The organism is Thalassotalea litorea (assembly GCF_005843925.1).
Classification (GTDB): Bacteria; Pseudomonadota; Gammaproteobacteria; order Enterobacterales; family Alteromonadaceae; genus Thalassotalea_A; species Thalassotalea_A litorea_A.
On record NZ_VCBC01000003.1, the window covers coordinates 173015 to 403700 of the forward strand.

The 230686-nt window shown below is 43.7% G+C and carries 199 protein-coding genes, 2 tRNA genes and 3 pseudogenes (2 of these 204 cut by a window edge); 101 read left to right on the forward strand and 103 right to left on the reverse strand.

The features are described 5' to 3' along the window. From FE810_RS02670 to FE810_RS02695, 6 genes are all read right to left on the reverse strand, one after another. On the reverse strand, positions 1-2897 hold the 5' portion of the coding sequence (locus FE810_RS02670) for a S8 family serine peptidase (RefSeq protein WP_138318486.1). Its footprint begins 2110 nt before the window's first position; only the first 2897 of its 5007 coding nucleotides appear in the window; it begins with the start codon at positions 2895-2897; its stop codon lies beyond the left edge, outside the window. A gap of 297 nt (positions 2898-3194) precedes the next feature. Further along, positions 3195-3746: a DUF3833 domain-containing protein gene (locus tag FE810_RS02675; protein WP_138318487.1), complete on the reverse strand. Its 552-nt coding sequence runs from the start codon at positions 3744-3746 to the stop codon at positions 3195-3197. Continuing rightward, on the reverse strand, positions 3743-4381 hold the full coding sequence (locus FE810_RS02680; RefSeq protein WP_138318488.1) for a hypothetical protein: 639 nt from the start codon (positions 4379-4381) through the stop codon (positions 3743-3745). The genes FE810_RS02675 and FE810_RS02680 overlap by 4 nt, the downstream gene beginning before the upstream one ends. Further along, a complete protein-coding gene (locus FE810_RS02685) occupies positions 4378-4899 on the reverse strand; it encodes a DUF2878 family protein (protein WP_171022227.1) in 522 nt (173 codons plus the stop codon). The genes FE810_RS02680 and FE810_RS02685 overlap by 4 nt, the downstream gene beginning before the upstream one ends. Before the next feature lie 205 nt (positions 4900-5104). Continuing rightward, the gene (locus tag FE810_RS02690; protein ID WP_138318490.1) at positions 5105-6214 is read right to left on the reverse strand and encodes an aminotransferase class V-fold PLP-dependent enzyme; all 1110 of its coding nucleotides are present in this window, start codon (positions 6212-6214) and stop codon (positions 5105-5107) included. 11 nt (positions 6215-6225) lie between these two features. Continuing rightward, entirely contained in the window at positions 6226-7401 is a 1176-nt protein-coding gene (locus tag FE810_RS02695; RefSeq protein WP_138318491.1) for a PrnB family protein, read from the reverse strand. 167 nt (positions 7402-7568) lie between these two features. Between FE810_RS02695 and FE810_RS02700 the strand changes: the two genes are divergently transcribed. After that, positions 7569-8027 (forward strand): Lrp/AsnC family transcriptional regulator, encoded by a 459-nt coding sequence (locus FE810_RS02700; RefSeq protein WP_138318492.1) that lies wholly within the window; start codon positions 7569-7571, stop codon positions 8025-8027. Positions 8028-8109: 82 nt separating this feature from the next. Here the strand turns inward: FE810_RS02700 and FE810_RS02705 are convergent, their stop codons facing one another. Further along, on the reverse strand, positions 8110-8607 hold the full coding sequence (locus tag FE810_RS02705; RefSeq protein WP_138318493.1) for a DUF6491 family protein: 498 nt from the start codon (positions 8605-8607) through the stop codon (positions 8110-8112). A 220-nt stretch (positions 8608-8827) separates the two neighbouring features. On the opposite strand from FE810_RS02705, the gene FE810_RS02710 reads away from it, so the two are divergent. Together FE810_RS02710 and FE810_RS02715 are read left to right on the forward strand one after the other, a co-directional pair. Further along, positions 8828-10222, forward strand: a complete 1395-nt coding sequence (locus FE810_RS02710; protein ID WP_246036869.1) for a DUF1800 domain-containing protein — start codon at positions 8828-8830, stop codon at positions 10220-10222. Beyond that, on the forward strand, positions 10222-11382 hold the full coding sequence (locus tag FE810_RS02715; RefSeq protein WP_246036871.1) for a DUF1501 domain-containing protein: 1161 nt from the start codon (positions 10222-10224) through the stop codon (positions 11380-11382). The genes FE810_RS02710 and FE810_RS02715 overlap by 1 nt, the downstream gene beginning before the upstream one ends. Here FE810_RS02715 and FE810_RS02720 read toward each other — a convergent pair. From FE810_RS02720 to FE810_RS02735, 4 genes are all read right to left on the reverse strand, one after another. After that, on the reverse strand, positions 11379-11960 hold the full coding sequence (locus FE810_RS02720) for a GNAT family N-acetyltransferase (RefSeq protein WP_171022228.1): 582 nt from the start codon (positions 11958-11960) through the stop codon (positions 11379-11381). The genes FE810_RS02715 and FE810_RS02720 overlap by 4 nt on opposite strands. Positions 11961-11976: 16 nt before the next feature. Then, positions 11977-12588: a lytic transglycosylase domain-containing protein gene (locus FE810_RS17255; protein ID WP_138318496.1), complete on the reverse strand. Its 612-nt coding sequence runs from the start codon at positions 12586-12588 to the stop codon at positions 11977-11979. Between the two features lie 52 nt (positions 12589-12640). After that, positions 12641-12811 (reverse strand): DUF2496 domain-containing protein, encoded by a 171-nt coding sequence (locus FE810_RS02730; protein WP_138318497.1) that lies wholly within the window; start codon positions 12809-12811, stop codon positions 12641-12643. A gap of 62 nt (positions 12812-12873) precedes the next feature. Beyond that, the gene (locus FE810_RS02735; protein WP_138318498.1) at positions 12874-13692 is read right to left on the reverse strand and encodes a polyphosphate kinase 2 family protein; all 819 of its coding nucleotides are present in this window, start codon (positions 13690-13692) and stop codon (positions 12874-12876) included. A 131-nt stretch (positions 13693-13823) separates the two neighbouring features. Here FE810_RS02735 and FE810_RS02740 point away from each other — a divergent pair, with 131 nt between their 5' ends. The 8 genes from FE810_RS02740 (at position 13824) to FE810_RS02775 (ending at position 21647) form a co-directional block, all read left to right on the forward strand. Continuing rightward, positions 13824-14600, forward strand: a complete 777-nt coding sequence (locus FE810_RS02740) for a potassium channel family protein (protein WP_138318499.1) — start codon at positions 13824-13826, stop codon at positions 14598-14600. A gap of 10 nt (positions 14601-14610) precedes the next feature. Next, positions 14611-14871, forward strand: a complete 261-nt coding sequence (locus FE810_RS02745) for a DUF5062 family protein (protein WP_138318500.1) — start codon at positions 14611-14613, stop codon at positions 14869-14871. 126 nt (positions 14872-14997) lie between these two features. Continuing rightward, a complete protein-coding gene (locus tag FE810_RS02750) occupies positions 14998-15690 on the forward strand; it encodes an RDD family protein (RefSeq protein ID WP_138318501.1) in 693 nt (230 codons plus the stop codon). Next, on the forward strand, positions 15687-16631 hold the full coding sequence (locus FE810_RS02755; RefSeq protein WP_138318502.1) for a stage II sporulation protein M: 945 nt from the start codon (positions 15687-15689) through the stop codon (positions 16629-16631). The genes FE810_RS02750 and FE810_RS02755 overlap by 4 nt, the downstream gene beginning before the upstream one ends. Next, positions 16621-18204, forward strand: coding sequence for a hypothetical protein (locus tag FE810_RS02760; RefSeq protein WP_138318503.1), 1584 nt, complete (start codon positions 16621-16623; stop codon positions 18202-18204). The genes FE810_RS02755 and FE810_RS02760 overlap by 11 nt, the downstream gene beginning before the upstream one ends. Continuing rightward, positions 18194-19342, forward strand: a complete 1149-nt coding sequence (locus FE810_RS02765; protein ID WP_138318504.1) for a DUF4350 domain-containing protein — start codon at positions 18194-18196, stop codon at positions 19340-19342. The genes FE810_RS02760 and FE810_RS02765 overlap by 11 nt, the downstream gene beginning before the upstream one ends. Further along, positions 19339-20319, forward strand: coding sequence for an AAA family ATPase (locus FE810_RS02770; protein WP_138318505.1), 981 nt, complete (start codon positions 19339-19341; stop codon positions 20317-20319). The genes FE810_RS02765 and FE810_RS02770 overlap by 4 nt, the downstream gene beginning before the upstream one ends. Continuing rightward, a complete protein-coding gene (locus FE810_RS02775) occupies positions 20316-21647 on the forward strand; it encodes a DUF58 domain-containing protein (RefSeq protein WP_138318506.1) in 1332 nt (443 codons plus the stop codon). The genes FE810_RS02770 and FE810_RS02775 overlap by 4 nt, the downstream gene beginning before the upstream one ends. A gap of 38 nt (positions 21648-21685) precedes the next feature. On the opposite strand, the gene FE810_RS02780 is transcribed toward FE810_RS02775, so the two are convergent. Next, positions 21686-22186, reverse strand: coding sequence for a DUF4234 domain-containing protein (locus tag FE810_RS02780; protein WP_138318507.1), 501 nt, complete (start codon positions 22184-22186; stop codon positions 21686-21688). Positions 22187-22370: 184 nt separating this feature from the next. On the opposite strand from FE810_RS02780, the gene FE810_RS02785 reads away from it, so the two are divergent. Next, on the forward strand, positions 22371-22922 hold the full coding sequence (locus FE810_RS02785) for an outer membrane beta-barrel protein (RefSeq protein WP_138318508.1): 552 nt from the start codon (positions 22371-22373) through the stop codon (positions 22920-22922). Positions 22923-23002: 80 nt separating this feature from the next. Here the strand turns inward: FE810_RS02785 and FE810_RS02790 are convergent, their stop codons facing one another. The 4 genes from FE810_RS02790 to FE810_RS02805 all read right to left on the reverse strand — a co-directional run bounded on the left by FE810_RS02790 (position 23003) and on the right by FE810_RS02805 (position 27129). Then, positions 23003-23419: a hypothetical protein gene (locus FE810_RS02790; RefSeq protein ID WP_138318509.1), complete on the reverse strand. Its 417-nt coding sequence runs from the start codon at positions 23417-23419 to the stop codon at positions 23003-23005. A 242-nt stretch (positions 23420-23661) separates the two neighbouring features. Next, a complete protein-coding gene (locus FE810_RS02795) occupies positions 23662-24285 on the reverse strand; it encodes an outer membrane beta-barrel protein (protein WP_171022230.1) in 624 nt (207 codons plus the stop codon). 215 nt (positions 24286-24500) lie between these two features. Next, positions 24501-25112, reverse strand: coding sequence for a redoxin domain-containing protein (locus FE810_RS02800; protein WP_138318511.1), 612 nt, complete (start codon positions 25110-25112; stop codon positions 24501-24503). Then, a complete protein-coding gene (locus FE810_RS02805; RefSeq protein ID WP_138318512.1) occupies positions 25105-27129 on the reverse strand; it encodes a protein-disulfide reductase DsbD family protein in 2025 nt (674 codons plus the stop codon). Before FE810_RS02805 ends, FE810_RS02800 begins: the two co-directional genes overlap by 8 nt. Positions 27130-27591: 462 nt before the next feature. Here FE810_RS02805 and FE810_RS02810 point away from each other — a divergent pair, with 462 nt between their 5' ends. The 3 genes from FE810_RS02810 (at position 27592) to FE810_RS02820 (ending at position 30223) form a co-directional block, all read left to right on the forward strand. Further along, positions 27592-27984: an MAPEG family protein gene (locus FE810_RS02810; protein ID WP_138318513.1), complete on the forward strand. Its 393-nt coding sequence runs from the start codon at positions 27592-27594 to the stop codon at positions 27982-27984. Between the two features lie 894 nt (positions 27985-28878). Then, complete coding sequence (locus tag FE810_RS02815; RefSeq protein ID WP_138318514.1) at positions 28879-29553, forward strand: hypothetical protein; 675 nt, start codon at positions 28879-28881, stop codon at positions 29551-29553. A gap of 4 nt (positions 29554-29557) precedes the next feature. Beyond that, entirely contained in the window at positions 29558-30223 is a 666-nt protein-coding gene (locus tag FE810_RS02820; protein WP_138318515.1) for a hypothetical protein, read from the forward strand. Positions 30224-30303: 80 nt separating this feature from the next. On the opposite strand, the gene FE810_RS02825 is transcribed toward FE810_RS02820, so the two are convergent. Then, positions 30304-32322, reverse strand: a complete 2019-nt coding sequence (locus tag FE810_RS02825; RefSeq protein ID WP_138318516.1) for a pectate lyase family protein — start codon at positions 32320-32322, stop codon at positions 30304-30306. A gap of 793 nt (positions 32323-33115) precedes the next feature. Here FE810_RS02825 and FE810_RS02830 point away from each other — a divergent pair. Further along, the gene (locus tag FE810_RS02830) at positions 33116-33400 is read left to right on the forward strand and encodes a hypothetical protein (protein WP_138318517.1); all 285 of its coding nucleotides are present in this window, start codon (positions 33116-33118) and stop codon (positions 33398-33400) included. Positions 33401-34389: 989 nt separating this feature from the next. On the opposite strand, the gene FE810_RS02835 is transcribed toward FE810_RS02830, so the two are convergent. The 14 genes from FE810_RS02835 to rpsU form a co-directional block, all read right to left on the reverse strand. Further along, positions 34390-34752, reverse strand: coding sequence for a hypothetical protein (locus FE810_RS02835; RefSeq protein ID WP_138318518.1), 363 nt, complete (start codon positions 34750-34752; stop codon positions 34390-34392). A gap of 66 nt (positions 34753-34818) precedes the next feature. Further along, entirely contained in the window at positions 34819-35187 is a 369-nt protein-coding gene (locus tag FE810_RS02840; protein WP_138318519.1) for a hypothetical protein, read from the reverse strand. A gap of 216 nt (positions 35188-35403) precedes the next feature. Beyond that, complete coding sequence (locus FE810_RS02845) at positions 35404-35808, reverse strand: hypothetical protein (protein WP_138318520.1); 405 nt, start codon at positions 35806-35808, stop codon at positions 35404-35406. 103 nt (positions 35809-35911) lie between these two features. Further along, positions 35912-36109: a DUF6210 family protein gene (locus FE810_RS02850; RefSeq protein ID WP_138318521.1), complete on the reverse strand. Its 198-nt coding sequence runs from the start codon at positions 36107-36109 to the stop codon at positions 35912-35914. Positions 36110-36234: 125 nt separating this feature from the next. Continuing rightward, positions 36235-36714 (reverse strand): hypothetical protein, encoded by a 480-nt coding sequence (locus FE810_RS02855; protein WP_138318522.1) that lies wholly within the window; start codon positions 36712-36714, stop codon positions 36235-36237. 531 nt (positions 36715-37245) lie between these two features. Then, complete coding sequence (locus FE810_RS02865) at positions 37246-37683, reverse strand: hypothetical protein (RefSeq protein WP_138318524.1); 438 nt, start codon at positions 37681-37683, stop codon at positions 37246-37248. A gap of 167 nt (positions 37684-37850) precedes the next feature. Continuing rightward, on the reverse strand, positions 37851-38411 hold the full coding sequence (locus tag FE810_RS02870; RefSeq protein ID WP_138318525.1) for a hypothetical protein: 561 nt from the start codon (positions 38409-38411) through the stop codon (positions 37851-37853). Positions 38412-38915: 504 nt separating this feature from the next. After that, positions 38916-39545, reverse strand: a complete 630-nt coding sequence (locus FE810_RS02875) for a hypothetical protein (RefSeq protein WP_138318526.1) — start codon at positions 39543-39545, stop codon at positions 38916-38918. Positions 39546-40002: 457 nt separating this feature from the next. Then, positions 40003-40079, reverse strand: a tRNA-Ile gene (locus FE810_RS02880). 170 nt (positions 40080-40249) lie between these two features. Further along, positions 40250-40867, reverse strand: a complete 618-nt coding sequence (locus FE810_RS02885; protein WP_171022232.1) for a putative outer membrane beta-barrel protein — start codon at positions 40865-40867, stop codon at positions 40250-40252. 578 nt (positions 40868-41445) lie between these two features. Further along, a complete protein-coding gene (rpoD, locus tag FE810_RS02890; RefSeq protein ID WP_138318528.1) occupies positions 41446-43287 on the reverse strand; it encodes an RNA polymerase sigma factor RpoD in 1842 nt (613 codons plus the stop codon). A 93-nt stretch (positions 43288-43380) separates the two neighbouring features. Then, a complete protein-coding gene (gene dnaG / locus FE810_RS02895; protein WP_138318529.1) occupies positions 43381-45141 on the reverse strand; it encodes a DNA primase in 1761 nt (586 codons plus the stop codon). A 234-nt stretch (positions 45142-45375) separates the two neighbouring features. Then, the gene (locus FE810_RS02900; RefSeq protein ID WP_138318530.1) at positions 45376-45822 is read right to left on the reverse strand and encodes a GatB/YqeY domain-containing protein; all 447 of its coding nucleotides are present in this window, start codon (positions 45820-45822) and stop codon (positions 45376-45378) included. Positions 45823-45846: 24 nt separating this feature from the next. Continuing rightward, entirely contained in the window at positions 45847-46062 is a 216-nt protein-coding gene (gene rpsU, locus FE810_RS02905) for a 30S ribosomal protein S21 (protein ID WP_136734521.1), read from the reverse strand. A 238-nt stretch (positions 46063-46300) separates the two neighbouring features. Between rpsU and tsaD the strand changes: the two genes are divergently transcribed. Further along, the gene (tsaD, locus tag FE810_RS02910; protein ID WP_138318531.1) at positions 46301-47314 is read left to right on the forward strand and encodes a tRNA (adenosine(37)-N6)-threonylcarbamoyltransferase complex transferase subunit TsaD; all 1014 of its coding nucleotides are present in this window, start codon (positions 46301-46303) and stop codon (positions 47312-47314) included. Positions 47315-47461: 147 nt separating this feature from the next. On the opposite strand, the gene FE810_RS02915 is transcribed toward tsaD, so the two are convergent. Both FE810_RS02915 and plsY read right to left on the reverse strand, forming a co-directional pair. Then, positions 47462-47998: an acyl-CoA thioesterase gene (locus FE810_RS02915; protein ID WP_138318532.1), complete on the reverse strand. Its 537-nt coding sequence runs from the start codon at positions 47996-47998 to the stop codon at positions 47462-47464. A gap of 104 nt (positions 47999-48102) precedes the next feature. Beyond that, positions 48103-48702, reverse strand: coding sequence for a glycerol-3-phosphate 1-O-acyltransferase PlsY (gene plsY, locus FE810_RS02920; RefSeq protein ID WP_138318533.1), 600 nt, complete (start codon positions 48700-48702; stop codon positions 48103-48105). A gap of 487 nt (positions 48703-49189) precedes the next feature. On the opposite strand from plsY, the gene folB reads away from it, so the two are divergent. The 3 genes from folB to FE810_RS02935 are packed head-to-tail and all read left to right on the forward strand — an operon-like array spanning position 49190 to position 50839. Next, complete coding sequence (gene folB / locus FE810_RS02925; protein ID WP_138318534.1) at positions 49190-49546, forward strand: dihydroneopterin aldolase; 357 nt, start codon at positions 49190-49192, stop codon at positions 49544-49546. After that, positions 49546-50037: a 2-amino-4-hydroxy-6-hydroxymethyldihydropteridine diphosphokinase gene (gene folK, locus FE810_RS02930; protein ID WP_138318535.1), complete on the forward strand. Its 492-nt coding sequence runs from the start codon at positions 49546-49548 to the stop codon at positions 50035-50037. Before folB ends, folK begins: the two co-directional genes overlap by 1 nt. A gap of 4 nt (positions 50038-50041) precedes the next feature. Further along, the gene (locus FE810_RS02935) at positions 50042-50839 is read left to right on the forward strand and encodes an undecaprenyl-diphosphate phosphatase (protein ID WP_138318536.1); all 798 of its coding nucleotides are present in this window, start codon (positions 50042-50044) and stop codon (positions 50837-50839) included. 211 nt (positions 50840-51050) lie between these two features. Here the strand turns inward: FE810_RS02935 and FE810_RS02940 are convergent, their stop codons facing one another. Then, entirely contained in the window at positions 51051-52307 is a 1257-nt protein-coding gene (locus FE810_RS02940) for a multifunctional CCA addition/repair protein (RefSeq protein ID WP_138318537.1), read from the reverse strand. 301 nt (positions 52308-52608) lie between these two features. On the opposite strand from FE810_RS02940, the gene FE810_RS02945 reads away from it, so the two are divergent. After that, the gene (locus FE810_RS02945; RefSeq protein ID WP_138318538.1) at positions 52609-54255 is read left to right on the forward strand and encodes an ExeA family protein; all 1647 of its coding nucleotides are present in this window, start codon (positions 52609-52611) and stop codon (positions 54253-54255) included. Then, complete coding sequence (locus FE810_RS02950; protein WP_138318539.1) at positions 54255-55229, forward strand: general secretion pathway protein GspB; 975 nt, start codon at positions 54255-54257, stop codon at positions 55227-55229. Before FE810_RS02945 ends, FE810_RS02950 begins: the two co-directional genes overlap by 1 nt. A 280-nt stretch (positions 55230-55509) precedes the next feature. On the opposite strand, the gene FE810_RS02955 is transcribed toward FE810_RS02950, so the two are convergent. The 6 genes from FE810_RS02955 to leuA all read right to left on the reverse strand — a co-directional run bounded on the left by FE810_RS02955 (position 55510) and on the right by leuA (position 61971). Then, positions 55510-56277, reverse strand: coding sequence for a hypothetical protein (locus FE810_RS02955; protein WP_138318540.1), 768 nt, complete (start codon positions 56275-56277; stop codon positions 55510-55512). A 114-nt stretch (positions 56278-56391) separates the two neighbouring features. Next, the gene (locus FE810_RS02960) at positions 56392-56790 is read right to left on the reverse strand and encodes a hypothetical protein (RefSeq protein ID WP_138318541.1); all 399 of its coding nucleotides are present in this window, start codon (positions 56788-56790) and stop codon (positions 56392-56394) included. Positions 56791-57284: 494 nt separating this feature from the next. Beyond that, complete coding sequence (gene leuD / locus FE810_RS02965; RefSeq protein ID WP_138318542.1) at positions 57285-57881, reverse strand: 3-isopropylmalate dehydratase small subunit; 597 nt, start codon at positions 57879-57881, stop codon at positions 57285-57287. Continuing rightward, positions 57881-59290 (reverse strand): 3-isopropylmalate dehydratase large subunit, encoded by a 1410-nt coding sequence (gene leuC, locus FE810_RS02970; RefSeq protein WP_138318543.1) that lies wholly within the window; start codon positions 59288-59290, stop codon positions 57881-57883. Before leuC ends, leuD begins: the two co-directional genes overlap by 1 nt. Then, the gene (gene leuB / locus FE810_RS02975) at positions 59283-60392 is read right to left on the reverse strand and encodes a 3-isopropylmalate dehydrogenase (RefSeq protein ID WP_138318544.1); all 1110 of its coding nucleotides are present in this window, start codon (positions 60390-60392) and stop codon (positions 59283-59285) included. The genes leuC and leuB overlap by 8 nt, the downstream gene beginning before the upstream one ends. Before the next feature lie 13 nt (positions 60393-60405). Further along, the gene (gene leuA, locus FE810_RS02980) at positions 60406-61971 is read right to left on the reverse strand and encodes a 2-isopropylmalate synthase (RefSeq protein WP_138318545.1); all 1566 of its coding nucleotides are present in this window, start codon (positions 61969-61971) and stop codon (positions 60406-60408) included. 364 nt (positions 61972-62335) lie between these two features. On the opposite strand from leuA, the gene FE810_RS02985 reads away from it, so the two are divergent. After that, positions 62336-62737, forward strand: coding sequence for an FAD synthase family protein (locus FE810_RS02985; protein WP_212744461.1), 402 nt, complete (start codon positions 62336-62338; stop codon positions 62735-62737). 26 nt (positions 62738-62763) lie between these two features. Here FE810_RS02985 and FE810_RS02990 read toward each other — a convergent pair whose 3' ends face one another. From FE810_RS02990 to FE810_RS03005, 4 genes are all read right to left on the reverse strand, one after another. Beyond that, positions 62764-63804 (reverse strand): CDP-glycerol glycerophosphotransferase family protein, encoded by a 1041-nt coding sequence (locus tag FE810_RS02990; RefSeq protein ID WP_138318547.1) that lies wholly within the window; start codon positions 63802-63804, stop codon positions 62764-62766. 29 nt (positions 63805-63833) lie between these two features. After that, positions 63834-64247 carry an FAD synthase family protein gene (locus FE810_RS02995; RefSeq protein ID WP_138318548.1) on the reverse strand — a complete coding sequence of 138 codons (414 nt, stop codon included), beginning with the start codon at positions 64245-64247 and terminating at the stop codon, positions 63834-63836. Positions 64248-64322: 75 nt separating this feature from the next. Continuing rightward, a complete protein-coding gene (locus tag FE810_RS03000) occupies positions 64323-65390 on the reverse strand; it encodes a CDP-glycerol glycerophosphotransferase family protein (RefSeq protein ID WP_306416831.1) in 1068 nt (355 codons plus the stop codon). 11 nt (positions 65391-65401) lie between these two features. Continuing rightward, a complete protein-coding gene (locus tag FE810_RS03005; protein WP_138318549.1) occupies positions 65402-66010 on the reverse strand; it encodes a TIGR04211 family SH3 domain-containing protein in 609 nt (202 codons plus the stop codon). Between the two features lie 288 nt (positions 66011-66298). Here FE810_RS03005 and FE810_RS03010 point away from each other — a divergent pair, with 288 nt between their 5' ends. After that, positions 66299-67810: a CYTH domain-containing protein gene (locus FE810_RS03010; RefSeq protein ID WP_138318550.1), complete on the forward strand. Its 1512-nt coding sequence runs from the start codon at positions 66299-66301 to the stop codon at positions 67808-67810. 31 nt (positions 67811-67841) lie between these two features. Here the strand turns inward: FE810_RS03010 and FE810_RS03015 are convergent, their stop codons facing one another. The 5 genes from FE810_RS03015 to FE810_RS03035 all read right to left on the reverse strand — a co-directional run bounded on the left by FE810_RS03015 (position 67842) and on the right by FE810_RS03035 (position 71375). Next, complete coding sequence (locus FE810_RS03015) at positions 67842-68165, reverse strand: hypothetical protein (RefSeq protein ID WP_138318551.1); 324 nt, start codon at positions 68163-68165, stop codon at positions 67842-67844. A gap of 146 nt (positions 68166-68311) precedes the next feature. Continuing rightward, positions 68312-69001 (reverse strand): PspA/IM30 family protein, encoded by a 690-nt coding sequence (locus tag FE810_RS03020; protein ID WP_138318552.1) that lies wholly within the window; start codon positions 68999-69001, stop codon positions 68312-68314. Positions 69002-69020: 19 nt separating this feature from the next. Then, positions 69021-69434 carry a YjfI family protein gene (locus FE810_RS03025; RefSeq protein WP_138318553.1) on the reverse strand — a complete coding sequence of 138 codons (414 nt, stop codon included), beginning with the start codon at positions 69432-69434 and terminating at the stop codon, positions 69021-69023. A gap of 210 nt (positions 69435-69644) precedes the next feature. Beyond that, positions 69645-70547, reverse strand: a complete 903-nt coding sequence (locus FE810_RS03030; RefSeq protein ID WP_138318554.1) for a DUF350 domain-containing protein — start codon at positions 70545-70547, stop codon at positions 69645-69647. A gap of 27 nt (positions 70548-70574) precedes the next feature. After that, positions 70575-71375: a hypothetical protein gene (locus tag FE810_RS03035; protein WP_171022234.1), complete on the reverse strand. Its 801-nt coding sequence runs from the start codon at positions 71373-71375 to the stop codon at positions 70575-70577. Between the two features lie 218 nt (positions 71376-71593). Here FE810_RS03035 and glnE point away from each other — a divergent pair, with 218 nt between their 5' ends. Then, positions 71594-74458, forward strand: coding sequence for a bifunctional [glutamate--ammonia ligase]-adenylyl-L-tyrosine phosphorylase/[glutamate--ammonia-ligase] adenylyltransferase (gene glnE / locus FE810_RS03040; protein WP_138318556.1), 2865 nt, complete (start codon positions 71594-71596; stop codon positions 74456-74458). 79 nt (positions 74459-74537) lie between these two features. On the opposite strand, the gene lpxL is transcribed toward glnE, so the two are convergent. Further along, on the reverse strand, positions 74538-75479 hold the full coding sequence (gene lpxL, locus FE810_RS03045; protein WP_138318557.1) for an LpxL/LpxP family Kdo(2)-lipid IV(A) lauroyl/palmitoleoyl acyltransferase: 942 nt from the start codon (positions 75477-75479) through the stop codon (positions 74538-74540). 118 nt (positions 75480-75597) lie between these two features. Here lpxL and hldE point away from each other — a divergent pair, with 118 nt between their 5' ends. Further along, positions 75598-77025: a bifunctional D-glycero-beta-D-manno-heptose-7-phosphate kinase/D-glycero-beta-D-manno-heptose 1-phosphate adenylyltransferase HldE gene (gene hldE, locus FE810_RS03050; RefSeq protein ID WP_138318558.1), complete on the forward strand. Its 1428-nt coding sequence runs from the start codon at positions 75598-75600 to the stop codon at positions 77023-77025. Between the two features lie 344 nt (positions 77026-77369). Here hldE and tolC read toward each other — a convergent pair whose 3' ends face one another. Next, the gene (gene tolC / locus FE810_RS03055; protein WP_138318559.1) at positions 77370-78797 is read right to left on the reverse strand and encodes an outer membrane channel protein TolC; all 1428 of its coding nucleotides are present in this window, start codon (positions 78795-78797) and stop codon (positions 77370-77372) included. A gap of 150 nt (positions 78798-78947) precedes the next feature. Here tolC and FE810_RS03060 point away from each other — a divergent pair, with 150 nt between their 5' ends. From FE810_RS03060 to FE810_RS03085, 6 genes are read left to right on the forward strand one after another with little or no spacing between them, the layout of a single operon-like run. After that, on the forward strand, positions 78948-79577 hold the full coding sequence (locus FE810_RS03060; protein WP_138318560.1) for an NUDIX domain-containing protein: 630 nt from the start codon (positions 78948-78950) through the stop codon (positions 79575-79577). Between the two features lie 22 nt (positions 79578-79599). Continuing rightward, entirely contained in the window at positions 79600-80049 is a 450-nt protein-coding gene (locus FE810_RS03065) for a DUF1249 domain-containing protein (protein WP_138318561.1), read from the forward strand. Between the two features lie 17 nt (positions 80050-80066). Continuing rightward, on the forward strand, positions 80067-80828 hold the full coding sequence (locus FE810_RS03070; RefSeq protein ID WP_171022236.1) for a metallophosphoesterase: 762 nt from the start codon (positions 80067-80069) through the stop codon (positions 80826-80828). A 39-nt stretch (positions 80829-80867) separates the two neighbouring features. Next, on the forward strand, positions 80868-81497 hold the full coding sequence (locus FE810_RS03075; RefSeq protein ID WP_246036874.1) for a YqiA/YcfP family alpha/beta fold hydrolase: 630 nt from the start codon (positions 80868-80870) through the stop codon (positions 81495-81497). Further along, the gene (parE, locus tag FE810_RS03080) at positions 81494-83380 is read left to right on the forward strand and encodes a DNA topoisomerase IV subunit B (RefSeq protein ID WP_138318564.1); all 1887 of its coding nucleotides are present in this window, start codon (positions 81494-81496) and stop codon (positions 83378-83380) included. Before FE810_RS03075 ends, parE begins: the two co-directional genes overlap by 4 nt. A 34-nt stretch (positions 83381-83414) precedes the next feature. After that, on the forward strand, positions 83415-83966 hold the full coding sequence (locus FE810_RS03085) for a lipid-binding SYLF domain-containing protein (RefSeq protein WP_138318565.1): 552 nt from the start codon (positions 83415-83417) through the stop codon (positions 83964-83966). An 85-nt stretch (positions 83967-84051) separates the two neighbouring features. On the opposite strand, the gene FE810_RS03090 is transcribed toward FE810_RS03085, so the two are convergent. Then, complete coding sequence (locus tag FE810_RS03090) at positions 84052-84531, reverse strand: pilin (protein WP_138318566.1); 480 nt, start codon at positions 84529-84531, stop codon at positions 84052-84054. Then, positions 84528-85283: a hypothetical protein gene (locus FE810_RS03095; protein WP_212744451.1), complete on the reverse strand. Its 756-nt coding sequence runs from the start codon at positions 85281-85283 to the stop codon at positions 84528-84530. Before FE810_RS03095 ends, FE810_RS03090 begins: the two co-directional genes overlap by 4 nt. 306 nt (positions 85284-85589) lie before the next feature. Here FE810_RS03095 and FE810_RS03100 point away from each other — a divergent pair, with 306 nt between their 5' ends. The 7 genes from FE810_RS03100 (at position 85590) to rraB (ending at position 92562) form a co-directional block, all read left to right on the forward strand. Continuing rightward, complete coding sequence (locus FE810_RS03100; RefSeq protein ID WP_138318568.1) at positions 85590-85925, forward strand: ArsR/SmtB family transcription factor; 336 nt, start codon at positions 85590-85592, stop codon at positions 85923-85925. A 51-nt stretch (positions 85926-85976) separates the two neighbouring features. Beyond that, positions 85977-86981 (forward strand): ArsJ-associated glyceraldehyde-3-phosphate dehydrogenase, encoded by a 1005-nt coding sequence (locus FE810_RS03105; RefSeq protein ID WP_138318569.1) that lies wholly within the window; start codon positions 85977-85979, stop codon positions 86979-86981. Positions 86982-86983: 2 nt separating this feature from the next. Further along, positions 86984-88213 (forward strand): organoarsenical effux MFS transporter ArsJ, encoded by a 1230-nt coding sequence (arsJ, locus tag FE810_RS03110; protein WP_138318689.1) that lies wholly within the window; start codon positions 86984-86986, stop codon positions 88211-88213. 167 nt (positions 88214-88380) lie between these two features. After that, positions 88381-88821: a VOC family protein gene (locus tag FE810_RS03115; RefSeq protein WP_138318570.1), complete on the forward strand. Its 441-nt coding sequence runs from the start codon at positions 88381-88383 to the stop codon at positions 88819-88821. 147 nt (positions 88822-88968) lie between these two features. Beyond that, positions 88969-91227 carry a DNA topoisomerase IV subunit A gene (gene parC / locus FE810_RS03120; protein WP_138318571.1) on the forward strand — a complete coding sequence of 753 codons (2259 nt, stop codon included), beginning with the start codon at positions 88969-88971 and terminating at the stop codon, positions 91225-91227. A gap of 222 nt (positions 91228-91449) precedes the next feature. Beyond that, entirely contained in the window at positions 91450-92208 is a 759-nt protein-coding gene (locus FE810_RS03125; protein WP_138318572.1) for a 1-acylglycerol-3-phosphate O-acyltransferase, read from the forward strand. A gap of 3 nt (positions 92209-92211) precedes the next feature. Further along, a complete protein-coding gene (rraB, locus tag FE810_RS03130) occupies positions 92212-92562 on the forward strand; it encodes a ribonuclease E inhibitor RraB (RefSeq protein ID WP_138318573.1) in 351 nt (116 codons plus the stop codon). 64 nt (positions 92563-92626) lie between these two features. Here rraB and FE810_RS03135 read toward each other — a convergent pair whose 3' ends face one another. After that, complete coding sequence (locus FE810_RS03135) at positions 92627-92830, reverse strand: PA3496 family putative envelope integrity protein (protein ID WP_212744452.1); 204 nt, start codon at positions 92828-92830, stop codon at positions 92627-92629. Positions 92831-93223: 393 nt separating this feature from the next. Between FE810_RS03135 and FE810_RS03140 the strand changes: the two genes are divergently transcribed. Further along, positions 93224-93970 (forward strand): SDR family oxidoreductase, encoded by a 747-nt coding sequence (locus FE810_RS03140; protein WP_171022238.1) that lies wholly within the window; start codon positions 93224-93226, stop codon positions 93968-93970. An 86-nt stretch (positions 93971-94056) separates the two neighbouring features. Here FE810_RS03140 and FE810_RS03145 read toward each other — a convergent pair whose 3' ends face one another. Continuing rightward, positions 94057-94377: a DUF3718 domain-containing protein gene (locus tag FE810_RS03145; protein WP_171022240.1), complete on the reverse strand. Its 321-nt coding sequence runs from the start codon at positions 94375-94377 to the stop codon at positions 94057-94059. Between the two features lie 378 nt (positions 94378-94755). On the opposite strand from FE810_RS03145, the gene FE810_RS03150 reads away from it, so the two are divergent. From FE810_RS03150 to ung, 6 genes are all read left to right on the forward strand, one after another. After that, positions 94756-95103: a YebG family protein gene (locus FE810_RS03150; RefSeq protein WP_138318576.1), complete on the forward strand. Its 348-nt coding sequence runs from the start codon at positions 94756-94758 to the stop codon at positions 95101-95103. 18 nt (positions 95104-95121) lie between these two features. Next, positions 95122-95964, forward strand: a complete 843-nt coding sequence (locus tag FE810_RS03155; RefSeq protein WP_138318577.1) for a M48 family metallopeptidase — start codon at positions 95122-95124, stop codon at positions 95962-95964. Positions 95965-96237: 273 nt separating this feature from the next. Then, positions 96238-98691 (forward strand): bifunctional aspartate kinase/homoserine dehydrogenase I, encoded by a 2454-nt coding sequence (gene thrA, locus FE810_RS03160; protein ID WP_138318578.1) that lies wholly within the window; start codon positions 96238-96240, stop codon positions 98689-98691. Beyond that, entirely contained in the window at positions 98692-99639 is a 948-nt protein-coding gene (thrB, locus tag FE810_RS03165; RefSeq protein WP_138318579.1) for a homoserine kinase, read from the forward strand. 12 nt (positions 99640-99651) lie between these two features. Next, on the forward strand, positions 99652-100974 hold the full coding sequence (gene thrC / locus FE810_RS03170) for a threonine synthase (RefSeq protein WP_138318580.1): 1323 nt from the start codon (positions 99652-99654) through the stop codon (positions 100972-100974). Then, positions 100974-101696 carry a uracil-DNA glycosylase gene (gene ung, locus FE810_RS03175; protein WP_138318581.1) on the forward strand — a complete coding sequence of 241 codons (723 nt, stop codon included), beginning with the start codon at positions 100974-100976 and terminating at the stop codon, positions 101694-101696. The genes thrC and ung overlap by 1 nt, the downstream gene beginning before the upstream one ends. 107 nt (positions 101697-101803) lie before the next feature. Here the strand turns inward: ung and FE810_RS03180 are convergent, their stop codons facing one another. Beyond that, positions 101804-102370: a GNAT family N-acetyltransferase gene (locus FE810_RS03180; RefSeq protein ID WP_138318582.1), complete on the reverse strand. Its 567-nt coding sequence runs from the start codon at positions 102368-102370 to the stop codon at positions 101804-101806. Between the two features lie 99 nt (positions 102371-102469). Between FE810_RS03180 and FE810_RS03185 the strand changes: the two genes are divergently transcribed. Both FE810_RS03185 and FE810_RS03190 read left to right on the forward strand, forming a co-directional pair. After that, positions 102470-103801: an NAD(P)/FAD-dependent oxidoreductase gene (locus FE810_RS03185; protein WP_138318583.1), complete on the forward strand. Its 1332-nt coding sequence runs from the start codon at positions 102470-102472 to the stop codon at positions 103799-103801. A 163-nt stretch (positions 103802-103964) separates the two neighbouring features. Beyond that, complete coding sequence (locus tag FE810_RS03190) at positions 103965-104168, forward strand: TIGR02922 family protein (RefSeq protein WP_138318584.1); 204 nt, start codon at positions 103965-103967, stop codon at positions 104166-104168. Between the two features lie 92 nt (positions 104169-104260). Here the strand turns inward: FE810_RS03190 and FE810_RS03195 are convergent, their stop codons facing one another. Further along, positions 104261-105214 (reverse strand): D-2-hydroxyacid dehydrogenase, encoded by a 954-nt coding sequence (locus FE810_RS03195; RefSeq protein WP_138318585.1) that lies wholly within the window; start codon positions 105212-105214, stop codon positions 104261-104263. A 133-nt stretch (positions 105215-105347) separates the two neighbouring features. Further along, positions 105348-106526 (reverse strand): porin, encoded by a 1179-nt coding sequence (locus FE810_RS03200; RefSeq protein ID WP_138318586.1) that lies wholly within the window; start codon positions 106524-106526, stop codon positions 105348-105350. A gap of 295 nt (positions 106527-106821) precedes the next feature. On the opposite strand from FE810_RS03200, the gene FE810_RS03205 reads away from it, so the two are divergent. The 3 genes from FE810_RS03205 to FE810_RS03215 all read left to right on the forward strand — a co-directional run bounded on the left by FE810_RS03205 (position 106822) and on the right by FE810_RS03215 (position 111357). Then, on the forward strand, positions 106822-109146 hold the full coding sequence (locus FE810_RS03205) for an aminotransferase class V-fold PLP-dependent enzyme (protein WP_138318587.1): 2325 nt from the start codon (positions 106822-106824) through the stop codon (positions 109144-109146). 112 nt (positions 109147-109258) lie between these two features. Continuing rightward, positions 109259-109459 carry a Fe-S cluster assembly protein IscX gene (iscX, locus tag FE810_RS03210; RefSeq protein ID WP_138318588.1) on the forward strand — a complete coding sequence of 67 codons (201 nt, stop codon included), beginning with the start codon at positions 109259-109261 and terminating at the stop codon, positions 109457-109459. 203 nt (positions 109460-109662) lie between these two features. Next, positions 109663-111357 (forward strand): NAD-dependent malic enzyme, encoded by a 1695-nt coding sequence (locus tag FE810_RS03215; RefSeq protein ID WP_138318589.1) that lies wholly within the window; start codon positions 109663-109665, stop codon positions 111355-111357. A gap of 70 nt (positions 111358-111427) precedes the next feature. On the opposite strand, the gene FE810_RS03220 is transcribed toward FE810_RS03215, so the two are convergent. The 6 genes from FE810_RS03220 to rplU form a co-directional block, all read right to left on the reverse strand. Continuing rightward, positions 111428-112201 carry a sulfotransferase family protein gene (locus FE810_RS03220; RefSeq protein WP_138318590.1) on the reverse strand — a complete coding sequence of 258 codons (774 nt, stop codon included), beginning with the start codon at positions 112199-112201 and terminating at the stop codon, positions 111428-111430. Beyond that, a complete protein-coding gene (locus FE810_RS03225) occupies positions 112194-112916 on the reverse strand; it encodes a hypothetical protein (protein ID WP_138318591.1) in 723 nt (240 codons plus the stop codon). The genes FE810_RS03220 and FE810_RS03225 overlap by 8 nt, the downstream gene beginning before the upstream one ends. Positions 112917-113165: 249 nt before the next feature. Further along, positions 113166-113657, reverse strand: coding sequence for a type 3 dihydrofolate reductase (folA, locus tag FE810_RS03230; RefSeq protein ID WP_370738914.1), 492 nt, complete (start codon positions 113655-113657; stop codon positions 113166-113168). Positions 113658-113824: 167 nt separating this feature from the next. Continuing rightward, positions 113825-114985, reverse strand: coding sequence for an Obg family GTPase CgtA (gene cgtA, locus FE810_RS03235; RefSeq protein WP_138318592.1), 1161 nt, complete (start codon positions 114983-114985; stop codon positions 113825-113827). 432 nt (positions 114986-115417) lie between these two features. Continuing rightward, positions 115418-115675 carry a 50S ribosomal protein L27 gene (rpmA, locus tag FE810_RS03240; RefSeq protein ID WP_138318593.1) on the reverse strand — a complete coding sequence of 86 codons (258 nt, stop codon included), beginning with the start codon at positions 115673-115675 and terminating at the stop codon, positions 115418-115420. A 15-nt stretch (positions 115676-115690) separates the two neighbouring features. Continuing rightward, positions 115691-116002 (reverse strand): 50S ribosomal protein L21, encoded by a 312-nt coding sequence (gene rplU / locus FE810_RS03245; RefSeq protein ID WP_138318594.1) that lies wholly within the window; start codon positions 116000-116002, stop codon positions 115691-115693. A gap of 330 nt (positions 116003-116332) precedes the next feature. On the opposite strand from rplU, the gene ispB reads away from it, so the two are divergent. After that, positions 116333-117304: an octaprenyl diphosphate synthase gene (gene ispB, locus FE810_RS03250; protein WP_138318595.1), complete on the forward strand. Its 972-nt coding sequence runs from the start codon at positions 116333-116335 to the stop codon at positions 117302-117304. A 349-nt stretch (positions 117305-117653) separates the two neighbouring features. On the opposite strand, the gene mdh is transcribed toward ispB, so the two are convergent. Further along, the gene (gene mdh / locus FE810_RS03255; RefSeq protein ID WP_138318596.1) at positions 117654-118592 is read right to left on the reverse strand and encodes a malate dehydrogenase; all 939 of its coding nucleotides are present in this window, start codon (positions 118590-118592) and stop codon (positions 117654-117656) included. Between the two features lie 395 nt (positions 118593-118987). Between mdh and argR the strand changes: the two genes are divergently transcribed. Continuing rightward, positions 118988-119455 (forward strand): transcriptional regulator ArgR, encoded by a 468-nt coding sequence (gene argR, locus FE810_RS03260; RefSeq protein ID WP_138318597.1) that lies wholly within the window; start codon positions 118988-118990, stop codon positions 119453-119455. Positions 119456-119488: 33 nt separating this feature from the next. On the opposite strand, the gene FE810_RS03265 is transcribed toward argR, so the two are convergent. From FE810_RS03265 to FE810_RS03295, 7 genes are all read right to left on the reverse strand, one after another. Further along, on the reverse strand, positions 119489-120421 hold the full coding sequence (locus FE810_RS03265; RefSeq protein WP_138318598.1) for a Dyp-type peroxidase: 933 nt from the start codon (positions 120419-120421) through the stop codon (positions 119489-119491). A gap of 148 nt (positions 120422-120569) precedes the next feature. Then, on the reverse strand, positions 120570-121388 hold the full coding sequence (locus tag FE810_RS03270; RefSeq protein WP_138318599.1) for a symmetrical bis(5'-nucleosyl)-tetraphosphatase: 819 nt from the start codon (positions 121386-121388) through the stop codon (positions 120570-120572). 3 nt (positions 121389-121391) lie between these two features. Next, positions 121392-121784 carry a Co2+/Mg2+ efflux facilitator ApaG/CorD gene (gene apaG / locus FE810_RS03275; protein ID WP_138318600.1) on the reverse strand — a complete coding sequence of 131 codons (393 nt, stop codon included), beginning with the start codon at positions 121782-121784 and terminating at the stop codon, positions 121392-121394. An 8-nt stretch (positions 121785-121792) separates the two neighbouring features. Further along, complete coding sequence (gene rsmA / locus FE810_RS03280) at positions 121793-122599, reverse strand: 16S rRNA (adenine(1518)-N(6)/adenine(1519)-N(6))-dimethyltransferase RsmA (RefSeq protein ID WP_138318601.1); 807 nt, start codon at positions 122597-122599, stop codon at positions 121793-121795. 200 nt (positions 122600-122799) lie between these two features. Next, entirely contained in the window at positions 122800-123783 is a 984-nt protein-coding gene (gene pdxA / locus FE810_RS03285) for a 4-hydroxythreonine-4-phosphate dehydrogenase PdxA (RefSeq protein ID WP_138318602.1), read from the reverse strand. Next, on the reverse strand, positions 123780-125105 hold the full coding sequence (gene surA / locus FE810_RS03290; protein ID WP_138318603.1) for a peptidylprolyl isomerase SurA: 1326 nt from the start codon (positions 125103-125105) through the stop codon (positions 123780-123782). The genes pdxA and surA overlap by 4 nt, the downstream gene beginning before the upstream one ends. 11 nt (positions 125106-125116) lie before the next feature. Next, positions 125117-127387 (reverse strand): LPS-assembly protein LptD, encoded by a 2271-nt coding sequence (locus tag FE810_RS03295; RefSeq protein WP_138318604.1) that lies wholly within the window; start codon positions 127385-127387, stop codon positions 125117-125119. Positions 127388-127764: 377 nt separating this feature from the next. Between FE810_RS03295 and djlA the strand changes: the two genes are divergently transcribed. Both djlA and katG read left to right on the forward strand, forming a co-directional pair. After that, the gene (gene djlA / locus FE810_RS03300) at positions 127765-128559 is read left to right on the forward strand and encodes a co-chaperone DjlA (RefSeq protein ID WP_138318605.1); all 795 of its coding nucleotides are present in this window, start codon (positions 127765-127767) and stop codon (positions 128557-128559) included. Between the two features lie 296 nt (positions 128560-128855). Next, positions 128856-131144 carry a catalase/peroxidase HPI gene (katG, locus tag FE810_RS03305; RefSeq protein ID WP_138318606.1) on the forward strand — a complete coding sequence of 763 codons (2289 nt, stop codon included), beginning with the start codon at positions 128856-128858 and terminating at the stop codon, positions 131142-131144. A gap of 122 nt (positions 131145-131266) precedes the next feature. Here the strand turns inward: katG and rluA are convergent, their stop codons facing one another. Next, on the reverse strand, positions 131267-131932 hold the full coding sequence (rluA, locus tag FE810_RS03310) for a bifunctional tRNA pseudouridine(32) synthase/23S rRNA pseudouridine(746) synthase RluA (RefSeq protein ID WP_138318607.1): 666 nt from the start codon (positions 131930-131932) through the stop codon (positions 131267-131269). 88 nt (positions 131933-132020) lie between these two features. Further along, the gene (rapA, locus tag FE810_RS03315) at positions 132021-134930 is read right to left on the reverse strand and encodes an RNA polymerase-associated protein RapA (protein ID WP_138318608.1); all 2910 of its coding nucleotides are present in this window, start codon (positions 134928-134930) and stop codon (positions 132021-132023) included. Between the two features lie 531 nt (positions 134931-135461). Here rapA and FE810_RS03320 point away from each other — a divergent pair. From FE810_RS03320 to FE810_RS03335, 4 genes are all read left to right on the forward strand, one after another. Continuing rightward, positions 135462-136844 carry a PhoH family protein gene (locus FE810_RS03320; protein ID WP_138318609.1) on the forward strand — a complete coding sequence of 461 codons (1383 nt, stop codon included), beginning with the start codon at positions 135462-135464 and terminating at the stop codon, positions 136842-136844. A gap of 637 nt (positions 136845-137481) precedes the next feature. Beyond that, the gene (locus FE810_RS03325) at positions 137482-138507 is read left to right on the forward strand and encodes an efflux RND transporter periplasmic adaptor subunit (RefSeq protein WP_138318610.1); all 1026 of its coding nucleotides are present in this window, start codon (positions 137482-137484) and stop codon (positions 138505-138507) included. Positions 138508-138525: 18 nt separating this feature from the next. Then, positions 138526-141624, forward strand: coding sequence for an efflux RND transporter permease subunit (locus FE810_RS03330; RefSeq protein ID WP_138318611.1), 3099 nt, complete (start codon positions 138526-138528; stop codon positions 141622-141624). A 440-nt stretch (positions 141625-142064) separates the two neighbouring features. After that, positions 142065-143843, forward strand: a complete 1779-nt coding sequence (locus FE810_RS03335) for an acyl-CoA dehydrogenase C-terminal domain-containing protein (RefSeq protein ID WP_138318612.1) — start codon at positions 142065-142067, stop codon at positions 143841-143843. Between the two features lie 70 nt (positions 143844-143913). Here FE810_RS03335 and FE810_RS03340 read toward each other — a convergent pair whose 3' ends face one another. The 5 genes and pseudogenes from FE810_RS03340 to pepA form a co-directional block, all read right to left on the reverse strand. Further along, the gene (locus tag FE810_RS03340) at positions 143914-145224 is read right to left on the reverse strand and encodes an amidohydrolase (RefSeq protein ID WP_138318613.1); all 1311 of its coding nucleotides are present in this window, start codon (positions 145222-145224) and stop codon (positions 143914-143916) included. A 92-nt stretch (positions 145225-145316) separates the two neighbouring features. Continuing rightward, positions 145317-146444, reverse strand: coding sequence for a DUF481 domain-containing protein (locus FE810_RS03345; RefSeq protein WP_138318614.1), 1128 nt, complete (start codon positions 146442-146444; stop codon positions 145317-145319). 664 nt (positions 146445-147108) lie between these two features. Beyond that, entirely contained in the window at positions 147109-149964 is a 2856-nt protein-coding gene (locus tag FE810_RS03350) for a valine--tRNA ligase (RefSeq protein WP_138318615.1), read from the reverse strand. 14 nt (positions 149965-149978) lie between these two features. Then, positions 149979-150416 carry a DNA polymerase III subunit chi gene (locus FE810_RS03355; protein WP_138318616.1) on the reverse strand — a complete coding sequence of 146 codons (438 nt, stop codon included), beginning with the start codon at positions 150414-150416 and terminating at the stop codon, positions 149979-149981. Beyond that, positions 150417-151922, reverse strand: a pseudogene (gene pepA, locus FE810_RS03360) (leucyl aminopeptidase). Positions 151923-152161: 239 nt separating this feature from the next. Here pepA and lptF point away from each other — a divergent pair. The 10 genes from lptF to FE810_RS03410 all read left to right on the forward strand — a co-directional run bounded on the left by lptF (position 152162) and on the right by FE810_RS03410 (position 162501). Then, a complete protein-coding gene (gene lptF / locus FE810_RS03365; protein WP_138318617.1) occupies positions 152162-153271 on the forward strand; it encodes an LPS export ABC transporter permease LptF in 1110 nt (369 codons plus the stop codon). 2 nt (positions 153272-153273) lie between these two features. Continuing rightward, on the forward strand, positions 153274-154344 hold the full coding sequence (gene lptG, locus FE810_RS03370; protein WP_138318618.1) for an LPS export ABC transporter permease LptG: 1071 nt from the start codon (positions 153274-153276) through the stop codon (positions 154342-154344). A gap of 170 nt (positions 154345-154514) precedes the next feature. After that, complete coding sequence (locus FE810_RS03375) at positions 154515-155030, forward strand: RDD family protein (protein WP_138318619.1); 516 nt, start codon at positions 154515-154517, stop codon at positions 155028-155030. A 145-nt stretch (positions 155031-155175) separates the two neighbouring features. Next, positions 155176-155262, forward strand: a tRNA-Leu gene (locus FE810_RS03380). A 103-nt stretch (positions 155263-155365) separates the two neighbouring features. Continuing rightward, positions 155366-156376 (forward strand): tyrosine-type recombinase/integrase, encoded by a 1011-nt coding sequence (locus tag FE810_RS03385; protein ID WP_138318620.1) that lies wholly within the window; start codon positions 155366-155368, stop codon positions 156374-156376. Further along, positions 156369-157085, forward strand: a complete 717-nt coding sequence (locus tag FE810_RS03390; RefSeq protein WP_138318621.1) for a hypothetical protein — start codon at positions 156369-156371, stop codon at positions 157083-157085. Before FE810_RS03385 ends, FE810_RS03390 begins: the two co-directional genes overlap by 8 nt. A gap of 140 nt (positions 157086-157225) precedes the next feature. Further along, the gene (locus tag FE810_RS03395; protein ID WP_138318622.1) at positions 157226-157489 is read left to right on the forward strand and encodes a hypothetical protein; all 264 of its coding nucleotides are present in this window, start codon (positions 157226-157228) and stop codon (positions 157487-157489) included. Between the two features lie 319 nt (positions 157490-157808). Beyond that, positions 157809-159704: an AAA family ATPase gene (locus tag FE810_RS03400; protein ID WP_138318623.1), complete on the forward strand. Its 1896-nt coding sequence runs from the start codon at positions 157809-157811 to the stop codon at positions 159702-159704. A gap of 1743 nt (positions 159705-161447) precedes the next feature. Then, positions 161448-161927 carry a hypothetical protein gene (locus FE810_RS03405; protein ID WP_138318624.1) on the forward strand — a complete coding sequence of 160 codons (480 nt, stop codon included), beginning with the start codon at positions 161448-161450 and terminating at the stop codon, positions 161925-161927. A gap of 22 nt (positions 161928-161949) precedes the next feature. After that, positions 161950-162501 (forward strand): hypothetical protein, encoded by a 552-nt coding sequence (locus FE810_RS03410; protein WP_138318625.1) that lies wholly within the window; start codon positions 161950-161952, stop codon positions 162499-162501. A gap of 546 nt (positions 162502-163047) precedes the next feature. On the opposite strand, the gene FE810_RS03415 is transcribed toward FE810_RS03410, so the two are convergent. From FE810_RS03415 to FE810_RS03425, 3 genes are all read right to left on the reverse strand, one after another. Continuing rightward, positions 163048-164481 carry an SNIPE associated domain-containing protein gene (locus FE810_RS03415; RefSeq protein WP_138318626.1) on the reverse strand — a complete coding sequence of 478 codons (1434 nt, stop codon included), beginning with the start codon at positions 164479-164481 and terminating at the stop codon, positions 163048-163050. A 493-nt stretch (positions 164482-164974) separates the two neighbouring features. Beyond that, entirely contained in the window at positions 164975-165652 is a 678-nt protein-coding gene (locus tag FE810_RS03420; RefSeq protein ID WP_138318627.1) for a hypothetical protein, read from the reverse strand. An 818-nt stretch (positions 165653-166470) separates the two neighbouring features. Next, positions 166471-168858: a TonB-dependent receptor gene (locus FE810_RS03425; protein WP_138318628.1), complete on the reverse strand. Its 2388-nt coding sequence runs from the start codon at positions 168856-168858 to the stop codon at positions 166471-166473. A 628-nt stretch (positions 168859-169486) separates the two neighbouring features. Here FE810_RS03425 and FE810_RS03430 point away from each other — a divergent pair. The 3 genes from FE810_RS03430 (at position 169487) to FE810_RS03440 (ending at position 173209) form a co-directional block, all read left to right on the forward strand. Next, positions 169487-170056 carry a hypothetical protein gene (locus FE810_RS03430; protein WP_212744453.1) on the forward strand — a complete coding sequence of 190 codons (570 nt, stop codon included), beginning with the start codon at positions 169487-169489 and terminating at the stop codon, positions 170054-170056. Between the two features lie 399 nt (positions 170057-170455). Continuing rightward, positions 170456-171694: a DUF819 family protein gene (locus tag FE810_RS03435; RefSeq protein WP_138318629.1), complete on the forward strand. Its 1239-nt coding sequence runs from the start codon at positions 170456-170458 to the stop codon at positions 171692-171694. Positions 171695-171757: 63 nt separating this feature from the next. Beyond that, on the forward strand, positions 171758-173209 hold the full coding sequence (locus FE810_RS03440) for a pyridoxal phosphate-dependent decarboxylase family protein (RefSeq protein WP_212744454.1): 1452 nt from the start codon (positions 171758-171760) through the stop codon (positions 173207-173209). A gap of 180 nt (positions 173210-173389) precedes the next feature. Here the strand turns inward: FE810_RS03440 and FE810_RS03445 are convergent, their stop codons facing one another. Then, a complete protein-coding gene (locus tag FE810_RS03445; protein WP_138318630.1) occupies positions 173390-174022 on the reverse strand; it encodes a HutD/Ves family protein in 633 nt (210 codons plus the stop codon). Between the two features lie 351 nt (positions 174023-174373). Here FE810_RS03445 and FE810_RS03450 point away from each other — a divergent pair, with 351 nt between their 5' ends. The 4 genes from FE810_RS03450 (at position 174374) to FE810_RS03465 (ending at position 180176) form a co-directional block, all read left to right on the forward strand. Next, the gene (locus FE810_RS03450) at positions 174374-174700 is read left to right on the forward strand and encodes a hypothetical protein (RefSeq protein ID WP_138318631.1); all 327 of its coding nucleotides are present in this window, start codon (positions 174374-174376) and stop codon (positions 174698-174700) included. Positions 174701-174991: 291 nt separating this feature from the next. Further along, the gene (locus FE810_RS03455; RefSeq protein ID WP_138318632.1) at positions 174992-177505 is read left to right on the forward strand and encodes a glycoside hydrolase family 2 TIM barrel-domain containing protein; all 2514 of its coding nucleotides are present in this window, start codon (positions 174992-174994) and stop codon (positions 177503-177505) included. 15 nt (positions 177506-177520) lie between these two features. After that, positions 177521-178048, forward strand: coding sequence for a hypothetical protein (locus FE810_RS03460; protein WP_138318633.1), 528 nt, complete (start codon positions 177521-177523; stop codon positions 178046-178048). Between the two features lie 313 nt (positions 178049-178361). Then, the gene (locus FE810_RS03465) at positions 178362-180176 is read left to right on the forward strand and encodes an ABC transporter ATP-binding protein/permease (protein WP_138318634.1); all 1815 of its coding nucleotides are present in this window, start codon (positions 178362-178364) and stop codon (positions 180174-180176) included. A gap of 45 nt (positions 180177-180221) precedes the next feature. Here FE810_RS03465 and FE810_RS03470 read toward each other — a convergent pair whose 3' ends face one another. After that, the gene (locus FE810_RS03470; RefSeq protein WP_138318635.1) at positions 180222-182051 is read right to left on the reverse strand and encodes an SLC13 family permease; all 1830 of its coding nucleotides are present in this window, start codon (positions 182049-182051) and stop codon (positions 180222-180224) included. Positions 182052-182481: 430 nt separating this feature from the next. Next, positions 182482-182877 (reverse strand): annotated as a pseudogene (locus FE810_RS03475) (VF530 family protein); the annotation flags it as partial. Positions 182878-183116: 239 nt separating this feature from the next. Here FE810_RS03475 and FE810_RS03480 point away from each other — a divergent pair. Further along, complete coding sequence (locus tag FE810_RS03480) at positions 183117-184067, forward strand: glycosyltransferase family 2 protein (RefSeq protein WP_138318637.1); 951 nt, start codon at positions 183117-183119, stop codon at positions 184065-184067. A gap of 31 nt (positions 184068-184098) precedes the next feature. After that, positions 184099-185070: a sulfotransferase family protein gene (locus FE810_RS03485; protein WP_138318638.1), complete on the forward strand. Its 972-nt coding sequence runs from the start codon at positions 184099-184101 to the stop codon at positions 185068-185070. A gap of 20 nt (positions 185071-185090) precedes the next feature. Here the strand turns inward: FE810_RS03485 and FE810_RS03490 are convergent, their stop codons facing one another. Together FE810_RS03490 and FE810_RS03495 are read right to left on the reverse strand one after the other, a co-directional pair. Next, on the reverse strand, positions 185091-185813 hold the full coding sequence (locus tag FE810_RS03490; RefSeq protein ID WP_212744455.1) for a DUF2182 domain-containing protein: 723 nt from the start codon (positions 185811-185813) through the stop codon (positions 185091-185093). 204 nt (positions 185814-186017) lie between these two features. Then, positions 186018-186644, reverse strand: a complete 627-nt coding sequence (locus FE810_RS03495) for a DUF1326 domain-containing protein (RefSeq protein ID WP_138318639.1) — start codon at positions 186642-186644, stop codon at positions 186018-186020. A 227-nt stretch (positions 186645-186871) separates the two neighbouring features. On the opposite strand from FE810_RS03495, the gene FE810_RS03500 reads away from it, so the two are divergent. Further along, positions 186872-187717 carry an alpha/beta fold hydrolase gene (locus FE810_RS03500; protein WP_138318640.1) on the forward strand — a complete coding sequence of 282 codons (846 nt, stop codon included), beginning with the start codon at positions 186872-186874 and terminating at the stop codon, positions 187715-187717. Positions 187718-187757: 40 nt separating this feature from the next. Here the strand turns inward: FE810_RS03500 and idi are convergent, their stop codons facing one another. Beyond that, positions 187758-188384, reverse strand: coding sequence for an isopentenyl-diphosphate Delta-isomerase (gene idi, locus FE810_RS03505; protein ID WP_138318641.1), 627 nt, complete (start codon positions 188382-188384; stop codon positions 187758-187760). 187 nt (positions 188385-188571) lie between these two features. Here idi and FE810_RS03510 point away from each other — a divergent pair, with 187 nt between their 5' ends. Next, positions 188572-188865, forward strand: a complete 294-nt coding sequence (locus FE810_RS03510) for a high-potential iron-sulfur protein (protein ID WP_138318642.1) — start codon at positions 188572-188574, stop codon at positions 188863-188865. A 20-nt stretch (positions 188866-188885) separates the two neighbouring features. Here the strand turns inward: FE810_RS03510 and FE810_RS03515 are convergent, their stop codons facing one another. Next, a complete protein-coding gene (locus tag FE810_RS03515) occupies positions 188886-190019 on the reverse strand; it encodes a M14 family metallopeptidase (protein WP_171022242.1) in 1134 nt (377 codons plus the stop codon). Beyond that, positions 190016-191491, reverse strand: coding sequence for a glutamate-cysteine ligase family protein (locus FE810_RS03520; protein ID WP_138318644.1), 1476 nt, complete (start codon positions 191489-191491; stop codon positions 190016-190018). The genes FE810_RS03515 and FE810_RS03520 overlap by 4 nt, the downstream gene beginning before the upstream one ends. Before the next feature lie 331 nt (positions 191492-191822). Here FE810_RS03520 and FE810_RS03525 point away from each other — a divergent pair, with 331 nt between their 5' ends. Next, positions 191823-192302 carry an aminoacyl-tRNA deacylase gene (locus tag FE810_RS03525; protein ID WP_138318645.1) on the forward strand — a complete coding sequence of 160 codons (480 nt, stop codon included), beginning with the start codon at positions 191823-191825 and terminating at the stop codon, positions 192300-192302. 51 nt (positions 192303-192353) lie between these two features. Here FE810_RS03525 and FE810_RS03530 read toward each other — a convergent pair whose 3' ends face one another. The 6 genes from FE810_RS03530 to FE810_RS03555 form a co-directional block, all read right to left on the reverse strand. Continuing rightward, entirely contained in the window at positions 192354-194081 is a 1728-nt protein-coding gene (locus tag FE810_RS03530) for a phospholipase D-like domain-containing protein (RefSeq protein ID WP_171022244.1), read from the reverse strand. Positions 194082-194358: 277 nt separating this feature from the next. Next, complete coding sequence (locus tag FE810_RS03535; RefSeq protein ID WP_138318647.1) at positions 194359-194595, reverse strand: hypothetical protein; 237 nt, start codon at positions 194593-194595, stop codon at positions 194359-194361. Between the two features lie 384 nt (positions 194596-194979). Beyond that, complete coding sequence (locus FE810_RS03540; protein WP_138318648.1) at positions 194980-196152, reverse strand: sensor histidine kinase; 1173 nt, start codon at positions 196150-196152, stop codon at positions 194980-194982. Continuing rightward, positions 196145-196852, reverse strand: coding sequence for a response regulator transcription factor (locus tag FE810_RS03545; protein ID WP_138318649.1), 708 nt, complete (start codon positions 196850-196852; stop codon positions 196145-196147). The genes FE810_RS03540 and FE810_RS03545 overlap by 8 nt, the downstream gene beginning before the upstream one ends. Further along, on the reverse strand, positions 196852-197271 hold the full coding sequence (locus FE810_RS03550) for a DUF3019 domain-containing protein (protein ID WP_138318650.1): 420 nt from the start codon (positions 197269-197271) through the stop codon (positions 196852-196854). The genes FE810_RS03545 and FE810_RS03550 overlap by 1 nt, the downstream gene beginning before the upstream one ends. A 1-nt stretch (position 197272) precedes the next feature. Further along, positions 197273-198112, reverse strand: coding sequence for a MipA/OmpV family protein (locus FE810_RS03555; RefSeq protein WP_138318651.1), 840 nt, complete (start codon positions 198110-198112; stop codon positions 197273-197275). A gap of 368 nt (positions 198113-198480) precedes the next feature. On the opposite strand from FE810_RS03555, the gene FE810_RS03560 reads away from it, so the two are divergent. Together FE810_RS03560 and FE810_RS03565 are read left to right on the forward strand one after the other, a co-directional pair. Next, entirely contained in the window at positions 198481-199176 is a 696-nt protein-coding gene (locus tag FE810_RS03560; protein WP_138318652.1) for a hypothetical protein, read from the forward strand. A gap of 192 nt (positions 199177-199368) precedes the next feature. Next, a complete protein-coding gene (locus FE810_RS03565; RefSeq protein ID WP_138318653.1) occupies positions 199369-200220 on the forward strand; it encodes a MurR/RpiR family transcriptional regulator in 852 nt (283 codons plus the stop codon). Between the two features lie 215 nt (positions 200221-200435). Here FE810_RS03565 and FE810_RS03570 read toward each other — a convergent pair whose 3' ends face one another. From FE810_RS03570 to FE810_RS03580, 4 genes and pseudogenes are all read right to left on the reverse strand, one after another. Continuing rightward, on the reverse strand, positions 200436-201683 hold the full coding sequence (locus FE810_RS03570) for an exo-beta-N-acetylmuramidase NamZ family protein (RefSeq protein WP_138318654.1): 1248 nt from the start codon (positions 201681-201683) through the stop codon (positions 200436-200438). Between the two features lies 1 nt (position 201684). Further along, complete coding sequence (murQ, locus tag FE810_RS03575) at positions 201685-202635, reverse strand: N-acetylmuramic acid 6-phosphate etherase (RefSeq protein WP_281278315.1); 951 nt, start codon at positions 202633-202635, stop codon at positions 201685-201687. A 165-nt stretch (positions 202636-202800) separates the two neighbouring features. Further along, positions 202801-203553 (reverse strand): annotated as a pseudogene (locus FE810_RS17190) (glucosamine kinase nucleotide-binding domain-containing protein); the annotation flags it as partial. Beyond that, on the reverse strand, positions 203554-205146 hold the full coding sequence (locus FE810_RS03580; RefSeq protein ID WP_138318655.1) for a sodium:solute symporter: 1593 nt from the start codon (positions 205144-205146) through the stop codon (positions 203554-203556). It lies immediately after the preceding pseudogene. Positions 205147-205284: 138 nt separating this feature from the next. Between FE810_RS03580 and FE810_RS03585 the strand changes: the two genes are divergently transcribed. From FE810_RS03585 to FE810_RS03645, 13 genes are all read left to right on the forward strand, one after another. Beyond that, positions 205285-207249, forward strand: coding sequence for a glycoside hydrolase family 3 protein (locus tag FE810_RS03585; RefSeq protein ID WP_306416842.1), 1965 nt, complete (start codon positions 205285-205287; stop codon positions 207247-207249). Between the two features lie 23 nt (positions 207250-207272). Beyond that, positions 207273-208475: an acyltransferase family protein gene (locus FE810_RS03590; RefSeq protein ID WP_138318656.1), complete on the forward strand. Its 1203-nt coding sequence runs from the start codon at positions 207273-207275 to the stop codon at positions 208473-208475. Positions 208476-208871: 396 nt separating this feature from the next. Next, positions 208872-210260: a DUF4397 domain-containing protein gene (locus tag FE810_RS03595; protein ID WP_171022246.1), complete on the forward strand. Its 1389-nt coding sequence runs from the start codon at positions 208872-208874 to the stop codon at positions 210258-210260. Between the two features lie 248 nt (positions 210261-210508). Continuing rightward, complete coding sequence (locus FE810_RS03600; protein ID WP_171022248.1) at positions 210509-211087, forward strand: LON peptidase substrate-binding domain-containing protein; 579 nt, start codon at positions 210509-210511, stop codon at positions 211085-211087. A 135-nt stretch (positions 211088-211222) separates the two neighbouring features. Next, positions 211223-211807 carry a sigma-70 family RNA polymerase sigma factor gene (locus tag FE810_RS03605; RefSeq protein WP_246036876.1) on the forward strand — a complete coding sequence of 195 codons (585 nt, stop codon included), beginning with the start codon at positions 211223-211225 and terminating at the stop codon, positions 211805-211807. Further along, positions 211800-212471, forward strand: coding sequence for a ChrR family anti-sigma-E factor (locus tag FE810_RS03610; RefSeq protein ID WP_138318697.1), 672 nt, complete (start codon positions 211800-211802; stop codon positions 212469-212471). The genes FE810_RS03605 and FE810_RS03610 overlap by 8 nt, the downstream gene beginning before the upstream one ends. Positions 212472-212531: 60 nt before the next feature. Next, positions 212532-213491 (forward strand): YbgA family protein, encoded by a 960-nt coding sequence (locus FE810_RS03615; protein WP_138318660.1) that lies wholly within the window; start codon positions 212532-212534, stop codon positions 213489-213491. Further along, positions 213491-214915 (forward strand): deoxyribodipyrimidine photo-lyase, encoded by a 1425-nt coding sequence (gene phrB / locus FE810_RS03620; RefSeq protein ID WP_138318661.1) that lies wholly within the window; start codon positions 213491-213493, stop codon positions 214913-214915. Before FE810_RS03615 ends, phrB begins: the two co-directional genes overlap by 1 nt. A 29-nt stretch (positions 214916-214944) precedes the next feature. Continuing rightward, a complete protein-coding gene (locus tag FE810_RS03625; RefSeq protein ID WP_246036879.1) occupies positions 214945-215475 on the forward strand; it encodes a nuclear transport factor 2 family protein in 531 nt (176 codons plus the stop codon). Continuing rightward, positions 215472-216194 carry an SDR family NAD(P)-dependent oxidoreductase gene (locus FE810_RS03630; RefSeq protein ID WP_138318662.1) on the forward strand — a complete coding sequence of 241 codons (723 nt, stop codon included), beginning with the start codon at positions 215472-215474 and terminating at the stop codon, positions 216192-216194. The genes FE810_RS03625 and FE810_RS03630 overlap by 4 nt, the downstream gene beginning before the upstream one ends. Further along, positions 216195-217451 carry an NAD(P)/FAD-dependent oxidoreductase gene (locus tag FE810_RS03635; protein WP_138318663.1) on the forward strand — a complete coding sequence of 419 codons (1257 nt, stop codon included), beginning with the start codon at positions 216195-216197 and terminating at the stop codon, positions 217449-217451. After that, positions 217448-218233, forward strand: coding sequence for a DUF1365 domain-containing protein (locus tag FE810_RS03640; RefSeq protein ID WP_138318664.1), 786 nt, complete (start codon positions 217448-217450; stop codon positions 218231-218233). The genes FE810_RS03635 and FE810_RS03640 overlap by 4 nt, the downstream gene beginning before the upstream one ends. Positions 218234-218389: 156 nt before the next feature. Beyond that, positions 218390-219610 (forward strand): SAM-dependent methyltransferase, encoded by a 1221-nt coding sequence (locus FE810_RS03645; protein WP_246036881.1) that lies wholly within the window; start codon positions 218390-218392, stop codon positions 219608-219610. Positions 219611-219636: 26 nt separating this feature from the next. Here FE810_RS03645 and FE810_RS17045 read toward each other — a convergent pair whose 3' ends face one another. Then, complete coding sequence (locus FE810_RS17045) at positions 219637-220209, reverse strand: hypothetical protein (protein WP_171022249.1); 573 nt, start codon at positions 220207-220209, stop codon at positions 219637-219639. Positions 220210-220682: 473 nt separating this feature from the next. Here FE810_RS17045 and gcvT point away from each other — a divergent pair, with 473 nt between their 5' ends. From gcvT to gcvP, 3 genes are all read left to right on the forward strand, one after another. Then, positions 220683-221771 (forward strand): glycine cleavage system aminomethyltransferase GcvT, encoded by a 1089-nt coding sequence (gene gcvT / locus FE810_RS03655; RefSeq protein ID WP_138318666.1) that lies wholly within the window; start codon positions 220683-220685, stop codon positions 221769-221771. A gap of 101 nt (positions 221772-221872) precedes the next feature. Further along, complete coding sequence (gene gcvH / locus FE810_RS03660; RefSeq protein ID WP_138318667.1) at positions 221873-222262, forward strand: glycine cleavage system protein GcvH; 390 nt, start codon at positions 221873-221875, stop codon at positions 222260-222262. A gap of 145 nt (positions 222263-222407) precedes the next feature. Further along, positions 222408-225302: an aminomethyl-transferring glycine dehydrogenase gene (gene gcvP / locus FE810_RS03665; RefSeq protein WP_138318668.1), complete on the forward strand. Its 2895-nt coding sequence runs from the start codon at positions 222408-222410 to the stop codon at positions 225300-225302. Between the two features lie 112 nt (positions 225303-225414). Here the strand turns inward: gcvP and FE810_RS03670 are convergent, their stop codons facing one another. After that, positions 225415-225618, reverse strand: a complete 204-nt coding sequence (locus tag FE810_RS03670) for a type 2 periplasmic-binding domain-containing protein (protein ID WP_212744456.1) — start codon at positions 225616-225618, stop codon at positions 225415-225417. A gap of 230 nt (positions 225619-225848) precedes the next feature. On the opposite strand from FE810_RS03670, the gene FE810_RS03675 reads away from it, so the two are divergent. Together FE810_RS03675 and ggt are read left to right on the forward strand one after the other, a co-directional pair. Beyond that, entirely contained in the window at positions 225849-226739 is an 891-nt protein-coding gene (locus tag FE810_RS03675; RefSeq protein WP_138318669.1) for a leucine-rich repeat domain-containing protein, read from the forward strand. Positions 226740-227233: 494 nt separating this feature from the next. Next, positions 227234-228925 (forward strand): gamma-glutamyltransferase, encoded by a 1692-nt coding sequence (ggt, locus tag FE810_RS03680; RefSeq protein ID WP_212744465.1) that lies wholly within the window; start codon positions 227234-227236, stop codon positions 228923-228925. 81 nt (positions 228926-229006) lie between these two features. Here ggt and FE810_RS03685 read toward each other — a convergent pair whose 3' ends face one another. Beyond that, positions 229007-230686, reverse strand: the 3' portion of a protein-coding gene (locus FE810_RS03685) for a fatty acid cis/trans isomerase (protein ID WP_171022251.1). The gene runs 582 nt beyond the window's last position; only the last 1680 of its 2262 coding nucleotides appear in the window; the start codon falls outside the window, past its right edge; the stop codon is at positions 229007-229009.

Consider the following 230686-nt stretch of genomic DNA (forward strand, 5'->3'; position numbering starts at 1 on the left):
ACCTCAATGGCGCGAATATCCCAGCCTTTTTCAATATTGCTGTTAGTGATACGCGTTCCAACCACTTGCAAATCCATTGCATAGGCATCGGGTTTAACCAGACCGTAAAAACGAGGTGTCACTTCGGTATAGTTGTCCGTATTTACGATTAAAGTGTCTGAGCCTTGGTTACGAGTAATATCGATATTGTGTGATACCGGCAACTGATCAACCACATTAGCAGCGACAACCGGCATATGCACATCAGGCGCGTTACCATTGTCTTCCGTTAGAACAACCTGGCCGTTAAATAATGTGAAGTTATTAACTTCTGCATTCCAGAGAGCACCTGGCTCACCCGGGTTAACTTTGTGCTCCAACACACCAGGCAGAGACGCTTTAATTACGATAGCCTGGGTTTCGCCAGCTTTAAGGCTGAAGTTAGTAGGAGAAACGCTAATCTCAACACCTTCTTCTTTGCCAACACCTGTTACTGTCCAGCTGCCGTCTTTGGTTGCTTTTACCGTACGCATCCAGGTACAGGTACTTTCACATTCCATTTCGACCATAGAAGGAACATTCAACCAGTTATCAAAGCCACCATTGTTTGGATTGGCATCAAGGTAGTTGTCAATGGTTTCATCCATGATCAGGCCTGTCATATTGGCTCTTTCTACATTGATGGAACCTGCGCCCGCCATAAAGTTGAAATGAGGTTCAACCGATTGATATCCATTGTTTAACCAAACATCACCTGCGGTAAGCATTAATGCCGATTGGATTTCAGCCGGAGTCCAGTCTGGGTGCAATTGACTAAGTAACGTCATGGCACCAGTAACATGAGGCGCTGCCATTGAGGTACCGCTCATGAATCTCCAGTCTGACGCTGCTGGGTAGTTAGTAAACGGTTGATCATCAGCATTTGCAGCGTAGATATCAACACCTGGCGCAACTAAGTCAGGTACCAAAGTATTATGTGTACGACTCGGTCCCATCGAGGAGAATGGTGCCAGATTATTGGCTAACGAGTCATCCAGGTAGTATTCATTGGTTGCAACATTAATCGTCGCTCGAGCAGTGCCTGAGGTTGAGTTCTTGATCCAGTTCTCGAGTTTGTATTTGTTACTAGAAGCAACATTGAGACCTGGGATCACAAACTGATCAGCAACGGTCGGCTGACTATAATCGGTATTGACTAAAACGATACCACCAGCGCCACCAGCGGCAACATTTTTCGCTTTGTCTACACGGGCAATATCACCACGCTCACACACGACGACTTGGTCTGCGGTAAATGTATCTGCTGGAAAAGGAACATTACAGGAATACGGTGAGTATTCATCATTGGGCTCTGGATCGTCAAAGCTTGATGCCAATACGAATTCGCCAGAAATTTCATCGGTAAAGCCTTTGCCTTCAATCGGTGAACGTGGAATACGCCAGCTTGGCGCATCGCCTTCAAAGGCTGAAATTGATGTTTTACCTGCATCCAGAACACGATCGTGTTTGGTTGCACCCACAGTTGTTACCCATGGCGAGGTATTATCTGCAGACCAGAAATTAGGACCGGAGTTACCGGCAGCTGCGGCGACACTGATACCCGCTTCACGTGCGGATAAAAATGCCAATTCCATAGGATCTTCCCAAGGGAATGATTCTGCACCACCAATCGAAAAGTTAATGGTATCTACGCCATCAGCAATTGCATCTTCAAATGCCGACAAAAGTGCTGATTCAGGACAACCTGCATATGGGTCACCCTGACCACCAGGCCAACACACTTGGTAGGAAATAATGTGGGCACGCGGCGCAACACCGGATGTTTTAGCAAAAGTGAAAGGCAATTCTACGCCATCACTCATTTCTTCGCCACTAAAGGTTTGCAATGGCACATTGTCGATCGCATTACCAGCAACGGTGCTGGCGGTATGTGAACCATGGCCGTTGTAATCTTCACCATTTGCCGGGCGAATTTGTTTAGTCTGCCATGAATACTGCTGGAATTCAGGTGCAGAATATACGTCAGTAATTTCAGGGTATGAACGAACACCAATCAATTTGTCGTTACATAATTCTGGCGAGTCTACACAATCGCCAACAAAAACGCCTGATCCAAATGGATTAGACTGGCTATATTGTTCGTCACTGGCAAAGGCAACATGGTCGGTATTGATGCCGGTATCAATGATACCAACAACCATGCCTTCACCTTTTGCACCTACGCCATTAGGCGCTGAAGTATCTGTCCACGCAGCTTCTGCGCCGATAAACTCTGGTCCACGGTCAGTGCGAAGTTCAAAAATACGATTTGGCGTGATGCGCTTAACGCCAGGTTGATTCGCCATCAAAATGGCATCTTCCTGAGTCATTTCCACTAACATCGCATTATTCGCCAATGTATAGCGTTGTTCTACGTTTACTGAAGCGCCAATGCTTCTTACTTGATTCACAAATTGGTCTTGTTGTGTAATCAGGTAATCTTTATATTCCATCGCGGCTGGAGAGTTAACATTGACTCTGCCTTTCGCCATGATAGAACGGTTTTTCGGGGCATTGGTTGACGCCAGACCATTAATCGAACCGTTATAGGTTGCTAATGGTTCATCGTCTAATTGTACGATGTAATGACGTTTGCCACTTACACCTTGTTCAGGCTGGAAGATTTGCTCGGGACTACGAGCATTGATAATTTTATTGGTAACACCAGGTTGGCCAATGAAAATATCACCACTTAGATAGCGCTCTCGTTGTTCTTGCACGACAGCAATATCTTCAGCGGTAAAGGTTGGTTCGTAGAAGCTGGTTCCCGAAACTTGCTTAACGCCAGGTTCGGCAATTGCGACACCACTGGCACCGACGTACATCGCGGTAAGGGTTGCTATTAAACTTTGTTTAAATAGCCGTTTATCATGATCCATAATTATAGTTCTTATAGGTTGAAGGTAATAATAAAAGCTAGGGCAATAGAGTGAGCGAAGAGCTCATCTAAGCTTGGCCTGCTTTAAAATCAGGCAACTTTAACCTAATTGGATTGACGCTATTGGACAAGGCTATTTGTGTAGCATTTTGTATCAGATTAATCGGTAGAATTTTTCACTACTATTGTTGAATAACGTTAAGTAATTTTTGGCAAGGCCGATAGTTCACAGATTGAGGCCAGGTAAGCAGATAATTGAGTGGTGGTTGCAATACAGATGGCGGAAGCCATCTGCAATCTATGTTTTCTCGAAAAACAAGGTTACCTTGGCCACGGTAACGCCAAACTTTTTGATCTTGGCAATGTTCATCATATGGTTGTCATCGATAAGGATCATTTGGTCGTCGAAGGTAACTTCGTATTCGCTATCGTCTACCTTCAGATTCATTTTGTACTTCCAGCGAATGTATGCCCCAGATCGCTCACCGGTCGCGGTGCCTATGATATCATCGGCTTTACCTTGATAGGTGCTTTCATTAATGCGCTCGATTTCCCAGCGGCGAAATTGCTTTTCGCCATCATCGTATAGGAAATATTCGTCCAGAATACCGTTGTTACCTTCCCAACTTGCATCGATATCGACGGTGAATCGGCGGACGAAATCGTCACTGAAGTTGGTAACCAGTCCCCAGGCTTTGACCTTGCCATTGAAGAATTTCTCTAAGGTGAATTCCGGTGATGTCGCTTTGTATTCCTGAACAGACTGTGAGCAACTCGATAGCAAAGTCACGAGTGCAAGAGCAAATACTGAAGTTTTCCAATGGATGAAGCTCGGTAGCTTAAATATCATTTCGCTTGTCCTGTAAGCTGTTTCATGAGTTTCGGGCGAGTCGACTTATCCGACACCCAGATCGCCAGAAATTGATCAACCTGAACGCTTGGCGCAAATTCGTGAATCAACTGCTGATTGTGAAAGAGTTTCGCCTCTCCCTTCGAGCTGGTTTCAATAGCAAGAGAATCCTGCTCTTGAAGGTCGGGAAAGACTACTGCCAATTCCTCGATAAACCCAGAATTCTCTGGATGTTCAAAATCCATTTTTCGCCATTGTTTCTTGGTTTCCTCGGCGAGCTTTTCTCCCTCAATATCAAGGAAATAGGTTAAGTGTAGACGTAAAGGGTGCTCTATACCGGCCGATGCACTTTCAAAGTCGCCATCAGGAGTAAACAATTTTGCTAAGTAAACATCCCAGAACAACATTTTCAGCTGCGCCTCCCCAACTTTCTGCCATTGCCCACTATTATCTGTACCCGTGCTGGTCACGGTCATGATATCCGCTTTGTCAGTGCTGGCCGCGTCGGGAATATCATAGCGGCTCTGTTTATCGCTGTGATTATCGGTCTGATTGCCACTGGCTGGCAATGTTGTGAACAGTGATAGCGCTGTTGCGATTGCAACCAAAAGTGAAGTACGTGTGGAAGTGTTCATGAGAATTTCCTCCAGATGTAGAGAGCAAGGGGCAGTACGCAAGCCCAAAACAGAACGAACAGAATGACCTGAGGTAATAACTGCAATTGGATAATAACCGCCTGTTTCAGGTGGCCTACGTAGTAACTGAAAGGGCCAGAAACCGCAGAGATTAACGCCAGGTGCCAGTAGGGAAGCGGCCAGTGCTGCAAGAAGATAAACGCAAAGCGAGCAAACGATACCCAAAGTACACCAAGCCAAAGAGGGTTGATGGTGGCGTCGTTAAACACGAATAGGTTCATGCTGATAAATGTAAAGTCGGCGATGATGCCAATGCTTGCCAAACTAACAATCAATTTCAACGTTATTGCGCGCGGCGGGGTGAGAGCAAACCAGATTAAGGCAACAAGCGCTGCCGCTGTGCTCCATTGCATGATAACGATGAGAAACCAGATAACATTGAAAACGATACCGTGCCAAAGCAATGAGGGCGGCTGAGTGCGCTCAATATTGGCATCATTAGCGTGGCTGGTATTCATAATCATCACAGGGTCTCGGCGAGTGGTGATGAATATACGAAATGAACGGCAAAATGGTTCACGCCTGTTTACGAAAGGACGATTACTGGAGACGGATTGTAGCGACACCCGAATACCAATTCCACTAAGTGTTTTCCCACTCAGTGAGAATTTAATGGAATTGGTATAAGGCCTGGTATCGCTTAATTCAGGGATAAGTTTTTAATTAAATTACCGATTTTATGGTATCGATGAAGTGCTCAATATCCGCCTTATCGTTGTAGATGTGGGGTGATACGCGCATTCCCAATGCGCGACTGTCGACAGCGATTTTCTGAGCGGCAAGTTTGTCTAATACGGCTTGCTGCTTATCAGCAAAATGCAATATTGCCGTACCTGAGCGTAGAGCCGAATGTTCAGGTGAACGAATATAATCGGCGAGGTGCTGCCAGAGATGATTTAACATGTTCTGGTTATGCTCGCGTAATTTGTCTGAGGTTACCTGATTAAAATACTTTAACGTGTGAGCTGCGATAGCATAGGGTGCGATTGACGGGGTGCCGCCCCAAAAGCGCATAGCACTTGGGTGATATTTAAAGTGATGAATATCAAATTCAAATGGATTTTCGTGGGAAAACCAACCGACATCAATGGGCTCACATTGTTCGATGTGTGCTTCTTTAATCCACAAATAGGCAGCGCCGGGGCCTGAACATAACCACTTCACACTAGAGCCAATCATAAAGTCTGGTTGCAGAGCTTGCAGATCCAGCGGGATAACACCGGCGGATTGAGCAATATCCAACACCGAAAGAGCATTCACTTTTTTGGCCAGGGCGATGACGTCCGAAATTGGTGCTAATTGGCCAGTATTGGAATAGGCGTGGGAAACAAACACTAAATCAGTATCGGCATTTAAGTATTGCGACCAGACATTGGCATCGGTGATGTCATGATCTTTTGGGATAAACCGAATGTTTGCCTCTGGTAGGCATTTTTGTACGGCGAACCCCATACTTGGGAAGTCCTGCTCCGCCATGAGTATTACAACGCCTTGTTTGCGTAATTGCGGTAAGGATTGCAATAGCTTGGTCAGAGCCGACGACAGGTTTACCTGCGGACAAAACTGACTGGCGTTGGAATTTAATAACCCGGCTAGCTGATTAACAAAGTCATCGATGATGCCCAACCATTGCCCCCAGGGTTCAGTATCACCCTGTTGCCAGGGCACTAGAAAGCTGTCTTCAAAGCCCTGCTGTAAACTTTTTAAGGGTCTGCCAACGCTATGATTTAGCAGATAGGTACCTTGCGGTAAATGAAAATCCTGTTTGCTCATCTGCTATCCCTTTAGCTTTTATCTAGTGTTGCTTTGAGGATTTCGATATCCTCAAAGCGGGTACGAATATCACTGCGTTTGGCCGCACAGCGTTTATCCCTCAGTTTTTCCAATCCATCCAATAGCACTGGCAATGGTGGACCGGAAGCCGTTACTTTTTCCATATGTTGCTGCACCATAGACAGCGATGGAATTCGAATATATTTTTCCACTAATTGGTTATGGTGGGCAATCGCGGTTTCGCCATGGAGTTTACAAACCTCTAGAAACAAAGCCAGATTTTGCTGATACCAGTCACGACTATGAGCATCTTTTGCGTCAAGAAAATCGTCCATTAAACTTGGTCGCCGCATACAATCGCGCAGGATAATCTGATCTTCCGGCATCATATATAAAAATTTGTCCACCAACATTTGCGAGTATGACGGCTCGTTTGCAAAGCACAATCCAAGCTGCATATCGATAACATTGATACCGGCAAAATCACCTGCATTTGCACCTCGGTATACCTCTTTACCTACCCGATAAGGTTTGTAGTAGGGGCGAACGCAATAAAAGAAACGATCGGCGGCGAGCTTTTCAAATAATACCTGATTGGAGTCCAGAACATCCTGCAGTGCCTGTTTCGCCACCTTTAACAAATCGGCGGTAATTGGATGACTGATACCTAAAGGCTGAATCTTCAATAACGCATCGGCAGCTCGTTTATAGGCCAGAATACCTTTGGTGTTGTAATCGAGAAACAAGGCTTCATCGTGTAAATCGGTAAACCGTTTGTAGGTGCCATCGACAGCGCTGTTGTGGGTTGTTAGATGAGCAGTAGCAAATCTTGGTGTTACGCCAATGGATGCTCCGATGTGCATAGCAAGAGCCGAGGCTTGAGTTAATGGGGAAACGGTTTCTCGTGATGGCTCGGTAATTTCATGACGGCGACAGGCGGCCATATATAACCCAACATTGCCAAGCAAGTTAAACGCGTTATCAAACCCTTCGTCAGTATTGCCCTCTGCGAGGAGAGTGGCGATGAGTTCTTCTCCCTGGGTTTTCAGAGCTGATTTCATGTCCTCGCCAATATTGTCGACATTGGCTCTGTCATCCTGTTGCCAATACAGTGTTTCAAGCTTTGAATTTAAGGTACAAAATTCATTTCTGATCCAACGATCAAAAGCACGGGTGTTTGCTGTCACAATTAAATGTCCGAAAATAGTTAACTAAGAGCATGCTAACAAAGCTTAGCAAGTGAATTGCAATAAAATAGGTAAGTAGTTTTGGGCTTTCGTGGTTAAATGGTCTAATGTGGGGCTTTTAAATAGTGAAAATCACTAACTTACCCCGATTGGTGGAAGGGCAGGCTATGGATAATAAAGACTTACAGATACTCGATGCCTTGCAAAGTAATGGTCGGGTAGCAATTTCTGAACTGGCTGAACAGGTAAACCTGTCGGATACTCCCTGTTTACGCCGAGTGAAAAAGCTGGAAGCCAGTGGCATGATTAAAGGCTATCGGGCAAGCATCGATGCCAATGCGTTGGGGTATTCTGTGCTGATTTACGCGCAGGTGAGACTGACGGAAAATTCGTTTGATAAAGCCGAAGAGTTTGAGCAGGCAATGCGATCATTACCGCAAATACAGGAATGCTCAGTAGTTACGGGTAGTTATGATTATTTACTAAAAATCATTGCCAAAGATCTCGGCCACTATGAACATTTTCTTAAAACATCACTTGGCAAAGTTACCGCCATCGATAGCATCGAATCCACTGTTGTACTCAAACAAACCTTTTCCCGAGAGACGATACCCATTTTTGACTAGCGCCCTAAAGATCAAGGGGTCAGAGTTGTTGATTATCAACAACTCTGACCCCTTGATCTTTAGTTTATCGGTATTCAGGAAGCTATTGCTGAGTATCTTCCGAAGTTTTCTCAGATACTTCTTCGTTGTCCTCAGTTTCTGTTTCACCATCTTGGACATCGGAATTATCTTTACTCTTTTCCGGATGCCACTCATAGATTCGAGTGATAATACAGCTGTCTACCATTCCTCCGGTAACATCCGTCACGACTTTGTCGCCCCTGGATAAGCAACTCGACCCCATGCGCTGTACCGTTGCAATGCGGGTAAATGCCCACTGAGGATCGCAAGTTCCTGACAAGGTTAATTTATAGGCTTTGTTAGATCGTGGATAAATCAATAACGCCTTGCGTTCGCTATCTAAGGTACTCCAGCTATCTAAAGATGAGGCATAGCAGACCTGTGAAACTTCTTTTCCCTGGCGCGGGTCAATTTCTTTGGCTGCTGAGGATTGTTCGCCATTGCCGCTGCAACCCCCAATGGCCAGTAATGTAGTAAGCAAATAATATTTGAGAGTAGATAATTTCACTAACGTTGTCATCGCCATACCTTTTTCATGCCTGTGCTGATCGTTGCTAAGGGTGTTACTGCCGGGCTTCTTTGATTGTACGCTGTGGTGCTGGTTAAGGTGCACCTATTCGAACACCCAAGTGCGCATTGAGTTATGAGGTAAGTATAGTCTGCCCGTATTAGGGGGATTTGGCAAAGCGAATAATGACGACTAAGTTAATAGTAAGAGTTGATAACTATCATAAACACAGATGAAACCAGTCGATAATGCAAATATTAGTCATGCGGCGACGGTAGCGGTGAATCGTTTCGGAATTGGCGCAAAACCAGGGGAGCTGGTGACAGCTTCAACCGACCCGCAAGGGTGGGTGATGAAAAGTCTTGCACCGATTAGCTTTGAGAGCAGTCGCTCTCCTACGTCTTCGCAAATTTTAATCAAGCTGGCAGACATTCGTCAGTTACGGAAAAAACGTCAGGCTCTATTAGATGCGGGTAAGCTTGAAGATAGTGCCGAAATTCCCGAAGAGTTGATGGATCCCGCCGGCAATTATTTTCAATCTACCTATCGGCAGATAGCGACGGATACCTTTAACCAGGCTCTGGCATCGGATTCCGGGGTGAGTTGGCGGTTGCTCGACTTTTTTTCCAATCACTTCAGTGTATCGGCCAGCTCCCAAGGAATGACAGCGCTCGCTGCAACATTGGAAAGGGAGGCCATAGCGCCGCACTTGTTGGGCTCTTTTACCGACATGTTAATTGCGGTATGCCAACATCCGGCAATGCTGATTTATCTAAACAATGAAAAATCGTTTGGACCGAATTCCATTTTTGTTCAACACGGACGGCTAGGACTCAATGAAAATCTGGCCAGAGAAATCTTAGAGTTACACACCTTAGGCGTCGATGGCGGTTACACCCAACAAGATGTTGTTGAACTTGCCAAAGGCATAACCGGATGGAGTGTGAAAAAACCTGTAGATGAAAGCTCGAAGGGATTTAAGTATCGCAGCTATGGCCATGAGCCGGGGGCGCGAGTATTACTCGGCAAACAATATTCACAAAAAGGCATGCATCAGGGCCTGGCCATGCTTGCCGACCTGGCCGCACATCCAAGTACGGCAAAATTTATAACGCACAAATTGGCAGTACACTTTGTCAGTGACAAACCATCGAAAGCGTTACTAGAATCTCTTGAAAAACGCTGGCTAAACACAAATGGCAATATCCGTGAAGTTATGGAGGCGCTGGTAAATCACCCCGAGGCCTGGCAGCAGCAAACACGAAAATATAAAAGCCCACGTGATTTTGTGTATTCCGCATTGCGCGGTTTGGATGTGAAATCGATAAAACAAGGTCAGTATTTTGCAACCATGCGGTCACTCGGACAAGCTCCGTTTAAAGCCGGTTCACCTGCTGGGTTTGGTGATGTTCAGCAAACCTGGGATGGCGCAAGTGCACTTATGGCACGCATTGAATGGTCATCTGAACTTGCACAGCGAGCACAAGAAACCGACCCCGAAACGCTGATGACGACCAGTTTAGGAAGCGCTATTAGTCACGATACATTTACCCATGTAAGCCGAGCAGAAAGTCGTGATGTTGCTATGACAATCATGTTGATGAGCCCAGAGTTTCAAAGGAGATAATGATGCGCCGCAGACAATTTATCAAAGCATTAACCGCATCATTGGCAACCATACATACCCCTTTGCTCGCGGCCAATAGACTTGCTCTAAATCCAAATCGCAGTGGTAAACCGGCAAAATTAGTTTGGGTTGTCATGCGTGGGGCAATGGACTCTTTACATACCGTAGTGCCGACGTTTGAGTCGCAATTATCGAGTTATCGACCGAATTTATATCCTGCGATAAAAGACGATTTATTGGCAATCGATAAGGGCTTTGGATTGCATCCAGCGATGACTTATATGCATGAGTTATACAAGCAAAATCAGTTATTGGTGATCAATGCGGTATCTTCCGGCTTTACTGAACGCTCGCACTTTGATGGACAGGACTTTCTTGAGAGTGGACTTGCCCATATCGATGCAGATACCGGCTGGTTGGGGCGCGCGGCGGCCTCTCGGGTCAACAAGGCAATTGCCGTTGCCAATTCAGTGCCAATCAGTTTACGGGGTTATGACAAGGTTACAACTTGGTACCCTTCGCGATTTCATAGCGCAGATGCCAGTGTTTTCGATGCCCTTGAAGACTTATATCAATCGGATAAATTGCTAAGTAAACGCTTAGCCCAAGGCCTTGAACTGAGACAACTGACCAGCGAAGGGCGTGGAGGATACAATCGCGGCCGTTTTGTTGATTTAGCCCAATCTTGTGGTCGTATTCTGGCAAACGATCAAGGCACGGATTGTGCGATGCTCGAAGTCGGTGGCTGGGACACCCATAATTATGAAATACGTCGTCAGCACAAACATTTAGTGGAATTAAATGATGGCTTAAAAGCATTGCAGCAAAGCCTTGGTGACTACTGGGAAAATACCGTGGTAGTGATGGCGACCGAATTTGGACGCACGATAAAAGAAAACGGCACATTGGGGACGGATCATGGCACCGCAAGTTGCATGTTTATGGCCGGAGGTGCGGTAGCCGGTGGTCAGGTTTTAGGTAAGTGGCCGGGATTGTCGAAAGAGCAATTATTTGAAGGTCGGGATCTGGCGCCAACCTCAAATACTTTTTCCTGGATAGCATCCATGCTGTCTCAGCATTGGCAGCTAGGCGATCAGCAAATTGCCGAGGTATTTCCCCAGGCAAGCCCATACAAAGGCAATTTAATCGCCAAACGCTAGATGGATTGCGATTGCCATTCGGTTTTTAAAAGGCCGTAAATGAATTCGTCGTGCCAGCGCCCGTTTAGGGTTGAATGCTGGCGCAGACACGCCTCTTTTTGCATCCCAAGCTTTTCCATTAACCCGAAAGATGGATGATTTTCTGTGACGCAATGGGCGAGGATCTTATTTGCCTGACCTTCCATAAATAGCCAATCTATCAGTTTATTCGCGGCTTCCAATGCATAGCCTTTGCCATGGTAATCGGGATGTAAGCGATAGCCTATTTCCACCCGCCCATATTCAAGAGAGTCGACTCGCAGACAAACGATGCCGATAAACGTTTGTTCATCTCGCAAGCACACTGCCAATCCTAACCAGGTTTTCTCATCACATTGCCAGGGTTCCATGAATTCGCGCACTTTCTTCTCAAGTGTCGCATCGTCTTCAATATTGGCAATATAACGCATGATTCTGGGATCTTTATTGTGTGCCAGTTCCGCGGCTAAATCGCCAGCTTGGAAATTTCGAATGTTCAGGCGTTCCGTTTGCCAGTTGCATTGATTAAGCTTGGTTTGAATTTCCATTGCAGACAACATAGTGATTTTTATCCTTTTATGCTCTGGCTTTGCGGTATCTTTGGTGCAGGATCTGTACCCGTTCAACGTAGTTTTTTGTTTCGGTAAAAGGCGGTATGCCGCCGTATTTTCTGACATTTCCTTCACCGGCATTATAGGCGGCAGTAGCCAGCTTGATATCGCCGCGATATTTTTTTAACAAGCGGGCGAGATGCTGTACCCCACCTTCGATGTTTTCCCGGGCAATAAAAGCATTTTTTACCCCCAGCGATTTTGCTGTTGCAGGCATTAATTGCATCAGGCCCTGCGCGCCTTGTTTGGATATGGCTTGGTGATTAAAGTGAGATTCGGCATGAATCACAGCTCGAACAAGCGCCGAATCGACCAGATATTTGGCACTGGCAGATATAATTTCCTGACGATAATCCTCGGTATTTAACTGAGTACGATACCAATTCACTTGAGAATGGTTGCTGCAGGCATAGCATTCGGAACGATATAAGGTATAGGGCGTCGACGCTGGAGCTTTATCGGAAAAGGTCACTACGCCATCTTCAGACGTGTATTTATAGATATTGCCGCTATTGGCAAATGTAACCGTGGGTAAAAATATTAATAAACCTATTAGCCCCGAAAGCCAGCCTGCCATAATCTCATCACATTATTATTCTTTGATATTGTTAACATAACCAATAAAAACCCTATTGGCTATTTCGTTCATTGCCTTGTTCGGCTCGCAACTTGTTTTGGTAATCTGCAATAACCAGTGGCAGCGCTGCCAACACGGTATCTGCGGCGACCTTATTTTCTTCCAGTAACTGAATTAAATCTACTGCAAGTTGGACATGAGCAGGTTCTCTATCGAGAGACATTTCACTACCCTAATCGTTGAGTCGTTTTATCTGTAAATGGTATCGTGACGCATTGCGACAAATTATTCAAACCTAAGTTGTTGTTTTGCCCACTCGAGCATATCAGGATCAATTGGCGGCGGGGTGGTATCCACACCTTGCTCTAATAACAGAACCAGGCCTTTGATTGCTGAGACTCGTGCGTACCATTTGTGATTGCCATTGACTAAATGCCAGGGCGCATTGCTGGTAGACGTTCGCTTAAACATGTCATTAGTGGCTTGTTCATAGGCCGACCACTTTTGGCGATTGCGAATATCTTCTTCGGTCAGCTTCCAGCGCTTAACCGGGTTGTCCAAACGCTCTTTAAAACGCTGTAACTGCTCGTCTTTACTAATATGAATGAATGCTTTGATGATGCGAACTCCATCGTCAGTTAGCATACGTTCAAATTCATTGATTTCCTGATAGGCCCGTTGCCACTCATCAATGCTGGCAAAGCCTTCTACTCGTTCAACCAGTACCCGACCATAATAAGACCGATCAAATATTGCGATACGACCGGGTGGTGGCAAGGCTTTTTGAAATCGATACAAATAATGCCGACCTTGTTCATCCTTCGTTGGAGCCGCAATGGGATATACACGAAAGCCACGCGGATCGAGTCGTTCAGTTATGCGACGAATCAAGCCACCTTTACCACTGGCATCCCAGCCTTCTAATACGATGATAACGCGGCGGCCTTGATGAAAGTATGCCTGTTGCACCGCAAGCAATCGTTTTTGCCAGTGGCTTAATTGCTTTTGATACGCTTTTTTATCTTCAATAATGCCTTCGCTGAAATCGACATCACTGAGTTTTGGACTCGGATCACTAATGATTATTTCTGATGGGGTATTCATTGCAACGCACTCTCAAATAGTAACTCTTTCAGTGTTGGAGACAACTGAGCAAAACTCAAGAAAATCAATGGCTCATTCTCATTTTCACAACTAATCTTTAAATTACTTGCTTGTTAAATAGGCTGATATTGGTGTTACCTAAGATCCGCAAAGCGATTCCCGCCTGGGTTAAGATCCTGTCCTCAGGGTTATGTCTTGCTGCCGTTTTTCTCTTGTGTCTGGAAATCATGGTGATTTATGGTCAGGAAGAGGAACGCTTGCCGGGCTGGATCAGCTACCTGGTAAATCTATTATTTTATGGCGTGATTTTAATTTGGATTGCTCGTTTGATTTATATCTTTATCTATCTGTTTCAGCAGGATGTTAAAAATCGCGTTTTAGCGGATTTGGCGGCAACGTATTTATCGACAATTATTGTCTTTTCGAGTGGCTATTATCTGATCAGTTCGCTGGCGGACTATCGTCATTATGTCAATGAATATCACCATTATCAGACGTTACCAAAACATTTCCAGGACATTGAATATCCCTATAACACTCGTGGTTTTGTGGGTATCAATCACTCTATGTTTATGGGTGTTTCCGAATTAGTTGATGATATTGAGGTGAAGTATGGTCAGCCAGCTTCTGCGTCGCAAAAATGGCAAGCCGTGCACAATCTCGAGGATGTCTTTCTCCCACAATATAATTCAGAAAAACGATCTTTGTATTTTCTTGAATGTTTCTATTTTAGTGTGGTTACCGTTACCACCTTAGGTTATGGTGACATAACGCCAAACTTTTGGTTTGTAAAAATAGCGGCATCGATACAAAGTTTATTAGGTGTGGCAATTGTCGCAGTTGGTTTTGGTTTGATTGTAAATCGTATCCGGCAAAAAGAGCAGATCGATTGTCAGGAAAGACAATAAGGAACCTATCTTGAAGAAAGTAAAAAATGAAAAAGAGTTATTAAAACAGGCGTTAATTATTGGTCAAAACTATGCCAAAAATCGCGGCTATCAAAGTTTTGGCGCGACAGATTCTTTTGATCAAAAAGTGGAATGCATCTATCGATTGCTAGTCAACGATAAGCTACTCATACCGCTGCCAGAGGATCAGGAAAACGGAGTCCATATGAAAAAGCGATTAGTGAAATGGATCAGTAATCAGTTGCCCGCGGATCACCCGCTATTGAATTAATTGCGCTCTTGCCTTGTCGCGTTTTCATCTTTCCCGGAAGATTGCGACATAACGCGCATCTGGTTCTTGCATCTGTGTAATATTTAACGCATTATTTTCCGTTCAGAAAAATAATAAAAATGTACTATGCAGTATCAGGGATTTGATAATCTAATCTACAAGCGTTTACCCGAAGGTGTGAGTATTAACTTACAGCCTGCGGGACTTACCGTTAGAGCCTACGCCTACCTTTGGGACTTTATGTTCCGGGCGTTAATTATCTTTATATTTTCACTCGTGTTGAATTTCCTGGGAGATGCAGGCCAAGGGCTTATGCTGGTCGTATTTTTTATTGTCAGCTGGGGCTATTATATTTTTTTTGAGGCGAAAAATGGTCAAACGCCCGGTAAGAAACGCTACAAATTACAGGTGGTTCAGGATAATGGCCTGCCACCGAGAATCGAACAAATCATCTTAAGAAACCTCCTACGACCTGCGGATGCATTCCCTTTTGCTTATGCACTTGGCATGCTTGTCATGTTCTTTGGTTCAGAGTTTAAACGGATTGGAGATTGGGCGGCCGGAACTATGGTGATCTATTGCGAACAAACTGACTTGCAAATGGTTAACCAGAAAATTGAGCCATTAGCGCCTGGATTTTCGTTTAGCACCGAAGAACAAAAGTTGATTATTGGTTTTGCCGAGCGCTGTGACAGTTTGTCCGTTGGCCGTCAATATGAGCTTGCCAACGTACTGGCAAAAAACATTAATTGCCGAGATCAGGAAGCGGTAACTATGTTAAAGCGTTATGCGCAATACTTCATGGGGCAAGAAGTATGAAACAAAATCAGTTTGTCCGATTAAATGAAGCGCGATGGCAATTATTCTCGCAGTTTGATGCATCAGATAAAGACTGGGTTGCAGTTTATCCCGAGCAATTTCGACAAATCTGTTCCGATTTGGCATTGGCTCGGAGCCGTCAATACTCTCCCGCACTTATTGAACGATTAAATCAGCTGGTGCAACAAGGACAGCAGCATTTATATCAAAGCAATGGCTTTAGTCTGGTTCACATACTGAAGATTTTTACTCAAGACTTTCCCCGAGCGCTATACGAAAATAGTAAATACATTGTCGCTTCTACATTGGCATTTTGGGGGTTAGGGTTACTTGCTTTTCTTTGGGTGTTGATAGCACCACAGCACATATATTGGTTTATCGACCCGATGCAGGTGAATCAGTTAGAATCTATGTATGACCCCGCGGGATCAGTACAAACAGATAGCCGCAGTGCCGGACAAGATGTAATGATGTTTGGCTATTATGTCTACAATAATATCGGCATTGCCTTTCAGATGTTTGGTGGCGGGGCACTTCTTGGTGTCGGCGCCTTATTCCCTCTGTTGTTCAACAGTTTCTATTTTGGTGCCATAAGTGCTCACATCGTAAATGTGGGTTTTGAGGAGCCTTTCTTTTCATTTGTTATCGGTCATGGCTCATTCGAATTGATGGCTATTGTAATCGCAGGTGCAGCGGGTTGTAAGATAGGTTTCTCGATTTTAAATCCTGGTACTCTGGCCCGTAAAGAGGCAATTAAAAAATCGGGTATGTCGGTGTTGCCATTAATCTGTGGTGCTTTTGTTATGTTGCTTATCGCAGCATTTGTGGAAGCGTTTTGGTCCAGCAGTGATCTTCCCTCGATCGTAAAATATATCGTCGGTAGCCTTGGTTGGTTTTGGGTTTTACATCGCTTATATCGAGGTTGTCGATATGGAAATTAATCGCCTTGCCTTTGTACCCAGACCTCGAACTCCCTGGCAGGTATTTGACCTGTCATTGCAGTTTTATCGAGGCAATTTCTGGACGATGTGGAAAATCTATTTAGCTCAGGCATTGCCTTTAGCATTCGTACTTTTCTTAGTTTTCGAACCGGTTGTGGCGAGTTTGATTTTTTGGTGGTTAAAGCCATTAATGGAAAGGCCACTTCTGGACTTTTTAAGTAAACAGACATTTTCTCAGGATACCTCAACCAAAGCGAATTTAAAGGTGCTGAAACGACTGAGAATCGTCGATATTGTTGCGATGCTAACCTGGCTTCGCTTAAGCCCTAACCGAGCCTATCTGGCAAGCGTTGAACAATTAGAATTACTGACTGGGACAGCACGCCAGAAGCGAAAGACTTTATTAATCGGAAGGATGCAAAACAAACAAACTCAGTGGATGCTCTTTATGGTGCATCTGGAGATGATCTTGATATTTGCCATCTATATGGGCTTGTTCTTCTTTTTACCCAATGAAGATCCGATATCGCAGATGTTTGATCCCTATGGCGAATCATCATTGTTACAAGAACAAATTTCGTTTTGGATTTATGTTGTTGTTGTTTCTCTAATTGGCCCATGGTTCAGCTGTGGTGGCTTTATGATGTATCTGAACAGCCGTATTAAGCTTGAAGCCTGGGATCTGGAGCTTGGGTTTAAACGCTTAAGTTTGCGTCTTCCTCAGTGGGCTATTGCCGTGATTGCAGCGGGCATATTTACAGCGGCTTTACCACAACCCGTTGAGGCGGCCCAAGCAACAAATACTGAACTATCTAGTCCATTAACCGAAAATCACGACAGCAGCGATAAGAGTACACAACAAGCCAATAAGGCGGGTATCAATGGCGATGAAAAGTCGCAAAGAAGTTTACAGGTCCGCAATGAGATTAAAAATATCTATGAAGAAAACGAGCTGATTAACCGTAAAAACATCTACAAACTTAGTGAAGACGACACCAAGGAAGAATCAAGCATGCCACAATGGCTTGAGGCTTTTTTCTCAATGTTTTCTTGGTTATCTCTGCTTGCACCCATGATCCAATGGTTATTATATGGACTCATTCTTTGGTTTATTTTATGGGTCGTTTATCGCCTTTATGGTATCTACTCTCAACAAGAAACCGTACCTTCTCAGCGTGCGAATAAAGCGCCAATGAAAAAAAATCCACAGGTGGTTCCCGAATTTTTTGAAAACATAGAGACTCAGCAATGGCCCGATGATTTGCTGGCAGCGGCCAAGCACAGCCTAGGCGAAGACGATGATCGCCAGGCACTGATTTACCTTTTAAAATATGGCCTCGATTACATCGGCACTGCTGCGCCTGATTTACTCACTTATTCAATGACAGAACCAGAGTGTCAATCGGCGATAAAACAAAATTTTTCAGCACAAGTTTTCCTGCCAATGCAAAAACTCTTTGCCCTTTGGATGGCAAAAGCCTGGGCACATCGAGAAATCGACACGACAGAGATATTGTCATTGATTGATGTCATTGATCAGCTTCCAATTCCCCAGGTGAACTATGAAAACTAATGGCTTAATCGCAATATTGGTGCTGTCTTTAGGATTGCTGGGAGCCTATATTTACTCTTTGGATTGGATTCAAGAAGAAGTGATCGTTGGATTGAACGACGAGGCACGCAAAGATCCTCTATTGGCTGCAAATCTGTATCTGAAATCTCAAGATAAAAAATTAACAACATTAGCCTCTCAGAAAGACTTTATTGATCATACTCGCGTAAAACTTATTGATGAAAGTACGTTAATCATCAACGAAATTAGTATGCTGGAATATCCTAATGTTGATGATTATCTACTTGATTGGGTTCGTAGTGGTGGCCACTTAGTCTATGAAGTCTCAGGCACCCGGGTTGCAGACGAGATAGATGACAATGCGTTGTTGCGAGAAGCCGGGATCCAAATTGTAGAACTAGAAGACTTCGAGCCTTACCAGCGGTTATCAATACAAAACGAGCCTCAGGCAAACCTTACTATCTCATTGAAATCTTACGATATGTCGTTGGCAATGTTTTCCCGTTTCAGAATTCGCGGTTGTGAGGGTGATGCATTTTCCGACGAAGAGTATGAGGATGCTCTGATATGCGACTTTCCATATCAAGGTGGATATATCACATTCATCGCTAACCTGGATTTGATACGCAACAACGGATTGATTCATTTAGACCATGGCCAATTCCTGAATTGGTTAACCGCAACGAATGAACGCGTATTTTATTTGCCTAGCCTTTATTCTCCTAGTTGGTTCGAACGTATTTGGCAGCGTTCTTGGTTGATAGTAATGACTTTTCTACTGGTGTTACTGCTAATTATTTGGCGCGGATTGGTGCGCTTCGGTTCCATTGAAGGGCTTATTGGACAAGGTGACTCTTTATTTAATAACCATCTGCAGGCGATGAGTCGTTTTCTTATCAAACATGATCAAGGTGAGACTTTGCATAAGGCATTAGTTGCGGATATAGACGGGAAATTAGAAGCAAGAATGCCAGGATTTGGTCAGTTGCCAAATGAACGTAAAGTCAAAATCCTTAGCGAAATTACCGGTGAGTCAGAACAAAGCATTGAACAATTATTAACGATTACGGTACCCCAGGACGATGTTGGCAGGGTTCGGTATACAAAAGAATTTAAAAGTTTAAAGGAAAAATTATGAGTCAGGTGATCAGTGAAGAGCTAACTGTAGAACAAGCTCATCAGTCAATCGTTGCGGTTAAGTCGCAAATTTCAAAGGTCCTGATTGGTCAGGACTTGGTCATTGAAAATGTGTTAACAACGCTATTTTCTGGTGGGCATATATTACTCGAAGGTGTCCCAGGTCTTGGTAAAACCCTGTTGGTAAGAGCCATTGCACAATGTCTCGATGTAGACTTTGCGCGCGTGCAGTTTACACCTGATTTAATGCCATCGGACGTACTTGGTCACAGTTTATATGACATGAAACAGGGCGAATTTACCACCAAAAAAGGTCCTGCTTTTACCAATGTATTGCTCGCAGATGAGATTAACCGGGCACCGGCGAAAACTCAGTCTGCTTTGCTTGAGGTAATGCAAGAGCAACAAATTACTCTTGATGGTGACACCCATAAAATAGAATCGCCTTTTATTGTTTTGGCAACACAAAACCCACTGGACCAGGAAGGAACCTACCCTTTACCTGAAGCAGAATTGGATCGCTTTATGATGAAAATCGAAGTGGATTTTCCTGCCATCGAAGATGAAGTCTCATTGCTTAAGCTAAATACACTGCCACAGTCAAACGAACAAAATGTAGCGTCTTTGCAAAAGGTCATTTCTCCAAAGGAAATTGAACAAATAAAGGCTTTGGTTAGCAATGTTCTTGTGGATGAGCAGCTCTATGATTATGCGGTTGAAATCGTTCGCAAATCCCGCAGTTGGCATGGCGTATTGCATGGTGCAGGCTTGCGCGGCAGTATCAATTTAATTAAAGCTGCCAAAGTAAATGCATTAATGAATAATCGCGATTATGTTGTCCCTCATGATATAAAGATTGTTGCCCCTAATGTATTGCGCCACCGATTAATATTGTCCGCTGATTTGGAGCTTGAAGGTGTAGATAAAAATCAGGTCATCGACGAAATTCTTGCGAGTGTGGAAGCACCACGGCTATGAAACTGAGCGGTATCCGCCCCGAACTAAGGCTGATTCAAGGTGGTGCTCTGGTGGTTGCACTTCTCGTTTTAACCTTAATTTTTGTTGAGGAATCCAAAACGTTGGAACTGTACTCTGTTCCGATTGCCATTGCTTTGCTTACCATAATTGGCTTTGATTATTGGGTGAGTCGACATGCGCCTCTACTAAAGGTTACTCGTAAACTCCCAAATAACTTAAGTTTTCAACGATGGTACGATATAGAGCTCACTCTGGAAAATCAGATGAACAACGGTATCTATTTTCAGGTTCGTGACCATTTAGATAGCAGTATCAGTGTTCAACATAAACAAGAGTTTCAATACATTGGGGCAAAACAACGTACCAAATTAACCTATCGAATCAAGCCTAATCAAAGGGGCGATCACCGGGTTGGTGATACTGAATATTGTGTTCGTTCGATATTAGGGCTTTGGCAAATCCTCTGGCTAGACAATAATGCCGAGCAGGTGAAAGTGTATCCAGACTTTCGTCGGGTCAACCAGCAACACAGTTTAAAGGGGATCAGTAATCTGCCAATTAATGGTTTAAAAATCATGCGCAAACGGGGGCAGGGAACCGAGTTTAATCATTTGCGAGAGTACCGCCAGGGAGATTCAGTTCGACAGATCGATTGGAAATCTTCGAGTAAACTGCAAAAGCTGATTGCTCGTGAATATCAGGAAGAACAAAATCAGCATATTATCGTAATGCTTGATGCTGGGCAGCAGATGAACATCGAAACCGAAACAGGTAGCCATTTCGATGCGGCACTGAATGCACTGTTGATGTTAAGTCACACGGTACTAAAACAAGGTGACTGGTTTAGTATGCAGAGTTTTAATCAACAGGAACGTTGGTTGGAAGCGGTGAAAGGGGAACAAAATGTATCGCGGGTTATGAATCATTTTTATGATCTTTATCCCGATCAAAGTTACGGTGATTATCAGCAGGCGGTCAGTGATTTATTGCAGAAAAACAGCAAACGTTCGTTGGTTTTAATGGTGACAACCATTGATGATCAAAATGCTAAGGCTCTGTTGCCGGCGTTAAAGCGTTTACAACGTCATCATCTCGTGGCTTTGGTAAATATTGAGAATCAGGCGCTTGCCAAGGCGATAAATCGTGACATTACCCATATATCGGATGCAGACCGTTATTGCTCGGCTATCGAGATTAAAAACCGCTATCAGGCGCATTTAAAGCGGATGACAAAAGAAGGTATTATCTGTGTGGAATGTTCGCCAGAACGCCTGTTACCCCATGTGATAAACACGTATTTAAGTGTTAAACACAGTGGTATGTTATAAAGAAAACACCTGCTTAGCAGGTGTTTTTTAGCTTAAGATTAAGACTGAGTGTCTATAGCTTCATTTATTTTATATTGAATATAAATTGAGCTGAAGAAGAAGGTCATAACGCCTCCTAAATGAACTTCATGATCAGAGCTTTGATTGATCACATCACGAACCGCACCCCGAAGAGAGAAAATCGCAACTAACCAGGCAGGAATGTAAACCAAATAGGTTAGTATTGTTACTATTGACATGGTTTCTTCATTGGCAATTAAAAATGGCCCGAACCACATTACGAGTGTAGAGCCGATAACGGCGTATACTGCAGGCAGAACGGCTTTGCGTTGTTTACTATAAGCATTAGCCTTAACAGAACGGTTGTATAACCAGAAAAATGTGTAAATACCAAAGGTAAAAATGGCCAACAACGCTACCCACCAAGCTGAAAAGCGAGGGAATTCTAAAATGGGTTTGTCTGTAGAATTGTTGGTGAGTTCGGCTTGTGGCGCCTGAAAAACATTGTCTTCATTTACTTGTGTGACTTCAGTTGTCATAACGACTCCTTTTTATAATGAAAAAATATTCTAACAACCTTGTCGCGTAAAACAAGAGGGAAATAATTACCCATTTTCGAGCGGGGGAAAGTTACAGCACTGTTGGTTTATTTTCTTTACTTACATGGAAGAAAAGCGTTTAATATTGTTCCCTTTAGTTTATGTTTTATAAGGACTTTTCAGGATGAATCAATTCAAAGCAGGGATCTATGCCCTAGGCATCTCTACGCTTTTATTCGCACAGTCGGCAAGTGCAGAACAGCTAACAAACCCAAAACATTTTTCGCTCGGTATCGGTAGTTATGCGTTGGTTGTCAGCGCAGATGACTCAGATTTCGATGATGATGACTTTTCTGGATTTCAGCTAAATGCCAGTTATGCAATCAATGATAACTTTGCAGGAAAACTTACCTATTATTCATTGGAACATGATGACTGGTCAGATCTAGAAAATAGTGGTTTTGATTTGGTCGGTTATTTTGGTACCGGCTTGTTAAACGACGGATTTAAAGCCTATATCGGCGGCGGTGCCTACCGGGAAACGTGGGACATCAGCGGTTTTGACTTTGATGAAAGCTTTTCAGGTTTTCAGTTAAATGGCGGTATTGGTTATCATTGGCCTGCCGTGACTTTAGATCTGACGTTAGGGTTGCGTTCCACCGGCGATTATGAAGATTTCGCAGGGATCGATGCAACGGCGGTAAATTCTTCTTTATCGATTGGCTTTCGATTTTAGCCGAGATTGTCGACGGTACAAAAAAAAGGGCGCATTAGCGCCCTTTTCTGTCGTTGAAATCGAAGTAGCAATGGCTATCGTTAGAAGCTGTAGCGAACACCAATCGCACTACTTAAGCCAAACTTGATATCATCATCGTCGTCGCGATTATCATTGTCGTGCATTTCTAACTGCGGTGCTAATTGACCATATACATGCCAGCCTTTGGCAAAATGCAATTTAATACCAAAAGGTATACGCAAGCCATAATCGTTCTCACCCGCATAGGCGCCACCCGCAAGATACCAACTTAATGGAGCATTTTTCTTAAAGTTTCCTTGCTGAAATTTATAATCAAGACTCACGCCATCGTCACCGGCAAATAACTGGACGTTATCAATTTGCGCAGATATCCCCAAGCCTTTATCGATACCCAAACCAAGTTGTACATTTGCATGAGCGGCAATCGGTAACAGGAAAGCGAGTGCCGAAATAAGACGTATACAGAATTTATTCATAGAAAAAACCACAGATTGTTATTGTAAAAATGCTTATTTAACCCAGCCTACGGCAACAATACCATGAGTCAGGGAATAAGAACGGGCGGGGGCGATTACCATACTCGATAGTGAGCACGGTTTGAGCATAGTAAATAAGTCATTTCAGGTAGGCAAGCAAATACCCGCGAACAAAGAGCGTTTGCTTAAAATATGGTCATTAGCAATAAAAAGCTGTGTTCTAGATGGCAACTAACAAAGGGCTAGAAGCGGTAAGAAACACCCAGATTGACTCCGTAAATATTTTCAATTTCGGTTTGGTACAATTCATGCTCAATAAAAATACTCAAACGCTCCTTTGTACCTTGAATACCTATGGCATAGTGTCCATCGGTACCGCTATCGGAATAGGATTCCGATTGATTCACATCAGCAATGGCGGGATCGTAGTAATTGATTGTGAGCTTTTGATCTATGGTTGAATGCCAATTGAAAAAACTCGCTTTTCCATAAAGAGCGAAATGGCTAGTTAATGGCAAAGAGGCTTTTACGCCCAGGCGAAAACCGTAATTATCCTGAATTGAGCTGCGATATAGATTGACATTTTTGTCGGTTGTCCCAGGGAATTCCTGTTTAATCACTTCTTCGAGCTTACTCAAGTCAGCAAAACCGGCCTCGATGGCAAAGTATTTATTAATTGGGTAACCTGCGAACAGTTGATAGTAAAATCCAGATTTGTCGATACTACGAGATTCGAGATCATTGTTGGGGTAATCGTAACTGCTCGAACCAACGCCAGTACCGATGTAAAAAGGAATAGGGGATTTGGGAATTTCAGCCCGACAGAACAGGGGCAACAAAGACGCGGCAATTGTAGCAACTGCCAACCATATCCTTATGATTTTACTATTAATCATTAATGCAATACCGACTTTTTATTGTTTTATCCTTTAAATTTAGCACGTCAATGTGAGAAGACAAATTTAAGGCGGTATTGTTTGTTGCTAGGGCGTTATAGGATGCAATTTGCGGCGATGGCAATGCGTTGGGCAAAAGGCGATAGTCACTGAACTATCGCCTTATATTTGTAATTGTTAAACGCTTAACTTTTGTATTTTACCGAGCATCCGTAAGGTGCGGTAAGTTTGTTTTCGATTTCTTCGCCGGCCATTAATGACGTTAAACTTACGTCCAAATAGTTGGTGGCTTTGTCGATATCGGCTGGATTTGCCGACTTGATACTATCAATCGCACCAGCGTATTTTAGATCCCCTTCGGGGTTAATAATGTACATATGAGGAGTGGTTTTCGCGCGATATAGCTTGCCTACTTCACCTTCGGAGTCGAACAGAATATGGGTTGGTGACGCTTTGCGCTCTGCATTTAGTGCCATGGCCTTTTCGGCGTCAACGTGACCTTGTTTGCCTTCAGCAGAAGAAATCACCTGCAGCCAGATCACATCTTTTTGAGTATATTTGCTTTGCAGTTGCGGCATATTGCCGCTGTCATAGTGTTTTTGCACATACGGACACAAATGGTTGGTCCATTCAAGTACCACATACTTACCTTGATAGTCGCTTAACTTAACCGTATTCCCTGCTTCATTGACCAGCTCAAAATCAGGGGCTGGTTGATCCACTTTAACATTGGCATGAACAGATAAGGATAACGCAAGTGACAGGATTACTGTCAAAATCGCACTGTGTTTAACCATGATCGATTTCCTTTTTTGCTTGATTAATGGCCTCAATTACCATGTCGGCCGTGAGTATTTGCGGCAATACTTTCTCGTAAGTGTCTCCTGCATATATGACATATAACGGGACACCTGAACGTTGGTATTGCTGTAAAAAATTAAGTATTTCGCCATTTTTATTGGTCCAGTCGCCAACCAGATAGTTGACAGATTCCGATTGCAGAGCGGCCTGCACCTCTTGATCCGCAAAGGCAACTTGTTCGTTCACTTTACAAGTGATGCACCAGTCGGCGGTCATATTTACCAATACCACCTGATCTTCGCGCCTTAGCGATTGTAGCGATTCAGTTGTATAAACTTGCTTATAACTCGCTTGATTTGCATCATTGATGGATGCCGATGGTGTTACTGAGGTACTCAGATATACACAAATTACTAAAAACGAAACGGCACTTAATTGCAATAACCCTTGCATTATGCCTTTGCTAATGGAAGCAAGCCAAAGCAGCAGAGCAAAGAGTAACAAGGCAATCATCAGAGCAAACTGGGCGCTGGAATTACTTTGCCCTAAAAATACCCAGACTAACCAGACCACGGTAGCCAGCATTGGAAAGGTGAGAAAGATTTTAAACTGATTCATCCACTCGCCCGGTTTCGGTAACCACTGACGAAAGAATTTAGACAGCATTAACAATGTCATTGGCAGAGCAAAACCTAACGCCAGCGCATTAAAAATGACGATCGCGGTAAAATTATCACTGAGTAGGGCAATGCCAAGAGCTGCAGCCATAAATGGCGCAGTGCAAGGTGATGCGACAACTGCTGCCAGTACGCCGGTGAAAAACTGGCTGGTAAAATTATCTCCTTTGATCAGCGATTGGCCAATTCCTGAAAATTTGGCACCGGTAGGGCCGATATCCAAGAGCGATAAGGTGATATAGACAAACAAAAAGCTCAAGGCGACGATAACGCCGGGTTCTTGCATGTGAAATCCCCAGCCTACCGCACTTCCTGATTCTTTCATGGCGATAATCATGGCGGCAAAGACGTTAAAGCTGAATAGTACACCGGCCAGGTAACCAAGCTTTTTCGTCAGTGACATATGGGTGTCCGATAAAGATAGGGCTTTGAAGGACAATACTGGTAATACACAGGGCATGATATTGAGGATCAAGCCTCCGACAAACGCCATAGCAACCAACAACCACAGGTTGAAATCGTCCGAGTTAACCGGGCCGATAGCATTGGCATTTGCGGTAAGGTAATAGGCGGTATTACCGTCGCTTATCAAGAAGCGCAAGGAATCGTTGTTTGCGATAAAATAATCCGACACAGGGATGACGCTGGTAACCTGTTTATTATCGCTCACTTGTTGTTGTGGTTGATTGTGCTGCACGACATCAGATCGCAACGGAAACAAGGTCCAGTTCGATGAAACAGGTGGTTCAAACTCTACTGTTATATGTTGCTCAGTAACTTCAAATTTGCCATTGAGTAATTGTGCGTCAGGCAGGGTTTTACGTTGTTCTTCAAACAGGCGTTTTGAGTCGGATGGCTGACTTTGTGTCGACACCGGCAAGGTAAATTTAAGGTCTGCCCAACCAGGAATACAGTCTTCTTTACAGACTAACCAGGATAAGGACGCTTCTATGGTAATGTTTTCCTGATTGAGGTTTTCAGGAACCTGTACCGGCACCATCAACAGATTGGCGCCTTCATAGCCGTAATTGACCAGGTGGGCGACAGGAATGGCTTTGGGTATCGGCCATTGAATATCACCAAAGCCCAAATTGGCATCACTGGACCAATTGATGCTGGGTGCTTCCCCTGAATCGCCAGGGTTTTGCCAGTAGGTGTGCCACTCAGGTTCAGGCGCTAATAAAATACCAATCCATTGTTCACTACCCGGATGCCAAATTTGATTTTCACTATGAAGGGAAACTTCGATGTGGGGGCCGGTTGCTGTAGTATTTTCAAATGCATTGCTTACCCCTATGAATGACAATATAAAAACTAGCAACGCGGCCAATCTCATTGACTGGGTCCGGTACCAACAGTTTGTTTGCTTCTTTTCTGTTTTTAAAAAATGCTGCATCTTTCTAACTTATTGTAATCAATAACATTCGATAACCTAGGTAAAGTCTGTTTGCTCAATTCTAGCAATACGAACTTTGTTAATATTTTGTTCATTTGTTTTAAGGGTTACGAGAGAGATAGTCAAGAAAATGGGCTTTTCCTTGTTTGATTTGCGACTAGTTGGGCGATATTTGGGATTAATGCCTAATGGACCTTGCTCATTTTTGAGGAAACTCCCAATTCCTGCTACAGAAAACGCCCTGATTAGAGCGTCTAGGAAATTCCCATCCAATAAAAGAAATAGGTAATCCTCGGTGACTGACGATACAATGTTCACCAAGATTTATTTATGTTACCTAGTGAACACATAAACAATCAGTTTGAACTAAATTGCCCTGAAATTCGCAATAAGGAAATTAATATGACCATCGAACTCTGGTGTCTTTTTATCGCCGGTTTACTTCATGCTTTATCAAAAGCGCCTCTTGTAAAAGCTCAGGCACAATGTGCAGGCGGTTACGATAACAAAAACCCTAGAGAGCAACAGGCCGCCTTATCCGGTTGGGGCAAGCGAGCACTCGCTGGCCATCAAAATCAGATAGAGAGTTTCCCGTTATTTGCTGCAGGCGTCCTTGTCGCCAGTGTTAGCGACGTAACATCGAGTCTGGTCAGTATATTGGCTATCGCCTATGTGATTGCCAGAGTGCTATTTTTGGTTTTATACATAAAAAATATCGCCACAATTCGCTCTATTGCCTGGGCAATTGGCTACCTGTCATCACTGGCATTGCTTTGCAGCCCAGCCTGGGGCTAGATATTCTGAGGATATTCAGTTTAAAGCGGATGTACTCGATTCACCATTAAAGGCCTGTCAATCAATATGCGTTGGCGGGCTTATTTAATTTAGCTGTTTTTATCCGAATCAATGATATTGGTTATACAATTAAAACAGCATTGTAGTGGCCAATATCATTATGCCTCTCAGTTTATTTTGCAAAGCAAACGTAGTTGAAGCTAATAGGAGAAACTGAAAAATATTTAGTTTATCGACTGCGATACATTATGCGCTTCCCAAAATACCAGCCCTTACGGATAACAACCGATCCATGTAATGCACACTGTTTCCCATGAAGCGGAACACAGCACTGTTGCTCGCATTAAATTAAATATTTACTTTATACTGAATCGACCAATGGATTGCCCACACTTTCCTAGGCAGATTTAGCTTATTCTTTTTGCATAGAATAAACGATGGCTTTTTCATTGTCGCTGATACAGACCGAACCGCTTTCGAACCTAAACTTCTTTGGTTTGTCGTAGGGGGATGCGGTTGACCAAAATTGCTGTGAGTGAATGGCGACTCATTCCCAAACAATCTTCTGGCTAGGCAAATTAAAAATAAACAAAAGTGCGCAACACAGTTTGTCTGTACTGCAATTTATCATTAGCTAACTGTCATGATTTTTTACTACTGATATCTTCATTTTTTTCTAACTATCTAAATTAAATGACGTTTTTTAATTGGCTTGAATGTTGCAAAAACACACCCGAACGCAGTAGTAAAGTTCTCGTAGTTTGAGTATTCATACTGTTCATAAACTACGACTATGTTTAAATTCAAAATCCGTACACGCATGTGAAAATTGATTTCTGGTTGTTGGAAAAGGGAGACTCGGCATACGGTTATAGCCAATTAAAGGTAACCTCCATGAAATTAATAACTACGTTTACTTGCGTTTTTCTACTATTCACTTCAAGTCTCAGTGCCAATGCAGCCCAGATAAACGGTTTTGTTGATTATTATGATGAAAACAACTGGGAGGTTGAAACCTATATAGATGACTACCTTGATGTTTATGAAGATTATTCAGGATTCTCAAACCCTCCTAGTGTAGGTATAAATTCAGAACAAATCGGGTTGACTGGCGGAAGTTCTGTAGTTGGCTCATTAGTAGGTGGCGGGGATTCATTTGCTAGAATTGAAATTATTATACCCATGAATGGGACGATTTCATTCGACTGGAATTACTATGTATCTGGGGACGAACTTGAAATAAGATTGGAGCCATTTGGCTATCTGTTAAACGGTACATTCTTTCATTTGGCTGCCGACCCTGATATCAATTATGACTATCAACAATATTACGATTATTTAGAAGGCCAAGAAGGTTCAGTAACTATTACTGTAGAAGCGGGTGATAAATTTGGGTTTACTGTTTTTTCAGACCTTACATTCCTTTCTCGTCCGGATGTCAACATATTTAACTTCTCCGCTCCCGCTCCGGAATCAGTACCAGAATCTAATACATTAATACTCGCTCTAGTATCTGTTTCGCTTTTGCTTACGCGGAAACCAGGGCAATCGAAATACATGAAGGTATAAGCGAATGGCTAAGCAATTGTGGGTTTTTCGCCTTATGCGACTTATAACAGTGAGCCTATGCCTGATTTGTTCTACCGTTGCTCGAGCAGAGCTGATAGCTATTATCGATTTTAGCGAATCTGGCGATAAGCAAGAAAGGCCTCTAGGGCCTGAAGTTCTTTTTACAGATCTAATGGGAATTTCTGATTTTAATGTGACCATTAGCTCTAAACGTAACTACGATTTGTGGATTAAATCTGGTGTGGGATTGGGGAATTGCCTTCAACAGTATTGTACCGGTTCCGCTGATACAAGTCTGAAGCGAGGATTGGTGATTTCATTTTCCTATCGAGGGATGCCTTTGGAATTCGAAAGATTAACTTTATTTTTCGATAATCCTATCAATGATATTGGTAATGCATCTTTGGACTTGTATACAGTCGAGGGCACGTGGGGCGCTTGGCGGTTGAGATCGATATGGAGCACCAATCCTTATGTTCATTGGAATTACAATATTCACCCGTTTCAATTTACGTTTGTGGATGATGAATACTCCGATATTTATTTAAGAGCTATTTACGCCGAAAGCATTAAGTTTCCTACGTCAATTTTAGAAACGCCTTCGTTTGTGCTCTTCTTTTTACCTGCCATCGCGATATTCCTTCGCAACATTAAGAGGTGTAGTAGCTAAGAGGCCTTTTGAATTTATAACGGATTTATTGAGCTTCACTTATAGAAAGAGCCGAATAATTCGGCTCTTCTTGAGTTGCTTTATTCAAAGCATTCTTCTGCATTTCCCATTATTTCAATAGCTCGTTGTTCTAAAAACAATTCAATTGCTGAAGGTCCGCCACTAAGGATGGTGTGAATGTCATTGGGGTCATTGGGATCCAGACTATTTTCTTGTTCAAATGTGTTTAACATACCATCGTTATCGCTGTCTTCGATACCGATATCGCGAGATGTTGACCCCAAAAACAGGTCGGGATCTTTATTACCGTTGTACTTGCCGGTTCTATCCATAACATCGTTTATCGCTTTGGTATCTAGGGCATCTCTTGGGAACGCCCCCGCGCACTTCAACACTCTTTGATAGGCTGTCGCTGAGCTATCGGTCGTGATTGGCTCATAACCTGGTAACTTGCTGAAATCGATAGGCTGTTCGTTATCAAACATATCGGCAGTGACTACACCTTTTAAATAAAAATTGTAATTCGTCAATTCCTGAAAAGGGTTGCTAAACGTACCTGTGTAAGGTTTATTCGGGTCTTCAACATAATTATCAAAGGAATAATAACTTAACTGCGGGTTTGAATTTTCAGGGTCTAACCAAATTGGCAATAAGGTTTCACTTGGACCGTCAATGTAATAGTTACCAATGATGTTGAATTCACCATCTGCAGGGTTGTGGTGTACGGTTGCTTCCTTACTATTGTAAACAACGTTATTACGGATATCTGCTGGCCCGTAAGCAATGGCTGGCGCTCGTCTTCGATTGTGTGCGAATAAGTTATGGTGTACGGCAATTAGACCGCCGTCAGGACCATTAAGTAAGCCATTTCCTTTTTTGTGGGTTTCCGTCTCTCGAGGGAAACTGATAACCGACCACTGTACCGTGATGTTTTTAGCACCGGTATAGAAATCAATATTTTCATCACTAGCGTGCGATACGCTCACGTGATCAAGGATAATATGATTATTCGATGAAAATTGAATAGCATCATGATCTTGTTGAGACTTTCTCCCTAATGGCGGGCGTACTCTAATATGTTGGACAATAATGTTCCCAAAACTATTATCAGGGTCACGAATATAGCGCGTGTAAAGGTGACCATGGAGCGTAACACCTTCGGTGCCTGGTGCCGTTTGGCCTGCAATCGTTAAATCACCATGGTTAATGGTTATGTCGCCATCGATAACGCCGGAAACATCGAACACGACAATACGCGCACCTGGTTGGTCAATCGCATCTTGCAAACTTCCCGGGCCGCTAGCATTTAAATTGGTAACTTTAATTACCTGTCCGCCAGCACCGCCAGTCGTATTTCCTACAAATCCTTGAAACGGCAGGCTGGCAACTTCTGTTGCTTCATCGCCAGTTGTAGAGCGAAAATCAGCGCTGACATCGCCAATGAATAATGTGGCTGCAACGGTAGAGTTAAAGTCAGCGGAGTTCTGTACTCGCACTTTTACTTTATCACCATTATTTACCGTGCCCTTTGTTGATACAAATGCGCCGCCATTAACCTTATATTCACCGCCAACAATCCTGATTGGTGTCGCTGTATTGATACCCGTAACCGTGATGCTATTTGAAGTTGTCTGTGAAGATGGGGTTTGTTCAGTGGCGTCGATAAAGCGAAAAGGTTCAGGTACGGAATCTTGCGACTCGTTTTCAGTTGTTACCTCAAAACTCGCTTGTACGCCTCCAATATTAATCGTTGTCGATGTTTTTTCACCGTAGTTGCTTGAGCTTAATATACGTAAGGCTAATGTATCGCCACTCTCAATGAATCCTTTGTCCTTGGTAAATGCTGTTTGATTAATCGAATACTCGCCATTACCAACATTCACCTCGGCTTTAGATGTTATGCCAGATATCGTAATGCTATCGGATGAAATTAGGGTATTTCGAGGCTGGTCGTTTCGCGCCGCGAATGAAAAGGAGTCCGGTTTTTGAACGATAGAGCTACTGTCTTCATCTGTGCTAACTTCATCATCTTTTGAGCAAGCACAGAGAAATGAAACTAAAAACAATATTATTATTGTTTGCTTAAATTTAATACGCATAAACCACCTTTAAAAGGAATTATAAAAATTATTTTATCGATTTAAAAACAGAAAAAGGCTGGGTTCTCGTCATACTGCAGTACAAAATTAATAGATCCATTCAGCTCTGCTTGATGCGCTAGATGAGTCTAGGTACGTTTAGCGGGATTGTCAGAGCAGATAAAAACCAACGGATATACTAGCAACGGGTGAGCCTTTTTCGAAAAAAGTATCTCTTAGTTCGGCTAGCCAATCTGTAACAATTTGCAAAGCTTTGTACAGTTGTGATCGATAGATTGCCCATTTTTCAGTGAATTCAGGCGTCTATATGTTTTGATGGTAGCGAATTGGTTGTAGCTTTCTTTTTTATTTTGATATTTAGAGAATGGTGGGCCTTCCAGACTTGAACTGGGGATCTGGTTCGGGTTATTGAGAGCGAGACCAGGTGAACACCCCAATGCACTATCATCTTGATGAAATTGATGGTTTTTTCGTTGTTGCTGATGCTTGCCTGACCGGTTCCGACCCTATACCGAACTATGACGTCCCCCTGCTTTGAACCTTTATAGTAACTCCAAGATTTCTATGGGAAAAATCTCCCGAACCCCGAGCATTCACCGAACCGAGCCCGTGGGGTGGGTGGGGGAGCAGGAACGGGGAAGTTTTTAGATGATGCAGCCAGTTTCTCAACAGACTCTTCCTTAGAGGTAATTTCAATTAGTAGCCTTTCTACTTTTCACTAAGTTAACTTGTTATCATGCTACACATCTAAAGAATAAACGGAATTAGAAGTCAACAATAAAGGGACATAACTATGACTATCAATCAATTTTTCGCAAACTGCCTATCTGCTTTACTAGCCTTATTAGGAGCCGTTGGCCTTACCGCAATTATTTGGGCTTTAATTCAAAGACCAGAACAACTCATCAAAAACCTTACTGTAGTTTTCGGCCTGTGTGCGTTATGGGGAGTGATTTGCTTGTTTTTAGCTATCTACGAAACATTAAAGCAAATAAGAAATAAGCTAGAGCAACAAAATGAACTCTTAGCTTCTTCGGCTCCAAAAGCGACAAAAGAACGTATAGAGCCAACCCTATAAATTTAAACAAAATGACATTATTTCATTACAGCTATCTTAATTACTCGCTTAAACATAAAGCTAATAGATAAATATCATCTAGCTATTAATAACCTACTTCTTTATATAAATATTAATAAATAAAAAACTAATTAATAAAAGGGAAGCAGGGGGTAGGGAGGGGAGCAAAAATGAAAAATAGAATTAGAGTAGCTAGTAAAAGCTGAATTCCAGACTTGGTATTTCTAAAAAACTAATTTCCCCTAGTCCCTCCCACCCCCACCACTTGAGCGGGGGTTCGTCGGTCGGGAAAATTGTTTGCCTAAGCTCCATCCCCACACCCCTCCAGCAGCCCCTTTTCACCAGTTCGCCAGAGTGGCCCAAGTCGGAGCCGTCCGGGAGTCGAAGTAGGGGAGCCAGGAGAAAGGCAAGATTTGCCGCAGGTGGATCAGTTTGGAAGCCGCTTGAGGGAGTTCGGGGGTGAATCGGGGTGAGAATTGGGCTGTCAGGTAGGCTTTCTGGGGGGAGGCGTGAATGTCTCTTATGTGCCAGGAACGGTCCGTTAGCAATTGCTAATATACGCTAGTTTTGATGTGTTAACGCCATAGCCTCTGGTTATATGCTTTTTACAATTAGTACAAATTGAATAAGGCACAATAGAAACAAAATTAAAAAAATTTTAAAGGTTAATTTATAACCTTGAGCAAGCTTATTTGCACTTTTTTTGTAAATAGGAAAATTTTTTGGGTTACCAAAGAGTATGCCAATGAATTGATCATGGTATTCAAAACCTTTTCGAACTGACACCACTGAGTTACTACCTAATAGCTCTACCTTAAGTTTTGCGTATGAATACATGAACACACCAAAGCTTATTATGGCTGCGGCAAATGTTAAAAGAGCTAAGAGTATTTGACTATTCATAGGCATATTAAAGTTTATTGTTTTGACTCAAGTCGAGTGGCAGTAAATCGCTCAACAGAGTCATACAAATTTATTTGAAAATAATTTTATATCGCTTCAAGCAGAGTCAGTAACTCACTGTCTTCACGAAAAAATATTTCGATAATTTCAGTAGCTGTCTCTCTTTCTTCTGATGAAGTGTCAGTATTTTTCAACTTTACGACTAAAATCGGACGAACCTTTTCTCCGTATGTTTCAATCATCGGAAACACTCCATCATCTGCGCCATTGATGTCTTTGGTTAGATGATAGATTTGAAATAGTTCATCCCCAGTTAGTTCGTGCCCAGGTTTTGACATGGTTTCTTGGCCAAGCTCATCAAAAAGGGTTTGAAGCCATTGAGGGTAATTAGCTTGCGTAGGCATAGATATTCCTAATAATACTAGAGAGATTAATACTAAGATTCTCACTTAAACTTCCTTTTTTAACCTTTTAAATCAAATTAACTGAACGACTCTAAATCGCTCTTTGCGACATTACTGGTGAATGTATTTTCCATGGCTATCGACAAAAACAAATCCTTCGGTTGTGTATCTTTGTCCATCTTTCCATGCCTGTGTTTTGAATACGACTAAATCTCCATCATCGCCAGTACGCTTCCACTGAGATGCTGTTGTTTTGACTTTTTCGTACTTACTTTTGGGGGCTATCCCCAATTTACCTAAGTTTTTATTTTCGATAATACTTACATTCGTGGAAACGCTATTTACCACTACAAAGCATACCGTTTCTTCGAATTCCTTACTGTCGCAAAACGCTAGGGCCTTTTTATCACTGCGCCAGACAACATCGTTAGCAAGTGCGCTTAATGACACCAAAGATAGTAATACAAACACAATTTTCATTTATAAATTCAACTTCCGCTTATCGCTCATTAGGCCCTATTTGAGCGCATATTTCTTGAAGCTTACTCAACGCGTCCATATTTTTATTCAATCTTCCTAGGTAACTGAATAACCCTTATTCGCCCTTTTGAAACATTCGCCTTTTCAATAGATTAACATCAGGTTGTTACCAGCAAGATCTGTTAGGAGTCCTATCGAGCAACGCTATATCTCATACTAGATTAACTCGGATAAAGTAAAACTTTCGGCATGGATGCAAAAGCTTATCTCTCCATTTGGGCCAACAGGGTCCTTGTAGGCAGCATGAACTTTAATGTTACTCAAGTTTTTACGTTCTACTTTATAAACCACAGTAACATATCCATCTTTGTGATATGGCGGAAACTCATTATTCTCATAATAATGAATTGGCAATAGAAAATTTTTATTTTCTTCGATTTCAAAATAAACAGATACAATTTCCATATCGTTAACTTTGTTAGGAATAAATAATTTGGATTGTTCTGTGTAATTCTTTTTGACCGCGCCTAAGCTAAGAATCGGAGAATACTCGGCTTCTTTTCCGCAGGCTACTGAAGCTGTGCAAAAAACATATAACAGCAATAAACTATATTTAAGCAATGGAATCCTCCTTAATCTGTGACTACTCAATTTGTATCCGAATACTTAACACCCATTTGGGTTATCCTGAACGCCCCTAACTCGCTCAATAAAAAACTTGAAATTAATCGCTGTTACACCAAGTAAGGACGCCCTTAAACTCCCCAAAGCCGCTAAAGTCACTAAAGTTATTTTCTTCAACAATTACGTGAACCCATGCTTCATATGAATCCGAAATTTTCGAACTATCAACATGAATTGCCGTAGTTTCGGGAACTATAAGAGCCGCTCCTGAAAGCCCCCACAGATTTAATTTTCTCATTTCATTCCTTGATTATGAATACATTGCAAGTTAAGCATTTAATGACCGCTCATCGCTCATAGCCGCCATAGGCTTTTAGTTAATTTACGTTATATATCTGATGGTTGTAAACTTATACTGAACTGTTAAGGGCTCTTTTTCTTAGATAAAGAGTTTTGATAAAACCAAGCGTCAGGGTCTTTATTGTATGTGTCCTTAACCAAGTGATAACTTCCACTATGTTCGATTACTCTGAGATAAAAATAAGGAAATGAGCCGCTTGAGGTCAGTGAAAGATTCCAATCATTCCTTTTCCACGTTCCTGAATATTTCTTGCTATCGATATAGAAATCGAATGTTCCATCAGGTTTTAAATCTAATGTTTCGCCAGTATCAACCCATAGACCTATGATTGCTTCATCTGACCGCAGTATAGGGTTCCACTCAATATCAGGTTCAGATAACTCACGAATGATTACAATGCTAATAGGAATCAAGAATGCTATTACTTTGGCAATGTTTTTTGCTTTTAGTTTTCCATATTTGGAAATTCCCCACTTGTATACCCAGAACTGCATAAGTCCATATACAATAAAGATAAATATTAAAAGCCCTATAATTTGCATTAACTATCCATGAAGTGCTTGCTTGAGTTGCGTGGAGAAAAAATAACTATGTCCGCTGTTCGCTCAAAGCGGAAGTTTCCCTTCCACTATTTTAGATTCATCCTACGGGGTTCTACTGAGTTGTCAATCATGGCCTAATTGGGGTGAAAAAATAAAATTTGTGAAAATCCCCTCCCCAGCCGCCAAGCCAGAGAGGGGGAACCGACGTGCTCCAGAGTTGCCCAGAGCGACGCCGTTTTTGCGTCCGTGCGTGGTGCTCATCCATGGGGTCAGTTTTTGCCGCCGTCGATCACTCTGAGGCCAGGTCGGGGCGAGTCCAGCGCTTCCACTGCCGCCCGGAGCTTGGCCGAAGCCGTCTCGGACGCCTCCTGAACCGTCTCCTTGGTCAGGTGCGAGTAGCGCTGAGTCACTGCTGGATCTGAGTGACCCAAGATCTGCTGCACTTCGTATAAGCTACGTCCCGAGTTCACGAGTAACGAAGTATTACGCTAAAGGGACCTTTAGTGATATGAAACAAAGAGGAAGTGGCTACTACTTCTTACCAGCCTTTTCTTTAGCCGCTTGCTGTTCGGCGATGATGTCGGGCAAGTCGTTCTTGAGTAGCTTTTGCATCCGCTTCTTGAAGTCATCGATATCACCCAACTTATGCAAACGTCGGGTTTCTCGCTCTGCTACTAATATGCCTTCTGCCTTGAGGGCCGCCGCTAAGAATCCGGCATTGTTGGCGCTTTTGGATGTATATAGGCCATCCAATATCTTGGCGTTGAAGGTGTCGTGCTTGCTGAGGGCTTTCTCGATGTCCTCCAGGGCTATCCACTCGGGCGAGAAGAAGCCGCCAGTGTTGTTGGTGATGACTCGGAACAGGTAGGTTTTATCGGCGGGGTTGTAGCCGACGTTGTAGGTCAAGGTGGGGTCGTCAGGTGCGGAGACTTTGCCGCAGGTATCTTGCTTGATTATTTGGATACTCATATGAACCTCCTTTAGTTGTGTTCATATAAGATGCTGATTTTTGCGCAGGGCAGTGACGGGCTAAACAAGGCTCATCCGTGAGCTTGTCTTCGCCGACCAATTTAATTTGAACAATCGACCGTAGCCAATCGTGACTTCATAAGTTTGGATGGTGATTTGGGAAGATGTTAGCGTTTGCTCTTTAGTCTTTTCGCCATGAACCCAACCATGCCGCTAAGTATAAGCAGGATCGTGCCTGGCAAAGGTACATCTCTGGGTTCTTGCAACCTATCAACAATGAAATTTATCTCCAACGACGCGGGCCCAGCCGATTCGCCGAGTCGGAAAAAAGCAGGTAGTCCAAGTACGGGAAAGAGGTCCATTCCTACAGTCGCTAATGTTACATCATAAATCTGCAAAGGAAACGCACTACAGTCGACGCCAGCATTGCATGCATCGAATGCTGTTGATGAATTGTTATTCCCTGGAGCATAAGCGATAACTACTATCTGTGAAAGCGTTAAGTCAGCTGACAGTGAAAGGCTAAAGTAATCGCTATAGTCAGTTGTGATATTTCCGACTTGACTGAGTAATAAATTATCTCCGGCTTGTAATACCAGTTGGGTCGGATTCATGAAATCATCACTTAAATCGCCATCAACACTTTCGTCCCATATTAAACCGGCTTGAGCAAAAGAAGTAATACCCATTAAAACTATACAACCAAGAATTTTTTTTAATGTAATCATGTTGTTTCCTATTTAGGTTATTGTTAAAGCTCAACGTACCTAAGCAAAAAACAAGCCATGTAAAATAGTCAATTAATTCACGGGGTTGTTGAGGTGGCTTTCCTTGTTAGTAAAATATTTAGACAATGAATCGAACAACTTTTAATGGCAACGAGGGGCTGATTGATGAACCTTATGATGGCGAACCTAGAGTTGTTCATAAAACCGTTTTGAGTGCTCATGTGTTAATTTGCATACAGAATTGATCCGAAAAGACTGCAAAGTTGCGTTCAAAAGGGAGCCAGAATATGAATGCTAATTATATGAATGAACGACACAAGTTTTTGATAAGAACGGATCATTATTGAATGCAAATCGTGGGTCAGTTTTAAGTGCAAATTAACACCGATAGTTGTTTTGGTATTTATCAATACCTGCATCTGTGATAGCGCCAGTGATGATGAATAGGTCAGCGCCTCACACTCCCACTATTCAGACATGAACATAATAGGAAACTAGGTTAATTCATTTTTTACGAATAAATGTGAAGGCAAAAATAAAGGTTACTAACATTAAAATTGTAGGGGGTTCTACAACGCTTGTTATTTCTCGGAAGTTACCAAGAAATACATTTGGACCACGAAAGCCATATACGTATCTAAGATCAGGACGAGTGAAGTTCAGGTAGTCAGCAGTACCATTATTATCTACTCTCCATGAATATGATATATAAGAGATATTCGGGTCGAATACGACATTTATATCAGACCATGTATATCGATCGGAGCCGCTTACACCAACCACTTGATAATTTCCAGGTGGCAAAATTAGGTCAGATACTCGTTCCCATCGAAAAAACTGGAATAAGTCGTTTGTGTTGTCAATTGTTGCGGTAGCCAGAAGATTTCCTTCAGAATCAAAAAGTGCGACATCATGCTCATCTGCCATCCCCGTACGAGGATCTGAAAAATACCCTAGACCAGTAACCGTTACGGTGTCTAACACTTCAAAATTAAACGCAAACTCCCAACTGTTGTTTGTATAGCTAAAACGCGGTTGATCAAACGTAAAAATGGCTCCCGCATTGGCAGGTTTAATTATTGACAATAGTATCGTTAGTGAAACACCCATTAAGTATGACATCGATTTATTCATTACTTATTTTCCTCTTTACAAAACCCATAAATGAAACTTCAACATCTACTGTTACCAGCAACATCCGTGCCAAACTCTAAGTGTCTGTAAACATATGGTTTTTGTAATTTTTCAGTGGGAGCTGTAAATAAATCGGGCAAAGAACAACTTTCGTCATTGCAACGACTTTCGTGCACCCCGCTGCCTTTTGAGAAGTCTTATCTTCGTTGTTAGCTTGAATCTAATTTCGGGAAGAAGGTCGTATGAATAAAGGGAAGCTAGTGTCCAATCTGTTAGTCTTGTTATGCCTGTTATCATGTAACAGATATTATCTCGACTGCTGACAGCGCTGATTTAAACGACTATGTGCTGCATGGTCGTGGCAGCGCGGAAGAGGCGCTGGCGAGCATCACTATGTGGTTCAGGGATACCCGAGAGGTGGCTACTTTCTTTTTTATTTTGAGATTGATTTAAAGAATGGTGGCCCGTCCCTGACTTGAACAGGGGACCTACCGATTATGAGTCGGGTGCTCTAACCAACTGAGCTAACGGGCCATACAGAGAAGTTGAACGCGGGTTCAAAACTTGGTTCTTGCTAAGGAAAATAGCAAAAAGTGGCGGCAAGTATAAGCATTTTTTATTTTAATGTCACCATTGTAAGGGTAAAAATATGTGGCTAAATGCTCGGTTGGCGAATTGTTAACCAGCAGAAACCGGTTTCCCGCTTAAAACTTAAAGACGACACCAGCACTGACATCCGCTTGATACCAGAAATTTGAAGAACCGTTGATTGCGCACTCGCCAGTATCACAAAACATCTCATCGTTGCCCTCATAAAAGGTGGCGATCACCCGAGTTTCAAACTTCACATTGATTGCTTTATTGACGGGAATTTCTGCGGCTAAGCCTAGGTTGGCAGAAGGGCGAGTAGAGCTACCGAGTTCATTGCTATTGGTTTCTACATGGGATACGCCTACACCACCTAATAAATATAAGGGCACGCGTCCATCGTTGATCCTTAAGTTACCACCGATATGAACAAAACTGGTTTGTAAATCACTTTGTATTGGGCCATCTACAGCGATCACATCTCCCTGATTCTGACTGAGAAAGATTTCACCTTTATGTTTATTTTCTGTATCCCAGGCAAGATTACCATTTAAAGAGTTCGTGGGTTTAAAGTAATTATCGAGAAGTTGTGTATCAGCAATGACGGACTCCCCGGTCGGCGCCGAGGTTAGAGAAATCTGCCATTGTTCGGTATTTTCTTCAGGCAAAGCCAATGCCCAAAAGGGACATAATAATAGGCAGATCCAGAGGGAAAAGTAGCGTTTATTATTCATGTTTCTAAGCAAAAGGTTGGATAATTTAAGCATAGCTATGAATGGCTAAAATAAAACTCGAGAGGGCAATTATTTTGTAAATAATTTGAGGGAGCAAGTGAAGATCTGAAGGTGGCAGAAAAAGCGCGAATTGAGGTAGAAGGTGGAAGACGAAGGTGGAAGTATGAAAGCTTCTTCAAAGCCTAGAAATGCTGGTCCCTCGAGATGTTTTCTAGCTTGATTCCATTAACGGTATGAAGCTATTAACTTTGATTTCCAGTCGTAGCTGGAAATGACGGAGTCTGGTTGGTGGCAAAAATTGAGCAAGCAATATAGCCTTCTGTCCTCGAGATGCTTTTTATCTCGAAATCCACCTTTTCGTCATTGACGAAACTCCACCGAAAATTGCCCCTCGATAACTGCTCCTCGATAACTGCTCCTCGATAACTGCTCCTCGATAACTGCTCCTGCGTTATTCTAGCTACATACATCCTTGTATTAGTGCATTTTCGGCATACAGACCATCCCTGGCCAAAACCCGCGCAGCTTCCCTCTAAAACAAAAAAGCCCGCGTTAGCGGGCTTTTTCTAAAGGAGTTATTACTCGCCGTCAAGGAAGCTTTTCAGCTGCTCTGAACGAGACGGATGACGAAGCTTACGCAAAGCTTTCGCTTCAATCTGACGGATACGCTCACGGGTAACGTCAAATTGCTTACCAACTTCTTCCAAGGTATGGTCGGTGTTCATATCGATACCAAAACGCATACGCAACACTTTGGCTTCACGAGCCGTTAGCCCCGCTAAGACTTCGTGAGTGGCGTTTTTCAGGTTTTCTGTCGTTGCCGCATCAACCGGTAATTCACCACTACCATCTTCGATAAAGTCACCTAAGTGCGAATCTTCATCATCACCGATTGGTGTTTCCATGGAGATAGGCTCTTTGGCAATTTTTAATACCTTACGGATCTTATCTTCTGGCATTATCATGCGCTCTGCCAACTCTTCTGGAGTCGGCTCTCGGCCCATTTCCTGAAGCATCTGGCGAGAGATACGATTTAATTTATTGATTGTCTCAATCATATGCACTGGGATACGGATAGTACGCGCCTGATCCGCAATCGACCGGGTGATCGCCTGACGGATCCACCAGGTAGCATAGGTTGAGAACTTATAACCACGACGATATTCAAATTTATCAACCGCTTTCATCAAACCAATATTACCTTCCTGAATAAGATCGAGGAATTGTAAACCACGGTTTGTGTATTTTTTGGCAATTGAGATAACCAAACGCAAGTTGGCTTCAACCATTTCTTTTTTCGCACGACGAGCTTTCGCTTCACCGATAGACATACGACGGTTGATATCTTTGATGCTTTGAACACTTAGGTAGGTCTCTTCTTCAAGCGCATTAAGCTTGTAGATGCAGCGCTCGACATCAAACTTCGCTAATTTCAGCTTGTCTGAATATGCATGACCGGCTGCAATTTCTTTATCCAACCATTCAATTTGAGTTTCGTTACCAGGGAAAACCTTGATGAATTTCGTCTTTGGCATACCTGCGCCAACGACACAGTGTTTCATGATCAAACGCTCTTGAACACGAACTCTGTCCATCACATCTCGCATGTTTCTGACTAAGCGATCGAAAAGTTTTGGAATTAAGCGAAACTCTTTGAATAATTCAGCAATGGCATCGATAGCGGCAACGGCGTCTTTATGACCTCGGCCTTTCTTTTCGATGATCTTGTTGGCTTTTTCGTAAAGGTTACGTAATTCGGTGAAGCGTTCACGAGCAAGCTCCGGATCTGGACCGGTATCCTCTTCCTCTTCGTCATCATCCGTGTCAGTACTGGTTTTATCTTCATCGGCCAGTTCTTCTTCAGATAATTCTGAACCAACGTGCGTTGCGGTTGGTGCTTCTTCTTCGTCGGCATCCGGATCAAGGAAACCGAGAATAATATCACTTAAGCGAACTTCTTCGGCTTCGAAGTTGTCCCATTGCTCAAGTAAATAGTTGATGGCTGGTGGATATTCAGAAACACTGCGTTGTACTTCTCGAATACCTTCTTCAATGCGTTTGGCGATAACAATTTCGCCTTTACGAGTCAGTAGCTCTACTGTACCCATTTCGCGCATATACATACGAACAGGATCGGTAGTTCGGCCGATTTCGCTTTCTACCGTGGCTAACGCCTGAGCCGCAGCTTCAGCCGCGTCTTCATCGGTATTCGCTTCGCTCATCATCAATGTATCGACATCCGGCGCATTTTCAAATACCTGAATACCCATATCGTTGATCATGCGGATGATGTCTTCCACTTGATCAGAATCGATAATGTCCTGCGGCAGGTGATCGTTCACTTCGGCAAAGGTAAGGTAGCCTTGCTCTTTACCTTTAGTGATGAGTTCTTTGAGTCTAGATTGCGGGGCTTGGTCCATCGACGATTGTCCACCTATTTGGCTATCAAAATACAAACAGTAAAGGCCGAAATTATAGCAAGTCGAATTCAGAAATACCAGTAGCCGGAAACGCTAGCTTTGCGCGTTTAAAAGCGACTGAAGTTCCTGTTTTTCTTGCGAATTTAATTGCCCTAACCGTGCTTTTTGTAAAAGATTTTCTGTCCGTTGCTCAACAAAAGTGTTGAGAATTTTATCCAGGGTATCAATAAACACACCTTCTGCGGCGTCTTTCTCAATGTGATGTTCCCAGATTAATAATTTGGATAGTACCGGGCCTATGTCACTGTCACGCCAGTTTTCTACAAGCTGGGCGCCGGTACATTCAGGGTTTGCACGACATTGCTGAAGCAATTGTCTGAGGATATGAATGCCGGGTAATTCAATAGTATCCAGTACTGAAAAGTCTTCCAATACCCCCTCTAAATGGGGATGCTCAAGCAATAATGCAATAGCTAAGCGCACTGGCGTCACTTTATTTTTTGCATCTTTTTTTATTGCTGTGGAAGTCTTTGATTTTGTTCGAGTTAATTTGTGAAGTTGTTGTTCGCTACCAAGCCCGAATTTGTTAGCCAGATCGGTAATCATCGAATCTTTCAGGACACTGTCTGGCATTTTCTCCAGGTAAGGTTCGAATTTACCAATCAGCGCAGCCTTTCCTTCCGCGGAATTGGTATCGAGTGAGGAAAGCAAGTGCTCAAAGATAAACTGAGATAGTGGCTTGGCATTATCGATAATGGTTTCAAATGCATCCTTACCTTGTTGGCGTACCAGCGTGTCTGGGTCTTCACCATCCGGTAAAAATACAAATTTTAAAGAGAAGCCATCACGGATCAGGGGAAGTGCGTTTTCCATTGCTCGCCATGCGGCATCGCGTCCGGCACGATCACCATCATAGCAACACACTACTTCTTTGACGGTACGAAACAGGGTTTGTAATTGCTCGACGGTTGTTGAGGTGCCAAGAGATGCTACCGCGTAAGGGATATCATGTTGCGCCAGGGCGACAACATCCATATAACCTTCAACGACCACAAGGCGCTGTAAATCTTTCGCGTATTTTTTCGCTTCATACAGACCATATAGTTCCTGGCCTTTATGATAAATTCGGGTTTCCGGTGAATTCAGATATTTTGGTGTGCCGTCACTGAGCACTCTGCCACCAAAACCGATCACTCGTCCGCGCTTATCGGTAATGGGAAACATCACCCGACCGCGAAAACGATCGTAAGGGCGATTCTTATCCCCTTGAATAGCCATACCAAGTTCAACTAACTGTGCGGATAATGGTTGGCTTTGACCAAATTGCCCCATCACACCATCCCAGCTATCTGGTGCATAACCGACGCCAAACTTCTTGACGATTTCGCCGCTTAAGCCTCGACCTTTGAGGTAATCGATAACACTTTTAGAGTCGCTATGATGCTTTAAGTTGTGCTGGTAATAGCGAGCAATATTGCCCAGTAGCTGGTAATCGTCTTGTTTTTGCGCATGAATTTGCGCTTGTTTGCGTTGTTGCTCAGGGCTGGTATTTTGCTCTCGCTCAACTTCAATTCCCGCAAGAGAGGCGATCTCTTCAATGGCGTCGACAAACTCTAGCCGTTCATATTCCATGATAAATGAAATCGCATTACCGTGAGCGCCACAACCAAAACAGTGATAAAACTGTTTATCACGACTGACCGTAAATGATGGGCTTTTTTCGCTGTGAAAAGGGCAGCAGGCCTGATAATTTTTACCGGCTTTTTTTAAATTAACTTTTGCGTCAATCAACTCGACAATATCAGTTCGAGCGAGCAGGTCGTCAATAAATTGTCTTGGGATTAATCCAGCCATGGCCTAACGATGTGCGCCTATTCGAGTTGGGAAAATTTAACAGTAGTTAATTAAAAGTACGAAAAACAAAGTCGTAAAATCAAACTACTAAGTTACACTAACGCTTTGTTGTTTGTCAGCAAACTCACGTAATAAAACAGAATAAATTTTAAAGATAAAAAAACCGCGCTAATAATAATCAGCGCGGTTGTTTTTGCATTTGCTTTACGAGATACAGCAAGAATTATGAAAGAATTAACTGTTAAGTGCTGCGCGCACCTGACCGCTAACCTTGCCTAAATCGGCACGTCCTTGCATTTGCGGCTTTAAGATTGCCATTACTTTACCCATGTCAGCCATGGATGCAGCATCTGTGTTGGCAATCGCCTCGGTGATCAATTGCTGAACTTCATCAGCGGTTAATGCTTGCGGCAAAAACTCTTGAATCACCTTAATTTCGGCTTGCTCCGATGCTGCCATATCTTCACGGCCGCCTTCGGTATACATGGCAACAGACTCTCTACGTTGTTTAATCATTTTGGTTAACAACGCAAGAATGTCATCTTCAGACATCTCTTTTTGAGTGTCGATTTGCACTTGCTTAATAGCCGACAACGCCATGCGTATAACGCCAAGACGATTTTTGTCTTTGGCACGCATGGCATTTTTCATCTCGTCATTGAGTTGACTTAGCAAACTCATAACTTCAGGAGATCCCTTAAAGTATTAGTATAAACGGATACGACGAGCGTTTTCGCGAGCAACTTTCTTCGCGTGACGCTTAACAGCAGCAGCTTTCTTACGCTTACGTTCCCAAGTCGGCTTCTCGAAAGATTCGCGACGACGAACTTCTGAAAGGATACCTGCTTTTTCACATGAACGTTTGAAACGACGAAGAGCTACATCAAACGGTTCGTTCTCTCTTACTTTAATTACTGGCATTGTGCCTCTCACCTCTAGTGAATACTTTGACCCGGAAAACTAAAAATATCCAGGCTGTTTAAAAATGGTGCAGTATTTTAATCCGATCGATCCTTGGATGTAAAGTTTTAATCGAGTTTTATTTAAAACAACTGGTGAAATTTGCTGGCGGGCGCTAAGATCGCCTGCAATTGTTTGATCAACTCAGGATCCTTCAGGCGAATCTCGCTTGTAAGTGTTAATTTTAGGTAACTAATCGATGCGAATTTTAGGTATAGAAACTTCTTGTGATGAAACCGGTATTGCTATCTTCGATGAAGAGAAGGGAATTCTTGCCCATCGACTCTACTCGCAAATTGATGTGCATGCCGATTACGGTGGCGTTGTGCCAGAATTAGCCTCTCGGGATCATGTTCGTAAGACCTTACCATTAATCGAAGAGGCACTAAAAGATGCCAATATGACGCCTGATGATCTTGACGGAGTTGCCTATACCGCAGGGCCTGGTTTAGTGGGTGCGCTATTGGTCGGTTGTTCTATTGGTCGCTCACTTGCCTATGGCTGGGGTATTCCGGCAGTACCGGTACATCATATGGAAGGGCATTTGTTGGCGCCAATGCTGGAAGACGATGTCCCTGAATTTCCATTTATTGCATTACTCGTGTCCGGTGGTCATACATTACTTGTTCGAGTTGATGGTATTGGTCAGTACCAAATGCTTGGTGAATCTATCGATGATGCGGCCGGTGAAGCGTTTGATAAGACCGCCAAGTTGCTGGGGTTGGATTACCCAGGAGGACCGGTATTGGCGAAGATGGCTGAGCAGGGCACTAAGGGGCGATTTAGATTTCCCCGTCCGATGACCGACCGACCAGGACTGGACTTTAGCTTTTCAGGATTAAAAACCTTTGCCGCAAATACGATTTATAAAGAAGATGATAGTGAGCAAACGAAAGCCGACATTGCGTACGCGTTTCAAGAAGCCGTTATTGATACGCTCACGATTAAGTGCAAACGAGCACTGCAACAATGTGGGTTGAATCGACTCGTGATTGCTGGTGGCGTCAGTGCCAATAAAGAGCTTCGAGTTAAACTTTCTCAGGTGATGAAAAAGCTTAACGGCAATGTCTATTATCCGCGCCCAGAGTATTGTACGGACAATGGAGCGATGATTGCATTTGCGGGTATGCAGCGATTAAAAGCTGGTGTGGATGCTGAACTTACCTTTCAGGCAACACCGAGATGGCCGCTGGATACTTTACCGCCAGTATAAAGAAATTAATGATTTTTAAATCAAGGGGTCAGAGTCGTTGAAACGTTCAACGACTCTGACCCCTTGATTGAATGAATACAAAAAAGGGCCGTTGTGAAAACCGGCCCTTTTTTATTTGGGTTTGTTCTTTGGAATTGCTAATTGGTTTTAGCGGCTCTGTTGCTGCCAATGATCAAGAGAGCTTTCATTCCATTTATTAACAATGTGGCAAACGTTAATGGCATCAACGTTGGCATTGGGGATTAAATCCAGCATTTCTTTTGGCGAAATACGCTTTTCGCTGTCACTGATAATACGAATTTTCACCATCAATAACGCATGCACACCACGCTTAGATTTAAAGGTATGTTCGACATATAAAAATTTATCGTCCCAACCGGTAAACCGAGTGGTAATTTGATAGCGCTGAAATGGTAATAATGGTTTGCGAAACTGCGCCATCTCCCCGGCGATCACCGGGTAAAACTTTTGTTTGCGAATCGCCTGCCACATGCCAGCGCGGATCATCATTTCAACCCGGACATTATCGGTAATGGTGAAATAACGGCCGTTGTTGATGTGGCCTAACAAATCTAAATCTGTTGGCCAAACAATATGGCTGGTAGTAAATGGCGAAAAAATATCGGTAGCTGACTTAAACCATGAAGTAAGCATCATAGTGAAAAAGCGAAAATAAAGGTTCATATAAGACTTAGGGAAATAAGGGGGTTAACTGGTTAGACCAGGTATGTTAGCAATCGTAGGGTTGGCGATCAAGTTCATTGATAATGACGCGGATTCTCGCCTTATCATTTGCTCCTGTGTTTCGATGTCATTTTACCTTCTTCCCCCTGCCACAAACGAAGTAAATTATCTCGATGCCTGAAAATGATAAGTAACGACAGCATCGTCACTTCCTGGACATAGAGTGGTTTCAGGAAAAAGGTATATAAAGGCGCCAGAGACACGGTGACGATCGCCGCTAATGATGAGTATTTGGTGGTTTTAAATACCAAGAGCCAGGTCGTAATCAACGCTAATGAAAATGTCCAACCGATTGCCGACAGCGCCCCAAATGCGGTGGCTACGGCTTTTCCTCCCTGAAACTTAAAAAAAACAGGATACATATGACCAAGGCAGGCTGCCAAAGCAATAAGGCCCAGATATACCGGTTCGACACCGAGTAAAAAACCTCCATAAACGGGAACCGCGCCTTTAAGAACATCTAAAAACAATACGGCGGCGGCAGTGGCTTTATTGGAAATACGCAGAACATTGGTTGCACCAGGGTTTTGAGAGCCCTCAGTACGCGGGTCTGGCAGGCCTCGCAATCGACAGATCAAGATGGCACTGGAAATCGAACCTAACAGGTAAGCCAGAATAATGATGCCTATCGAAATCCAAACCATAATAGAGTGCCGTAGCTGCCGCTTTGCTTTCTGTTCTGTCTTTTTGTGTTTTATATTTCCTCACCAAAGTAATCGTCGGTGTATGAAAATCAAACAAAAATTAATGAAATCCCATTCTAACAAGGTATTTAGTGGTTTTTCCACCATCGAATAGGTAATATTTGCGGCGAATATCGGAAATGACGTAGATTTATGATTCATTCAAAATGCCATCTGCAGTGTTTAGGTGAAGGATTGCGAATTGAACGTGCTTTTTTCATTGCCGATTTTTTATTTTCAACGGTCACCATGGAATAAAAATATTTGCAGGGTATTGCCGTTGCATGATTATCCGCTAAGACAAAAATTGTTTGTTTACAGGGGATTATTGTCAATACTTGTAAGTAAATACGGTTAAAATGTGGGAGCATCATTTTAATTGTTACGTGGGTGCCAAATTAATGGCTTTTCTTAACACAATCTTTTTAAATCAGGTTCATCCGTTATTATGGATATAATTTTTATTGAAGGCTTGAAAGTTAATACTACGATTGGGTATTACGATTGGGAAAAGAAAATCAAACAACTTTTAGTGTTTGATATCAAACTCGCGACGGATATTCGTCATGCCGCAAAAAACGATGAGCTGGCAAAAACCATTGATTATGCAGAAGTCTCTGAATTGGTCGATGAATTTTGTCAGAAAAATCCAGTCGACTTACTGGAAACGCTCGGGCAACGGCTGGTGGAAACGTTACAAGCGAAATACGCATTAAGCTGGTTACAAATCAAAATCTCAAAGCCAACTGCGGTTGAGCAGGCCGATGCGGTTGGTATCATTATTGAGCGAGGCAATCGCAACTAATGGCGAGGGTGTTTATATCTATCGGCAGCAATATTGATAGAGAAGCGCAAATCATTGCCAGTGTTAGCGCGTTAAGCGCTTTGTATGGTGACGTCGTCTTATCCTCGGTCTATGAATGCGAACCCGTCGGTTTTACCGGCGACCACTTCTATAATCTTGTTGCTGAAGTCCAGACAGAGGTAAGTCCGGGACAAGTCGGGCAAGATCTCAAAGCGTTAGAGAAAGCCCATGGGCGAGTGGATTTTTCGAAAAAATTTAGTGCTCGAAAAATGGATTTGGATATTCTTTTGTATGATGATCAGGTGTTAGAAACGCCGGTTCAGATCCCTCGAGATGAGATCCCTGAGAATGCCTACGTGCTTTGGCCGCTCGCGGAACTGGCACCGGAATTGTTGCATCCGGTGTTAAATAAAAGCTACCAACAACTCTGGCAAGAGTACGATAAAAATAAACAAATCATAAGGAAAGTGCCATTCACCTGGCCTGAGTAACACTATGTCTACCATTGAAATTATTGTTCTGGCGCTGATCCAGGGCTTAACTGAGTTTTTACCGATTTCCAGCTCCGCCCATCTGATTCTGCCATCGCAACTATTAGGTTGGGTGGATCAAGGGTTAGCATTTGATGTTGCTGTTCATGTCGGCACACTACTGGCGGTGGTGATTTATTTCCGCCGGGAGGTGGGTGATATGATGTTTGCCTGGGGCAATTCCATTATAAAAAAGGAACACTCAGCGGATAGTAAATTAGCATGGTGGATTCTTTTTGCCACCATTCCGGCAGGATTATTTGGTTTGTTGGGCAAGGACTTTATTGAAGCCCATTTGCGCAGTGCTGCTGTCATTGCATTAACCACCATAGTGTTTGGTTTATTGCTTGGCTTCGTCGACATCAAGAGCAAACAGAATAAAGATATCCAGTCATTAGGGTTCAAAGGGGCAATGATGATCGGTGTTGCTCAGGCTCTGGCATTAATACCTGGCACGTCCCGAAGCGGTATTACCATGACGATGGGGTTAATGCTCGGTCTTACTCGCACTGCAGCGGCAAGATTCTCGTTTTTATTGTCCATTCCTGCAATTGCCATGGCTGGCAGCTATTTAACATTGAAACTGGTTACCAGTGCAGAACCCGTGGATTGGCAAGCCATTGCGCTGGGCAGCGGTATAGCATTTCTAAGTGCCTATGCCTGTATCCATTATTTTCTGATTTTGGTCGACAAGCTTGGGATGATGCCATTTGTGATCTATCGCCTGCTTCTTGGTGGTTTTTTGGTGTGGTTTATTAGTTAAAAGGTCCTTTCAGGACCTTTTTGCTTAAAGAGGTTATGGCCACGGATGGTCGGTATGCCGAAAATGCATGGAGCAATTTTCGGTTATGGCCACGGATGGTCGGTATGCCGAAAATGCATGGAGCAATTTTCGGTGGAGTCATTATGAAGGAGACTTCGAATACCATTTATTGCTCTAGGCTCAGAGTAAAGAGTTCACTTCCTCCTTCCACTTATTTCTCAAGAGCTTGTTGTTTCATTTCGGCAATAATCGCCTGGCGTTTTTTCACAATCGCATCATTAATGGCTTTACCTTGTAACCCTTGTTCGACAAACGGTCGGGCGACAACGTTTTGACACTCGTTTGCGACCTGTGTTAAGAATTCGCCTTGAGGATACGGGCTGTCTTCTTTGCCTAAGCGACCACTGCTGTCGGCATGACAGGCTAATATAAACAATTGCAAGGCCTCAGGATTACGCCAAGGATCCAGATTATTGAGAAGCTTCAATATTGTGTTGGGTTTTAATTCAAAAACTCGATGACAATGTAAGTGGTATTCACAAACTTTAAGCGCCAAATTGGCCATTTGCTTAGGCACTCGAAAACGTTCACATACGTCCTGCACTAAGGGTAAGCCTGACTTTTCATGACCATGATGGGACGGCCAATACTCCTGTTTAGTTAAACCTTTGCCCAAATCATGACATAGGGCTGCAAATCGTACGGCGATGTTGTCGGTTAACTTTACCGCTTCGCGCAATACCATTAACGTGTGAATGCCACTGTCTATCTCACCATGATGGGCGACAGGGTTTGGTACTCCCCAAAGGGCATCCAATTCCGGCCAGATAACGTGCAATGCACCGCAATTTCTCAATACGTTAATAAATTGCTCTGGATGTACCTCGGTTAAAGCCCGGGATATTTCTTTCCATACTCGATCGCCACTTAAGTTTTCCAATTCACCGGAATTCACCATGGATTCTAGCAGTCGTTTCGTGTCAGGATGAATGGTAAAGCCATAATCGTGATATCTGGCGGCAAACCGAGCGAGTCGAAGTACGCGTAAAGGGTCTTCCGCAAACGCGTCAGATACATGACGAAATACGCGGTCATCCAAATCCTGTTTACCGCCGTATGGGTCATACAAATTGCCATCGTCGTCCATGGCCATTGCATTGATGGTTAAATCTCTTCGGATAAGATCTTGCGCTAAAGTGACATCGGGGGATGCGTGCACGACAAAGCCTGTATATCCTTTTCCTTGCTTTCGCTCGGTGCGAGCCAGCGCGTATTCTTCTTTTGTTTTCGGGTGTAAAAATACCGGGAAATCTTTGCCTACAGGAGTAAACCCCTGGGCAACCATTTGTTTAGGGCTCGCACCAACAACGACCCAGTCCCGGTCATAAACTGGGCGTTCTAATAGCTGGTCGCGTACCGCGCCACCGACAAGGTATATTTGTAACTCATTGTCTTTTATCGAGTTCATTTAACTGTTTCTGGCTATACTGAAAAATAATCGTTTGAGCATGTCGTTTATCGATGAATCTGAAAAGTGACTTCTTAGAATCGCTGGCAACCAAGGCACGTAGCCGATTAATGTCGCGAACTGGGTTTTTCATTTACCCCTAAAATTTAAAGAAACCTTTTTAATTACATGCATGTAAAGCTAACAAACCTTAGTGTACCGAAAAAAAATGGAATTCAGTAGCGCCATTTTTTGACTTATGTATGACTTCAGGGTAGTTTCATCGGCTCTATTTAAACAAAAATAACGGACATCAGCCCCCATGTTTTCAGGGTATACCGGCTTTTTTGGCCTGAATGAAGTGCCATTTTCAATCGCGCCCAATCCTCATTATTTATTTATGAGTGATCGCCATCGCGAGGCATTGGCTCACTTAAGTTATGGGCTAGGGGAAACCGGCGGTTTTGCCTTGCTAACCGGCGAAGTCGGAACGGGGAAAACAACTGTATCGCGCTGCCTTTTAGAGCAACTTCCTGACAATGCGCAAGTGGCCTATATCATCAATCCTACGCTATCAGCCATCGAGCTACTGGCGTCTGTTTGTGATGAGTTTGGCATTGTATATGACAGCCAGACAACCAGCCTAAAAGGATTCACCGATCTTATTTCCAGTCGATTACTGGAAAATCACAGCAACGGCATGTCGACCTTGTTAATAATCGATGAGGCACAGCATCTGCAGGCGGAAGTGCTGGAACAGTTACGACTGTTAACGAACCTGGAAACCAATGCTAAAAAACTGCTGCAAGTGATTCTTATCGGCCAACCGGAACTGCAATTATTATTAAAGCGTCAGGATTTGCGGCAATTAGCACAACGGATCACCGCACGATACCACCTGATGCCATTAAGCGCCGTTGAAGTGGCGCAGTATATTAAGCATCGACTGAAAGTGGCCGGCAGTGAACAGCCTTTATTCTCACCGTCGGCAATTCGATTAGTGCATCACTATTCCGAAGGGGTACCAAGGCTAATTAACCTGATTTGTGATCGTGCTTTGCTTGCCGCCTATTCCCAGGAAACCACTCAGGTTGACAACAAATTGGTTAAAGCGGCAGCGCATGAAACGTTAGGGGAAGTGAAAACTTCGACGTTTGACTGGGCACCCTGGAAGCAAGGGGCTGCAATTGTGGTGGCGGTAATTTCATTGGCGTTCGCGGGTAAGCAATTGGCTGATTGGCAACAACAGAACTCTGGGCAAGAGCTGCAATTAGCTACTCTCGAGCAGGTAAGTAATCGTGATATAAATCTTGCCAGAGACTTACAACCGGCATTGGCATCATTGTTTCACGCCTGGCACTTAAATTTATCTCAGGTAGATACACAGGCTTGTCAGTATGCATTGGACCTGTCATTAAGTTGTCACTGGCTGGACGCTGACCCGGAGCAATTAATGGCTTATTCATACCCTGCGGTAATTGAATTACAGGACGAGTTGGGTGGGCAGTTTTATGGAGTCATTAATGCCAATGCCTATGACAATCCGCAAGTCCTATCGGATGCCGCTGGCATCACCATCCACCTGGCTGGAGTACAACGTCAGGTAAGTATGGATTGGCTGGAACAGCATTACCGCGGTACCGCTCTGTTGTTATGGCAACCACCGGCTGGATTTGTTGAGCGCATTGATAGTGATGCCGATGTTGAGTTATTACAATGGCTTGAAGAACGATTAAGTCAAGCGCAACAGCGACCAGCCAGGCAAGTGAACACATTCGATCAACGCTTATTAAACCAAATACAACAATTTCAGCGTGCCAATGGAATGGCAGTCCTGGATTTTGCGGATTTAGACACTGTGATCATGCTTGCCAATCCGGGGTCGTTTGCAACATTGTCGCAAAAGCCTCTGCAAGCTAAGCGGAAGCACATTTTAGCTGATGTTAAACAACAAGGAGTACAAGGATAATGTCTTATATACTTGATGCTCTGAAAAAAGACCCTGCGACGCAGCAACGGCTCAATATTGATCCTTTGCGACAATATCATCAGCAACGAACAAAAAATCCTGTACAGAATTTCAGATATCTCTATATCGGCTTGGGTTTATTGGCATTTATGGGTAGCTATCTTGTCTTTGGTGGTGCTGATTCGATAAATAAAACCTGGTTCAAAGCTGCTGAAAGTCAGGTTCTGTTGGTGCAGGAACCGCTTAGAGCCGGCTATCAGACCAGGCATCCGCTGGCGGATTATTTTCAGCATGGTCAGGCATATAATCAACAGCTGGTTACCTTGCGCCGCGAGCAACGCCAACAACAGCAACGCCAGCAGCAAGATAAAGCGGTTGCAGAGCAACAAGCCTCGCAACAGCAACAATCGAAGCTGATAGCAGCTCAGGTCGATGCGGCGCTTGCCAAGCATCAATTGAATGCGCAGTTAATCAATGAAAGAGACGACCAGGTAAACGAGCAACGTTGGCAAGGTGATAACCACAATTCCGCAAAATCTGCGAATAAGCCAATCATTGAATTAAATGCACAGGAAAAGGAACAAATATCGCCAGAGTTGTTAGCGGCGTTTAACCAAGCCGTCGACGATACCTATGCTGACGACAATGACAGCATCGAGAAAGCTGCATTGCAACAAGCTCGTGATGAAGCCAATGATAATGACTATCCCCATTTCGATGGCCGTCAAACCGAAGAGATCCCATTGTTAACACAGCTAGCCAGCAGTTATCGGAATACGATACCGGCCATTCAGTTTTCATTACACATGTACTCCTCGGATATCAGCAGTCGTTGGGTAAGGATGAACGGTCAGGACTATTTTGAAGGGGGCACGAGCCCGGAGGGTATCGTCATTGAGGAAATCCAACCACAATTTGTGGTAATGAGCTATCGTGGTAAATCGTTTCGCCTGCCGGCATTGTCGAGTTGGTAAGCCGCGAATTTTCGAGTCTTTCCCTGCCAAGGCAGGGAATCTATCGCCACGAGACGGAACATCTTTGAAGTGCTAGACTCGGTCCGTTAGCAAACTCTGATATACATAGGTTTAAAGTCGTTAACGCTATAGTCTCTTGTGAATAGGAATCTAATCGCCACTGAATATTGCTCATAATCTGGTTCCGGCTGCATTATTCAAAATTCTTTTTAACGCCTCGCTTACCAGAATTTGGCGAGAGCAGCGAGTAAAGTTGCTGTGTGTAGCTGAGTGGTTAGGCTTACTTGTCACACTTTACTAATTTTTCTGTACAGTGCCCTTCAGGCCATTCTGATTGCTTCCAACAAAACGATTTATCATCGTTCAAAATTAAATCCCAAAGAAATATTTCTCCATTATCTGTTTTTTGGGATTCATTAATCACTATGGTACGCAAATATTTGTCACCTTCGGATAAAATTGAGTAAACAATTTTTTCGTACAATTCATCACTAGTTGTTAATTTCATTCCAGATTTAGAGGTATGGTACATTTTAGTGCCGGCAACATTGAAAGATATATTAATAACATGCTCTAAATTGCAACTATCTTCCTCATTGCTCCAATCCCAATTACCGATCAAAGAGTTCCTAATATCATCTTCGGTAACCGAGAAATATATATCTGCAGAATTGAAACCTTCAATACCCATTTCTGCGTACCAATCTCCGGGTTTATCAGTACTTTTATCTAAGTCATGTGAACACCAGAAGTTGAAGTTACCTCCACTTGATTTGAAAGTATTAAATTGAGAATTTACTACTCTCCTATCTCCATCGTATATTATGCAGCTATACCTATATTCACCTGCGGGTAAGTTCCACTCCGAAAAAACGTAAAATAGTTTGTGATCTAGCTGAATAGTTTCAATTTCATCGGTTGGCATGCCGTTATCATCTAATGAACTTGTTATAAGAATTCTATAACCACCAATTTCGTCTACATTGGCCATTGATAATTGGCTGAAAGTCATAATTAAAGTAATTAATAAAAATGAAAGTATTTTCATGCGATATATCTTGTATGCCTAACGCCTAATTAACAGGCAAAAATAGTTGGCTAAAATTAGCGATAAAGGAGAAAAAGCCAACGGTTTTTGTCCTTTTAAACGACTCGTTATGTTTTACAATTCGCTCCTAGGGACTATTTTAGCTGTACTTAAAAACTTAACTGGCGTGCGTTTGTTGTTCGATGGGGCTGGGATGAATTTTGTGTTTGGCATTTCATCAATTTTGCTTTGCGTCATGAAGCCTTCTGGTACTGAGCTTATGAGAGTTTTCTTAACTACGTAACCATTTGAATCTATCACAGTTAAAACTGTCCACTCACCTTTGCCTTTTGGTAACCATGTAGGCCGCTTCTTTAACATCTTAACTTTTGTAGATTTAGGAACCCAATAATTCGATAGTTCATCTGGAGTGATTTCAATCGCTTCAGAAGTAAATACAGGCTCTACCTCTGTGGATGTCGCTTGACAACCTAATAGGGCTAAAGCGATTAAAAAAATACTAATTTTTTTCATACAACTCTCCATGTTCACGTAGAATATAACAGTCTATTATGTTGATGGCTTGCTGTATCCCAGTGTCATAAACAGAGAATGATCTTAGTTCACAGCCCTTTGAAGACATTAACCTTTTCCGTGGGTTAACGTCAAATTTGTGCTGTTTGACGTCATGCGCTATCCCGTTTAATTACGCCGTTACAAATAGAACACCTACACCCATAAAACAATTTGCATTAGTACGATCCAAACATCATTCCTGGATGTTGCTGGCTCTAACCTCCCTTTGTTTTACTGATACTTGTTTATTTACTATTAATTTAAGACGTCGAAATTAATTGAATCACAGTACGCGGCAGGAGAACCTAAGACAAGACAAGGTGAGATGACGGTAGATAGTTATGAGAAAGTGATGAATTCAATGTATCTTAATCAATGTGAATATAACCAAAGTGCAAAAAAATCCACAAAAAAAAGGGCCGATACAGGCCCTTTTTCGATGCAGAGACTGACTATTGCCAGGCTGGTAAGGACGCAGAAAATTCGTCAATTCTGGCCTGACTCTGCAAGGTCCAGCCAACGCTATCGATACCATTTTTCAGGCAATACTGCTGAAATTGGGTAAGTTCAATCGGGTAGCTTTTATCACCATACGTCAGCGTCATAGTCTCTAAATTTGCTGTTAACTCTAATGGTTTTTGCAACGCATGAGTGAACAATTCATTAATGGCCTGCTCTTCCAACACAATTGGCAGCACACCGATATTGATGCAATTACCATAAAAAATATCGGCAAAGCTTGGCGCGATAACAACTTTAAAACCAAACTCTTGAATCGCCCAGGGAGCATGTTCCCGGGATGAACCACAACCGAAATTTTCACGGGCCAACAGTATGCTGGCGCCCTTGTAGGCAGCTTGGTTAAGAATGAAATCTGGATTCGGTTGTAAACCATCGTCATCTAAAAAACGCCAATCGTGAAACAGGTGCTGAGCAAAACCGGTTCGAGTCGTCTTTTGCAGAAACTGTTTAGGGATGATCTGATCGGTGTCGACATTGGCCCGATCTAATGGCACGACTAGACCCGTGTGTTCGATAAACTTTTCCATTATTTGGCTCCTGCAAATTGGTTAACATCAACAAAGTGGCCGGCAATCGCGGCGGCTGCTGCCATCGCTGGGCTTACCAAATGCGTACGACTGCCGCGCCCCTGGCGACCTTCAAAGTTACGATTGGACGTTGATGCACAACGATCTCCTGCGATTAACTTGTCATCATTCATCCCTAAACACATAGAACAGCCTGGCAAACGCCATTCAAACCCTGCTTGCTTAAAAACCTCATCAAGACCTTCGGATTCCGCTTGCTGTTTTACTCGGTAGGAGCCAGGCACGACAATGGCGGTTACCTGGGGCGATACGGTTTTGCCTTTAACAACAGCGGCGGCAATACGTAAATCTTCGATGCGTGAATTGGTACATGAACCGATAAATACATTGTTAATGTGAATGTCGGTAATTTTCGTGCCAGGTGTAAGATCCATATACTGCAGAGCATTCACACAGGAATCACGTTCAACCGCATCACTAAAATCATCCGGGGAGGGCACTACGGAGTTAATCGCGGTAACTTGTCCAGGATTTGTTCCCCAGGTAACTTGTGGTTTAATCTCTTGCGCGTCGATTGTGACAACGGTATCAAACGTTGCATCATCATCGCTATGCAGTGTTTGCCAGTCATTAAGCGCTTGCAACCAGGTATCGCCTCTCGGGGCAAATTCTTTGCCCTTAAGGTACTCAAACGTTGTATGGTCCGGTGCAATAATGCCGGCTTTGGCACCAAATTCGATACTCATGTTACATACCGTCATGCGCTCTTCCATGGTTAATTCAGCGATGGTGGCGCCGGTGTATTCGACCACGTAGCCGGTCGCACCCGCATGACCCACCTTACCAATAACGGCAAGGATGATATCTTTTGCACTGACGCCTAATGGGCGACTACCTTGAATGTCGATTTTCATGGTTTTGGCTTTGTTTTGACGCAAGGTTTGCGTTGCTAAAACATGTTCGACTTCTGAAGTACCGATACCAAAAGCCAGAGAACCGAAGGCGCCATGTGTTGCGGTATGCGAGTCACCACAAACGATAACCTGGCCAGGTAAAGTTAAACCAAGCTCCGGACCCATCACATGGACAATACCTTGGTTTTTATGGCCCATACCATAAAGTCTGACACCAAATTCCTGGCAGTTTTTATCCAGAGTTTTCAGTTGATTAGCGGCATTTTCCCCCGCCGCATTGATGTCGGCGGAACGGGTGGATATGTTGTGATCCATGGTTGCAATTGTACGCTCAGGGCTATATACCTTGCGACCATGAAATTTCAGGTTTGCAAAGGCCTGTGGCGATGTGACTTCATGAACTAAATGGCGGTCAACAAAAATTAACGGCGTTTCGCCGCTTTTATCTTCGACCAAATGGCGTTGCCATAACTTTTCATACAAGGTGCTAGGCATGACTGATTTCCTTTGCATTTTGGTTAATGTGGGCGCAAATAAAATCACCCATCTCCCGGGTACTTTTCGCTAAATGCGCTTGTTCTTGTGTCAGCAAATCTCGGGTAATAAATTGCTCATCCAATGCTGCGCTTACCGCGGCTTCAATGGCACTGGCAGCGGCGCCCTGATTGAGGCTATAGCGCAACAACAGTGCAGCACTCAGGATCTGTGCAATCGGGTTGGCAATGCCAAGACCGGCGATATCTGGGGCAGAACCGCCAGCAGGTTCGTACAAACCAAAACCCTGTTCATTTAAACTAGCGCTCGGCAATAGCCCCATCGAGCCGGTTACCATGGCGCAGATATCCGAAAGAATATCGCCGAATAAATTCGAGGTTAAAATTACATCAAACTGACTTGGATCTTTAACCAGTTGCATCGCAGCATTATCAACATACATATGGTCGAGTTCTACATCGGGATATTCAGGGGCGACTTCTTCTACCACCTGACGCCACAATTGGCTGGTTGCCAGTACATTGGCTTTATCTACGGAAGTGACTTTACTGCGACGCTTTTGTGCGGCTTTAAACGCTAAATGGGTAATACGTTTTATTTCACTGCGGCTATATAACATGGTGTCGAAACCCGTTTCTTGTTCGCCTTCACCGCGTCGACCTTTTGGCTCGCCAAAATAGATCCCACCGGTTAGTTCGCGCATGACTAAAATGTCAAAACCGGTATCGGCTATATCGGCTCTTAAAGTAGATAAATGGGATAGCGCACTTTGCAAAGATGCTGGGCGCATATTACAGAACAAACCGAAATGACCACGTAGTCCTAAAAGGGCAGCTCGTTCTGGTTGTTCGGTTGGTGGAAGCGAGGACCACTTAGGGCCGCCGACAGAACCAAATAGTACAGCATCGGCTTGTTCACAGCCTTTTACCGTTTGTTCTGGAAGTGCTTTTCCATGAATGTCGATAGCACAGCCACCAACATCATAGTGGTTCAAAGTGAGATCCAATGAGAAGCTTTCGGCGACTTGCATCAACACCTTTTCAGCTTCCTGCATGACTTCAGGACCTATGCCGTCACCGGCCAAAATTGCTATATTTGCCATCTTCGTTATTGCCTTAGATTTGTTTACTGCTTTGTTGTGATTGCGCATCGCGCTTTAATTCAGCAACCCGTTGGGCACGGTGAATGCTATTTAATGTGTGTACAAGGGCATTGGCAGATGCCTGGATAATGTCGGTTTCTAACCCGTAACCATGAAATTTGCGCGCTTGCCAGCTAACCACAAGGTTCGCAACGCCAAGCCCATCTTCGCCTTCGCCTTTATTGGAAATACTGTAATCGGCAACGTCGAATTCAATATCAACCGCCTGCTTGATTGCTTGAAAAAGCGCATCGACCGGACCATTACCTGTTGCTGAGGTCACCTGTTCTTTCTCACCGATCGCTAATTTAACACTCGCTGTGGCAAAGTCACCGCTACCCGATTGGACTGAGCAATAGCGGATTTGATAAAAGTTATCGACAACCTTTTGCTGTGAATCAAATAAAATTGCTTCCAGATCGTCATCAAATACCTGACCTTTTTTATCCGCAAGTTTCAAAAACTTTTCGTACAGATAATTTAAATCATAATCGCCTTCCTGATATCCCAAAGATTCCATTCGATGTTTAATAACATGGCGCCCGCTGCGGGAAGTCAGGTTTAGTTTGGTTTTGCTAATGCCAACACTTTCCGGAGTCATAATTTCATAGGTATTGCTGGCTTTTAACATGCCGTCCTGATGAATACCGGAAGAGTGAGAAAAAGCATTGGCGCCAACAATGGCTTTGTTTGGTTGCACAGGCATATTACATAATTGGCTGACCAGTTTTGAAGTGCGGGCAATTTCCTGATGTTTGATACCGGTACTTACATTTAAATATTGTTCACGGGTTTTCATAATCATGGCAATTTCTTCCAATGAGCAATTGCCGGCGCGTTCGCCGATACCATTTACCGTACATTCCACCTGTCGTGCACCGGCTTGCACTGCAGCCATAGAGTTGGCGACGGCTAACCCTAAATCGTTATGGCAATGCACAGAGATAATCGCTTTATCGATATTCGGAACGCGATTAAACAATTGGCTGATGATACCGCCAAACTCATTTGGCAAGGTGTAGCCGACGGTGTCTGGAATATTCACCGTGGTAGCTCCAGCTTTGATTGCAGATTCCACCATACGACAAAGGTTGTCGATTGGTGTACGACCAGCGTCTTCACAGGAAAATTCCACATCATCAGTAAACTGACGAGCATACTTAACGGCATGCACCGCCATGGCTTCCACATCACTAAACTCTTTACGAAGCTTTTTCTGAACATGAACATCCGAGGTTGAGATGAAGGTATGGATTCGAAAATGATCGGCAACCTTTAACGCATCGGCACAGGCTTTAATATCCGCTTCTACAGCGCGTGATAAGCCACAGACTGTGGCGTTTTTCACGACTTTGGCAATTTCCTGAACTGAGTGAAAATCTCCAGGGGAGGAAACTGGAAAGCCCGCTTCAATAATATCAACACCAAGTCGCTCGAGAGCCAGGGCAATCTGAATTTTTTCATGAAACGACAGGCTAGCAGTTAACGCCTGCTCGCCATCTCGTAACGTGGTATCAAAGATTATTACCTTGTCTGTCATGGTGTATTACCTTCTATTAAAACATCAGCCTGAAACGAAAAAACCCGCATGGTATATGCGGGTTTTTGTTAATCTTTTAGTTTATTTAAACAATAGAGTAACGCCCGCACGCTGGAAGCAGCAGGAGAACGAATAGAGCGTCTTTGATTAAATAAGTATGCATTGTGTTTGAAAAATTATGCTTAACAATTAATTAACCCTAAATGTATGTGTTCGAAAAGTGACTGTCAATAGAAAAATAGAATAATTACTTAAATATTTGGTCGTGGAAAAATCGCGCAGTTGTTAAGGTTTCTGCCACAATGTCTGGATACCGAGACGATTTTGCTTTATTTTTGTGAAAATTCGATGAAGTTTTGAAGTTATTATGCGTGTTATCACTTTTGGTACATTTGACGTATTCCATGTCGGACATGTGAATATTCTGGAACGAGCCCGATTGCATGGTGATCATTTAATTGTTGGGGTTTCTTCCGATGCGTTGAATATGGCCAAGAAAAAGCGTTACCCCATTTATTCTGAGAAAGATCGCATGCATATCATCCGGTCGATGCGCAGTGTCGATGAGGTCTTTGTCGAAGAATCATTGGAGCTAAAGGCTGAGTATATCAAATATTATAATGCCGATATTTTAGTGATGGGGGATGATTGGCAAGGTAAATTTGATCACTTAAAGGATATTTGTCAGGTAATTTATCTACCGCGGACACCGTCCGTTTCGACCACGGAAATTATTGAAATCGTAAAAACCGATCACAACCCTTAGGTTTGTTACTCGCTTACAGAGGATGCTTAAAAAAGCTTCCAATAACCTAACTTACGGCGCATTTTAAACTGGCGAATGATATCAATGGGTTTATTTGCCAGTTTACTTCGATGTTCAATCGTGGTGTTGACTGCGTCTAATAGTCGAGCAGAAGACTTTCCATCCTGATAAGGGTGTTGTTGTTGGATGTACCGGTTAATCGCTAACATTAAATCATTAGGCTTTGACAGGCCTTTTCTTATGGTTTGTTCAAGGGTCGCTGGATCATCAATATCGAGAAGATAGTCACCAGGCGCAATGTTTTTAAACGTCACCACAGGTTTACCTTGCAAGATAAACATAATTAAAACCGAAGAGGTATCACAAACCATAAGATCTGCTTCGGCCAATAAAGGGATCACATCATCGGTTTCAACAAACGTTAAATGCTTGCTTTGAATCGCTTTGTATTGATTTACGATATCTAGCGGCATTTTCGGATGAAATTGCACGATCCAGTCCCACTCACCGTTTTGGCTGATGCGCTTGATTTCTTCAAGTAAATGCGGTGCGCAGCTTAATTTCTTGGAAAAGGTCGAACAAAGTAATATTTTGGGGCGTTGATTGATAACACTATCGTGCGTAAATAGAGGATCTAAAGCACACCAGCCTGTTTCGACAACTTCAAAGTGCCTGGGTTCAGACATTAAGGCTTTGAATTTCGTTGTAGAATCTGGGCCCTGAGTACAATATAAATCAAAGCAATTGCGGATTTTGAAATGATCATTATTGCCTTTTTTATCGAGTTTACCGGCATCAAACCCATGAAAAACCGCAACGTTAATACCCGGTAAAAAGGTTGGAGCCTGATTAGAGGGGTAGAAGATGGCATCGGGGTTATATTCAAAAATATCATCCAGAGTATGAAGAACTCGCTCATTGTCGCGAAAATATGAGCGCTCGATACTTTTACCGTGAGCAAACCAGGCCACAAAATCTCCTCGGGCAATAATTTCCTCCTGAACCGGGCGTAATATTGCGTAACTGTAATTTTGTGAAACGTAAAAGAGGTACTTTTTTCCGGCCATGCAATTAACTTTTGTTGTTTTAAATGAATTTAAATTTTATTGAGGATTTCTCTAAGTTTGGTACTGGACGTATGTTTTGTGTATGGAAAATACAAGATTTCGACGCCAACGTTCGAGAACTGTAATTCGTAATTATTCCATTTTTGCGAGCCTTTCCAGTCATCGCCAACAAACATGCGATCAAATCTCAGGTTATTCCAAGCTTCAAACTTGTCGTAGTTTACCTGAGGCACGACTTCATCAACAAATTTAATTGCCTCGACGATATCCATGCGTTCTTGAAAAGGAATAATGGGCGTTTTTCCTTTACTTTGCATCGAAAGCTCGTCGGTACTGATGCCGACAATCAAGTGGTCACACTCCAATCTGGCGCGCTTTAATACGTTAAGGTGACCAATATGAAATAAATCAAACACGCCAGTGGTATAGCCTATGGTTTTCATTTTGTATCCGATGTTTTAACTTGGGAAATTATCAGAGCATGGTGAGCCATGCTCGTTATAAGAGTAGACTAGCGCTTATTGCTGGTTCATTAAATAAGACAGGACTCGATCGCTGGCTTTACCATCAAGACGGCCTGCGAGCTTTTCTGCAAGCTCCATTCGTATCGACTCGAGTTGGGATGGTTGTCGGTACTGTTCAAGTACCAATTGGCGCAGTTCTTTATAATGTTTCGCGTGTACCGCAATATTGGCATATTCTCCGAAATCTTCGTCCATACGCTTTTTAAAACGATAGGAAAACAGACCTCGGTAGCTCCAGCGAAGTTTAAGAAAATCACACCAGATAACCGGCTTGTTTAACGCCGCAAATTCGAACAGTGCCGATGAAGCATCGCTGATCAAAATATCTGAACTGGCCATAAATGGTACCAGATTATAATCTGTTTCCTTTGCCAGATAGACATTATCAAAGTTTGCCCAATGTTCTAAAAGGGCTTTTTGGCGGTGATACTTTTCTTTGGCAATGGAGAAGTAATGAGGTTTTATCAGAATATTAAAATCATTGAAATCAGCGGGCCAGTCTTTAGCAAAGCATTCTATGGAGCTTGGATAAAATGTTGGCGCATAGGTCAAGGTTGGCTTATTGGGATCTAACCCTAATTGTTGCAAATCAAATCCGGGTTCTTTGCCTGTTATCAAAGAATCAAGTTTGCTAAAGCCGACATCAACGAATTCGTTTTCAGGATACATGGTTTTTAATCGCTCACAGCGGTATGCACCCTCGACAAAACGCACGGTCATTGCGGTATCGGACTTGGTATAGTAGCAAGCCTTAGGTCCAATTCCGTGGCCGATTTGCGCAGATTTGCTGACTTGATGAAGTTCATCAAGGTGCGCAAAACTGTTTGCGAAAAATACCCAATCGGCTTTTTCCTGCAAGTAAAAGCTCGTAGCTTCTTTGTCATCTTCGACCCAGGTATATTCCAGGTCGTTATCGTGAGCTATCTGTTCCATGATCTCATCATGAATGCTGCGATAGAAAACAAATGCCGTTTTCACATTTTGCCCGGCCAACTTTTGCTGTACAGGCAAATACTGAGGAAGGTAGTACAGGTGTAATACATCAAACAACACGTACATCATGGATTTTCCGCTTACCAGCTACTTTTTTTACGTGGCATCAATTTCGGCAAAATTAAACCAAATAGCAATCCGATAAGAAGCACGCTTCCACCGTAGAGAAAGTACGTCTTCATGACCTCCATACTCGCACTATCAATTTTTTTCTGAGCAGCGGCGTAGTCTTTCGTTAATTTACTGTGATCACTTTGCAATTGCTTGTGATTACGCGTCAACTCACCGAGTTGTTGACGTGCGTCACTTAATTTCGCTTGCAGGTCTTCGGTCAATACTTTGTTATCGGCGAGATCGGCATTTAGTTGACTAACGGTATGTCTAAGACCCGGACTATTTGAAAGAAGCCCTTGCTCAATCCAACCGGTTCGGCCTTTATTATCTTTGATCTGAACGTAGTTATTCACAGGGCCAGCTAAAAACTCGATTTCATCACCGGCATTAATACTGCCAAGAATTCGATATTGATTGCCCGCTCCTGAATGAAAGAATACATAGAGGTTGTCGCTAACGTAGCCTGTTTTGCCGGGTGTCACACTGACTGGGGTCGTTGGTGCTTCTTCCTGTGCAATAGCGATGCTGGAAACTGCCAGCAGGCTTACCAGTAAGAATTTCGAAATTTGTTTCATGTAAACCGTTACAACTGATGGGTTTAAGGTGTAACGATATTAGGTGTTTGTGACACTTATGGCAAGATGTACAAAAGTAAAAAAGTGTAATTTAGCCGCGACCATTGACGATCGTCAGGTACGAATGCAATCAAGATATGGTGTAAACATTTTTGTTTTGATGGTTTTTAGTACTTAGTTGTTTTATCGACCTTTTTCAAAAAAACTGAAATTTGTTTGCCAGGTCAGTCGGGCTTTTGTAAGGTTATACTGTTATTCGATTATAAAAGAAGCGATTTTTTTCCGACAATGGACACTGAGATAGAACTCAAATACCTGATTTGTGACAACCTTGATAATACGCAACTGATTCAAAAGTTTACTGAGTTACTCGGCGAATTAGACGTCACAACAAGCCACAAGCAAAAATTCCTCAATAATATTTACTTTGATAGTCAGAAGCAGGTGTTACGCGGCCTGGATATTGGTCTTCGGATACGAAAAAATCAACATGGCGATGCGGAGCAAACCATCAAAACTGCGGGTAAGGTCGTTGCTGGCTTGCATCAACGGCCAGAATACAATTTACCGGTTTTGGGTAACTTTCCGACATTAGCGCAATTCCCAAATCATATTTGGCCAACAGGGATTGATATTGAATCGCTTGAATCTTCACTGGTGCCGATTTTTACAACAGACTTTACGCGCAACGCATGGCATTTGAAATTTGCTGATGGCAGTGAAGTAGAGTTGGCGCTTGATACCGGCGTTATTGAAGCTAATGGTGAGCGTGAAATCATCAAAGAAATTGAAATCGAATTATTAAGTGGTGATCAAGCGCATTTAATCCGCATTGCGAAATTGTTATTTACGGGTTTTAACATTCGTCCTGGGCAGCATAGTAAGGCCGCTCGAGGATATCGCCTGGCATATTCTCAATACACACCGTTACCAGGTTTTGATAATTCGGTGATTCAATTAACTCAGTCCATGGGGGTTATCGAATCGTTTAGCAGTGGATTTGAACAGGCTTTGTCTTTGATGCAGCGTCTAGTTGCCGAATATTTGCGCGAACCGCGGTTAGAGTTGATCAAACAAATCGCCGATGTACTGGCATTGTCTCGGCATGGTTTGTGGTTGTATGAGCGATATTTACCTGAGCAGCAATCGCAACAACTGCGAGTGCAATTTGGCACGATATTACAGGATCTTACCTGGGTCGAAAGTGCACTGCAATTGCAGGAATTGACCACTAAAACCGGCAACTATCGCAAGAAAATCGAATATAGCCAGAACTTATTGTTTGAACTCAAAGGTAAGCTGGATACGTTTCCAACGGATCAGGAGATGAAGGAGTATTTTACGTCAGCTCGGTTTAATGAATTGCAATTGGCCCAGTTAGAATTGATTTTATCGCTGGAAACATCCGAATCATCACAACAAAGCTTAATGGAGTTTGCCAGCGAGTGGTTAGACGATGGTCTTAAGCGTTTGCAACAAGCAATTTCATTAGAACAGAACATGGAAGAGCAGCAATATTTACAAAGCCATGGGTTGTTGATTCGAAGCTTGCTAACGGGATTTTGGTTTGGTCATCTTTTTGAAGGGGAAGAGCGCAGTAATTTCCGGCGTCCCTGGCTTGATATGCATTCTGGCATTGATGAACTGGAAAATCTGTGTCTGTTGCGAGCAACATTACAACAGCAAAATGAATTGCCAAAAAAACTCATGAACTGGTTAGAAAATAAAGTAGATACCTTAATTCAGGCATTAGAGCACTGCCGTCAGGTTGCGCTAACGATACGCCCTTATTGGCATTAATCGAACGGCAGTCAAGGCAGCTTAAGGGTTGTTATGTTTGTTCGACGAAGGCCACAAGCTCTTCCATTAACTTGCGTTTAATTTCCAGTTGGTCAATTGCGTCCAGATTATATTTCTGGGCGAGTATCTGATAATCCTGTTCATTTAAAGACACGGTCAGACGTGGACGTTTTGGGCGTTTATTCACAGGTAAACCAAGGATCTGGCGAATCTGATCCGATGGGCTCAGACCGGCATCAACTGCTTTTTTTCGAATCGTTTTCTGGACCTTCTCATCCATATCAAAGGCAACTTGAACTGCCTTTAACGCCTTAACATTCGATTCCCACTTTTGCGGAATTTTTCGATCGCTCATCGTGTCCATTTACTCGCTATTGTTGAATAATCAGCCGTACCCACACAACAAAGTCTTATCCCTTTATTTTGTCTATACCCTCTCGATGAGGGCATAAGACAAGATAAAACGGGGTGTTGATTTTCACCAACACCCCGTCGTTAATATTAAGACTGTTTTGCTTTGATTCGGTCAAGAACCGAAGAAGCGTCTTTATCTGCTTTACCAATACCAGCCGCTTTTAACTGGGCTTGCAAAGAAGTGTCGGAATCTTCTGATTCAAGTAATTCGGCAGCCTTCATCTGGTCATCAAATTTCTGTTGTTTCGCTTTGATGCGCTCCAGAGAATCTTTGGCATTCAATAGCTTTGAGTTACTGGAAGAGAAGTTGTCGGTAATTGCCGACGTTGCTTTTTGAACATTCTCAGTGGTCTTAACCATCGACAGCTGACGTTTAAATTCTGCAACTTGACGTTCACTCTTTTTCACCAGTTCCTTTAATCGATCAACATTCGAACTATAGCTATCGAGGGCTTGTTGTTGGGTTTCCAACTCATTTTCCATGCCTGCGATTTTCTCAGCCACTTGCAAGGCCAAGGTTTCGTTTTCCTGGGTCAGAGCTTGTTGCACATAGCCTTCATGCTCGACGATATCGCGTTTAATACGTTCAACATCACGAGTTGCTGACATTTGCTGGGCCATCACACTGGTCAAATCGCGCTTTGCTTTGGTTAGGTGATTTTGTGCGTCGCGGATCTCCTGTTCGAAAATTCGTGTGGCATTGGCATCAACGATAGTTTCACCCATTTCACTGGCACCACCACGGATGGCGGTCATAATCTTCTTAAAAATACTCATAGTCGTCTTTCCTTGCCGGTTAAATTAAAAATTCACTCATATCATCAATAACTTCGATAGCATTGTTGCTCAATACAGCTAACTCATGCTCGATATCTTCAAAGCTGGAATGGATAGAAAGTGCACCAAAAATGGCATATTTGTCGCCAATTTTGGAAAATGACGATAGCGGCATTGGAATGCTCATTTCTAACATAGCTTCCAACATGGCTACGCGTTTTTCGGTTACGATTTCTTGTTCACCCCATAAATAGGTGATACATATAATCTGATCGTCTGTTACTGACAAAAATACTGGCAGCTCTTCACGTCCCTGAACCGTGATCTGCAAAACGTCTACATCTCCGGAAATTGGCTGACAATCAAAAACCATTCCGGTACTGGCGTTGTCTGCCAATTCGTTCAAGTGGGCAGCAATGCTGTGAATATTCATAGTCTTCCTCATTGTTTTTATCGTTAACCACCTGAATTAAGTCGTTAACGACTTCCGTGACATAATATGTCGATAGCCATACATTAGCACTTAGACATAATATGTCAACCGATTTTTAATTCAGCGTTTAATAAAATGTTGAAATGGTTTGTATCCAGTTATTTGAATTGGTCGGCAGGCATTTGCCCTTGATACCGGGATCCTGTGGTATTAGGCCAATAAGGTGGTTAACATCAATGCGATACCGATACTGATCGCCATTTCGATACTGGCCACACCAATGTTGTGCTGATGATCAACTTCGGTCTCGAGGTCGATTCCGCGCAAAATAATTCGTTTGGCGATGGATGTCAGTACCCACATGACCAGAGTCATCAGAAAGCCAAACACTAGCCAACCGATTAGGTTTTCAACGATAGTGTCGGGGTGATAGTCGAGGAAATAGCTTGCTGCGGTAACCGCCAGAGCCGTCGATATGACCTGACCGCTATAACGCAGGGACAGCGCTATCTGGCCATCGACGAGGGCTTCTTGCAACGAGTCGAGTTGATTGTGTTTGGCATAGTGCCGTTCGCGAATACGAGTGACAATCGTGAGCAGGGTTTGGGCAACGGCAAATGCACTGATCATGGCAATGATAGCAAAGGCGTTTAGGCCATCAACCCAGAGCAACATTTCACGAATAATAATGGCGCTGGCAATCACAGAGGAAGCGTCAATGATGCCCATGGTAATATTCTTTTTGGCGATTTGTTGGCGCTTGTCAACCAGATGCAATGCCCACCGGTCGTGCACAAAGCGACCAATATATAGCAATAGCAGCCCGAGTAAGCCGTAACTGAACATATTGACTAATTCACGGCCAACGCCGCCATTCAAATTTGGCGTGATCGCACCGGTGAGAACAATGCCCAATCCACCGATTGACCCTGCCATGCTGATACCAAAGGCAAAGTTATCCACTTTTGCCAGTTGTTCTTTAGTGCTGACTCCCATCGATAACCCATAGAGGTAGCGCATTAAGGCAAGCAATAAAATCGCAATGAAGATTTCTGCGGCAAGTATTAAAAGTTCTTGCGAGTTGATATCACCTAAAGCGAATATTTTTTCCATAAAATTACACAGTCTTTATAAACAGTTTTAATTATAGGAACTTTTTAACACTAAACTGGCTGCAGATAAATCGCTATCTCCCTGACGCTGTTGTACAAAGGCCCCTTTTTCTGAAAGCTTACTTTCCATTCTATCTTGCTTTGCACGGATAAACAGTGCTGTATAGAGGCCACGACCAATGTCTGCATAATAACTATAATCGCGGTTTTGCGCCCAAAATTGATAGGTTATCGGGGGAGTGTTTAAGTGCGAATCGAATTCGCGGGAGTTTTTAAACCATACCCAAATGATTTTTTCGCTCTTTGATGGTTGCCATTGTCCAAACGCGGGATGACCAACGAGAAGGGCTGCAATACCAAGGTCTTTGGCTTGGTTTATTTGCAAGGTTTGGTTTTTAGTTTCGGCATTTACGCGGGCAAGTTCTCCGGCAGAGAGATCTGCCAGGACATTTAATGGGTCGCTAAGCGCATCGGAAAATAACTTTGGATCGGCCGCCTGATAAATATTAAGTAATTCTTGATAACGAGCTTCCTGGCTATCAAACATTTCTGCCTGATACTTTACCGCTTGCAACCTTTCATTCAGGGCGCGAAACATTTGCCCTTTTGGGGTGGCATTTTTGACAAGCAGAGTAATCAGTTTTTGTTGTTCAGGCGATTGAGCTCCGAGTTGCTGTGCGTAATCTTTGAGCACGCGAGCGTTCGCGACTTCGCCATTATGCAAGGCTTGCCGTAACTGTCCAAGTTTTTGTTCGGAAATTGGTAACTGATGATTAATTTGTTCTTCCAGGGGTTCTATGCAAGCGCTGAGGAGAAAAAGACTAATCATTATTGTCGATGTAAAATGTCTCATAGGTCTGCGTATTTTACTGATAAACTGTTAAGTTAATGTTAATCACCTATTTTGATTTTGGCTGATACTTAGGTTTTGCGCTAGATGCATCGCATCAGCAGAAACTAACAAGCCTGGTCGCAACATTGCACGGTGACGGTAATAGTATGGCTTGTTGATTTCAAAAGCCTCAACAGAGAACACAGGATTATTGAGTGAATAGATCAGATTCTTTTACTTCAACGTTGTTGCAGCAACACGCTGAGCGGTTCTGGAGTCACTGCCAGAGTATATTTGCCCCCTATTTACCGGCATTAACCCAAGCTCAATTGGCAGATCTGAAACGTACCATCGCCCTATCCGATTTTGCCAGAGAGCAGCTACTTTCCAGTCCGCAATTGATTGAACCAATCTTTACCCAGCCTGATGGGCATCTATTTAGCAAGGAGCAACTGGCCGATGAACTGACCAATTTATTGGCTGAGTGTGAGGGGGAAGTAGAATTACACCAGATATTACGTCGATATCGAAAACAGTACTTGATCCGTTTTGCGATCAATGATTTTTGCTCGGACCTATCATTAAAAGTTAGCCTGCAACACTTGACGGATTTAGCGGAAGTATTGATTAGCTGTACGTTGTCTTGGTTAACCAAATTTTGTCAGGAGCGCTGGGGTTATCCCGCCGATATTGAAGGTCATGAGCAACCTCTATTAGTGTACGCCATGGGCAAGTTAGGTGGAGGGGAGTTAAATTTCTCGTCGGATATTGATTTGATTTTTGCCTACCCTCATCGGGGGGAAACTCAAGGCGCTAGAAAAAGTATTGATAATCAACAATTTTTTACTCGTTTAGGGCAAAAACTGATTGCTGCGTTAAACCAGGTTACCGAGGATGGGTTTGTGTATCGGGTCGATATGCGGCTTCGTCCATTTGGTGAAAGTGGCCCTTTGGTTTTGAGTTTTTCAGCCATGGAAACCTATTATCAAGATCAGGGCCGAGACTGGGAACGCTATGCGATGTTAAAAGCCCGTCTGGTTGGCAATACTCAGTACCATAAACGCTTGTCTTCGATGTTACGTCCCTTTGTTTATCGCCGCTATATTGACTTCTCCGTTATTGAAAGCTTTCGCAAAATGAAACTGATGATAGCTCAGGAAGCACGACGAAAGTCGGTTCAGGACAACATTAAACTGGGGCAGGGTGGTATCCGTGAAATCGAATTTATTGTTCAGGTTTTTCAGCTGATCCGTGGTGGCAGAAACCCTCAGTTGCAAGAGCGGAATATTTTTAAGGCGCTCGCGTTATTAACGGAGCATGGCAGTATTAGCAGAGAGACGTATCAAATATTACTCACGGCTTATCACTTTTTGCGTCGCAGTGAAAATGCCATTCAGGCATTTGCCGATAAACAAACTCAGTTACTGCCGGATGATGATTTAAATCAAGCTCGACTGGTTGAAGTGATGGGGTGTTCCGATTGGCAAGACTATTACCAGAAATGCCGCCAACACATGGCGAATGTACATCGGGAGTTTAACCTGTTAATCGGTGAAGATAATCCCAATGAACTGCCTTTAAGTGATCGTTGGGTGACCTATTGGTTATCTGACTGGGACGTTGAAGAATCCATTAGCTGGCTGCAAGAGCTTCGCCCTGAATGGCCCCATGCCAAGGTACATCAGGAAATGTTGGGCTTCAAAGAGGATATTCATAAGCGCTCAATCGGCCGTCGTGGACAAATCATATTGGATAAACTGATCCCATTGTTGCTGAGTCTCATCGCCGAAAAGCCACCTTTGATGACATTAAAGCGTTGTTTGCATGTGTTACTAAAAATTGTCAGTCGCACTGCCTATCTGGAATTATTGTATGAAAATCAAGGGGCATTAAAGCAGTTAATCAAGTTATGTCGCGAGAGTGAATGGATAACTGAGACTCTGGCACGTTATCCAATCTTACTTGATGAATTGATTGATCCGGAACTTCTTATGGCCTTGCCGGAGGCTCAAGAATATCAAACGTTCCTTCAGGAAAATTTGATGCGGGTACCGAATGACGATCTTGAAGGGCAAATGGAAACACTGCGGCAATTTAAACAAGCTCATCAATTGAAGATCGCCGCTGCGGATGTCAGCGACGTATTGCCGGTAATGCGAGTGAGTGATCAACTAACCGGTCTTGCTCAAGGAATTATCGCTGAGGTCGTTGAATTAGCCTGGCAGCAAATGTGTACTCGATATGGGCAACCAGAGGGGACGTTAGGCACGGACGACAAAGGTTTTGCCGTGCTTGGCTATGGTAAGCTAGGCGGGATCGAATTAGGGTACAGTTCGGACTTGGATATGGTGTTTGTTCACAATTGTGAAGCAAACCATATGACTAGTGGTGATAAACAGATACCCGCCAGTCAGTTCTACTTGAAATTAGCCCAGCGGATATTGCACTTGTTTAATACTCGTACCAATAGTGGCACACTTTACGAAGCCGATATGCGCCTGCGCCCGTCGGGTAATTCCGGGTTGATGGTAGTGCATATCAACACGTATCATCAATACCTAAAGAAAGAGGCATGGACCTGGGAGCTTCAGGCACTTGTTCGGGCGCGAGCTGTTGGCGGCGATGCCGCGCTGGTTAATCAGTTTAATGATATTCGCATTGATATGCTTGCCTCGGAACGCAATCGCGACAAATTGCGTCAGGATGTGGTGAATATGCGCGAGAAAATGCGCAAACATCTGGATCGAAGTGATGCCAATCTGTTTGATATCAAACAAGGGCAAGGAGGGCTGGCCGATATTGAATTTATGGCTCAGTATTTTGTACTGGGATACAGCTATCGGCAGCCAGCGCTGGCGCGATATTCAGATAATGTCCGTATTTTTGAAAGTCTGGCGCAATTTGAATTAATGGATAACAACACTGCCGAGCAACTATCTCAGGCGTACTGTTATTTACGTGATCTTGGTCATGAATTGGCGTTGCAGAATCGACCTAAAGTGATAAATCAAGTACAAATCACCGAACAGGCTGAGCAGGTCTGGGCATGTTGGTCAAAGTATCTACTTAGCGACAGCTAACGCAGCGTTTTCGCCGCTTAGGCATAATTAGGCATAATAAAGGCCTTTAAAAGGCCTTTATATTAAACCTACTTGAGCACTATTTTTTGTAGAAAGGTTCCGCGTCAGCATCTGGGCGGGTTTTAAAACGTCGATGCAACCACATATATTGTTCAGGATTTGCACTGATCGCCTTTTCAAGCTGTTGGTTTATTTTGGTGAGATCGGCGATATCATCGCCACTTGGGATATCGTCAAATACCGGTTTGATTTCTACCAAATACTGACCGGTTTTGTCATTGCGACTCGGATCGATTAAAAACGTTTTCACGCCTTTTTGTTTAGCGAATATCATAGTTCCTGTGGTTGTCGCGGTATCAGGGACATTGAAAAATGGAATAAATACCGAGCGGTTACGGCCATAATCCTGATCCGGTAAGTAGATACAGCTTTCGTGGTCGTGCAATGCTGAAATTAAGCCTTTGACATCTCGCTTTCCTAGCATGTATTTATTAGAACGACCACGTCCTTTGTATTGGAAGTACTCCATTAAAGGATTATTGTGGGGGCGATAAAAGACGACGCTTTTTTGATGTAAGCCAAAGCCTCGGCAGTGTAACTCCAGCGATAGATTGTGAAATGCCAACAACAAAACACCGTGCCCTTGCTGTTGAGCATTAGTGATATGCTCTAATCCTGTTAAGGTGAACTTACGTTTTACCCGCCAATCTGGCCACCACCAACCCATGCCTGTTTCCAATAGCGCGATGCCGGTATTTTCAAAATTTTTGCGAACTAATGCATCCCTTTTTTCCTGACTTAAGTGGGGAAAGCAAACGTCGATATTTTTTTGTGCGACCCGTTGTCTTGAACCGCCAATTCTCTGTAATAATCGGCCAATCCCACAACCCAATATAAATTGCAGTCGGTACGGCAGCAGGGAAATGGTGAATAACACAATGACGCCGAGCCAAGTTAACCAATACTTTGGTAATAAGAAGCTGGCTTTAAATTTGGTTTGTAATACTTTGTTTTTACTCAAGGCAACGTCAACTCATCAAAAAGCTTATGATACACTATACCCATAATTAACACTTAAAATGATTTCAGTGTGAAGTGATAGGCTCGATTCTGAAATTATATCCAAAATGGAAAGCGGTATGAAAGTAGATATTCCAAATTTTAGTGGCGCAAGAGTGATGGTGGTTGGCGACATTATGCTTGACCGATACTGGTTGGGGCCAACGTCCCGAATCTCACCAGAAGCGCCAGTACCTGTGGTGAAAATCGATAACAACGAAGACCGTCCAGGCGGTGCCGCTAACGTTGCCTTGAACATTGCCAGCCTTGGTGGCCAGGTAACATTATCGGGTATTACCGGTGAAGATGAAGCTAGTGATGCCTTAGATTCATCCCTTTCATCGCTGGATGTTATCTGCCAATTTGCCCGCTACCCGGATATTCCAACGATTACCAAGCTACGGGTTATGAGCCGTAATCAACAGTTGATTCGCCTGGATTTTGAAGACTCTTTGGATGAACTGAATAAAGATGAATTATATCAGCAGGTCGAACAGCACATTGATCAGCACCATCTGTTGCTATTATCCGATTATGCCAAAGGTACCCTAAGCGATGTGCAAAGGCTGATTAAGATTGCTAAACACCATAAAATTCCAGTCTTGGTTGATCCGAAAGGTGATGACTTTAGCAAGTATCGCGGTGCGGATCTTATTACGCCGAATATGTCAGAGTTTGAAGCGGTGGTTGGCCTTTGCCATGATGAACAGGACATTCTCGATAAAGGACAAAAACTGCTCGCAGAACTGGATTTGAAAGCTTTGCTTGTCACGCGTTCAGAGCACGGCATGACGTTAATTCGTGCCAATGAAGAAGAATTGCATTTGCCGACGCATGCGAAAGAGGTCTTCGATGTTACCGGTGCCGGAGATACAGTAATTGCCACCTTAGCATTATCCATTGCTGCAGGTTCATCATTCGGTCAAGCCAGTGCATTAGCAAATATTGCGGCGGGTATCGTAGTCGGTAAACTCGGCACGTCTACCGTCAGTGAAGTGGAAATTTCTCAGGCGATTCAATCCGGCCAGGAAAGCGGCTCCGGGGTGGTTACTGAACAGCAACTTAAATTCATTATGGAACAGGCGCGGGAACGCGGTGAGAAAATAGTTATGACCAATGGTTGCTTTGATATTCTCCATGCCGGTCACGTATCGTATTTAACTCACGCCAGTGCGATTGGTGACCGGTTAATCGTCGCGGTTAATGACGACGACTCGGTTAAGCGCTTAAAAGGCAATGGCAGACCGATTAATCCGGTGGATCGTCGTATGGCGGTATTAGCGGGACTTGGTGCGGTTGACTGGGTGGTGAACTTTTCCGAAGATACTCCGCAACGATTGATAGCAGGCTTATTACCGGATGTCCTGGTCAAAGGTGGTGATTATACCGTTGATGCGATTGCGGGCGGCAAAGAAGTCATTGCCAATGGCGGTGAAGTCAGGGTACTAAATTTTGAAGATGGTATATCCACCACGGAAATTATCAATACGATTCGTTTAGAAGATTAGTTCGATTCGCTGTCGAGACTGACGCGAATCGAACGGGAAGCTTCCAAATCTATGAGGGAAGTTTTGTGGAGGGATTCAAAATTTCGAAGGTTATGACCAAGGATGGTCGGTATGCCGAAAATGCAGGAGCAATTTTCGGTGGAGTTTCAGCGAAGCTGAAATGGTGGAGTCGAGATGATGTACATCTCGAAGAGGCGCTTTTTCAATGAACCAAAATGCTCTTTAAATCGCATTTTCTCCACCCAAAACATCACAGCGAGAATGTTTTATCCCTCTGTTCATCTTCCCTCTAAAACAAAAAAGCCCGCGCTAGCGGGCTTTTTTGAATCTATAGTTTAACAAGCCTAGACGTTGTCCGGGTCCATCGGTTTGGCTTCTTGAAGGCCAGCATTGATGGTGTTAATGTCTTCTTCGGTAATGGTACCTGCCGATTCTTTTAACAACAGCATGTTAATAATGTACTGGTAACGAGTCGTCGACAGGTTACGCTTGGCATTATATAAATTCCGAGTGCTGTCCAACACATCAACGATGGTACGGGTACCCACTTCGAAACCTGCTTCGGTGGCTTTTAATGCACTTTCTGCAGAAACAACCGATTGCTCAAACGCTTTTACGCCGGAAATTGTCGCTACGATTGTGTTATAAGCACTTCTCGATTCACGAACCACGGCGCGGTAGGTAATTTGCAAATCCTGATTGGCAGACACATACAAGTGTTTGGCTTCATCAACTTGAGAACTGGTGCGAAGGCCCGAAAAAATAGGGACATTTAATTGCACGCCAATCGAATTACTGTCGTTTTTGCTGCCATTTAACGTTTGGCCCGTTGACAGCGGTAATCCGTCTGGGCCGATAAATGTCGCAGGGTCATTACTTTGGTCTGTAGACGACCCGCCAATGCTACCGGTAAGACTTAAGGTAGGAAGGTGACCAGAAAAGGCTAAATCAATATTTTCTTTAGCGATATCTACCGACACTTTTTGATTGATTAACTGTAAGTTTTTCGCTTCAGCAAGTTGCTGCCAATTGTCCGCAGAACTTGGCGTTGGCATTACTGCGCTGAATCGCTCCGTATTGAGAGTATCGAGCTTGCGTGGGTATTTTCCAGTGATTTCGCGAAGAATTTCTTCAGCTTGATAAACGGCATTTTGTGCACGAATTTCTTCTGCAATCGAATTATCGTACTGCGCCTGTGCTTCATGAACATCGGTGATCGCGGTTAAGCCAACCGAGAAACGTTGTTTGGTTTGTTCGAGTTGACGTTCAATGGCATTTTTTTCCGCGATAGCAAATTCCAAACCGTCCTGTGCCGCTAACACATCGAAATACGCGGTAGTCACTCGAGTGATCAATTGCTGCTTGGCAAATTGATAATTTAAATCAAACTGATGAGCGGCTTTCTGAGTCGTTTCCAGCGTGATCCAACTATTGTGATGATAAAGCTGCATGTTCAGGTTAATGCCGTAATCGAACACATCACGATCGGTTGTGACTTCTAACTCTTCTTCTCCGGCAAAGGTCGCCAATAAAGATGGACTGGTTGAGGCACTAGACGTATATCCCAAGGCACCATTGATTTGCGGTAATAATACCGAACGAGCCTGGGTAATACGTTCTTCACTGGCTTGATATTGAGCTTTTGCTTTTTGAACCGTTGGATCATTGGCTAATGCCAACTGATACACTTCCTTCAAATCTTCGGCTGCGACAATGGAGCTTGTACACGCCAATACCACGCCAACAAATAACGCATTCAGTTTATTTGTCATGAGTTTTTCCTGTTTCTACTCAAACTTTAATTATTTTCAGCCATTGTATCGATTATTAATGGTATGCTGAAGAGATATCAGTTAATGATATCGATTAAAGTGTAACAGAATTTATTTCTAACGCCTTGTATTGATTACTAAGTATTCACAATGATTTCTGAAAATAGCGACGTTAAGGCAAATCCAGCCAAAGTTTTAGTTAAAAACAAGAAGACCGTGTTTAAGGGCTTTTTCCGGGTTGACGAGTGGCATATACAGCACGAACTCTTTGGTGGCGGGATGTCTCGGACATTTACCCGAGAAATTTTTGAACGGGGTGATGCGGTAATCCTGCTTCCTTACGACCAACGTCAGGATAAAGTATTACTGGTTGAACAGTTTCGTGCCGGCGCAGTACGTCCTGATGAACAGGCCTGGTTATTAGAGCCAGTTGCAGGAATGATTGAGGCTGGAGAAAGCCCTGCTGAGGTAGCTATCAGGGAGTCAGATGAAGAGGCGGGAATCCAATTACAGCCGGATGATTTGATTTTCATTATGGAGTATTTCTCGAGCCCGGGAGGTACCAGTGAAAAGCTCTACCTTTATTTGGGGCTGTGTGACTTGCCGGAGAGTCTCGCTGGGAAATTGCATGGTCTGGATCATGAAAATGAAGACATTCGCACCCATCTTTATACGCGAGAGCAAGCCCTTGATTTAATGACACAGGGTCGTATTACCAATGCGTCTACTATAATTGCTTTACAGTGGTTGGCGTTAAATTATCAAAAATTGTCGCCTTAAATAATAAGTAGTGGAATTTATCGTGACTCATTCTCAGCGCTATCATCCTGATTTAAAAAAACTATTAAATAGTTGCGAAATTAATTATGTGTTGTTGTTGCGGCTAATGGGAAACATCAATGACGTTGGCGAACTGCGAGAGTTTTTTATTGATGATGATCATGCGTTTCAGTTAACCATCACCGAGCAATCCCGTTACACCCATGTTGTCGAATTCAGGCAACTCACCCACAAAGCATCAAACTCTAGTGTTATGGGAAAGCTGGTTAGTAAACCGTTTATGGTGATCCGGCTGTACCATGATGCCCGCGTGGCGGAAATTATCGAGTCTGCGCAAACTCGCCAGATCAAACCGAGATACGATTATCCAAATCAGGCGATGATGCAACCCGACGAAAAACAGCAAACCCAGCTGTTCCTGACGGAGTGGTTGCAAACCTGCCTGCGTCTGGGGCAAACTGCAGTTAAATAGCCAATTAAGTTATCAAGGTGTCTAGTATCGTCTTTGCCCAATTTAGTGACAGTCATTTATTCGGCGACAAGTCTTCTTCACATTTTGGTCAGAATGTTTATCAAAATCTGCTGGAAGTACTTGTTCATATTCGCGACGAGCAGAATATTCAGTTTGCCATTTTTACTGGCGATTTGACTCAGGATCATAGTGATCAAAGTTATCGGAATTTTGTTGAGGCAATGACGGAAAGCGGGATTCAGGTGCCGATTTACTGGCTGGCAGGAAACCATGACTCGCTGGAAAAAATGAATACGCTGCTTGATCACCCTTTGATTCACCACGATAAAACGGTGAATGTCGACGACCTGCAGTTGTTATTGTTAAATTCCAAATCGGATAGTCCCGCGGGTTTAGTAAAACCCGAGGAGTTACAAAAACTGGCGAATGTATCAACCCCGACGTTGATATTCATGCACCATCATCCGTTACCGGTAAATTACTTTATCGACCGACATGGGCTCGAAAATCGTCAGGAGTTTTGGCAAATCGTGAATCAACAGGAAAATGTGATTGGAGTAGCTTGCGGTCATATCCATCGTGGCTTGACGATTGCCGCTAGTGGTGAAAATAAAGCCCCCCTATATGGGTGTCCGGCGACATCGATTCAGTTCGATCCCGCTTATGATGGTGTCAGGCCATTACCTCAGGGGCCGGGATACCGACAATTTTGTTATCGGAATAATACACTTACCACACAAATCATAAGTCTGGCTTATGATGGCGTAAGGGTGAGTTAGCGTCCGTATATTATTGTTTGATTTATGAAGGAATTATCTTTGAACAATTCACAAATTTTATTTATTCATGGTTTTAATAGTTCACCAAAATCATTGAAAGCGGAAAAAGCTCGTGAATACTTTCGCCAGCATTTCCCCGATGTGGAATTTCATTGTCCACAGTTAAAGAACACCCCTAACGACGCGGTAGAACAGCTGCAAACGATTGTCCGTTCAAGACCGATGAGTACCTGGTATTTTATCGGCAGTTCACTTGGCGGCTATTTTGCCACGTATCTTGCTGAAAAATTGCAAGCAAAAGCCGTATTGATTAATCCGGCAGTGCGCCCCTTTGAGCTTCTGCAAGAGGTGCTAGGCGAGCATACGAATCCGTATACCGCAGAGACTTACCATATCACCAGCGCTGATTTACAATCGTTGCGAGAGTTTTGTGTCGGCATTGAAAGCCCACTAAATTTTTTAGTGATGGTACAAACTGGTGATGAAGTGTTAGATTATCGTCAGGCGGTAGAAAAATATAAGCAATGTCAGATGATTGTCCAACAAGGCGGCGACCACAGTTTTGTCGGTTTTGCCAACATGCTGAACGATATTGCGGACTTTTTTCAATTGCAGAAAACTCATTTAAATAATAATTCTAATAACTCAACAGCCAGATTAAGCAGATGACCGAGCAATATAATTCTGAATCAATCGAAGTATTAAGTGGCCTGGACCCGGTTCGCCGCCGTCCCGGCATGTATACCGACACTATCCGACCAAACCACCTGGGACAGGAAGTTATCGATAACTCTGTCGATGAAGCCCTTGCTGGCCATGCCAGCAATATTCAGGTGATTCTTCATGAAGATCAATCGTTAGAAGTTATCGATGATGGTCGAGGCATGCCAACCGATGTGCATCCCGAAGAAGGGGTTCCTGGCGTCGAACTGATTTTTACCAAGCTACATGCGGGTGGTAAATTTTCAAATAAAAACTATCAATTTTCTGGTGGTTTGCACGGGGTAGGTATCTCGGTTGTGAATGCACTGTCGACGCGAGTCGAAGTGACGGTAAAGCGCAATGCCAAAATTTTTGAGATGGCCTTTGAAAATGGTGAAAAAGCGTCAGATCTTGTGGAAACTGGCACCGTAGGTAAACGCAATACGGGTACGTGTGTGCGCTTTTGGCCAGATGCGAGTTATTTCGATACGCCAAAGTTTTCCGTAAATAAGCTATGCCACATATTAAAAGCGAAAGCCGTTCTTTGTCCTGGGTTGAGTATTAAATTCCACGACAAAGTGAAAAATGAAAAACATCAATGGTGTTATGAGAATGGCCTTGAGGATTACCTGAAAGATGCGGTCAGTAATTGGACGAGTTTGCCGGAACAACCCTTCATTGGTTCCTATTCATCGCAACACGAAGCGGTAGATTGGGCTGTAAACTGGTTAGTTGAAGGCGGTGAAACTGTCGGGGAGAGTTACGTTAACTTGATCCCGACGATCCAAGGCGGTACCCATGTGAATGGTTTGCGTCAGGGATTACTGGACTCGATGCGCGAGTTTTGTGAGTTCCGTAATTTGATCCCGCGGGGAGTAAAACTCACCCCTGATGATATCTGGGATAAATGTTGTTTTATTTTGTCGGTGAAAATTCAGGACCCACAATTTGCCGGACAAACCAAAGAAAGATTATCTTCTCGACAATGTTCAGCCTTTGTTTCTGGTGTGGTAAAAGACTCGTTTAGTTTATGGTTAAACGAACATACCGATATTGCCGAAGCGTTGGCAGAGTTTTGTATCAGTAACGCTCAGCGTCGTATGCGAGCCAGTAAAAAAGTGGTGCGTAAAAAAGTTACCCAGGGACCCGCGTTGCCAGGAAAGCTTACCGATTGTGGATCTCAAGAGCCTGAAAGAACAGAATTATTTCTGGTTGAGGGGGATTCTGCAGGAGGAAGTGCTAAACAGGCACGGGATCGAGAATTTCAGGCTATAATGCCTTTACGAGGTAAAATTTTGAACTCTTGGGAAGTGGAATCAGGACAGATTCTTGCTTCGCAGGAAATCCACGATATCTCTGTGGCCTTGGGAATCGATCCGGACAGTGAAGATCTTTCTTCATTGCGGTACGGCAAAATTTGTATTCTTGCCGATGCGGATTCGGATGGATTGCACATTGCAACATTGCTTTGTGCGCTATTTACCCAACATTTTTTACCTTTGGTTCAGGCCGGTCATGTTTATGTGGCGATGCCGCCGTTGTATCGTATCGACGTCGGTAAAGAAGTGTATTACGCCTTGGATGAACAGGAAAAGGAAGGGATACTCGATCGAATTGAAGCAGAGAAAAAACGTGGCAAGGTAAACGTACAGCGGTTTAAAGGTTTGGGTGAAATGAACCCCCTTCAATTGCGTGAAACCACCATGGATCCGAACACAAGGCGCTTGGTGCAACTGACAGTTGACGATTATGACAATACCATGGAACTCATGGATATGTTGCTTTCCAAAAAACGTGCCGGTGATCGGAAGGAATGGCTTCAAGAAAAAGGAAATTTGGTAAGCCTCTAATTACACTAAATTTCTATCCAAGTGAGGCTATGCAATGAAAAAACTTATAAGTCTATTAGCAGTCTTTATGTTCGTCGGCTGTTCAGCCGACGGCGATACCCCCGATGAGCAACGCGCCACCATTTTATCAATGAGTGAAGAAGTGGTTGCCGATGTTGAACAGGAAAGTCCGGGGGCCAAAGATATCATTATGAAAGCGCCGGGATATGCGGTATTTTCAAACGCTCAAGTGAACCTGCTAATCGTTGCTGCAGGCACCGGATACGGTGTTGTACATGACAATAACACTGGCGAAAACACCTATATGGACATGTATGAAGGTGGTGTAGGCCTTGGTTTAGGTGCAAAAGATTTCCGTGCGGTATTTGTCTTTAAAACCCAAGCCGCGATGGATAAGTTTGTTGAAGATGGCTGGGCATTTGGTGGTGAAGCCGATGCGGCAGCTAAAGCCGGCGATAAAGGCGGTCAAACCAGCGGTGGCGTGACGATTGGCGATATCATCGTTTATCAGATGACAGAAAGTGGCTTAGCGTTGCAGGCCACCTTGAAAGGCACAAAATATGTGAAAAACGATGAGCTAAATTAAGCTTGTTGTTTACCCCAATTAAAAAAGGCAGGGATAACCTGCCTTTTTCATTTCCAATAAACGCCGTTGATTGGTCCGTTGCTAGCTAGCCTCTGCAATCACCGGACAAGAATTCTTGACTCACGTCGGTTTTATTTTCGCCAATTGCGGTCAAACCCTTGTAGGCTTGATCGTACCCACATAGCCAGGATATTGGGCTCGTTGGACTACCATCGACTACGACTGGACGAAACGTTAAGTATTGACCTCTTAAAACCTGCGGCGCAGCATTGCCAATTTTGATATGAAATGCGCCATTTTCGACCGTGACACTTTCTATTTTATTGGTCATCAATTTGTCCGCTTGCGGCAATCCCGCCTCCTGATTATCTTTAGGAAAGGCTAAGTTGTGCGCATAATACTCGGTAATTGATTGTTTGATGTTGCCGGCATAAGTCATGGGCTCCGCCATATGTGCTTTTATGGTGTATGTTTGATAGGCAGGCAAACTAACGGAGGCCAATATACCAATGATGGCGACGACGATCATTAATTCGATTAGGGTAAATCCATTTACTCGCTTCATATTGTTGCTCCCAATTGAAATATCGGTAGATACATAACGTTAACCAGTTCATAAATTAGAAATATAATCAGCAAAAATACTAACGCAATATACCAACCCATCCGTTTTTCTATATCGTTTTCGAGGATGTTTTTCTGTTCCAATATCATCGCATTAATTTCTTCTGCAACATTCAGTTGATTTGCTTCAAGCCAATTTATTGATTGTGTGATTGGAGTGCCATTGCTAGCAAGCGGGGCCATTATTAACTGGTGAATAGCATCTATCTGGCGCCGAATTTTGCCCGGAACGATAATACGAAACAACCGTGATTTGTTTGGTTTGATAATGTAATTATCCACTTTCTTAATAAAGTGGTTAAGGATAAATGTGATCAACAAGGCACTGGCGAGCAGGAAAATTCCACTAAGCCATATTGAATCCATCGTCATTAGAGAGGCCGATACAGATATCTCGAGCTCAGCATAAACTGCTTCAAAGTTTGGCAATACATGATGGCGATAAATACCGCCGACCAACACAAAGACAATAAATAACCAAGTTAAATAGATTTGAAAATTACGATATCTTTTTCGTTGATTGGCATCGAAAGTAGATGAGTGAAAATCGAGCTGACTATATAATTTCGCAGAATATGCTAATTTTTTATCATCTTCGAGATCCAACATTCGACTAAACAGAAATGTTGGCAAGGCAGCAATTTTGCTTTTATTAAACGGAAAATTCGATTTAGCATCTTCAATCGTCTCCAATGCCTGAACTCTACTTTTTCCGTGCTTTAACTGGGTGGTCAGAATTCGACAATTAAACTTAAATTTTGACCAGCTCATAAATCCCTTTACCTGCGATAACCCGTTCACTTATTCGTGCCATATTAATACCTTAATGACGGTTAAAATACTAGGCTAGTGTGAACGCCGGAGAGAATATTGTTAATGAATTAAATAAGTTATATTGCTTATATGTAATTGCATATATATGATTTAACGTATATGGTGCGAATCAACAGGCTTGATAAACATTATTCACCGAGCATTTTTAATACGATGTAATTTACGATGCCAGACAGCTTTCCATTATTATTTTTTAAATCTCTGGCCGACGATACCCGGCTGAAAATTCTTTTACTGTTAACTAAAGAGCAGGAACTCTGCGTGTGTGACTTAACCACAGCGCTTGCGCTCTCTCAGCCAAAAATTTCTCGTCATCTGGCACTATTAAAACAACAGGAATTGATTACCAGCCGTCGCCAAGGGCAGTGGGTGTTCTATTCTCTAAACCAGTCTTTGCCTCAATGGTGTACAACCACGTTACAAGAATGCTTGGCTAAGCATCAAGGTTATGCGGCTAACGCATTGGCAATGCTGACTCGCTCAACATCAGGTTGTCTGTAAAAATCTGGTGAGATAGCAAATATTTATGATTAATTTATTAGGAAATGTACGATGACAATTCGAGTAGGCATCAACGGTTTTGGGCGCATGGGGCGCTTGGTTATGCGCGCTGCGTGGGATTGGCCGGAAGTGGAGTTCGTTCATATTAACGATCCTGCTGGCGATGCCAATACACTGGCGCATTTGCTAAATTTTGACTCAGTACATGGTCGTTGGCACCAAGAAGCGGTCGCCTGCGATAACACAATCACAGTTGCGGGAAGCGTGATATCCACCAGTGAAAATACCGCTATCGAAGATACCGACTGGTCGTTATGCGATATTGTCATCGAAGCCAGTGGTAAGATGAAAACCAAAGAAAAGCTTGCGGCGTATTTGCAACAAGGCGTTAAAAAAGTCGTAGTTACGGCACCCGTAAAACAGCAAGGAGTGTTAGATATCGTGATGGGGGTGAATGATCATCTCTATGATCCAGATAGCTACGATATTGTTACCGCAGCCTCTTGTACTACGAACTGCCTGGCTCCGGCGGTTAAAGTGCTCCATGAGGCGATTGGGATTCATCACGGCAGCATGACCACCATTCATGATATTACCAATACCCAAACCATACTCGATGCACCGCATAAAGATTTGCGCCGTTCACGAGCATGCGGGATGAGCCTGATCCCGACCACCACCGGTTCGGCGACCGCCATCACCCATATTTTTCCAGAACTTAAAGGGCGTTTAAACGGTCATGCGGTGCGTGTGCCATTGGCGAATGCGTCGTTAACTGATTGTGCATTTGAAATGAGTCGTGATACCGATGTTGAAGAGGTGAATCGACTATTTGCCGACGCTGAGCAAGGAGAGTTGGCAGGCATACTCGGTTATGAAGAACGTCCATTGGTATCCATTGATTATAAAACCGATCCGCGCTCTTGTATTGTCGATGCCTTATCGACGATGGTCATCAATAAACGGCAGGTGAAACTATACCTTTGGTACGATAATGAATGGGGTTATGCGAACCGAACGGCGGAACTCATGTTGAAGGTCGCAAAATCCTTGTGATGATGCTGTCACGCTTTCAGCAACTTCCGGCAAAGGTGCGCCAGTATTTACTGGTCACCCTAAATTACTGGGCGTTTACGTTAACCGACGGAGCGCTGCGCATGTTAGTGGTATTGCATTTTCATGCGCTAGGCTATGACGCCTTACAAATTGCCATGCTGTTCCTATTTTATGAATTCTTTGGGGTCGTTACCAATCTGGTTGGTGGCTGGCTAGGTGCTAGGATTGGCTTAAACCGAACCATGCAAATGGGCTTGCTGATGCAGGTTGTGGCGTTATTGATGCTGACCTTACCTGCAGATTACTTAATGATCCCATGGGTGATGGCGGCTCAGGCCTTATCGGGGATCGCTAAAGACCTCAATAAAATGAGTGCCAAATCCAGCGTTAAACATTTGGTGTCAGCACAACAGCAGGGGCAGTTATATAAGTGGGTGGCGATTCTCACGGGCTCAAAAAATACCTTGAAAGGCGTCGGATTCTTTCTCGGTGCGATTCTGCTCAGTACTTTAGGTTTTCAATATGCGATGCTGGCAATGGCATCTTTTTTATTGGTGATGGCGGTGATTTCGGCGATTTTCCTGCAACAGGACATGGGTAAAGCCAAGTATAAAGTCAAGTTTAAAGATATATTTTCGAAAAGCGCTGCGATAAACCGATTGTCTCTGGCTCGAATGTGTTTGTTTGCCGCCAGAGATGTCTGGTTTGTGGTCGCGTTGCCGGTATATTTTGCCAGTCAGGCGGGATGGAATGACTGGCGCGTTGGAGCATTTATGGCGTCCTGGGTGATTGGTTATGGTTTCATACAGGGGATCGCGCCGATGATTACGGAACGAAGTGATCGCAATGCGGTACAAAGTGCGACGGTGTGGGGTTGGGCACTCACCCTGATCACATTACTACTATGGATAATCTTTCAGCTGTATGCCTCGGATCATGAGCCTTTGACCTGGATTCTGGTTGTCGGTTTAATGGCGTTTGGATTTATCTTTGCTATTAACTCTTCCCTGCATAGTTATTTGATTGTGGCATTGGCGAAATCCGATGGCGTGTCGCTGGATGTCGGGTTTTATTATATGGCGAATGCGATGGGGCGCTTATTGGGGACAGTCGCATCAGGATATTTGTACCTGAACTATGGGTTGCAAGGATGTCTATTCATGGCAACAGGTCTGCTTGTCATCGCAAGTTTTACGATTAAATTTGTGCCAGCACCAAAACCTATCGCCTGATGTCATACGCTCTTTGATGAATACCGTGTTGTTCGAGCACCACCAAACTTCGATTGATAGGCAAAGATAACACTAAAAATATATGTATACATTGATATACAAGCATTTAAGCAAATAAGCACATAAGCTAAGAAGCACAAAAGCTAAACCGATGTAGGAGCGCCGTTATGTCAGCCAAGAACAAAATGTTAAAACAAGCACAAAAGAGCATTTGTCATCTATCGTTAGGCTGTAATGATTTAAGCAAAATGATTGAGTTTTACCGCGCTGTGTTGGCGACTTTGGATATCGAACAAGTTGCAGAGCACTCTGCGGCTGTCGCGTTTGGCAAAGGCTACCCGACCTTTTGGTTACAAAAGCCCTTTAATGATCAAAAGGCCACGGTTGGTAACGGCAGTCATATTGGCTTTATGTCGACCAGCAAATCGCAGGTAGAAAATTTTTATAAAACTGCGCTTGCCATGGGGGGCCGGTGCAACGGCAAACCCGGGCCACGAAAAGATTATGGCGATGCCTATTACGGGTGCTTTATTATCGATCCTGAGGGGCATCGAATTGAAGCGAGTTTTTGGGATTTTGAATTGGCCGAGGCACTAAAACATTCCTAAATCAAAGGCGAATAGTCGTCAAAATGGTTAAATTTAAAGAATATTTTATTTTCTCTATTTAGTGAAAAGGAAATATCAGATAAGCTAGAACAATAATAATAAAACGCAGCTAGGCCGACAGGCGAACCTCCAGGAAATTGTAATATTATGTCTGATGCAATTGATATGAGCCTTGAAGGGATTGAACAACTTCCCTTACGACGCTTCACAGAAGATGCCTACTTAAATTACTCCATGTACGTGATCATGGATCGCGCATTGCCTCACATCGGTGATGGTTTAAAGCCGGTTCAACGCCGCATTATTTATGCGATGTCAGAATTGGGTTTAACCGCTCTGGCGAAATACAAAAAATCGGCACGTACCGTCGGTGATGTATTGGGTAAGTTCCATCCGCATGGGGATTCGGCTTGTTATGAGGCCATGGTATTGATGGCTCAGCCATTCTCCTATCGCTATCCGTTAGTTGATGGACAAGGCAACTGGGGCGCGCCGGATGATCCCAAATCCTTTGCTGCAATGCGTTATACCGAAGCGAAGCTTTCAAAATTTAGTGAAGTATTACTTTCTGAGTTGGGGCAGGGCACGGCCGACTGGCTGCCAAACTTTGATGGTACTTTAAAAGAGCCAAAATGTTTACCGGCGCGTTTACCACACATCATGCTCAATGGCATTACCGGGATCGCAGTCGGAATGGCAACCGATATACCGCCACATAATGTACGGGAAATGGCCAACGCCTGTGTGCACCTAATCGACCAACCCAAAGCAGAGCTGCAAGATTTACTCGAGCATGTAAAAGGCCCAGATTATCCGACCGATGCGGAAATTATCACGCCCAAAGCGGATATTGAAAAGATTTATCAAACCGGTCGAGGCAGCATTAAAATGCGTGCCGTTTACGAAATGGAGCAAGGCGAGGTTGTGATCAACTCACTTCCACATCAGGCGTCAGGCGCTAAAATTCTTGAGCAAATTGCCGGACAAATGACCGCCAAAAAACTGCCGATGGTGGTGGATTTACGCGATGAGTCAGATCATGAAAATCCAACGCGATTGGTAATCGTACCGCGTTCAAATCGGGTCGAAATTGAACCTTTGATGCAGCATTTATTTGCATCAACGGATCTGGAAAAGAACTACCGGGTTAACTTAAATATGCTCGGCTTGGATAATCGTCCAGCAGTAAAGAATCTTAAGCAAATCCTGTCAGAATGGCTGGAGTACCGGCGCGAGACCATTCGCCGCCGTTTGCAGTATCGTCTCGATAAAGTGCTGGCGCGATTGCATATCCTCGATGGTTTATTGATTGCCTATTTAAATATTGATGAAGTCATTGCGATCATCCGTGAATACGATGATCCAAAAGCGGAGCTGATGCAGCGTTTTGAGTTATCAAAAACTCAAGCGGAAGCAATTCTGGAAATTAAACTTCGTCAGTTAGCCAAACTTGAAGAAATTAAGATCCGTGCCGAGCAGGACGAATTGAGTAAAGAGCGAGATCACTTAGAAAAAATCCTGGCATCGAAAGCACGCTTAAATACTTTAATGAAAAAAGAGATCCTGAAAGCGTCCGAAGATTATGGTGACGAACGTCGCTCAAAACTGGTCGAGCGCGCAGAAGCAAAAGCCATGTCTGAAAAAGATCTGGTGCCGTCCGAGCCCGTCTCTGTGGTTGTGTCTGAAAAAGGCTGGGCACGTTGTGCGAAAGGGCATGATATTGACCCGATGGCGATGTCCTATAAAGCCGGGGACAGTTATCTATGTTCCGCCAAAGGGCGTAGCAATCGTCCTGTGGTGTTTATCGACACTTCTGGTCGGGCATTTGCCACCGATGCCCACACTCTGCCTTCCGCCAGAAGTCAGGGGGAACCTTTAACCGGTCGATTTAGTATTGCCGCGGGCCAAAACATAACTCAGACAGTGATGGCCGATGATGAGCAGCCGTTTTTACTGGCGAGTGACAGTGGTTATGGCTTTATCGGCAAGTTTTCCGATATGGTATCGCGCAATAAAAATGGTAAAGCGTTATTAAGTTTGCCGCAAGGCGCTGAAGTTATGGCGCCACAAGCGGTGTCTGAGATTGAATCCTTGTCTTGTTTAGCGATTACCACAGAAGGTCGGATGTTATTGTTCCCATTAAAAGACCTGCCGCAGCTAAGCAAAGGTAAGGGGAATAAAATCATTAATATTCCGTCCGCTCGCGCCAAGGCCCGAGAGGAACTACTGGTTATATTGAGTGTTGTTGGTAATGAAGATTCCGTGACGCTATACGCGGGTAAACGCAAGCTAACCCTTAAACCAAGCGATTTAGAGCACTATCGTGGTGAACGTGGTCGTCGAGGCAACAAGCTTCCCAGGGGCCTGCAACGTGTTGAACGCATGGAAATTGATTCCCCGAACTAACGCTAACATCCAGGGCTGATTATGGAGAATCGCCCTTCACGATCAAACAAAGCCGGCTTATGTCGGCTTTTTCGTCTGCAGCTTTTGATACATCAACAGCAGCGTTACCTGACTCAATCTTAAAGGGTCACATTCAAGCTGTTCTATAATTGTAAGAATTTTTCCTCTGTTATCGACATTTGTGTATAATTGCGCTCCTTATTTAAGCGATAGAGGTTTACTGTGTTAGCGATCCTGCGCATTTTGACATTAGCGTTTTCATTAGTGCTGACTACACTCACATCCATTTTGATGTGTATTATTCGTCCATTTCATCGTGATAATGTATATTTTTCAGCGCATTTGATTGGCGGCTTATCGCCCGCGATTGGTGTAAAGCTGGAAGTACGTAAACCCGAGGGCGTCGAATACGAAGGTCCTGTGGTATACGTATGTAATCATCAAAATAGCTATGATATTTTTACGGTTGCCGGTTCGTTGCCAAAAGGTACGGTCAGTATTGGTAAAAAAAGCCTTAAGTGGATCCCATTTTTTGGGCAGATGTATTGGTTCACCGGTAATATTCTTATCGATCGTGCTAATCGCTCTAAAGCGCACAGTACTATTGCCTCCGCGGCACAAAAAATCAAAGAACGAAACATCTCTGTATGGTTATTTCCAGAGGGGACCCGTAGCTATGGACGTGGATTACTCCCTTTTAAAACCGGCGCCTTTCATACGGCGATGCAAGCGGATGTGCCTATCGTTCCGGTATGTGTTAGCAATTCCCATAATTTGGTGGACTTAAATCGTTGGAACAATGGCAAGATGATCATCGAATTTTTGCCGCCGATTCATATCCACGATAAAACCAAAGAAGGCGTTCGCCACGTTGCCAACAATACCCATGAGTTAATGCTGGCGAAAATTAACGAATTGAGTGTCGAAGCTGGGAACCCTTTCCAGCCGTTACACGAGAGCAAACAGGCAGAGCAGAGCTAAAATATGGAACAATCAGATTTAAACGAATGGTTAGAACACACCAGTGTTTTACTTGAAGAACTACTTGAAGATGGTTCTAACCCAGAAGTGGTTCACACCATAGAGCATCACTTTGCCAGCGAAGATTTTGAAACTCTGGAGAACGCCGCCGTTATCGCATTTAAACAAGGGTTGGAAGTTCAGGAGCCGGAACAAGCGGAGCTTGAAGATGGTACCCCAGTATTTTGCTTTGATATCGTGACTGAACAATATCTCGATGAAGATGTATTGCTCGAAGAAACCAAAGCCATGTATGCACTGGCGCAAAAATGTAAAGTGGAATATGACGGTTGGGGCACCTACTTCGAAGAATAGTGTTCAAGGTGTTGTGAGGCCAAGTGATTGTTTCATAATATCAACACACCGTCTGATGGGAGCTCTAAAGCTCCCATTCATCTTCATCCAATAATTCTTTCAAACGCTTTTTTTCCAGTAACTCATCAATTCTTTTACGTGTTTTTGCACTGACTTCATCATCTTCTTTTAACAAATCGTCAGTCGTCTCATCAGTATCTGAAACACCACCTGAATCTGTATCCAGATCGTCGTCGAAATCATCATTAATCATGTCATTGCCAGTCATTTAGAATACCTCAAAATTAAAATAGTCATACGGAAAATGGGGATAGGCTGCGCAACACAGGAGCTCTAAAAGCAAAAATAGGCAAAAATTTTTATAAGATCAAATGAAAAAATAACTGTCTGATTTGTTTGTTTTAATATTATTCAGATTGGCGTGAAAATCACCGTCGTAACGGATTATGACAATCAATCTAGCCAGAGAAACCCTGTACAATGCCCAAATAAAGCGACCTTCGATTTGATTACTGAGCTGATTACTGAGTCGATTACTGAGCTGATTATCGAGTCGATTAGTGAATTAACCCCTGAGGTGAAGTTAACTGAGAAACTGGGAATTTGTCTCCGCTCGAGGTAACGTAGTGTGTGTCAGTGAATAACCAAAGCATCAGAGATAATGAGAAAAAATATTTTGATTACCGGAGCGAGCTCCGGTTTAGGTCAGGAAATGGCCCGGCAATATGCAGCATTGGGTCGAAACCTGGTGTTATGTGCCCGTCGCAAAGAGGCATTGCAGGAGCTGGCCAAAGAATTATCAGAGAAGTTTCCAGAGCAACAAATTTTAGTGATGCCTTTGGATGTCAATGATGATGCCGAGGTATTCCATGTCTTTAAAGAAGCAAAAGCGCAACTTGGCGTTCTCGATCGCGTGATTGTGAATGCAGGGATTGGTCAAGGTGGGTCAATCGGTAAAGGTTTCTTCGCAGCCAATAAACGTACGGCAATGACAAATTTTGTTGCTGCATTGGCACAATGTGAAGCGGCGATGGAAATATTCCGAGAACAGAATGATGGTCACTTGGTGACGATTTCATCGGTAAGCTCTGAACGCGGCTTTCGTGGCGCATTTACGACATACGCTGCAACAAAAGCCGGTATTGCCTCACTAACGGAAGGGATCCGTATTGATGTCCTGCACAAACCCATCGCCGTGACAACGATACACCCAGGTTATATCGCGACGGATATTATCGACAAAGGAAATACGCCGCCATTTATGGTAGATGCGCCGACGGGGTGTAAGAGTATTATCAAGGCGATTGAGAAAGAAGTCGATAAGGCTTTCGTGCCGACGTGGCCCTGGGCAGTGGTTCGATACCTATTAGCCTGGTTACCCTTACGCATGATGCGCAAGTTTAGCTAACTCAAAGGCTTTCTCTGATTTGCGATAGCGTATGTATCCCAGAGAAAGCCGAACCTCAATGGTTGTTGTTACTCGCAAACTTGCCGCTATTTTAGCATCGCAAGATCGGTAATTTGAGTTTCACCGACACTTCGTTGTAAACGATCTGCGGTTTTACTGGCACCATTGTCATAGGCAAAGCTAATGATATCCTGACGATTACATACAACATTTAAAGCGACCGTCTGATGATCAAGGCGATAACTTTTGATGGTTTTGTTCATCCGTATAACATTATCACTTTTTGCCGCCTGGCAAATGTCTTGTAATGCGGTTTCCACCTGTTGATCCATTTGCGCGTTTACCTGAGCCGATGCCAAGGTGATTAATGTTGCCGTACAAGTTGCGATCATATTCAATGTTTTCATAGTATATTCCCCAATTAAGCAGTGTGTGGTCTTCATGTATATAGTGGCTTATGAATGACAAAAAGTTGTTTCGATAACGCTTGTGGATGTAACCATTGGTGTTGCGTTGCTGGCGATTAAATGCGCAGTTAAGCGCTGTTTAAATAGGAACCCTGGGCCATTTTATGTTTTTTTGGGGAACATTCTCTGACATAAACATTTACATTGGCTCGGCTTTTGACACGAAAAAACATAATTGCATCTGGCGGTTAATAAATTATATTGTTAATATACTGGATAAATATCCACTATTTAATGTTGGTATAACCCATTTAGTCAGCGATTCCAACCTAAGCGGTGGACGGGCTGAATTCAACACATCGAGATGAAGGGATAATTATGGCTGTAGAGAGTCGATTCGTAGTAGTTCGCAATGGCGTGGAGGTCGAAACGTTTATGGATAAGAAAACGGCTGATGAGTATGACAAGATGCTCGATATGGCGGATAACTTAAGCGTTTTGCTAGAGCAATCCGAATTACAATTAACGGAAATGAATATCGAAGAAATTAGTATTTATCTGGCGAAAAACCGTGAAGATATCTTGATCGCATTGCAGGCGAAAAAGCCGAAAGTGGTAAAACCTAAGGTTGCCGAAGCGGCGCCGGCGGAAGTTGTAAAAACTGCACCGAAACCAAAACCAGCGCCAAAACCAGCGCCAAAACCAAAAGCGAAAAAATCGGCGTAATCTACCCACGATGTAAGGTTGCGCATCATTAAGTTTTTTACATTAAAGCAAATGCTATTTTCGAAAAAACCGTCACCACACGAATACATGGATGACATTGAGGTTGTGCGCTCGAACCGGCGCAAAACCATTTCATTGCAAGTAAAAGCTTGTAAAGTTCGTATCCTTTGCCCGTACTGGGTAAAAGCGTCTCAATTACAGGCCTTTATTGAAGAAAAGCGTGGCTGGATCGATGAAAAACTTACCGCTCAACGCCAGGCTCTAGGCCCAGCTAACCGGTTTTGGCTCGCCAAAGGCGAACATGTTTATATTCAGGGGCAGTTTTGTGAAATTTTCTATGAAGTTAGCAAAACTCTGCCTCCTGTTGCTCTATTGGCAAATGAACAATCGGCGCAGGCCAAGCATCGTAAAACCCCTCCAGTAACCATTCACATTGATTTAACAAAAAAACGAATTTACTTTGTTTTTGCCACTGAAATTCCTGAGAGTTTAGATCCCGAAAATCAATTACAATTAATGACTGCGTTTAATGAATATTGTCAGTCGCAGGCACAAGTCTATTTTATTGAACGATTGGCTCACTGGCAGAAAATTACTGGCTTGCAGGCGTCTGGATTAAAAGTCCGTTATTACAAATCACGCTGGGGAAGCTGTGATAGCCATGCTCGAATAACCTTAAATAATCGTTTAGTCATGGCCCCACAACAGGTGTTAGATTACGTGATTGTTCATGAATTATGTCATATTACCCATCAAAATCATTCCGCCAAATTTTGGTCTTTGGTCGGACAATTTTTTCCTGAATTTCAAAAATGTCGGTATTGGTTAAAGCAACACCAGTCAGACCTTTTGCATAATTAACTCTATGATATCTTGTGTAAATTAATATCTAGTTTTTTGTTAAAAATCGGTTGACAGCTGATTATTTGTGCGGAAGAATGAAGTCATGAATATTTTTACGCACCTTACCCGCATTATTATTACCACCACCATTATTCTGGTGGGCATTGGCTGACGCGTAAAAAAAGATTTTACCTAAGCCCGTGACCTGCAAAGTTCACGGGTTTTTTCGTTTAAGGGCAGTCGGTATGGATGCCGACACAAATAGTGAACAAAAATTAGGAGTGGATAGATATGCGAGTATTGAAATTTGGTGGTTCTTCATTAGCCAATGCGGACAGATTTTTAACCGTATATAACATTATTACCGACAAGAGTCAGGAATCCCCAATTTCCGTGGTGGTATCGGCCCCGCAGGGCGTAACCAATCATTTGGTTGCTCTAAGCGAAGAGCTGCCTGAAAATGAGGCGCTAGAATCTGGTTTAGCTAAATTGCAAAACGTGGTGCAATCCATCTTTTCCGGTTTGGCGCAATCGGATACAGCATTTGATCAACAACTTGCTGAACAAGCTTTAACGAGTCAATTAACACAATTGCGACGTTACCTGCAGGGTGCCGCGATGCTAAATCATTGCCCTGATCATATAAAAGCGAAAATCATTAGTATGGGGGAGCGGTTAAGCGTCGCGACTTTGCAAGCCTTGATCACTGCAAATCTGCGTCAATGCTCAGTTTTGGAACCGGAATTGTTTTTACAAACTAATGAGTCTCCACTCAATGCGGTTGCGGATTTAACGGCCTGTCGTGAAAAATTTGCCAGTGAATATCAATCTCTTGAAAATATAGCCTTGATGCCGGGGTTTATCGGTGTTGACAGTCACGGGCAACTCACCACGCTCGGGCGCAATGGTTCAGACTATTCCGCGGCGGTATTGTCAGTATGTTGTAATGCCGAATGCTGTGAAATCTGGACCGATGTGGATGGTGTTTACAATACGGATCCAAGGCTCATTAAAGACGCAAAATTACTGGATTACCTGTCTTATCAGGAAGCCATGGAGCTTTCGTATTTTGGTGCTAAGGTTCTGCACCCAAAAACCATCGGTCCAATCGCTCAATTCCATATTCCTTGTTTAATAAAAAATACCACCAATCCACAAGCGCCAGGGACTCTTATCGCCAATGAAGATGAGGGGAAAAAGCAGGTTAAAGCGATTTCCAACCTGGATAACCTGACCATGGTAAATGTATCCGGTCCTGGTATGAAAGGAATGGTTGGCATGGCAAGTCGCGTATTCGACTGTATGAGCCGTGAGCAAATATCGGTGGTGATGATCTCACAATCGTCTTCTGAGTATTGTATCTCGTTTTGTATTCATGGTCAGGATGCAGTTCGCGCTCAGCAAAGCCTGCAACAAGAATTTGAACTGGAATTGCTAAATCAATTGCTAGAGCCCATTGCTCTGCAGGCAAATTTGTCGATTATTTCTCTGGTTGGCGATGGTATGCAGCAGCAACGTGGCGTCGCGGCTCGATTATTCGGCTCTCTTTCACAAGCCAGAGTTAATGTCGTGGCTATCGCTCAGGATTCTTCTGAACGCAGTATTTCGGTGGTAATTGAACAGCGTAAATGTACCGATGCACTAAAGGTGTGCCATCAAAACTTCTTCTCTCATCGCCATACTATCGATGCCTTTGTGATCGGTGCTGGCGTCGTAGGCAGCGAATTGCTTGAACAAATTAAACGTCAGCAGAGTAGCCTGAAAGAGCAGCAAATTGAATTACGTGTCCATGGCCTTGCCAACAGTAAAGGTATGGTTGTTGATAGCGAAGGGCTGGATTTAGAGCGTTGGCCGCAGTTACTTGAAAAAGCGCAACCTTGGGATCTCAATACCTTGAAACAATTTGTCCGTGCAAATCACCTGATAAACCCGGTGATCGTTGATTGTACATCCAGTGATAAAACTTCAGAACAATATGCGGATTTTCTTTCGGAAGGGTTCCATGTCGTGACGCCGAACAAAAAGGCCAACACCATGTCGATGGATTATTACCATCAGTTACGTCAGGCAGCGGCGAAAACTCACCGTTTATTCTTATATGAAACCAATGTTGGTGCCGGTTTACCGGTGATTGACACTTTACAAAATCTGTTTAAAGCCGGGGATCAACTGCTTCGGTTTGAAGGGGTTTTATCTGGTTCGCTTTCCTACATTTTCGGCAAACTGGATGAGGGTATGAGCTTGTCTGAAGCGACTGAAATAGCGAAGCAAAATGGGTTTACCGAACCCGATCCCCGAGATGATCTCAGTGGTATGGATGTCGCCCGTAAACTATTAATCATGGCTCGGGAAGCTGGTATGGCGCTAGAGCTCACTGATATCCAGGTTGAGTCGGTGTTGCCCCAAAGCTTTGATGCGACGGGTAGTGTTGATGAATTTATGACAAATCTTAACCAGATAGATCAGGTCTACACGGATAACGTTGCTTCCGCGGCGAGTGAAGGCAAGGTTCTTCGCTATGTCGGCAGTATTGATGACAGTGGTTGTAAAGTGTCTATTGAGGCAGTTGACAGCGCCCATCCATTATATGCAATAAAAGATGGTGAGAATGCGCTAGCGATCCATTCCCGTTATTACCAGCCTATTCCGTTTGTTCTGCGTGGCTATGGCGCTGGAGCGGCAGTTACCGCTGCCGGTGTCTTTGGTGATTTGCTGCGCACTTTGGCTTGGAAGCAGGAGTTATAAATGACAATTAAAGTATTTGCCCCGGCATCGATTGGTAACGTCAGCGTTGGCTTTGACTTGCTGGGAATGGCGGTACAGCCTGTCAATGGCGAACTGCTTGGGGATGTTGTCGCTATCGAGGGATGCGATGGTAGCAATCAGTTGGCGATGGAGGGGCCTTTTGTCGACAAGTTGCCCAATGATCCAAAGGACAATATTGTATTTACCTGTATTGAAATTTTTCAGCAGGCACTGAGCGAAAAAGGCCAGGAATTTGATTGGGTTAAATTAACATTAGAGAAACGTATGCCAGTAGGTAGCGGTTTAGGCTCGAGTGCTTGTTCTATCGTCGCCGCGCTTGTAGCTCTCAATCAGTATTACCAAAAGCCTTTCAGTGAGGCACAATTGCTCGCTATGATGGGGCAAATGGAAGCACAAATCAGTGGCAGCTTACATTATGACAATGTCGCCCCTTGCTTCCTTGGTGGATTACAATTGATGGTTAATGATAAACAAATTATTAGCCGTGAGATCCCAAGTTTTAGTCAATGTTATTTCGTGATGGCGTATTCGGGGATCAATGTCTCCACTAAGGCCGCCCGGGAAGTGCTTCCCGAACAATATGACAAAGCTACTGCTATAGCGTTCGGCCAGAATCTTGCGACCTTTATCGATGCGTGTTATCGCCAGGATTTGCCCCAGGCAATGTCACATCTTAAAGATGTGCTGGCTGAACCTTATCGTTCTGGTTTGTTGCCTGGATTCGATGTCTGTCGTCAAGGCGTTGCTGAGTTAGGTGCATTGGCAAGCGGCATTTCCGGTTCTGGTCCCACTATGTTTGTGGTTACCGATGACAAAGAAAACGCCGAACAAATTCAAACGTTTTTACAAGAAAATTATCTACAATCGCCAGCAGGGTTTGTCTATATCTGTCAGACGGACGTGCATGGCGCAAGATTGGTGTGCTAGGGAAGAGATACAATGCAATTTTATAATTTAAAACATCCAGATGAAAAAGTAAGTTTTAGCCAGGCAGTACGCCAGGGACTGGGAAAAGAACAGGGATTATTCTTTCCAGAATCTGTGTCTGCGCTGGACGATATTGAAGGGCTGCTATCACTGCCGCTGGTAGAGCGTAGTTGTAAAATCCTGGCACCTTTCGTCGGTGAAGAGTTAAGTGAAAGTGAATTAAAAGATATTGTCACTAAGGCGTTCAATTTCCCGGCATTGGTTCAACCCATTTCGGAAAACTGCGCGGTTTTAGAGCTATTTCATGGTCCGACATTAGCATTCAAAGACTTTGGCGGGCGTTTTATGGCGCAGTGCCTACAGGCATTTACCCGTCAAAGTAACGAAAAAATCACTATATTGACCGCCACATCCGGTGACACCGGCGCAGCCGTTGCCCATGCCTTTAGTGGATTAGAAAAAATCAATGTGGTGATCCTTTATCCAAAGGGAAAGATTAGTTTATTGCAAGAAAAGATGTTTACCACCTTAGGCGGAAATATTTCAACGTTAGCGGTAAACGGTAGTTTTGACGATTGCCAGCAACTGGTCAAAGACAGCTTTGATGATCACCAATTAAGCACTTCGATTGGCTTAAACTCGGCAAACTCAATCAATATCTCACGCTTATTGGCGCAAATCTGTTATTACTTCGAAGCCGCCGCACAGCTTTATCGCCAACGGGGTAAAATTGATGATCTGGTTTTCTCTATTCCCAGTGGCAATTTCGGCAACTTAACGGCGGGGATGTTAGCCAAAGCATTAGGGCTGCCAATCAAACGATTTATTGCGGCAACCAATGCCAATGATACGGTACCTAGGTATCTACAATCGGGTAAATGGGAACCAAACCCGACGGTTGCTACCATGTCTAATGCGATGGATGTGTCGCGTCCGAATAACTGGCCTCGCGTTGAACATTTAGTTAATTCCGGGTTGATTTCCCCTGAGAGCCTAAGTGCCCAAACCATCGATGAAGAGCAAACCCAGATGACATTGATTAAGTTGAGTGGCTTGGGATATATCAGTGAGCCTCACGCCAGTGTAGCTTACCGAGCATTGCAACAGGATCTTGATGACGGTGAATTTGGCGTATTCCTTGGCACCGCCCATCCAGCGAAATTTAAAGAGACAGTAGAAAGTGTCCTTGGTCAACCGCTGGCATTGCCGAAAGAATTGGCCGATTGTGCGTCCGAGAAAATTCTGTCTTTACCTTTGGATGATGATTTTTCGCAATTGCGCACCCTGTTAATGGGTAAATATGCGTCACCGTTAATGAATGAGGCTGCCAGTTAGTGTCAACGTGGCGCCTTCCTGAACAAAGTTGGCAAAGCTTTTTTGCAGCACAAAAAGGCCAGGCTTATTTTCAGGAAATCGAACAAGCACTAAGGGCACAACGACATGCTGGGCAGGTGATTTACCCACCGGATGAGCAGCTTTTTCGGGCATTTGAATTAACGCCTTTAGATAAAGTGAAAGTCGTTGTCCTTGGACAAGATCCTTACCATGGGCCAGAACAAGCCCATGGTCTGGCATTCTCGGTAAACCCCAAGGTTAAATTACCGCCTTCATTGCGCAATATTTTCAAAGAGCTGGAACAGGATATCGAGGGTTTTAACGTACCGGTTTCTGGTGATTTAACGTCCTGGGCTAAGCAGGGCGTATTGTTATTGAATACGGTGTTATCGGTACAACAGGGAAAAGCCCATTCGCACAGTAAACTGGGCTGGGAAATCTTTACCCATAACGTGATGTTGGAATTAAACTCCCAGCAACGTCCTATTGTGTATTTGCTTTGGGGCACTCATGCTCAAAATAAAGGTAAAGTGATTGATAATTCCAATCACCAGGTCTTGACTGCCGTTCACCCATCGCCGTTATCCGCTTATCGTGGTTTTTTCGGTTGTCGTCATTTTTCGCTGGCAAACGAATTTTTAAAAAAGCAGGGCGAACAGCCGATTGATTGGCAATTATCAGAAGAAATTCAGCACGATAGCAACCAAGGTCAGTTGTTTTAAGCGAATGCTATGGTCAACGCCCAATTTGAAAGGTATCGGGATTTGTATGGATGCCTGTCGATCGCTAAGCTTGGTAAAAAGCTTGATGGCGATGCACCATAACCCTGTTAAAAATAGATAATCATTTCTGCGGCGACGCAACTGCAATTAAAGCTGCATATTGGACAATCATACCCTTCCAGGGAATCTTGGTGCCATTTACCTGGGTGATCCTTGACTAATTCACCGCCACACTTGGTAAAGTATTTCACCGCGCTATTACCAGGGCTTTGGCGCCACAAATGACTGACACCAGCTGTCGCACCTTGTTTTTTTAATGCGTCTACCGCCAACTTAAGCAGGTTTGAACCTATACCATAGCCGCGATAATTGGCATCGACTGTATTGCATTTAAAATAGGCGGTCTGGGACTGTTCACTCTTCCATAACTGGGGGCTACACCATTTATCCGTTTGCCATTGCTGTGGGCTATAACACAGGCGAAACCCGACTAACTTGTCACCATCCAGAGCGATAAAGTTAGAATTCACCCCATCTTTACAGCCTTTATTGACCCATTCTACGATATTTTTTTCATCGAGGTAGCCGTCGCCATGCACAATGGTACCCAAAGCGACAACAGCGCTGAAGTGGGATTCATCCAGCTCTTGATAGCGTATTTTTCGATCTTGCATACAATTTAGTTTAATCAAACCTGTTAAATATGCGCGTATTTTGCCATGATTAGCGTCGATTTGTCTGTAGCTTAATTATTAAGGTCAAAATCTTCCGTTATGTACGATCCTCTTCATCATCAATCTCCTGGCCAAAACGCCCCTTATCCGGATAGTTACTGGGCATCGACCGTGTCTTTAACCAATTCTACTGCGGCGCCGATCACCGGTGATCATGACACTGAGGTGTTAATCATTGGTGCCGGTTATACCGGTATGTCCACCGCATTGCATTTAGCGAGAGAGCACAATATTCAGCCTTTGGTCATCGAGGCGAACCAAACTGCATGGGGTTGTAGCGGTCGTAATGCCGGGTTCATTCTCAAGTCCACAGGACGAATGGCTTGGACGGCGATGCAAAAAAAATGGGGTGAAGAGGTGATGCGTGGCATTTACCATGAAGCATGCTCCGGTGTCGATATCGTCAATAGTCTGATTGCAGAAGGCATTGATTGTCAGGTTCAGGATAAAGGCTACATCAAAGTTGCTCACAAACCGAGCATGATGCCAGGACTCGAACAGCAGGCAAAACTACTACAAAGCATGTTCGGTTATGATGTTGAAGTGTTATCCCGGGCGCAGCTGCATAATCAATACATGCAGGACGAAATGGCCCATGGAGCGATTCGTTTTGAAGATGGTTTTGGGTTAAACCCTTTGAAATTAGCCTTAGGGTATCAAGATCTTCTGGCAAGAACGGGCGTAAATATCCATACCGGAAGTCCAGCTCTTAGTTATGAAAAAACTGAAAAAGGGCATGTGATCACCACACCAGAAGGCAGAATCACCGCGAAAAAGCTGGTCATTGCCACTAATGGTTATACACCCAAAGGGTTTAACCCCGTTGTTAATAACCGTTTTCTTCCCGTGTTGTCTCAGATTATCGTCACTCAACCACTTAGCGAAGAACAGCTGCGGGCCTGTAATTTCCTTACCTCCAATGTGGTGATGGATACCCGAGCGTTGAAATACTATTACCGCAAACTTCCTGATAATCGTATCTTGTTTGGTGGACGTGGCGCAATTACAGGGAAAGGAGCGGAAGATCCTTACTATGCCAATCGTTTGCTTACGGTATTGAAAGAGAGCTTTCCAGCTCTGCAATCGATTTCCTATGACTATGCATGGGCGGGGTGGATATGTATGTCTTTAGATGATATTCCTCATGTACATCAACAAGACGATGTATTTTATGCCATGGGATATTGCGGCTCAGGCGTATCATTTTCGGTGCAGGCAGGTAAACGACTGGCAGAGCGTGTCGTCGGTAAAACGTTACCGGCACTGCCCTTATACCAAACTGGGCTACGTAAGTTTCCGTTGCCGGCGTTAAGGAGGTCGGGACAGTGGCTGTATTTTCAGTATGGTAGGATTCGCGATAACTATTTGTAAAAAATTCAAAAAGTTGTTGCCTGTAAAAGTCAGATTGATAATATTGGCAAGCTAGATATGGAAAGGATTCTCGGAAAGTCGCTGGTATGGTACGTAACATACAGTGCGTAGCAAACTGATAATAACAATAATATACAGTACAAATTTCATATCGGATAAAAACATGAAAGTTACCGTAATTTATTACGATAATAACTCGTTAGAGTTACATCACAAATTTCTCACCGTTCAATGTAAAAGTAATGGTCGGGTAATCATCCCTGAAGATTACAAAATCGGTAAATCCATAATTGCCGTCTGTGAAGGTGAAGTCGATGTATTGAATAAAGTGGGCGACCGGATCTTACCGGTTTCAGTCTGCGCCTAAATTATCGAACCAAAAACTCAATATCGAGATTTACCCATATGGGTTAAACCACTGGCAATAACGATCACAACACCAGTCATGTGTTAGGAAAGTTAAGCGACACGATTGGTTAAATGGCCTTTTTTGAAATTACCGATATTGGTTCCGATTGTATCGATAAGCCTTTGTTGGGCGGAAAGACTTCCCCAGGCAATATGAGCTGTGATCATCAGGTTTTGCATCGATTGTTGCAATAGCGGGTGATCCGCCGCAGGGGGTTCTTGTTCCAGCACGTCCAAAATGGCACCTGCTATGCGCTTACTGCGTAGCGAGGTAAGCAAGTCTTTACTATTTACCAGTTGGCCTCGCGCCGTATTGACAAGTACCGCACTGCGTTTCATTAATTCGATGGTGTTCTTATTTATTAAATTGTCCGTTTCAGGGGTTAATGGACTATGCAAGCTAATGATATCAGCTTGCGCCAGCGCTTGTTCAAAACTCACCCGGCCTGGGCGCACCGATTCTATTCCTTTACGTTCACTGATTAACACTTTCATTCCGAAGGCTTTGGCAACATTTGCCACTGACTGACCGATAGCACCGTAGCCAATAATTGCCATGGTTCTGCCAGCAAGCTCTTCTACTGGCGCGGCAAAGTGACAGAAAACAGAGCTTTTTTGCCATTCTCCGGCACGGATATCTTCGACTTGTTGACTGGTTTTTTGGAAATATTCAAGTAACATCGCAAATACATACTGGGTTACCGAAGCGGTGGAGTAACCAGCAACGTTACACACTTGAACATTGGCCTGTTTCGCGGCTTGCAAGTCGACATTATTGGTGCCAGTGGCGGTGATACAAATCAGCTTTAACTTTGGAAGCTGCGCAATCACGTCCGCAGAAATCACCACTTTATTGGTGATGATAATATCTGCAAATTTTGCTCGAGTGACAATCTTATCATCGCTTGTCGATGCGAAATTACTGAAATTATCAACGGATTGTTCAATGGTATCGAAATTAATGTCTTGATTTATAGTACTTCGATCCAGAAAGACGGCGCGCATTTTTTAATCCTGCAAAGGTAAATTATCTCGGTGGTAATGATAAATGGAAAGATTAACATTTACTATAGGTTAAGTAGTTAATAGAGCTGTAGATGGTGCAGCCACAGCTCATTCAAGTTTTCGCATGTGTTGGTTAATAAAGGTTGTAAGTTACCCCTAAAGCGATTTCAAATTCATCGTTGGTGGTGTTATCACTGAAAATCACATCATTCCGCTTGGCTTCAACAAACACCAGCCCACTAATATGATCAAAGCGGTACTCGATGCCAGCCAGTGTGTGATGAAGTTGGTATGGCGTTGACGAATCTTTCGCACGCAAATCGTTATAACCGCCATAAACGCCATAGTTATTGGTAAAGTTGTACTTGACCATAAGCTCTGAACCACGAGCATCATAAAATAAGCCACTATCGTCGACTTCATGCAATGATGATTCATTATACATGGCGGCCATGTATAGTCCGTCGGATCCAAATTGGCCGTATTTTATTCCTGCTCCCCAGATTTCATCTTTACCATCTTCAACGCCCAGGTTACCAAACATAGGGTCGATAATGACGTTATTCAGGTTGTAAGCCACGCTAAATAGCCAATCATTGAGGTTGTATCCCAATGAAGCACCATAACCATTACCGGTGCGGCCAAGCGTTTGACCATCGAAATTACGAATAATCCGACAGAGGTCTGCGTTAGTGTTTAATTCATTACAGGTGTCAGTGCGTATTTCTAAGGGTTCATCCTGAACATGGATTTGTATACCTAAATCAAACACACCGTAAGATTTCGCCCAACTCAATGCCTGTTCAGCACGTCCGGTACCGGAAAATCCACCATCGGTACCAAAATTAAATGCACCGTTTGCAGCACCGCCCCAGTAGTTGTACCAATCGGTGTGGTACAGGGCCAGATAGTAAATGGCAAGTTGCTTTCCTAAGGTGATTGTTCCCCAGTCGTCATGAGACAGGAACACATTGCCAATTCTGGAGGTGATGGCATCGCCACTTTCCCCAATCGGAGTTTGGGCGTTACCGCCGATTGAAAAATTTCCATTTTGTTCAAATTGGGTACCCCATTCCACATTAATTCCTGTGGTCCAGTCATTTTGAATTTGATGGAATATCTTAAAACCCAGTCGAGAGCCCGAATCAGTAAACTGATCAAAGTCATCGACCTTTTGGTATACCACACGGATAAATCCCTGGGTTACGATAGAAGTATGTTCGTCTTTATATACTTCAATTGCGGCAAAGCTGGGGCGGCAAAGGGCGGCAAGTATTACGGCAAGACACGACAACTGGTAGTTTTTTCTCATGCTCAGTTCTCAGTGTTGCTTTCATTATTAAAAGCGATGCTTTTCAAGTATATGCAAGGATTACTGGCTTTAACAAAAAGATTATCGGCAAGCGCAATAATATCGGCCAAATGGCGCTTGCACTTGATTCATCGTCTTTGTATTCCAACACCATGCTGGAGAATGAAATTCTCGCATTGAAAGACAGATACCATTCAATAGGATGTAAAATTGAAAAGCCTTCTTTATAACCTAGTGTTACAAGATATAATTATGTAGAATAAGCACCTGTTATTTACCATGACTCTTAATCATTATGTTGAATCTTACCGATATTCAGCCTCAGGCCGACGAAATATATCTCGATAACAATGCCACTACGCCTGTGCTTCCCCAAGCTGCTGACGCTGCCATCCACACCATGAACCTTTGTTATGGTAATCCGAGCTCGAGTCATATGACTGGCCTGAAAGCCAAATACATTCTAGAGTCTACGCGCACATTGGCGCGCCAGGTTATCGGTGCCAATAGTGGTGAAATTATCTTCACTTCAGGTGCTACAGAAGGGATCCAAACGTCGATCATATCGGCGTTAAATGCCAGTCGAAATAAAACAAGCACTGTTGCCAATCCGGTTCTGCTTTATGGGGCGACTGAGCACAAAGCGGTGCCGGAAACATTAAAGCACTGGAACGCCATGCTTAATATCAATGCCGAGGTTGTAGCCATCCCGGTTGATGAGCGCGGTATTCTTGATCATGAATTTATCACCAGACATGCTCACCGAGCCCTGATGATTTGCACTATGGTTGCCAACAATGAAACCGGTGTGTTTCAAGACCTTGGTAAACTGGAACAGGTAATTCGTGACAGTAATCCTGATGTTTTATGGATGGTAGACTGTGTTCAAGGGTTAGGAAAAATCGACTTAGACATTGCCAATACGACCATAGATTATGCGCCATTTTCCGGCCATAAACTTTATGGACCTAAAGGCATTGGCATGCTTTATGTGCGTGAAAATGCGCCTTATACACCAATTATTGCCGGTGGCGGTCAGGAAAGTGGTTTACGTTCAGGTACGGAAAACCTACCCGGAATTGCATCACTCAATGCGATTTTCAAACTATTGGTCGATGATAATGATGACACCTTTAAAAGCCACGAGGTTTTATGTGGTTATCGCCAGCAGTTAGCCACTACATTAAACAAAGCGTTTCCGAATATTGTGTACAACCATGATTTTTCTTGTTCGTTACCAACTACATTGAATTTTTCAGTAAAAGGTTTAGCCAGCAAAGATATTATGGATTTATTTGATGCGGCGAGAATTCGTGTCAGTAGCGGTTCAGCCTGTAGCTCAAAGGTAACCGGCAGCTTTGTACTCGATGCCATGGGAAAACCTAAGTGGCAAAGTGAAGGGGCGATTCGTTTGTCGTTTGGTCCTGCTCAAACCCAGGAAGAAATTGATAGAGCTTGTGGCGCGATTGAAAGTGCCGTTGTTGCGATGCAACACCATTGTTTGTTAATGACCGATGCCGATGGGGAATCTGATGCCAATGTCGATGGTTTACAGCAGTGGGTTTATGGTAATCAGGTCACCTGGTGCTATGTTGATCAATCAAGTCGACAGATATTATTAATTGACCCAATCGCTGAACTCAGTGATCGGTTCCAAACGCTCGTTAACTGCCGAAATTTTACCGTAGTCGGAGTATTAAATACCCATTTGCATCAACAGCAGCTTGCCGAAGATGAAAATGATTGTTCGTTGATGTTACGCACTGTGATGAATGATGCGATGCAAGAAAGCAACGTAGATGCTTTGGGCTGGCCGAATACTGAAATCAGTATTCAATTAGAAAATGGCCAGCAAGTCAGTGCGGTGAAAATCGGTGATAGAGTCATCGCTAAACTTGACTTACCAGGGCATACAGAAAATAGTCGGGCCTATTTGCTCGGTAATGCAGTTGATGGTGTATTAAGAAAAGACGCCATCGATTATGTGTTTGCTGGTGATTTGATACAGATTGGTGGGATAGGGCGTAGTGATTTACATGGCTCGTTGCCGGAAACCCTTTATGATTCCATTCGCCTATTGGCACAAGTCACGCTCCCTGACACATTATTGTGTCCGGCCCATGATTACCAACAACTGTTTTCAACCACTTTATCCTTGGAAGCAAAATCTAACCCATTGCTAAGGAAAATTTTAGAAAATCAATTGAGCAAACAAGAATTTGTGTTCGAGAAAGCTCAATTGGATAAAACGATACAGCAATCAGAAGATGAACCATTGTGTGGATTGATTGTTCAGCAAAATAAAGCCCTTATCGATGTCTATCCGGATCAACTACAAAAATTTTTGGCGGATAATGCAGATATCCAAGTGATAGACGTTCGTGAGCCCCATGAATTTGAAGCACATCGCCGCGAATATTTAGATGAGCAAAAAATTGTAAATCTTCCTCTTACTCGCATTACTGATTTTATTCATCGTTTTACTGGCGAAAAAGCGCAAACAAAATTTATTTGTATTTGCCGCAGCGGCAGTCGCAGCGGCGCCGCGGCTAACGCATTAAAGCGCATGGATTTTGAACATGTATACCATGTTCCCGGGGGCTTTGCCTTGGTTAACTAATTCAACGAGTGTTGATTTGTGATGCCTATTTCCAAACCCACCTTAAACGCACGCACGTGCAGTTCTGGTGGGTTTTTACTATGCTAAAGGTTGAACAATCAGGGGGTAGTGTATGAGTTTGAAATGGGTTGATTCTCTGGAAATTGCATTGGACCTAATGGAGCAGCACCCGGATGTCGATCCGCAACAACTGCATTTCCCACAGTTGATGCAATGGGTATTGGCTTTAGATCGCTTTGATGATGATCCAAACCATTGCGGCGAGCGAGTGCTTGAAGCTATCCAACTTGCCTGGATGGATGAAATGGATTGAGGGTGACATTGATAGTGACATTGATAGTGGCATGATGAATTTCGAGCAACGCTTACAATGATACTTTTCTAAGGACCCTAACCACTTTATTTACATAAGTGTAACGAAACAGGTCTGATCTGCTATGAACAGGTATTAACCTGCTACAAAACTCAGTACAATACGCGGCTTTCCGTCCCTGATCCCAAATACGATAAGTAGCTATGACAAAACCGTCTAATAAAGGTCCGCTGTATATTCCTTACGCAGGCCCAACCCTGTTAGAAACCCCTTTACTGAATAAAGGTAGTGCTTTCTCTGCGCAAGAACGAGTAAGCTTCAATCTTACCGGCTTGTTACCGCCACGCTTTGAATCCATTGAGGAGCAGGTAGAGCGAGCTTACATGCAATATTCAAGTTTCAGAGGATCTTTGAATAAGCATATTTATCTTCGCAATATCCAGGATAAAAACGAGACCTTGTTTCATGCCTTAGTACAGGCGCATTTGGCTGAAATGATGCCAATCATATACACCCCAACTGTGGGGGATGCCTGTGAGCGATTCTCAGATATTTATCGTTCTAACCGCGGCCTGTTTATCTCCTATGCGGAACGTCATCAAATCGATGATATTTTACATAATGCCACTAAACAGAAAGTAAAAGTCATTGTGGTTACTGATGGCGAGCGGATACTCGGCCTTGGCGATCAAGGCATTGGTGGGATGGGCATACCGATAGGTAAACTTTCTTTATATACGGCTTGTGGTGGTATTAGTCCGGCATATACGCTCCCTGTGATGTTAGACGTTGGTACGAACAACGAAAAGCTACTCAATGACCCTATGTATATGGGCGCTCGTCACAAGCGCATTAATCAGCAAGAATACGATGAATTCGTTGAGCTGTTTATTCAAGCGGTTAAACGCCGCTGGCCGAAAGTTTTACTGCAATTTGAAGATTTCGCGCAACCGAATGCAATGCCATTATTGCAACGCTATAAAAATCAGATTTGCTGCTTTAACGATGATGTTCAAGGTACCGCAGCGGTTACCGTAGGTACGTTATTGGCCGCGTGTCGAACCAAAAAAGAATCGTTATCTGAGCAGAAAGTGGTTTTTGTCGGTGGTGGTAGTGCAGGCTGTGGTATTGCTGAGCAAGTGATTGCACAAATGCAGCAGGAAGGTTTATCTGACGCGGAAGCTCGTGCTCGTGTATTTATGATCGACCGGCACGGTTTGGTTACCGATAATATGGAAGGGCTGCGTGATTTCCAACAACGCTTAGCGCAACCTGTCGATTTGTTAAATGCGTGGACATTGCCAACGCAGCAAGCTTCATTGGTCGATGTAATTGAAAATGTGAAACCGACTGTTTTGGTTGGTGTTTCGGGTGTTGGTGGCTTATTCACCGAACATGTGATCAGGTCGATGAAAGCCGGCTGTGATAAGCCAATTGTATTTCCTTTGAGTAACCCGTCACGCCAGGTAGAAGCCCGACCTGAACAGGTGATTGAATGGACCGATGGCGAGGTAATCGTAGCAACCGGCAGTCCATTTGAGCCGGTTACTTATCAAGGTAAAACGTATAATATTTCTCAGTGTAACAATGCCTATATTTTCCCTGGAATTGGCTTGGGTGTGCTGGCAGCGAATATTAAATTTATTAGTGATGAAATGCTAATGGTCGCCAGTGAAACGTTAGCGAATGTTTCACCGTTGGCTAATACAGGTGAAGGGGATTTATTACCGCCGTTGACGGAAATAGCCTCATTAAGCAAACAAATTGCTTTTGCGATTGGTAAATTGGCTCAAGAGCAAGGTTTAGCGCTTGAAATCAGCGATGAACAGCTGCATAAAAATATTGAGAAAAACTTCTGGAAACCAGAGTATCGCCAATATCGCCGCTCGACGATTTAAATAGATGATGTAGTTCTTGCCCTGCAAGGGGAAAAAACACCGGGCTTTTTGCCCGGTTTTTTGTCGTTAATTAAACGGTTTTCTGTTGTGGCGTCGTCGTTAACCAAGCACTGCAATCCCAATTAAGCATTCGCTCTAATTGTTTGATTTCGTAGTAATAAAGCTCGTTCAATCTCGCTCTTTCTACTTCGCTCATCTTGGTATCATAAGGCTTGCTATGAATATCCTTGGGTTGAATGGCAGGAAACGGGGATACTTGCAAAAACTCAGTCACCCGATGTAAGGTTTCAGCGGGGTTTTGCTTCAATGATTCATGACGAATAAACAACAGTTGCGTATCGTCAAAGTAGCGACGCATGCGACGAATTTGCTCGGTGTAAAACCCTCGATCAATATAGGAATAGCGTTGACAAATTCCCGGTAGATGTCGTCTGCATCGAACCTGCTCTTTGGTTATCGCCTGAGAAAAGGACAATGGCTCAAATTTATTGAGACGCGTCATATTCCAATGTGAAAACGCGCGGTCAATGGGGTTACGCAAAACGGCGATCAGCTTAATTTCAGGATTGTATTGATAGATTCTTTCTATCGCATCACTGCTGTACATGTAACTTGGCGTGGCCTCACCAACGATTTTTTCTTTGTTGCTGAAATTAAAGTGCTTATGATAGTAAGCAATGTTTCGCCAGCGTTGATATCTGTCATCACGGTCAAAGAAATGCACTTCCTTCTTACTCGCCATGGCGATACCCGGATGCTGCCTTAAATAAAAATCTAACGCCGTGGTGCCACCTTTTTGAGTGCCAGCGATGATAAAGTTGACTTTCGAATTGCTGTTAACCATATGCAGCAACCTTGTCTTGTAAAAAGGCGTTTTGATATATGTTTAGCATGGCTTGATCGTTGATTAGCCCGAGATTATGTAGTTTAAAAAGGCAGTGATAATCATCTTCCAGATAACGGACCAGGTTTTTTCTGGCGCGCAGCGATAATTCACTGCTGACCTTTGATGGGTTACGTTTGTCGTAGCCAATTTTTTCATTGTCTACCGAGAAGAACTTTTCCATATCCGCGTTTAGGGATTCTTGCATTAACACGCCTTTGATATTCCCAGCTGGACATTTTTTTAGAAACTCGGTTAGATGAAAGCTGATATTTTCCTTGAGATGATGAATACTATTAAACTCATCTATCGCTTCGTGATTGGCGCTGCCATTGTCATCATAAAGACACTCAGCGAGGCGATTAAGCGATTTATATTTGCTTAACGCTTGGTATTCTCCGGGAAATCTCTCCACTTGCTCTTTGCTCTCGACAACGAGTTTATAACGCCAATTAAAGGCTGAGATACTACGACTGATAGGATCTCTGGCGAGGATGTAATATTGATCTTTATTACGATAAATTGGTTTTTCTACATGAAACGAGTAGAACCGTATTTTTCTTGGATCTCTTGCCAGAGTTTTTTGCAGCGTTCCGCCACCACATTTACCTACATGGATTAATACGGTTTTTGGTTTACGTAAATAATATAAGAGATGGTCAACTATATTCGCCATGGCATTCCTCTGTCGTTCCGTTGAACTTAACATTATGGGAAGCGGCGATCATAGAGTTCATCATTCCCTGATGTTAAGAGGGCGATACGCAACACACAGCTAGCTTGTTGTAATCACAATTGTTATTTAGTTGAGTCTAGACTAGAAAATTACATGCGTACAAAATAACTTGGTACAAAAAGGCAGAGAAGTGAGCCTGAATCGTGGCAGGTTCAGGCGATTTGGTGAGCTTTGTTCGGTAATAAAAAGTTAAACCCTTTCGTAGACCTTAAAAATATAATCGTAGGGGTTGTTGTCATCGGCTTGGTGGGCTTGCTGAGAGACACACTGCCAGTCGCCGCCGGCAAGATATTCTGGAAATCGAGTATCCCCTTCGGTTTGCAAATCAATCTCAGTGATATATAAACGATCCGCGGATCCCAGACAATGTTGATAAATACTGCCACCACCGATAACCATTATTTCCTCACAATCCCCGGCACATGCAAGAGCCTTATCAATGCTGGCAACAACTTCAATTCCTTTAGCAGCATAGTTTTGGTCGCGAGAGATAACGATATTTCGTCGCCCGGGTAACGGGAAACCAATCGATTCAAATGTCTTACGGCCCATCACCACAGGTTTTTTCAACGTGGTCTGTTTAAAGTATTTTAAATCCGCAGGCAAATGCCACGGCATTTTATTGTCTTTGCCGATGACGCGATCCGCGGCGTGGGCAACTATCATGGATAATACAGGCATACTAATACAGGTAACTTTTGGTGGATTGTCAGGATTTATGACCACAAATTGTGTCATGAATCGGGGTCATCGGCAATGGTGAGTGTTGGTAATAAATGTTGCTATGCAAATAAAAAACTCCCAAAAAGGGAGTTTTTTATTTAATTGGTTGTTATGGGTCGAGCGCGCTATTTACGATATTCAACTTCAACGTCGTAATCGTCTTCATCCCAATCGTCGTCATCGAGATCATCATCTTCAAACTCTGAAATCGTGTCTTTGTGATAGGTATCCCACTTGAACTCAACGTCTTTTTCTTCATCCAGCGTTTCTTCGACACTCGGTAACGTCTCAATGAAGTTCATAAGGTTTTCGGTTAGTTCTTTTGTGCCTTCGCGATTAAACGCCGAGATCTTAAGTACTTCACCTTGCCAGTCGAGTTTTTCAATCACTCGATTCATCACTTCTTCGGCTTCATCTTCCAATAATAAATCAAGTTTATTAAAGATCAGCCAACGAGGTTTACCGGCTAATTCTTCGGAATATTGCTCTAGCTCGTTGATGATCGTCTGGGCATTTTCCGCCGGATCACTTTCATCGGCAGGTAATACATCGACTAAATGCAGTAACACACGGCAACGTTCAAGATGTTTGAGGAAACGAATGCCAAGACCTGTGCCATCGGAAGCGCCTTCGATTAAGCCTGGAATATCGGCAATTACAAAGCTTCGCTGGGCATTTAAGCGTACCACGCCCAAGTTTGGTACCAAAGTCGTAAATGGATAGTCCGCGACCTTGGGTTTTGCCGCCGATACGCTGCGAATTAATGTCGATTTACCCGCATTAGGCAAACCGAGCAGGCCAACATCAGCAAGAAGCAATAATTCCAATTTCAGGTTACGGATTTCGCCGGGAGTACCATTGGTTTTTTGGCGAGGAGCTCGGTTGGTACTGCTCTTGAATCGAGTATTACCCAAACCATGCCAACCACCTTTAGCGACCATAAGCTGTTGCTTGTGATGGGTTAAGTCGCCGATTTGTTCGCCGGTATCTTCATCAATAGCTCGGGTACCGACCGGAACTTTCAAAATTAAATCACTGCCACCTTTACCTGTACAGTTTCGCGATTTTCCGTTCTCGCCGCGAGTTGCGCTGTGGAAACGTTCAAAGCGGTAGTCGATTAAGGTATTGAGATTTTCATCAGCGATCAGATACACGTCGCCGCCGTCACCACCGTCGCCGCCATCGGGTCCACCGAATTCGACATATTTTTCCCGGCGAAAACTGACACAGCCGTTACCGCCATCTCCAGCTTCAACGCGAATCTCAACTTCATCAACAAATTTCATAAGAGGTTTTGCAACTCCTGCATGGAAATAAACCAGAACTCGGTGCTGACCGTTTGCACGGAATGCGACTGTCCTGATAAAGGTATCAGCTTGGTTATTTAAACTGATATGTAACGTCAACTAGTCTTTATAGTCTAGTCTCTCGCGGATAGATGTATAAGTTATAATGCTATACACCCGTTAACTATCGGTTCTACAGTAATCTGCTATGAGTCGTGATTTCTCAAAAACTCTCTGAGCAGTAGTGCTAAACTCGACGTTAAAGTACGCCTTGTAATTGGCATACTATCCGCATCCTGGTGTCAGGGCATATTACATTCATGTAGGTAATAAACCCTTACTAACAACATCCATGTCACGTAAGGATAAGCACGTCCTTATGCAAAAAAAAACCTCGCAGAGCGAGGTTTTTTCAGAACTCAATGTGGGTAATTACTCAGCAACAATGCTTACGTATTTACGGTTTTGAGGACCTTTCACTTCGAACTGCACTTTACCATCAGATAAAGCGAATAGAGTGTGGTCTTTACCCATACCCATGTTGTTACCCGCGTGGAATTTAGTACCACGTTGACGAACAATAATGTTACCCGCTAAAACAGTCTCACCACCAAAGCGCTTAACACCTAAGCGTTTGCTTTCTGAATCACGACCGTTACGAGTACTACCAGCTGCCTTCTTATGTGCCATCTCAAACGACTCCTATTAACCGTTAATACCAGTAATTTTCACTTCAGTGAACCACTGACGGTGGCCCATTTGCTTACGTGAATGCTTACGGCGTTTAAATTTAACAATTTTTACTTTGTCGGCACGGCCCTGGCTGACAACTTCAGCTGTAACCTTACCACCTTCAACGTAAGGTGCACCTACGTTGATATCGTCGCCATTGGCAACCATTAATACATTATCGAACTCAACTGTCGAACCAACTTCCAGCTCTAGTTTCTCTAGGCGAATGGTTTGACCTTCACTCACACGGTGCTGTTTACCACCACTTTGGAATACCGCGTACATAGCTACTCCGTAATGCGTCGAATTATTTGACGCGCAAATTAAAATAATAGGTCGCGGATTCTACGCTAAGAATCCCCCCAGAGCAACCCCCATTATAAAATTTATGTAAGTTTTTTCATCTAAAATGCAATTCGATAAGAGGTAGACCCGTCGGGCGCTGTAATTAATTCGCAGACGCAATTTTCCCGGAATAAAGGGAAAACCGATTTAGGGTTTGTTAACGCGTAAAATCGTGTAAAATCAGTTAACTTAATTTACTATCATTCTTACGGTTTCTTTGTAATCGTTCTGATTATTCACTGGAACGGCGAAAAGTAGCAATATACAACTATGAAAATCGAGCAAATTCAAACCCTGGCGCAAGCTGATATGAACGCGGTCAATAAGTTGATCTTCACTCAGCTTGAATCCGATGTGGCGCTAATCAATCAGTTAGGCATGTATATCGTTAACGCCGGAGGCAAGCGCATGCGGCCGCTGTTGACGGTTCTTGCCGCCAGAGCCATGGGTTATGAAGGTAAAGATCATGTCTGCCTCGCTGCAATTATAGAGTTTATTCATACCGCAACATTGCTCCATGATGACGTTGTCGATGAATCAGAGTTACGCCGGGGCAGAGAAACCGCCAATGCATTGTTTGGCAACAGTGCCAGTGTATTAGTCGGGGACTTTCTCTATACGCGTTCTTTTCAAATGATGGTAACGCTTCAGGATATGACGGTAATGGAAGTCCTTTCCGATGCCACCAATATTGTCGCGGAAGGCGAAGTTTTACAGTTAATGAACTGCAATGATGCCGAAACGACTGAAGCAAGTTACATGCAGGTAATTTATTGCAAGACAGCAAAACTCTTTGAAGCGGCGACCCGCCTTGCGGCAGTTATCATGAAACAATCCGGCGAGCTTGAAGAAGCGATGACAGTTTATGGTCGTCACTTAGGTACCGCCTTCCAATTGGTTGATGATTTGCTCGATTACACCGCAGATGCTCAGGAAATGGGAAAAAATGTCGGTGATGACCTAAGTGAAGGTAAACCAACCTTGCCTCTTTTATATGCGATGCAAAAAGGTACTGACGCCGAAGCGAAACGAATTCGTGAAGCGATTGAAACCTGCAATGGTATGGAGCACTTGGATGAAATCCTGGCCATTTTAGAACATACTGGCGCATTAGAATATACCTACCAAAAAGCGGTTGAAGAGTCAGAAAAAGCAGTAGCGGCGTTATCTGTATTGCCAGAGAGTGATTACAAACAAGCGCTAATAGCATTGGCAGGAATCGCTGTTGAACGCTCTGCGTAAAACTTTATGGGCAAATAAATAATACCCAAGGTGCCTTGGCCTGGTATCAAGGCAGATGTATCTTCCCCGTTCAATAAACTACCCCTAAGCTTATTCTTGTTTCTACGAACTACTATAAAGAAAGGCACCATACGGACGTCTTTCTTTATAGTTGTTAATATCAGAATATCATCACTCCCCGCTACGATAGTGAAACACCTAAGCAGATGTATGGATAAACTATTTTTAGAAGCAGTATCAAGGGGTCAGAGTCGTTGAATTAAATCAACGACTCTGACCCCTTGATATTTCAAAGCCCTTAAATGCAAAAGGCGCCAATCGGCGCCTTTTTTACAAAGAGCTTTTGAGATTATTGATTGATAAAATCAACACCTTCCTGAATGTCTTTGTTTAACGTTGCAAGCATGTCATCTTTTGCTTTTTGCTCAAATGCGCTTAGCTCGCCATACGGCAAGTACTCTTCAACACCGTTTTTACCTAGACGTACAGGTTGAGCAAAGTACTGTGCATCGCCAGTATTGCCTTCAACATAGGCATAATCGATTACGTTTGCTTCGCCTTGTAAACCCTTAATCAAGGATAAACAAAAACGTGCTGCTGCAGCACCCATAGAAAGGGTTGCAGAGCCGCCACCAGCTTTTGCATTTACAACTTCAGTACCCGCGTTTTGAATGCGTGGCGTTAATGCTGCAACTTCTTCGTCACTAAACTCAACACCTTCAACTTGGGAAAGAAGCGGTAGAATCGTTGTGCCTGAGTGACCACCAATGACTGGAACGTTAGTTTCAGCAACATTAAGGCCTTTTAATTCAGCAACAAATGCTTCAGAACGAATAACGTCCAAAGTCGTAACACCGAATACGCGGTTTGCTTCGTACGTGCCAGCTTTCTTAAAAACTTCCGCAACAATTGGTACAGTGCCATTGACCGGGTTAGTAATTACACCAACGAGCGCCTTCGGACAGTTCTTAACAATCCCTTCGGCTAATGTTTTGATGATGCCAGCATTCACAGCGAACAAATCCGCACGATCCATACCTGGCTTGCGTGGCATACCCGCAGGGATCACAACGATATCAGCGCCGGCTAATGCTGTGTCCAAATCTTCTTTACCATAACCTTCAACACTAACGGCTGTTGGGATGTGAGATAAATCGACAGCAACGCCTGGTACAACAGGTGCAACATCGTATAAAGATAATTCAGAGCCAGCAGGCAATTGAGTTTTTAACAGTAAAGATAACGCTTGACCGATACCACCAGCTGCGCCTAGAACAGTAACTTTCATTTAACTTCTCCGAGGTTTTGAGTTTATGGTCGATTGAATCATTCCCATGTGTCTGGATACGTCCAAGTTTAGTAAAAACTTTACTGAGAAGTCGCCGGAATATAAAGGGCAAAAACACCTTGATTAAAACCGCTATTCTCCAAAACGTTCTTTATTTCGACACCACCTTAATATCGATGCTTCTAGTGAGCATGGAAGGGGTAGGCAGGAATATTATCCGATAGAAGTCGATTTAACTTCGCCAGAAAAAATCAATCAAATTTTGGGCGCACAAACCATACCGAATCATGGCCTAAAATACAATCGATTTTATCGCTAAGGAAAAAATGCTATGCTTGCCAAAGCAAGGTGTTACGTTCGTTTTTTATTTTTGAACAGGCCATTAGATAACGATTATGTCATTACAACAAAAGCAGGAAGCATTGGTAAATGCTTTTAAAGATTTATTAAAACAAGAACGTTTTGGCTCCCAGGGCGAAATCGTCGAAGCTCTGCGTGCTCAGGGGTTTGATAATATCAGCCAGTCGAAGGTTTCTCGGATGTTGAGCAAGTTCGGTGCAGTGCGCACGCGTAATGCCCGCCAGGAGATGGTTTATTGCCTGCCAGCCGAGCTGGGAGTGCCGACAGCGAAAAGCCCATTGCGCCAGTTGGTTTTAGATATCGAAGCGAATGAAATGATGATCATCCTTCGTACCAGCCCAGGTGCTGCTCAGTTAATCGCTCGGTTGCTGGACTCTTTGGGGAAAGCCGATGGTGTGCTAGGGACCATCGCCGGAGATGATACGATTTTCATTGCACCAACCAAAGTTAGTGAGATTGATGCAACACTCGAAAAGTTGCATCTGCTTTTTCAAAAAATCTAATCAACTTACTCATTACAGGGTAACTGGCCTGCCTTATTCCGAGGCAGGCGCTAAATTTTCAATAAAATCTATCGATGGTGCAAAGAAAGCTGCGCCGGTTTCCGCTTGCGTATATTTCAATATATGATCAAAATTTCCTTCGGAATCGCCATTGATCATACTGTTTAAAATCAGCTCGAAGTTATTTGGGTTATTGCAATAAGAGACGAAAAACAATCCCTGAACTTTCATATGGCCATAGGGCATACTTTGCCTGACAAGCTCTAATGAATTACCCTGATCATCTTTTAAGTTGGCGCGTTTTGTGTGTGCAGTATCGGCTTTATCGGCGCTCGCATACTCTATATCATCGCGCTTGGTGCGGCCGTAGACATCTTCTTGTTGCTTGGTTTCAAGGGTTTGCCACAGCTCCATATTGTGACGATATCTTTGGATGTGCAAATAACTGCCGCTGGCAAATAACGGCTGCTCTTCACTTTTAACCAAAGCAACCTCTCGCTTGTGAGGACCTTTGGGGTTCTCTGTGCCATCGACAAAGCCAGTCAGGTCTCGGCCATCGAGATAACGAAACCCTTTTACTTGCTCAACTAGTTCGACGCTGGAATTTAGCATTTCACATACTCGAGTACTAACGATGTGGTTGACATCGGCTCTGTCACTGCGAATTTCGATGTATAGATCGACATTATTGGCAGGCGCTATACGATCATCGCGTTGCATCGCCGAAAAGGGGCGTAACCCTGCAGGTTTGGCCTGCGGATAAAACTCGTCCCAATACGCAGCGCCAATTGCAATTACCGTATTTAAATTGGATTCAGAAAACTGCTCTTGATAGTCGACAAACATTTGCGGCAATTTCGCCAACGTCTGCCTGACATAATCATTTTTATTATCAAGGACATTAAAAAGCAGGTAATAGCTGTGTAAATTCGGTTCCGCGCAGACACCAAATTGTTCTCTCGCCATTGCAAATACCATCTCTGATTAGAATTTAAGCCTAAGTATATGAGTTTATCGCCTAATGAAAAAGCTTAATTGTTAATGGTAAGTAAAGAAGTTGTTATTTGACTAAAAAGGCTGGGGTGTAAATTTAGCACTTATCGAAAATTAGCGATTAGCCAATTCGTTTAACCGATGGTACCTGGAAGCGTTTTTTATCATCCCAGCGAAGCAGCGTCATCGTTCCTCCCCAGACGCATCCAGTATCCAATGCGTAAACATTCGGGTGAGAGCATTGCCCCTCCAAAGTTGCCCAATGGCCGATAATCCATTCCGTGCTATTAAGGTTTTGATCCAGTTCGAACCAAGGCGTTAAGTTGCTATCGGGATTATGCTCGGGATGTTCTTTATGAGTAAATTCTAAATCGCCTGATGGGGTGCAATAGCGCATCCGGGTCAGGGCATTAACACTATAGCGAAATCGTTGCAGCTCATTCTTGGCATGTTGCCAGGCTGCGGGTTCATTGCCATACATGGCTTCTAGGTAGAATCGACGATCTGATTGCAGGCATTGATGAATAAATCCAGCCTGTTCGATTGCCGTGTCGATATCCCATTGCGGCGCAAGTCCGGCGTGGCTCATATAGGCTTGGCAATCTGGTAATTTTCGCAGCAGAGGCTGTGATGCTAGCCATGTCATTAATTCAGGCGCATCCGGTGCATCAAGGACTGCTTGGAGATAGTCTTTTTTATGGGGTTTTTTAAAACCTTCCCAAATGGCAAGCAAATGTAAGTCATGGTTACCAAGAACCGGTTTTGCGCTATCGCCTAACGAACGCAGATACCGAAGCGTTGCTAAAGAGTCGGGACCTCGGGCCACCAGATCGCCGGTGAGCCATAGTTCATCTTTATTTTGGTCAAAACCTGCCTGGTCGAGCACTTGTCGTAGCTCAACGTAGCATCCTTGCACATCACCGACCAGATATATTGCCATGGTTTAATTCAAAATATTCGGAACCGCGAGACGAAAAACCGGTATGTCCACCTTGTGCTCTTTACCGTCTAAATCCTGCAACGTGTAAAAGCCTTCCATGGTACCAAGCGGGGTTTTTATGATTGAACCACTGGTATATTGATACGACTGCCCAGCAGCGATGACTGGCTGCTGACCTACGACACCATCACCCTCTACGGAAACTTTATTTCCATTGGCATCGGTGATCAGCCAACTACGGGCTAGCAACTGCAAGGTTTCTGAACCGCGGTTTTCGATGGTGATGGTATAACTGAACACAAAGCGCTCATTATATTGATCGGACTGCTCTTCAATAAAATGAACCTGAGCATTAATGTCTACCTGAGAATTTTCCTGGCTACAAACGCTACTCATTTAATTGATTACTCTGGTGAAGTATCCGCAAGGTAATTGGCAATTAGCACGTACTCTTTAAGGCTGAGATTTTCCGGGCGTAAACTTGGTTTAATACCAAGACTTTCCAATTGCTCAGCGGATAGTAATTTACCTAAACTGTTTCGGATTGTTTTTCTTCTTTGGTTAAACGCTTCTGTACAGACTCGGCTAAGCCATTTGACGTCCTTGGCAGGAAAAGGGATTTCCTTATGAGGAATTAACCGAACAATGGCACTGTCCACTTTCGGTGGTGGCTGAAATGCTTCCGGTCCAATTTCCATAACCGGAACCACCTGACAATAATATTGGCACATAATTGACAAACGACCAAACGTTTTACTATCTGGTCCGGCAGCCATTCGATTTACCACTTCTTTTTGCAACATGAAGTGCATATCTTTAATTTTATCTTTAAATGTCAATAAATGGAAAATTAAAGGAGTGGAAATATTATAGGGTAGATTGCCAAAAACCCGCAGCGGTTGTTCGCTGGCCAATTCACCAAAATCGAATTTTAACGCATCAATTTCATAAATTGTCAGGTGTTTGGCGATAAAAGGGTGATGACGTAGGCGGTGGGCAAGGTCTCTGTCCAGCTCTACCGCGCTGATATCTCCGGCACGTTCAATAACGGGCTCTGTCAAAGCACCTAAACCAGGGCCAATCTCAATTAAATTTTCGCCTTCGCTTGGATCGATAGCATCGACGATACGACTAATTACCGCATCATCATGAAGGAAGTTCTGACCAAAGCGTTTTTTGGCCTGGTGCCCTAAATGGCTTTTATTGCTCATTGTGTTTTATACCAAATCTTGTGAATACCGGATCACTGAGTCGCATTGATTGAAACAAAAATGCTACCCACAGGGAGTGTCTTTAAACACCTGATAACGACCTGACATTAAACAACACAGAAATAACGTTGTGCTGTAAATATCTGGCTTATAAGGTGTTACCTATTTTCTCAGTTTTTTGCCCAATAAGGTCAATTAGGTCAATTAGTATTGGTGACTAACTCTATTGCATGGTTTAACGCGGCACGAAAACTACCGCAATCTACTTCGCTTTTGCCTGCAAGTTCGATAGCGGTGCCATGATCGACACTGGTGCGAATAAACGGCAGACCCAACGTGATGTTCACGGATGCGCCAAACCCTTTATATTTTAGTACGGGTAATCCCTGATCGTGGTACATTGCCATGACCGCATCGGCCTTGGCTAAATATTTTTCCTGAAAAATAGTATCCGCGGGTAATGGCCCGACTAAATGAATCCCTTCTTGTCTTAAGTTTTCTAACGCAGGGCTGATCACGTCGATTTCTTCTCGCCCTAAATGACCGTCTTCCCCGGCATGAGGATTCAAGCCGCAGACATAAATTTTAGGCGATTCGATACCAAACTTCTGTTTAAGATCGTTATCGAGGATACGAGTGATTTTTTGCACTCTGTCATAGGTAATGGCTTTCGAAACATAAGCGAGAGGGATATGGGTGGTCATCAAGGAAACACGAAGTCCCTCTGTTGCCAGCATCATTACTACATCGGAACAATTTGCCTGTTGTGCAAAGTATTCCGTATGACCGCTAAATGGAATGCCGGATTTGTTAATCAGTCCTTTGTGGACGGGACCGGTAACGATAGCCTGAAATTCACCGTTCATATTGCCTTCACAGGCGAGGCGCAAGGTCTCAACTACGTAAGCGCCGTTATTCGGGTTTAATTCACCAGGAATACAGGGTTCAGCAATAATGACCGGTTTAACGGTCAGGCGACCGGCTTTATGGGAAGTCGCCTGCTGGTTTTCATCGTAGATGTCGATTTCCAGACTCAAACCTAACATGGCGGCACGTTGCTTGAGCATTTCTGGATCCGCTATCGCAATTAATTGAGCCGACCAATCCTGTTGTGCAAGTTGCACTAAAATGTCAGGGCCAACTCCCGCGGGTTCACCTGGGGTAATTGCGATTTTGGCGATCATTCGTTGCTACTTCCCTGATCCATAATTTCGATATAAGCTTCGTCGCGGATTTCTTTCATCCAACGCACGGACTCAGTACCAAATTTGCGATTGTATATTAGCTGATAGGCTCTGTTCGACTGATTGGTATCGGTAGCATCCTGAGTACGCTTGCCGGTAAGTTGCACTAAGTGCCAACCAAACGATGAACGGAAAGGCTGGTGATATTCGTCAACTTCCAACGTCGCTAAAGCTTCTTTAAACGCCGGGTCATAACTGCTTGGGTCGGCCCAGCCTAAATCACCGCCGCGGGTCGACGTTGGTCCTTCTGAGTGTTCACGTGCCAGAGCATCAAATTCCGCTTCTCCAGCTTCAATTTGTGCCAGCATATCCAAGAGCATTTTTTCTGCTTTTTCTTCCGAAAGAATAATCGAAGGCTTGATCAGAATATGACGAGATTTCACTTCTTCAATCTCGACTTTTTGCTTACCACGGATATCAAGAATTTTGATGATATTAAAACCTAGGCCGGTACGTACTGGACCAAAAACCTCGTCTTTGTTCTTGTTGTTTACCAATTCGGCAAACAAGGTTGGCATTTCGTTGATCGAGCGCCAGCCTAAATCACCACCTTCCAGAGCTGTCGGTGCGCTTGAAGATGCGATTGCAATTTTTTTGAAATCAGAGCCATTGTTTAACAACTCAACGACTTTATCCGCACGCTCTTTCGCGGCAACTAAATCTTCTTGAGTCGGTTCGTCTGGAAATGAAATAAGTATGTGGCCCAGGTTATATTCGACATCGGCATTGGTCTGCTCTTGCATCATTTTAACCAGGTTGTCGATTTCCTGAGGCGTGATAGAAACACGACGGCGGACACTGGCACGTCGAACTTCACCGGTAACCAATTGCTTGCGAACATCTTCGCGATAGCTATCCCATTGCATGCCGGAGTTGATGATTTGCATACGAAAATCGACAATATTATTAAAGCCATTTTCACGGGCGATATTTTTGATGGTTTCATCAAGTTGGGCATCACTGATTTGTACGCCCATACGCTCGCCTAATTGCATCATCAGGCTGTCGGTGATCAATTTCTCCATCGCCTGGGTACGCAATGCGTTATCTGATGGGAGACTTTGTCCTTCGGATGCAGCCTGTTGCTTGACCTGATTTACAAGTCCTTGCACTTCTGATTCGAGAACCACGCCTGTATTTACAATCGCGGCGACACTGTCTAGCGGTTGCTCTTCGGCTTGTATCAAGCCGCTAAAACCTAATGAACTGATCATCAGGCCCGATGCCAAAACGGCTTTACGAATTATTGTTTTATTTAACATACATCTTTTCATTAATTTGAGAGGAAATAAGGCCGCTTATAGCCAAATAGTCCTGAACGTAACATATCATCAATCGCAAGTGGTTTCTGATCGCCGCCGAGGCCTTTTAATACAAATTGCAGGGAAACCCCAGTATCAAAGGCATCGCGATCTTCTGCCAAAAAGTCCCGCTCGTCAAGGTTGGTGTTGATATTACGGTGATAAGCAACGCGTACCGCCCAACAACAACTCTCATATTGAAAACCCGCATAGGTTTCCAATGAGCGACTGCGCACCAAATCTTCAGTGACATGACCAATAAACTGCCAGTGGCGATTTATCGGAAAACTGGTTAACGCAGATACTTGCTCTACTTCGTTACCCGACAGGTTTCGAATGTAATGATGGTTTAATTGCACCAGATTACGTTCATTTTTACGATAATCAATAGTAAGCTGGCTTTTTTCGGTGCTATTTTGTTCTGTATCGTATTGAATGTCACCCCTGAACTGCCAACGTTCTGTTAATTGTAAAAATAAATCTGCGGCTAATGCAGACTCACTTTCCGGTTCGTTTTCTTCATTAAGCGCGATATTGCTGTCATTGAAGTAGACAATTTGACCCAGGCTTAAACGAAAAAGTTCCGCATTGGATTCATCAAGTAGGCGCGAAGTCACACCCCAGGAAATTTGGTTGGCCTGGGCAATACGATCTAAACCACTGAATCGGCGGTCCCGAAACAGGCCGTCAAAGTCATCCTGCAACGGCGTTGTATCGTAGTTGGCAATCATCGACTGATCTTTGTCCGGGATATACAAGTATTGCAATTGCGGCTCTAAGGTTTGTACAAAATTTTGTTTAAAATAGCTGGCAAATCGGTCAAATCTCAAGCCCGCATGAATACGCGCTTTGGGTAATGTGCGACTCACATCTTCATCAAGTTCTGGATTGTTATCGATGTTATGTTGTTGATACTGGGTGTGCATCAACCGTACATCAGTATTCACGAACCAACCTGGCATCGCGTATGGTAAGGCGATTCCTGCCTCGACGTGCAACCGGTCAGCTTCTGGTTTGTTCGGGTCGTCTATTGCAAATCGTGTATATTCGCCAAAGACATTAAATGAACTATTGAGAAAGCCAAGGGGTTGATAGGCAAGAAAATCCAGTTGCGGTAAGGTTTGGTAGCTGTCCTGGCGATCACCTAAAACTTTTAAGCCTTGCACTTTTACGCTCGATTGCCAGTTCTCAGCAAAATAGGATAATTCACCGATTCGCCACAAATAGGCATCGGTTGAAGAAAACTGGTCACTTTCGAGATCGACCAGATAGTTATCGTCGCTAATATCGCTGAAATCAACAAATACCCGGAAGTTGTCTGCGAAGGTGCCCATATGCTGGTAACGTCCTAAGTAGCGTTCTTCTTTGCTGGATAGCTCGTTGTCTTCACCGAGATATTCAAAATCGATTTTCCCGAATTGCTCGCCAAATAGGTAGCGAAATTGCGACTTTAACTGAGTGCCACGTTTGGACATATAATACGGCGTAATCGTCGCATCCATGTTTTCCGCAATATTCCAGTAAAACGGAACACCGAGTTCAAAACCGGATTTACTGGATGAAGAAATTTGTGGATACAGGAATCCTGTTTTACGTTCGTTGGTTAACGGAAAGGTAAAATAGGGCAGATACATAACCGGAATATCTTTGATCCGAAATACCGTGTTATAGGCACTGCCGGTGTTGTCTTCAGTGGACAAGTTAATTTCGCTGGCGGAAAGCAGCCAATCCGGTGTTTCGTCGATACAGGAGGTAAAACTGGCGTCTTCCAGACTTACCCCTTGCTCTGTGATCTTTAATTGCTCGGCAGCACCTCTCCCAGGAGAGAGACCCAGTTGGTAATTGGAGTTACTCATCACCACAGAATTATTATTGTTGTCCGCTTCCAGTTGGCTCGATTGAATGGTGATATTGCCATCTTGAAATTTGGTATCGCCGGAGGTGCGAATTTTTCCGGCACCACGGTCAATGGTGACTTCATCGGCAACAATGCGTTTATCTTCGTAGGCGAGTTTTACCCCGCCAGCAAACTTAGTGGCCTGCTCGGCAATGGTTTGAGTGGATTTTGATTCAATAACAATGGAGTCGAAGCGCTGAGTTAAGTCTTCGCGCAGCTCAATCGGAATGACTTCAGGTAAGGGGCATTGAACAAAGGCCGTTGGCATCTCAGGCGCAGGACTTTCCTGTGCAGTAAGAGGCGCACTAAATACGGTTAACAATACAGCAATACGGGAGCTTGGCATGCACTTTCCGAAAGAATAAGACGATTTATTTTTATCAAATAATTCAATTATTATAGTCTTGGCCGTTTATTCGGCCCGCTCTGCTAATCTAAAGGCTAACGCCCAGTTACGATCAATTACATTGGTCACTATGATATAGCAATTTATCTGAAAAAACATTACTTGTAACACCCAATAATGGCTTAAATCTGCATTGCTGCAAATTAACCGCAAGCCATTTAATTGCATAGGATCTAATTGAATAGAGTACGAGCATTGCACTCGTGGTATGGAAATCTGTATTATGGGCCATCGTAACCAGTCATAAATTGGTTAAGGGTGTGGTGTACACGCCATGTAATAACAGTTTTCACAAAGATGATGATAAAGGTTGATTGATGAGAATATGGGGTAGATTTTTTGGCACCTTGCTGGGCTTTATGGTCGGTAAAATTATTGGTGCTGTAATCGGCTTTTATTTTGGCTACAAGTTTGACAAAGGATTAGGCGGAGATTTTGGCGCGTTTAACCAGCAAAATGAAACGCAACGTCAAAACGACTTTTTCAATATCACCTTTGCGGTAATGGGACATATAACCAAAGCGTCGGGGCAGGTCAGTGAAGATGAAATCGCTTTTGCAACGGCCCATATGAATCGCTGGGGTTTAAGCGGTGATGTGCGCCAGGCGGCTCAAAAGTCGTTTCGTGATGGCAAACAACCCCATTTTAATCTGCAAGAGCAGATGAAAAAATTAAAACGGGTGTGCTTTGGCCGCAAAGACTTATTGCAAATGTTTGTTGAAATACAAATTCAGGCGGCATTTGCCGATGATAATTTACACCCGAAAGAACGAGAGATATTACATGGTATTGGTGCGTCACTAGGGATCCCAGCACGGCATTTAGATTTTATGTTGGATCGTATTGTTGCCGGTGAACACTTTCACCAGCAAGGATCACAGCAATCACCACAACAGCAAAAACAACATCTTAGTGATGCCTACAAAATTCTCGGCGTAACGCCGCAAAGCTCAGCACGTGACGTGAAAAAAGCGTATCGTAAATTAATGGCCCAACATCATCCGGACAAGTTAGTTGCGAAAGGTTTGCCACCACAATTAATGGAAGATGCCAAACAAAAAGCTCAGGATATTCAAGCGGCTTACGAGCTGGTCAGCAAACAAGCGGCATAGTCGATGAGCTAGGCTTACTCTGCTTAGCTCACTGTCAATAACAGACCATATTGCAACCAATGATCGGCATTTGCCACTTTACTGGCATAATATTATTCGCTTTTATTTGTCCTGCCGGTTGAAAGTAAGTAGCTTTTCAACGATTGATAATAGCGTTCTGTTTAATCGATTTAACCAACTTTTCAAATCCTCCATTACCACTAAACTTAAAGTCGTGCCATTCCATTAAACCACTGGTGCGATCATCACAAAAGATACTCGCACCATTCTGATGACCCGAAACTCGGAGGAGTATTATGAAGCGTACGTGTAGATTTCAACAACCAGTGCTGGTCACGTTTATCAGTACGGCGTTATTTGCTTCCGTAGTGTTTGCTGAGAGTCAGTCTAGCAAACCTGCTGGGGCGATAGGAGCGGGTGAAATGCCGCTCCTCAACCAACCTAAATCCAATCATTTCTGGTGGCCTGAACAGCTCGATTTATCGCCGCTTCGGGATCACAGTGTTGCCTCCAACCCGTATGGGCCTGATTTTGATTATGCTGAAAAATTTAATACTTTGGATATTGACCAGGTTAAGTCCGACGTGGACAAGCTATTGACGGAATCGCAAGACTGGTGGCCAGCTGACTTTGGCAATTATGGGCCCTTGTTTATTCGTCTTGCCTGGCATAGTGCAGGAACGTACCGAACCCTCGATGGTCGTGGCGGTGGTGATGGCGGACAAATGCGTTTTGATCCATTAAATAGTTGGCCAGACAATGGGAACCTCGATAAAGCCAAACGCTTGTTGTGGCCGGTTAAACAAAAGTACGGAGAAAGCTTGTCTTGGGGCGACCTGATGATACTAGCTGGCACCGTAGGGCTGGAAAATATGGGCTTTAAAACCTATGGATTTGCAGGTGGTCGTACGGATGACTGGGAGCCTGATATTGTTTATTGGGGCCCTGAAGTCGAAATGCTGGCAAGCGACAGGGAAAGTAAAAACGGTGAATTGCAACGACCCCTTGGGGCAACCCATATGGGGTTAATATATGTGAACCCAGAGGGACCAAAAGGTAAACCAGACCCTAAAGGTTCGGCCAAAAACATTCGCATAGCATTTGGCCGAATGGCGATGAATGACGAAGAAACCGTCGCATTAATTGCGGGGGGACATACCTTTGGTAAAATGCATGGCGCAGCCAAAGCTGCCAAATGTTTAGGCAGAGAGCCCGGCGGTGCGCCAATTGAAGAACAGGGACTTGGCTGGATAAATAGCTGTGGCAAAGGGCACTCCGAAGATACCATTACCAGTGGGTTGGAAGGGGCCTGGACGCAACAACCCACCCGTTGGACCACCTTGTATCTGCAAAATTTACTGAATAACGAGTGGGAACAAACGACAAGCCCCGCTGGGGCAATTGTTTGGGTCCCGAAGGATAAATCTTTGCACGAGTCTGTGCCGGATGCCCATGTCAAAGGTAAGCGCAATCCACCGGTCATGACGACTGCAGATTTAGCCATAAAGTTTGACCCGGAATATCGTAAGATTGCGGAACGCTTCTTAGCTGAGCCGGAAGAATATCGTCTGGCGTTTGCCAAAGCCTGGTATAAATTGACCCACCGAGATATGGGCCCGAAAAGTCGTTATCTAGCAGACACAGCGCCTGAAGAATCATTCATTTGGCAAGATCCTGTGCCGCCTGTGGAGTATGCAGCGTTGGATGAAAAAGCAATAACTTCATTGAAAGAAGCGGTTTTAGATTCAGAACTTTCAGTGCCGGAATTGGTGCGCACTGCCTGGGCTTCAGCAGCAAGCTTTAGAGCCTCGGATATGCGTGGTGGTGCCAATGGTGCCCGAGTTTTATTGGCACCTCAAAAAGACTGGCCAGTTAATAATCCGGACGAGCTAGCTAAAGTAGTGGATGAGTTATCGGAGATTCGTGATAATTTCAATGATGATGCGTCCTCAGGTATGGGGATTTCGATGGCAGATATGATCGTCTTAGCGGGTAATGCGGCGGTGGAAAAAGCTGCCAAAGATTTCGGTTATGATGTTTCGGTGCCATTTGAGGGAGGCAGAACGGATGCGACTCAGGCGCAAACCGATGTTGCCTCGTTTGCATTGCTCGAACCCAAAGCCGATGCATTTCGCAATTACTTTAACACTGAAACGAGTTACAAAGGACCTGCACAGATGCTAGTTGATAAAGCGGACCAGTTAAATCTTACTGTGCCGCAAATGACGGTACTAGTCGGTGGGCTTCGTGTGTTAGGTGCAAACTCTGACGGCGTAAAACATGGCGTTTTTACCGATAGGGTGGGTACCTTAAGTAATGACTTCTTCGTGAACTTGCTGGATATGTCGATAATGTGGCAAAAAGCATCGGAGGAAGGCATCTATAATGGTGTTGAACGCAATAACGGTAAGTCTCAATACTCAGCGACCACGGTGGACCTGATTTTCGGTTCAAACTCTGAGCTAAGAGCGGTGGCGGAAGTTTATGCCTTTGACACATCGAAGGAAAAATTCGTCAACGACTTTGTTGCTGCTTGGAGCAAAGTGATGCAGCTAGATCGTTTCGATTTACGACACCAACTGTAATATCAAATTGACTCCTTGTCATAGATTACGTCTAAATGTGGGCGCAGTATTAAGCGCTGCGCCCAATGTCGTTATTACATCGTTCCTGTACAGGTAGGAGTTAGCTTTCCAAACTTACAGGATTAGAAGTTCTCAGGCGCGGTAAAACACATACTGTCACCACTGTGCGGATGAAAAAGGCTTAAGGCTTTAGCATGCAGCTGCAGACGCGGACTTAACGCTAGGGCCTCCGGATGCGCATAAAGACGATCGCCAATGATTGGGTGACCAAGGCTTAGCATGTGTACACGCAGTTGATGAGAGCGGCCGGTAACAGGCATGAGTTTGACTAGCGTGGTGTGTTCTTCATGAGCAAGCACTTGATAACGAGTTATAGCCTTTTTACCACGTTCATGATCCACCATCTGCTTCGGTCGGTTAGGCCAGTCACAAATTAACGGTAAATCAATCTCACCGGATTCAGGCTCGACGTTTCCATAAACTCTGGCCAAATAGGTTTTCTCAGTTTGGCGCTTTTCAAATTGTCGGGAAATAGCCACATGACTGGGTTTATTAAGCGCCATCACCATAACCCCTGAGGTTGCCATATCCAGGCGATGGACGATCGTTGCGGTTGGTAAAACCCGTTGCACCCGATGTTGCAAGCAATCTTGGTGTTCTTCAAGACGACCCGGTACGGATAATAAACCGCTTGGTTTATTGACGACGATAAAGTCTTCATCGCGATAGAGTATTTCGAGATAAGGGCTCATCGGTGGCGCGTAAACAAAATCTGGATTGGCTGACATAAGATATTAAATTAGTGGTAAGTGGTAAGTGGTAAGTGGTGAGAAGTAAGTTGCTTCCACCTCCCACCTTCCACCTCAATATTTCCGTTTAGTGACTAACGACGATCAATCGAATTGCTTCAAATTTAAGTTGAGCATGTTCAATATAATGGCTGAGTTGTTGTTGCTGTGTCGCGATAAAGTCTAGTTCTGATTGTCGAACGTTAGGATTTACGGCGGCTAATTCCTGCAGGCGGGTTAGCTCTTCCTGCAAGCTAGTTTGCATTTTAGTCATTGCTCGCTGCTGCAATTCATTGACCTGCTGTTTGCCTAAACGCTCGGCTTTTTCGACCAGCGGTGGTACGAAGCTGCGCAATGCTTTAATTAATTGCATGCCGGTTTGCTTTTTCACCGGTTTCAATTGTTGATCAAAGCCCGTTTCATTCACTTTTTCCGCCAGGTTATTGCCGTTTTTATCCAGCAATATACGAATTGGTGTGGTCGGCAGGTAACGACCTAATTGCAATTCACTTGGCGCCATGCCTTCCAGGGTAAAAATACATTCGATAAAAAAGCTCCCTACTGGGATGGCCGGGTTTTTCAATATGGCAAGTGACGCATTACCAATCTCATCGCTCAGCACCAAATCCAGACTACCTCGTACCATAGGGTGATCCCAGGTTAACAATTGATAGTCTTCGCAGCTTAATGCGGTTTGCCGTTCAAACGTCACTGTGGTGCCATCTTCTCCTAAACCTGGAAAGTTAGGGCTCAGCATATGCTCACTTGGAGTCAGAGCAATGGCGTTGTCGGCTTTGTCGTCCTGATTAATGCCGAAGACATCAAAGACTGAAAACATATATTGTGGCAATTTTGTTTCATCATCCTGAGCTTCGATGTCTTTTACCAGCTGTGCCGCTTTACCATGTCCTGAAGAATGAATTTCTAACAACTTATCGCGACCGGATTCCATTTCAGCCTTGAGTTTTATATGCATATCGCGGCTGGCACTAACCAAATTTTCGATGCCTTGATCATGCCAAATCCCCTGTAATGCGGTTTGCACCAGAGGGCGAGAAAACTCTTCATAGATGGCTCTGGCGGTCACACAGGTTTGTTCAAAAGCGTTCATGGCATTGTGATACCAGTTCATTAGCATCGACTGTGGAGATTGCTCGAAATAAGGAACATGAATTTTAATCGTCTGTGTCTGACCAATACGATCCAAGCGACCAATGCGTTGTTCGAGCAAGTCTGGATTTTGTGGTAGATCAAATAACACCAGTTGATGGGCAAACTGGAAGTTACGCCCTTCACTACCAATTTCCGAGCAAAGCAGCACTTGGGCACTGTCTTCTTCCTGAGCAAAATAAGCCGCGGCTTTGTCACGCTCGAATATGCTCATCCCTTCATGGAACACCGCCGCACGGATCCCTTCTTTAACCCGCAGCGCTTCTTCAATGTCTTTCGCGGTTTGTGCCTGGGCACAAATGACCAACACTTTGGCTTTACGATCCTGATTTAGCAACTCCATTAAATAATCAACACGAGGATCGATGTCGACCCAGGCCGACTCTGTACTGTTTAACTGATAAAAACACTCCGGGGTGAAAAGGTATTTACAGCGTGAACTGGTCAGTAATTCATCGGTGTCCGCTTCACTGATAAATGCCTGAATGCACTCATCATAGGCTTCAGGCAAAGGCAGCGGTGTTGCAATTAACTTACGTTTGGGAAAACCTTTAATGGTATTTCGCGAGTTTCTAAACAGTATGCGACCCGTACCATGACGGTCGAGAAGTTGATCTACAAGCTCTGCTTTGATCGTGTCACTGTTCTCATCATTGCGATTAATCGCGGCTAACTCGGCACTGATATCTTTTTCAGAAATTAGCTGCTTGAGAGCTTGCTGCTGGTTTTCGGTCAAAGCGTCATCATTGTCTGCAAGCAGCGAATTAGCCGCATCCGCCACATTCATATATTGCTGCTCTTCCTCAACAAATTTCTGATAGTCATAAAAGCGATTACGATCTAACAGGCGCAAACGGGCAAAATGGCTTTGATGCCCTAATTGATCCGGTGTTGCGGTTAATAGCAAGACGCCGGGAATATTCTCCGCAAGCATTTCGATGCATTGATATTCGATGCTGGGGTTCTCTTCGCTCCAGGCCAGATGGTGAGCTTCATCAACCACGATTAAATCCCAGTCTTCATTGGCAATATTCTCGAACTGGTCAGCATTGTTGGCAAGAAAGCCAAGATTAACCAGAACCAATTGTTCGCTGCTAAATGGGTTCTCGTCTTGTTCATATTGTTTGCAGCGTTCTTCATCAAAAATACTGAATTTAAGATTGAAACGGCGCATCATTTCCACCAGCCATTGGTGAGTCAATGCTTCCGGAACCACAATAAGCACTCGTTGCGCTCGGCCAGAAACAAGTTGCTGATGGATGATAAGGCCTGCTTCGATAGTTTTACCCAGACCCACTTCGTCTGCCAGCAAAACACGTGGTGCGTAGCGCTGTCCGACTTCTTCGGCGATATAAAGTTGATGCTCAATCAGGCTTACCCGGCCGCCGGTTAATCCGGTTAACGGAGATTGTTGTTGTTCACTGCTAATTGATAGTGAACGTTTACGAAGTTGATACCAGTCAAGACGGTCGAACTGACCATTTAACAGTCGGTCATGGGGTTTATTGAACTTGATAAAGTGGTCCAGCATCATCTCTTTGAGTTGAATCGCTTCACCGTTATCTAAACGTTCCCCTTCGTAAGTGTAGAGGTTGTTGTCTTCAATAACATTGGATATTTTGACGGAAAACCCTTCGTGACTTGGAACCGTGTCACCAACATTAAACACCACTCGGGTCAAAGGGGCATCTTGAATGGCATATTGCCTGGATTCTCCGGTCGCGGTATAGAGAATGGTAACGAATCGGTTTTCCAGCGCAACTACAGTGCCTAAACCTTGATCGGATTCACTATCTGAAATCCAGCGTTGACCAAGAAAAAATGACATAAAACTCTCCGTAAAAATCCACGCTTGTCAAAAGGGGCGCTATGTTAGCGCTTTCTCATCCAGGTTGGTACTGTTTTGGCGGCGGTACCGTGTTTGGGTGATGATTTTGTGCGAATTGATTGATTTACAACCAAAAGCTGCGTCAATCCACATTGTCCTGTATTGAATCCACAGGAAGGAATTGCATCGGCGCCAAAATTGAACTCCTAATAAGAATAGAATCGATCCCAGATTATTGCCGTTGCTGTGACACTTTAGATCATTCAGTGTCTTATTGAATCGTGAATTAGTTTCATCCATTTGCAATCAAATGACACTTGCCAGCGGTCTAATAAACTGTCAAAGTGGTGATAAGGTAATCGTGAAAAGGGAGGTTTTTCTTGCTCATTTAGCACCACAGGCTTCAATGGCCGGTCTGGGAGTGGCAAGGATGGTGACCCGACGATATTTAGTGATTCACCTCGAACCTTTGTTCTGCTCTACACAGCTCCGGTATTGGCACACAATAATTTGTTGGCAGCAGGATTTCATATGACAGAACAAAGCATCATTTACGTATTAGATACCAATATTCTTTTACACGAACCCTTCGCATTTTTATCCTTTCAGGAACACGAGGTGGTCATACCTATGACCGTACTCGAAGAACTCGACAATATTAAAGATAGAAAAAAAGACGTAAGTCGTGATGCCCGAGTGGCTATCCGAGCACTTGAAGATACGCTTACCGATGCCTCACCGGAAGAAGTCATGGCGGGAGTCGAGTTACCCAACCAGACCGAAACACAAACCAAACCTGGTCGCTTATCGATATTCAATGATTTCACCCTAAAACAAAAATCCGGTGCTTTGTCCGATAATGATAACGATAACCGCATTATTAATACGGCGTTGCATATTCAGGAAATGAACCCTAAAAAACGCGTGGTATTGGTGACCAAAGATATCAATATGCGGTTAAAAGGCAAAGGTGCAGGTCTGGCTTACGTTGAAGATTATCGTACCGATCAACTGGTTGATGATATCAATTACCTGACCAAGGGATATCACAAGTTTACCGGGGACTTTTGGCAGCAAGTCAGTAATTGTGAAAGTGAAACGGATGGCCGCTATACCCAGCACTTTATCGATAAAAATCTGGTTCCTGGTGCGTTTATCAATGAATACCTTATTGATGAAGAAAAAACATTTGCGGGAAAAATAATCGGTATCGAAGGAGATACAGCTTCGGTTCAGGATTTAGGCTATGAGCGATTAATGGGCCGCCATGCCTGGGGTATCCACCCAAAAAATATTTATCAAGGAATGGCGTTCGATGCGTTACTTGATCCGGAAATTGACCTAGTGATCCTGACAGGACCCGCCGGTTGCGGTAAAACCTTGCTGGCATTAGCCTCGGCGTTAGAGCTTACCGTCGAGAAAGGCTTATATGATAAAGTCATTGTCACCCGTTCAACGCCAGAGATTGCCGAGTCGATTGGCTTTTTGCCAGGTACCGAAGAAGAAAAAATGGCGCCTTGGTTAGCAGCAATTACCGACTCTTTAGAAGTATTGCATAAGCAGGATGAAAGTATGGCTGGCAGCATGAATTACATTATGGAAAAAGCCAATATTCAGTTTAAATCGATTAATTTTATGCGCGGCCGCTCAATCCAAAATGCCCTGGTAATTCTCGATGAATGTCAGAACCTCACCGCTTCACAATTAAAAACCATTATTACCCGTTGCGGTGAAGGTACAAAAATTGTGTGTTCTGGGAATTTAGCGCAAATAGATAGTAATTATCTAACCGCATTAACCTCAGGTTTAACCTATATTGTCGAACGATTTAAAGACTATCAGGGCAGCGCGACGATTAACCTAAATGGTGTCGTTCGCTCACCATTGGCATCGTTTGCTGAAGAAAACCTCTAAATTAGGTTAAAGATACAATTCCATTAAATTAGCTTAACTGCCTGTTGCTTCATGAAAATGATGGTTGCAGGCAGTTTTTTACAATTAACGAAGGACTTTATTACCGATTTGGACCTGATGATTGATTTGACCGGAGATCAATGGCTGATAATCAGCTCGCTATAGGCGAAGCTCAACCGCGTCTAATATTGTTTGCTTCTCGCCTGGCATCGAATACTTGTTTTTGTCTTTTCCTGAATAATTATGCGTAAAATCAGTCAGTCGCTGGTTATTCTCGGGGTCCTATGAAAATTAGGAATTGCCATTTTTTACCTACACCTGGTAATCCTAAATGCCCTGTTCAACGTAGGGAATCCTTGATGGTTTTGTTGAAATAGTTCGGATTTTACACAACTCAACGTGGTTTTAATGCCGCTCGTCGATTTACCGATATCAAAATAGCTAAAAGGTTGGTTAGGTCCCACTTATTTTATGTAGAATATTGGTTAGCTAACGGCTGAAATTACCATTATCGCGATAATGTCTGAGCATGGGTTGTTTTAAAACCGAATCTGAAGTCTGTTTTATTCAATATCATCAAAATATTGTTTTTATCAAACTCATGTTGGCGCTAACCGGAACCTAATTTAAGGGAATTATGAGAGTTTTCATTTTTTGTATTGCTGCATTAACCTTGCTACCTAACGCTGTCTTTGCGAACGAACGTAAAAGACCTCCAATCAATGTCATAACCGAAAAAGTGGTGTTCGAGCCGATAAAAGTGGCGATTGAAACCGTTGGCACTGCTGAGGCGAAAAAGTCGGTGAATTTGTTTCCCGCAGCTGCTGATCGCGTTGTCAAGGTAGCGTTTGCTCCGGGCGACTTCGTAGAAAAAGGTGCGGTTCTGGTTGAGCTAGATTCTCGTCGCCAGGTTGCTGCATTGCAGCGGGCGAAAATCGACCTGGCGAATAAGCGGCGTAACTTTGAAAGACTTATCAAAAGCAAAGCCAATGGTGCGGTAACGGAATCGCAGGTGGATGAAGCGCAGGCGATACTGGATCTGGCTTTGGTAAGTGTTGCCGAAGCCGAGGCTGATTTAGAAGATAGAAGCGTGGTTGCACCATTTAGCGGTTATCTGGGACTGACCGAAATAGAAGTGGGGGATCGTATTAATCAGTCGACATTGATCACAACCATTGATGACAGAGAACAATTATTTATTAATTTTACGGTTCCTGAATCGTCCTACAATTTAGTTGGCCCTGGTACAAGTGTAACTGTCCAGCCCTGGAATAGCCGTGACACCCGATATATCGCTTCCTTGGATCAATTAGACAGTCGAATTGATTCACAAAATCGCACCCTAAAAGTCAGAGCATTGCTTGGCAATAGCGATGATATTTTCCGTCCTGGGTTAAGTTTTAAAGTAACGCTGAACACCAATGGTACCGCGTACCCCATTATCCCCGAAGCGGCTTTGGCCTGGGGAGCTACGGGTTCCTACGTCTGGCTGGTCATAGATGGCAAAGCGCACAAGAAAAACGTAGTGATTAAGCAACGTTTGCGTGGCGCGATACTGGTCGAAGGTGAGTTGACGGATGGTGATGTACTGATTGTTGAAGGTATTCAGCGCTTGCGGGAAAACGCCAGCGTAGCCGCGGAAAGTGCGTTAGCAAACCGGTAAATCGTTTAAGGGATTATCATGATTAATTTATTTGAAAATAAAGACGATTTACCATCACTGTCGGTGCGCAGACCCGTCACCGTTGTGGTGTTGAATATTCTTATCATTATTGCCGGCCTGTCGGCGGTACTCGGATTAGAAGTGCGGGAACTGCCAGATGTGGATCGGCCGATTGTCAGTGTTGTTGCTAATTTTCCAGGTGGTGCACCGGAAACCGTAGATAACGAAGTTACCCGACGAATCGAAGGAGCAGCGGCCAGAGTCAGCGGTGTTAAATCGATTAGAGCTTCCAGTGAAGAAGGCTCTTCTCGGGTACGAGTTGAATTTCGACCGGGTATCGATATTGAAGATGCCGCCAACGAATTACGAGAGTCAGTTAGCCGGGTACAGCGTCAATTACCTGATGAAGTGGAACAGTTATCTATCGTTAAGGCTGATAACGACGCTCGGTCTGTCCTTGATCTGGCAATCGGTAGTGATAATATCGACACGGAAACCATTGCTGAAATTGTTGATCGTGACATTTCGCCGATGTTTCTTGCTATCCCTGGCGTTGCCGATGTCCGGTTAAATGGTGAAAGAAAACGGGTGTTACGTGTCATTGTTGACCCAATTCGTTTAGCAAGTTATCGCCTGTCTTTTACCAACGTTGCCAATGCGTTGAAGTCTGCCCCATTTGATGTTGCAGCAGGCAGTTTGCGTTCAACCGACCATCAGGTCATTGTTCGTGCAGATGCGACGTCTGTTACGGCTGAACAGGTTGAGAAGATCATTGTCGGCGATGATATTCGATTAGGTGATGTCGCCACGGTTTACTTTGGTCCTGCGGATGCGCAAAGCTTCGTCAGATTGAATGGTCAACCGGTGATTGGTTTAGGGGTCATTCGTCAGGCGAGTGCCAACACCATTGAAATCTCAGACCTGGCATTGGATATGGTTGAAGAGATCAAATTGCGCTATCCCGACTTGCAGGTTTTTGTGACCTCGGATGATGCCCAGTTTATTCGCAGCTCTGTAGAAGAGGTCATTAAATCACTTGCCTATACCATTGCTTTGGTTGTCTTCACGTTATGGTTATTCCTGGGTAGTTGGCGGGCAACGATCGTTCCGGCATTATCCATACCTGTCTCGTTAATCGGTGTGTTAGCTATTGTTTGGGCGCTTGGCTTTTCGATTAATATTCTCACCTTGCTGGCTTTGGTATTGGCAACTGGATTGATTGTCGATGACGCCATTGTTGTTTCTGAAAATATTCAACGACATAAATCTTTGGGGGTGAAATCAAAAGCTGCGGCTGTTGTTGGCTCGCGAGAAGTATTCTTTGCGGTGGTCGCGACTACGGCGGTACTCGTTGCGGTTTTTCTTCCGATTGCATTTTTGCCTTCTACGGCAGGTAAATTGTTCCGTGAGTTTGGCGGGGTACTAGCTGGTGCGGTAATCATTTCTTCGTTAGTTGCGCTGACCTTAGTGCCGGCGTTAAAAGCAAAGTTAAAGCCGAAACAGCAATCCAGCCAGACGACCAGATTCCAGAATTTTGGTAATGGTGCGGTAACCGCTTATGGCAGATCTTTACAGTATTGTATTAAATACGGCTGGTTAGTTTTATTACTCAGTGTGATTGCAGGCGCTGGCGCGACATTTTTGTATAGCAGTATAGATAAAGAATTATTGCCAACTGAGGATAGAGGTACGGTTCGGATATTCGCCCGGGGACCGGACGGTGTTGGTATTTCTTATATGGACCGGCAAGCTCAGGCGATGGAAGATATCATGTTGCCGTATGCGGATCTCGGCGATATTGACTCTATTAATACCACGGTAGGTTATCGGGATCCTAACATTGTATTCATGACAGTTAATTTAAAGGACTGGTCTGAACGGGAAAATAGTCAGCAAAAAATTATTGATGAAATTCGTCCTAAACTGGCGGAAATTCCGGGGGCGCCGGGGCGTGCTTTTGGTGCAAACAGCTTAAACCTGAGAGGCCAGGGCGGTGGCCTGGAGTTTGCCATTACCGGCAGTGACTATGAAGAAATTTTTGCAGTTGCCCAGACATTTAGTCAAGTTGTAGAGTCGCAATATCCGCAATTTGGTCAACTGGATATTTCCTACCAGCCAACTCAGCCGCAAATGCGTGTTCATATTGACCGTAATCGGGCCGAAGAGCTAGGGGTTCCATTTAGTGATATTAACCAAACATTGCGCGCTGCCATAGGCGGTGATGATTTAATTGATTTGAATGTCGGGGACAAGGCCGTGCCGATAATTTTGCAGTCTTCCTATAAAGATTCAGCAAACCCGTCAGACTTAATCAACTTGTATGTTGCCGGGAAAAACGGCGAGTTAGTGTCATTATCTTCCATTGCTTATATCGCTGAGGAAGGTGTTGCCGCAGAGTTGGAGCGTCATGCTCAACGACGGGCGATCGAAATGGATGCTGATTTGCCCGAAGGAATGCCGATTGCCGAAGCGGTGCAAATTCTGCGTCAGCTAGCGCGAGAACATCTACCTAATGGCTTTGATTTAATCTTGCTGGGTGAAGCGAAAACGTACCAGGAAACCGATCAGCAAGTCACCATGACCTATGTAGTCGCATTCTTAATCGTATTGCTTGTTTTGGCGGCACAATTTGAAAGTGCCATAAGTGCACTTGTGGTGATGTTAACGGTTCCATTTGGTATTGCCGCGGCGATATTTGCGGTATGGCTTACCGGCACGACAATCAATATTTATACGCAAATTGGCCTGGTGATGCTTATCGGCTTGTTGGCGAAAAATTCAATCTTATTGGTTGAGTTTGCCGATCAGTTAAGGGATCGCGGCATCGCGATAGAGCAAGCCATAATCGAAGCCGGTAAAGTACGTTTGAGACCGATTATGATGACCCTGCTGTCCACTGTATTAGGAGGATTACCATTAATCCTTTCTAGTGGTGCCGGTGCTGAAGCGAGAAATGCTATCGGCTGGGTCGTATTCGGCGGGTTAGGTATCGCTGTCGTCTTTACCTTATTCTTAACACCGGTGTTATATGTCTGGTTAGCTCGTTTTGCGAAACCACGAGCCGATCAGGAAAAAGTTCTGGTAGATGAATTAAGCAGCGCCCGCAACCTGCAGTAAACAGCATGGGGTCAGAGTCAATTACGAGATTATCTTATCGTTAAATAACAATGAGATAATCTCGATATAGTAATGACTCTGCCCCCATTTTCGACGTTAATCCTCTCTTTTCGCAATCCCTTTTTCACCACAAATTCAAAAAAGACTTTACACCTAAGGTTAGCTGTCGTTATATTTAAACAAGCGTTTAAATTGGTGGTTTAAATTGTTTATTTTAATTAGGGTTTGAATTCGACTCGTCAATGGCAAATGCATTGTCAGGCATTCTACTTAAACTCGGTCCTATAATAGTACCAATTCCACTAAGTGTTTTCCCACTCAGTGAGAATGTAAAGGCTTTTAGGCAAGGCTTTGATTGCAGAGAATGGTCGCTCCATTGTCAAAAGTATTTAACAAACCACTGAAGTTTTTTTTCAACAGATTTGATTACGGAGGCCACGGTGGCTGAATATAGCGTTGCGTTAGACGATATGAATTTTTTGCTGTTTGATGTCTTTCAAGCAGATAAAATGTGGCAAGATTTGCCGGAGTTGGCAGAGTCCATCGATAAAGATACTGCACAGGCGATATTGCAAGAATGCGCGAAAATCTCCGAGCAGGAGATAGCGTCGATTTCACGCCAGGGTGACGAAATTGGTGTGCAATTTAATGATGGTTCGGTCACCACACCTGCGGGCTTCAAACAGGCTTTTGATACTTATGCCGAAGGCGGCTGGATTGGACTGGGTGGTGACATCAACTACGGCGGTATGGGAATGCCGAAAATGTTAACGGCATTGCAAGAAGAGATTGTTTGCGGTGCAGATATGTCATTTTCATTGTACCCTGGCCTAACCACTGGCGCGGCACTATCGCTATCGGCCCATGGCAGCGAAGCGCTTAAAGAAAAATATTTACCACGTATGTACAGCGGTGAGTGGACCGGCACCATGTGTTTAACAGAGGCTCATGCTGGTACAGACCTTGGTATAATCCGTACCAAAGCAGTTCCTCAGGATGACGGTAGCTATAGCCTGACTGGGGGTAAGATTTTTATTACGGGTGGAGAGCAGGATTTAACCGAAAATATTATTCATTTGGTGTTGGCTAAATTACCGGATGCGCCGAAAGGCCCGAAAGGCATTTCTTTATTCTTAGTCCCCAAATTTAATGTCAATGCCGACGGTTCTTTAGGTGAGCGTAATGGTGTGAGTTGTGGCTCGGTGGAGCACAAAATGGGGATCCATGCCTCTGCGACCTGTGTCATCAATCTCGATGATGCGAAAGGGTATTTGGTTGGTGAGCTGAATAAAGGCTTGGCAGCCATGTTTACGATGATGAATTATGAACGTATTGGCGTTGGTATTCAGGGGCTTGGTGCCGGTGTTCGTTCTTATCAAAATGCTTTGGAATACGCCAAAGATCGTCTGCAAAGTCGTTCGGTTACCGGACCAAAATCTCCTGAAAAAGAAGCCGATTCAATCATGGTACATGCGGATGTTCGACGCATGTTACTAAGCATGAAAGCCATGAATGAAGGCAATCGCGCACTTGGTATGTATATCTCTCAGCAACTTGATCTGTCTAAATACGGCAGTGGTGAAGAGCAACTGAAAGGTGAAGCATTAACGGCATTAATGACGCCTTTAGCGAAAGCATTCTTTACCGATGTTGGTCTTGAAAATACCATAACTGGTCAGCAGGTTCTTGGTGGTCATGGCTATGTTCGTGAATGGGGACAGGAGCAATTAGTGCGAGACTGTCGTATTGCGCAAATCTATGAAGGCACCAATGGCATCCAGGCGATGGATTTGATTGGCCGTAAATTGGCTGCCAATCGCGGCGAATTTATGAAGCTGTTTGTTGCCGATGTTCGAAGTTTTATTGAGGAAAATTCATCGTCTGAAATGGCAGAGTTTATCGCACCACTTAGTGAATCAATTGATGATTTGGAATTGCTAACCCAAGATATATTAGTGGCTGCTGCTAAGGATCCGAATCAATTAGGAAGTGCAGCCTGTGACTATTTACATGTTTTCGGGTATACCGCGGTTGGTTTTATGTGGGCTCGCATGGCACTAGCGGCATTACCTAAATTTGAGACCGATGACTTTTGCAAAGCTAAGGTTCATACGGCTCGCTACTTCTTCGCACGTTTATTGCCTCGTCGTTTATCGCTGATGGCATCCGCTCGAAGTGCTGCTGAGCATTTGTATAATCTTGATGATGAATTGTTCTAGGTGTCAGCAATTGTAACAATAAAAAACGGAGTCTATTGACTCCGTTTTTTATGGATGAAGAATACGGAAGCTATTTGCTTTGCATATTCATGTAATCAATGGTCAGATTAATAAGCACTTCGACCCCGGTTTTAAGACCGCTTTCATCTATTTGGAATTGTGGTGTGTGATGTCCGGGCGCTTGATCTGCTGGCAAGTCTTTCGGCTTGCCACCAACGAAGAGATACAGACCAGGGACTTCTTGTTGGAAGAAAGAGAAATCTTCAGCGCCGGTGACGGCTTTGGTCAGCTTAACGTTTTCTGCACCCGCACTGTTGCGTATTGTCGGTAGCATGGATTCCATTAATGCCGGCTCGTTATACGTTACCGGATAATTGGCGCCCCACGGCACTTCAACTTCGACTTCAGCATTCATACTGGCGGCAATGGTTTGCGCTTTGCGGGTTACAGCTTCACGAATTTGCATACGCATGTCATTGTTTAATGAACGCAGTGTGCCAACGATCTCCACTTCCGATGGAATAATATTGGATCGGGTACCACCAGTGATTTTACCTACGGTGACTACCGCGGCTTCGTCAATCAAGGTAAGTTCGCGGGAAACGATGGTTTGAAGTCCCATAATGATTTGTGCCGAGGTTACGATTGGGTCCACACTTATCCATGGGTAAGCACCATGAGATTGCTTACCTTTTACCAGAATACGATAAGTGTCTACCGCCGCCATAATGCCACCGGGTTTATACTCGATAGTACCGACATCGGTATCTGAACTAATATGCAGGCCAAAAACCACATCGACGCCTTTCATCACGCCTTCCTTGACCATCATTTCCGCCCCACCTTCTTCACCGGCAGGCGCGCCTTCTTCGGCAGGTTGGAAAATGAATTTTACTTTTCCACTTAACTCTCCCTGCATCTCTTTAAGAATTTTGGCGGCCCCAAGTAACATTGCAATATGGGTATCGTGCCCACAAGCATGCATAACACCTACCTGTGCGCCATCAAACTCGGTTGTAACTTTCGAAGCGAAATCTAAATCCACGGATTCGGTGACAGGCAAGCCATCAATATCGGCACGTAAAGCGACAACAGGTCCAGGCTTGCCAGAATCTAAAACGGCAACAACACCGGTATGAGCAATCCCCGTTTGCACTTCATAGCCCATGGCTTTTAGCTCTTTGGCGATCGTTTTAGCGGTGTTAACTTCTCGGTTAGAGAGTTCCGGAAATTCGTGAAAGTGGCGGCGCCAATCAATCACTTGCTGCTCGGTTTGGTTCGACAGTTTTTCAACGGTTTGATACTGATCGGCCATAGCAGCAGGAGCTAAAGTATATAAAGCAGCACTACACAGTGCTATACGAGAAAGGCGAGTTTTCATTGGGTTACCTGTTATTTTTCGGATTTTGGCAAAGGATACTCCGTTTGGAGATCTTATATATGTAGCTAAGAGTCTACCTTAAACGTACAGAATTAGAAGGAATATTTCACGCCAAAAATCAGCAGGATATCGGTTTTTTCAGGAACCTCTCCAAGCTCATTAGGCACGGGATCGGCAATAAAATCGAAAATAGATTTAAGTTGCAGGTCTAGATCATCGATTAACTCAACATCCAACGATGTTTCGATATGATGTATTAAACGCCCGGATTCTACCGATGTGGTACGTCCCACATATTGCGCAGAAATGGTCGTATCTTCGGTAAAGTCGTAACCGATATCCGTACCAAACAGTAACCCTCCTGAAGTGTTAGAACCAGGGTTACCCGCTTCTACCTCGACAAATCGAGTATATTGAATGCTGGGACCGATATAGGCTCGCCAAAAATAATCATCTTCATCCAAAAGTACTAAACCGCCGGCCAATGCGACAGTAAGTTTTAAATCAATATTTTTGAATTTGTCTTCCTGGTACTCAATGTCGGGAATACGAAAGAACACCTTTCGGCTGTAGAACCAATCGTAGGCAAAGGTTACACGCTGATTTTCTTCCGTTTGAACCGTTTCGCCGGTTTCAAAATCTTCGGATCGCGCTAAGATCCCTAGATAATCCAAGGTCACCCGATCTAACGCCGTTAAACGCTCAACGTTTAAAGAGATGGTATAATCCAAACGTTCCGAATTACCGGTTTTAAAATTTATACCCAGTCCAAAATGCCCACTCCAAATGCTGTCTTCGCTTTCTTTTGATGGCGATATCGACAACAGTTGTTTTCTGGGAAAGCTCAAGTGAGGTTTATTGAAAAACGTAATTTGTTTTCGATCCACTAACAGCTGGCCTTCATAAATTTGATTGTTTTCCAGACGAATGCTGACAATATCATTGGTTCTGATTTGTCGAATATCATCAAAATCCAGTTCAACCAAGCCGAGTTCATCGCTGTCGAATCGAACCTTATCCCGGTACATGGATAGGAGGTCGCCGCCAAGAAGCTCACCGTTTTCCAGTAAAACCCAATCAAAACGTATCGGCATGGTGGGGCGATTAATTGGCCATTCTTCGGGTTCTTCCCATTGCGCCAGCGTGGTTTGGACAACGCAAAAATACCCAAGCAGGGCAGTGATAATACGCAAGGTAAGCTTAAGGAACGGTTTTCTCACAGATTTATTCTTATTGTGAAAATTATTTTAGTTACTGTTAACTTTAGGAAAAATATAGAAAATTGCCAAAGTAAGAAGAGGGTAATTGTGTTAAATCAGGAGAAATCTTGCGTGGCGGTTGTCTATTCCATGAGGGATCATGCGACCCATCATGATTCTTGCGAACACGGTTAGCGTTTCACAAGGCTGCATAAACCCTTACTAGCACCATCCATGGCACGTAAGGATAAATGCGTCCCGAGTAAATCCTTGCGAACACGGCTAGCGTTTCACAAGGCTGCATAAACCCTTACTAGCACCATGCATGGCTCGTAAGGATAAATGCGTGCCGAGTAAATCCTTGCGAACACGGTTAGCGTTTCACAAGGCTGCATAAACCCTTACTAGCACCATGCATGGCACGTAAGGATAAATGCGTCCCGAGGAAATCCTTGCGAACACGGTTAGTGTTTCACAAGGCTGCATAAACCCTTACTATCACCATCCATGGCTCGTAAGGATAAATGCGTCCCGAGTAAATCCTTGCGAACACGGCTAGCGTTTCACAAGGCTGCATAAACCCTTACTAGCACCATCCATGGCTCGTAAGGATAAATGCGTCCCTGCATAAAAAAAAATCCCTCGCGGGCGAGGGATTTTAATGAATCATTTTAGCGAAAATATTTTACAACGCTTCGATACTCAGCTTTTGCTCGTTGAGTTTTTCAAGTTGCGATTTCGCATCGGCCAGCTTGGCACGCTCTTTATCAATCACCGCAGCAGGCGCTTTAGAAACAAAGTTTTCATTGGCAAGCTTGCCTTCGGTGCGTTTTACATCGCCGGCAAGTTTATCAATGGCTTTGCTCAATCGAGCGATTTCAGCTTCTTTATCAATCAGACCAGCCATTGGGATCAGTACGCTCATGTCACCAATAACGGCCGTTGCAGAAGCCGGACCATTATCATCCTCGGCTAACACGTCAATGCTTTCCAGTTTGGCCAGCGCACTTAAAAACTGTTGGTTTTCATTCAAGCGGCGTTTATCTTCAGTGTTTACGTGCTTTAACAACACGGGAAGTGGTTTGCTTGGCGCAATATCCATCTCACCACGGATATTACGCACCGCGATAATAAACTGCTTCACCCATTCCAAATCGTTAATCGCCTGGTTATCCAGTAATTGCTGATCAAATAACGGGAAACTTTGCATCATAATGCTGTCGCCCTCGGTGAAGTTACCGGTAAGCGGTGCAGTTCGCTGCCAAATGGTTTCGGTAATATATGGCATGACCGGATGCATCAGGCGCAACAGGCTCTCCAGAATATTCACTAATGTATGACGGGTGCCACGTTGCTCGGCTTCACTGCCTTTGAATAAAACAGGCTTAGTGAGTTCCAGGTACCAGTCACAAAACTGATTCCAGGTGAACTCGTACAATGCTTGAGACGCTAAATCGAATCGGAAAGACGCAAAGGCTTCATGAACGGTTTTCACCGTTTGTTGGAATTGTCCGATAATCCAACGATCCGCGAGCGATAACGCCATGTCGCCGCCATTGGCACCACAATCGTGTTCTTCGGTATTCATCAATACATAACGACTGGCATTCCAAAGTTTGTTGGTAAAGTTACGGTAACCTTCCAAACGCTTCATATCCCAGTTGATATCACGACCTGTGGACGCAAGCGCGGTCAGGGTAAATCGCAGGGCATCTGTCCCGTGAGCTTCGATACCGTCAGGGAATTCTTTGCGCGTTGCTTTGGCAATTTTTTCCGCTTTTTTCGGTTGCATCATATTGCCGGTGCGTTTTTGTAGTAAATCTTCAAGGGAAATACCGTCGATCATATCCAATGGATCGATAACATTACCCTTCGACTTACTCATCTTGTCGCCGTGTTCGTCACGAATAAGACCAGTCACGTAGACTTTCTTAAAGGGTACCTGAGCTTTTCCTTGTTCATCTTTGTTGAAATGCATGGTCATCATGATCATGCGGGCAACCCAGAAGAAAATAATATCAAAACCGGTGACTAACACATCCGTTGGGTGGAAGGTTGCCAGGTCTTTCGTTTTTTCAGGCCAGCCTAAGGTTGAGAATGTCCACAGTGCTGATGAGAACCAGGTATCTAATACGTCATCGTCCTGGGTTAAAGTCACCTCTGCACTTAAGTTGTTTTGTCCTCGCACTTCATCTTCGCTGCGACCAACATAAACATTGCCATTGGCATCGTACCAGGCAGGAATTCGATGACCCCACCAAAGCTGGCGTGAAATACACCAGTCCTGAATGTCTCGCATCCAGGAGAAATACATATTCTCATATTGTTTCGGAACAAATTCGATATCACCGTTTTCAACCGCTTCAATGGCAGGTTTTGCCAAAGGTTCGACCCGCACATACCACTGATCCGTTAATAACGGCTCGATAACCACCGCAGAACGATCGCCATAAGGTATGGTTAAATCATGATCTTTGACTTCGTCCAACAAGCCTAATTTATCAAATTCAGCGACAATATCTTTACGGGCCTGGAAACGATCCAAACCGGCATATTGTTCAGGCAACTTGCTGTCATAGACTTCACTGACTTCGCCATTAACATCGTACACTTCGGCCGTAGCTAGAACCGCAGCGTTCTGATCGAAAATATTGATCATCGGTAACTGGTGGCGTTTACCGACTTCATTATCGTTAAAATCGTGAGCTGGGGTGATCTTCACACACCCAGTGCCTTTTTCCATGTCGGCATGATCATCACCAACGATTGGAATACGACGATTGACGATTGGCAAGATAATCGACTTGCCGATCAAGTGCTGATAACGCTCATCATCTGGATTTACTGCAACACCGGTATCCCCGAGCATGGTTTCAGGGCGGGTTGTTGCCACGACAATGTAGTCTTTGCCGTCTTGAGTTGTTGCGCCGTCCGCTAGCGGATAACGGAAATGCCACATATGGCCTTTCTTGTCTTTATTTTCGACTTCTAAATCAGAAATGGCGGTATGAAGTTTCGGATCCCAGTTAACCAGGCGCTTACCACGATAGATTAAATCATCCTGATACAAGCGAACAAATACTTCCTGCACGGCTTTCGACATGCCTTCGTCCATGGTGAAACGTTCGCGCGACCAGTCGATTGAATTACCGAGCCTGCGCATTTGCTTGCCGATGGTACCGCCGGAATGCTCTTTCCATTCCCAGATTTTGTCGATAAATGCATCACGACCATAATCGTGACGGGTTTTGTCTTCTTCGGCCGCAATCTTGCGTTCAACCACCATTTGTGTGGCGATGCCCGCATGATCGGTACCGACTTGCCACAAGGTGTTTTTCCCTTGCATACGTTGGTAGCGAATTAACGTATCCATAATCGTTTGCTGAAAGGCGTGGCCCATATGCAAACTGCCGGTGACATTTGGTGGTGGAATGGCGATACAGTAGCCGTCGCCTTGGCCAGTAGGACTAAAATAGCCTTTTTCTTCCCAATGGGAATACATGGCTTGTTCGATTGCTGAAGGATTAAATGTTTTTTCCATGGATTTACTGCTTTTTATGCGACTCTGCTGGCAGGGCGGGTTTCAACGTGAAACCCTTTTTGCTGATAACGGCGATACCGTTGACGAGCGAGTTGTTTTAACTCTTCCTGTTCAGAAACAAAATCTATAATTTGAGAAAACTGTAGCGCGAAGTCAGGGACTTCTGTCGCTAAATTAATTAACACTTGCCTGGAAGATGTAGGAGGGAGCCAGCTGATCTCAACGGGGGAACCCTGATGTCCTGCTTCTCCTGGCAGGTTATGTGGCACAAAACTTTGTGCGTCCAAAGACCACAACAACTCGTCTAATTGATGAGCACAGTCTTGATCTTCGGTGTAAATAAAAACACGTTTATTTTGACGAAAGGCTATTGTTGCTTGCTCACATACAAAGTGCAGCAAGTCCTGTTCACTGGCATGACCCATTAAATAGAAAATAGCCTGTATGGTCATTTACTCGCCTTGCTCCTGACCGCTACGGTTTAATAGGAACTGAGTTAACATGCTAACCGGACGACCGGTTGAGCCTTTATTCTTCCCGCTGCGCCAAGCCGTACCTGCGATATCCAAATGTGCCCAATGATATTTCTTGGTGAACTTCGACAGAAAACATGCAGCGGTAATCGTACCCGCGGCGCGACCACCTAAATTGGTGAAATCAGCAAATGGACTTTCTAGTTGATCCTGATAGTCATCCCACAAAGGCAGACGCCATGCACGATCACCACTTTGATCCTATGCATTTAACAATTCATGCGCCAGTGGATTATGGTTACTTAACAGGCCAGTTGCATGGGCACCTAAGGCAATGACGCAGGCACCGGTTAATGTGGCAACATCAATTACCAATTCTGGCTCGAACTGTTCAACGTAGGTGAGTGCATCACATAACACTAAACGGCCTTCGGCATCGGTATTTAACACTTCAACCGTTTGGCCTGACATGGTGGTTAAAATATCGCCTGGACGATACGCATTTGCATCGGGCATATTCTCACAACCGGCCAGTACACCGATAACATTGATTGGCAGATTCAATTCTGCAAGCGAATGCATTGCGCCTAACACACCGGCAGCGCCACCCATGTCGTATTTCATTTCATCCATGGCTTCGCCAGGTTTTAGGGATATACCACCGGAATCAAACGTTAGTCCTTTACCGACCAGGACAATTGGAGCGGCGCCTTTATCACCACCATTGTAGTGAATAACGCTCATCAAGGATTCATTGACGCTACCACGACCGACGGCAAGGTATGAACCCATACCAAGTTCTTGCATTTGCGCTTCATCAACGATCTTGGTGGAGATATGCTCATACTTTTCGGCTAAGGCTTTCGCTTGGTCAGCAAGGTAGGCAGGATTACAAATATTAGGTGGCAGATTGGCAACATCTTTACATTCTTTAATACCAGCGGAAATACCCAAACCATGGGAAATCGCGCGCTCGCCAATCGGTAATTCACGACGAGTCGGTACGTTTAATACGATTTTACGTAATGGTCGGCGTGGTTCTTCTTTACGGGTTTTCAAGCTGTTAAAGCTGTAAAGGCAATCTTGAGTGGCTTCTACCGCCTGACGAACTTTCCAATATGTATCACGGCCTTTGACGTGCAGTTCAGACAGAAAGCAAACCGCTTCCATCGAGCCAGTTTCATTAAGAGTGTTAATGGTTTTAGAAATGATTTGACGATATTGGCGTTCGTCCAGTTCACGCTCTTTTCCGCATCCAACGAGTAAAACACGTTCACTTAAAATATTTGGTACCTGATGCAGAAGCAGCATTTGGCCGGATTTCCCTTCCAAATCGCCGCGGCGCAGTAGGTTGGAGATATAACCACCACTAATTTCATCCAATTGCTCAGCGACAGCAGATAAACGACGTGGTTCATAAACACCGACAACAATACAGGCACTGCGTTGTTTTTCCGGACTACCACTTTTTACACTGAACTCCATGAACACTCCTAATTTATGGTTAAATACAAATTTCAGGCTTAAATTGTTGCGATATGCTTGCTAAAATCTGCTGTCAGAAGATAGACTTAAAACAACAGCAAGCAGGCTTCAGGCTATTATTATAGCCAGATTCGTCGTATTGACGGCAAATTAGCCATATTAATTTTTTATAAAAACGGTAAGTTTACTTAAAAATCCTCTAGTTGTCAGAAAAAAACTAAGTTTTTTGGATTAAATCTGTGATTATTTTTCGATATTTATTAGGTGAAGTCAGTCGTACGCAACTGGGAGTATTCCTGGTGTTAATGACTATCTTTATCAGTCAGAAGTTCGTACGAGTGCTGGGCGATGCTTCCGATGGTGGCATCCCCGGAGATATGGTGATGACGTTTATCGGTCTGACCATTCCTCACTTGATTGGCATTATGCTGCCTCTGAGTCTGTTTTTAGGTATTTTGCTCGCTTATGGCCGTATTTACGCTGAAAATGAAATGACCGTTTTTCATGCCTGTGGTGTCAGTGAGTGGTACGTGGTGCGGATCACGTTAGTCGCAGCATTTGTAACGGCATTAATCACCGGTGCGTTTACGCTTTATTTATCTCCTTTGGCCGCTGAAAACGAATATCAAGTCAAAGAAAAGCTGGCCAAAGACATCGGGATATCGGCGCTGGTTCCGGGCCGGTTTCAGAAAACATCGAATGATAAAGCTGTGGTCTATGTGCGCGATATTGGTAAGGATAATCGCTTGCAACAAGTCTTTGTGGCGCAATTACCCGATGACGATGCCAACGGTCACAAAGAGGATAAAGTCAGTTTGATTTATGCCGCCAGTGGGCGGGTTATCGAAGAAGATAATGGTGAACAGCGATTGATGCTGGACTTAGGAAACCGTTATCAGAAAGACAAAGGAACCGGAGAGTTTGAAACCGTGACCTTTGGTAAATATGAAATGCAAATTCAGGAACAGGAAGTTGAGCATAAACGTCGTAAATTAACCGCGTTACCGACCCTGGAACTGATGCAAGACAAATCGGTGGAAGCCATTGCGGAAGTACAGTGGCGTTTTTCTTTTCCCTTGTCGGTGTTGATCTTAACCTTGATAGCCGTGCCATTGAGTGTGGTGAATCCACGACAGGGCAAGTTTGCCAAGATGTTCCCGGCTTTACTGCTGTTCTTATGTTATTTCCTGCTCTTAACCAGCGGTCGTACCGCCATTGAAGATGGTATTCTGGCACCGGAAGTGGGCCTGTGGCCGATTCATATCATTGCCTTATTTTTGGGGTGGACACTATTGCTGCGTAGCCGCAGCAGTGGCAAGAAAATCAAAGCTAAGTTAAAGAGGCGCTAGGCATGAAAATTCTCGATTTCTATATCGGTCGGGTGATCGCCTCCACGACATTTATTACCCTAGCCGTGCTTGTCAGTATCTCAGGCATTATTAAGTTTGTTGAGCAAATGCGCGCGGTTGGACGAGGCAATTATGATTTAGCCGACGCTGCCTTGTATGCCTTGTATTCGGTGCCACGAGATGTGGAAATCTTCTTTCCTATGGCAGCGTTAATTGGTGGTTTGATTGGCCTTGGGATGCTCGCCAATAACTCGGAACTGGTGGTGATGCAGGCGGCGGGGCTATCAAAGCTACAGATTATCAAATCCGTAATGAAGTCCGCAGCACTACTGATTGTGGTTTCGATGGCGATTGGCGAGTGGGTTGCCCCAGAAGGTGAAAAAAGTGCTCGGGAATTAAGGGCCAGAGCGATATCCAGTGGTAGTTTAATCTCTGCAAAAAACGGCGTCTGGGCCAAAGACGGGGATTTGATTGTACATATCACCGAAGTTCAGGACACCATGAATCTTAAAAATATCGCCATCTATCGCTTTGACGACCAATATAAAATGTCGCTATGGAAAAACGCGGATTCTGCAACCTGGCAAATTGCAGAGAAGCAATGGTTGTTGACCGAAATTGAAGAATCGCAACTGACCGATAAGCAGATCAATACATCGCGACGGGATACCGAATTATGGACGTCCTCTCTGACCCCTGACAAGTTAGGGGTGGTAACCGTTAAGCCGGAATCATTATCGGTCACAGGCTTATTAAGCTATCTCGATTACTTAAAACAAAACAACCAGGAAACCAGTCGTTATCGATTGGCATTCTGGCGTAAATTAATGCAGCCCATTACCGTTGCGGTGATGTTGCTGGTGGCCCTATCCTATATCTTCGGACCATTGCGTTCGGTATCCATGGGGGCTCGTATTATGATGGGAATTGGTACCGGCATTAGTTATGACTTTTTAAACCGTATGTTTGGGTCGATGAGTCTGACGTTTCAGTTCCCGCCGATAATCGGCGCGATTTTGCCAAGTTTGTTATTTGTCGCGATTGCAATTTACTTGTTAGGGCGCAAGGCCTAATTAAGACCAAAGCCAAAATCAAACAGCAAAGCGAACATTCTGCTGTTTATGAATTCACTGAATCAATTCGGATTTAGTCTGACTGGGTAATAACTTAATATCCCTCCTATAGACTGAATTCGGTTTTTTCATTAAAATCACCGACAATCTTAACACCTGAGTAACGCATTTTGGCCAGCCAGCAATCCAATACCACCCAATCTTCATTGACGAGTCAATCCGGATATCCACGAGCGGGTTTTCGTCGTCGTTTCGGCTCCTGGGTCTATGATGCATTAGTCGCGATCGCTGTATATATGTGCGCAGGCGCGGTTTCTTTTGGGATTTTTGGTGCCCTATACTCCGCCGGTATTATTGACAGCCAGGGGTTTAGTCATCCAATTGACCTACAACAAAATTCCTTACTGTGGTCATTGATCATTTATGTATGGAACCTGAGTTGGGTGAGTTTCTTTTTTGTGTATTTCTGGGCGCGTAGCGGGCAGACCATAGGCATGCGCGCCTGGCGTTTAAAGGTACAAAATCAGGATGGCTCGTTAATTTCTAAAACCACAGGAATTAAACGTTTGATTTTTACCCTGTTCGGCTTAGGTAACTTGCTGGTGATTGTCGATCGCCACAATAAATTGTCACTGCAAGACCGATATACCGACACTGAAGTTGTGGTATTGCCGACCGTAAAGTAGGCAGTGTAACCCGTTTGTTTTGGGTTTATGACGAAACAGCGCCTATTTCTTGTGCAGATAAACACAAAGCGCAAGAAAACACTTGCTAAGGCGTTATTCTTTCGTATAATGCCTCCCATCAACAGACGATGTTGATGCATGTGTTGCCGGAGTGGTGGAATTGGTAGACACGACGGATTCAAAATCCGTTGCCTTTGCGGGCGTGCCGGTTCAAGTCCGGCTTCCGGTACCATTTAAAACCCTGCCTAGTCAGCAGGTTAGCTAAGGATAGCTACATTTCTAAATCATTGGTTATAAATTCTTTTAACGCAATTTGACGTAATAAGGTTTATACCATGGCCACAGTAAGAACCCGAAAGGGTAAAAGAGAAACCACTTATAAAGTGGAATTTATGCGCAACGGAAAACGCGTTGCAAAATCCTTCAAGAAAAAAACCGATGCTGAGCGTTATTGTGCTCGAATAACACTCGATAATGACTTTGCAGACGGTCTTACTAATTATTGCTTAACATCGCTTACTTTAAGCGACTCTATCCAAACATTTTTAAATCAATATCAAAAGAAAGATCCGTGTGTAATTACTCGCTTAAATTGGTGGGCCAAACAAATCGGTCACATGCCTCTGGGCAAGATAACTAAATTATTGGTGAAAAATACTTTGGCGATATTGTTGGACTCAGGTAAATCTCCTGCAACATATAACCGATACAAAGCGAATCTTTCGACACTATTTGAATTCATCAAAGATGAATACGATTTGGATGTAAACCCTGCTAGGCAAGTAAAACAACTGGCAGAATCAAAGCCTAAAGACGAATATCTATCAAAAGCGGAGCTAGAACGCTTGTTAAGCGCTGCTAAGGCCAGTAAATGGGACAGACTTTACTTATTGGTACTAATGGCTGTGTCCACCGGTTGCCGACGTTCTGAGTTGATTAACTTGCAATGGAGTAACATTGATTTCAAAAACGCTACGGCATATTTGAACGATACTAAAAATGGCGATCGTCGTATCGTCCCCCTTACAACAACTATCATTAATGAACTAAAGTTAGTGCGCCAGGTGGGGGGCTTTATATTTCAACATCCAAGAAAGAACCAGCCATTTAGAAACTTCGATTGTCACTGGTATCAACTGTTAAAAGACTCAAATGTCAGCATTCGTTTTCATGGTTTACGGCATACAACCGGTTCATGGTTGGCTATGGAAAATACCCCGCTTAAAGCCATAGCTGAGATTCTTGGTCATAAAACAATACAAACGACGCAACGATACGTGCATCACAGTACTGAACATAAGGCCCAAGAAATTAACCGTGTTTTTGCAGGGGTAGGTAATGGCTAATCCTTTCATCGAAATGTTACAAAATATCGGAAGAGATCAGCGTAGATTGTTACTAGAATTTTTAGTTTATGCTCAAGAGAAAATACAGCAACAACGAGTTACGCTATCCGATGAGGAAAAAGCGATAATTTGCGCACTGAGTGCAGCTTTTAACGCCTTGTATTTTAATGGCAAATTACAGGTAATCGATACTCGCCCTGCTGGTCGTCAAAAAAACTATTCAATCAAAGATAAAGTCGCTATTTACGTTCTCGCACATTACTACGCAATCGGAGAAAAAGCAGATATAAACATCAGGAAATTATCGGCTATGACAGGGATTAGCAGGCGAACAATTAAGCGTGTTTATGATGAAGTGAACCAGGATTCTTTATTGTTGGATCTTGCCGAGCCTATCTTCGAGTCTATGCTTTTAGACTATAAAAGTAAGTTAGAAAAAGAACTCGATATTAATTGGGAGACATTTGACTATGTAACCCATAAATTGCCCCAGGTAAGTCTTGATTCTATAAACTTAATTGGAGCTGATTATTGTCTGATCTACATTGTTGAATCGATATGGTTATCGAATATGAATCCAAGTCAGGTAAGCGAGGCTACACCATTCTTTTTATATTACATCGGGGTAGGTGGATTCTGTGACAAATCAGAAAGACAATATCCATCCCTTGCCCACATGTTTAAAACCTTCTTAACCTCAGTCAATTAACCTTCAAACAGCTGGGCGAAAATAAATATTTGCGCCCAGTATTCAAGCATAGTTTTCAGTCCTAACATCAAAAATGACTAACGGTTAGCAGCTCTAACCAATGATTTAGAAGTGACAGGTGGTAACGCCAAAGGACAATTATGATGTTAAACAATCAACAATATAAAGAAATAGTGACGAGTGTTGATGGCTGGATCCCATTAATGGTTATGGCTGAGAAATCAGCATTGTTTAGTTACGCTCAACTGCGATTAATGCATAACCGGAGGGAGGAACATCCGCATTTAAATAAGTGTTTTCGAAGAGTCGGTAAACGCATCCTAGTGAACGACAAATTATTTGGATTATGGATGGCTAATGAGTTGCCGGAGCAGAGAGCCGATATGCTAACGGAAACGACTTAATCACCGCACTTAGGATATACAATCCATCATTTAGCCAGGTTTTATAGGCGGTGACGGCAAGTATGACGTAAAAAGTGACGCAAATTTTTTTCTAGGCATGAAAAACCCCGCAATTTGACAGATAAGCGGGGTTTTGAAAAAGCACTTGTTAACGGATGTGCATTTCAATTATATGCATTGTTATCGCTCGAAATCCATTATTACTTTTAAACTGAAATTTCATCATATGAATAATGTTCAAAAGTTAATGTTTATATAGAGCTGTTATTAGTGTTGAAAATGCCTTTAAGTTTTTCACCGACTTATTGCAGGGAAACGAATGGCAGAACAAGGTTATTTTGAAAAAGTTCAGAATGATTATGATGCAGGCACTGACCAGCTCTATACCAGATATTTAGATGATTACAAAGGAGATATTGAATTAGACAAACAGCTTCTAGTGCGAGCCGGAGTGAGGCGGAATGCGAATTGCCTGATCTACCCTATCACTACTTTGTTTGATAACACCCCGGTTCAATACCAAACGATTTACCCTACAGGAAACGGTTTCGAAAAACGGTTTGCAGGTAATTCTAATGGTCAACCAGTTTGCCAGATATTTGGTAGTGATAGGACTTCAATAGCAAATCAAATCTATGGCTTGAAAAGCGGGACTATCGTTTTGTGTGAATCACTAACGAAAGCTTGTGCTTTGTATCAAGCTTTACATTCGAGCACCCGTTGTATTGTTCTGAACTGCTTGAATAGTAATGGAATTGCAAAAGTAGCTGAAGCGATTCATGTTATCATTAATAAAAAAAATATAAGTCTGATAATTGCCGCAGATAATGATTGCGATAAACCTAGCAATGATAAAAATGGCAGAGAACTGATCGTTGGAGGTTTGCAAAAAAAGATTCATGAAATTTGCGTCAAATACCAAATACCGTTAGTCAAACCACCTGTCGGATACAAGGATTTCGACGATTTTTATGGCTCTAACATTTACGCGCCAAGCGAAATTATTGAGTTAATCGACAAGGCAAAGCCTGTTTGCGAAAACCCTTTAAACAAAAAAGTATTATCATTAAACTTTGATCCTACTGATAACTCAGCTCCTGATTGGGTGATCGAAGGGCTATTGCTGCGGGGCTATATAAGCGTACTTTCGGGCGCAGGTGGTAGCTCTAAATCACTTTTAAGTTTGTCAATTGCTATCAGTGTTGCAATTGGAGAGCAAACAGCGTTATCAGGATTTGAGAAACCAAAACAAGCAAACGTACTGGTCTTAAATAATGAAGACGATGACCTAGAACTACAGCGAAGAATATCTGCTATTACTGGACTATTTGGCATTAATCTTCGGTCTTTATTGGATAAGCTATACATCATCTCCGGATATCAAGAAAAGCTTTTATTTGCTTATACCGATGAACGGTCAAGTGTTTTAGAGACGCCCTTAGTCCAATACCTTATCGAGTTTATTAAAGTTAATAATATCGGTGTGTTGATAGTCGATCCGTTTATTTCAATCCATTCGGTAAATGAAAACGACAACAATCAAATAGAAAAGGTGATGTCGATATTTCGTTTTATCGCTGGAACAACAAATTGCGCGATTCAATTGGTTCATCATATCCGAAAGTCAGGCCAGGATACGGAGGTTATTGCTGGAGACGCTGAGTCATCTAGAGGGGCTAAAGCCCTGATCGATGCTTGCCGTATCAGCCACACCCTAGCAAAAATGAGTAACAAAACTGCATCACATTTAGGAATTCCGCCCGAGGTACAAGCGAGATTGGTACGGTTTGACGTTTCTAAATCCAACTTTGCACCGTCTATTAGCAACACAACTTGGCTTTTATTGGAATCAGTATCTGTTGGACAACATTTGACTGCTGGAGCACACCGAAGTGTATTATTGGAAACTTTTGGAACTAAGCCAACCTCAGAAAGAAAACGAAACGTGATTGATTTAGCTGTTAGAACAATGATCTCAAAGTTGGGAGTATACCGGTCAGGCATGATTAGTTCGACCGAGTTTATTCCGGCATATAAAGACCAGGCGCAAGTTGGCAATACAACGGTTCATGAAGACATAACTAGATTGCCTCGTGGAGAAAAGAATTCTGCTATTCATGTATTCCCTAGTAGTGGTGACCAATATCGTATTTGGTATGAACCAGGACGCTATAAAACAGCGCCTAAAATGATTCATTTACAATCGATAAATTAAATTTGAATAAGGTTTTTCTGGAGCATCAGGGACGATTTAAAGGCATTAAACAACCGAAATGCTCTGAGTAAGATTCTATTTCCGGAAATCTAAAAGTGTAGTGTTCACGAGAGCTAGAGGACTTGTTTACCGATTGTGAGAAAAAAAGGAAATGTAAGCGGATAAGTCATTTAACAAAGGGAAACAGGGAGAAATTTCCCCCTTTGATTAGAGGTATTTCGATAATTCACCGGAAAGCAAAATTTGGCTTCCTGGAAGCCCTTTATAAATGCAGTTTTTCGGTTTTCCGGTTTTCCGCTTACTACGTAAGAAAATAAATGCCGGTAAACCCGGCAATTTTTTACGAAGTAACAACCAGCTTACAGGGAAAGTCGAAACAGGGGATTCGCGCTGCAAGTTAGCTGAAGGTTTGTTGCACCACAGTTATTGGATTTCATAAAAGCAGAGAAATAAAAAAGGAGTAAATCAAACGTCAGAGTGCACAGTTAACGCATAAGGGGATCTGGGCAAAAAATTCAATCAAGGTCATTCTGGTTATTAGTATTAGCCCTTGAGTACGCTCAATGGAAAATTACAAATAAACCAATTTATGAAGGCTATTCACATCGTACGTTTTTTTGATTTAAAGCTTGTCGTTTAATTTAAGTATTGGGCTATCAGTATATATTAAAATTTTAACCATTTTCGGATTGGCAGATATACATTTGAGTAGAATCATTTGATGTCACCTTTTTATTAGTTCCGATTATTCAGGGTTACATCCTGGGTCCTTTTTAGAGAGACCGAAAATATCGATTTTCCTTTTTTATAGTGTTCACCATATTTGTCAGTTGCCAATGTTACCGGGTAGCTCAAAGGTTGGCTGTGGAACAGCACAAAGGTATTCTAACTTAAAGTTTCAAGTGACCCCGGTTTCGTGAGAGTTATTATTAGTGCTTGTTTTTTCCCATGCATATTTTATGCTGCTCAACGAGTCAGAAGTCAGAGGTTACGTCCTATGCTAAGTATTATTTCTCTAGCTTTCAAGTGCGGAAAGTACGTAAATTCATTAATGCAACCAACTGGGGGAACTTCGATAGCCATAAGAGCTATGACGGGGCTAGCAAGGCTTAGAGCAGTCGCTACTTTAGAAACTTTTTAAATTAAATATTTTAAAGCGTGAGCTATCGGGTGTATGCACAGCTTAGCGTCCTTGCTGGTACGCCTGGCATTTAGTTATGTAGACGGGTCAGTAATATACATCTAGGAGTACCCTTTTATTTCAATAAAAATCAACATGAATTAAGTGGGGTAAGGTGTTTTGTGATGAGTTTTAATATACTGAAAACCTTCTATTATATCATCCCGTGAGTTGATGTTTTCGCCAAACATAAGAGTAAAGTTGAAGTATTGGTAATATCTGCCCCAAAGGAAATTTCAATGATTCCATTTCACTTATAACAGCTATATGCAGCTCCATGGGTTAAATAATGAGCTATGCATTTTTTTACAACGTCGCAACGTTCTAAACCCATTATGTTAGTAATCGCTAATCTGTTGGCTATTTGAATGTTCGTCCAGCTAAAATATTTCTGCAAAAATGAGTTGTTTCAGGTGGGTTTTCTAACAACTTCAAACAGTTATAAAATTTGTGGAAATCTAATTGTTTTTTGCTTTTATACCTTTTAATATTCACCCCCAATTTCTGTTAAAAACTTAATGTTGTCTACCAATTCAACCCAAATAAAGTAAGGTTTTTTCAATATGAAAAAAGTGATTATTATCGCTCTATCCGTTATTTTGTCTGCTTGTGCAAGCATAAAGATAACACCACCAGATCAAGTAAATGTAGATACTCAACGAGTTTTTAATTCTAGTTACGAACAAACATGGATTAGGGTCGTTGATTGGTTTGCTGAACATCATGTTACCATCGAAAAAATTGAAAAAAGTTCCGGGCTAATTACAGCAAAGTATCTGATCACTGATACCAACAATTTTCTTGATTGTGGCGATATAAGAGCTAGTGGAACGCTTGGTGATGCGAGAATAAATAAGTTAGGCTCTTTGAACGTTACCGTTCGAGCAACACATGATGAAAAAACTAAGGTAAACGTTAACTTTTTTGGTGAATTCAAACTTTACGCAAATGATGGTTGGGACGGGCGATTAATAACCGCCGAGGGAATTTGTGTATCTTCAGGAAAACTAGAACAAAATATATTAGATTTCATTGAGAATTAATCTAATAACGGGAAATCTAACTTTGGCTGTTTTACGTAAGACTATGATACCGTTCAAGTACACGCGGTTAATCACAATTCCATTGTCAATAGCTTTCGCAGTGGGCAACTATTGGCTTTGGATTAAACTAAGTAGTGTGATAGGAGATTGGTCGATACTTGGCCTTTTTCTAACGCTCTTTGGGATGATTCCCGGGGCTTTCTTACTTGCATTTTTAGAGGATTGGTCGCATAAACTTTATAAAGTTTATGAGATTAATTCCTCATATGATGATGTTGAAACTATTATACAGGTTTATGGCGAGGCTCTAGAGGCCGCAGCCACGCTTCCTCCCAACCTGATTGACGAAATCAAATTACCTTATCCCAAAGCTATAATAAAACAAGCCATAATTGAAGGCCTGAAAAGTTCGGACGATGTTGAAATGAAAGAGCAACTCAAATCCGGATATATCATGCTCGCAGAATGGTGGCCCGATGCAAAGCGAACTAAACAAGGCCAAGGCATCTCGCTTAAAGTTCTACAGGAACAAGCAGAGCTAAAACAAGAATTGCAACGGTTAGGCCTTTGGTAACCAAGCTCTTCCAAGAGTTATCAAAAGAGGGTAGTTAACCAAAGCCTGTCACTTCTCACGTTGCTAGAAATTGAATGCTTCGTTGAATTAGCTCATTGCGATGTTAAACAATTATCTATCATAGCTCCCTCTATTAGGATGAATACTGAGAACTGCAAACCCCTTCTTCTTTAGTGCATGAGCCAATTCGGCTTCTAATCTTGCAATACTACCTCACAAAGGAACATAGTTACTGAACGTGTCTTGTTCGGGAAAATTATCCTTAATTAAGCCAGCTTAAACTGACACTCTTCGGGAATCAGATCCACTTTTAGGACGTTTTTGACTAAAGTATTTCCTTTTGCTGCGGGTTTTAGGTTTGAGTGCGGAGTTAATCGGCTTAGAGGTGATAATACGTTAGTAGACGAAGAATCCCCAGTTCGACCAATATACCAGTAATCAGAATTGCTTTTTTTGTGCCGAATGCGCCAGGCGTAAAGTCAAAAGCCTGGCTCCACTATTCGGCCACTAAACTAAAACTAGTTTGGTATAGGTTCATAGTCTTTACTAAGCAGCATTTTTATCAACCGCTAAGCTCTCTTTATATTCTGATGCTTCAGCGGCAAGCGTCCAATGAATTTCATTAAAACCTTGTTCTTCGACAACCTTGCGGATTTCCGAAATGCTGGCTCTGAAAAATTCTTTTCTAGAGTTTACCTTATTGAGGCGCTTCTGTGAGAAGCTGTTGTGCAATATTTTTTCAAGTTCTGGCGCATCATTACTATGTATCATAGCATGGACATCGAAAGAGAACGGGACTGAGGCATCTCCCAATTCCTTGACTCTATCCATGGGCTCGAGGCGTCGAGTCATACCTATTTTAAATACATCTTCACCAAAACTTCCCATGTTGCTTATGATGTAAACATGACCTCGACGAGTTTGTTGTGCCATTGATAAGGCGCGTTCACCCTTTGCTTCCGCTTCAGCAAGTTTTCCCTCAAGCTGCTTTAGTTGTGCCTCGTATTCTACTTTTTGTTCTTCGTTTGCCGATAGGAGCTCTTTGCGTGCTTTTTCTAGAGCTTTTTGAAGCATACGTTCTTCCTTTTCAGCTTCTTTTCTAGCTTTTTCCATCTCACGAATGGCTCTTTCTTCTTCACGCATTTGAGCTTTGATCTCTGCTTGTTCCTCTTTCTCTATTTTTCTCAACTCAAAGGCAGCCACAGCCCATTTAAGCTCGTCGAGGCGCGCATCAAGGTATTCTTGTCTAATCCGTGCATTTCGAAAAGGTTTACCATTGTGATTTACTAAAGCGAAAGCATCGATAATTTCTTGTTTAATTTTACCGTAATTGTCGTGCTTAACTTTAGCCATTGCGGTATCTACTTTTCCGTTAAAGGCATCGACACAGAAATGAATGGCGTAGGTGCGCCTAATGTTCTCTACGTAATCGCAATCTCCCGCATAACCTTGCTTCACCATATCTCGGGTTGTCTTGCGAGCCATCTTTAGTTGTGAACCAGCCTCTTTAAAGTCGAATTCATCGGCAAGTTCATCGAGTGTGGAATGGTTTGGGATGATGTAATCATCTTTATATCCGTTGATAGTGTTCTTCATTGCTTGAATGGCTTTTTCAAAAGCCTCTGTCTGGCCTTTTAATGCATATGCCTCACCAGCGATTTCTGTAGCTTGCTTTTCAGCTTGTTCAATAATGCTCTCTCTTTTAGCGTACGCATCTGCAATGATTTTTGAGGCTTCGAAAACCTTAGCATCAGCGTTTTTTAAGGTCTCTTCGGCTCTTTTTTTCAGTGCCAGAAGTTCATTTTCAGCGTTAACTCTGTAATCGTTAATATCGTCGATTGCTTCGATCTTATCCGTATACTTGTCGAATTCTTTTAATTTCTTTTTGGCTACGCTGAGTTGCCAACTTTTTATTAGGGAAAAAACTATGAAGCAAATCAAAAAAATGGAAATGAAAATTGTAAAGTGACTAGAGTCCATAACTAAGGAGCCTTGATTAGGTTTAAATAATTTGGGAAAAATTGTCGTTGGTTTAAGTAACCATCGATTTTTATTTTATCAGCATCTGAAATTAAAAGTTGCAACTAGTTTGTCTATCTATCGTGAGTCTACTTGCTACCCCAATGCAATTTTTTATCAGAAAACCTAACCTTACAATAGAAGTTAATAAAGGTTTTGGCAGGTTCCTTGATTCATGCCTTGCTCAGTTTATGAAAGCAGTTGGGGGATTCAATCCTTGGTACTCTTTAAGTTAAAGATGTTGTTCTGTATTGATATTCCTAAGCATTAATATTTAACAATACACTTATTAGCGTTCAGCGATTTTTGTTTCTAATAGGATGATTAAGTTCGTACATCAAATAGAGATATTTTAAAGAGTTTTGCTAGCCGAGTCTTTTAATTGATTGTTTACCATGTAACCAGAGTGTTAGTTTTTATAATTGGGTAAGTTGCTAACTAGCTCTACTTCGGGTTAAGGAATAGGTTTTGATACAGTGACTTTATCTGACGTAACATTGACAGGCTGGGCTACTGATTTGTTATTATCAATCGCTATTTGATGGCGCTTTTCTGCGAGTTCTAGTGCTTTGATTGAGTTGTCTAATCTTGTTTCGGACATTTCAATCAATTTCTCGCTTTGGTCGAGTCGCTCCTGATTTATCCCTGTATTTATAACTAAGTAAATGACCGCTATAAATGAGGTGATTACTGCCGCTGCGGATACACCAAGGCTAGAACGACTAACAATTATTTGTTCGTTAAATCTGCGCTCATTGTCGCGATGTTCTTGCAACTTTAAATGAGCCTCTAGGCCCTCTTTGTTTAACTTATATGCAGCACAAACTATTTGACTAGCACCTATCGTATAATTGGTATTTAATTTTTTTAAGAGACCGTAATCCACCAAAATTTGTGCGATTAGCTGAGCTGTCTTAAATAACCTTAAACTTTCATCAGCCCCCCCATTGGGAATTAGAGGATCGTATTTTACAAATTCTAAAAACGATTCTAAATGCTCTAATTGGTTTGTTTCGGAAATAAAAGGATGTTTGGAATCTCGAATTAAATCAACGTTACTTGTAGAAGCTATGACTAAATAACCTCGATCTACAATCCATTTCAAAGCATTTCTAATCTGCTCGGATTTCATGATTTTAATTCCTTTTTTACTTTGAGTTATTTTAATTATTTGAGAGCGATAAAATGTCACATAATGAAGAGCATGTCATTAACGTTACTAAGGAAATATTGTTTATTACAATATTGGGAGATATTGCTTTTTTATTTAATTTATCCCTATACGCCATTCATTATCTCATCGAAGCTACAATTCCTGAAAGGGGGGGGGGGAGAAATTATTGAGTAAAGCGAGTTTTTTTCTCGGCGAATAAAGCTTAAGCCGAACGAATACTCTTAGTGTCAAATCTTACTTTTCAATGCCTGTGCGCTAGGGTGATATGAGTAATGTTAGATAGTAACTAATATATACAGTCTTCTTTGGATAAAATCGTTTTCCCAGATATGAACATTCAGTTGTTACTGAACCGAATCGTGACGTAAAACGTGACGTAATGACGCAACAGCAGCTAGCAACAATGCGTACTAAATGAAATCCACTAGCTTGAAATAGCACCTATTAGCACGTAATATCGGTTGCGTAACCCTTGATTTAGGATTCAAAATCCGTTGCCTTTGCGGGCGTGCCGGTTCAAGTCCGGCTTCCGGTACCATTCTCTAGATAGAGAACTTTAAACCTAGCATTGCTAGGTTTTTTTGTATCTGCGCTTTACGTATTTTCTACTTTCAATCCCTATCCCATGTTACCTAGCGCGACCCACGGTATATGTATCTATCATTAGCATTCGGTGTCTTGGTAGTCACCGTAAGAACGTCATTATGTGCAATATTCAAGCCCCGACGTTGTCAACTTCGCAGCTTCACTAAGTGTTGTGACATCGGCTTTGTTCCTTACCAGGCGTAATCGAGGCGTAGACCAATCAGCGGCTCGGCTTCACTATCATCCTCTACTTCAACACCTCGGCGATAGTCAAACTCGGTGTCGTCGCTGGAGGACGCTGCCGTTAGGTTGATGACATCGAGAAAGGCCGTGACATCTATGGGGCCAAATGCTCGTCGATAGTCAATGCGAAGGTTCACTAAGCTGTAGTTGCTTTTGCGGCCGACATTATGCTCAGTGATCTCTTTTGAGAACCGCAAAGGTTGCCCTGGTCCGAGTACGTCTGAGTGAATAATAAAGAGTTCGTCTGGCCTGCCAGAAAGAAACTTGTAGCGACCGGCGACTTTCCAGCGGTCGTTGATTTCCCAGGTCAGACCGAGGGTAGCGACATGCTCGCGGCTGAAGTCGGCGGCGATAGCACCGCGACCGTCTTTGCGATCGATGACGATATCGTTATAAGAGTAGGTAGCCGTCGTGTAAATACCTTCGCGAATTGTACCATTGACCACGACATCGACGCCGTACGATGTGCCGTCACCAATGTTTGCGAACGTGCCCCGTACTCGATCAAGGTCTACAACCAGGTTGTCGAGATTTTGATAATAGGCCTCTGTTAACACCGACCAGTTGCTAGCTGGGAAATATTCAAAACCCAAACTACTGTGGGTGATTTCTTCGTTCTTAAGGTTGTTCGACTCGTTAGCGGCAAGCTCTAAATAACGTGGAGACTGATAAAACAGCCCTGCGGTGGCAAAATATCTAATCGCTGCACCCGGCCGCCAGTTGATGCTGAATCTGGGCGACGCGATGCTTTCGTCGGCAAAGCCATCCCGCTCGAGTCGAACACCGGTTCGAAAATCCCAATCGCCGAGCTCAAATACCTGATCAACGTAACCTGCGTAGCTGGTTTCTTTCTGATTCAAGGAAGCGTTAGTATCGGTGGGTGTGAGCACAATATAACGCTGTTCGGGGGATGGCCTATAGTCATTCTCGTCGTAGACAAATCGGTTCCAATCGCCATCTAAGACCGTGACGTAGTTCAGTTCAATTTGTGTTACTTGAATACCTGTACTGAACACACCCCATTGATTCACCGTTTCGAAGTCGCTTCGCCAGCCGAGCTCAGTCTCATTTTCTCCGATAGTAATAATGTCTTCTCGCACGGGAAAACTCGACGCCGGTGTTCCCGGGGGGACGAGATCAGGAAATGCTTCACCCTCTGAGCTGACCTTGTCGCTTTGGCGATAGTAAATCTTATTGGTCCAGACGGATTCTTCACCGATTAATGATTGCAACGTCAGACCATACAAATCACTGTCTTGTTTAAAATCTAGCAACGCAGCATCTTCGAAATTAGGCGATGCAAACACATGAGTTACGTCGCGCGTATAGTCTTCGTGTGTATCCATGAGTAGAATTTCAAATGTATGGTTCTGGTTGATTGGCATGACCGACTTAACGATGATATCTCTTAAAAGAGGCTCTCCAATATCGAGTTCTTCAATGGTTTCGAAAAAAGCGCCGAAATCCAGGCGTCTAGCAGAAACGAGCAATGTTGAGTCTTCAGTGATACCGGCAGGGCCGTCGTAACCAATTTCATAGCCCGCAAGGTCAAGCCGTAGGCTTGCAGAAGGGCTTGGGTTACCATCGGCAACTTCGAGTTTGAGTAGCGATGCCGCCCGGCCGCCGTAGGCTGGCCCCCATCCCCCGGGAGAAAACTCAGCACCACTGATAACATTTGGTGCGAATATCGAGAAACGACCACCGCCCCCAACATCTTCATCTTCACCCAGTGTCGCATCAAAGTGCACCGCTTTATCAAAAGGAAAGTCATCGACGAATAACAAATTATCTCTTGGGCCACGGCCTCGCACGCTAAAGCTTGCAAATTCTCCGGTGGCAGCCAAGCCAGGTAACCCGTCCAGAGACAGGAGCGGATCTGCGCCTCCTCCAACGGCACTTCGCAACTCTTCTCTATTGAGATAAGTGCTGGACCCTGATGCAAATATATCAGCCTGTCTGGCTCTAACTTCCACAATATCCATCACCGCTTCATTGGGTAGTTCAAATTCAATCTGTATATTTTTACGCGTTATCACGCGTATGCTTGGCTCGTAGGAAGAAGCGAACCCGGTTTTCGTTACCTTAACCGAGTAAAGACCAGGGTCGAGTTGTTTAACGATGACACGACCTTGTGCGTCGGTTTCTATTGAACGCGTGGAATTGGTGTCCCGCTCCGTGATGGTGATCTGCGCGGTTGGTAGAGGCCGATCAGTAAACTGATCTTTCACAAGGATAGTCATCCCACCAGGCGCCTGGGCTGCATGGGCTAATAGTGAAAAGCCTAAAAGGAGCGCCGACAGAGTGATCCTCAATCCCTGACTCAAATATCTGCTCATGTTGCAATATCCTCTAGAATCGGCCGTGTTTAATTAATGGAACACAGGGGTGTTAGCTGCGCTAATGTAACGAATAAGTCACGGAGCTATGAAAGTTACATGACAGCAACCTATTATTTTTTTCATCGAATGACTAGGTTCACAATGCGTCCAAGGTGAACATTAGTTTTCTCTTTATACGTATTTAATCTAATGATAAATAAGAAAAAGTCAAAGATATGATAGCGTAGAGATGCAGTGATTCTATTACAGATTAATTGCTTTGGGCGATAAGAGTCGTTTCGTCTATGGCTCGAAAAGGTGCCATCTTACGTCATATTTCTCGCTTTTAAAGGAGCAAGATTGGTATTATCAATTCCTAACGTTTACGCCTTGATAATTTTCAGTTTGTTAAATATTTCCCTCATCCAAAGGTCCATCTGTTGCCGATGATAAATACGCAAGGGGAAATATCGCTTCTTCTATAAAATATTTTTAAATCAACGAACAAGGCTCAATTGTCTAATTGCTGGATAAAAATTCATCATCAACTATTCTTGACTAAATCCATACCTTGATCTACCCATTATCGACGTATGTAATTGATAAATGATCATTGTGGTGATTACTAATCAACCTAGGAAACATAATGATGAACGTTAAATACAAAACCATTTCTGTTGTTATGGCGTTAATATTCTCAGCGACAGCGCTTGCTGAGGAATCTAAACAAGATAAAATTGACCGGGCAAAATCCGCGGCGCCTTCATCGGTGAGTGATAACGCAACCGTAGTTGATACCGATGGAACTGTTTTGCAAGAAGGAAGCAATGGCTGGACCTGCTTACCCGATACGATGCCTGGCGATCATGCGCCCATGTGTAATGATGCAACCTGGATGAAAATGATGGCTGCGGTCGGGAAAAAAGAAGAGTTTGTCGCAGACAAAATTGGTATCTCTTATATGCTCCAGGGCGAGCCAACGGGTTCTGGGGTGAGTAATTCTTCGCCGCATCATCCAGACCATAAAAATTCAGACGATTATGTCGAAACCGGCCCTCATGTAATGATTATTGTGCCAAAAGAAATGTTAAAAGGCATGACGGATGATCCTAATGTCGGTGGCCCTTATGTGATGTGGGGTGATACCGATTATGCCCATATTATGCTACCGGTTTCCCTTGATGGTAAGCAAGTCACTACCAAAGAAAGTAAATAGCGGATACGAATCGTCCAGGCACGTTTGCAAAGGTCAAAGAATCGACTTTTTACAGACCCAGGCGGTATCAACCTGTCATTAAGCTCAGCGATGTTGCTGAGCTTTTTTATTTGTTTCGAATCCCGAATTACATCATCGAGATCCCCGAATTCATACATTATGTGAAGTGAGCCGTGGGCATTGTTGAATGAACAATCCACAATGAACAATCAATAATAAAGAATGATCAAACACCTAATGGTTAAATACACGGTAATTCTTAGTATTTAAATGTGTTCGCAATGCGTATTTTCAAACGGCCACAAATTTACATTTCCATGGCGGGTATAGGCTGGCATCGACAAATTCAGAATATTTGCAGTAATTGAAGGGCAAATATTATATGGTTAGCTGTCGATAATGATTATTGAAGTTTTCACTGTGGTCTCTGTATTTATTGCGCTTTGTTATCTATGTACGCCGGCACTTGTCATTTATTTAACCCATAGATTTTCATGGGCGGACAAAATCGGCGTTATTATCCTATGTTATGTAGGTGGGTTAATCCTTGGTAATTCTGGGCTTTTACCTGAGCAATCGTCAGGCGTACAAACCACCTTGGTCGACCTGTCTATTGTGATAGCTCTGCCGATGCTTTTGTTAACACTCAATATCCGCCAATGGTCAAAGATGTCACTCACCGCCCTGATAAGCTTGGTGCTGGCAACCTTGTCTGTGGTTACTGTCTCGACTCTGGTGTTTGTTTTTTATCAAGCGCAAACCGCAGTTGAATCGTCAGCGCAAGCGGGGCAATTAGTTGGAATGTCCGTCGCCGTATATACCGGAGGTTCACCGAACCTTGCGGCGATTAAATCTGCCTTATCTGTGCCCAATGAAGTATTTATCCAATTTCATAGCTTAGATACCTTATTTGGCGCGATTTACATACTATTTATGATATCGGTGGCAATCCCTTTATTTCGTAAATTCCTTACCAATGGCGCAATGCAAAGTGGCGTCAATACTGCGCCGGATGCCTCTCAAAATGTTGCCTCTCAAAATGTTGCCTCTCAAAATGATAGCTCTGATAATGATTACCGGGATTTATTGAAAAAAGCCAACCTAAGGCAACTCGCCATTATTGTTGCTTTGACTCTTGGTATTGTTGGAGTGTCGCTCGGCATTTCTCAAGCGTTTAAACAGCTTTTATCCGTGACCAATGTCTCTGCCATTATCATAGTGTTAATCAGTACCATTGCCATGGCATTATCCTTCAGTGAAAAAGTCAGAGGCCTGAAACTCGCATACAAGCTTGGTATGTATTTAATTTACGTGTTCTGTTTCACAGTGGCATCGTTAGCTGACATCGACAAATTGCTGGCGTTTGATCCGGTGATTGCGGTATTTGTATTCGGTACCGCCATTGGCAGCTTGGTATTACATGCGTGTCTTTGCAAGCTTGCTAAGGTGGATAGTGAAACCTTTATGATCACCTCGGTCAGTGCGATTTGCTCTCCGGCGTTTGTGCCGATGATGGCCAAAGCGCTCAATAATAAACAAATTCTGTTAACCGGTATGACAACCGGCATTATTGGTTATGCTCTAGGGAATTATCTGGGGATTTCTTTGGCGCTATTATTAACATCGATTCCTGGTTAACAGATATAAAAACGAATCAATAAGATAAAATTCTTTTTACTAAAAGATAGTTAAGGTTTTTCCATGAGTATTCATAAAAGCATGCCCGATAACGGCGTAAAACGTGATGAAATATTGTCACAGCTCGATAGTTTTAAGGAGCAGGATCCCAACTACAAAAGCGGCAAACTGTGGAGTCTGGTTTATTACATTGATGAGGCGCATCAGGAATTGCTAAAGGACGCTTACTTTAAATACTCCAGTGAAAATGGCTTAAACCCAACAGCGTTTAAAAGTTTGAAAAAACTGGAAAACGAGGTGATAAGCGCAACGGCGGATATTCTGAACGGCACCGATGAAGTGTGTGGTGTTGTTACTTCAGGTGGTACCGAAAGCTGTTTGATGGCAGTGAAAACCTATCGTGATATGGCTCGCGAAAAACGCCGGGTTAAAAAGCCGGAAATGATTATTCCTGAAACGGCCCATGTTGCCTGGTACAAGGCGAGCGAATACTTCAATGTGAAAATTCGCATGGTGCCGCTTAAAGAAGATTTAACCCCGGATCTTGGTAAGCTTAAAAAAATGATCAATCGCAATACGGTGATGATCTTAGGGAGTGCGCCAGAGTATCCGCATGGGACCATTGACCCTATCGAAGCGATGGGCGAAATCGCACTACAACATAATATTCCGCTACATGTAGATGCCTGTGTCGGTGGCTTCATCCTTCCTTTTATGGAAATGAACGGCGAGAATATCCCCCCTTGGGATTACCGAGTAGCTGGCGTAACGTCAATCTCTGCCGATATTCATAAATATGGTTATGCAGCGAAAGGCGCTAGTACCATTACCTATCGTAATCTTGAATATTTAAAGTATCAGATGTTTGTACAACCGAACTGGTCTGGTGGTGTCTTTGCGTCTTCAGCATTACTTGGAACGCGACCTGGGGGGGCATACGCAGGCGCCTGGGCGGCGTTACAGTATTTTGGCAAAGAAGGTTACAAAAAACTTGCCGACGAAACTTTGCAAGCGGTAAATCGCATTAAAGCGGGTATCGCTGGTATTCCTGAATTGGAAATTATGGGAAAACCGCAAGGACCACTGCTTGCCTATAAATCGATTGATCCTGAGGTGAATATTTTTGCGGTTGGCGATCAGATGAATGCGAAAGGCTGGCAAGTGAATAAAAACCAGAAACCGAATGGTTTACATGCCATGGTAACAGCACAACACTTAGCAGTGATTGATGAATATCTTGCGGATTTAAAAGATGCGGTTGCAACGGTGAAGGCAAATCCAGAACTGGCAAATCAGGGCGGTGCTGCCACTTATGGCATGATGGCTCATATTCCGCTGCGTGGGATGGTGAAAAAGAAGGTGTTGGAAATATACTCCGCCATGTATAAAGCCGGTGGTGGGCAGTTGGATCTTTCTGCGGCTGCCGACGTTGACACGGATGGGCAGGGCGAGAAACCAAGCCTTGTCGATAAAATTGCCACCTGGTACGTAAACCGAGCCTCAAAGAAAAGTTAAACGCTAATATTTTACATCTAATCCGCTTTCTCATTACCTGATAGTCGTTATCAGGTAATGATTGCTGATTCTGTTGTAACCATGTGAGCCAAGTTAATCGCAGATAATTGGGATGTTATTCGCTTGGCGATTGTGCCAATTATTATGAGCAGAGTTTATGGCGTGCCGGCTCTGTGACATTTATTCGTCTTGGTTCGCCTTTATACCTTGATGTCGAGACTCATCGTCTAATGATATTAATTGCACAAGAATAAACGCCTGGCCGAAAATGTTTATCTCGGTCGCGTCATTACTGCTAACTTTTAGTAAGTGATTCGGCAATAGCGTTACCTGTTCTTTATGACGCCCCTGACCCGTTAGCGTTATTGCCAGTGTATCGGTAAGCGCATAGACGAAACACAGCTCATCGATGGTGGCTGAAATCGAAACAGGGTTAGGATAGGTTTCGACTCTGGTATCAATTCTCGTTTTATCGGTGATGATATTAAAATCTCGAATTGCTCCTTGGCTTAATTTAGCGACGGTTTTACTGCTGCCATCGAACGTAGCGAACTGCAGCACTTGATCCAGTGTATCACTGGTTTGCGCATCGTGAGTTAGGGTGATCCCCTGGCCGTCAATTAACACCAGGTTTCTTAGGTATCCGCCAAAATCTGAAAACTCTCCATCTTCAACTACGTCAGCCATGCTCAACCGCCAAGCAAAGTTACTAAAACTTGCGCCATCATTTATCGCTAACTCAATGGTTGTTCCTTTACCATTTTTCCATGGGCTTAATATGAACTGTTCTGGTGTCGTTATTGTGTATTGCATGGAGATCGGTTGCCTGAAAGTAATTTGTGGGGATCATAATCGGCAAAATTCAGCGAATCGGCCATATAGATGAGATTATACCTTTGAATTTAAGCCATCTTGTAAGAAATATAAAATTTTTTGCCTCGTAAACCGATGGATCATCAATGCTCCCATCCAATTTGTTGTAAATTTACACAAAAGTTACAAGAAACTGTTATTAATCTATATAAATAAGAAAATTTCAGCCATAAAACGCCATTATTTGTAATTTAATTACATAAAGCGCTAGCTTTCTTAGAGTTGTTACTCTAAAATAGCCTTAAGTTAGAGCTTTTGCTCACATTTAAACATTTATATACGGGATTACTTATGAAAAACACTTTAGCAGTTACATTATTGGCTTTGTTAGTATCAACTTCTGCAAACGCGGAAATTTCTTACAGCAAATATACTGAGCAAGAATCTTTTGGTCCATATGCTCGCCTTTTGACTTCTTTTAACGAAGTGAAAGTTGTTAAAACTGCAAATGGTGGTGAAATCACCTGTCGTGTTGACGTTTCAAATGGCGATACTGTTGTTAAAGGTAAAGAGCGTTCGGTTACCGAGAGCGAATTGGCTATCAGCCCTCTAAAAGCATGTTTGAAAAAATTCGAAGCCCGACGTCTTGCTGACCGTGGCGACTTTTGGTGGAAATAATCGTTTAATTCGCACGAATCGATTTTTACGTATCCCTTAGGTACCTCCCCAGTTGTGAGGTATCTATGATTAGCCAGCGTTAATCGCTGGCTAAACCGTTTTCTCAAATTCCTCTGAAAACCAATTTCTACGTATTATTCTACTTCCTACTTCCTACTTCCTACTTCCTACTTCCTACTTCCTACTCTCTACTTTCTAACGCGTGCTAACCCATAAACAATAAATTTTCGCATTCGTCCGGACTCGTGTTATTGTTAACATTAAACAATAAGGGGTTGGGTTAAGTCTAAGATGTTATTGAAAATTTCAGGTGCTCGCGCATATATCGCGATTTTATGTCTCGCGATGAATATTCATTGTGTTGCTAAAGAAGTCGATTTTAATCAAAATTGGCGCTTTATACTTGGTGACAAAATATCATTTGCTCAGACATCCTTCGATGATAGTCACTGGCAGTCGATTCAGTTACCCCATGACTGGAGTATCTTGCAGTCATTTGATGAGAAATTAAATGGTGCAACTGCCTACCTTCCCGGCGGAGTCGGTTGGTACCGGAAATCCTTTAAGACCAGCATCGACACCAAAACGCATAGACAATGGTTAAATTTCGATGGCATTTATAACCACTCGGAAATATTTTTAAACGGCGAAAAAATTACCAGCATGGTTAATGGTTATACGCCATTTTCTATTGATATCACCCGTTTATTAAGAGCCGATGGCAACAATAATATTCTGGCGGTTCGTGTTGACCGACGTCGTTATATCGACAGTCGGTGGTATACCGGTTCTGGCATCTACCGGGACGTAAAACTGATCACCAAAGCCAACTTTCATATCCCCATGTGGGGAGTGCAGTTCACCACACCTAAGGTCAGCGAGAAGTTGGCGCATGCTTCGATAAAAATCGATTTGAAAAATGACTCTGATATCGCGCAAACAGTTCAACTCGTGAGTCAAATTTTAGATGTCGATGGTAAAGTCGTCGCTCGCACAAAACGCCAGGTAGTGCTCGATGCGATTAGTTCCGGATCAGAATCTTTTGATTTAACTGTCGCCGATCCGAAGTTGTGGTCGATTGAATCCCCAGAGCTTTACCAGTTACAAACACGAATATATCAAAACGAAAAATTGATCGACCAGCAGAGTGAAAGAGTTGGTTTTAGAAGCTTCAACTTCGATGCCAAAACAGGCTTTTGGTTAAATGGAAAAAATCTCAAAATTAAAGGGGTTAATTTACATCATGATGCAGGAGCTGTTGGTGTTGCCGTTGCCGACGATATCTGGCGTCGCCGTTTAACAAAATTAAAAGACGCAGGAGTTAATGCGATCCGTACCGCTCATAACCCTATGTCTGCAAGGTTTTTGGATCTTTGTGATGAAATGGGTTTTTTAGTCCAGGGTGAGATTTTTGATGAATGGGATAATCCCAAAGACAAACGATTGAATCAATGGGAGCGTCACGAGGATTTTGTTAGCCGGGGATATGCCGATTACTTTCAGGAAAACGCCGAGGTAGATTTAAAAAATGCCATTTTAAGAGATAGAAACCATGCTTCCATTATTATGTGGAGCATCGGCAATGAAATTGAGTGGACATACCCAAGGTATAAACAAGCATCTGGATATTTTGATATGAATGCCCAGGGTAACTACTTTTATAATCCGCCGTTTATCGACCGAGAACAAATTGAAAAACGATTTTACGAACAAAAAGCCGGTGATTATGTCCTTGCCGATACCGCTAAAAAATTGTCGAAATGGGTAAAAGAGGTGGACGAAAGCCGGCCTGTGACCGCGAATTTGATTCTTCCTTCGGTGAGTCATGTTAGCGGTTATACCGAAGCGCTTGATGTTATCGGTTATAGTTACCGCCGCGTAATCTATGACTACGGTCATCAACATTACCCCGACAAACCGATAATGGGGACGGAAAATGTCGTGCAATGGCATGAGTGGCAAGCGATTGAAGACCGTCCTTTTATCGCGGGCACTTTTTTATGGACCGGCATAGATTACCTTGGAGAGGCTCATAACCGATGGCCAGCAAAACATATTGATGTTGGAATGCTAGACACCGCCGGGTTCGATAAACCAGGATTTCATCTTTACAAAACGTTATGGAGTAACGAGCCTCATGCACATATCACCACCCAGAGTCTTGAAAAATCGTCCTATAAACAAGGCGAGGAAGGCGAGTTAATCGACATGCGTAAAGGTGGCTGGCAGCAGCGGGTCTGGACTTGGTATGAGGTGAATCATCATTGGAATTATCAAGGTAATGAGCCAATTGTCGTCGAAGTATTATCCAATTGCCCGGTACTGGAATTGACGTTAAATGGCAAAACAATGGGTAAGAAAAAGCTTAAGGATTTTCCCGATAGAGCCTACAAGTGGTTAGTACCATTTAATGCCGGTGAGCTCACTGTTTCGGGGGATAAAAATTGTCAAACAACGGATACTTTGATTACGGCAACGACTCCGGAGCAAATCTTGGTGAGCACCGATTTAAAGGAGCTACCGATGGATAACAACCGCGTTGCCCATATTGAAGTACAGTTATTAGATGCCTCAGGTAACCCTGTGCGGCATATGCAGCAGCAAGTTACGCTGGATTTGTCGGAGAATTTGCGCATGATCGCCAGTGACAATGGCAATAGTGCTTTGATGCAGACTTATCAGTCTTCGACCCTGCTAACTCATCAAGGCAGGGGGTTGTTTTTAGTCAAGCGTATTGGCGAAGGTGAAGCAAGCATTCGTGTTTCGGGTTCGGGGTTGCAAAGTGAGAAATTGACTATCGATTAAATGCCTAGGAGAAAAATGAACTTCATTAATAGAATCGTTGTTAACGGTTTCACTGTGATTTGCATTGTCTCTGGTTTCCACTCGATTCCTGTTCAGGCGCAAAGTGATTGCGAAAAACATCGAAAATCGCTGGCCCAGGTGCGTTCAGAAATGCGCTTGGGTTATCGAGAGCCTCGGGGTAATTATCTGCGCCAAAAAGAGCGGGAGCTCAAAGATAAAATTCGGATATGTCATAAATATCCAAGGTCCACAAAAAAACGTAACAAGCCCCCCGCGAAAGCATTAAAAAAAGAGGCTCTCCCAGCAGCCAGCCCTGCATCCACTGTAGCGGACTTTCAAATTCGAAACCCTGATCAATTAGGGGATCAGGTGTTGCACATTAAAGGTCTATTTACCGGTGAAAAACAAACTGCCTGGTTGCGATTTTATCAACCCCCCAAGCAATGCCTGCACCCTAAATCAACCCGTATATTTGCCAAATGTCTGGCCTATCGGGATAAACAAGCGGCGATGTTTTCAAAAGTTTGGGGTAAAAGCGAGTAGCGTGCATAAATGTTTGTCGAGTAGTTGCTTGTCGAGTAGTTGTTTGTCGAGTAATGACAGTGAATGATTCTAGCAATCGTTTTTCACCCTAGCCCCAATCATCCTTATGTGATTAATATCTTTAATTAAATTGCGCTTACTCAGGTTAACGCGAATACTCATTAAAACGTCCCTGTATTTGCTAAACTCGGGTGCCGATTGTTTAATAAAACCCAATGTTTAAGCGAAATGAATATTTGTTTGGCTTATCCGTTTTAATTTCAATGCGTTGCCCATATATATGTACTTGCTTCGCGACGCCCAAGGAACCTTAATGCCCACTGATCCCACAACCACTGAGAAAGACCTTCATTCTGAAAGTTCAGAAACAAAAGCGAATAAAAGGTTAAGTATTTTAATGGAGTTAGTGCAATTTGTTCGGCCTTATAAAGGGCGTTTAATTGCGGCGATGATAGCATTAGTTTTTACGGCGGTTGTGATGTTGTCGGTGGGACAAGGCGTGCGTATGCTCATCGACCAAGGCTTTGCACAGCAGTCGATGGAAGAGCTTAAATCTGCCGTGCTATTTATTCTTTTCGTTACCGTTTTATTGGCAATAGGGACTTTTACCCGATTTTATCTGGTGTCCTGGCTTGGAGAGCGAGTGAGTGCAGATATCCGCAAAGCGGTTTTTAGCCATGTCATTACTTTGCACCCTAGCTATTTTGAAACCAATGGCAGTGGTGACATTATGTCGCGGATCACTACGGATACGACATTACTGCAAAGTATTATCGGTTCTTCGTTTTCGATGGCACTTCGCAGTGCCTTAATGTGTGTAGGCGCCATGGTGATGTTGTTTGCGACCAACATCAAACTCACTGCTGTGGTGTTAGCGTCAGTGCCATTTATTCTGGTTCCTATTTTGTTTTATGGTCGAAAAGTTCGAAAATTATCACGTAAAAGTCAGGACTCAATGGCGGATGTGGGTAGTTACGCTGGAGAGGCCATTGAACACATTAAGACGGTGCAGAGTTATAGCCGTGAAGAGCAGGAACGACTCGAGTTTTCCAAAGAAGTGGAAAAAGCGTTTGAAATTGGCAGGCATAGGGTTGCGCAGCGAGCAACCTTGATTGCCGGCGTTATTATTATTGTTTTTGGAGCGATTACCGGCATGTTATGGGTCGGTGGTAGTGATGTGATTTCCGGCAAAATGACCGGTGGCGATCTTGGCGCCTTTGTGTTTTATGCGATCTTGGTTGCTTCCAGTTTGGCCACAATCTCTGAAGTCATTGGTGAGCTGCAACGGGCTGCAGGTGCCACAGAAAGGCTGATTGAAATCCTGCAGGAAGAAAATCATATTCTGCCTCCGACGGAACAAATTATCGATGCCAATGATTTACAACCGATTGTTGCGTTTGAGCAAGTCTCTTTTAATTATCCTTCTCGGCCAGATCAATCCGCTATTTCAAGTTTGTCATTAACGGCAGATACAGGCAAAGTTCTTGCCCTTGTTGGCCCTTCCGGCGCGGGGAAAACAACGATTTTTGAATTACTACAACGTTTTTATGACCCTCAACAGGGTAGAGTAACTCTGGGCGATATTGATATTCGCAAACTCGATCCCAAAGCGTTACGAAACAAGATGGCACTTGTGCCGCAACAACCGGCACTATTTAGTTCCGATGTTATGCATAATATTCGTTATGGTCGACCTGACGCAACGGATGATGAAGTGATAACCGCTGCGAAAAAAGCCCATGCTCATGAATTTATTGAGAAATTACCGGAAGGCTACCAAAGTTTTTTAGGGGAGCGGGGCGTACGGCTATCGGGCGGACAACGACAGCGTATCGCAATCGCCAGAGCTATCTTAAAAGATCCGGATATTTTGCTACTTGATGAGGCAACCAGTGCGTTAGATAGTGAAAGCGAGCATCATGTTCAGCAGGCCTTAGAAGAGTTGATGCAAAATCGTACCACCTTGATTATTGCCCATCGCTTATCCACGATTCAGCATGCCGACAAGATTGCGGTAATGGATAACGGCGCAGTTGTCGATACTGGCAATCATCAGACATTGTTGCAGTCGTGTGAGTTATATCAACGTCTGGTTCACTTGCAGTTTCATGCGAAGTCAGCCAATTAATGACTTTAGCAAGAGCATAGTCGATTCGAATTGTGGTTGATATTGTTACAGCTGATAGTAAAGCGCTAAAAACGCAGTAAATCCTAATCCCATGATTAGGGTTAACGGTAATCCGACTTTAAGAAAGTCTGAAAACTTATAGCCACCGGCGCTAAAAATTAGCAGGTTGGTTTGATAGCCAATTGGCGTGGCATAGCTCATGTTTACCCCAAACAACACGGCAAGGATGAACGCCTCCGGAGGCGCTCCTAACTCTTGAGCAATATTGATAGCGACCGGAGTACCGATAACGGCAGCAGCGGTATTGGATACAACATTGGTTAACAGTGACATCAAAAATATTAGAGCGCCGAGAATTACTACCGGGGGGGAGCCATACATTATCTCGATAAATTGATGCCCAAGAAATTGATCGGCACTGGTAATTTGCATTGCTTTACCTAATGCTAGCGACACGACAATTATCATGATGATCGATGGGTTCAGTGCATGGCTCATTTCTCGCCAGTTTAAACATCGGGTAATAAGCATGGCACCAACACCGGTCAGCGCACTGACTGAAATCGGCATGATTTGTAATGCGGCTATTGCGATCACCGCAATCATAATGAATATTGCAATGGGCGCGCGATTGGACGATGGCAGATGAATGGTGTTATCCAGTACCAGTAACCGAGTGTTTTCTTTAAGTCTTTGCAGATTGTCTTTATGCCCCTGCACCAGCAGAATATCACCTCGATGCAATTCCACGTCTGAGACTGAGCTGTCTATGTACTGGGGTTTGTTCATTCGATGCAACGCTAACACCACCAGTTCATGAATTCGAGAAAAACTACTTTCTTTAAGGGTTTTGTTTGCTAAAAAAGATCCTTCGGTCACCAGTATTTCTGCCAAGACCTGATCGTCTTCGTCTAAAGGGTTGTCTTTGGATATTGGATGAGTCTGATCGTTAAGGCTAAACAGATCGGCTTTAAATTTTTGACTATAATCCAGCAACTCGACCGCCGTGCCACTAATAATCAAGTTATCGCCATTTTTTAAAGTAATCGTTGGCAACTTAATAAGTTGGTTCTCACCGCGAACGATTCTCGACACCCCCATCTTGTAATCTGTACTCTGCAATACTTCGCTTAACATTTTGTCATTCAGTAAGCTGTCTTCGCTGACCATTAATGAGGCTTTGTATATTCGACTTTCATTGTTTTGCAGTGGAACTTCCCGAGAGGGGAGTAGCAATGGAGCGATAAAAATAAGATATAAAATGCCGATACTGCCAACCAGGATCACCGGTAAAGCAAAGTCGAACATTGTAAATGAGTGCACCCCTAAATCATCGGCAACGGCGACGATTAGTAAATTGGTTGAGGTACCGATAGTCGTTGCTGTACCACCAATCAGTGTGGCTAGTCCGACCGGGATCAATATCTTAGAGGGAGCTTTGTTATTACTGAGTGCGACTCCGATTAATACCGGTAAAAGCATAACGACAATTGGCGTGTTATTAAGAAAACCACTAAGCAATGCGCCGATGATGAGAGTCATCGCTAAACTTAACGTTGGATATTGACCCCAATATTTCGCCATCACCGATGTCAGGGGTTTTAACGCGCCACTGATTTCAATACCTCGCCCCAACATCATTAACGCACATATGGTTAACAGAGCTTCATGACCAAAGCCCATAAAAAATTCCGCGGGATTAAATGTTTGTCCTGATTCTAATTCCAAGGGGTATAGTTGAAACCCGAGGATCAGCGCAATAAGGATCAACAGACTCGATGTTTCGAGACGAATACGTTCCTGAGCGAACAGGATTAACGCGACTAGGATCAGTAGCAAAACGGAAATACTATGGGGATTTAATAATGGAGTCATGCATTCCAATGATTGTTTGGGGCATTAAGTGATCCAATTATAGTGTGTCCACGAAAATGGGGATGAAGACATCAAAGACTTTACCTTAAAGTATTTAACTTGGCCTAATAGAAAATAGAAGCTACCTCAGATGCATAGCTCCAGGTACCGGGTGAGGTTGCGATATTTACTTGTGACCGAGCTAAGGTGAGCTAAGGTGAGTTGAGGCTGAAGTTTAGTGTATTTAAAAAGTCCGAAATAAAATACGGACTTTTTTATTTAAGTTAGTTTTGCAACACTACTTGTTCTTAAAATCCGCATAGGGATCAAATTTTCCAGCCTCTTTGGATTCGACTGGCTTTCGTGGCGTTTCTTTTGTTGCCTGTTGACGATAAGGCTTGTCTTGGCTTTTACTACTGTAACTCGTGTCTCGTTGGTTGCGATTCCCTCGACTGTCACTTGCACTACGATTGTCTCTGTCTCGTGCGGACTGAGCGCGTTTTTCCTGCAAGCGCATACCATCTTCCACAGAAAGCTCTTGTGGGTCTTTTGGCTTTTGCTCCATCGGGACAATGCGATCTCGCGGAGGTAATTCAAACATTGCGTCACTGGCACGGGGTAAGTTTTTGAATTGATAGAGGTAAAAGCTCTCGACTTTTTGTTGCGCCCAGTCAGTTTTCTTCAAAAACTTTAAGCTGGCTTTAATGCTAGGGTTCTGCTTAAAACAGTTCAGATTGATATAGGCTGCAAGAATATCCCAACCATAATGATCCACTAACTGAGTGAGTACTTGCTCGAGACTTGTCCCGTGCAGTGGGTTGTTTTCATATTCTTCCGGAGTGTACATATCTTGGCCTTATTTAAACTTCAAACGTGGTAAGGCTTCATTATAAAGGATTTTTGTGAACAAAGATTCTTTGAACATGGCTTGTTGTGTTGTTATCTCATTATTTTTTCGAAAAATTTAGAAACCTAAACCATACTTCTTACTGGAAATAATAAAAAATAAAAAGGCGCTGTTCGTCTATAGGGATATATCTAACCGAGTTCTGAATTCAGAACAATCGATTATCTACGGGTTCCTATATGAATAATAAGCAAACTCAGCCTTTGGTTTCGGTAATTATACCTGTTTACAACGGGGAGCAGTATTTACCACGAACCGTTTCCTCTATTCTTGAACAAGAATATATAAATATTGAATTGATTTTCGTTAATGATGGCTCCAGTGATGAATCCGCAACGCTATTGGAATCATTTAAACAGCAAGACCCGCGGGTTAAAGTCTTCCATCAAGAAAATGCCGGTGTTGGTGCCGCGCGTAATTTTGCTGTTTCAAAAGCCAGTGGAGAGCTAATCGCGTTTTGTGATCAAGATGATCTTTGGCATCCGCAAAAATTAGCGAAACAAGTACCATTATTTGCTAATCCCAAAGTGGGGTTGGCTTACTGTGGTGCTCTAAGCGAATATACCGAACGTCAGGGAATGCATACACCGACTTTTGAAGACAAATATCGCGGCGATGTGTTTGAGCACTTAATCCGTATAAATATGCTGACGTGCTGTACTGCGGTGATGCGTAAATCTCTTTTCGACTATGTCGGGGGATTTGACGCCGATAAGGAACTCATGGGCGTAGATGATTGGCATTTATGGTTGAAAGTTTCATTGTTCAGTGAATTTGACTATGTTGAAGAACACCTTGCCACCCATGTCTTTCATGGCGCCAACTATTCTCAAAATGATTCGGCAATGTACATTGCCGAATTAGTGTGTCTGGATAAAATAAAGAACTATCTTATTGAATTAAAGTTAGATAAAGACATTCCGTGGAGCAAAATTAAGTTTGCCAGCAGTATCCGTTATGGTAAGTCCTTCGTTTACTGCGGTTTATATAAGCTTGCCGGCGACACTTTCATTCAGGCGGATAGATGGGTCTCATCACCGAAATATCGATGGGTGGGACGATTACTTAAGGTTGTACCAGATATTCTATTACGATTCGGTCAACAAAGTCGGCGACTGTTAACCCGCTAGAACCCTAGGCAAATGCGAAAGGAAAACGCGATTGAAATCTGAAAACAACAATATAAAACAGCATAAAAATGCGGTGCGAACTCAAAAGGCCGTTATTGTTATCGGCATGCATCGCAGTGGAACATCGGCGTTATCCGGTGAACTTTCTCGACTTGGTGTCTTTATGGGAAAGCATTTGCTCAAGCCGCAAAAAGGGGTAAATGATAAAGGTTTTTATGAAAATGCGCATTTGCTGGCGCTTAATGAACAGCTACTGGATAGAAATCAATTAAGCTGGGATTATCCGTTGCTGCCGCCGCCGTTTCCGGAATCTATCAGTGCGAAATTCAAACGAAAATCCCTGGCGTTTTTAGAAAAAGAATATGGAACTGCTCCGCTTTGGGGAATGAAAGATCCCAGAGTCTCTATTTTACTGCCGTTCTGGCATGAGGTTTTTCAGTCCGCTGATATCGAACCTATCTACGTTTTAATGATTAGAAACCCTCTGGAAGTTGCAGCATCCTTACACAAACGCGATAAGTTTAGTCAGGATAAAAGCCTGATGCTGTGGCTTAATTACAACTTTTTTAGCTATTTGTATTCCGGGAAAAACGCTAGAGTGGTTATTGATTTTGAACAGTTACTCGAGCATCCAGACTCCGCGATGGAGCCTCTGGTCTCGAAATTGGCTATCGACGTGGAGCAAGGCCAAAGCTTTATCGATAAGAGTTTAAAGCGACAAGTCGTTGATGCCGTTGAGGTAACAGGAATACTTCCTACATTGGCTCTGGATTTGTATCGGGCGATTATTGACGACAACAAACCGAAAGTGGATAGCCTTTTTGAGCAATATCAGGTATATCAATCGAGCATACACCCGGTACTGAAAGAACACTTGCAACAGGTACAGGCTAGTGAAGTGCACTTTCGTCATCGTTTTGAAAACCTATACGATAGTGTCACCTGGCAATTGGTTCGGCCATTGAAAAAATTAGAAAGTATGCTGACAACTCGGCAGTTTTAAATTAGGAGGCGTGGCATTATTTACACTAAGAAACTAATGCCGTAGCCCGTCAATAGTACGCCGATGAATTTGCTGAACTGCTCACCTTTCGGCGCGATTTTTTCAATTAGCACCAATAAGGTTAAAATCAATATCCACTGCAGGTTCATTACTCCAGTGACAAATAATATCGCCATCAAAAACCAGCAACAGCCTACGCAATAACTCCCGTGAGTAAACCCCAGATTTAAACCTCCCCTTAGCCCTTGTTTCCAGCCTTTACTAATGACGGCAAGCGGTGAACGGCAAAATTTTAAACATTGCTGCTTCCAGGGGGTGAATTGATACACACCGGCAATAATCAAAATTGCCGCACTAAAATAGGCGTTAGCACTATCCATCATCGGGGTGAGCAGGGCGAGGTGATGGAACCAATACTGTAAAAATGTGACGAGTAATGAATAAAGCGACCAGGCAATAATATAGCCGAGTACGAAGAATAAGGTCGGCGTATAGGATTGTTGATTGCTTAACTGTTGTTGATTGATTTTGTCAATGAGCATAATGACCGGAATGGCTGAGGGTAGCATCATGCCTGCCATCATAATGGCCCACATCACAAACAGCAGGAAAATATCGCTACTTTGCCACGTGGCAACGGGATCCATATTCATGGTCATGCCAAATAGCATGTAATGCCAACTTAAATAAATAACAAATATTAACGTTGTGAAGATAAACAGTCTGTGTATGTTCAGTGACATAGTCTTTCGCGCCGTGTGCCAGGTAATATTCAGTACCTGAAGTTGTTATTTTTAAGACATTATCCCCCTCCCAGATCTAAAAGGTAGGATTAAACTCGCCCCATTCTTTAATAAAGCCTAACAAAAAAGCCTTGTTTTAGCCTGCCTTAGGGTTTTGAGCAAATTACGCGTCGTAATGAACGATAGGTTTCCTGATCGGGAAACTTAGCCATTCGGCCAGTTTACAATCGCATTTGCAGCAAACGTATCGTCAAAATTAAATGCGATATTGCCATGATTGACTTTTAACGCTTTGGTACGACCAACTTTACCGTCATTCCATAAAAAACCGCCGCCGGGATAGGTAATATGTACTCGATTTTCGTCACCGGTAACAGGATTCACATGCGGGGTTTGTTCTGCTTCTAATATGCCATCTATCGCAACCGTGGAGTTGAATTCATTCACCTTGAGTTTGATGTCTGCCATAATTGGTCCGTCGAATGCGCTGAATAATGAGGCGATTGCAGTTACGGGCATACCGCCGTGCTGACCAGACATGATGGTTGCCATTGCACTGACTTGCTCTGCCGTGGCGGATTTATCAATAAACAAAGCCCCATCGCCATTGCCTTCATGCATGGCTTTTGGCCATGATGCAACGAGCACCATTTTTACCCCTGCAAGATCAAGTTCATTTAAGTGACCTTCGATCACTTCATAACCAATAATTGCCTGGCAACCTCCATCTTCACTGGTTGGAAAGCCAGCAAATTGACATCCACAACCATGGTTACAACTACAGCTTTCGATGTTATGCATTTTCAGCGACCAATTCTGTTGTTCTGACATAAGTATCTCCTAGAGAAACAGGGTTAGATCCAATTCCATTGAGTATAGGACAACAGCGCTGAATTGATGGCTTGCTTCTTGAATTTTAATTGATTACATTGACCAGCATGTTTAAGCCTTTGCGGGCAACGGGTATACTAGCGAAAAGACTTAGAATGCAGGAAAATCCGATGCCTGTTCCATTAATCGATTTTTATTTAAACCATTATTCATCGTAGAAGTAGTTGATGACTCCAGATTTATTATTCCACAAAACCTATACGCACTCGTCCAGTAAGGAATGGGTGGTTTTTGTCCATGGTGCTGGCGGTAGTTCCAATATTTGGTTTCGCCAAATCAAGGCATTTAAAAAGCATTTTAATGTATTACTTTTAGATTTGCGGGGGCATGGCGAGTCAGCACCCTTGAAAACAAAAAGCTTGTTGCCTTCACGCTATACTTTTAAAGATGTCAGCCAGGATATTTTGCATGTATTGGATCACCTTGCAATTAGTCGAGCTCATTTTGTCGGGATATCCCTTGGTACTATCTTAATTCGGAATATTGAAGAGTTAGCGCCAGAGCGAGTCAAGTCTATGGTGCTCGGAGGTGCGGTAACTCAGTTTAACTTCCGCTCGGCATTTTTGGTGAAACTTGGTGATATGTTCAAACACGTAATGCCTTATATGTGGCTCTACAGGTTATTCGCTTTTGTCTTAATGCCGAAAAAATCGCAAAGCTTGTCCCGCAATATGTTTATTCGCGATGCCAAAAAACTTTGCCAAAAGGAGTTTAAGCGATGGTTTAAGCTGGCCGGAGATGTGAACCCTTTAATGAAGTTTTATAAGGAAAGTCGAACTAAGACGCCTTTGCTTTATTTGATGGGCGAGGAAGATCATATGTTTATCGGTCCGGTGCGCGAATCTGCGGCTCGCCATCCTAGCGCACAATTACAGGAAATCGCTGACAGTGGCCACGTTTGTAATGTTGATCAGGCGGTTACCTTCAACCAGTATTCGATTGACTTTATTCAGTCACAAATCTCCATTGATGTTGAACCGCAGCAAGAGGCAGATATTGTTCTACGTCGCTAAAGCCTAATACTTTTCTAAACCGCTATCGGCTGACACAATCCTATATTGCCAGCTCAGTAAGTGCCTCGCGGGTTTTCGAAAAAACAGCGCTAAACCAGGCAGTAAACCTCGGTTCAGATTTAAATTTGCTGTTGCTCAGGGGCTGGCTTTGGGCTTGGTGTTCGGATTGATTATCGGCTTGAATCTCTGAATAATCCAATGCCGCTTCAATTTCGGCTTCGGTCCACCATCGACAAGCCATCACTTCATCGGGGTTTGGCGATAGCCTTATTACCGGACACTCACACAACAGGATATGATCATATTCATGTTCAATTAAGCCATTTTCCAATTGTGCTTTGTAAATTATATGCCCGATACTTTTAAAACGCAGCGGCGTAAACAAGCCTAGCTCTTCACCCATGCGGCGAAGCGCAGCGACGGAGATCAGCTCGTAATTTCTTGGGTGTGAGCAAACGGTATTACTCCACAACCCACCACTATGATACTTATGCAATGCACGCTGTTGTAGCAAAAATTCTACGCCTTCATCGGTATGTCGAAATATCATCACTGAGAACGCCAGGTGCAAATCGCCATCGAAGTGAGCGGCAAGTTTTTCTTTAAGGCCGATAGGCTTGCCTTTTATGTCGCAAAGCACAACTTGCTCTTGATGATCAGACGGCATAATTCACTACAAAATTCGATTACTGATTCTTAAAGTTTAGTCTGAAACTGAAGCCATGCTGTAACTTTGCTGTGAACCGGATATCGTTTCTTGTTCAATCGGTGGCATTTCATCTACGCTTAGAAGTGATGAATGCAACCTACGCAAGGGTAAAGCGTCATCCTTAATCAGCTATGAGGGCAATGTTATGTCGAAGTTTAATCGCCGTTCGTTTTTAAAGTTATCTTCCACTTCAGTGATCGGAATCACATTAGGCGGGATCTCCTTGAAAAGTCTGGCCGCCGAGAAATTGGACTTAGATGACCCAACGGCGAAAGCGTTAAAGTATGTCCATAAATCTGCAGAGGAAGGAAAGAATTGCGCGAATTGCGCACACGTGCAGGCGGGGGACGATCCAGAGTGGAAACCCTGTGCATTATTTCCGAATAAACTGGTCAACAATAATGGCTGGTGCAGTGCCTGGATGCAAAAAGCCGGTTGATAGTGAATGCAGTGTCTGCTCTAGGGGAGTGAAACTGCATAGAGCAGGCAATCAGACAAAGCGATATCAACGCGATTGGTGATCATAAACAGACGCAGATTTGTTTTGCATTGCAACTGTTCGCCCTGCAACTGAAAGAGGTCGTGGATTCTTTCCTGGCCTTGCTCGTCCTTTGCGCTTAGTGCTGAAAACCCTCGCGGTGTGGCCCAACCAAGCGTTTTTCCTGCTTGCCAGTTAGCAAAATTGAACCTGTCGATATCGGCGAGTAGGGTAATATCAAAATCTGGATTTTTTCTGGGTCCATAACCTAATTTCACCTCTTTGTTCGGGAGAATTTCGAGACGAATTGGGTCGTTGAGGATAATGCTTGGTTCACTGTCTTCTTTTAATTCTGGCAGAGTCGCCAGCATCAATCGATGTATTCCCGTATATGCGGTTTGTGCCGCCAATTCATCACCAGTTCCACCACATTCAATGGTCACGCAGGGAAACGAAAATGCAAGTTCAAACAAGGCGCCGATATTAATATTTGAGCGCACGGTATAGGGACTAAATTGTTTACACAACAATAAATGCGCATCGCTGACATGACGTATCACGCTAAATGCCGGACTGGCCCCAGAAGTATTGTGAAGATCAATGAGCCAGCGAGGATTGAGAGCGTTAATAAATCGCCAGATACGATATGCCAAAATTTGTGGCTCGGAATAATCATCAGGCAAGGATAATATGGGTTGTGATTTTCCGATAGTTTTTGACTGGCTAACTCGTTGGTGAATATTTTGCAGGGTTTTCTCGGTAAAACAACGGTTTAAATCGGCTGCGCCAGGTAGCATCCGGTGAAAAAACAAAGGTTCAGTCGCTGCCGCTTTGACGGATGCGACAAGAATATAAGTGTCATATAAAGGGACCGGTGGATTACTAATAAGTCGTCTTAACGCTTCGATGCCTGACGTTTCATTACCGTGTAACAAGGTTGTAAATAATTGTGGTTGTGTGTGTCTTTCCCGTGCGGGAAAAACCACAATAAAGGGCTGATTGTCAAAATTCCGGATAAAATTATCGAGACTATCCTGAGCATCAAGCTGCTGCGGTGTATACAGTTTAAAGCCGAGATTATTTGCTGCGCTGACGATGTTCGAAGAAATTGTCATCGCGCACTCGTTTGCCATTCACTGACGGGTAGATCCTGACGTTGATAGACCATATATTGCTGTAACATTTGCGCCAAGGCTTGTTGTTTAGGGTAGGTTGCTTTTAGCGCATTGAGTTGTTGTCGTTGCCAGCAAGCACCGGAAGTCTGGGCCTTCCAACGCTTTTTGAAAATCGTCAGCCAACGCGTTGCTTCTACTTCATCGACGCCAATTTTGATTAATCCTTCCCAGGCCTTTGGCCACAAAAGCGTCAAAATTTCATCCGCGGAATGCTCTTCTAATCCAAACCCATTTGCTTTAGGCCAGATCAGTTTCGCATGAATGCCGTGTTTTGCGGCGCGATAAAAATTATATTCCGCGTATTTAAAGGGAAGTTTCACTAGCAGGGATTCGATGTCGTCAGCAAGGCCGTGTGCCAGGCCTGTCATGACCGCCGCATTCGCAACCATATCGGATACCGTTGGTCCTGCAGGCAAGGTTCTTAATTCGACGCGAAGGTGGCCTTTATCGTGATGATCATAGATACCACGGTTCCAGCTCCAAACCGTTCCCTGGTGCAGCTGCAATTCTTCAAGTTTTGGCAGGTGCTTATTATTGCGCGGATCTTCGGGATAAATTTCTGAAAAGATCGGTTCGTACAATCGACTATTACTGGCAAAAAGTTCCCATAATCCATGACGATTCCATTCTTGACCATAAACGACTCTTGGTGGGCAACGCCATTCTTTGTGGTCGCGCCGGGTATCAATAGATTGTTTAAATAACGCGATTCTTGTCTCGTCCCATAACTCGTGACCAAGTAATGTAGGCGAGTTGCAGCAATAAGCCAGAACAGGTGCTGTGATTAACTGTACCGCATTGTATATATTCGAAAACTTTTCTGTGGGTACGCGAATATGCAGTTGAAATGAAGTGCCAGCCCCCTCAAAAGCGATGGACTTGGTGGTGAGCTTGAATGGGTCTTTACCATCAATATTCAATTGAAAAGGTTCGCCCCTGTCTTTAAGTAATAAGGTGGAAAACAGCTTATACCGTTGCATATCCGAGAGTACATCATCGTTAAGATCTAAGTCGGACAGGGTCGGAAGAATACCGATACTTACCAGCTCATTTTGTTTTTCATTGGCGACCTTATTCGTTGCTGCAATAAGCGCTTTTATTTCCTCTGCAAGACGAGTAAATGGCATACCAAGGGTAGGTTGAGGGCTTAGATTGAATTCTAGGTTATAACGATTTAATTCCAACGTCTGCCGAGGATCCTGGCATTGTTCCAGCAACCATTGATTGCAGTGACTTGCCTGCCCAGACCGGTCAATAATGTTCGTTTCCAGTTCCGCGCCAATGCTAAGAGGTCCCTGACCAAAATCCGGCTGTTTTAATACTTCTTTTAGGGTGATCAATTGCTCGTCAAGGCGCTGCTTGAATAGGGTGGAGTCTTGATCCTCCTCTTTCGTAAATATTTCTCTGCCCATGCGCTTTCCCTTTAAATGCAATTAAAACATCGGTGCCTTAGCTAAACCTGATAAACAAGCCTGATTATAATTTTATTGTAGTTGATTGAATCAATAGTCATTGTTCAGCTTTAGAATATGCGAAATTGCATCGCGAGTTTTGATAAATTCATCGGCGTTTGATCTGGATCATCTAAACCACAGTTGCGCGAGCCAGTTGAACTATAATTAGGTATGGATGCTACAGCGTTATTGTGTATTTAAACTCGCAAGTGTTTGCAACCGAGCCATCACTTGCTAAGCGCTGCAAATCCTACTTTTCATTCAGTGTGTTTGTCAGGAGGCAGTAGTTATGACAATTTCTACAACACTCGAATCCTATTTGGATGAGCATAACATCCCTTTTCAAAGTGTTATTCACCCCCATAGTAGTAGCTCGATTTCAACCGCAATTTCAGCCAATGTGCCATTGCAGCAAATTGCGAAAGCCGTAGTGTTAGAAGATCACGAAGGAAGGCATTTGCTGGCAGTATTGCCGGCGAATTATAAAATCAGTTTGTCAGCCTTAAATGATGAGTTGCTGGCGACCTACCGACTAGCCAGAGAGCAAGAAGTGTATACGATGTTCGAAGATTGCGAACATGGAGCGATACCTGCGTTGGGCGCCGCTTATCATATAAATACGGTATGTGAACAAGCTCTTGATGAGCTTGACCATGTGTATATTGAAGCGGGGGATCACCACACATTAATAAAAGTGGATAAGGAAAACTTCCATCAGTTAATGAAGGAAAGTAAACATATGCACTTTAGTCGTCAGGTGATCCATTAAGTCAAAAAATAACCAGGGAGCGAATGCTCCCTGAGATAAGCCAGTTGCGGATTAAAGCTGCCACTTGATGCCGGTGAAAATAAGTTTGCTATAGACGCTACGCTGGCTCTTGGCAGAAAACCCCTCCATGCCGTCGAGTTCGCGCACTTTTTTACGCATTGCCAGCCAGTCGGGTTCACCCCAAAGATAACAACGTTTTTTCAGGTCATCGAATATCTGATTTAACTCGCCATTGACACCGTCACCGAGCATAAAATAACCCATCTCATTGTTAATGAATCGTGAGCGGTAATCGAGATTTGTGGTTCCGACAAAGGATACATTGTTGGTGACAATAAATTTGGCGTGGAGCTTACCATAGGTCTCATCACCCCCGATTAAATCGGCATCAAGTCTGCCAAGTTGATACACCTTAATTCGTGGGTTATTAATGGCTTTTTGAAAATCTTCCGATCCAATAAAATCCGGGTTCTCTTCGCTGACTTCCAAATCATCTTGCCATTCATCGATAAACTTAGGATCGTTGCTTAACATACGCGGTACCATTTCCATATCGATGATGGACTGGGTCATAAAGTTGTCTGAAGACATCACTGAATTGGTAATGATTTCGATGGTCCGCTCGGGATCTGCTGCAAGCCACTCTCTGATGCCTGCAAGTTCCTGATAACGACCATCTTTTTCTTCGGGCTCCTCGTTGGCGAGAAAAATATAAGGAGAGACTAAGCGAACGTGTTTAACGTTATATTTTAAACTTCCCAGTTCATCGAGTATTTCGACAATGGAGTTTGGATTGCGGCCTTTCACATCGGCATATTTTTCAAAAACTTCATAGCTCACAATATTTGCCATTTCATGGGCGAGTCGAAGTTTAGAAGGGTTATAGCCTTGTTCTAATTCTTCTTCGATATTGGCATATGAGCGAGCAAATAAGGGACCGCGTTTTATTTCATCCAGAGATTCCTGTAATTTTTCCTGTTGCCCAGAATATGGCAACCAGGCGGTAAGGTATTTATTGCCTGAATGGTTATAGAGCAGTGTCAGATATAATTCCGACACTCTTGAAATGGTTAAAGGTGAATCACCAACCCCTTTTTTATGAGTTGCCTTTAATTGCTTAAGCGTACCTTCTGGATTCTTAATGAGGATTTCTAGATCCTGAAAAGTATCCTTATTTTTTTCGCCTTTTTCATTGATGCCGTAGTAATGCAAAGAGATATTGCGCCCGCCAGTCATTACATAGGCATTGGTTGGCGAGTTGCCATCAATAACCAGTAATTTATCGTGTGAACGGCGATTAATATTGACGAAAATTTTCGACACCGCATTGAAAATCATCACCTGAACCCGGGCTCTTTTATTGGTGAGTTTGCCATCAGGTCCGCGAATAAACCCGGCTTCATCGGCGCATCGTAGCAGACCTTTTAACTCTTCATGACGCATGTCGGCAGAGCCAAGCGAATCAACCATCAATCGGACATCAACCCCACGTTTAACGGCATTACACATAGCCCCGAGAAACGCATATCCGGCAAGATCATTGTCAAAAATATAGTAGGTTGCATCCACAGTGTATTTGGCATTTTCAATCAACCAAATTTTCATTGCCAGAGAATTGACGCCATCTTCAACGGTGGGGCCTATGATTTTCACCTGACCTTCAAGAATTGGAATATCCGCTTCTATTCCAAGATCCAATGACTGCTGTTTTTGCTCTTTTTTACTGCGCCAGCGCCGTTGTTCATAGTGTTTATTGATGGTTGGGTTGTCATTTTCCAAAGCTTGTTTGCATTGAGATGCTTGTAGCTGAGGAGGACAAAAATCATCGGGTTGAGAGCTACAACCTAAAAGCAATGTGAGTAGACATAAAGTTAACAAGGATAACTTTATCTGATATTTCCCCATAGTCCGGCCTTTTGTGACAAGCGAATATTGTCTGTAATTAGATGTTTAGCTTAGTTAATCTTAGACCGGAACCTATAAAAGAGGAAAATTTGTGCGCACAAGATCGCGAAATATTCGGGGGGCTAGATCTCAATCTTGTATGTATGCGGATTTACTTTTTACTAAACCACTCAATTTCTTCGCATGAGTAACTGCTGCTCAGGAATTCCAACAATTGTGCATGTTCTTTTTGGCGTTGTTGTTCCTGACGGCATTCATCCAGGCTGGCAAAGGTATCAATTTGGGCAACCACTTCGTCGTCCGAGTTATACTTTAGCAATTGAAAATGATCGCCAATTTGTTGATGCACAAAATAGGCAATCGCAGTTAATACAATTAGATCTTTCATAACATCACTCCGTGAAAAGCTTATTGTTTTATTGTTTGCAATCCGCATTAATCTTGTCGCTCTGCAGCCGAACCGCAGGGACATTGCATCGCAAAGATACTTTTAGTTTACCGAGCTAGAAAAAAACTGCTGTTAACAGTTTGTAATGGTTTGGTTATTTTTTGTTGAATGGAAAATGTTCAATTGAGTGAACGTCGGGGCTATGACGTTTTGACTATGACGTTTTGGCTAGCACCACTTGTTAATTTCGTAATTAACCTAAATGATGGACTCTAGCTTCATAGCTACAAGTTTTAGTTTGCTGTTTATCGGGTGTTGCGATTTAGTTTTAACTTGGTGATAAGCTACTTGGTTGTTAACCGATAGGATGGCAAGGGCAGATTGTTATTCGACAACACGCGGGATCTCTACAATGGCGCGGGCACCGCCCAACGGTGCCGACGATTTGCTTAGCGCACCATCGTGACGGTTGACGATGGATTCGACAATGTACAAACCCAGCCCAAATCCGGTGGCCGTGCCCTGATTATTGGTACGAGGTTTATCGCCGTCAAAACCAGGACCATCATCATCGATGTAGAAATTCACATATTTTTCATCGCAGTCGGCACTCACATCTACACGGTTTCGTGCGTAACGTAAGGCGTTATTGAGTAAATTCGATAGTGCTAGCTCGAGCTGCGGCTGATTGGCATAAATTTCAATCGCTTCATTTATCCCGGTAAAGTGGACCGGAATTTCAAGATTTCGATACTTATCTTCCAAACTACGCAACAGCGATTGCAATGGTATTGGCTGGTTGTAATCCGGGTCTAACTGCTGTGAACGACTGAAGGTCATATAATCGGTGGCCAGAGTTTCCAACTCGGCAACATCCATGAGCATCCGTTGCAGGTGTTTGTCTTCTATTTTTCCTTCGACGCGCTTGAGCACAAACTTCATGCGGGCTAAAGGGGTACGAACCTCATGGGCAATAATTTTTGCGATATCACGTTGCAGCGCCACAAATTCCACGAGTCGACTGCTCATTGTGTAAAGGGCATGGGCAAGGGGATAAACCGTGGAATTTTTAGCAATGGTTAACGGTTGCGGCTCTTGGTTTTCGCCAAACTTTACCGCACACTTTTGTAGGTAAGAAAGATCTCGGAACATCGGCCACATGAGTAACAAAAATACGATAGCCAGGCCGCTGTAAAAAAATAAGACTAAAAAGTTATCATCGACGGGTTCAATGTTTATATCGACCGGACCCCATTGGATATATCGATTACTATCATGATTTCGCAGATAATACATCTGCTCGTTAACCACATAAGCAATGGTTTCATTGTTTTGTAATTGCAAAAGCAAATCCGGCGAGAGTTGGATATTAAATTTATCGACATAACGAAATTTTGCCGGGTTGTCGCTTTGCTGGGCGGAAAATACGGTTTCTATCGGAATATTATATTGCACCGGTGGTGCATAAAATTGGCTGTATAGTTGACCAAAACTAAACATCAAAGCAAACACAGCCAACAGGATAAACAAATAGAAACGGAAAAAGTGGCTATGCATTGTTTAGGTGAGCCCAGTATTTAAATACATATCCCTTGTTGCGTATCGACACTATGGTTAGCTCTTCCAAACCCACTGCACTGAGTTTTTTTCGCAAACGACTGATGCGTAGGTCTGCAGCCCTGTCTTTGCCGTCGTACGTTCGCCCGATTATGTCTTGAAACAGACTGTCGCGGTCAACGATATCATCGCCACGCATCGCAAAATACCAAATGATTTGAAAATCCTGTGCGGTTAAATCGAGCCGTTTTCCATGATAAGTCGCCTGCGCGGTTGCTTTGTCGAGAAATAGATTGCCAAGGGTCAGCGCTGTTGACTGGGTCCTGCGTTCCATCATCCGAATATTTGCACGTACGCGGGCAAGCAAGACTTCTGGATCGACAGGTTTTAATATGTAATCTGCAGCACCGGCATTGAGCCCTTTTATTTGCGACACGCTGTCGGTCATCGCTGTTAAAAACAGCACCGGGATTTGTGGGCTAAGAGAGAGACTAGGAAGCAATTCGAAGCCGTTAATATCCGGCAGCATAATATCGCAAAGCACAAGATCAAAATCAGAATTTTTCACGTGTGCAATCGCATCCTGGCCACAATTGACACAGGTTACGTTAAACTCAAAATCGTTTAGGTAATCACTCACTAACTCTGCCAGCGGGATATCGTCTTCAATCAATAGCAGTTGATACGTTTTGAGCGCCATTACAATATCCAGCCAAAATTTCTTCGAGGTCGTAGCGCAATCGGTTTAAATTCTGCGAGATGCAACATGGAAGAGTATAAGACTTCATTATTGTCGCGATTAATAATATCGATTTTTACGTCTTCGTTGATGGTCAACATGCGCTGAAATCGAGCATGTTCAACCTGAGTGAGACAATGGCGAATTCTCAGCTCCTTGATGACCATGCAAACATCCATTTTTGAATTTAAATGCAGATTAACGTCGAGCTTAAATTGACACTGAGAATTACGTTTATTGCGCACACAAATCTCCGGCAGGATATCTATTTCAGAAATATCTGCTGAGATTGTCGATTTATCCTGTGCCTGAATGCTAAACGCACTCAAGTAGCAGAAAATTAAACTGCCAAGTCTTATCGAAAGTGGCTTCAACGTCATCTTAATACCTGTATGAAACCCCTACAAAACCAGTGTGGTAGCGAGTCTTATCAAGCAATACACTGGACTTCATTTTACTGTCAAGCCAAGTCTTCTTTAATGACAAACCGAGCGACCAATTTGGATTAAAATGATAGCGTAAATTCAAATTTACCCAAGGTGAAATCGTGTCACCGACCGATATTTGCCGCAAAAGAATAGTATTTTCTGTGTCTGTCAGTTGATAGTAATAATCATTAATTTTAGATGATTTATAGGTTGCACCCGTTTGAATTGTCGCCGTCAATGAACGCCACTGTAGCGGTTTGGTAAAGGTCAGGGAAATCTCTTCGCCGTGATGAACGGATGTTACATCTTTTGCCATGGAGAAGTTAGTGCGCAACCAAGGGCCAATATGGCTGATATTAACCCCTCCCAAATAACTTAAGTCCCGCTCTATCTCTTGAAAGTTAATTGCGACTTTGCTGGCTCGCCATGTGTTTTGCGTGATCCCGGCAATGGATACCAATTTTTCGCTAGTCGAATCTGCAAAAAAATAGCCATCGTTATTAAAATAACCATAGGCATCGATTAACCAGTTTTCAGACTCGTATAAACTGTATCCCAGCACCAGATTTTCCACATAGAACTTATCGCCATAGTAGCTGAATTCCGGCAGCAAAGGGGAGCTGATGTTATCGCGCTGTTTTAAAGGGTTTTCAATGCCGCCAATACCTGCGGTCAGGCGAAAATCAAACGTTCCGGGTTTAACCAACGCTTGCTCGGAATTATTTTTTGCCAGAGACGCAGGGGCGCTTAATAGGCTGGCTATGATGATGGATAGGAAAACAGCGTACTTCATTATTCTATATGTCGCTTATGGGAGACAGAGCTAACTTCTTAGGCACAAGTTCTAATATAAAAAAAACATCATTGCAATGAATTCAGCCAATTATTGTGTACATATTTGTAGCATTGACCTTTGGTTAACAAGCTGGATTCAATTTACTTACCTGCGGGAATTTTTCGCCAGTAAATGACAAGTGCCTACCAGGGTTAAATCAGGGTTAGATTCGGCGCTGTGATCTGGTGAGTGAATCGTGTAAAAATTAAATAAGTGATTGAATATTCGATGCTGTTTAGTGATTAACTGGCAAACTCAAAACTATCTTATAGACTTTAAACAAGTGCGGTAAAACAATAATTTAATCTCAATAGAAGGGACTTGTCTTGAAATCGTTAATCCTCCTCCTGTCCATACTGGTGGTTGTTAATCCTTGTCTTGCTCAAGAGCAGGCGTCTGAGGAGCAAACGGTCACTAACGATGTTGTTGAAGCGACTCCTGCTCAGCCGTTACCCAGTGACGAATCGAGCCAACCAATAGATGATCCTGATGCCCAGAGTGACGATTCTCAAACTCAGAACCAATCAAAAGGCTCTGAGTCAGATCCGGCTGAAGCAGAATCCGCCAAGGAAGACAGTTTTTTTGCCTTTGATGACTTTGGCTATGGTTTAGGATTTGGAATTTTGTACAGTGGGTTGGGTGGCAATATCAATGTCACTAAGGAATATGATATGAAATATGCCTCAATCGGTTGTCTTGGACACTCCTCTGAAGGCGGCCTTGCCTGTGGCTTGGGGGTCGGTTGGATCCGCACCAATTTATTTGATGTTGACCCTTTTTATGCGGACAAACATGGTATCGGCATTTATATTGGCGCTGTGGGTAGCGAAAAGAGTCGTGAGCCAAGCAACCGATTTCCGGAATATGACAATGAAACGGTCTGGGGGCTTGCGGGCAGTTATCATTACTTCCTCAATGGAATAGAGGAACCGGGTACGAATCTTGGCGCAAGTTTCGTCATTGGCGATGGTCGAGATGATACCGAGTTTGGTTTGCTGCTACAGGTTGGTTATCAATTCTGAATGCACGAATACTTAATGCTTTGTTTTGAATCTATATTGGAACTTTTATTCAAGTGATAGTGGTTAAGTATTCTCACACTATTTGGTTGTTGAAGACTTTGTTTTTACTCGCATTTTAACTGTCGCGTTGAGCTGTAAATATTGTTTGTGATAGTATTTACAGTAATACTTTATTACTCAGTTGAAATGCTAATGTCCGTACTTGTTAAGATCCGCGCGATACGACAATCATTAACCTCGAATGAAGCAAAAATTGCGGAATTTGCGCTTCACTCTCCTAACATAATCAAAGACTTATCCTCTCAAAAACTTGCTGTACTGGTTGGCGTTAGTCAATCGTCCATTGTAAAGTTCACGCAAAAACTGGGTTATAAAGGCTATCCGGACTTTAAATTTGCTTTGGTTGAAGCCATAAATTCCGAAACCGATAATGTGCAACTACACGGCAAAATTACCGTTAATGATGATTTTGAGCAGCTTAATAAGAAGTTGCTCGCCAGTAAGCACAAAGTATTGCTGGAGACTTCAGGCCTTAATGCGGCCGCAAATATCGAACTGGCTGTCGCGATGATAAAACCTGCAAAGCGGGTCTTGGTTGCTGGTATAGGAGCATCGGCATTGGTCGCAAAAGATTTTAGCTACAAACTGCAGAAAATTGGCAAAATGGCATTGGCTGAGGCCAGCGGTCATATCCAATTATCCTATGTATCGACATTTAGTCAGGATGATTTGGTCATTTGTATCAGTGAGTCGGGTAACACCACGGACGTTGTTGCGGTTGCGAAACTTGCCAGAGAACGTGGTGCTAAAGTCGTTACCATTACAAATTACAGCGATAATCAGCTAATGAAATATGCGGATATCAAGTTGCATACCGTGGCAGAACAATCTTCGCTGCGGTTATCTTCGATCATTTCCAGAACCTCGCAAGAATTTGTTATCGATTTATTGTTTGTTGCGTTGACTCAGGCTTCTCGCTCTGCACGAAAGATGGTTGAAGAATCGAACAAGGCGGTTCGTGAATTCGTTAATCAGAACGATTAACTTCAAACGCTGATAAAGGTCATTTAAACAAAGATTGTGACGATCGCAGAGAAAATATCTCGACATCTGTTGATTTGAACAGACAAACGATTCTTTGCACGTTGACCTATGCCCGCTTAAACATCAATAAAAGGAACTGCGCGTATAGCAAATACCCGCAACAACGATTGTCATTCTAACGGGGGGAGCCATCGCCGTTTCTTTATCCGATGGTGTTAATTGTTGTCATAAAGTAAATACTGCTGACGCATTTGTTTGTATTGTTCAAGTTCAACTTTCCAGCTCTGTTTAATTTGCGCCTCACTCTGACCGGCTTCGATCGCCAGTCTTAGTTGGTCGGTGCCGGCCAATTTATCAAAAAAATCAGCGCGTTCAAAAAACTCTAAGTTCTCGGCCGTAAATTTTTGATACCAGTTAATTAATAACGTTAACTGTAATCCGCGAATATTCGCTTTACGAAGGTCCATACCTTGTAAGGGGACATTTTTGAGTTTGGGGTTGATGGCAGCACCTGGGGTTGATATTGGCGTAAAATTAAACTCTCCAAGTACTGCTTTACTACCGGCTTTGTAACCAACAACCTGGAAAGGGAAGGGTGTGCCGCGACCGATGCTAATTGGCGTGGCTTCGAAAAAACATAGCGATGGATATAACCCGATGGACTGCGCATTGGGTAAATTAGGGCTTGGTTTTACCGGTAAATTATAAGGCGTAGAACGCTTGTAATTCGCTACATCGACCACCTTTAGCGATAAATCTTTTTCACTTTCAAGCCAGCCTTCACCAAGGATCATTTGAGCCAGTTCTGCAACGGTAAGGCCATGCAATATCGGGATTGGATGCATGCCGACAAACGACGTAAATTCCGGCTCGAGAATAGGACCATCGACATAGGCCCCATTGGGGTTAGGTCGGTCAAATACCCAAAATTCAACGCCATTATCGGCTGCCGCTTCCATCATATAATGCATTGACGAAATATAGGTATAAAAACGCAGGCCAACATCTTGAATATCGAATATTAACGCATCGAGCTCTGCGAAAACTTCGTCGCCTGGGCGCTTGTTATTGCCATAGATAGATACGATTTCGATACCGGTTTGGCTATCTATGGAAGAATCGACTTTTGCACCTGCATCATGATCACCGCGAAACCCATGCTCTGGTGCAAAAATAAATCGAACCTGGACGTCATTTTTAACGAGAAAGTCCACCAGATGTTGATCCCGTACCCTTGAGGTTTGATTAACGATGACGCCAACGCGCTTGTTTTTTAACGCAGGTAAATAACGGTCGCTTTGCTCAGCACCGGTGATAGGATGAATTGACACAGAGGGGGCAGGTATCACGACTTCCTTGGCTTGAATCACGGATGTCGTCAATGGGTAGCATATTGCGATAAGCAATATACCTATTGTTTTTAGGCGCAATATCGTGGATGTATGGCAACGAATCTCTAACATTTTATTGCTGCTTATCTTCAGTGTTTTGTGAACAAGATTGTTGGCTCTGATGGGCTTCTACCGCACGCCGTAAAAATCCACCTTGCTGATGCAACAATGTTTTTCCTTGTTCGGTATCAACGCCGGTGAGTATATGTAAAATTGCCAACTTGGCTTTGTATCCGGTTTTATTCAGCGCCTCTAATGCGGTGTCACGGCTGCAATTGGTCGCTTGCATCACTATTCGAATTGCTCTCGCATAGAGTTTCTCATTGCTGGCATTGACATCCACCATGAGGTTTTCATAACTCTTACCAGAGCGAATCATACTCGCGGTGGTTAACATATTAAGGACAAGTTTTTGGGCGGTGCCTGATTTCAATCGAGTCGAACCGGTCAGTACTTCCGGACCAACAACGGGACAAATATTGACTTGCGCATGTTTGGATACTTCAGAACCTGGGTTGCATGTTAACGACACAGTATTGGCACCTACCGAGGTCGCATAGTCGAGTCCGCCAATGACATAAGGGGTGCGACCGCTGGCCGCGATACCGACTAATACATCGTTGGCACTGAAATTTATCGCTTTGAGATCGTTAACCGCGCCTTGTGCATCGTCTTCCGCCCCTTCGACGGCTTTATAGATGGCGTCATTGCCTCCGGCGATCAATCCGACGACCTGCTTATGCGAAACGCTAAACGTTGGTGGACATTCCACGGAATCCAATATCCCGAGTCGTCCACTGGTTCCTGCACCTAAATAAATCAGACGCCCCCCTTTGGCAAACGCAGTGACGATCATTTCAACCGCATCAGTAATAGGGCCAATACAGCGTTGTACCGCAACTGGAACGTATGCATCTTCATCATTTAAACATTCCAGAACCTCCCTGGAAGTCATCACGTCGATTTGCATGGTATTTGGGTTACGTTCTTCGGAAACCATAGCGTTCAATTGCGCCAGTAACAGGCTCTGTTCATCGGTTTCTTCGACTTTACGTTTGGTATGCACTAACGTTTGATTGGCGGCTAACTGGCGGGCAAGAAGACAAGCGCCGTCTAGTGAGCTGCCTTTTGTTAGCTGGCACTTTTGTTGATAGGGTTTACTTAAATAGGCAAGGGTCGCAACCGCAAGACCTCCCATTAATACTACCGGAACCGTTTCTGCCTTAATCGTTAAATCGATAAGTTGCTCAACATCTTTCGCATGATTTGCAACCAAGCCTTGGGCTTTGTCACAGGATTGCGCCAATTCAAAAACATGGGGCGCAAACACCGCATAATCGGCGGGCTTTGCTTTGCGAAGCCAATTGAGAATTTCATCCTGAGTCTTGCCTATCTGGGTTTGGATGTAGCGCGCCGTTTCACTCTTGTTGGCTCGCTGTTCATCAATTTCATTCAACAAAACTTTGACGGCATTAAAGCCTAACTTTGCACCACTGCCTTCGTCACCAATCGGAAAGCCCCAGCCACCCGCGTACTCTTCATCATTTTCAGCGCGCAACAAAGCGCCTACAGAACCTGTCCCTAGTGCAATCACCGCGACAGCTTTGCCTAAGTTCGCACCGTATAAAGACGTTCTTGCATCGTTAAATATTTCAAGACTGGCAAATGGGTAGGATAGGCGATTGCGTAGGCGTTTTACCTGCGTTTGGTTACCTGCACCGGCAAGCCCCATAACCACCGCGACTTCTTCTGGCGCCACATCGGCTTTTTGCAACAAACGATCAATCAAACCTAGCAGCGCGATAGATGCGCCTTCGAAATCATTGGTTAACGAGCTCGAACCGGCGCTGTCGTCGAAGCTCAGTCCGGTTTCCACGTGTTGTAAACGTCCTAAAGTCTTAGTACCGCCGCCGTCGATACCGAGAATATAATTAACCGCCATTTAAGGTTGAACCTCTAGTTGTTTGATCTTGCTCAGATCATGGTTGCTATTGCCTGCAAAACACACCAAAAAGGATAACAGGGCACCAATGCACAATTGCCAGGTGAACCCTAAGTCAAATTGCCATTGCTCGGGTAAAACAGTATTTATTATATACGGTTGAAATATCAGGCTAATGACAAAACCGGTGAGCAGCGCCAGGGGTACGGACGTTGCGTTACCTCGTTTGGTAAACACGGCAGTGAAATAGACGCCAAGCAAACCGCTGTAGGAAAACACCATCACACTTAATGCAAACGCGAGCAAAGGCATGTCGGAATACTGTTGCCAATAAAAACACAATATTGCCATGCCGCTCAACGCGATTGCCACCAGAGCCATGCTGACTTGCCCTGCTTGGACAAAATGCTTTTCGGGTTTTACTGCCCCTTTTTTGCTTAACAATGGGCGATAGATGTCCTGAACCAAAACTGAGGCCATCGAATTTAGCCCCGAATTAAGTGTTGATAGCGCCGCAGCGATAACGCCTATGGTTACCAAGCCTTTCACACCGGCAGGTATTTCATTGAGTACATAGTACATGAAGATGGTGATTTTTTCTCCGGAAAATGTCTGGCTGATGGCTCCAGCAGAGTCGCCCATAGCCAGGTCTGGTCGTTGATACAGTACATAAAGTAACAATCCAATGGCGATAAATAAGAACATTACCGGGATCACCATAGCCACGGAATAAATCATCGCTAAGCTACCTTGTTTGGCATTTTTGCAGGTCAACACCCGTTGTGTCATGTCCTGATCCAGTCCAAAGGCTGCGATATTCAGCAGTACAAAGCCGGTAAGGGAAGACCAGAGGGTAAATACACCCGTGGAGGTAAAATCGAAATCCAGATTGAAAACCGTTAATTTTGATTGTTCACGATCGATAGGGTTGTGCAAAGCCTCGATAATTTGTGAAAAATCTGCTGGGATCGCTTGCAGTAAAAAATACAGTACTAAAATCGCGGCACTGACATAGACCGCGCATTGAATGGCGTCGGAATAAATCACCGTTCGGATGCCGCCAATAATCGAATACATCAAGCCGGCACAGGTTAATACTAACGTGGAAATGATGACATTCTGAGCATCAATATTGCCGAATAAAATCATGGAAACTGCGATAGCAGCCATATAGAGTCGGGCGCCGCTGGCAAATACCCGGCCAAATAAATACATCAGGCCCGCTTGTTTTTGAGCTTTTTGGCCAAATCGCTGTGATAGTAGCTCGTAAACTGTGGTCACTTTGTGTTGATAAAACTTCGGAATTAAATAAAAGGCGACAAAAAACGCCGCAATAAAGGCGCCGATATTGGTGGCGAGATAGGACAGATCATTACGGTAACCTTGATCCGGCCCACCAAGAAATGTTGCTGCGGATTGTGAAGTCGCCAAAACAGAAACGGCAACAAGAAATACCGGCATATTGTGACTGCCAAGAAAATAATCATCGGTGTTGGCGGATTTTTGTCGATTGAAGTACCAACCTGTTGATATCATCATCAACACGTAAACAGTAAATACCATCCAATCGGCAGTGGCGAACTGTGTTGTCATTATTGATTTCCGTTCGAAAAAACTGGTGAAGAATATATAATTCCAGTAGATTTAAAAAAATAATAATAAATTATTATTTGAGAGTCTATTGCTTAGTGTTAAATAATGTAAAAAAGTTCCAAATAGGGGAAGTTATTGATGAATAAGCCACTTTTTTCCTTAATTAAGGTGTCTTTACATGCGTTGGGTTGTTTACTTGTAGTCTTGGCGTTGACTGGCTGTGAAAGTGCCAACACGGATACCATGAGTAAAATGAAAGGTAACCTCAGAGTTGCGTTGGCTCAGAAAATCATGCTGGATCTACGCTATTATTGCCAACCCGAGCAATTGATCCAATATCGGAATGAACAGGTGTGCCGCACGCCTATGACCGAGCTACCCGAGGAGCTGGCTGCGATGATTCAAGACAGCAATGTCGGGGGTATTATCCTGTTTGCTGAGAACCTGCAATCGGTTGAGCAAGTTGTCAAACTTAACCATGATATGCAACGCGCTGCAGTCGACTCGTATTCCGGTTTGGAATTGTTTATTTCAATCGACCAGGAAGGGGGAAGAGTCGCCCGTATGCCTCGCGATCTGGCGACATCGTTTAGTGGCAATATGGCCATCGGTGCGACTCAGGAAAAATCGGGAAACTATTTTGCCGAGCAAACCGGTCGAATTCTTGGTCTGGAATTATCTGCACTAGGTTTTAATTTAAACCATGCTCCGAATGTGGATGTTAATGTCAACGCGGAAAACCCGGTTATTAATGTACGTTCCTTTGGCGAACAGGCGAACCTGGTGGCGGAACTGGGGGCGGCGCAGTTAAAAGCCATGCAACAACAGGGCGTGGTTGGCACATTAAAGCATTTCCCTGGTCATGGTGATACCAGTGTTGACTCGCATACAGGGTTGCCCAGAGTCGATCATTCGATTGAAGACATTATCGCCGTGGATTTATTGCCATTTCAAACAGCAATCGATCAGGGGCTGGCAAAAATGATAATGACCGCACATATCCAGTATCCGCAACTCGATAATTCTACCTTTACCACCAATGATGGCAGTACCATGATAAAGCCGGCGACCATGTCGAAACGCATACTGACGGATTTGTTACGAGGTAAAATGGGTTTTGAAGGCGTGGTGATAACCGATGCGCTGGATATGGCAGGTATCAGTCATTTTTTTGAGCCCATTGATGCGATTATCGAAACTTTCAATGCCGGTAGTGACATCGCTCTGATGCCATTTCGGATCCGTAAAGCAGAAGATATTCAATTGTTAGCGCAGACGCTGGATCAGTTAGAACTTGCCGTTGCCGAAGGGCGTTTATCGCAAATTCAGGTACTTGAATCGGTTGAACGAATCTTTCGACTTAAACAACAGCTATCTAGTGATTTTTCCGAAAATCAGCTAAGTGAAAATCAGGCGATTGCCAATGGCGTGGTCGGCAACCCTGCACATCGTCAGCTCGAACAAGCATTAGCGGAGCAATCTTTGGTTCAGGTTAAAAATGAACAGGTTCTGCCAATTCAATCGGATCAACGGGTGCATTTACTAATGCCGGATTTAGGGAAATGCCGGGCGCTTGAACAGGCCTTAAAGTTACAAAATTCCAGGTTGACGGTCACTTGCAGTGATCTCCATCAGTTTGAGTATCAGCAAACGCGTCATCATATGCTCCAGGCGGATGTTTTTTTGGTGGCAAACATCACTCCGAAACAAAGTGCCGTGGAAATGGGCGGGATGGAAGACATTGAATTACAAGCCAGAGGCGTGCAACCCCTTAGCAAGGCGGACCAAGATACCCAAATAGAAAGTCTGTTAAGATTGGCGAAAGACAATAATAAGAGCACCATATTTGTCAGTCTGCGTGCACCCTATGAAATGTCTCGATACGAGCAGTATAGTGATGCACTTATCGCTACCTTCTCATATAATGTCCACACTGAAGATTTTGGCAGTGACAAAAACAAAAACAATGGCAATGTGCAGGCGGTAGGCCCTGCGTTTTCGGCATTGGCAAAATTACTTACAGGCAAGATAATAGCCTCCGGGCGACTACCGGTCAGCGTCGAGCGGACCTCGGATAGCCTGACAACAACAACGATTGATTGAATTGAGAATAATAAGATTAATTTATGAGTAATATTTTTTCGGGCTATGCCCGCAACGTAATCGACCAGTTACCTCCAGGCCGATTACTGGCATTGGATGTATTTCGCGGTATCACCATCGCTGCGATGATTTTAGTCAATAACCCAGGAAGCTGGTCCTACGTTTACGCGCCAATGGCGCACGCGAAATGGCATGGCTGGACACCGACGGATCTTATTTTTCCATTCTTTATCTTTATCGCCGGTGTATCGGTGGCAATCGTAATGAATCGCGAACTGGCCAAAGGTACCGACAAACTATTTTTGCTTAAACATGCTTTTGTTAGGGCAGTGAAACTGTTCGCTTTAGGGCTGTTTTTGGCGCTATTTTATTACAATTTTAGCGATCCTGATTTTAGCTGGGTTGATGCCAAGCTATTTTCAATGCGGGTAATGGGCGTGTTACAGCGAATTGGTCTGGTTTACTTTGCCACGGTGTTTATTGTGCTGTACTGGCAAAATCTAGGCCGCTGGCTGTGGGCCATTGGATTGCTGTTGGGGTATTGGGCGTTAGTCATGCTTACTCCATATTCGGATAGCGCCGGTAATACTTATATCGGGCTGCTGGAATTTGGTAATTCTCTGCCGGCTTTTATCGATAATTACGTCTTTTCTGCTAAACATCTGTACTATGCATCCGCAACACCTTTTGCTTTTGATCCTGAAGGGCTGATCAGCACATTACCGGCCATTAGTGGTTGTCTGGCGGGTGTGTTCACCGGCAATATTTTGACCAATAAGGCGCTGACTCTTGCTGGTAAAGCCAAAAAAATGCTGGTTATCGGTCTGGTCTGTGCCATTGTTGGCGAGCTTTGGGGGCTGGTATTTCCAATTAACAAAGCGTTATGGACATCGAGTTTTGTGGTGATGAGTAGTGGCTGGGCATTGTTAACATTGGCAGCCCTTACCTGGTTGATTGATATTAAGGGTAAGAAATACTGGAGTGCGCCTTTCGTGGTTTGTGGCGCCAATGCAATCTTCTTTTACATGTTTGCGGGAGTATTGGCCAGATTGTTAATGATGATCCCTGTGGCCGACAGTAGCCTTGGTGATTGGTTATTCTCAGATGTGTTGCAACCGTTGTTTGGTAATTACAACGGCTCGTTGATGTTTGCGATCAGCTTTTTGTTCGTAAGTTATTGGGTGCTGGATTACCTGTACCGGAAAAAAATATTCTTTAAGGTATAACCTTTTCTCGGTTGGTATCATCGTCTGACATTCCTTCGGTAGTGAGGCTGATGAATCACTATCGCATAGTCAATCATAAGCCTCGTGTCGATGTTATCGAGATGAGGCTTTTTTGATTTTGACGTTCCGGACGCATCAATTTCAGTTTCTATTGTTTCTTTGCAGGTCTGTCTGAGGATTGACGGCTGGTCAGAGTTGAATAAATCCACAGTTAACGCTGACAGCATATTTAGGAATGTTTTCGGGAAAAATACTGGTGTTCTGCAGCTTGTAGCGAGAATAGCGACGCGAAGTTTTAACTGCTTGAATTACTCATGAAAATAAAAAATGATCCTAATCATTTTTCTCCCCGTAAGGTTGAATGCGACTTCGAACTTTACACATGAGGAAACAAAAATGAAAAGGATCTTAAAGATCATTTTACCAGTCTTTCTAGTTGGCGTCATCAGCGGTTGTGATGACGACGATAACGGTACTTCTACCATTACACCTCCAGAGCCCACAGCGCCACAAACTATGGTGCGTGTGATCCACGGTTCACCGGATGCTCCTGCCGTAAACGTTCTGGCTGGAGGTAGTGTTGTTGATGCCCTTGCCGGGTTAGACTTTGCCATGGGTTCGGGCTTTTTATCGCTCGACGCTGGCACCTACCCGTTAGCAGTGGAAGCAATTCTTGCCGATGACACAACCACGCAAGTGTTAGATTTAGGCGATGTGGATTTGACGGCGGACACGGAATACACCGTCTTTGCCCACGGTACGGTAACGAACATGGACCTAGCTCCTGCGGTTATCGCGAACCCCATTAGTGCCGTTGGTGATGGCAACATTCGTGTTCAGGTTCTGCATGGTTCTTCCATTGCGCCAATGGTGAACTTACATGTGACCGGAGCAGACGATGAGCTGGGTGAGCCCCTGGCGACCTTATCCTATGGCGATGTGACTGGTCAGGTTGAAGTGCCGGCTGGCGTATACAGAGTCCGTCTGGTTGTTGCTGAAGGTGATAGCATGGGAGCTGTAGCTTTCGACGCGGTATTGCCTGATTTGCCTGCTGGCGCTGACTTGTTCGTCGCCGCGACGACCAATACCGGCGTACCAACTTCTCCAGTATTTTTGCTTGCCAATGATGGTACTGACACGTTGAAAATCATCGATGACAGGACGCAAGCCTGGGTGCGTGTCGTGCACGCTGCAGCAGACGTGCCAAACGTTGATATTTTAGTGGATGGTAACAAAGTGAATGCGCTGAGTAATGCACCGTTTACCGGCGTCACTGGAAATGTACCCGTCGATCCGGGCACATATATGGTAGATACCGTGTTATCGGCCGACAACAATGTCGTCGGCATTAGCGGTGATTTAATGCTCGAAGCTGATATGAAATATACGGTCAATGCCGTTGGTACTCTTGACGGTAATGACGATGCGGCCCTTGAATATTATGTGCAAGTCGATGACGCACGCATGGTGGCGACCGAAGCACAGGTTCGTTTAACCCACGCTCATCCTTCGGTAGGCAACGTTGATATTTACGTCACTGCCGATGGCGATATTAGCAATGCGTCGCCGGTGTGGAGCGATGTGCCATTCAAAGCCGATACCGGTTTCGTCTCTTTACCTCCTGGCGATTACGTAGTGCAGGTAACGCTTACTGGTACCGATACAATTGCTATCGACACAGGTGTTATCTCCTTGATGGGGGGCAAAATCTACGCGGCTACTGCCGTTGATAACCCAATGGGAATGCCGGCAAACTTAATTTTGATGGATGCGTTTACTGAATAACATATCCGCGTGATCTGCAAAGAACCCAGAAAAGCCCACATGATTTATCTTGTGGGCTTTTTTGACGCTTATTTCCGTCAAAAAAGCAGTCAAAGGATTCTTAACGGTATGGCGTTGGCAGTTAAAGGTGAGGAAAGCAATCATCGCTTTATGATGCCGAATTGGAAGTCAGCATTCGCACATTTTTTTTGATCGTTTTCTTAGGTAAATGCGTATTAAAAGGTATGAGTAGAACAACGGAAGCACTTATGAACCTCGTTATTTTTCCATTACCCATTTATCTTCTTCCTGGTGGTATCACTCGATTACGAATTTTTGAGCAGCGTTACATTAAGATGGTGAAGCAGGCCGTGACCGGTGATGGTTTTGTTATCAGTCAGTTTGCAAAAGAAGATGAAAATCAATGTTGCCGTTGGGGCAGCCATGTCACGGTTGTTGATTTTCAAAATGGTGACGACGGCTTGTTGTATATCGACGTTAAATGCGATGCCATTGTCAATATCGGTGAAACATATCGTGACGAAGATAATCTTCTGCGTGCGCCAATTACACTTTCTCAGCATTGGCCGGGGCAACCTAATTCGGCCAATAGTCAATTACTCGCCGATGAGTTGAGTAAATTTTTTGACGACAATCCAAATTATGCCAGCTTGTATCCACAACCTGAGTTTGATTCTCCAGTGTGGGTATGTAGCCGTTGGTTAGAACTGATCCCTATTAATTTCGACAACAAATGTTGTTTTATCGAGCCTGACAGCTTTTCCAAAGCGATGAGTTTTCTCGCCACTGTGATTATCGAACATCACGAAGAAAAAACTGATCTTTAACGCGAGCGGTCTCGTAGAATGATTTAACTGGGTTGAACGATTGAGTTACTCACGATGCAAACAGATACAAGCGCAAATACAAATACACGTGCAAATAGATTGCCAAATCAGGGTTCTCGCTCTAATAATAGAACTATGAATCCTGATAATAACCATCAACAATTAGCCGATTGGCTGGCAGCCGTTGCTGAAGAGCGAGATAAAATTGCCTTTACTGGGCTCTTTAAATTTTTCGCTCCGAAGATACAGCGCATTGCTCATCAGCAATTTAGCAGTGAAGCCCAGGCACACGAAGTCGTGCAGGAAACGATGTCAAATGTCTGGCGCAAAGCACATCTATATTCGCCGCAAAAAGGTGCTCCTACGACTTGGGTCTATACCATTATGCGTAACGTCAGTTTTGATATGTTGCGCAAAATAAAATCCAAAAAGGAAGATAACCTCAGTGAGGATATCTGGCCATTAGTGGAAGCCGAAAGTGCAGAAACGGATGTGTACGCGGATCATTTGCAACAGAATCAGATTCTGGCTCACCTGGATAAGTTACCGGAGAACCAGAAACAAGTCGTAAAAGGTTTTTACTTTCTGGAAATGTCGCAAGAGCAGCTTGCTCAACATCTAAACCTGCCCCTTGGCACGGTGAAATCAAGGTTGCGACTTGCCTTAGCCAAGTTAAAGCAGCAGTTATCAGATCAACAAGTGGGAGAGCATGATGATTAAGCATCACCCAACGACAAATTTATTACAGTCATTTTCTGCAGGAGAGCTTCCAGCATCATTATCCGCTGCGATTAGTATCCATGTTGATATGTGTCCAGTGTGCCAACAACAGGTTGGCGAATTAACGGAGCAATATGCGGAGCAGAGCTTCGATCAACCAGCGCAAATGGGCCAGCAGGATTCTTTCAATGAGACTGCGGACATTATGTCATTGATTGATGATATTACCGATGACGAGTCAATTGCAGAGCTTGGCGAAGGTTATGTCGCCAAAGAGTTTCAGATAAAAGACAAGAGTTATAAAATGCCAAGGCCCTTGCAGTCGATGGCGATCGGAAGTTTTTCCGGTATTGGAAAATTAAACCGAGCTCGAATTGAGCTTGGCGAGGGTGAGATCCACACCAGCTTAATGCAAATTCAGCCTGGCGGCATGATCCCAGAGCATACTCACAAAGGGTTTGAGCTGACGTTATTACTCGATGGTGAATTTAGCGATGACATGGGTACCTATCAGGCGGGCGATTTTATCTGGCTCGATGGTTCGCATCAACACAACCCTAAAACGGAAGATGGGTGTTTATGCCTAACCGTGGTCAGTGATGCCTTGCACTTCACGCAAGGTTTCGGAAAATTATTGAATCCGTTTGGTTCTCTGCTTTACTAAGACTAATCCCTCCGGTCACTGACGTGGCCGGATTCCTTCTGACAAGCATTGGAGGATGTGATGACTCACCAGCATTTTGATTCTGACATTAATATCGGTATTAGCGCCTGTTTAATCGGCCAGAAAGTCCGCTTTGATGCGAGCCACAAGCGTAGCCAGTTTTGTGTAAACGAATTTGGCCAGCACGTAAATTTTGTGCCCTACTGTCCGGAAGTCGCCATTGGCCTTCCTGTTCCTCGCCCAACGGTCCGTCAAATTGATGTCGACGGCATTATTCACGTTAGTCGTCCCGATGGCACCATGGATGTTACTGATAAACTCCGCAATTATGGCCAGGAGGTTGCGCCAAAACTTGCCGATATCAGTGGTTATGTGTTCTGCGCCAAAAGTCCAAGCTGTGGTATGGAGCGCGTGAAGGTTTATTCTCAAGACGGCAAAGGTTCAACCTCCGATGGCATTGGTGTTTTTGCCAAAGAGATCATGACCCGTTATCCACACCTGCCATGTGAGGAAAATGGACGTTTGAACGATGCGAAACTTCGGGAAAACTTTGTCGCCCGGGTGTTCGCTTACAAACATTATCAAATTCTGGTGGCCTCGGGCCTGACCAAGCACAAGCTTTTGGTATTCCACAGCCAATACAAGTACCTGTTAATGTCCCATGACATCCTCGGGTATAAGCGAGCCGGGCGTTTACTGGCTACCTTAAACGGAGATATTGACGACATTGGTGAGCAGTACCTGGCGATACTGATGACTGCGATGAAAAAAATTGCATCCCGTAAAGGACATGCAAATACTTTGCAGCATATTCAAGGGTACTTCTCAGATGAACTGACTGGCGCCGAAAAGCAGGAGTTGTGCCAGCATATTGAAGACTACCGCGCAGGACTCGCGCCTTTGATGGTGCCATTAACGATGATCAAGCATTACCTGATGGAGTATCCTAAGGATTACCTTGCTCAACAGATTTATCTACAGCCACATCCAGTGTCCTTGAAATTGCGTTACGGCCATTAATGCTTTTCTGGTTTCGAAATGATTTGCGCGTGCATGATAATCCTGCGCTTTCCGCAGCATTGCAAAAAGGTTGTTCCGAGGCAGTCTTTTTGGGCTGTGAAAAACAATGGCAACAGCATCATCAAAGCCCGATCAAACGTGATTTTATCTATCGACATCTGATCTTACTTGCACAGCAGCTCGCGGAACTTGGCGTTCGTTTTCATTTTATTGAGGTGAGCGATTTCACCGGTCAAATTCATTGGCTGCGAGATTGGGCAACGGCACAACAGCGACAGAATTTGAACGACACGATTTACGCTAATGCAGAGCTCGAGCTCAGCGAGGTGAGCAGAGACCGAACATTGGCTAAGCTGGGCCTGGACCTTGAGTTAAGCGAAGCCGATGTGATTATTCCTAAAGGGAAAGTACTCACCGGTGCCGGCGAAATGTATCGGGTATTTACCCCGTTTAAGCGAGCTTGGATCAAAAGGCTGGTAGATCAGGGCTTTGACTGTTTCGCAAATCCTGTAGCGATTACCCCGTCACAGAACTTATCCATTTCCAATAACGATGCGATCAATACAATTAAAGCGTGCAGAAGCGCGCTAGCCAAAAGCTCCGATGTCTGGCCAAATGCCGAACAGATTATGTCAGGGGCACTCAGTTTTTGGTTGGAAGATACAATCAAAGACTATGCCAAGGGGCGTGATTTTCCATGTTTGCCCGCCACATCTCAGTTATCACCTTGCTTAAGCATTGGTGCTATTAGTCCCCGTTTATTGCTGCGTTTGTTGATCCAATCCCATCCCTTGGTATTGGAACAACAAGAGACTTCCGCTTTTGTCTGGTTAAACGAACTGATTTGGCGCGAATTTTATCGCCACTTGCTGTTTCACTACCCCGACTTAATCAAAGGCGATAATTTCAACCCTATTTACGATCGTTTGCAATGGCGCAACAATGCCGATGAATTTACCCTGTGGTGTCAGGGCAATACCGGCTATCCGTTGGTCGATGCGGCGATGCGTCAACTAAACCAAACGGGCTGGATGCATAATCGGCTGAGAATGGTTGTGGCAAGCTTTTTAACGAAAGACTTGTTAATCGACTGGCGCTGGGGAGAACAATATTTCATGGAGCAGCTCATCGATGGCGATTTTGCCGCGAATAATGGTGGCTGGCAATGGGCGGCGTCGACGGGATGTGATGCCCAACCTTATTTTCGTATTTTTAATCCGGTTCGTCAGAGCCAGAATTTTGATCCCTGTGGGGAGTTCATACGTACCTATGTACCAGAACTGGCGCAGGTCCCCGATCGTCATATTCACTTTCCACATCAGTATCTTACTGATAATAATTGTGAAAATTTGTACAGATCGGCTATCGTAGATCATAAGCAAGCCAGAGAATTTACGCTGGTGGCGTATAAAGCCTGCCGCTAGCCCCGATAACTCAAGTTAGCTGAGGACTTATGGAATCTTCGATTAGAAAAGGCAAGGGGCAAGTCTTGAATATGGATGGTAAAAAGTTAGAAGCGACTGGCAAAGCTCCAGAGTCGTTAAAACCCCGACACAGTCACCCATTATGGTTAGCATCGTTTATTGATGTGTACCAGGGGCTTGGAACAGACAATTTGTCAAAATTGTTGCAGGTATATACCCCAGATGTTCATTTCCAGGACCCTCTTCATACGATTTCAGGGCGCAAGCAGTTAATCGAATATTTTCAGGCGCTGTATACCAACTTAAATACCTGTCAGTTTGTGATTGACGATGTCATGCACAACGACCAGGAAGCGGCGATCTACTGGCGCATGTCATTCATACACCCCCGCCTTAATGGTGGTAACCCTGTTGAGGTTGAAGGACATTCTCGGTTAAGGGCTCAAGGCGACAAGGTTGTCTACCATCGGGATTATCTCGATGTTGGCGCAATGCTGTACGAGCACATACCGGTGTTGGGGCGTTTTGTTAAAATCGTGAAAGTAAGAGCAGGCCAATGAAACAGGTTCTGATCACCGGTGCAACATCGGGAATAGGTCGCTCCTTGGCGTTGCATTACGCACGCAATGGCTTTTCGGTGACGGCTTGTGGTCGCAATGAAGCACGTTTATCTGAGCTCTGCAACCACCATGATAATCTCAAATCGCTGGCGTTTGATATCACTGACAGTGAACAGGTGATTGAGGCCAGCTCAACATTAGAAGCGTTTGATATTGTCATTCTAAACGCGGGAGATTGTGAATACATCGATAACGCGGCGAACTTCGATGGCGCGTTGTTCAAACGTGTTATCGGGGTGAATTTACTGGCCATGGGAGATCTCCTCGAGCACCTTATTGGCAAAATTCGTCGCGGTGGGCAATTGGTTTTTGTCAGCTCCAGTGTGACTTACTTACCCTTACCCAGAGCCGAAGCCTATGGTGCCTCAAAGGCCGGAATTGACTACCTTGCAAAAACTCTGGCGATCGATTTAGCACCCGAAAATATTGCTGTCACCTTAGTTCAACCGGGATTCATCAAAACCCCGCTCACCGATAAAAACGACTTTTCTATGCCGTTTTTACTGACAGCAGAGCAGGCAGCCCAGCGGATATATGTAGGGGTCGAAAAACGAAAAAAAATCCTCGATTTTCCAAAACGTTTTACCTATTTGCTGCGTTTATTGGCGTGCATGCCATTCAGCTGGTGGTGTTGGTTGTTAACAAGGAAAAATAAATAGATGAAAAAGAATATCGCGATAATTGGTTCCGGTATTTCCGGATTGACCAGTGGTTATTTACTCAGTCAAAAGCATCGGGTCACCGTCTTTGAAAAAAATGACTACATCGGTGGGCATACTGCCACTAAAGATGTTGCGGTTGATGGCAAAGAATACATTGTCGATACCGGGTTTATTGTGTTCAATGACAAAACGTATCCCAATTTTCTAAAATTGATTGGCCAATTGGGGGTGAACAAAAAAGCAACCGAGATGAGCTTTTCGGTACATAATCGTCATACGAAAATGGAATACAATGGCCATAACCTTGATACTCTGTTTGCTCAGCGACGTAACTTTTTCCGTCCCAAATTCTGGCAATTGATCCGAGAAATCCTGCGCTTTAACAAACGCTGCAAACAATTGTACAGCAGCGGCGATATTCCTTCGGATAAATCGCTTGGTGATTTTCTATCGGAACAGGGTTTTTCGGATTATTTCAGCCAGCACTATATTTTGCCTATGGGTGCGGCAATATGGTCCAGTTCCATTGAACAAATGATGGAGTTTCAATTGGATTTCTTCATCCGTTTTTTCCACAACCATGGTTTGCTTAACATTGCTGACCGCCCCCAATGGTACGTTATCGAAAACGGTTCGCGCGCCTACATTGAGCCACTGATCCGTAAATTCAAAGACAATATCCATCTTAACACCGACATTACCGGTATTTATCGCGAAACTCAGCAGGTTCGTATTGAATTCGCCGATGGATCAAAGCAATCGTTTGATGAGGTCGTGCTTGCCTGTCATTCCGACCAAGCATTAGCACTGTTAGGAGATGCCAATGAAGCTGAGAAAAATGTGCTCGGGGCCCTGCCTTACAGTAAAAACAGCGTGGCCATGCATACCGATGTTTCCGTCTTGCCGAAGCGCAAAAAAGCCTGGGCGAGTTGGAATTACATGTTAGATAACAATCGCCAACGTCCAGCGAGTGTTAGCTATAACATGAATATTCTTCAGCATATCGAAAGTGAACATACTTTTTGCGTGACATTGAATCAGAGCGATGCCATTGCCCAAGAGAAACTACTTGAAGAATACATCTATGAGCATCCGGTATTTTCAACATCCGGTATGGAAGCGCAACAGCAGCGCGATAAAATATGCGGGAAGAATCGAACCCATTTTGCTGGTGCCTATTGGTACAACGGTTTTCATGAAGATGGCGTGCGTTCGGCGGTTGATGTTGGTGAGCGGTTTGGATGTCCGTTATGAGTGAAGGACTTACAATAAACAGCGGTATTTATTCGGGTAATGTTCGGCATCGTCGTCTCAAGCCGGTATACCATGGATTTAATTACAAGTTATATATGCTGGTTATCGATTTAGATGAGTGGCAACAAGGTCAATTAGAAAATGCTTGGTTGGGTCGAGCCTGGTACAAACCAATCCGCATTAAGCAAGAAGATTATGTGCAAGGTGAACCGGATGACCTTGGTCAACGTATTCGTTTACAAGTAGAGGCATTGGGTGGAACCTGGCCCGGTGGTAAGGTGATGATGACCATTCAGGGACGATGTTTCGGGTTGTATTTTAGTCCGGCGAATTTTTTCTTTTGCTATGACAAACATAACCAGCCGGTTTACATGTTAGCGGAAGTGAGCAACACGCCGTGGAATGAGCGACATTACTATCTAGTGGATTTAAATTCGGTAGTTCCGACAAAAAAAGCATTTCATGTCTCACCATTTATGAGTTTGGATATGTCATACCATTGGCAAGTGAAAGCGCCCAAATTAATGATTGCGTCGACGCTACAGGAACCTCGAAAAGATTCTTCGAACCAGTTGCTGGTGCATATAGAGAATCACAACAGTGAAAAATTGTTTGATGCCACCATGGCCTTGTCTCGGCAACCATTAACCGCTTCGGCAATTTTTTCGGTATGGCGTAGCTTACCAGCAATGACATTAAAGATATGCGTCACCATCTACTGGCAAGCCTTGAAGCTTTGGTTGAAGAAGGTGCCTTTTGTACCTCACAGTACATCTAACTAGTTCGGTATAGTGAGGCGCGGTGCAACTGCAACCCCGTGGTAATAATTTAGCTTGATGATTAAAGAGAGTTTTATTGTGAAAGCCCTAGAAGCAAATTCACTTCAAATTACGAATCACAACATGAGTCAAAATGCGAGTCAAAACATGGAACAAAATGTGGAACATATAAGCGCGATTGTAACTCCAGAGCAGTTAACTTTTATTCAACGTCGCTGTCGGGCTTTAGTACATAGTGCGTTAGCCAAGGTAACTCATGGGCAGCTTGAATTGATCGAAGGTGACAAGCATTTTCATTTTGGTGTGCAAGGCAGTGATATCAAAGCGCAAATTAAGGTGCATGATGTCAGTGTATACACCAGTTTTGTCAAAGGTGGCAGTATAGGCGCCTCAGAAGCCTATATCGATAATCGCTGGAGCTGCGATGATCTGACATCTTTGATTCGCATTTTTGCAAGAGCGCAAAAGGTGACCGATTCTATGGAGTCGAAAATGGCGTGGATTGGTAAAGTGAAAAATGCTTTATTCCATCGTCGTAACCGCAATACCGTATCAGGTTCAAAGCGCAATATCCTCGCGCACTATGATTTAGGTAATGAACTTTATACGCGCTTTCTGGACGAATCGATGATGTACTCTTCGGCAATTTACCCAAGCGAAGAGGCAACGCTTGCCCAAGCCCAGCAACATAAGCTGGCGACAATTTGTGAACAATTGCAGTTGGACGACAACGATCACCTGCTTGAAATTGGCACAGGTTGGGGCGGACTGGCGATTTATGCCGCGCAAAATTATGGCTGTCGGGTTACTACCACCACAATTTCTGAAGCGCAGTACAACTATGCACAAGCAAAAGTGAACGAGCTAGGCTTACAGGATCGGATCACGTTATTGAAAAAAGACTATCGTGAACTGGAAGGGGAGTACGACAAACTGGTTTCGATTGAAATGATTGAAGCGGTGGGACACGAGTACTTTGATTCCTTTTTTAGCCAGTGTAATGCGCGTTTGAAATCCGGTGGCAAAATGTTGATTCAAGCCATAACCATTGCCGATCAGCGCTTCGATTATTATCGTAATAATGTGGATTTTATCCAACGTTATATTTTCCCTGGTGGTTGTCTTCCTTCGATTCAATTGATGAGCCAGCAGATTGCTGATAATACCGAAATGGTGATTGAGTCAATATCCGATATTGGCCTGGATTACGCAAGAACGCTCGCGGATTGGCGCCAGGCATTTTTTAAATCCTGGCCGGAACTCAGCCAACTTGGCTATGACGACACCTTCAAGCGTTTGTGGACCTATTACTTGTGCTATTGCGAGGGTGCGTTTCTGGAACGTTCTACCAGCACAGTGCATCTCCTCGCTCGCAAATAGCGTCCCCGTCCATAGTGGCGGCGCATTTATTTCATCAGAGCTTGTAGCTGGGCAAGATATTGTTGATATCCTTGACGATCAAAGTTATCAGACAACTCATTCATAAACCCATGCAAGTACTCGCTGTTTGTGACGTTTACGTTTTCCACGTCCACAAGTGACGTTGCAAGGGCGCTGATACTAAAATGTGGTTCCGAACAAGGCAGGACAATGTTGGTTGGCACACAAGGCACACTAACCGGCATATGACGTATTTGCGAACCGTAAAATAATAGCGCCGCTGTTTGCAGGCTCTTTCCCTGCAGCGACTTAGGTGGTTGCTGAGTCAGGCACCTCCATAGCGCTGACGCACCGACACTAAAGCCAATGAGAATTTGATCTTTGTTGGCCGCCTGCGACAAATAACCCGCGATAATATCGGCATAACGGTTAACACCGACATGCTGTTGAAAGTGCTGATAGGCAGCTGTTTCATTGGTAAAATTCTGAGCAATACCGTCATAGGGATCGATTATGAACAATGACCCACCCAATCGATCATTCATGGCGTGCACCGCAGGAGTTGTGCCGAATATATCGGTGATTAAGAATCCTTGCATGACTGTAACCTTCCCATAAACTCAGAGCCCATAGCTTTAAACACTTAATTTAAGAACTTAATTTAAGCACTTAATTTAAGGGCTTGATTTAATTAACGAATTTAAGTGCTTAAGTAAAAAGTGATACATCACTATATCAGACAGCCCCTAGATTGTTCATGCTGTATTGGTTGTTATTCTGGTGCGATAAGGGGATGTCCACTATTTCGCTAGCGCGACCTTGCAGGTGATTCCGGGGGAAGTTTGTTTTTATTGTTGATTGATATCCGGGATTATCCTGAATTTAATTTTGACAGGTCACGATTATCCAAATTAAATATGGAACTAAAGGTTTATTCGGCTTTTTATTTTAAAAGTGCGTAACTACTCATTGATCCTTATACTTTGTGGGCGTATAATTTTTGGCAATTTTTTAAGTAGGCAAAACGCCTGTTCATAATCGATAAAATCCGAGTAGATTTAAGTGACCTCTTATGACAAATAAAACGGTATTACACGCCAAACATCTTGAAGCTGGCGCCAAAATGGTGGATTTCTATGGTTGGGAAATGCCAATCAATTATGGTTCACAAATCGAAGAGCACCATGCAGTGCGTACCGATGCTGGTATGTTTGATGTGTCTCACATGACGATTGTTGATGTCCAGGGTGCGGATGCAAAAGCATTCCTGCGTCGCTTAGTGATTAACGATGTCGTTAAATTGGAAGTTGCCGGTAAAGCACTTTACACCGGTATGTGTAATGAACAAGGCGGTGTGATTGATGATCTGATCGTCTATTACTACACCGATACGGAATACCGTTTAGTGGTTAACTCCGCAACGCGTGAAAAAGATTTGGCCTGGATCAACAAGCAGTCTGAAGGCTTTACCGTGACCGTTACTGAGCGTCCTGAATTTGCGATGATTGCCATTCAAGGCCCACAGGCAAAAGCGAAGGTTGCTACCTTATTAGATGCTGAGCAAACCGCAGCGGTTGATGGCATGAAGCCATTTTTCAGCGTACAAGCCGGCGATTTATTTATCGCAACGACCGGTTACACCGGTGAGAATGGCTATGAAATCGCCTTACCAGCAGATATGGCGGCAGACTTTTGGCAACAATTATTAGATGCCGGCGTGAAACCTGCCGGTCTTGGCGCCCGTGATACCTTGCGTCTGGAAGCTGGTATGAACTTATACGGTTTGGATATGGACGAGAGTGTTTCGCCATTAGCAGCAAACATGGCCTGGACCATTAGTTGGGAACCAGAAGATCGTAATTTTATCGGTCGTGATGTATTAGCCGCACAACGAGCTGCCGGCGACCAGCCGAAGCTTGTCGGTTTAGTGCTTACTGAGAAAGGCGTTTTACGCTCTGGTTTGAAGGTTGTATCCGAGCAAGGTGAAGGTGTGATCACATCTGGCACTTTCTCTCCAACTCTAGGTCATAGTATTGCCATGGCACGCGTACCACGCGCTGTGAAAATAGGCGATACAGTTCAGGTTGAAATGCGTAAGAAACTGGTGAATGTTGAAGTCATTAAGCCAAGTTTTGTACGCAATGGTAAAAAAGTTTTCTAAACTAAACCTAACGCGTTTACACTAAGGTCGGCCGGGGTTGATTAGGTCCTCAGCCTGGAATTATAAACAGATTTAAAATCATTTATTTTTAGGAACACAAAATGAGCAACATTCCTTCTGAATTGAAATATGCGTCGTCCCACGAATGGGTACGTAACGAAGGTGACGGCACGGTAACTGTTGGTATCACCGAACACGCCCAAGAGCTACTAGGCGACATGGTATTTGTTGAATTGCCGGAAGTTGGCGATCAAATTAGCACCGGTGATGATGTTGCTGTCGCAGAATCTGTGAAAGCCGCTTCAGATATTTATGCACCTGTCAGTGGTGAAGTTGTTGGTATTAACGAAGATCTGGAAGATAGCCCAGAGCTTGTTAACTCTGACGCATTTGGTGATGGTTGGATGTTCCGAGTGAAACTGGACGATGCCAGCGAGTTGGACGCACTATTGGATGCGGAAGGCTACCAAAACGTTGTTGATGAAGATTAATCAACAATATTAATATGTTAAAGCCCTGGACTATGAATTAGCGTAATCCGGGGCTTGTTGTTTTTAACGGCTTTCGGTTTTTGCACACTTATCGTCAAAAATTCACACCGTTTGATTTAAAACCTTTATTCGGGACCTGTTGTTTATGTCTACTCTATCGTTGACACAATTAGAACAAACTCAAGATTTTATTCGCCGTCATATTGGCCCTGATGCCGAACAGACCACTGCCATGCTTAATGAGATTGGTGCGGATTCGGTTGATGCGTTAATTGATGAAATCGTACCATCAAGTATTCGCCTGTCTGACTTACCTAATATCAACGAAAGCAAGACAGAAGTAAAAGCCCTTAGCGACTTAAAAGTATTGGCCAGTGAAAACACGGTAAATACCTCATATATCGGATTAGGCTACTTCCCAACGCTGACTCCTAACGTTATTTTGCGTAATGTTTTGGAAAATCCAGGTTGGTACACGGCCTATACCCCGTATCAGCCAGAAATTGCCCAGGGTCGTTTAGAATCCTTGTTGAACTATCAACAAATGTGTATCGACCTGACAGGTCTTGAACTTGCCAGTGCCTCATTACTGGATGAAGGAACCGCAGCAGCAGAAGCCATGGCGCTTGCTAAGCGTGTTTCCAAGAACAAAAAATCCAACCTGTTCTTTGTTGCCGATAGTGTCTACCCACAAACCATGGACGTGGTAAAACAGCGTGCCGAGATGTTTGGTTTTGATATTGTTGTAGGCGCTGCAGAAACGGCGGCGGAACACGATATTTTCGGTGCGTTATTGCAATACCCAGGTGCGGAAGGTGAAATCACCGATATCAGCACTATTATTGCTGACGTACAGGCGAAAAAAGGTATCGTTGCCGTTGCTGCCGATATCATGAGCCTGGTTATGTTAAAAGCACCAGGTGAGCTAGGCGCGGATGCGGTCATCGGTTCATCACAACGCTTTGGTGTGCCTATGGGCTACGGTGGTCCACACGCGGCATTCTTTACCACCAAAGATAAGCACAAGCGTTCATTGCCAGGTCGTATTATTGGTGTTTCTAAAGACACCCGTGGCAACAATGCATTGCGTATGGCAATGCAGACCCGTGAACAACATATCCGTCGTGAAAAAGCCAATTCCAACATTTGTACGGCGCAGGTGTTACTTGCCAATATGGCCGCGTTCTATGCGGTATACCATGGCCCTAAAGGTCTGAAAACCATTGCTAATCGGATCCATCGCTTTACCGATATTCTATGTCTAGGTACAGCGACTAAAGGTTTAACCGCAATTCATCAGAACTACTTTGATACCTTAACCTTTGCGGTTGATAACAAAGATGAGATTGTTACCCGTGCTTTGGCAACTGGCGTTAACCTGCGTGTTGATCAAGACGGTAAAGTTGGCATTTCACTCGATGAAACCACTAACCGTGATGACATTCACCAGTTATTCGACATCTTACTAGGCGAAGGCCATGGCCTTGATGTGGCGGATCTTGATGCGAAAATCCTTGAGTGTGGTCATTCTTCAATTCCAGCAGAATTGGTTCGCGAATCTGAGTTCTTAACCCACCCGGTATTTAACTCGTATCACAGCGAAACTGAGATGCTGCGTTACATCAAAAAGCTTGAAAACAAAGATTTGGCATTGAACCACTCAATGATCTCTTTGGGCTCTTGTACCATGAAGCTAAATGCTACCGCACAGATGATCCCGGTTAGCTGGCCTGAATTTGCCAATATGCATCCATTTGCGCCACTTGAGCAGGCAACAGGTTACACCAAGATGATCAACGAGCTGGGCGACTGGTTGGTTGAACTTACCGGTTATGATGATATCTCGATGCAACCGAATTCCGGTGCTCAGGGTGAATACGCGGGTCTGATCGCAATTCATAAATATCATGAGAGCCGTGGTGATGCGCACCGTAATATTTGTTTGATCCCATCGTCGGCACACGGGACGAACCCAGCATCGGCACAGATGGTTGGTATGAAAGTTGTGGTTGTCGATTGTGACAAACAAGGTAACGTTGATTTGGTTGATTTGAAAACCAAAGCCGAAGAAATGGCTGACAACCTATCCTGTATCATGATCACTTATCCATCGACTCACGGTGTATATGAAGAAACCATCAAAGAAATCTGTGACATCGTTCACGAACACGGTGGTCAGGTATACCTCGATGGCGCCAACATGAACGCTCAGGTGGGTATTACGTCACCTGGCTTTATCGGAGCTGACGTATCACACCTTAATTTGCACAAAACCTTCGCCATTCCACATGGCGGTGGTGGTCCAGGTATGGGCCCAATCGGGGTGAAATCTCACCTTGCGCCATTCTTGCCAGGTCATGCACTAGTTGATTTTGACAGCGAACTGAAAGGTAACGGTGCGGTTTCTGCAGCACCATTTGGTAGTGCCGGTATCCTGTGTATTTCCTATATGTATATTGCATTGCTAGGTAAACAAGGTGTTACCGATTCCACCAAGTACGCAATCACTAACGCTAACTACTTAGCGCATCAGTTAAGTCAGCATTACCCGATTCTTTATACCGGTAATAACGGTCGTGTTGCCCACGAATGTATTGTTGATTTGCGCCCATTAAAAGAAGCGTCTGGCATCACTGAAATGGATGTAGCTAAGCGTTTAATGGACTATGGTTTCCACGCTCCAACTATGTCATTCCCGGTTGCCGGTACCTTGATGATCGAGCCGACCGAGTCGGAATCGAAAGTTGAGTTAGACAGATTTATTGAAGCGATGACCTGTATTCGTGATGAAATCCGCAAGGTAGAGCAGGGCGAATGGACACTTGAAGACAATCCGCTTCACAATGCACCGCACACGCTAGCGGATATCACCGATACCAATTGGGATCGAGCTTATACGATAGCGGAAGCCGTATTCCCGGTAGCAGCTGCGGCGGCTAACAAATTCTGGCCAACAGTAAACCGTATCGATGACGTATACGGCGATCGTAACCTGATTTGTTCATGTCCTGCGGTTGAGACGTATATCGATAGCGAATAACGACACTCAAGCGCAGTAGACGATAGCCTTAATCTGCAAGCATTTAGAACGAGCCTTTTGCTAACGCACAGGCTCGTTTTTTATTGAGCTCGTTGTTTTAGTTGGTTTCTGCTTATTTAGTTTGTTTAGCCTGAGCAGTAAACTCGTTCAAGTAATCGATATCCTGCTCTTCTTTACGAATACCTACAAATATTTGTTTGTTGATACCATGCTCGCCAAAGCGCAGGCTTTGGATTGGCATGGATATAGAGTACTCATCCACAAGCCAGCCGGGCAGGGCACACAAGCCGCGGCCGGCGGCAACCATCTGCAACATGATTACTGTGGTAGTCCCACCATTAAAAGTTGCTTGACCATTCCATTTTTGATACGAATCAAAAGTGGGAGGACTAACATTAGAGCCCTATCTATAAGTAATATAGAGAAATATTTATACAGTTAGCTAAAAGATATCAAAGAATTATTGATCCTCGTGAGGTTTCGGGAGATCAAATACAAGCGATTTTGGATTGTGGAGAAAGCCCTGTCATTCAATTTAGTGAACCAATGTATACAAAACGTTTGCTACAGCAAGTAAATGAGTTGTGTATACAGTACAAACAGTTTCTGGAAGTTAGGTTTTATGGTCACTATTCACATGGGTTTGATGCCAAGTGGCTTGCATATATTCCAGCAGTAGAAAACTTGTCTCTTGATGCGCTGTTAGAAATAGAACACATAGAGAACCTGTATCATTTAGAAAATTTAAAGATTCTGTCCTTTGGAGTTTTTGAGTTTTCCGACAAGGATTTCCTAAAAAATATAAAACTGACAGGGCTTAAGGAGTTTAGCCTATCGGAAAGTAGGAAAAAGAACATTGATTTAAGACCACTAGAGAATGCAACATCACTTAACAAATTGTGTGTCGTAGGACACTCTAAAAATATTGAATCTATTAATTCAATACAGCAATTAAAACATGTGATACTGAGCCAAATCAGTAAAAAAGTATCTTTAGAATTTCTTAATAGATTAGAAAACTTGGAAGAACTAGAAGTCATTCTTGGTGGCAGAGATAACGTTAATGAGGTAACGATCCCAACATTAAAAACTTTACGAATTTTACGAGTTAGGAATTTCAATCAGATTTCTGACTTAAGTCGATTCCCAAAATTAGAGTGTCTCCACATTGAAGATCAAACTAAATTAGAGTCTATTGATTTGTCAGGCATTAGCCTCAAGCGATTGCTTATTGATAATTGTAAAAATCTTACAGAACTTATTGAGTTAGAATCTCAACAGGAATTGTTTTGGGTAGGCTTAAGTAGAACAAAACTAGACCTAAACGACCTGAAAATATTTGAATGGCCTAGTTCACTTAAAGTTATTTCATTGTCGGGTGGTAGCAATAAGTGGAATGAATCTTGTAAAAAATTTTTAACTCAAAAGGTTACGTAGCTCACCCTCACGACTTGGATTTTAATATTTAGTTGTAATAAAGGAATTACTTTTTTAACCACTCACAAAATTAAAAAATTTATTAGGCTAGAGTCACTAGAACTATTGACCTGCTCATAAACTCTATTCAATCTTTGGCTTCAAAAAAATCCTTATAAATTATACGTCGAACTCGCAAATTTAATTCGACTAAGACAAGTGGACAATACTTCACCCTTAAAAATAAACCACTGGTCTATTTTTACTTGCCTATCGCAATCTTTGCGAGGATTGTTGTATAAATAACGAATACTTATCGCAACCAATAATTTCAGAACTGTCTGAACATTTTGACTAGAAAGAGAAACAGAATGAAGAAAATATCTCTGCTAATTGCCAGCACACTGATGCTGTCCGCTACTGCCATTGGCGCTGAAAAGGCAAACAGCCCTGATAAAGACAGCACTATTGATAAAAGCACTATTATTGATGATGTCACCGGTGAGCCGGTACAAATGCGAGAAGATGGAAGAGGTGACCGCGTTGTCGGTGCGCCTTGGGCTACTCGTTCTCCGGTGCTTGCGGTTAATGGTATGGCGGCAACATCGCATCCGCTAGCGACCCAGGTTGCTATTGATATTCTGCAACAAGGTGGCACCGCCATGGATGCGGCAATTGCCGCAAATGCAGCGATTGGTTTGATGGAGCCAACCGGCAATGGCATAGGTGGCGATTTGTTCGCCATTGTCTGGGATCCGAAAACCGAAAAACTTCATGGTTTAAATGGTTCTGGGCGCAGCGCAAAAGGTCAGACGCTTGCGCAGTTAAAACAAAAAATTGGTGATGTTTCACAAATTCCTAACTGGGGTACACCGCCGGTTACGGTACCAGGTACCGTTGATGCTTGGTTTGCCTTGCATGAAAAGTTTGGCAAATTGGCAATGACAGAAAACTTAGCTCCTGCGATTCAATATGCCAGAGAGGGTTTTCCGGTTACTGAAGTTATCGCTTATTACATGGATATCTATCAAACGCGCTATGAAAAGCTATTCAAAGTAGGTGAGATTGAGGAGATCACTAATTATCAGGCCACGTTTCTGATTGATGGTAACGCGCCAGTTGAAGGCCAGGTATTTAAAAATCCAAATTTGGCCAATACCTTAGAAAAAATCGCTAAAGGAGGCCGTGATGCATTCTATAAAGGCGATATTGCCAAAACCATGGATAGTTATTTTAAACGCATCGGCGGGCCACTTCGCTATGAAGATTTTGCCAGCCACTCCAGTAACTGGATAGATCCAGCTTCGGTCAATTATCGTGGCTATGATGTTTGGGAACTACCACCTAACGGTCAGGGTATTGCCGCGTTGCAAATGCTAACCGTTTTAGAAAACTATGATCTGAAAAGCATGGGCCATAACAGCGCCGATTACTTACATGTGATGACCGAAGCAAAAAAACTGGCGTTTGAAGACCGTGCCCGTTTTTATGCTGATCCAGATTATCAAAAGATTAATCTCGATTATTTATTGTCAGAAAAGTACGGTAAAGAGCGCGCGAAATTGATTGATATGAAACGTGCTGCCAAAGAAGTGGAACACGGTGACCCTAAATTAATTGAAGGCGATACGATATATCTTACGGTGGCCGATAAAGATGGCATGATGGTTAGCCTTATTCAGAGTAATTATCGCGGTATGGGCACAGGACTTGTCGCCGATGGCCTTGGTTTTATTTTCCAAAACCGTGGCGCTCAGTATTCATTAACTGAAGGCCACCCGAATGTATATGCGCCAGGCAAGCGACCTTTCCATACCATTATTCCGGCGTTTATTACTAAAGATAATAAACCCTATATGAGTTTCGGTTTGATGGGCGGCGCAATGCAACCACAAGGCCACGTGCAGATGGTTACTAATATTGTCGATTTTGATATGAATGTACAGCAAGCCGGCGATGCCGCACGTTTTCATCACAAAGGTTCAACCTCGCCAACCTGGGAAGGACGAATGAAGGACAGTGGTGTATTAGAGCTGGAAAGTGGCGTGAAAGCGGATGTAGTGAAAGCGCTGCAACAACGCGGCCATAAAGTGCATATCACTAGTGGTCCATTTGGTGGCTATCAGGCAATCTTAAAAGACCTTAAAACCGGCGTTTATCACGGCGCCAGTGAAATGCGCAAAGACGGTCAGGCTCAGGGGTATTAATCTATACCACTGCTTATTTCGTAAAAAAGGCTGTGTTAAACAGCCTTTTTTGTGCGTGCCGGAAGCTGTGATTAAACAGGATCAACGATTTTCCAGGCGGTTGTAATCAAAGTAGCCAAAGTTGATGATAGCTTGTTGCTGATAGGTCCGGTGTAGCTCATCACTGAATGCCCAGAACTTATTATCGGTTCTTCTTACGCCAAACCTATCCAGCAGCTTTTCATAATCGGATTCGTTTTTCATTTGCCGGATCTGCTCAGTAAATTCTTCAATCTCGCTGTGGTCAAGTTTAAACAACGCATTCGGATGCGATGTCATCACCCCGTGGGCCATGGTCATGGTATCTTCATTTGAACGGCGACGGCCTTTTTCAGCAAAGATATGAGAGATATTGCTATAGGCGTTATGGGATAACAAACTGTATATATACGGTGTGTCATCATTGCCCTGAACCAGAACCAGAGAAGCCTGCGGTAATATAGAGGCGGCAACACCGATAGAACGATTCAATGCCTTGATCTCTGATATGGCATTATCCGTTAACCCGGGATATACCGTATGAACCGTACTTTGTGCCGCACCAACATGCTCTTTAATCATCCCTAGTAGCTCCGGCAAAGGTTCTGAGGTCTGGTATTTTATATGGGTTTCATGGGCGAAATTACTGCCATTTTGTATGTATTTTTCCACCGGACTTATCGAGCCTCTGTACCACTGTTCACGCACGGTTTTGCGATTGGCTTTGGGTAGTAAAGAGAGAAAGCTGGTCTCACCCTCCATCCTCAGAAAGTCCATATACACCCGACTATTTAACTGGTGACCCACATTGCCGTAAACATCGTAACCTGCGACCAGTAAATAGTGAATACGCTCGAACAGAGGGTAAGTGATCACCCACACCGTCTGTGGGTTTTCACCCACCAGGCCTTTAACAACACTAGCAGCATCGAAATGACGAAAGATGGTGAGCGCCACATTGTCATTATTACCATCGCCATTCCAGAGTAAATCTAACGTTATCGGAAGCTGGCCTTCAAGGTGATTTTTAATGTACTCGGCCTTTACATCCAGGTATTCACGCTCAGCTTTGGCATATGCCAGCCAGTTTGTTGGCAGCGCATTACTATCCGCTTCCGCTGGCAGTTCCAATGTCGCCCTGGCTTTTTCCATAAACACTTCATCATATTCTGGCAATTCGATATCAGGATTGGAAAACACCACCCAAAAATGATCATTAATCACATTCAACGCAATCTGGCCACGGCATACCGCCCCTTTGATAAACTGCATAATGCTATATTGCGCCTCATCAAGCATAAAACGGTAGCGAGCATCCGTTGGCAATGCGGCAAAGGTAATAAATGGGTTGGAGGCATTTTTCGGCATATAATCAGGCAGTTTATCCACCTGATAATGTGGTTGATAGAACCAATCGTGCCACTTATCTTGACGTTCTTGTGTTAATGCAAATGGCATATGCAGTTTATCGACCAGAGTTTCTTGCAATGGCATTAAACGATAATAGACGCGGGCAACGTTAGGGTCGTCAAACGGACGGCGAGTGGCAATGATCTCTAGCGGTTTTCCTGGTGGCGTCTTTGAACGATAGAGTCGAAAGAATTGTGGCTGTTGGTCACTTTTCTCGGCCTCTGGAAAATATAAATGGGCAAGAAACAAATGCTCATACAAGTAACGATTAACCAACTGATGTTTGTTTGAATCTTGATTAAAGTAGGCTTCCCATTCATCGACTTTTTGCTG

Excerpts from the sequence above, each read along its gene's own strand:
- leuC (WP_138318543.1), bottom strand. The coding sequence starts at position 59,290 with ATGCCTAGCACCTTGTATGAAAAGTTATGGCAACGCCATTTGGTCGAA.
- FE810_RS03490 (WP_212744455.1), bottom strand. The coding sequence starts at position 185,813 with ATGTCACTGAACATACACAGACTGTTTATCTTCACAACGTTAATATTT.
- FE810_RS02690 (WP_138318490.1), bottom strand. The coding sequence starts at position 6,214 with ATGAGCAAACAGGATTTTCATTTACCGCAAGGTACCTATCTGCTAAAT.
- FE810_RS03565 (WP_138318653.1), top strand. The coding sequence starts at position 199,369 with ATGTCCGTACTTGTTAAGATCCGCGCGATACGACAATCATTAACCTCG.
- FE810_RS03200 (WP_138318586.1), bottom strand. The coding sequence starts at position 106,526 with ATGAGAAAAAACTACCAGTTGTCGTGTCTTGCCGTAATACTTGCCGCC.
- FE810_RS03500 (WP_138318640.1), top strand. The coding sequence starts at position 186,872 with ATGACTCCAGATTTATTATTCCACAAAACCTATACGCACTCGTCCAGT.
- FE810_RS03190 (WP_138318584.1), top strand. The coding sequence starts at position 103,965 with ATGAAAGTTACCGTAATTTATTACGATAATAACTCGTTAGAGTTACAT.
- ggt (WP_212744465.1), top strand. The coding sequence starts at position 227,234 with ATGCGAGAAGATGGAAGAGGTGACCGCGTTGTCGGTGCGCCTTGGGCT.
- FE810_RS03670 (WP_212744456.1), bottom strand. The coding sequence starts at position 225,618 with ATGTTGCAGATGGTTGCCGCCGGCCGCGGCTTGTGTGCCCTGCCCGGC.
- rsmA (WP_138318601.1), bottom strand. The coding sequence starts at position 122,599 with ATGAGCAATAAAAGCCATTTAGGGCACCAGGCCAAAAAACGCTTTGGT.
- FE810_RS03340 (WP_138318613.1), bottom strand. The coding sequence starts at position 145,224 with ATGAAAACTCGCCTTTCTCGTATAGCACTGTGTAGTGCTGCTTTATAT.
- FE810_RS03180 (WP_138318582.1), bottom strand. The coding sequence starts at position 102,370 with ATGCAAGATCGAAAAATACGCTATCAAGAGCTGGATGAATCCCACTTC.
- FE810_RS03675 (WP_138318669.1), top strand. The coding sequence starts at position 225,849 with ATGTATACAAAACGTTTGCTACAGCAAGTAAATGAGTTGTGTATACAG.
- FE810_RS02805 (WP_138318512.1), bottom strand. The coding sequence starts at position 27,129 with ATGAGATTGGCCGCGTTGCTAGTTTTTATATTGTCATTCATAGGGGTA.
- FE810_RS03460 (WP_138318633.1), top strand. The coding sequence starts at position 177,521 with ATGAACTTCATTAATAGAATCGTTGTTAACGGTTTCACTGTGATTTGC.
- leuD (WP_138318542.1), bottom strand. The coding sequence starts at position 57,881 with ATGGAAAAGTTTATCGAACACACGGGTCTAGTCGTGCCATTAGATCGG.
- FE810_RS03535 (WP_138318647.1), bottom strand. The coding sequence starts at position 194,595 with ATGAAAGATCTAATTGTATTAACTGCGATTGCCTATTTTGTGCATCAA.
- FE810_RS02710 (WP_246036869.1), top strand. The coding sequence starts at position 8,828 with ATGAAACCAGTCGATAATGCAAATATTAGTCATGCGGCGACGGTAGCG.
- FE810_RS03580 (WP_138318655.1), bottom strand. The coding sequence starts at position 205,146 with ATGACAACACAGTTCGCCACTGCCGATTGGATGGTATTTACTGTTTAC.
- folB (WP_138318534.1), top strand. The coding sequence starts at position 49,190 with ATGGATATAATTTTTATTGAAGGCTTGAAAGTTAATACTACGATTGGG.
- FE810_RS03615 (WP_138318660.1), top strand. The coding sequence starts at position 212,532 with ATGACTCACCAGCATTTTGATTCTGACATTAATATCGGTATTAGCGCC.
- FE810_RS03005 (WP_138318549.1), bottom strand. The coding sequence starts at position 66,010 with ATGAAACAAATTTCGAAATTCTTACTGGTAAGCCTGCTGGCAGTTTCC.
- lptG (WP_138318618.1), top strand. The coding sequence starts at position 153,274 with ATGAAAATTCTCGATTTCTATATCGGTCGGGTGATCGCCTCCACGACA.
- FE810_RS02720 (WP_171022228.1), bottom strand. The coding sequence starts at position 11,960 with ATGTTGTCTGCAATGGAAATTCAAACCAAGCTTAATCAATGCAACTGG.
- FE810_RS02990 (WP_138318547.1), bottom strand. The coding sequence starts at position 63,804 with ATGGCCGGAAAAAAGTACCTCTTTTACGTTTCACAAAATTACAGTTAC.
- FE810_RS02935 (WP_138318536.1), top strand. The coding sequence starts at position 50,042 with ATGTCTACCATTGAAATTATTGTTCTGGCGCTGATCCAGGGCTTAACT.
- FE810_RS02700 (WP_138318492.1), top strand. The coding sequence starts at position 7,569 with ATGGATAATAAAGACTTACAGATACTCGATGCCTTGCAAAGTAATGGT.
- tolC (WP_138318559.1), bottom strand. The coding sequence starts at position 78,797 with ATGACAAATAAACTGAATGCGTTATTTGTTGGCGTGGTATTGGCGTGT.
- FE810_RS03105 (WP_138318569.1), top strand. The coding sequence starts at position 85,977 with ATGACAATTCGAGTAGGCATCAACGGTTTTGGGCGCATGGGGCGCTTG.
- FE810_RS02830 (WP_138318517.1), top strand. The coding sequence starts at position 33,116 with ATGACTATCAATCAATTTTTCGCAAACTGCCTATCTGCTTTACTAGCC.
- FE810_RS03640 (WP_138318664.1), top strand. The coding sequence starts at position 217,448 with ATGAGTGAAGGACTTACAATAAACAGCGGTATTTATTCGGGTAATGTT.
- FE810_RS03185 (WP_138318583.1), top strand. The coding sequence starts at position 102,470 with ATGTACGATCCTCTTCATCATCAATCTCCTGGCCAAAACGCCCCTTAT.
- FE810_RS02820 (WP_138318515.1), top strand. The coding sequence starts at position 29,558 with ATGGCTAAGCAATTGTGGGTTTTTCGCCTTATGCGACTTATAACAGTG.
- FE810_RS03025 (WP_138318553.1), bottom strand. The coding sequence starts at position 69,434 with ATGAATATTCACAGCATTGCTGCCCACTTGAACGAATTGGCAGACAAC.
- FE810_RS03195 (WP_138318585.1), bottom strand. The coding sequence starts at position 105,214 with ATGCGCGCCGTCTTTCTGGATCGAAGTACTATAAATCAAGACATTAAT.
- idi (WP_138318641.1), bottom strand. The coding sequence starts at position 188,384 with ATGCCGTCTGATCATCAAGAGCAAGTTGTGCTTTGCGACATAAAAGGC.
- thrA (WP_138318578.1), top strand. The coding sequence starts at position 96,238 with ATGCGAGTATTGAAATTTGGTGGTTCTTCATTAGCCAATGCGGACAGA.
- FE810_RS03470 (WP_138318635.1), bottom strand. The coding sequence starts at position 182,051 with ATGACTCCATTATTAAATCCCCATAGTATTTCCGTTTTGCTACTGATC.
- hldE (WP_138318558.1), top strand. The coding sequence starts at position 75,598 with ATGAAAGTAGATATTCCAAATTTTAGTGGCGCAAGAGTGATGGTGGTT.
- FE810_RS02815 (WP_138318514.1), top strand. The coding sequence starts at position 28,879 with ATGAAATTAATAACTACGTTTACTTGCGTTTTTCTACTATTCACTTCA.
- FE810_RS03440 (WP_212744454.1), top strand. The coding sequence starts at position 171,758 with ATGAGTATTCATAAAAGCATGCCCGATAACGGCGTAAAACGTGATGAA.
- folA (WP_370738914.1), bottom strand. The coding sequence starts at position 113,657 with ATGCCTGTATTATCCATGATAGTTGCCCACGCCGCGGATCGCGTCATC.
- FE810_RS03320 (WP_138318609.1), top strand. The coding sequence starts at position 135,462 with ATGACAGAACAAAGCATCATTTACGTATTAGATACCAATATTCTTTTA.
- FE810_RS03630 (WP_138318662.1), top strand. The coding sequence starts at position 215,472 with ATGAAACAGGTTCTGATCACCGGTGCAACATCGGGAATAGGTCGCTCC.
- FE810_RS03100 (WP_138318568.1), top strand. The coding sequence starts at position 85,590 with ATGCCAGACAGCTTTCCATTATTATTTTTTAAATCTCTGGCCGACGAT.
- FE810_RS03550 (WP_138318650.1), bottom strand. The coding sequence starts at position 197,271 with ATGACGTTGAAGCCACTTTCGATAAGACTTGGCAGTTTAATTTTCTGC.
- FE810_RS03605 (WP_246036876.1), top strand. The coding sequence starts at position 211,223 with ATGAATCCTGATAATAACCATCAACAATTAGCCGATTGGCTGGCAGCC.
- rplU (WP_138318594.1), bottom strand. The coding sequence starts at position 116,002 with ATGTACGCGGTATTCCAAAGTGGTGGTAAACAGCACCGTGTGAGTGAA.
- leuB (WP_138318544.1), bottom strand. The coding sequence starts at position 60,392 with ATGGCAAATATAGCAATTTTGGCCGGTGACGGCATAGGTCCTGAAGTC.
- FE810_RS02680 (WP_138318488.1), bottom strand. The coding sequence starts at position 4,381 with ATGAACACTTCCACACGTACTTCACTTTTGGTTGCAATCGCAACAGCG.
- FE810_RS02885 (WP_171022232.1), bottom strand. The coding sequence starts at position 40,867 with ATGAATAATAAACGCTACTTTTCCCTCTGGATCTGCCTATTATTATGT.
- FE810_RS02775 (WP_138318506.1), top strand. The coding sequence starts at position 20,316 with ATGAAACTGAGCGGTATCCGCCCCGAACTAAGGCTGATTCAAGGTGGT.
- FE810_RS03510 (WP_138318642.1), top strand. The coding sequence starts at position 188,572 with ATGTCGAAGTTTAATCGCCGTTCGTTTTTAAAGTTATCTTCCACTTCA.
- gcvP (WP_138318668.1), top strand. The coding sequence starts at position 222,408 with ATGTCTACTCTATCGTTGACACAATTAGAACAAACTCAAGATTTTATT.
- FE810_RS03540 (WP_138318648.1), bottom strand. The coding sequence starts at position 196,152 with ATGCATAGCCACTTTTTCCGTTTCTATTTGTTTATCCTGTTGGCTGTG.
- FE810_RS02900 (WP_138318530.1), bottom strand. The coding sequence starts at position 45,822 with ATGAGTTTGCTAAGTCAACTCAATGACGAGATGAAAAATGCCATGCGT.
- thrB (WP_138318579.1), top strand. The coding sequence starts at position 98,692 with ATGACAATTAAAGTATTTGCCCCGGCATCGATTGGTAACGTCAGCGTT.
- FE810_RS17045 (WP_171022249.1), bottom strand. The coding sequence starts at position 220,209 with ATGCAAGGATTCTTAATCACCGATATATTCGGCACAACTCCTGCGGTG.
- FE810_RS03385 (WP_138318620.1), top strand. The coding sequence starts at position 155,366 with ATGGCCACAGTAAGAACCCGAAAGGGTAAAAGAGAAACCACTTATAAA.
- FE810_RS02800 (WP_138318511.1), bottom strand. The coding sequence starts at position 25,112 with ATGGTTAAACACAGTGCGATTTTGACAGTAATCCTGTCACTTGCGTTA.
- FE810_RS03350 (WP_138318615.1), bottom strand. The coding sequence starts at position 149,964 with ATGGAAAAAACATTTAATCCTTCAGCAATCGAACAAGCCATGTATTCC.
- rpsU (WP_136734521.1), bottom strand. The coding sequence starts at position 46,062 with ATGCCAGTAATTAAAGTAAGAGAGAACGAACCGTTTGATGTAGCTCTT.
- FE810_RS03090 (WP_138318566.1), bottom strand. The coding sequence starts at position 84,531 with ATGAAGCGAGTAAATGGATTTACCCTAATCGAATTAATGATCGTCGTC.
- FE810_RS02850 (WP_138318521.1), bottom strand. The coding sequence starts at position 36,109 with ATGAGAAAATTAAATCTGTGGGGGCTTTCAGGAGCGGCTCTTATAGTT.
- FE810_RS03600 (WP_171022248.1), top strand. The coding sequence starts at position 210,509 with ATGAACCTCGTTATTTTTCCATTACCCATTTATCTTCTTCCTGGTGGT.
- FE810_RS03635 (WP_138318663.1), top strand. The coding sequence starts at position 216,195 with ATGAAAAAGAATATCGCGATAATTGGTTCCGGTATTTCCGGATTGACC.
- argR (WP_138318597.1), top strand. The coding sequence starts at position 118,988 with ATGTCATTACAACAAAAGCAGGAAGCATTGGTAAATGCTTTTAAAGAT.
- FE810_RS03265 (WP_138318598.1), bottom strand. The coding sequence starts at position 120,421 with ATGGCGAGAGAACAATTTGGTGTCTGCGCGGAACCGAATTTACACAGC.
- FE810_RS03020 (WP_138318552.1), bottom strand. The coding sequence starts at position 69,001 with ATGAGTATTTTTAAGAAGATTATGACCGCCATCCGTGGTGGTGCCAGT.
- FE810_RS02915 (WP_138318532.1), bottom strand. The coding sequence starts at position 47,998 with ATGAACCTTTATTTTCGCTTTTTCACTATGATGCTTACTTCATGGTTT.
- dnaG (WP_138318529.1), bottom strand. The coding sequence starts at position 45,141 with ATGGCTGGATTAATCCCAAGACAATTTATTGACGACCTGCTCGCTCGA.
- FE810_RS03060 (WP_138318560.1), top strand. The coding sequence starts at position 78,948 with ATGATTTCTGAAAATAGCGACGTTAAGGCAAATCCAGCCAAAGTTTTA.
- katG (WP_138318606.1), top strand. The coding sequence starts at position 128,856 with ATGAAGCGTACGTGTAGATTTCAACAACCAGTGCTGGTCACGTTTATC.
- FE810_RS03595 (WP_171022246.1), top strand. The coding sequence starts at position 208,872 with ATGAAAAGGATCTTAAAGATCATTTTACCAGTCTTTCTAGTTGGCGTC.
- FE810_RS03590 (WP_138318656.1), top strand. The coding sequence starts at position 207,273 with ATGAGTAATATTTTTTCGGGCTATGCCCGCAACGTAATCGACCAGTTA.
- FE810_RS03225 (WP_138318591.1), bottom strand. The coding sequence starts at position 112,916 with ATGGCGAATATAGTTGACCATCTCTTATATTATTTACGTAAACCAAAA.
- thrC (WP_138318580.1), top strand. The coding sequence starts at position 99,652 with ATGCAATTTTATAATTTAAAACATCCAGATGAAAAAGTAAGTTTTAGC.
- FE810_RS03480 (WP_138318637.1), top strand. The coding sequence starts at position 183,117 with ATGAATAATAAGCAAACTCAGCCTTTGGTTTCGGTAATTATACCTGTT.
- phrB (WP_138318661.1), top strand. The coding sequence starts at position 213,491 with ATGCTTTTCTGGTTTCGAAATGATTTGCGCGTGCATGATAATCCTGCG.
- FE810_RS03150 (WP_138318576.1), top strand. The coding sequence starts at position 94,756 with ATGGCTGTAGAGAGTCGATTCGTAGTAGTTCGCAATGGCGTGGAGGTC.
- FE810_RS03435 (WP_138318629.1), top strand. The coding sequence starts at position 170,456 with ATGATTATTGAAGTTTTCACTGTGGTCTCTGTATTTATTGCGCTTTGT.
- FE810_RS02940 (WP_138318537.1), bottom strand. The coding sequence starts at position 52,307 with ATGAACTCGATAAAAGACAATGAGTTACAAATATACCTTGTCGGTGGC.
- FE810_RS03015 (WP_138318551.1), bottom strand. The coding sequence starts at position 68,165 with ATGAGCGATCGAAAAATTCCGCAAAAGTGGGAATCGAATGTTAAGGCG.
- FE810_RS03205 (WP_138318587.1), top strand. The coding sequence starts at position 106,822 with ATGTTGAATCTTACCGATATTCAGCCTCAGGCCGACGAAATATATCTC.
- FE810_RS03010 (WP_138318550.1), top strand. The coding sequence starts at position 66,299 with ATGGACACTGAGATAGAACTCAAATACCTGATTTGTGACAACCTTGAT.
- FE810_RS03455 (WP_138318632.1), top strand. The coding sequence starts at position 174,992 with ATGTTATTGAAAATTTCAGGTGCTCGCGCATATATCGCGATTTTATGT.
- FE810_RS03395 (WP_138318622.1), top strand. The coding sequence starts at position 157,226 with ATGATGTTAAACAATCAACAATATAAAGAAATAGTGACGAGTGTTGAT.
- FE810_RS02825 (WP_138318516.1), bottom strand. The coding sequence starts at position 32,322 with ATGCGTATTAAATTTAAGCAAACAATAATAATATTGTTTTTAGTTTCA.
- FE810_RS03135 (WP_212744452.1), bottom strand. The coding sequence starts at position 92,830 with ATGACTGGCAATGACATGATTAATGATGATTTCGACGACGATCTGGAT.
- ispB (WP_138318595.1), top strand. The coding sequence starts at position 116,333 with ATGAAAATCGAGCAAATTCAAACCCTGGCGCAAGCTGATATGAACGCG.
- parC (WP_138318571.1), top strand. The coding sequence starts at position 88,969 with ATGTCTGATGCAATTGATATGAGCCTTGAAGGGATTGAACAACTTCCC.
- djlA (WP_138318605.1), top strand. The coding sequence starts at position 127,765 with ATGAGAATATGGGGTAGATTTTTTGGCACCTTGCTGGGCTTTATGGTC.
- FE810_RS03140 (WP_171022238.1), top strand. The coding sequence starts at position 93,224 with ATGAGAAAAAATATTTTGATTACCGGAGCGAGCTCCGGTTTAGGTCAG.
- rluA (WP_138318607.1), bottom strand. The coding sequence starts at position 131,932 with ATGTCAGCCAATCCAGATTTTGTTTACGCGCCACCGATGAGCCCTTAT.
- mdh (WP_138318596.1), bottom strand. The coding sequence starts at position 118,592 with ATGAAAGTTACTGTTCTAGGCGCAGCTGGTGGTATCGGTCAAGCGTTA.
- FE810_RS03085 (WP_138318565.1), top strand. The coding sequence starts at position 83,415 with ATGAAAAAACTTATAAGTCTATTAGCAGTCTTTATGTTCGTCGGCTGT.
- FE810_RS03515 (WP_171022242.1), bottom strand. The coding sequence starts at position 190,019 with ATGACAATTTCTTCGAACATCGTCAGCGCAGCAAATAATCTCGGCTTT.
- FE810_RS02750 (WP_138318501.1), top strand. The coding sequence starts at position 14,998 with ATGCAGTATCAGGGATTTGATAATCTAATCTACAAGCGTTTACCCGAA.
- FE810_RS02810 (WP_138318513.1), top strand. The coding sequence starts at position 27,592 with ATGACCATCGAACTCTGGTGTCTTTTTATCGCCGGTTTACTTCATGCT.
- FE810_RS03270 (WP_138318599.1), bottom strand. The coding sequence starts at position 121,388 with ATGGCAATATATCTGGTCGGTGATGTGCAAGGATGCTACGTTGAGCTA.
- FE810_RS02950 (WP_138318539.1), top strand. The coding sequence starts at position 54,255 with ATGTCTTATATACTTGATGCTCTGAAAAAAGACCCTGCGACGCAGCAA.
- FE810_RS03030 (WP_138318554.1), bottom strand. The coding sequence starts at position 70,547 with ATGGAAAAAATATTCGCTTTAGGTGATATCAACTCGCAAGAACTTTTA.
- FE810_RS02755 (WP_138318502.1), top strand. The coding sequence starts at position 15,687 with ATGAAACAAAATCAGTTTGTCCGATTAAATGAAGCGCGATGGCAATTA.
- surA (WP_138318603.1), bottom strand. The coding sequence starts at position 125,105 with ATGTTAAATAAAACAATAATTCGTAAAGCCGTTTTGGCATCGGGCCTG.
- FE810_RS03520 (WP_138318644.1), bottom strand. The coding sequence starts at position 191,491 with ATGGGCAGAGAAATATTTACGAAAGAGGAGGATCAAGACTCCACCCTA.
- FE810_RS02730 (WP_138318497.1), bottom strand. The coding sequence starts at position 12,811 with ATGTCTCTCGATAGAGAACCTGCTCATGTCCAACTTGCAGTAGATTTA.
- FE810_RS02960 (WP_138318541.1), bottom strand. The coding sequence starts at position 56,790 with ATGAAAAAAATTAGTATTTTTTTAATCGCTTTAGCCCTATTAGGTTGT.
- FE810_RS03445 (WP_138318630.1), bottom strand. The coding sequence starts at position 174,022 with ATGCAATACACAATAACGACACCAGAACAGTTCATATTAAGCCCATGG.
- FE810_RS03355 (WP_138318616.1), bottom strand. The coding sequence starts at position 150,416 with ATGACCATACAGGCTATTTTCTATTTAATGGGTCATGCCAGTGAACAG.
- FE810_RS03425 (WP_138318628.1), bottom strand. The coding sequence starts at position 168,858 with ATGAGCAGATATTTGAGTCAGGGATTGAGGATCACTCTGTCGGCGCTC.
- rpoD (WP_138318528.1), bottom strand. The coding sequence starts at position 43,287 with ATGGACCAAGCCCCGCAATCTAGACTCAAAGAACTCATCACTAAAGGT.
- FE810_RS03625 (WP_246036879.1), top strand. The coding sequence starts at position 214,945 with ATGGAATCTTCGATTAGAAAAGGCAAGGGGCAAGTCTTGAATATGGAT.
- FE810_RS02715 (WP_246036871.1), top strand. The coding sequence starts at position 10,222 with ATGATGCGCCGCAGACAATTTATCAAAGCATTAACCGCATCATTGGCA.
- FE810_RS02945 (WP_138318538.1), top strand. The coding sequence starts at position 52,609 with ATGTTTTCAGGGTATACCGGCTTTTTTGGCCTGAATGAAGTGCCATTT.
- FE810_RS03215 (WP_138318589.1), top strand. The coding sequence starts at position 109,663 with ATGACAAAACCGTCTAATAAAGGTCCGCTGTATATTCCTTACGCAGGC.
- FE810_RS17255 (WP_138318496.1), bottom strand. The coding sequence starts at position 12,588 with ATGGCAGGCTGGCTTTCGGGGCTAATAGGTTTATTAATATTTTTACCC.
- apaG (WP_138318600.1), bottom strand. The coding sequence starts at position 121,784 with ATGAGTAGCGTTTGTAGCCAGGAAAATTCTCAGGTAGACATTAATGCT.
- leuA (WP_138318545.1), bottom strand. The coding sequence starts at position 61,971 with ATGACAGACAAGGTAATAATCTTTGATACCACGTTACGAGATGGCGAG.
- FE810_RS03555 (WP_138318651.1), bottom strand. The coding sequence starts at position 198,112 with ATGAAGTACGCTGTTTTCCTATCCATCATCATAGCCAGCCTATTAAGC.
- iscX (WP_138318588.1), top strand. The coding sequence starts at position 109,259 with ATGAGTTTGAAATGGGTTGATTCTCTGGAAATTGCATTGGACCTAATG.
- FE810_RS03545 (WP_138318649.1), bottom strand. The coding sequence starts at position 196,852 with ATGGCGCTCAAAACGTATCAACTGCTATTGATTGAAGACGATATCCCG.
- FE810_RS02840 (WP_138318519.1), bottom strand. The coding sequence starts at position 35,187 with ATGAAAATTGTGTTTGTATTACTATCTTTGGTGTCATTAAGCGCACTT.
- FE810_RS02770 (WP_138318505.1), top strand. The coding sequence starts at position 19,339 with ATGAGTCAGGTGATCAGTGAAGAGCTAACTGTAGAACAAGCTCATCAG.
- FE810_RS03330 (WP_138318611.1), top strand. The coding sequence starts at position 138,526 with ATGATTAATTTATTTGAAAATAAAGACGATTTACCATCACTGTCGGTG.
- FE810_RS02765 (WP_138318504.1), top strand. The coding sequence starts at position 18,194 with ATGAAAACTAATGGCTTAATCGCAATATTGGTGCTGTCTTTAGGATTG.
- gcvH (WP_138318667.1), top strand. The coding sequence starts at position 221,873 with ATGAGCAACATTCCTTCTGAATTGAAATATGCGTCGTCCCACGAATGG.
- FE810_RS03525 (WP_138318645.1), top strand. The coding sequence starts at position 191,823 with ATGACAATTTCTACAACACTCGAATCCTATTTGGATGAGCATAACATC.
- FE810_RS03220 (WP_138318590.1), bottom strand. The coding sequence starts at position 112,201 with ATGGTTAACAGCAATTCGAAAGTCAACTTTATCATCGCTGGCACTCAA.
- FE810_RS03495 (WP_138318639.1), bottom strand. The coding sequence starts at position 186,644 with ATGTCAGAACAACAGAATTGGTCGCTGAAAATGCATAACATCGAAAGC.
- FE810_RS03465 (WP_138318634.1), top strand. The coding sequence starts at position 178,362 with ATGCCCACTGATCCCACAACCACTGAGAAAGACCTTCATTCTGAAAGT.
- FE810_RS03000 (WP_306416831.1), bottom strand. The coding sequence starts at position 65,390 with ATGATGTACGTGTTGTTTGATGTATTACACCTGTACTACCTTCCTCAG.
- FE810_RS03610 (WP_138318697.1), top strand. The coding sequence starts at position 211,800 with ATGATTAAGCATCACCCAACGACAAATTTATTACAGTCATTTTCTGCA.
- FE810_RS02760 (WP_138318503.1), top strand. The coding sequence starts at position 16,621 with ATGGAAATTAATCGCCTTGCCTTTGTACCCAGACCTCGAACTCCCTGG.
- FE810_RS02785 (WP_138318508.1), top strand. The coding sequence starts at position 22,371 with ATGAATCAATTCAAAGCAGGGATCTATGCCCTAGGCATCTCTACGCTT.
- plsY (WP_138318533.1), bottom strand. The coding sequence starts at position 48,702 with ATGGTTTGGATTTCGATAGGCATCATTATTCTGGCTTACCTGTTAGGT.
- arsJ (WP_138318689.1), top strand. The coding sequence starts at position 86,984 with ATGCTGTCACGCTTTCAGCAACTTCCGGCAAAGGTGCGCCAGTATTTA.
- FE810_RS03035 (WP_171022234.1), bottom strand. The coding sequence starts at position 71,375 with ATGATTAGTCTTTTTCTCCTCAGCGCTTGCATAGAACCCCTGGAAGAA.
- FE810_RS02735 (WP_138318498.1), bottom strand. The coding sequence starts at position 13,692 with ATGAATACCCCATCAGAAATAATCATTAGTGATCCGAGTCCAAAACTC.
- FE810_RS02870 (WP_138318525.1), bottom strand. The coding sequence starts at position 38,411 with ATGATTACATTAAAAAAAATTCTTGGTTGTATAGTTTTAATGGGTATT.
- FE810_RS02780 (WP_138318507.1), bottom strand. The coding sequence starts at position 22,186 with ATGACAACTGAAGTCACACAAGTAAATGAAGACAATGTTTTTCAGGCG.
- FE810_RS03415 (WP_138318626.1), bottom strand. The coding sequence starts at position 164,481 with ATGGACTCTAGTCACTTTACAATTTTCATTTCCATTTTTTTGATTTGC.
- FE810_RS02685 (WP_171022227.1), bottom strand. The coding sequence starts at position 4,899 with ATGAATACCAGCCACGCTAATGATGCCAATATTGAGCGCACTCAGCCG.
- gcvT (WP_138318666.1), top strand. The coding sequence starts at position 220,683 with ATGACAAATAAAACGGTATTACACGCCAAACATCTTGAAGCTGGCGCC.
- FE810_RS02855 (WP_138318522.1), bottom strand. The coding sequence starts at position 36,714 with ATGCAAATTATAGGGCTTTTAATATTTATCTTTATTGTATATGGACTT.
- folK (WP_138318535.1), top strand. The coding sequence starts at position 49,546 with ATGGCGAGGGTGTTTATATCTATCGGCAGCAATATTGATAGAGAAGCG.
- FE810_RS02865 (WP_138318524.1), bottom strand. The coding sequence starts at position 37,683 with ATGAGTATCCAAATAATCAAGCAAGATACCTGCGGCAAAGTCTCCGCA.
- FE810_RS02875 (WP_138318526.1), bottom strand. The coding sequence starts at position 39,545 with ATGAATAAATCGATGTCATACTTAATGGGTGTTTCACTAACGATACTA.
- FE810_RS03115 (WP_138318570.1), top strand. The coding sequence starts at position 88,381 with ATGTCAGCCAAGAACAAAATGTTAAAACAAGCACAAAAGAGCATTTGT.
- rapA (WP_138318608.1), bottom strand. The coding sequence starts at position 134,930 with ATGTCATTTTTTCTTGGTCAACGCTGGATTTCAGATAGTGAATCCGAT.
- FE810_RS03450 (WP_138318631.1), top strand. The coding sequence starts at position 174,374 with ATGAAAAACACTTTAGCAGTTACATTATTGGCTTTGTTAGTATCAACT.
- FE810_RS03405 (WP_138318624.1), top strand. The coding sequence starts at position 161,448 with ATGAAAAAAGTGATTATTATCGCTCTATCCGTTATTTTGTCTGCTTGT.
- parE (WP_138318564.1), top strand. The coding sequence starts at position 81,494 with ATGACCGAGCAATATAATTCTGAATCAATCGAAGTATTAAGTGGCCTG.
- FE810_RS02790 (WP_138318509.1), bottom strand. The coding sequence starts at position 23,419 with ATGAATAAATTCTGTATACGTCTTATTTCGGCACTCGCTTTCCTGTTA.
- FE810_RS03325 (WP_138318610.1), top strand. The coding sequence starts at position 137,482 with ATGAGAGTTTTCATTTTTTGTATTGCTGCATTAACCTTGCTACCTAAC.
- FE810_RS03145 (WP_171022240.1), bottom strand. The coding sequence starts at position 94,377 with ATGAAAACATTGAATATGATCGCAACTTGTACGGCAACATTAATCACC.
- rpmA (WP_138318593.1), bottom strand. The coding sequence starts at position 115,675 with ATGGCACATAAGAAGGCAGCTGGTAGTACTCGTAACGGTCGTGATTCA.
- FE810_RS03430 (WP_212744453.1), top strand. The coding sequence starts at position 169,487 with ATGATGAACGTTAAATACAAAACCATTTCTGTTGTTATGGCGTTAATA.
- FE810_RS02995 (WP_138318548.1), bottom strand. The coding sequence starts at position 64,247 with ATGAAAACCATAGGCTATACCACTGGCGTGTTTGATTTATTTCATATT.
- FE810_RS02675 (WP_138318487.1), bottom strand. The coding sequence starts at position 3,746 with ATGATATTTAAGCTACCGAGCTTCATCCATTGGAAAACTTCAGTATTT.
- FE810_RS03295 (WP_138318604.1), bottom strand. The coding sequence starts at position 127,387 with ATGCCAAGCTCCCGTATTGCTGTATTGTTAACCGTATTTAGTGCGCCT.
- FE810_RS02705 (WP_138318493.1), bottom strand. The coding sequence starts at position 8,607 with ATGACAACGTTAGTGAAATTATCTACTCTCAAATATTATTTGCTTACT.
- FE810_RS03400 (WP_138318623.1), top strand. The coding sequence starts at position 157,809 with ATGGCAGAACAAGGTTATTTTGAAAAAGTTCAGAATGATTATGATGCA.
- tsaD (WP_138318531.1), top strand. The coding sequence starts at position 46,301 with ATGCGAATTTTAGGTATAGAAACTTCTTGTGATGAAACCGGTATTGCT.
- cgtA (WP_138318592.1), bottom strand. The coding sequence starts at position 114,985 with ATGAAATTTGTTGATGAAGTTGAGATTCGCGTTGAAGCTGGAGATGGC.
- FE810_RS03570 (WP_138318654.1), bottom strand. The coding sequence starts at position 201,683 with ATGTTAGAGATTCGTTGCCATACATCCACGATATTGCGCCTAAAAACA.
- pdxA (WP_138318602.1), bottom strand. The coding sequence starts at position 123,783 with ATGATCGCCAAAATCGCAATTACCCCAGGTGAACCCGCGGGAGTTGGC.
- FE810_RS03390 (WP_138318621.1), top strand. The coding sequence starts at position 156,369 with ATGGCTAATCCTTTCATCGAAATGTTACAAAATATCGGAAGAGATCAG.
- rraB (WP_138318573.1), top strand. The coding sequence starts at position 92,212 with ATGGAACAATCAGATTTAAACGAATGGTTAGAACACACCAGTGTTTTA.
- FE810_RS03585 (WP_306416842.1), top strand. The coding sequence starts at position 205,285 with ATGAATAAGCCACTTTTTTCCTTAATTAAGGTGTCTTTACATGCGTTG.
- FE810_RS03420 (WP_138318627.1), bottom strand. The coding sequence starts at position 165,652 with ATGAAATCCGAGCAGATTAGAAATGCTTTGAAATGGATTGTAGATCGA.
- FE810_RS02955 (WP_138318540.1), bottom strand. The coding sequence starts at position 56,277 with ATGAAAATACTTTCATTTTTATTAATTACTTTAATTATGACTTTCAGC.